The 230,686-nt window shown below is 72.3% G+C and carries 206 protein-coding genes and 3 tRNA genes (2 of these 209 running past the window's edge); 134 read left to right on the top strand and 75 right to left on the bottom strand.

From position 1 onward, the window contains the following. Positions 1-242, top strand: the 3' end of a protein-coding gene (locus C6W10_RS32150; protein ID WP_107262824.1) for a helix-turn-helix transcriptional regulator. Its footprint begins 535 nt before the window's first position; only the last 242 of its 777 coding nucleotides appear in the window; its start codon lies off the left edge, out of view; it ends in the stop codon at positions 240-242. Next, the gene (locus C6W10_RS32145) at positions 235-420 is read left to right on the top strand and encodes a DUF397 domain-containing protein (protein WP_107262823.1); all 186 of its coding nucleotides are present in this window, start codon (positions 235-237) and stop codon (positions 418-420) included. Before C6W10_RS32150 ends, C6W10_RS32145 begins: the two co-directional genes overlap by 8 nt. Before the next feature lie 58 nt (positions 421-478). Here C6W10_RS32145 and C6W10_RS32140 read toward each other — a convergent pair whose 3' ends face one another. Then, positions 479-1,816: a multidrug effflux MFS transporter gene (locus tag C6W10_RS32140; RefSeq protein WP_199853779.1), complete on the bottom strand. Its 1,338-nt coding sequence runs from the start codon at positions 1,814-1,816 to the stop codon at positions 479-481. Between the two features lie 82 nt (positions 1,817-1,898). Between C6W10_RS32140 and C6W10_RS32135 the strand changes: the two genes are divergently transcribed. From C6W10_RS32135 to C6W10_RS32125, 3 genes are all read left to right on the top strand, one after another. Further along, positions 1,899-2,396: a MarR family winged helix-turn-helix transcriptional regulator gene (locus tag C6W10_RS32135; protein WP_107262821.1), complete on the top strand. Its 498-nt coding sequence runs from the start codon at positions 1,899-1,901 to the stop codon at positions 2,394-2,396. Positions 2,397-2,493: 97 nt separating this feature from the next. Then, the gene (aroC, locus tag C6W10_RS32130) at positions 2,494-3,672 is read left to right on the top strand and encodes a chorismate synthase (RefSeq protein WP_107262820.1); all 1,179 of its coding nucleotides are present in this window, start codon (positions 2,494-2,496) and stop codon (positions 3,670-3,672) included. Continuing rightward, positions 3,672-4,184, top strand: coding sequence for a shikimate kinase (locus C6W10_RS32125; RefSeq protein WP_107262819.1), 513 nt, complete (start codon positions 3,672-3,674; stop codon positions 4,182-4,184). Before aroC ends, C6W10_RS32125 begins: the two co-directional genes overlap by 1 nt. A 622-nt stretch (positions 4,185-4,806) precedes the next feature. Here C6W10_RS32125 and C6W10_RS32115 read toward each other — a convergent pair. Continuing rightward, the gene (locus C6W10_RS32115; RefSeq protein ID WP_107262817.1) at positions 4,807-5,568 is read right to left on the bottom strand and encodes an alpha/beta fold hydrolase; all 762 of its coding nucleotides are present in this window, start codon (positions 5,566-5,568) and stop codon (positions 4,807-4,809) included. An 84-nt stretch (positions 5,569-5,652) separates the two neighbouring features. On the opposite strand from C6W10_RS32115, the gene C6W10_RS32110 reads away from it, so the two are divergent. From C6W10_RS32110 to nusB, 5 genes are all read left to right on the top strand, one after another. Next, positions 5,653-6,663: a YafY family protein gene (locus C6W10_RS32110; RefSeq protein WP_107262816.1), complete on the top strand. Its 1,011-nt coding sequence runs from the start codon at positions 5,653-5,655 to the stop codon at positions 6,661-6,663. Between the two features lie 11 nt (positions 6,664-6,674). Continuing rightward, positions 6,675-7,751: a 3-dehydroquinate synthase gene (gene aroB, locus C6W10_RS32105; protein ID WP_107262815.1), complete on the top strand. Its 1,077-nt coding sequence runs from the start codon at positions 6,675-6,677 to the stop codon at positions 7,749-7,751. Next, complete coding sequence (gene aroQ, locus C6W10_RS32100; protein WP_107262814.1) at positions 7,748-8,191, top strand: type II 3-dehydroquinate dehydratase; 444 nt, start codon at positions 7,748-7,750, stop codon at positions 8,189-8,191. Before aroB ends, aroQ begins: the two co-directional genes overlap by 4 nt. Positions 8,192-8,252: 61 nt before the next feature. Then, positions 8,253-8,810 carry an elongation factor P gene (efp, locus tag C6W10_RS32095; RefSeq protein ID WP_107262813.1) on the top strand — a complete coding sequence of 186 codons (558 nt, stop codon included), beginning with the start codon at positions 8,253-8,255 and terminating at the stop codon, positions 8,808-8,810. 23 nt (positions 8,811-8,833) lie between these two features. After that, the gene (nusB, locus tag C6W10_RS32090; protein WP_199854103.1) at positions 8,834-9,244 is read left to right on the top strand and encodes a transcription antitermination factor NusB; all 411 of its coding nucleotides are present in this window, start codon (positions 8,834-8,836) and stop codon (positions 9,242-9,244) included. 750 nt (positions 9,245-9,994) lie between these two features. Here nusB and C6W10_RS32085 read toward each other — a convergent pair. Beyond that, positions 9,995-10,483: a transcriptional regulator gene (locus C6W10_RS32085; RefSeq protein ID WP_101366736.1), complete on the bottom strand. Its 489-nt coding sequence runs from the start codon at positions 10,481-10,483 to the stop codon at positions 9,995-9,997. A 283-nt stretch (positions 10,484-10,766) separates the two neighbouring features. Here C6W10_RS32085 and pyrR point away from each other — a divergent pair, with 283 nt between their 5' ends. From pyrR to ribH, 25 genes are all read left to right on the top strand, one after another. After that, positions 10,767-11,348, top strand: a complete 582-nt coding sequence (gene pyrR, locus C6W10_RS32080; protein WP_107262811.1) for a bifunctional pyr operon transcriptional regulator/uracil phosphoribosyltransferase PyrR — start codon at positions 10,767-10,769, stop codon at positions 11,346-11,348. Beyond that, positions 11,348-12,271 carry an aspartate carbamoyltransferase catalytic subunit gene (locus C6W10_RS32075; protein ID WP_107262810.1) on the top strand — a complete coding sequence of 308 codons (924 nt, stop codon included), beginning with the start codon at positions 11,348-11,350 and terminating at the stop codon, positions 12,269-12,271. Before pyrR ends, C6W10_RS32075 begins: the two co-directional genes overlap by 1 nt. Next, positions 12,268-13,578: a dihydroorotase gene (locus C6W10_RS32070; protein WP_234361499.1), complete on the top strand. Its 1,311-nt coding sequence runs from the start codon at positions 12,268-12,270 to the stop codon at positions 13,576-13,578. Before C6W10_RS32075 ends, C6W10_RS32070 begins: the two co-directional genes overlap by 4 nt. Continuing rightward, positions 13,578-14,696 carry a glutamine-hydrolyzing carbamoyl-phosphate synthase small subunit gene (carA, locus tag C6W10_RS32065; protein ID WP_107262809.1) on the top strand — a complete coding sequence of 373 codons (1,119 nt, stop codon included), beginning with the start codon at positions 13,578-13,580 and terminating at the stop codon, positions 14,694-14,696. Before C6W10_RS32070 ends, carA begins: the two co-directional genes overlap by 1 nt. Beyond that, positions 14,696-18,019 (top strand): carbamoyl-phosphate synthase large subunit, encoded by a 3,324-nt coding sequence (carB, locus tag C6W10_RS32060; RefSeq protein WP_107262808.1) that lies wholly within the window; start codon positions 14,696-14,698, stop codon positions 18,017-18,019. The genes carA and carB overlap by 1 nt, the downstream gene beginning before the upstream one ends. Beyond that, entirely contained in the window at positions 18,016-19,077 is a 1,062-nt protein-coding gene (locus C6W10_RS32055) for a quinone-dependent dihydroorotate dehydrogenase (protein ID WP_107262807.1), read from the top strand. The genes carB and C6W10_RS32055 overlap by 4 nt, the downstream gene beginning before the upstream one ends. Positions 19,078-19,117: 40 nt before the next feature. Next, positions 19,118-20,392, top strand: a complete 1,275-nt coding sequence (locus C6W10_RS32050) for an adenosylmethionine--8-amino-7-oxononanoate transaminase (protein ID WP_107262806.1) — start codon at positions 19,118-19,120, stop codon at positions 20,390-20,392. 132 nt (positions 20,393-20,524) lie between these two features. After that, a complete protein-coding gene (pyrF, locus tag C6W10_RS32045) occupies positions 20,525-21,367 on the top strand; it encodes an orotidine-5'-phosphate decarboxylase (protein WP_107262805.1) in 843 nt (280 codons plus the stop codon). Between the two features lie 171 nt (positions 21,368-21,538). Continuing rightward, entirely contained in the window at positions 21,539-21,856 is a 318-nt protein-coding gene (gene mihF, locus C6W10_RS32040; RefSeq protein WP_101366727.1) for an integration host factor, actinobacterial type, read from the top strand. Between the two features lie 26 nt (positions 21,857-21,882). Next, positions 21,883-22,395 carry a guanylate kinase gene (locus tag C6W10_RS32035; protein WP_107262804.1) on the top strand — a complete coding sequence of 171 codons (513 nt, stop codon included), beginning with the start codon at positions 21,883-21,885 and terminating at the stop codon, positions 22,393-22,395. A gap of 135 nt (positions 22,396-22,530) precedes the next feature. Further along, positions 22,531-22,794, top strand: a complete 264-nt coding sequence (rpoZ, locus tag C6W10_RS32030) for a DNA-directed RNA polymerase subunit omega (protein WP_101366725.1) — start codon at positions 22,531-22,533, stop codon at positions 22,792-22,794. Between the two features lie 19 nt (positions 22,795-22,813). After that, complete coding sequence (gene coaBC / locus C6W10_RS32025) at positions 22,814-24,019, top strand: bifunctional phosphopantothenoylcysteine decarboxylase/phosphopantothenate--cysteine ligase CoaBC (protein ID WP_107262803.1); 1,206 nt, start codon at positions 22,814-22,816, stop codon at positions 24,017-24,019. A 91-nt stretch (positions 24,020-24,110) separates the two neighbouring features. Then, positions 24,111-25,304 carry a methionine adenosyltransferase gene (metK, locus tag C6W10_RS32020; protein WP_107262802.1) on the top strand — a complete coding sequence of 398 codons (1,194 nt, stop codon included), beginning with the start codon at positions 24,111-24,113 and terminating at the stop codon, positions 25,302-25,304. Positions 25,305-25,363: 59 nt separating this feature from the next. After that, complete coding sequence (locus tag C6W10_RS32015; RefSeq protein ID WP_107262801.1) at positions 25,364-27,493, top strand: primosomal protein N'; 2,130 nt, start codon at positions 25,364-25,366, stop codon at positions 27,491-27,493. Positions 27,494-27,727: 234 nt separating this feature from the next. Next, positions 27,728-28,711: an AAA family ATPase gene (locus C6W10_RS32010; protein ID WP_107262800.1), complete on the top strand. Its 984-nt coding sequence runs from the start codon at positions 27,728-27,730 to the stop codon at positions 28,709-28,711. A gap of 192 nt (positions 28,712-28,903) precedes the next feature. Then, the gene (gene def, locus C6W10_RS32005) at positions 28,904-29,524 is read left to right on the top strand and encodes a peptide deformylase (protein ID WP_107264447.1); all 621 of its coding nucleotides are present in this window, start codon (positions 28,904-28,906) and stop codon (positions 29,522-29,524) included. 8 nt (positions 29,525-29,532) lie between these two features. Then, positions 29,533-30,459 (top strand): methionyl-tRNA formyltransferase, encoded by a 927-nt coding sequence (gene fmt, locus C6W10_RS32000; RefSeq protein ID WP_107264446.1) that lies wholly within the window; start codon positions 29,533-29,535, stop codon positions 30,457-30,459. After that, a complete protein-coding gene (locus C6W10_RS31995; protein WP_234361498.1) occupies positions 30,456-32,045 on the top strand; it encodes an RsmB/NOP family class I SAM-dependent RNA methyltransferase in 1,590 nt (529 codons plus the stop codon). The genes fmt and C6W10_RS31995 overlap by 4 nt, the downstream gene beginning before the upstream one ends. A 91-nt stretch (positions 32,046-32,136) precedes the next feature. Beyond that, positions 32,137-34,260 carry a xanthine dehydrogenase family protein molybdopterin-binding subunit gene (locus C6W10_RS31990; RefSeq protein ID WP_199853778.1) on the top strand — a complete coding sequence of 708 codons (2,124 nt, stop codon included), beginning with the start codon at positions 32,137-32,139 and terminating at the stop codon, positions 34,258-34,260. Positions 34,261-34,298: 38 nt separating this feature from the next. After that, positions 34,299-34,979: a ribulose-phosphate 3-epimerase gene (gene rpe, locus C6W10_RS31985; protein WP_107262799.1), complete on the top strand. Its 681-nt coding sequence runs from the start codon at positions 34,299-34,301 to the stop codon at positions 34,977-34,979. Then, a complete protein-coding gene (locus C6W10_RS31980; protein ID WP_107262798.1) occupies positions 34,976-35,983 on the top strand; it encodes a response regulator in 1,008 nt (335 codons plus the stop codon). Before rpe ends, C6W10_RS31980 begins: the two co-directional genes overlap by 4 nt. 420 nt (positions 35,984-36,403) lie before the next feature. Next, positions 36,404-37,465 carry a bifunctional diaminohydroxyphosphoribosylaminopyrimidine deaminase/5-amino-6-(5-phosphoribosylamino)uracil reductase RibD gene (ribD, locus tag C6W10_RS31975; RefSeq protein ID WP_107262797.1) on the top strand — a complete coding sequence of 354 codons (1,062 nt, stop codon included), beginning with the start codon at positions 36,404-36,406 and terminating at the stop codon, positions 37,463-37,465. A 2-nt stretch (positions 37,466-37,467) separates the two neighbouring features. Beyond that, positions 37,468-38,097 (top strand): riboflavin synthase, encoded by a 630-nt coding sequence (locus C6W10_RS31970; RefSeq protein WP_107262796.1) that lies wholly within the window; start codon positions 37,468-37,470, stop codon positions 38,095-38,097. Continuing rightward, positions 38,094-39,446 carry a bifunctional 3,4-dihydroxy-2-butanone-4-phosphate synthase/GTP cyclohydrolase II gene (locus C6W10_RS31965; protein WP_107262795.1) on the top strand — a complete coding sequence of 451 codons (1,353 nt, stop codon included), beginning with the start codon at positions 38,094-38,096 and terminating at the stop codon, positions 39,444-39,446. The genes C6W10_RS31970 and C6W10_RS31965 overlap by 4 nt, the downstream gene beginning before the upstream one ends. Positions 39,447-39,448: 2 nt before the next feature. Further along, a complete protein-coding gene (ribH, locus tag C6W10_RS31960) occupies positions 39,449-39,928 on the top strand; it encodes a 6,7-dimethyl-8-ribityllumazine synthase (protein WP_107262794.1) in 480 nt (159 codons plus the stop codon). A gap of 460 nt (positions 39,929-40,388) precedes the next feature. Here the strand turns inward: ribH and C6W10_RS31955 are convergent, their stop codons facing one another. The 3 genes from C6W10_RS31955 to C6W10_RS31945 are packed head-to-tail and all read right to left on the bottom strand — an operon-like array spanning position 40,389 to position 42,843. Further along, positions 40,389-41,147: an amino acid ABC transporter ATP-binding protein gene (locus tag C6W10_RS31955; protein WP_107262793.1), complete on the bottom strand. Its 759-nt coding sequence runs from the start codon at positions 41,145-41,147 to the stop codon at positions 40,389-40,391. Beyond that, on the bottom strand, positions 41,144-41,983 hold the full coding sequence (locus C6W10_RS31950) for an amino acid ABC transporter permease (RefSeq protein ID WP_107264442.1): 840 nt from the start codon (positions 41,981-41,983) through the stop codon (positions 41,144-41,146). The genes C6W10_RS31955 and C6W10_RS31950 overlap by 4 nt, the downstream gene beginning before the upstream one ends. Positions 41,984-41,985: 2 nt before the next feature. Next, complete coding sequence (locus C6W10_RS31945; protein ID WP_107264443.1) at positions 41,986-42,843, bottom strand: ABC transporter substrate-binding protein; 858 nt, start codon at positions 42,841-42,843, stop codon at positions 41,986-41,988. Between the two features lie 187 nt (positions 42,844-43,030). Between C6W10_RS31945 and C6W10_RS31940 the strand changes: the two genes are divergently transcribed. The 4 genes from C6W10_RS31940 (at position 43,031) to hisG (ending at position 45,969) form a co-directional block, all read left to right on the top strand. Beyond that, the gene (locus C6W10_RS31940; protein WP_107264441.1) at positions 43,031-43,552 is read left to right on the top strand and encodes a SigE family RNA polymerase sigma factor; all 522 of its coding nucleotides are present in this window, start codon (positions 43,031-43,033) and stop codon (positions 43,550-43,552) included. Beyond that, positions 43,549-44,694: a GerMN domain-containing protein gene (locus C6W10_RS31935; RefSeq protein ID WP_107262792.1), complete on the top strand. Its 1,146-nt coding sequence runs from the start codon at positions 43,549-43,551 to the stop codon at positions 44,692-44,694. The genes C6W10_RS31940 and C6W10_RS31935 overlap by 4 nt, the downstream gene beginning before the upstream one ends. A 63-nt stretch (positions 44,695-44,757) precedes the next feature. Next, the gene (locus tag C6W10_RS31930; protein ID WP_234359648.1) at positions 44,758-45,039 is read left to right on the top strand and encodes a phosphoribosyl-ATP diphosphatase; all 282 of its coding nucleotides are present in this window, start codon (positions 44,758-44,760) and stop codon (positions 45,037-45,039) included. Between the two features lie 84 nt (positions 45,040-45,123). Further along, the gene (gene hisG / locus C6W10_RS31925) at positions 45,124-45,969 is read left to right on the top strand and encodes an ATP phosphoribosyltransferase (protein ID WP_107262791.1); all 846 of its coding nucleotides are present in this window, start codon (positions 45,124-45,126) and stop codon (positions 45,967-45,969) included. 311 nt (positions 45,970-46,280) lie between these two features. On the opposite strand, the gene C6W10_RS31915 is transcribed toward hisG, so the two are convergent. Further along, positions 46,281-48,011, bottom strand: coding sequence for a helix-turn-helix domain-containing protein (locus tag C6W10_RS31915; RefSeq protein ID WP_107262790.1), 1,731 nt, complete (start codon positions 48,009-48,011; stop codon positions 46,281-46,283). 292 nt (positions 48,012-48,303) lie between these two features. On the opposite strand from C6W10_RS31915, the gene C6W10_RS31910 reads away from it, so the two are divergent. From C6W10_RS31910 to C6W10_RS31900, 3 genes are all read left to right on the top strand, one after another. Continuing rightward, positions 48,304-49,104, top strand: coding sequence for a MerR family transcriptional regulator (locus C6W10_RS31910; protein ID WP_107262789.1), 801 nt, complete (start codon positions 48,304-48,306; stop codon positions 49,102-49,104). A gap of 10 nt (positions 49,105-49,114) precedes the next feature. Continuing rightward, positions 49,115-49,534 (top strand): VOC family protein, encoded by a 420-nt coding sequence (locus C6W10_RS31905; RefSeq protein WP_107262788.1) that lies wholly within the window; start codon positions 49,115-49,117, stop codon positions 49,532-49,534. A gap of 287 nt (positions 49,535-49,821) precedes the next feature. Beyond that, positions 49,822-50,556 carry a class I SAM-dependent methyltransferase gene (locus tag C6W10_RS31900; protein ID WP_107262787.1) on the top strand — a complete coding sequence of 245 codons (735 nt, stop codon included), beginning with the start codon at positions 49,822-49,824 and terminating at the stop codon, positions 50,554-50,556. Positions 50,557-51,072: 516 nt separating this feature from the next. On the opposite strand, the gene C6W10_RS37645 is transcribed toward C6W10_RS31900, so the two are convergent. Together C6W10_RS37645 and C6W10_RS31895 are read right to left on the bottom strand one after the other, a co-directional pair. Next, entirely contained in the window at positions 51,073-51,249 is a 177-nt protein-coding gene (locus tag C6W10_RS37645; RefSeq protein ID WP_159104847.1) for a hypothetical protein, read from the bottom strand. A 50-nt stretch (positions 51,250-51,299) separates the two neighbouring features. Further along, positions 51,300-52,538, bottom strand: coding sequence for a hypothetical protein (locus C6W10_RS31895; protein WP_159104846.1), 1,239 nt, complete (start codon positions 52,536-52,538; stop codon positions 51,300-51,302). A gap of 743 nt (positions 52,539-53,281) precedes the next feature. Between C6W10_RS31895 and C6W10_RS31890 the strand changes: the two genes are divergently transcribed. Continuing rightward, entirely contained in the window at positions 53,282-56,161 is a 2,880-nt protein-coding gene (locus C6W10_RS31890; RefSeq protein ID WP_107262785.1) for an AAA family ATPase, read from the top strand. A 145-nt stretch (positions 56,162-56,306) separates the two neighbouring features. On the opposite strand, the gene C6W10_RS31885 is transcribed toward C6W10_RS31890, so the two are convergent. The 4 genes from C6W10_RS31885 to C6W10_RS31870 all read right to left on the bottom strand — a co-directional run bounded on the left by C6W10_RS31885 (position 56,307) and on the right by C6W10_RS31870 (position 61,836). After that, positions 56,307-59,789 carry a phosphatidylinositol-specific phospholipase C domain-containing protein gene (locus C6W10_RS31885; RefSeq protein ID WP_107262784.1) on the bottom strand — a complete coding sequence of 1,161 codons (3,483 nt, stop codon included), beginning with the start codon at positions 59,787-59,789 and terminating at the stop codon, positions 56,307-56,309. A gap of 319 nt (positions 59,790-60,108) precedes the next feature. Then, positions 60,109-60,474 (bottom strand): GntR family transcriptional regulator, encoded by a 366-nt coding sequence (locus C6W10_RS31880; protein WP_107262783.1) that lies wholly within the window; start codon positions 60,472-60,474, stop codon positions 60,109-60,111. Then, positions 60,471-61,265, bottom strand: coding sequence for a hypothetical protein (locus tag C6W10_RS31875; RefSeq protein ID WP_107262782.1), 795 nt, complete (start codon positions 61,263-61,265; stop codon positions 60,471-60,473). The genes C6W10_RS31880 and C6W10_RS31875 overlap by 4 nt, the downstream gene beginning before the upstream one ends. Positions 61,266-61,518: 253 nt before the next feature. Continuing rightward, entirely contained in the window at positions 61,519-61,836 is a 318-nt protein-coding gene (locus tag C6W10_RS31870; RefSeq protein WP_107262781.1) for a hypothetical protein, read from the bottom strand. Between the two features lie 292 nt (positions 61,837-62,128). Between C6W10_RS31870 and C6W10_RS31865 the strand changes: the two genes are divergently transcribed. Beyond that, a complete protein-coding gene (locus C6W10_RS31865; RefSeq protein ID WP_107262780.1) occupies positions 62,129-66,586 on the top strand; it encodes an ATP-binding protein in 4,458 nt (1,485 codons plus the stop codon). Between the two features lie 536 nt (positions 66,587-67,122). Here the strand turns inward: C6W10_RS31865 and C6W10_RS31860 are convergent. Continuing rightward, positions 67,123-67,323, bottom strand: coding sequence for an AlpA family transcriptional regulator (locus tag C6W10_RS31860; RefSeq protein ID WP_234361497.1), 201 nt, complete (start codon positions 67,321-67,323; stop codon positions 67,123-67,125). A 546-nt stretch (positions 67,324-67,869) separates the two neighbouring features. On the opposite strand from C6W10_RS31860, the gene C6W10_RS31855 reads away from it, so the two are divergent. From C6W10_RS31855 to C6W10_RS31825, 7 genes are all read left to right on the top strand, one after another. Beyond that, positions 67,870-68,412 (top strand): hypothetical protein, encoded by a 543-nt coding sequence (locus tag C6W10_RS31855; protein WP_159104845.1) that lies wholly within the window; start codon positions 67,870-67,872, stop codon positions 68,410-68,412. Between the two features lie 186 nt (positions 68,413-68,598). Further along, positions 68,599-68,880, top strand: a complete 282-nt coding sequence (locus tag C6W10_RS31850; RefSeq protein ID WP_107262777.1) for a DivIVA domain-containing protein — start codon at positions 68,599-68,601, stop codon at positions 68,878-68,880. Between the two features lie 345 nt (positions 68,881-69,225). Further along, positions 69,226-69,381 (top strand): hypothetical protein, encoded by a 156-nt coding sequence (locus C6W10_RS37640; protein ID WP_159104844.1) that lies wholly within the window; start codon positions 69,226-69,228, stop codon positions 69,379-69,381. Beyond that, positions 69,378-70,466: a WXG100 family type VII secretion target gene (locus C6W10_RS31840; protein ID WP_107262775.1), complete on the top strand. Its 1,089-nt coding sequence runs from the start codon at positions 69,378-69,380 to the stop codon at positions 70,464-70,466. Before C6W10_RS37640 ends, C6W10_RS31840 begins: the two co-directional genes overlap by 4 nt. Positions 70,467-70,478: 12 nt before the next feature. Beyond that, a complete protein-coding gene (locus tag C6W10_RS31835) occupies positions 70,479-70,769 on the top strand; it encodes a hypothetical protein (protein WP_107262774.1) in 291 nt (96 codons plus the stop codon). 569 nt (positions 70,770-71,338) lie between these two features. After that, positions 71,339-73,039 (top strand): ATP-binding cassette domain-containing protein, encoded by a 1,701-nt coding sequence (locus C6W10_RS31830; RefSeq protein WP_234361496.1) that lies wholly within the window; start codon positions 71,339-71,341, stop codon positions 73,037-73,039. A 297-nt stretch (positions 73,040-73,336) separates the two neighbouring features. Beyond that, a complete protein-coding gene (locus tag C6W10_RS31825) occupies positions 73,337-74,536 on the top strand; it encodes a hypothetical protein (protein WP_159104843.1) in 1,200 nt (399 codons plus the stop codon). 178 nt (positions 74,537-74,714) lie between these two features. Here C6W10_RS31825 and C6W10_RS31820 read toward each other — a convergent pair whose 3' ends face one another. From C6W10_RS31820 to C6W10_RS31770, 11 genes are all read right to left on the bottom strand, one after another. After that, entirely contained in the window at positions 74,715-75,527 is an 813-nt protein-coding gene (locus C6W10_RS31820) for an SAM-dependent methyltransferase (protein ID WP_369937298.1), read from the bottom strand. 150 nt (positions 75,528-75,677) lie between these two features. Further along, positions 75,678-77,258, bottom strand: coding sequence for a PQQ-binding-like beta-propeller repeat protein (locus tag C6W10_RS31815; protein ID WP_107262771.1), 1,581 nt, complete (start codon positions 77,256-77,258; stop codon positions 75,678-75,680). Positions 77,259-77,318: 60 nt separating this feature from the next. Further along, on the bottom strand, positions 77,319-78,086 hold the full coding sequence (locus C6W10_RS31810) for a glyoxalase (RefSeq protein ID WP_107262770.1): 768 nt from the start codon (positions 78,084-78,086) through the stop codon (positions 77,319-77,321). Between the two features lie 63 nt (positions 78,087-78,149). Then, a complete protein-coding gene (locus C6W10_RS31805) occupies positions 78,150-79,019 on the bottom strand; it encodes an oxygenase MpaB family protein (protein ID WP_107262769.1) in 870 nt (289 codons plus the stop codon). A gap of 8 nt (positions 79,020-79,027) precedes the next feature. After that, complete coding sequence (locus tag C6W10_RS31800; protein ID WP_107262768.1) at positions 79,028-80,275, bottom strand: MAB_1171c family putative transporter; 1,248 nt, start codon at positions 80,273-80,275, stop codon at positions 79,028-79,030. A gap of 11 nt (positions 80,276-80,286) precedes the next feature. Beyond that, positions 80,287-80,790, bottom strand: a complete 504-nt coding sequence (locus C6W10_RS31795; RefSeq protein WP_159104842.1) for a hypothetical protein — start codon at positions 80,788-80,790, stop codon at positions 80,287-80,289. Between the two features lie 51 nt (positions 80,791-80,841). Further along, complete coding sequence (locus C6W10_RS31790; RefSeq protein WP_107262766.1) at positions 80,842-81,291, bottom strand: helix-turn-helix domain-containing protein; 450 nt, start codon at positions 81,289-81,291, stop codon at positions 80,842-80,844. A 372-nt stretch (positions 81,292-81,663) separates the two neighbouring features. After that, positions 81,664-82,740: a polysaccharide deacetylase family protein gene (locus tag C6W10_RS31785; RefSeq protein ID WP_107262765.1), complete on the bottom strand. Its 1,077-nt coding sequence runs from the start codon at positions 82,738-82,740 to the stop codon at positions 81,664-81,666. A gap of 169 nt (positions 82,741-82,909) precedes the next feature. Continuing rightward, a complete protein-coding gene (locus C6W10_RS31780) occupies positions 82,910-85,990 on the bottom strand; it encodes an EAL domain-containing protein (protein ID WP_159104841.1) in 3,081 nt (1,026 codons plus the stop codon). Between the two features lie 216 nt (positions 85,991-86,206). Next, positions 86,207-86,491 carry a hypothetical protein gene (locus C6W10_RS31775; RefSeq protein ID WP_159104840.1) on the bottom strand — a complete coding sequence of 95 codons (285 nt, stop codon included), beginning with the start codon at positions 86,489-86,491 and terminating at the stop codon, positions 86,207-86,209. A 165-nt stretch (positions 86,492-86,656) separates the two neighbouring features. Continuing rightward, entirely contained in the window at positions 86,657-87,748 is a 1,092-nt protein-coding gene (locus C6W10_RS31770) for a DUF4037 domain-containing protein (protein WP_107262762.1), read from the bottom strand. Between the two features lie 96 nt (positions 87,749-87,844). Between C6W10_RS31770 and C6W10_RS31765 the strand changes: the two genes are divergently transcribed. Together C6W10_RS31765 and C6W10_RS31760 are read left to right on the top strand one after the other, a co-directional pair. Continuing rightward, positions 87,845-88,216 (top strand): hypothetical protein, encoded by a 372-nt coding sequence (locus C6W10_RS31765; RefSeq protein WP_107262761.1) that lies wholly within the window; start codon positions 87,845-87,847, stop codon positions 88,214-88,216. Beyond that, positions 88,209-88,664, top strand: coding sequence for a MerR family transcriptional regulator (locus C6W10_RS31760; protein WP_107262760.1), 456 nt, complete (start codon positions 88,209-88,211; stop codon positions 88,662-88,664). The genes C6W10_RS31765 and C6W10_RS31760 overlap by 8 nt, the downstream gene beginning before the upstream one ends. A 30-nt stretch (positions 88,665-88,694) precedes the next feature. Here C6W10_RS31760 and C6W10_RS31755 read toward each other — a convergent pair whose 3' ends face one another. Next, positions 88,695-89,108: a YchJ family protein gene (locus C6W10_RS31755; RefSeq protein ID WP_107262759.1), complete on the bottom strand. Its 414-nt coding sequence runs from the start codon at positions 89,106-89,108 to the stop codon at positions 88,695-88,697. Between the two features lie 221 nt (positions 89,109-89,329). Here C6W10_RS31755 and C6W10_RS31750 point away from each other — a divergent pair, with 221 nt between their 5' ends. The 23 genes from C6W10_RS31750 to C6W10_RS31640 all read left to right on the top strand — a co-directional run bounded on the left by C6W10_RS31750 (position 89,330) and on the right by C6W10_RS31640 (position 113,877). Beyond that, positions 89,330-90,256 carry a DMT family transporter gene (locus C6W10_RS31750; RefSeq protein WP_107264439.1) on the top strand — a complete coding sequence of 309 codons (927 nt, stop codon included), beginning with the start codon at positions 89,330-89,332 and terminating at the stop codon, positions 90,254-90,256. Positions 90,257-90,342: 86 nt separating this feature from the next. Next, positions 90,343-90,891 carry a PH domain-containing protein gene (locus tag C6W10_RS31745; protein ID WP_234361981.1) on the top strand — a complete coding sequence of 183 codons (549 nt, stop codon included), beginning with the start codon at positions 90,343-90,345 and terminating at the stop codon, positions 90,889-90,891. A gap of 342 nt (positions 90,892-91,233) precedes the next feature. Beyond that, positions 91,234-91,866, top strand: a complete 633-nt coding sequence (gene infC / locus C6W10_RS31740; RefSeq protein WP_107262758.1) for a translation initiation factor IF-3 — start codon at positions 91,234-91,236, stop codon at positions 91,864-91,866. Between the two features lie 20 nt (positions 91,867-91,886). Continuing rightward, entirely contained in the window at positions 91,887-92,081 is a 195-nt protein-coding gene (rpmI, locus tag C6W10_RS31735) for a 50S ribosomal protein L35 (protein WP_101366674.1), read from the top strand. A 32-nt stretch (positions 92,082-92,113) separates the two neighbouring features. Beyond that, on the top strand, positions 92,114-92,506 hold the full coding sequence (gene rplT / locus C6W10_RS31730; RefSeq protein ID WP_107262757.1) for a 50S ribosomal protein L20: 393 nt from the start codon (positions 92,114-92,116) through the stop codon (positions 92,504-92,506). 32 nt (positions 92,507-92,538) lie between these two features. Continuing rightward, a complete protein-coding gene (locus tag C6W10_RS31725; RefSeq protein ID WP_107262756.1) occupies positions 92,539-93,423 on the top strand; it encodes an RNA methyltransferase in 885 nt (294 codons plus the stop codon). Between the two features lie 423 nt (positions 93,424-93,846). Next, on the top strand, positions 93,847-94,908 hold the full coding sequence (locus C6W10_RS31720; protein WP_107262755.1) for a phenylalanine--tRNA ligase subunit alpha: 1,062 nt from the start codon (positions 93,847-93,849) through the stop codon (positions 94,906-94,908). 59 nt (positions 94,909-94,967) lie between these two features. Then, complete coding sequence (gene pheT / locus C6W10_RS31715) at positions 94,968-97,544, top strand: phenylalanine--tRNA ligase subunit beta (protein WP_107262754.1); 2,577 nt, start codon at positions 94,968-94,970, stop codon at positions 97,542-97,544. A gap of 214 nt (positions 97,545-97,758) precedes the next feature. After that, a complete protein-coding gene (locus C6W10_RS31710; protein ID WP_159104839.1) occupies positions 97,759-98,841 on the top strand; it encodes an ABC transporter substrate-binding protein in 1,083 nt (360 codons plus the stop codon). Beyond that, positions 98,838-100,259: a hypothetical protein gene (locus C6W10_RS31705; protein ID WP_107262752.1), complete on the top strand. Its 1,422-nt coding sequence runs from the start codon at positions 98,838-98,840 to the stop codon at positions 100,257-100,259. The genes C6W10_RS31710 and C6W10_RS31705 overlap by 4 nt, the downstream gene beginning before the upstream one ends. A 100-nt stretch (positions 100,260-100,359) precedes the next feature. Continuing rightward, the gene (locus C6W10_RS31700; protein ID WP_107262751.1) at positions 100,360-101,571 is read left to right on the top strand and encodes an MFS transporter; all 1,212 of its coding nucleotides are present in this window, start codon (positions 100,360-100,362) and stop codon (positions 101,569-101,571) included. 69 nt (positions 101,572-101,640) lie between these two features. Next, the gene (locus C6W10_RS31695; RefSeq protein ID WP_159104838.1) at positions 101,641-102,021 is read left to right on the top strand and encodes a hypothetical protein; all 381 of its coding nucleotides are present in this window, start codon (positions 101,641-101,643) and stop codon (positions 102,019-102,021) included. Between the two features lie 187 nt (positions 102,022-102,208). Next, positions 102,209-103,216, top strand: coding sequence for an N-acetyl-gamma-glutamyl-phosphate reductase (gene argC, locus C6W10_RS31690; protein ID WP_107262749.1), 1,008 nt, complete (start codon positions 102,209-102,211; stop codon positions 103,214-103,216). A gap of 52 nt (positions 103,217-103,268) precedes the next feature. Continuing rightward, positions 103,269-104,459, top strand: coding sequence for a bifunctional glutamate N-acetyltransferase/amino-acid acetyltransferase ArgJ (gene argJ, locus C6W10_RS31685; protein ID WP_107262748.1), 1,191 nt, complete (start codon positions 103,269-103,271; stop codon positions 104,457-104,459). A 115-nt stretch (positions 104,460-104,574) separates the two neighbouring features. Continuing rightward, positions 104,575-105,480 carry an acetylglutamate kinase gene (argB, locus tag C6W10_RS31680; protein WP_107262747.1) on the top strand — a complete coding sequence of 302 codons (906 nt, stop codon included), beginning with the start codon at positions 104,575-104,577 and terminating at the stop codon, positions 105,478-105,480. Further along, complete coding sequence (locus C6W10_RS31675) at positions 105,477-106,703, top strand: acetylornithine transaminase (protein ID WP_107262746.1); 1,227 nt, start codon at positions 105,477-105,479, stop codon at positions 106,701-106,703. Before argB ends, C6W10_RS31675 begins: the two co-directional genes overlap by 4 nt. Continuing rightward, positions 106,703-107,722, top strand: coding sequence for an ornithine carbamoyltransferase (argF, locus tag C6W10_RS31670; RefSeq protein WP_107262745.1), 1,020 nt, complete (start codon positions 106,703-106,705; stop codon positions 107,720-107,722). Before C6W10_RS31675 ends, argF begins: the two co-directional genes overlap by 1 nt. Then, positions 107,719-108,234, top strand: coding sequence for an arginine repressor (locus C6W10_RS31665; protein WP_107262744.1), 516 nt, complete (start codon positions 107,719-107,721; stop codon positions 108,232-108,234). The genes argF and C6W10_RS31665 overlap by 4 nt, the downstream gene beginning before the upstream one ends. Further along, positions 108,231-109,442: an argininosuccinate synthase gene (locus C6W10_RS31660; RefSeq protein ID WP_107262743.1), complete on the top strand. Its 1,212-nt coding sequence runs from the start codon at positions 108,231-108,233 to the stop codon at positions 109,440-109,442. The genes C6W10_RS31665 and C6W10_RS31660 overlap by 4 nt, the downstream gene beginning before the upstream one ends. A 109-nt stretch (positions 109,443-109,551) precedes the next feature. Beyond that, positions 109,552-111,018, top strand: coding sequence for an argininosuccinate lyase (gene argH, locus C6W10_RS31655; protein ID WP_107264437.1), 1,467 nt, complete (start codon positions 109,552-109,554; stop codon positions 111,016-111,018). Between the two features lie 120 nt (positions 111,019-111,138). Continuing rightward, complete coding sequence (locus C6W10_RS31650) at positions 111,139-111,645, top strand: PH domain-containing protein (RefSeq protein WP_159104837.1); 507 nt, start codon at positions 111,139-111,141, stop codon at positions 111,643-111,645. 230 nt (positions 111,646-111,875) lie between these two features. Continuing rightward, on the top strand, positions 111,876-113,027 hold the full coding sequence (locus tag C6W10_RS31645) for an epoxide hydrolase family protein (RefSeq protein WP_234361495.1): 1,152 nt from the start codon (positions 111,876-111,878) through the stop codon (positions 113,025-113,027). Between the two features lie 112 nt (positions 113,028-113,139). Continuing rightward, the gene (locus tag C6W10_RS31640; protein WP_107262740.1) at positions 113,140-113,877 is read left to right on the top strand and encodes a hypothetical protein; all 738 of its coding nucleotides are present in this window, start codon (positions 113,140-113,142) and stop codon (positions 113,875-113,877) included. 170 nt (positions 113,878-114,047) lie between these two features. Here C6W10_RS31640 and C6W10_RS31635 read toward each other — a convergent pair whose 3' ends face one another. After that, positions 114,048-114,575 (bottom strand): hypothetical protein, encoded by a 528-nt coding sequence (locus tag C6W10_RS31635; RefSeq protein WP_159104836.1) that lies wholly within the window; start codon positions 114,573-114,575, stop codon positions 114,048-114,050. Positions 114,576-114,861: 286 nt separating this feature from the next. Here C6W10_RS31635 and C6W10_RS31630 point away from each other — a divergent pair, with 286 nt between their 5' ends. The 3 genes from C6W10_RS31630 to C6W10_RS31620 are packed head-to-tail and all read left to right on the top strand — an operon-like array spanning position 114,862 to position 116,738. Further along, positions 114,862-115,326, top strand: a complete 465-nt coding sequence (locus tag C6W10_RS31630) for a MarR family winged helix-turn-helix transcriptional regulator (protein WP_107262738.1) — start codon at positions 114,862-114,864, stop codon at positions 115,324-115,326. Further along, the gene (locus tag C6W10_RS31625) at positions 115,323-116,087 is read left to right on the top strand and encodes a hypothetical protein (RefSeq protein ID WP_107262737.1); all 765 of its coding nucleotides are present in this window, start codon (positions 115,323-115,325) and stop codon (positions 116,085-116,087) included. The genes C6W10_RS31630 and C6W10_RS31625 overlap by 4 nt, the downstream gene beginning before the upstream one ends. A 12-nt stretch (positions 116,088-116,099) precedes the next feature. Next, on the top strand, positions 116,100-116,738 hold the full coding sequence (locus tag C6W10_RS31620; protein ID WP_107262736.1) for a DNA-3-methyladenine glycosylase: 639 nt from the start codon (positions 116,100-116,102) through the stop codon (positions 116,736-116,738). A 129-nt stretch (positions 116,739-116,867) separates the two neighbouring features. On the opposite strand, the gene C6W10_RS31615 is transcribed toward C6W10_RS31620, so the two are convergent. Both C6W10_RS31615 and C6W10_RS31610 read right to left on the bottom strand, forming a co-directional pair. Further along, complete coding sequence (locus C6W10_RS31615) at positions 116,868-119,108, bottom strand: discoidin domain-containing protein (RefSeq protein WP_107262735.1); 2,241 nt, start codon at positions 119,106-119,108, stop codon at positions 116,868-116,870. A 352-nt stretch (positions 119,109-119,460) separates the two neighbouring features. After that, the gene (locus C6W10_RS31610) at positions 119,461-120,663 is read right to left on the bottom strand and encodes an ROK family transcriptional regulator (RefSeq protein ID WP_107262734.1); all 1,203 of its coding nucleotides are present in this window, start codon (positions 120,661-120,663) and stop codon (positions 119,461-119,463) included. A 248-nt stretch (positions 120,664-120,911) separates the two neighbouring features. Between C6W10_RS31610 and C6W10_RS31605 the strand changes: the two genes are divergently transcribed. From C6W10_RS31605 to C6W10_RS31585, 5 genes are all read left to right on the top strand, one after another. After that, entirely contained in the window at positions 120,912-122,213 is a 1,302-nt protein-coding gene (locus C6W10_RS31605) for an ABC transporter substrate-binding protein (RefSeq protein ID WP_199853776.1), read from the top strand. A gap of 70 nt (positions 122,214-122,283) precedes the next feature. After that, entirely contained in the window at positions 122,284-123,273 is a 990-nt protein-coding gene (locus C6W10_RS31600) for a carbohydrate ABC transporter permease (RefSeq protein ID WP_107262732.1), read from the top strand. Further along, entirely contained in the window at positions 123,266-124,105 is an 840-nt protein-coding gene (locus tag C6W10_RS31595) for a carbohydrate ABC transporter permease (RefSeq protein ID WP_107262731.1), read from the top strand. The genes C6W10_RS31600 and C6W10_RS31595 overlap by 8 nt, the downstream gene beginning before the upstream one ends. Positions 124,106-124,200: 95 nt before the next feature. Then, complete coding sequence (locus C6W10_RS31590) at positions 124,201-125,583, top strand: GH1 family beta-glucosidase (RefSeq protein ID WP_107262730.1); 1,383 nt, start codon at positions 124,201-124,203, stop codon at positions 125,581-125,583. Positions 125,584-125,817: 234 nt separating this feature from the next. Then, entirely contained in the window at positions 125,818-126,525 is a 708-nt protein-coding gene (locus C6W10_RS31585) for an FKBP-type peptidyl-prolyl cis-trans isomerase (RefSeq protein ID WP_107262729.1), read from the top strand. An 81-nt stretch (positions 126,526-126,606) separates the two neighbouring features. Here C6W10_RS31585 and C6W10_RS31580 read toward each other — a convergent pair whose 3' ends face one another. From C6W10_RS31580 to C6W10_RS31570, 3 genes are all read right to left on the bottom strand, one after another. Beyond that, positions 126,607-127,560: a sulfite exporter TauE/SafE family protein gene (locus C6W10_RS31580; RefSeq protein ID WP_107262728.1), complete on the bottom strand. Its 954-nt coding sequence runs from the start codon at positions 127,558-127,560 to the stop codon at positions 126,607-126,609. 305 nt (positions 127,561-127,865) lie between these two features. After that, positions 127,866-130,349, bottom strand: coding sequence for an ABC transporter permease (locus tag C6W10_RS31575; RefSeq protein WP_107262727.1), 2,484 nt, complete (start codon positions 130,347-130,349; stop codon positions 127,866-127,868). Next, positions 130,343-131,104, bottom strand: a complete 762-nt coding sequence (locus tag C6W10_RS31570) for an ABC transporter ATP-binding protein (protein WP_107264436.1) — start codon at positions 131,102-131,104, stop codon at positions 130,343-130,345. The genes C6W10_RS31575 and C6W10_RS31570 overlap by 7 nt, the downstream gene beginning before the upstream one ends. Before the next feature lie 167 nt (positions 131,105-131,271). On the opposite strand from C6W10_RS31570, the gene C6W10_RS31565 reads away from it, so the two are divergent. Further along, on the top strand, positions 131,272-132,564 hold the full coding sequence (locus C6W10_RS31565) for a sensor histidine kinase (protein WP_107262726.1): 1,293 nt from the start codon (positions 131,272-131,274) through the stop codon (positions 132,562-132,564). After that, positions 132,561-133,238, top strand: a complete 678-nt coding sequence (locus tag C6W10_RS31560) for a response regulator transcription factor (protein WP_107262725.1) — start codon at positions 132,561-132,563, stop codon at positions 133,236-133,238. Before C6W10_RS31565 ends, C6W10_RS31560 begins: the two co-directional genes overlap by 4 nt. A gap of 61 nt (positions 133,239-133,299) precedes the next feature. Here C6W10_RS31560 and C6W10_RS31555 read toward each other — a convergent pair whose 3' ends face one another. Next, the gene (locus tag C6W10_RS31555; protein ID WP_369937277.1) at positions 133,300-135,504 is read right to left on the bottom strand and encodes an alpha-galactosidase; all 2,205 of its coding nucleotides are present in this window, start codon (positions 135,502-135,504) and stop codon (positions 133,300-133,302) included. 163 nt (positions 135,505-135,667) lie between these two features. On the opposite strand from C6W10_RS31555, the gene tyrS reads away from it, so the two are divergent. After that, positions 135,668-136,969: a tyrosine--tRNA ligase gene (gene tyrS / locus C6W10_RS31550; RefSeq protein WP_107262724.1), complete on the top strand. Its 1,302-nt coding sequence runs from the start codon at positions 135,668-135,670 to the stop codon at positions 136,967-136,969. A gap of 734 nt (positions 136,970-137,703) precedes the next feature. On the opposite strand, the gene C6W10_RS31545 is transcribed toward tyrS, so the two are convergent. The 3 genes from C6W10_RS31545 to C6W10_RS31535 all read right to left on the bottom strand — a co-directional run bounded on the left by C6W10_RS31545 (position 137,704) and on the right by C6W10_RS31535 (position 140,514). Next, entirely contained in the window at positions 137,704-138,516 is an 813-nt protein-coding gene (locus tag C6W10_RS31545) for an alpha/beta fold hydrolase (RefSeq protein WP_107262723.1), read from the bottom strand. Positions 138,517-138,590: 74 nt separating this feature from the next. Then, positions 138,591-139,760, bottom strand: a complete 1,170-nt coding sequence (locus tag C6W10_RS31540; RefSeq protein WP_234361494.1) for a MalY/PatB family protein — start codon at positions 139,758-139,760, stop codon at positions 138,591-138,593. 85 nt (positions 139,761-139,845) lie between these two features. Beyond that, entirely contained in the window at positions 139,846-140,514 is a 669-nt protein-coding gene (locus C6W10_RS31535) for a helix-turn-helix domain-containing protein (RefSeq protein ID WP_107262721.1), read from the bottom strand. Positions 140,515-140,578: 64 nt separating this feature from the next. Here C6W10_RS31535 and C6W10_RS31530 point away from each other — a divergent pair, with 64 nt between their 5' ends. Further along, positions 140,579-141,307 carry a DUF899 family protein gene (locus tag C6W10_RS31530; protein WP_107262720.1) on the top strand — a complete coding sequence of 243 codons (729 nt, stop codon included), beginning with the start codon at positions 140,579-140,581 and terminating at the stop codon, positions 141,305-141,307. Between the two features lie 32 nt (positions 141,308-141,339). Here the strand turns inward: C6W10_RS31530 and C6W10_RS31525 are convergent, their stop codons facing one another. The 4 genes from C6W10_RS31525 to C6W10_RS31510 form a co-directional block, all read right to left on the bottom strand. Then, positions 141,340-141,867: a hypothetical protein gene (locus tag C6W10_RS31525; protein ID WP_107262719.1), complete on the bottom strand. Its 528-nt coding sequence runs from the start codon at positions 141,865-141,867 to the stop codon at positions 141,340-141,342. 61 nt (positions 141,868-141,928) lie between these two features. After that, positions 141,929-142,129: a DUF397 domain-containing protein gene (locus tag C6W10_RS31520; protein ID WP_107262718.1), complete on the bottom strand. Its 201-nt coding sequence runs from the start codon at positions 142,127-142,129 to the stop codon at positions 141,929-141,931. A gap of 77 nt (positions 142,130-142,206) precedes the next feature. Then, entirely contained in the window at positions 142,207-142,689 is a 483-nt protein-coding gene (locus C6W10_RS31515) for a hypothetical protein (RefSeq protein WP_107262717.1), read from the bottom strand. 96 nt (positions 142,690-142,785) lie between these two features. Next, the gene (locus C6W10_RS31510) at positions 142,786-144,687 is read right to left on the bottom strand and encodes an ABC transporter ATP-binding protein (RefSeq protein WP_107262716.1); all 1,902 of its coding nucleotides are present in this window, start codon (positions 144,685-144,687) and stop codon (positions 142,786-142,788) included. A gap of 203 nt (positions 144,688-144,890) precedes the next feature. Between C6W10_RS31510 and C6W10_RS31500 the strand changes: the two genes are divergently transcribed. After that, positions 144,891-146,411 (top strand): glycosyltransferase family 39 protein, encoded by a 1,521-nt coding sequence (locus C6W10_RS31500; RefSeq protein WP_107262714.1) that lies wholly within the window; start codon positions 144,891-144,893, stop codon positions 146,409-146,411. Between the two features lie 55 nt (positions 146,412-146,466). Further along, positions 146,467-147,309: an MOSC domain-containing protein gene (locus C6W10_RS31495; RefSeq protein ID WP_107262713.1), complete on the top strand. Its 843-nt coding sequence runs from the start codon at positions 146,467-146,469 to the stop codon at positions 147,307-147,309. Between the two features lie 84 nt (positions 147,310-147,393). Here the strand turns inward: C6W10_RS31495 and lon are convergent, their stop codons facing one another. The 11 genes from lon to C6W10_RS31435 all read right to left on the bottom strand — a co-directional run bounded on the left by lon (position 147,394) and on the right by C6W10_RS31435 (position 161,179). Beyond that, complete coding sequence (gene lon, locus C6W10_RS31490) at positions 147,394-149,736, bottom strand: endopeptidase La (protein WP_107262712.1); 2,343 nt, start codon at positions 149,734-149,736, stop codon at positions 147,394-147,396. Positions 149,737-149,912: 176 nt separating this feature from the next. Continuing rightward, the gene (locus C6W10_RS31485) at positions 149,913-150,953 is read right to left on the bottom strand and encodes a hypothetical protein (protein WP_159104835.1); all 1,041 of its coding nucleotides are present in this window, start codon (positions 150,951-150,953) and stop codon (positions 149,913-149,915) included. Between the two features lie 47 nt (positions 150,954-151,000). After that, on the bottom strand, positions 151,001-152,032 hold the full coding sequence (locus C6W10_RS31480) for a LuxR C-terminal-related transcriptional regulator (RefSeq protein ID WP_107262710.1): 1,032 nt from the start codon (positions 152,030-152,032) through the stop codon (positions 151,001-151,003). A 150-nt stretch (positions 152,033-152,182) separates the two neighbouring features. Continuing rightward, the gene (locus tag C6W10_RS31475) at positions 152,183-153,247 is read right to left on the bottom strand and encodes a hypothetical protein (RefSeq protein ID WP_107262709.1); all 1,065 of its coding nucleotides are present in this window, start codon (positions 153,245-153,247) and stop codon (positions 152,183-152,185) included. Continuing rightward, entirely contained in the window at positions 153,244-154,275 is a 1,032-nt protein-coding gene (locus tag C6W10_RS31470) for a LuxR C-terminal-related transcriptional regulator (RefSeq protein ID WP_107262708.1), read from the bottom strand. Before C6W10_RS31470 ends, C6W10_RS31475 begins: the two co-directional genes overlap by 4 nt. Before the next feature lie 348 nt (positions 154,276-154,623). Beyond that, positions 154,624-155,622 carry a fibronectin type III domain-containing protein gene (locus C6W10_RS31465; protein WP_159104834.1) on the bottom strand — a complete coding sequence of 333 codons (999 nt, stop codon included), beginning with the start codon at positions 155,620-155,622 and terminating at the stop codon, positions 154,624-154,626. Positions 155,623-155,806: 184 nt separating this feature from the next. After that, positions 155,807-157,099, bottom strand: coding sequence for a hypothetical protein (locus C6W10_RS31460; RefSeq protein WP_159104833.1), 1,293 nt, complete (start codon positions 157,097-157,099; stop codon positions 155,807-155,809). Positions 157,100-157,302: 203 nt separating this feature from the next. Beyond that, entirely contained in the window at positions 157,303-158,622 is a 1,320-nt protein-coding gene (locus C6W10_RS39555; protein ID WP_159104832.1) for a hypothetical protein, read from the bottom strand. Positions 158,623-159,327: 705 nt separating this feature from the next. After that, a complete protein-coding gene (locus C6W10_RS31445) occupies positions 159,328-159,930 on the bottom strand; it encodes a hypothetical protein (RefSeq protein ID WP_107262703.1) in 603 nt (200 codons plus the stop codon). After that, positions 159,930-160,805, bottom strand: a complete 876-nt coding sequence (locus C6W10_RS31440) for an ABC transporter ATP-binding protein (RefSeq protein WP_107264434.1) — start codon at positions 160,803-160,805, stop codon at positions 159,930-159,932. The genes C6W10_RS31445 and C6W10_RS31440 overlap by 1 nt, the downstream gene beginning before the upstream one ends. Before the next feature lie 71 nt (positions 160,806-160,876). Then, complete coding sequence (locus C6W10_RS31435; protein ID WP_107262702.1) at positions 160,877-161,179, bottom strand: hypothetical protein; 303 nt, start codon at positions 161,177-161,179, stop codon at positions 160,877-160,879. A 259-nt stretch (positions 161,180-161,438) separates the two neighbouring features. Between C6W10_RS31435 and C6W10_RS31430 the strand changes: the two genes are divergently transcribed. From C6W10_RS31430 to C6W10_RS31410, 5 genes are all read left to right on the top strand, one after another. Then, complete coding sequence (locus tag C6W10_RS31430; RefSeq protein WP_234361979.1) at positions 161,439-163,643, top strand: ATP-dependent RecD-like DNA helicase; 2,205 nt, start codon at positions 161,439-161,441, stop codon at positions 163,641-163,643. 113 nt (positions 163,644-163,756) lie between these two features. Next, positions 163,757-164,062, top strand: a complete 306-nt coding sequence (locus tag C6W10_RS31425; protein ID WP_107262700.1) for a CU044_2847 family protein — start codon at positions 163,757-163,759, stop codon at positions 164,060-164,062. 6 nt (positions 164,063-164,068) lie between these two features. Beyond that, entirely contained in the window at positions 164,069-164,923 is an 855-nt protein-coding gene (locus C6W10_RS31420; RefSeq protein ID WP_107262699.1) for a hypothetical protein, read from the top strand. Beyond that, on the top strand, positions 164,904-166,832 hold the full coding sequence (locus tag C6W10_RS31415; RefSeq protein ID WP_107262698.1) for a sigma-70 family RNA polymerase sigma factor: 1,929 nt from the start codon (positions 164,904-164,906) through the stop codon (positions 166,830-166,832). The genes C6W10_RS31420 and C6W10_RS31415 overlap by 20 nt, the downstream gene beginning before the upstream one ends. Next, the gene (locus tag C6W10_RS31410) at positions 166,816-167,388 is read left to right on the top strand and encodes a CGNR zinc finger domain-containing protein (protein WP_107262697.1); all 573 of its coding nucleotides are present in this window, start codon (positions 166,816-166,818) and stop codon (positions 167,386-167,388) included. The genes C6W10_RS31415 and C6W10_RS31410 overlap by 17 nt, the downstream gene beginning before the upstream one ends. 82 nt (positions 167,389-167,470) lie before the next feature. Here C6W10_RS31410 and C6W10_RS31405 read toward each other — a convergent pair whose 3' ends face one another. Both C6W10_RS31405 and C6W10_RS31400 read right to left on the bottom strand, forming a co-directional pair. Further along, a complete protein-coding gene (locus C6W10_RS31405; protein WP_107262696.1) occupies positions 167,471-168,676 on the bottom strand; it encodes an LPXTG cell wall anchor domain-containing protein in 1,206 nt (401 codons plus the stop codon). 525 nt (positions 168,677-169,201) lie between these two features. Beyond that, the gene (locus C6W10_RS31400; protein WP_107264433.1) at positions 169,202-169,978 is read right to left on the bottom strand and encodes an A24 family peptidase; all 777 of its coding nucleotides are present in this window, start codon (positions 169,976-169,978) and stop codon (positions 169,202-169,204) included. A gap of 647 nt (positions 169,979-170,625) precedes the next feature. Between C6W10_RS31400 and C6W10_RS31395 the strand changes: the two genes are divergently transcribed. From C6W10_RS31395 to C6W10_RS31350, 10 genes are all read left to right on the top strand, one after another. Then, the gene (locus tag C6W10_RS31395) at positions 170,626-171,186 is read left to right on the top strand and encodes a hypothetical protein (RefSeq protein ID WP_107262695.1); all 561 of its coding nucleotides are present in this window, start codon (positions 170,626-170,628) and stop codon (positions 171,184-171,186) included. Further along, positions 171,180-172,136 (top strand): hypothetical protein, encoded by a 957-nt coding sequence (locus C6W10_RS31390; RefSeq protein WP_107262694.1) that lies wholly within the window; start codon positions 171,180-171,182, stop codon positions 172,134-172,136. The genes C6W10_RS31395 and C6W10_RS31390 overlap by 7 nt, the downstream gene beginning before the upstream one ends. Next, positions 172,133-172,792, top strand: a complete 660-nt coding sequence (locus tag C6W10_RS31385) for an SAF domain-containing protein (RefSeq protein WP_107262693.1) — start codon at positions 172,133-172,135, stop codon at positions 172,790-172,792. The genes C6W10_RS31390 and C6W10_RS31385 overlap by 4 nt, the downstream gene beginning before the upstream one ends. 2 nt (positions 172,793-172,794) lie before the next feature. Then, positions 172,795-173,598 (top strand): hypothetical protein, encoded by an 804-nt coding sequence (locus C6W10_RS31380; RefSeq protein WP_107262692.1) that lies wholly within the window; start codon positions 172,795-172,797, stop codon positions 173,596-173,598. 97 nt (positions 173,599-173,695) lie between these two features. Further along, positions 173,696-175,156, top strand: coding sequence for a CpaF family protein (locus tag C6W10_RS31375; RefSeq protein WP_369931463.1), 1,461 nt, complete (start codon positions 173,696-173,698; stop codon positions 175,154-175,156). 55 nt (positions 175,157-175,211) lie between these two features. Then, positions 175,212-176,108 carry a type II secretion system F family protein gene (locus C6W10_RS31370; protein ID WP_107264432.1) on the top strand — a complete coding sequence of 299 codons (897 nt, stop codon included), beginning with the start codon at positions 175,212-175,214 and terminating at the stop codon, positions 176,106-176,108. Beyond that, the gene (locus C6W10_RS31365) at positions 176,108-176,977 is read left to right on the top strand and encodes a type II secretion system F family protein (protein ID WP_107264431.1); all 870 of its coding nucleotides are present in this window, start codon (positions 176,108-176,110) and stop codon (positions 176,975-176,977) included. The genes C6W10_RS31370 and C6W10_RS31365 overlap by 1 nt, the downstream gene beginning before the upstream one ends. A gap of 34 nt (positions 176,978-177,011) precedes the next feature. Beyond that, positions 177,012-177,254 carry a hypothetical protein gene (locus C6W10_RS31360; RefSeq protein ID WP_107262690.1) on the top strand — a complete coding sequence of 81 codons (243 nt, stop codon included), beginning with the start codon at positions 177,012-177,014 and terminating at the stop codon, positions 177,252-177,254. Positions 177,255-177,341: 87 nt separating this feature from the next. Further along, positions 177,342-177,779: a TadE/TadG family type IV pilus assembly protein gene (locus C6W10_RS31355; RefSeq protein WP_369938725.1), complete on the top strand. Its 438-nt coding sequence runs from the start codon at positions 177,342-177,344 to the stop codon at positions 177,777-177,779. Next, a complete protein-coding gene (locus C6W10_RS31350) occupies positions 177,776-178,333 on the top strand; it encodes a TadE/TadG family type IV pilus assembly protein (protein ID WP_234361492.1) in 558 nt (185 codons plus the stop codon). The genes C6W10_RS31355 and C6W10_RS31350 overlap by 4 nt, the downstream gene beginning before the upstream one ends. 76 nt (positions 178,334-178,409) lie before the next feature. Here C6W10_RS31350 and C6W10_RS31345 read toward each other — a convergent pair whose 3' ends face one another. Beyond that, complete coding sequence (locus C6W10_RS31345) at positions 178,410-179,210, bottom strand: hypothetical protein (RefSeq protein WP_159104830.1); 801 nt, start codon at positions 179,208-179,210, stop codon at positions 178,410-178,412. 327 nt (positions 179,211-179,537) lie between these two features. Here C6W10_RS31345 and C6W10_RS31340 point away from each other — a divergent pair, with 327 nt between their 5' ends. Continuing rightward, positions 179,538-179,990, top strand: coding sequence for a pilus assembly protein TadG-related protein (locus C6W10_RS31340; RefSeq protein WP_107262688.1), 453 nt, complete (start codon positions 179,538-179,540; stop codon positions 179,988-179,990). A gap of 15 nt (positions 179,991-180,005) precedes the next feature. Continuing rightward, positions 180,006-181,172, top strand: coding sequence for a LysM peptidoglycan-binding domain-containing protein (locus tag C6W10_RS31335; protein ID WP_107262687.1), 1,167 nt, complete (start codon positions 180,006-180,008; stop codon positions 181,170-181,172). Positions 181,173-181,206: 34 nt separating this feature from the next. Here the strand turns inward: C6W10_RS31335 and C6W10_RS31330 are convergent, their stop codons facing one another. The 3 genes from C6W10_RS31330 to C6W10_RS31320 form a co-directional block, all read right to left on the bottom strand. After that, complete coding sequence (locus C6W10_RS31330; protein WP_107262686.1) at positions 181,207-181,431, bottom strand: DUF397 domain-containing protein; 225 nt, start codon at positions 181,429-181,431, stop codon at positions 181,207-181,209. After that, complete coding sequence (locus C6W10_RS31325) at positions 181,422-182,261, bottom strand: helix-turn-helix transcriptional regulator (RefSeq protein WP_234361491.1); 840 nt, start codon at positions 182,259-182,261, stop codon at positions 181,422-181,424. The genes C6W10_RS31330 and C6W10_RS31325 overlap by 10 nt, the downstream gene beginning before the upstream one ends. 141 nt (positions 182,262-182,402) lie before the next feature. Continuing rightward, on the bottom strand, positions 182,403-183,251 hold the full coding sequence (locus C6W10_RS31320) for a Rieske 2Fe-2S domain-containing protein (protein WP_107262685.1): 849 nt from the start codon (positions 183,249-183,251) through the stop codon (positions 182,403-182,405). Positions 183,252-183,358: 107 nt separating this feature from the next. Here C6W10_RS31320 and C6W10_RS31315 point away from each other — a divergent pair, with 107 nt between their 5' ends. Together C6W10_RS31315 and C6W10_RS31310 are read left to right on the top strand one after the other, a co-directional pair. Beyond that, the gene (locus tag C6W10_RS31315; protein ID WP_107262684.1) at positions 183,359-184,402 is read left to right on the top strand and encodes an NAD-dependent epimerase/dehydratase family protein; all 1,044 of its coding nucleotides are present in this window, start codon (positions 183,359-183,361) and stop codon (positions 184,400-184,402) included. 31 nt (positions 184,403-184,433) lie between these two features. Further along, complete coding sequence (locus C6W10_RS31310) at positions 184,434-184,793, top strand: nuclear transport factor 2 family protein (protein WP_107264427.1); 360 nt, start codon at positions 184,434-184,436, stop codon at positions 184,791-184,793. A 45-nt stretch (positions 184,794-184,838) separates the two neighbouring features. Here the strand turns inward: C6W10_RS31310 and C6W10_RS31305 are convergent, their stop codons facing one another. Beyond that, positions 184,839-186,026 carry a serine hydrolase gene (locus C6W10_RS31305; protein ID WP_107262683.1) on the bottom strand — a complete coding sequence of 396 codons (1,188 nt, stop codon included), beginning with the start codon at positions 186,024-186,026 and terminating at the stop codon, positions 184,839-184,841. Positions 186,027-186,150: 124 nt separating this feature from the next. Here C6W10_RS31305 and C6W10_RS31300 point away from each other — a divergent pair, with 124 nt between their 5' ends. From C6W10_RS31300 to C6W10_RS31290, 3 genes are read left to right on the top strand one after another with little or no spacing between them, the layout of a single operon-like run. Beyond that, entirely contained in the window at positions 186,151-186,699 is a 549-nt protein-coding gene (locus C6W10_RS31300; protein ID WP_107262682.1) for a DUF402 domain-containing protein, read from the top strand. 42 nt (positions 186,700-186,741) lie between these two features. Further along, positions 186,742-187,722, top strand: coding sequence for a DMT family transporter (locus C6W10_RS31295; protein ID WP_107264426.1), 981 nt, complete (start codon positions 186,742-186,744; stop codon positions 187,720-187,722). 58 nt (positions 187,723-187,780) lie between these two features. Then, the gene (locus tag C6W10_RS31290; RefSeq protein WP_107262681.1) at positions 187,781-188,548 is read left to right on the top strand and encodes a crotonase/enoyl-CoA hydratase family protein; all 768 of its coding nucleotides are present in this window, start codon (positions 187,781-187,783) and stop codon (positions 188,546-188,548) included. Positions 188,549-188,590: 42 nt separating this feature from the next. Here the strand turns inward: C6W10_RS31290 and C6W10_RS31285 are convergent, their stop codons facing one another. The 4 genes from C6W10_RS31285 to C6W10_RS31270 all read right to left on the bottom strand — a co-directional run bounded on the left by C6W10_RS31285 (position 188,591) and on the right by C6W10_RS31270 (position 193,913). Then, positions 188,591-189,184 carry a pyridoxamine 5'-phosphate oxidase family protein gene (locus C6W10_RS31285; RefSeq protein ID WP_107262680.1) on the bottom strand — a complete coding sequence of 198 codons (594 nt, stop codon included), beginning with the start codon at positions 189,182-189,184 and terminating at the stop codon, positions 188,591-188,593. A gap of 239 nt (positions 189,185-189,423) precedes the next feature. Continuing rightward, a complete protein-coding gene (locus C6W10_RS31280; RefSeq protein WP_107264425.1) occupies positions 189,424-191,061 on the bottom strand; it encodes a glycoside hydrolase family 13 protein in 1,638 nt (545 codons plus the stop codon). A gap of 355 nt (positions 191,062-191,416) precedes the next feature. Further along, positions 191,417-192,418, bottom strand: a complete 1,002-nt coding sequence (locus tag C6W10_RS31275) for a LacI family DNA-binding transcriptional regulator (RefSeq protein ID WP_107262679.1) — start codon at positions 192,416-192,418, stop codon at positions 191,417-191,419. Between the two features lie 52 nt (positions 192,419-192,470). Continuing rightward, the gene (locus tag C6W10_RS31270; RefSeq protein WP_107262678.1) at positions 192,471-193,913 is read right to left on the bottom strand and encodes an NAD(P)/FAD-dependent oxidoreductase; all 1,443 of its coding nucleotides are present in this window, start codon (positions 193,911-193,913) and stop codon (positions 192,471-192,473) included. Between the two features lie 318 nt (positions 193,914-194,231). On the opposite strand from C6W10_RS31270, the gene C6W10_RS31265 reads away from it, so the two are divergent. The 3 genes from C6W10_RS31265 to C6W10_RS31255 all read left to right on the top strand — a co-directional run bounded on the left by C6W10_RS31265 (position 194,232) and on the right by C6W10_RS31255 (position 197,549). Continuing rightward, the gene (locus C6W10_RS31265) at positions 194,232-195,611 is read left to right on the top strand and encodes an ABC transporter substrate-binding protein (RefSeq protein WP_107262677.1); all 1,380 of its coding nucleotides are present in this window, start codon (positions 194,232-194,234) and stop codon (positions 195,609-195,611) included. Between the two features lie 81 nt (positions 195,612-195,692). Then, positions 195,693-196,649, top strand: coding sequence for a carbohydrate ABC transporter permease (locus tag C6W10_RS31260; RefSeq protein WP_107262676.1), 957 nt, complete (start codon positions 195,693-195,695; stop codon positions 196,647-196,649). Positions 196,650-196,661: 12 nt separating this feature from the next. Further along, positions 196,662-197,549: a carbohydrate ABC transporter permease gene (locus C6W10_RS31255; protein ID WP_107262675.1), complete on the top strand. Its 888-nt coding sequence runs from the start codon at positions 196,662-196,664 to the stop codon at positions 197,547-197,549. A 35-nt stretch (positions 197,550-197,584) separates the two neighbouring features. On the opposite strand, the gene C6W10_RS31250 is transcribed toward C6W10_RS31255, so the two are convergent. Further along, positions 197,585-198,532, bottom strand: coding sequence for a phytoene/squalene synthase family protein (locus C6W10_RS31250; RefSeq protein WP_107262674.1), 948 nt, complete (start codon positions 198,530-198,532; stop codon positions 197,585-197,587). A gap of 191 nt (positions 198,533-198,723) precedes the next feature. Between C6W10_RS31250 and crtI the strand changes: the two genes are divergently transcribed. The 8 genes from crtI to C6W10_RS31210 all read left to right on the top strand — a co-directional run bounded on the left by crtI (position 198,724) and on the right by C6W10_RS31210 (position 204,166). Next, on the top strand, positions 198,724-200,211 hold the full coding sequence (crtI, locus tag C6W10_RS31245; protein ID WP_107262673.1) for a phytoene desaturase family protein: 1,488 nt from the start codon (positions 198,724-198,726) through the stop codon (positions 200,209-200,211). Then, positions 200,208-200,939, top strand: a complete 732-nt coding sequence (idi, locus tag C6W10_RS31240) for an isopentenyl-diphosphate Delta-isomerase (RefSeq protein WP_107262672.1) — start codon at positions 200,208-200,210, stop codon at positions 200,937-200,939. The genes crtI and idi overlap by 4 nt, the downstream gene beginning before the upstream one ends. After that, complete coding sequence (locus tag C6W10_RS31235) at positions 200,929-201,855, top strand: MerR family transcriptional regulator (protein ID WP_107262671.1); 927 nt, start codon at positions 200,929-200,931, stop codon at positions 201,853-201,855. The genes idi and C6W10_RS31235 overlap by 11 nt, the downstream gene beginning before the upstream one ends. 90 nt (positions 201,856-201,945) lie before the next feature. Then, complete coding sequence (locus C6W10_RS31230; protein ID WP_107262670.1) at positions 201,946-202,737, top strand: polysaccharide deacetylase family protein; 792 nt, start codon at positions 201,946-201,948, stop codon at positions 202,735-202,737. 138 nt (positions 202,738-202,875) lie between these two features. Continuing rightward, positions 202,876-202,948 (top strand) — tRNA-Glu (locus C6W10_RS31225). Between the two features lie 37 nt (positions 202,949-202,985). After that, positions 202,986-203,062: transfer RNA gene (locus tag C6W10_RS31220), tRNA-Asp, on the top strand. Positions 203,063-203,165: 103 nt separating this feature from the next. Further along, positions 203,166-203,239, top strand: a tRNA-Phe gene (locus tag C6W10_RS31215). A 402-nt stretch (positions 203,240-203,641) separates the two neighbouring features. Then, positions 203,642-204,166 carry a GNAT family N-acetyltransferase gene (locus C6W10_RS31210; RefSeq protein WP_107262669.1) on the top strand — a complete coding sequence of 175 codons (525 nt, stop codon included), beginning with the start codon at positions 203,642-203,644 and terminating at the stop codon, positions 204,164-204,166. 102 nt (positions 204,167-204,268) lie between these two features. On the opposite strand, the gene C6W10_RS31205 is transcribed toward C6W10_RS31210, so the two are convergent. Then, on the bottom strand, positions 204,269-204,751 hold the full coding sequence (locus C6W10_RS31205; protein ID WP_107262668.1) for a hypothetical protein: 483 nt from the start codon (positions 204,749-204,751) through the stop codon (positions 204,269-204,271). 196 nt (positions 204,752-204,947) lie between these two features. On the opposite strand from C6W10_RS31205, the gene C6W10_RS31200 reads away from it, so the two are divergent. Further along, on the top strand, positions 204,948-205,469 hold the full coding sequence (locus tag C6W10_RS31200; protein WP_107262667.1) for an SRPBCC family protein: 522 nt from the start codon (positions 204,948-204,950) through the stop codon (positions 205,467-205,469). Between the two features lie 42 nt (positions 205,470-205,511). Here the strand turns inward: C6W10_RS31200 and C6W10_RS31195 are convergent, their stop codons facing one another. The 3 genes from C6W10_RS31195 to C6W10_RS31185 form a co-directional block, all read right to left on the bottom strand. After that, a complete protein-coding gene (locus tag C6W10_RS31195) occupies positions 205,512-207,716 on the bottom strand; it encodes an FUSC family protein (RefSeq protein WP_107262666.1) in 2,205 nt (734 codons plus the stop codon). 157 nt (positions 207,717-207,873) lie between these two features. Further along, positions 207,874-208,584, bottom strand: a complete 711-nt coding sequence (locus C6W10_RS31190; protein ID WP_107262665.1) for a DUF2786 domain-containing protein — start codon at positions 208,582-208,584, stop codon at positions 207,874-207,876. Between the two features lie 85 nt (positions 208,585-208,669). After that, positions 208,670-209,059 carry a hypothetical protein gene (locus tag C6W10_RS31185; RefSeq protein WP_101368637.1) on the bottom strand — a complete coding sequence of 130 codons (390 nt, stop codon included), beginning with the start codon at positions 209,057-209,059 and terminating at the stop codon, positions 208,670-208,672. Positions 209,060-209,229: 170 nt separating this feature from the next. On the opposite strand from C6W10_RS31185, the gene C6W10_RS31180 reads away from it, so the two are divergent. From C6W10_RS31180 to C6W10_RS31150, 7 genes are all read left to right on the top strand, one after another. Next, positions 209,230-210,600, top strand: a complete 1,371-nt coding sequence (locus C6W10_RS31180; RefSeq protein WP_107262664.1) for an ABC transporter substrate-binding protein — start codon at positions 209,230-209,232, stop codon at positions 210,598-210,600. Positions 210,601-210,749: 149 nt separating this feature from the next. Next, positions 210,750-211,412, top strand: coding sequence for a hypothetical protein (locus C6W10_RS31175; RefSeq protein WP_107262663.1), 663 nt, complete (start codon positions 210,750-210,752; stop codon positions 211,410-211,412). A 249-nt stretch (positions 211,413-211,661) separates the two neighbouring features. Beyond that, positions 211,662-211,910, top strand: coding sequence for a hypothetical protein (locus C6W10_RS31170; RefSeq protein WP_199853141.1), 249 nt, complete (start codon positions 211,662-211,664; stop codon positions 211,908-211,910). Between the two features lie 301 nt (positions 211,911-212,211). Beyond that, the gene (locus tag C6W10_RS31165; RefSeq protein WP_107262662.1) at positions 212,212-215,421 is read left to right on the top strand and encodes an ABC transporter permease; all 3,210 of its coding nucleotides are present in this window, start codon (positions 212,212-212,214) and stop codon (positions 215,419-215,421) included. After that, positions 215,418-218,219 carry a permease gene (locus tag C6W10_RS31160; RefSeq protein WP_107262661.1) on the top strand — a complete coding sequence of 934 codons (2,802 nt, stop codon included), beginning with the start codon at positions 215,418-215,420 and terminating at the stop codon, positions 218,217-218,219. The genes C6W10_RS31165 and C6W10_RS31160 overlap by 4 nt, the downstream gene beginning before the upstream one ends. Before the next feature lie 25 nt (positions 218,220-218,244). Beyond that, positions 218,245-219,231: an ATP-binding cassette domain-containing protein gene (locus tag C6W10_RS31155; protein WP_107262660.1), complete on the top strand. Its 987-nt coding sequence runs from the start codon at positions 218,245-218,247 to the stop codon at positions 219,229-219,231. A 53-nt stretch (positions 219,232-219,284) separates the two neighbouring features. After that, entirely contained in the window at positions 219,285-219,998 is a 714-nt protein-coding gene (locus C6W10_RS31150; RefSeq protein ID WP_107262659.1) for an ABC transporter ATP-binding protein, read from the top strand. Positions 219,999-220,076: 78 nt separating this feature from the next. Here the strand turns inward: C6W10_RS31150 and C6W10_RS31145 are convergent, their stop codons facing one another. Further along, entirely contained in the window at positions 220,077-220,286 is a 210-nt protein-coding gene (locus tag C6W10_RS31145) for a BldC family transcriptional regulator (RefSeq protein ID WP_007073996.1), read from the bottom strand. A 265-nt stretch (positions 220,287-220,551) separates the two neighbouring features. Then, entirely contained in the window at positions 220,552-221,391 is an 840-nt protein-coding gene (locus C6W10_RS31140; RefSeq protein ID WP_101368644.1) for a hypothetical protein, read from the bottom strand. 195 nt (positions 221,392-221,586) lie between these two features. On the opposite strand from C6W10_RS31140, the gene C6W10_RS31135 reads away from it, so the two are divergent. Both C6W10_RS31135 and C6W10_RS31130 read left to right on the top strand, forming a co-directional pair. Next, positions 221,587-222,669 carry a Glu/Leu/Phe/Val dehydrogenase gene (locus C6W10_RS31135; protein WP_107262658.1) on the top strand — a complete coding sequence of 361 codons (1,083 nt, stop codon included), beginning with the start codon at positions 221,587-221,589 and terminating at the stop codon, positions 222,667-222,669. Between the two features lie 343 nt (positions 222,670-223,012). Beyond that, a complete protein-coding gene (locus C6W10_RS31130) occupies positions 223,013-223,228 on the top strand; it encodes a DUF3073 domain-containing protein (RefSeq protein ID WP_107262657.1) in 216 nt (71 codons plus the stop codon). Between the two features lie 272 nt (positions 223,229-223,500). On the opposite strand, the gene amcA is transcribed toward C6W10_RS31130, so the two are convergent. The 5 genes from amcA to C6W10_RS31105 form a co-directional block, all read right to left on the bottom strand. Next, positions 223,501-223,740 (bottom strand): multiple cyclophane-containing RiPP AmcA, encoded by a 240-nt coding sequence (amcA, locus tag C6W10_RS31125; RefSeq protein ID WP_107262656.1) that lies wholly within the window; start codon positions 223,738-223,740, stop codon positions 223,501-223,503. Next, on the bottom strand, positions 223,709-224,812 hold the full coding sequence (gene amcB, locus C6W10_RS31120; RefSeq protein WP_304598423.1) for a cyclophane-forming radical SAM peptide maturase AmcB: 1,104 nt from the start codon (positions 224,810-224,812) through the stop codon (positions 223,709-223,711). Before amcB ends, amcA begins: the two co-directional genes overlap by 32 nt. 178 nt (positions 224,813-224,990) lie before the next feature. Next, positions 224,991-226,136: a phosphoribosylformylglycinamidine cyclo-ligase gene (purM, locus tag C6W10_RS31115; protein WP_107262654.1), complete on the bottom strand. Its 1,146-nt coding sequence runs from the start codon at positions 226,134-226,136 to the stop codon at positions 224,991-224,993. Between the two features lie 144 nt (positions 226,137-226,280). Further along, a complete protein-coding gene (gene purF, locus C6W10_RS31110) occupies positions 226,281-227,846 on the bottom strand; it encodes an amidophosphoribosyltransferase (protein WP_107262653.1) in 1,566 nt (521 codons plus the stop codon). Positions 227,847-227,998: 152 nt separating this feature from the next. Next, positions 227,999-228,352: a sterol carrier family protein gene (locus C6W10_RS31105; RefSeq protein ID WP_107262652.1), complete on the bottom strand. Its 354-nt coding sequence runs from the start codon at positions 228,350-228,352 to the stop codon at positions 227,999-228,001. A 263-nt stretch (positions 228,353-228,615) separates the two neighbouring features. Here C6W10_RS31105 and C6W10_RS39550 point away from each other — a divergent pair, with 263 nt between their 5' ends. Then, a complete protein-coding gene (locus C6W10_RS39550; RefSeq protein WP_159104829.1) occupies positions 228,616-230,466 on the top strand; it encodes a carboxypeptidase-like regulatory domain-containing protein in 1,851 nt (616 codons plus the stop codon). 119 nt (positions 230,467-230,585) lie between these two features. Here C6W10_RS39550 and C6W10_RS31095 read toward each other — a convergent pair whose 3' ends face one another. Continuing rightward, positions 230,586-230,686: the 3' end of a 2-phosphosulfolactate phosphatase gene (locus tag C6W10_RS31095; RefSeq protein WP_107264423.1), read on the bottom strand. It continues 676 nt past the right edge of the window; 101 of the gene's 777 nt are visible here — the last part of the coding sequence; its start codon lies beyond the right edge, outside the window; the stop codon is at positions 230,586-230,588.

The raw sequence follows: 230,686 nt of genomic DNA, 5'->3' as shown, positions 1-230,686 counted from the left end.
AGATCCTGATTGTGCCCCGGGCCGCTGGCCTGCATCCTGGCCTTCAGGGAGCGTTCGTGCTGGCGACCCTTCCGGCCCGAGGCCGGGCCGTCTATCTTGACGACCAGCTTCGAGGACGTTCGGTAACCGACGGGGCGGACGTCGACGAACTGGAGCGATTGTGGGAGATCGTCCGGGGTCTAGCTCTGCCTGTAAGCTTGTCGCAAGACCTGATCATGAAGGCGGTCAACAACAATGACTGAGCCGAACTGGCACAAGAGCAGCCGCAGCGGCACCAACCAGGGTAACTGTGTCGAGGTTGCCGACAACCTTCCCGACCGGGTACTGGTCCGGGACACCAAGGATCGGGATGGCGGCACCCTGACGTTCGGCCCGACCGCCTGGCGGGCGTTCGTCGGTGAGGTAGCCCGGCGGCCGTAGCCGGCAGAGACACGACCAGCGCCCCGCTGTCCGGACGACCCGGGCGGTGGGGCGTCGTTCATCTGCGTTCGGCCGGGGCGGGACCGGCGGACGTACGCGATCGCTCGGTTCTCGCAGGCTCACGCGCCCCGGTCGCTCCGCCGCCGGTTCGGCCGGTCCCCGTCCGCCCTTCCCGGGCAAGGGTGAGGACCACCAGTGCGGAGAGCGCGGCGCTGCCGAGCACCGACACGGCCATCGGCACCGCGCTGTCGTCCGGGCCGATCCCGGCCAGCGGCGCCACGGCGGCGGCGATGGTGAACTGGAGCGCACCGAGCAGCGCGGCGGCGCTGCCGGCGTGCCGGGGGTGCCGGTCCAGGGCCAGGGCCAGCCCGTTCGGCAGGACCATCCCGAGGCAGGAGACGAAGACGAAGAGCGCGACCAGTACGGTCGGGACGTTCGCGGTGGCCGCTCCGCCGAGTAGGGCGCCGGCGCCCAGCAGGCCGGCGACCAGGCCGCTGCCGAGCAGCCGGCGCGGGCTGTACCGGTCGAGCAGCCGGGCGTTGAGCTGTCCGGTCGCGGTCATCCCGACGGCGTTCACCGCGAAGACCAGGGTGAACCAGCCGGCGGAGAGCGCGAAGACGTCCTGGATCACGAACGAGGACCCGGAGATGTACGCGAAGAGCGCGGCGAAGGCCAGCCCCTGGGCGAGTACGTATCCGAGGTAGACCCGGTCGGTGAGCAGCCCCCACATCACCCGGGCGGTGGCGGCCGGCCCGCCGGTGTGCCGTTGCTGTGGCGGGAGCGTCTCCGGCAGCCGCCAGGCGACGGCGGCGAGGAGCAGCAGCCCGATCGCCGACAGCACGACGAAGACCGCCCGCCAGGAGCCGAACTGGAGTACCAGGTTGCCGAGGGCCGGCGCGGCGGCCGGGGCGACCCCGAAGATCAGGGTCAGCCGGGAGAAGTACTTCGCCGCCGCCACGCCGGAGTGCAGGTCCCGGACGATGGCTCGGGCGACGACGACGCCGGTACCGCTGGCCAGGCCCTGGAGCAGGCGGAGCGCGGCGAGCGCCTCGGCCGACGGGGCGAACGCGCAGAGCAGGCTGGTCACGGTGTACGCGACGACGCCGACAAGTACCGGCCGGCGCCGGCCCCACCGGTCGCTGAGCGGCCCGGTGACGAGCTGCCCGAGGGCGAGGCCGAACAGGAAGGTGGTGAGCGAGTACTGCACCTGCGCCGGGGTGGCGGAGAGGTCGTCGGTCATCTCGGGGAAGGCCGGCAGGTACATGTCGAGGGAGAGCGGGCCGACCGCGGTCAGGGTACTCAGCAGCAGGAGTTGTCCGACTGCTGCGGCTCGGCCCGGCGGTGCTGCGGAGCGCGCGCTCTTCACTGGTCCCCCTAATCTTGGAACAGCCGACACTTTAGCTCTGTATGCAGAGTTGTTGCGATGTGAAGTGGCCGACGCCGGGACGGTGCCGGGCGGGGAGACGACGGGGGCGAGGATGACCGACGAGGCGACGGTCAGCGCGGCGGAGACGCTCGGCGGCGCGGTGGCCGACCTGCACCGGGTACTGCGCCGGTCGACCAGCCGGCGTACCGGCCGGACACCGCTGCCGGACGCCCAGGTGGAGGTGCTCCGGCTGGTCGAACGCTGCCCCGGGGTCAGCGTGAAGGAGGCCGCCGAGCGGCTGCACACCGCCGCCAACACCGTCAGTACCCTGGTCGGCGAACTCGCCGGTGCCGGCCTGCTGGAGCGCACCCGGGACCCGCAGAACCGGCGGATCGTCCGGCTCCGGCTGACCCCAGCCGCGCACCTGCGGATCGGCGACTACGTCGCACACCGGCGGGACCTGCTGCTCGACGCGCTGCACCGGCTCGACGAGCCGGCCCGGCGGGACGTCGTGCGGGCCGCCGACCACCTGCGGCACCTCGCCGACCTGCTCGCCGACCAGGAACATGCCGCCCGGCCGCCCGGCCCGCCGGAGACCGCCAGTCCGTAGAACGGGACGGCGCGGGCGGTGCGCGGCGGTGCACCGGGGCCGTGCCAAACTTGACCGGCGGGCGGCCGGCCCGGTCGCGACGAGGAGAGGGTTGGTCGTGTTGCGCTGGTTGACGGCGGGAGAGTCCCATGGTCCCGCCCTGGTTGCGGTGCTGGAAGGGTTGCCGGCCGGGGTCGAGGTGACCAGCGAGGAGATCGTCCGCCAGTTGGGTCGCCGTCGGCTCGGCTACGGCCGGGGCGCCCGGATGGCCTTCGAGCGGGACGAGGTCGAGATCATCGGCGGTCTCCGGCACGGCCTGACCCTGGGCAGCCCGGTGGCTATCCGGGTCGGCAACTCCGAGTGGCCGAAGTGGCAGACGGTGATGGCGGCCGACCCGGTCGACCCGGAGCTGCTCGCCGGTCAGGCCCGCAACGCGCCGCTGACCCGCCCCCGACCCGGGCACGCCGACCTGGCCGGCATGCAGAAATACGGCCACACCGACGCCCGACCGATCCTGGAACGGGCCAGCGCCCGGGAGACCGCCGCCCGGGTCGCGGTCGGCACCGTCGCCCGGGCCCTGCTCCGGCAGGCGCTCGGCATCGAGATCGTCTCGCACGTCGTGGAACTCGGCTCGGTGGCCGCCAAACCCGGGCTACAGCCCCGCCCCGAGGACGCCGAGCGGATCGACGCCGACCCGCTGCGCTGCCTCGACCCGGAGGCCAGCGCCCGGATGGTCGCCGAGGTGGACGCCGCCAAGGCCGACGCCGACACCCTCGGCGGGATCGTCGAGGTGCTCGGCTACGGCGTACCGCCGGGGCTGGGCAGCCACGTGCAGTGGGACCGCAAGCTCGACGCCCGGCTCGCCGCCGCGCTGATGTCCATCCAGGCGATCAAGGGTGTGGAGATCGGTGACGCCTGGCAGCAGGCCCGGTCCCGGGGCTCGGTGGCGCACGACGAGATCGTCCCCACCGCGACCGGGGTACGCCGGGTCACCGACCGGGCCGGTGGCCTGGAGGGCGGGATCACCACCGGCGAGCCACTGCGGGTACGCGCCGCGATGAAGCCGATCTCCTCGCTCAACCGGGCACTCTCCACCGTGGACGTGGCGACCGGCGAGCCGGCGACCGCGATCAACCAGCGCTCCGACGTCTGCGCCGTGCCCGCCGCCGCGATCGTCGCCGAGACGATGGTCGCGCTGGTGCTGGCCGAGGCGGCACTGGAGAAGTTCGGCGGCGATTCGGTCGCCGAGATCCGCCGCAACCTCGCCGGCTACCTCGACAACCTGGTGATCCACTGATGGCGCCGGTCTGTGTTCTGGTCGGCGTGATGGGCGCCGGCAAGACCAGCACCGGGCTGCTGGTCGCCAAGGGTCTCGGGGTCGACTTCCGGGACACCGACGTTGACATCGAGGCGACGGCCGGCAAGCCGATCCCGGAGATCTTCGTCGACGACGGCGAGGAACATTTCCGTACCCTGGAACGGGCCGCCGTGGCGGACGCGCTGGCCTCCTTCGACGGGGTGCTGGCGCTCGGCGGCGGCGCGATCCTCGCCGAGGAGAACCGGGCCGTACTCGCCGGACACCGGGTCGTCTACCTCTCGGTGGAGTTGCCGGACGCGGTCAAGCGGGTCGGCCTGGGCGCCGGCCGGCCACTGCTGGCGATCAACCCCCGGGCCACCCTGAAGCATCTGCTCGACCAGCGGCGACCGCTCTACACCGAGGTCGCCACCTGGACGGTGGTCACCGACGGGCGGACCCCGGAGCAGGTCGCCGACGAGATTTTGGCGGGTCTCGCCAGCGAGTTGACCTAGGTGGTGGATGCCGCAGTCCACCGGCACCGATCCGGAGCGATCTGGTCCAGCGGCGTCGTTGTCGGGATGGGCGATGGCCCGACCGAGGCTGGATGCCGCGGACGGGCCAATCTGGATTACGCGCCCGGGCGCAGTTGGTAGGCAGCGGAGCAGTTGCCGACGCCGGTACGACAGATTCGGATTTGATTGCCCGAGGATGTCGCCGACACGTATTCCTCGCTGGAGCTACATGCCCGGTCGCCACTCCATTGCCACTGGCCGCCTGGGAGGCGTACCTGCCACTGGGCGCAGTGGCCGTCGGTCAACGGATCCTTGGCGTAGAGGCGGTGGATGTTGTCGCCGGCGTAGACAGCGCGACCGGCCGCCCCGGTTGTCGACAATGACACGGCGGCGTAGGAAGGGGTGCTTGCGATCGCCAGCATGGCAGCCGATGCCAGAGCGATGACGCCCCCGCGCCTTGCCCAACTCGATCCTCGGAGCTTGTTCATAGATTCCCCCGAACGTCGATAGATATGAATCTTCACCATACGGAGCGAAACGGCGACCTCGCTGACCGCAATACTGTGTAGTGGCTCACACTGTCGGCGCGTGTCGGTGACAGGTGGGGCTACGGGCCTCCATGTCAGAGTTCGGCCGACCGTGCCGGTGCGGAACGCTGACCGGGCCGGCCGATCCGGTCCAGCAGCTCAGTCAGGCGCTTCGGCTCGCTGAACATCGGCCAGTGCCCGGTCGGCAGGCCGTAGAGGTCGGCGCCGACCAGCCCGGCGAAGAACGGGTGCCCCTGCGCGACCATCTGCCGGACCGTCTCCACCGGGAACGTGCAGGCGATCAGCGCCGCCGGCACCGTGCCGCCGTGCGGCAACGTCACCGGGTCGGTGGCGGCGCGCAGCGGCTCGGCGGTGGCGCGGCGGCGGAGCAGGTCCAGGGCCGCGTCGTCCAGCCCGGCCAGGTTCGGGTCGGTGGCCGGGTCCCACTCCGGCGGCGGCAGCAGGTGTCCGTCGCCGATCAGCGCCCGGAGCCGCGCCTGCTCCTCCGGCGGGTTGGTGTCGAACTGCGCCGTACCCTCCGGCAGCGGTCCACTGTCGAGGTAGACCACCCGGGCGATCCGGTCGGGGAGCCGGTCCGCCGCCTGCTGGACCGGCATCCCGCCGCCGGAGTGCCCGACGAGTACGACGTCGTGCAGCTGCTCCGCCTCGACCAGCCCGACGATGTCGGCGGTGTGCGTTTCCAGACCCACGTCGGGGCCGGCCAGGTGGGCCCGGTCGGCCAACCCGGTCAGGGTCATCGGGTACGCCCGGTGCCCGGCCGCGCGCAGCCCCTCGGTCACCTCCCGCCAGGCCCAGGCGCCGAGCCAGAAACCGGGGACGAGGACGTACGTGGCCATCTGTCTGCTCCTTCTGTCGGACGATCCGGTGACGACGGTACGGTGGAATCCGGGCGACTTCCGCCCGGATTAGGAGGGTGACCCGTGCCACATCCCGCCGCCCGGGTGCTCGGGATGCTGGAGCTGTTGCAGGGTTCGCACCGGCTGACCGGTGCCGAGCTGGCCGCCCGGCTCGGCGTCGACGAGCGGACCGTCCGGCGCTACGCCGACACCCTGGTCGAACTCGGCATCCCGGTGACCGCCGCCCGGGGGAGATACGGCGGCTACCGGCTCCAGCCCGGCTACCGGCTGCCGCCGCTGATGCTCACCGACGACGAGGCGGTGGCCGTACTGCTCGGACTGGTCGCCGCCGAACAGCTCGGCCTCGGCACCGCCGCACCCGCCACCGGGCTAGCCGAGGCGAAGATCCGCCGGGTGCTGCCCGAACCGCTCGCCGACCGGCTCGACGGGCTGACCCGCAGCCTCGGGTTCAGCCTCCGACGGCCGGCCGCCTCGCCCCGCCCGGCCACCGCCACCCTGCTCGCGCTCGGCGCGGCGACCCGCTCCCGGCACCGGGTCACCATCGACTACCGCTCCTGGCGCGGCGAGGCGTCGGTACGCGACCTCGACCCGTACGGCCTGGTCTTCCACGCCGGTCGCTGGTACGTCACCGGCCACGACCACCGGCGCGACGAGATCCGCACCTTCCGGCTCGACCGGATCGCCTCGGTCGCCACCGCCACCGCCACCGCCACCGCCACCGGGACCGGGACATTCACGGTGCCGGAGGGCTTCGATCCGGTCGGGCACGTCACCCGGTCGCTGGCCGAGGTGCCGTACCGCTGGGAGGTCGAGGTGCTGCTGGAGACCGACCTGGAACAGGCCCGGCGACGGGTGCCGCCCAGCGCCGCCGAGCTGACCGCCACCGCCGACGGCATCCTGTTGCGGGCCCGGGCCGAGGACCTGACCGGGATGGCCCAGCTCCTCGCCGGGCTGGGCTGGCCGTTCACCGTGCTCCGCCCGGACGAGCTGCGTACCGCCGTCACCGGCTACGCCGGCACGCTCGCCGGGTACGCGGCTCGCCGGCCACCACTGGCGGCGGACCCGATCCTCTAGGCTCTAGCCCGATGGACGAGCTGACCCGAATCCCGGTCGGCGGCGAGCGGCCGTACGACGTACTCGTCGGCCGGGACCTGCTGGCCGCGCTGCCGCCCCTGCTGGACGGTGCCCAGCGCGTCGCCGTGCTGCACGCCCCGCCGCTGAAGGCGCAGGCCGACGAGCTGGCCGAGCGGCTCCGGGCCGCCGGGACCGACCCGCTGACCGTGCCGGTGCCGGACGCCGAGGCGGGCAAGGACATCGAGGTCGCCGCCGCCTGCTGGGCGCGGCTGGGCGCGGCGGGCTTCACGCGTACCGACGCGGTGGTCGGGGTCGGCGGCGGCGCCGTCACCGACCTGGCCGGCTTCGTCGCCGCCTGCTGGCTGCGCGGGGTGCGCTGGGTGCCGGTCTCGACCTCGCTGCTCGGTATGGTCGACGCGGCGGTGGGCGGCAAGACCGGCGTCAACACGGCCGCCGGCAAGAACCTGGTCGGTGCCTTCCACCCGCCGGTCGGGGTGCTCTGCGACCTCGCGATGCTGGACTCGCTGCCGGCGGTCGACCTGACGGCCGGGTTGGCCGAGGTGGTGAAGTGCGGCTTCATCGCCGACCCGGCCATCCTCGAACTGATCGAGTCCGACCCGACCGCCGCGACGGACCCGACCGGGCAGGTGGTCCGCGAGCTGGTCGAGCGGGCGGTCCGGGTCAAGGCGGAGGTGGTCTCCGGCGACCTGCGCGAGGCGGGCCGGCGGGAGATCCTCAACTACGGCCACACCCTCGGGCACGCGATCGAGAAGGTCGAGGGCTACCGCTGGCGGCACGGGCACGCGATCTCCGTCGGCCAGGTCTTCGCCGCCGGGCTGGCCTGGCGGGCCGGGCGGCTCGACGAGCCGACGGCGGCCCGGCACCGGACCGTACTGACCACGCTCGGGCTGCCGACGAGCTATCGGGCGGACGCCTGGCCGGAGCTGCTGGCCGCGATGCGGGTGGACAAGAAGGCCCGGGGCAACCGGTTGCGCTTCGTGGTGCTGGACGGGCTGGCCGAGCCCGGCATCCTGGACGGTCCGGACGACGAGCTGCTGCGCGACGCGTACGCCGAGGTGGCCGGATGAGGGTCTACGTGCTCAACGGGCCCAACCTGGGCCGGCTCGGCATCCGGCAGCCCGAGGTGTACGGCGCCACCAGCTACGCCGACCTGGTGGCGAGCTGCGAGGCGACCGGCCGGGAGCTGGGGCTGGAGGTGCGGGTCCGGCAGACCGACGCCGAGTCGGAGTTGCTCGGCTGGCTGCACCAGGCGGCCGACGAGGAGGCGGCGGTGGTGCTCAACCCGGCCGCCTGGTCGCACTACTCCTATGCGGTCCGGGACGCCTGCGCGATGCTGCGTGGCCCGCTGGTCGAGGTGCACATCTCCAACATCCACGCCCGGGAGGAGTTCCGGCACCACTCGGTGGTCTCGGCGGTGGCGACCGGGGTGATCTGCGGCCTCGGTGTCGACGGCTACCGGCTCGCCCTGCTGCACCTGGCCGCGCTGCGGGACCGCTCCAACGGCTGAACTGGACGCCCCTAGTAGACTTGCCGGGTCTGTCCGCTCGAATTAAAGATCAAGGCAGGAAATGGCCACCACCAACGACCTGAAGAATGGTCTGGTTCTCAACCTCGACGGCGAACTCTGGGCCGTCGTGGAGTTCCAGCACGTCAAGCCCGGCAAGGGTGGTGCCTTCGTGCGCACCACGCTGAAGAACGTGCTCTCCGGCAAGGTGGTCGACAAGACGTTCAACGCGGGTACCAAGGTCGACACGGCCACCGTCGACAAGCGCACCATGCAATACCTGTACGCCGACGGCGAGGACTACGTCTTCATGGATCTGGAGACGTACGACCAGATTCCGGTGCCCGGCGGGACGGTCGGCGAGGCGGCCAACTATCTGCTGCCCGAGGCGGAGGCGATCGTCGCCACCCACGAGGGTGTGCCGCTCTACGTCGAGCTGCCGACCAGCGTGGTGCTGGAGATCACCTACACCGAGCCCGGTCTACAGGGTGACCGGTCCACCGGTGGCAACAAGCCGGCGACGGTCGAGACCGGTGCCACCGTCCAGGTGCCGCTCTTCATCACCACCGGCGAGAAGATCAAGGTCGACACCCGCGACGGCCGCTATCTCGGCCGAGCCTGATGGCGGAGGGCCCCAAGCAGCAGATGCCCGCTCGCCGCAAGGCGCGCAAGCGGGCCCTTGACGTCCTCTACGAGGCGGACGTGCGGACCCAGCCCGTCGCCGAGGTGCTGGCCGGCTATCTCCAACGGCTGGAACAGCCGCGCCCGGAGCACCTGGACTACGCGATCGGCCTGATCGAGGGCGTGGCGGAGTACCAGGCCCGGATCGACGAGCTGATCGACAGCTACGCCGAGGGCTGGACGCTGGACCGGATGCCGGTCGTCGACCGCAACCTCGCCCGGATCGCCATCTACGAGCTGCTCTACGTCGACGAGATCGACGACGCGGTGGCGATCAGCGAGGCGGTCGAGCTGGCCCGGCAGATGTCGACCGACGACTCGCCCCGGTTCCTCAACGGTCTCCTGGGCCGGATCGCCGAGTACGCGACGCGCTGAGCGGCGATGCGCTGAGCGGCGACGCGCTGAGCGCAGCGCATCACCCGTACCTTCGCCTGGCGGCCGGCCCCGTCGCGGTGCCGGTTGCCGGCCTCCCGGGCATTGTCTGCGAGCGGGACTGTAGAGCTGCCCCGTTTGTGCGCCCACCGGAGCCGACGGTCGCCTCGGTGGGCGATCTCGTCCGGGAGAGTCGGGTCCGGGCGGGCGGCGGCGATGCGGATTGTGACCGGACCCGGGTGGCGGGGGTGCTGTCGGAAGCGGCTCCCGACCGCCGCTCGGTAGGTCTTCCTCCTCGGTAGGTCTTCCTCCTCGGGAGCGCAGGCGGGGCAGCTCGACAGTCTGGTTAACAGGTATGTCCTGGTCGGCCGCCGCGCCGCGACGATCGACCCGCCCGGTCCGCCGCGCTGCGGCGCCGCGTTGCGGCGATCGACCCGCCCGGTCCGCCGCGCTGCGGCGCCGCGTTGCGGCGATCGACCCGCCCGGTCCGCCGCGCTGCGGCGATCGACCCGCCCGGTCCGCCGCGCTGCGGCGATCGACCCGCCCGGTCCGCCGCGCTGCGGCGATCGACCCGCCCGGTCCGCCGCGCTGCGGCGATCGACCCGCCCGGTCCGCCGCCCCAGGTCGTCGGGACCGGCCGAGGAGCCGGCGTCCGGCGCCGTTACCGGGCGAAGACCGGAACCGGGAATCCGAGGGCAGAAACGGCTCGCGGGGCCCGCGCCCACTGGGCACGGACCCCGCGAGTCGGGGGGATCAGGACGCGAAGAGCGCCCGGGGGTCGGCGACGAGCACGCCGTGCTCGGTGAGCCGCTCGATCAGCCCGGAGGGGGACGAGTCGTAGACGATCGCGAGCGCCCGCAGGTCGTCCGCGCGAATCGACAGCACCCGTCCGTTGTAGTCACCGCGCTGCTGCTGGATGGCTCGGGCATAGCGGGCGACGTAGGCCAGGTCCTCGGAGGCCTCGTCGTACAGCCGCTCGAGGTCGAGCACGATCTTGTTCGTCGGCTCGTGACGGACGCCACTGCCGTCCGGCAGCAGCTCCGAGACGGGCACCCGGTAGAAGTCCGCGAGTTCGGCGAGACGGGAGACCGTCACCGCCCGGTCGCCCCGCTCGTACGAGCCGACCACGACGGCTTTCCACCGCCCGTTTGACTTCTCCTCCACCCCCTGCAGGGACAGTCCCTGCTGCTGACGGATAGAGCGCAGGCGCGCGCCCAACGACTTGGCGTATTCAGAGGGCATTCGGCACTCCCAGTGCTGGTCGGGGATCTCCCCAGCGATCGCTACGGAGCGTGACGGTACGGGGATTACGACACGTGGTCAAGTGCTAGTTACCTACCTATTACAAAGATCGTGTTCAGCCGGGCGGTTTCGACTCGCTGACCCGACGGTCAGCGGCCCGCCGGAGCCGGCCCTGTGGCCAGTGGTAACGTGGCTAGAGCCCCGGCTCGGGCCTGCTCAGGCAAGCGCCGGAATCCGACGTCCTTTAACGACCCGTCCCGTGAGGCGGGGAAGGGGGTCCGCCGTGGCGTACCCGCAGGCTGCTCAGCCGCAGCCGGTCCCACCACCGTCCGTGAAGGTCATCCTGACCAGTGCCGAACTGGCCCGGGTGGTGGACCGAATCGCACACCAGATCCTGGAGAAGACCCAGGGCGCGGCCGATACCGTACTGCTCGGTATCCCCACCCGGGGCGCTCCGCTGGCCCGCCGGCTGGCCGCCCGGATCAGCGCCTTCGAGGACATCGACGTACCGGTGGGTGTGCTGGATATCACTCTCTACCGTGACGATCTCCGTCGACACGCGGTACGCGCGATCGGGCCGACCCAGGTTCCCCCGGAGGGAATCGACGGCAAGCGGGTGATCCTGGTCGACGACGTCCTCTTCTCCGGCCGGACCGTCCGGGCCGCCCTGGACGCGCTCACCGAACTCGGCCGGCCGAGTTCGGTACAGCTCGCCGTGCTGGTCGACCGGGGCCACCGGGAGTTGCCGATCCGGGCCGACTACGTGGGGAAGAACATCCCGACGGCGCTCGCCGAGAGCGTCAAGGTGACACTCGCGGAGACCGACGGCGCCGACGAGGTCAAGCTGATCGGAGGGGCGGCATAGTGCTCAAACACCTACTTTCCGGTGCGGATCTCGACGCGGCGACCGCGACGTTGATCCTGGACACCGCCGCCGAGATGGCGACGGTGGCCGGCCGCGAGGTGAAGAAGCTGCCCGCGCTGCGCGGCCGTACCGTGGTCAACCTCTTCTACGAGGACTCCACCCGGACCCGGATCTCCTTCGAGGCGGCGGCGAAGCGGCTCTCCGCCGACGTGATCAACTTTTCCGCCAAGGGCTCCAGCGTCTCCAAGGGCGAGAGCCTGAAGGACACCGCGCTGACCCTCCAGGCGATGGGCGCCGACGCGGTGGTGATCCGGCACCCCGCCTCCGGTGCGCCGCACCGGCTCGCCAACTGGGTCGACGGCTCGGTACTCAACGCCGGGGACGGCACCCACGAGCACCCGACCCAGGCGCTGCTCGACGCGTACACGATGCGGTCCCGACTGGGGCGGATCGCCGGGCTCTCCGTCGCGGTCGTCGGGGACGTGCTGCACAGCCGGGTCGCCCGCTCCAACGTGCTGCTGCTGGCCACCCTCGGCGCCAAGGTGACCCTGGTCGGCCCGCCGACGCTGATCCCGGTCGACATCGGCACGGCGCTCGCGCCCGGCACCGAGGTGTCGTACGACCTCGACGCGGTGCTGCCCACCTCGGACGTGGTGATGATGCTGCGGGTGCAGCGGGAGCGGATGGCCGACTCCTTCTTCCCGTCCGCCCGGGAGTACGCCCGGCGGTACGGGCTCGACGGGCCCCGGATGGCCCGACTGCCGGACCACGCCATCGTGATGCACCCGGGTCCGATGAACCGCGGGATGGAGATCGCGCCCGAGGTGGCCGACTCGCCCCGCTCCACGATCGTCGAACAGGTCGCCAACGGCGTCTCCGTCCGGATGGCCGTCCTGTACCTGCTGCTGGGGGGAATGAAGTGAAGACCGAGTTGACGGCCGGAGGTGACCCGGGCGCCGCGTACCTGATCCGGGGAGTGCGGGTGGTCGGCGCCGAGCCGACCGATCTGCTGCTCACCGGCGGCGTGGTCGCGGAAGTGGGCCGGGGCCTGGCCGCCCGGGGGGCGCGGGTGGTCGACGGCGACGGGCTGGTCGCGCTGCCCGGCCTGGTCGACCTGCACACGCACCTGCGGGAACCGGGCCGGGAGGACGCCGAGACGGTCGAGTCCGGCTCGCGGGCGGCGGCGCTGGGGGGCTACACCGCCGTCTGCGCGATGGCGAACACCTCGCCGGTCGCCGACACCGCCGGGGTGGTCGAGCAGGTCTGGCGGCTCGGCCGCGAGGCCGGGCTGGTCGACGTGCAGCCGATCGGCGCCGTCACCGTCGGGCTGGCCGGCGAGCACCTGGCCGAGCTGGGCGCGATGGCCGAGTCCGCCGCCCGGGTGCGGATCTTCTCCGACGACGGGCACTGCGTCGCCGACCCCCGGCTGATGCGCCGGGCCCTGGAGTACGTCAAGGCGTTCGACGGGGTCATCGCGCAGCACGCCGAGGAGCCCCGGCTGACCGAGGGCGCCCAGATGCACGAGGGCGAGGTCTCGACCCGGCTCGGCCTGACCGGTTGGCCGGCCGTCGCCGAGGAGGCGATCATCGCCCGGGACGTGCTGCTGGCCGAGCACGTCGGCAGCCGGCTGCACGTCTGCCACCTCTCCACCGCCGGCAGCGTCGAGGTGCTCCGGCACGCCAAGAAGCGCGGGGTACGGGTCACCGCCGAGGTGACCCCGCACCATCTGCTGCTCACCGACGAACGGGCCACCAGCTACGACCCGGTGTTCAAGGTGAACCCGCCGCTGCGGACCGCCGCCGACGTCACCGCGCTGCGCGAGGCGCTGGTCGAGGGGATCGTCGACATCGTCGCCACCGACCACGCCCCGCACGCCCTAGAGGACAAGGAGTGCGAGTGGGCGTACGCCCGGCCGGGCATGCTCGGGCTGGAGACGGCGCTCTCGGTGCTGCTCGACGTACTCGGCGAACGGTGGGACCTGATCGCCGAGCGGATGTCCCGGACCCCGGCCCGGATCGCCGGGCTGGTCGAGCACGGCCGCGACCCGGCACCCGGGGTACCGGCCAACCTGACCCTGGTGGATCCGGCGGCCCGTCGCACCATCGACCCGGGCGAGCAGGCCAGCCGCAGCCGCAACACCCCGTACGCCGGGCTCACCCTGCCCGGCCGGATCGTCGCGACCTTCCTGCGCGGCGAGCCGACGGTGCTGGACGGAAAGGCGGTGCGGTGATGAGTCGGCGTCGACCGGCGATCCTGGTCCTGGAGGACGGCCGCTCCTTCCGGGGCGAGGCGTACGGCAGCGTGGGGGAGACCTTCGGCGAGGCGGTCTTCAACACCGGGATGACCGGCTACCAGGAGACCCTGACCGACCCGTCGTACCACCGCCAGGTGGTGGTGCAGACCGCGCCGCACATCGGCAACACCGGGGTGAACCCCGAGGACGACGAGTCGGGCCGGATCTGGGTGGCCGGGTACGTCGTCCGGGACCCGGCCCGGATCGGCTCGAACTGGCGGGCCACCGGCGCCCTGGAGGACCGGCTCGCCACCGAGGGCGTGGTCGGGATCGCCGGGGTGGACACCCGGGCGCTCACCCGGCACCTGCGGGAGCGCGGTGCGATGCGGGTCGGGGTGTCGAGCCTGACCGAGGACCCGAACGAGCTGCTGGCCCGGGTCCGCGAGGCACCCCGGATGGAGGGGGCCGACCTCTCCGCCGAGGTGACCACGCCCCGGCCGTACGTGGTGCAGGCCGAGGGGGAGCACCGGTTCACGGTGGCCGCGCTCGACCTGGGGATCAAGCGGAACGTGCCGCGCCGGCTCGCCGCGCGCGGGGTCACCACGCACGTCCTGCCAGCCTCGTCGAGCATCGACGACCTGCTGGCCACCGGCGCCGACGCGGTCTTCTTCTCGCCCGGCCCGGGCGACCCGGCCACCGCCGACCATCCGGCCGGGCTGGCCCGCGAGGTGATGCGCCGGCAGGTTCCGCTCTTCGGGATCTGCTTCGGCAGCCAGATCCTCGGCCGGGCGCTCGGCTTCGGCACCTACAAACTGGGGTACGGGCACCGGGGCATCAACCAGCCGGTGCTGGACCAGTCCACCGGCAAGGTGGAGGTGACCAGCCACAACCACGGGTTCGCGGTCGACGCGCCGCTGAACCAGGTGATCGACACCGACTTCGGCGGGGTCGAGGTGAGCCATGTCTGCCTGAACGACAACGTGGTCGAGGGGCTGCGGGCCAGGGACGTGCCCGCGTTCACCGTGCAGTACCACCCGGAGGCGGCGGCCGGCCCGCACGACGCGGACTACCTCTTCGACCGCTTCGCCGAGTTGATCGAGAAGAAGGGCTCCTGATGCCCAGGCGGACAGACCTCAAGCACGTACTGGTGATCGGCTCCGGGCCGATCGTGATCGGCCAGGCCTGCGAGTTCGACTACTCCGGTACCCAGGCCTGCCGGGTGCTGCGCGCCGAGGGGCTGCGGGTCAGCCTGGTCAACTCCAACCCGGCGACCATCATGACCGACCCGGAGTTCGCCGACGCCACCTACGTCGAGCCGATCACCCCGGAGTTCGTCGAGCTGGTGATCGCCAAGGAGCGCCCCGACGCGCTGCTGCCCACCCTGGGCGGCCAGACCGCGCTGAACACCGCGGTCGCGCTGCACGAGTCCGGGGTACTCGCCAAGTACGGTGTCGAGCTGATCGGCGCCGACATCGACGCGATCCGGCGCGGCGAGGACCGGCAGCTCTTCAAGGAGATCGTCGCCAAGGCCGGCGGCGAGACTCCGCGCAGCCGGGTCTGCCACTCCATGGACGAGGTCCGGGCCACCGTCGGCGACCTCGGCCTGCCGGTGGTGATCCGGCCGTCGTTCACGATGGGCGGGCTCGGCTCCGGGATGGCGCACACCGACGAGGACCTGGAGCGGATCGCCGGGGCGGGGCTCGCCGCCAGCCCGGTGCACGAGGTACTCATCGAGGAGAGCGTGCTCGGCTGGAAGGAGTACGAACTCGAACTGATGCGGGACCGGCACGACAACGTCGTGGTGGTCTGCTCGATCGAGAACGTCGACCCAATGGGGGTGCACACCGGGGACAGCGTCACCGTCGCACCGGCGATGACCCTGACCGACCGGGAGTACCAGCGGCTGCGTGACCTCGGCATCGCGGTGCTCCGCGAGGTCGGGGTGGACACCGGCGGCTGCAACATCCAGTTTGCGGTCAACCCGCGCGACGGCCGGCTGGTCGTGATCGAGATGAACCCCCGGGTCTCCCGCTCGTCGGCGCTCGCCTCCAAGGCGACCGGCTTCCCGATCGCCAAGATCGCCGCGAAGCTGGCCGTCGGCTACACCCTGGACGAGATCCCGAACGACATCACCCTGAAGACTCCCGCCGCCTTCGAGCCGACCCTCGACTACGTGGTGGTGAAGATCCCCCGGTTCGCCTTCGAGAAGTTCCCGGCCGCCGACAAGGAACTCACCACCACGATGAAGTCGGTCGGTGAGGCGATGAGCCTCGGCCGGAACTTCCCCGAGGCGCTGAACAAGGCGATGCGCTCGATGGAGACGAAGGAGGGCGGCTTCTGGACCGTGCCGGACCCGGCGGGCGCCACGTGCGAGAACACCCTCGCCGCGCTGGGCACCCCGCACGACGGGCGGCTCTACACCGTCGAGCGGGCGCTGCGGCTCGGCGCCTCGGTGGCGCAGGTGTCGGAGGCGTCCGGCGGAATGGACCCCTGGTTCCTGGACCAGATCGCCGGGCTGGTCGAGCTGCGCGCCGAGATCGTCGCCGCCGCCGTACTCGACGAGGAGCTGTTGCGCCGGGCCAAGCGGGCCGGCATCTCGGACCGGCAGCTCGCGGCGCTCCGCCCGGAGCTGGCCGCCGAGGACGGGGTACGCACGCTCCGGCACCGGCTCGGGGTACGCCCGGTCTACAAGACCGTGGACACCTGCGCCGCCGAGTTCGCCGCCGGTACTCCGTACCACTACAGCAGTTACGAGGAAGAGACCGAGGTGACCGCCTCGGACCGGCCGAAGGTGCTGATCCTCGGCTCCGGACCGAACCGGATCGGCCAGGGCATCGAGTTCGACTACTCCTGTGTGCACGCCGTGATGGCCCTGCGGACGGTCGGCTACGAGACCGTGATGGTCAACTGCAACCCGGAGACCGTCTCCACCGACTACGACACCGCCGACCGGCTCTACTTCGAGCCGCTGACCTTCGAGGACGTGCTGGAGGTCTGGCACTCCGAGGACAGCTCCGGCAAGGCGGCCGGCGGGCCGGGCGTGGTCGGCGTGGTCGTGCAGCTCGGCGGGCAGACCCCGCTGGGTCTGGCGCAGCGGCTCAAGGACGCCGGGGTGCCGATCGTCGGCACCAGCCCGGAGTCGATCCACCTGGCCGAGGAGCGGGGCGCGTTCGGTGCGCTGCTGGACCGGGCCGGGCTGCGCTCCCCGGCGCACGGCACCGCCACCTCGTTCTCCGAGGCGCAGGCGATCGCCGCCGAGATCGGCTATCCGGTGCTGGTCCGGCCGTCGTACGTGCTGGGCGGGCGCGGCATGGAGATCGTCTACGACGACGAGACGCTGCGCGGGTACATCACCCGGGCCACCGACATCTCGCCGGACCATCCGGTACTGGTGGACCGCTTCCTCGACGACGCGATCGAGATCGACGTGGACGCGCTCTGCGACGCCGACGGCGAGGTCTACGTCGGCGGGGTGATGGAGCACATCGAGGAGGCCGGGATCCACTCCGGCGACTCGTCCTGCGCCCTGCCGCCGATCACGCTGGCCAGCTCGCACCTGGCGGCGGTACGCCACTACACCGTGCAGATCGCCCGGGGCATCGGGGTGCGCGGCCTGCTCAACGTGCAGTACGCGCTGAAGGACGACACCCTCTACGTGCTGGAGGCGAACCCCCGGGCGTCCCGGACGGTGCCGTTCGTCTCCAAGGCGACGGCGGTGCCGCTGGCCAAGGCGGCGGCCCGGATCATGCTCGGTGCCACCATCGCCGAGCTGCGCGCCGAGCGGCTGCTCCCGCCGACCGGCGACGGCACCACCACCCCGGTCGACGCTCCGGTCGCGGTGAAGGAGGCGGTGCTGCCGTTCAAGCGGTTCCGGACCCCGACCGGCAAGGGCATCGATTCGCTGCTCGGCCCGGAGATGAAGTCCACCGGCGAGGTGATGGGCATCGACACCGCCTTCGGGCACGCCTTCGCCAAGTCGCAGGCGGCGGCGTACGGCTCGCTGCCGGTCCGGGGCAGGGTCTTCGTCTCGGTGGCCAACCGGGACAAGCGCGGCATGATCTTCCCGGTCAAGCGCCTCGCCGACCTCGGCTTCGAGATCGTCGCCACCACCGGCACCGGTGAGGTGCTGCGCCGGCACGGCATCTCCTGCACGCTGATCCGCAAGCACTACGAGGAGGGCGCCGACTCGCCGGACGCGGTCTCGCTGATCGCGGCCGGCGAGGTGGACCTGGTGATCAACACGCCGCAGGGTTCCGGGGCGAGCGCGCGCTCCGACGGGTACGAGATCCGCAGCGCGGCGGTCGGCGCGGACACCCCGTGCATCACCACCGTGCCCGGCGCGGCGGCGGCGGTGATGGGGATCGAGGCGCTGATCCGCGGCGACATGTCGGTGCGGCCGTTGCAGGAGCTGCACGCGGCGCTGCGGGCCGGCGAGTGAGCGCGACGACGACGGAACCGGGCCGGGGCACGGCGGGCGGGGGAGCGGTCTTCGGCCGGATCGTCCGGCCGGCGCTGTTCCGGCTCGGCGGCGGCGACGCCGAGACCGCGCACGAGTGGACCCTGCGCCGGCTGGCCGGACTCTCCCGCAGCCCGGCCGCGCTGGCCGCGCTGCGGGCCCGGTACGCCGTCTCCGCCCCGCGCACCGTCTTCGGGATCAGCTTCCCCAACCCGGTCGGGCTGGCCGCCGGGATGGACAAGGACGGCGCCGCGCTGCCGGCCTGGCCCGCGCTCGGCTTCGGCTTCGTCGAGGTGGGTACGGTCACCGCGCACCCGCAGCCGGGCAACCCTCGGCCGAGGCTGTTCCGGCTGCCGGAGAGCGCGGCCGTGATCAACCGGATGGGCTTCAACAACGCCGGTGCCGAGGCGCTGGCCGCCCGGCTGGCCGCGCTGCGCCGACCGCTGGGGGTGCCGCTCGGCATCTCGCTGGGCAAGTCCAAGGTCACCCCGCTGGACGACGCCGTCGCCGACTACCTCGCCTCGTACCGGGCGCTGGCGCCGTACGGCGACTACTTCGCGGTCAACGTCTCCTCGCCGAACACCCCGGGCCTGCGGGCGCTCCAGGACCGGGCGCACCTCGACGCGCTGCTGACCGCGCTGGTCGGGGAGAAGCCGGTCCTGGTCAAGATCGCCCCGGACCTGACCGAGCCGGCCATCGCCGAGCTGCTGGCGGTCTGCCTGGACCGGGGCGCCGCCGGGGTGATCGCCACCAACACCACGCTGGGCCGGGACGGGATCGCCGCCGCCGACGCGCACCGGGCCGGCGAGGCGGGCGGGCTCTCCGGGCGGCCGCTGACCGAGCGTACCCGCGAGGTGGTCTCCTTCGTGCACCGCGAGACCGGCGGGGCGCTGCCGGTGGTCGGGGTGGGCGGCATCCTCGACCCGGCGGACGGCACCGCGCTGCTGGACGCCGGGGCCAGCCTGGTGCAGCTCTACACCGGGTTCGTCTACGGCGGGCCGGGACTGGTCCGCGCGGTGGCCCGGGCGAGCCGGCGGTGAACCCCGGGGAGGCCGCCACAGCGGTACCGGGGGAGCGGCGGTGACCCCGGAGGAGATCGTCGCGGCCGACCGGGCCCACGTCTGGCACCCGTACGCCCCGATGCCGGCCAGCACCGACCCCTTCGTGGTCTCCAGCGCCGAGGGGGTCCGGCTGCGCCTGGCCGACGGCCGGGAACTCGTCGACGGCATGTCGTCGTGGTGGGCGGCGATCCACGGGTACCGGCATCCGGTGCTGGACGCCGCCGTCACCGACCAGCTCGGCCGGATGAGCCACGTGATGTTCGGCGGGCTGACCCACGAGCCCGCCGTCCGGCTGGCCGACACCCTGGTCGGGATCACCCCGCCCGGCCTGGAACACGTCTTCCTCTGCGACTCCGGCTCGGTCTCCGTCGAGGTGGCGGTCAAGATGGCGTTGCAGTACCAGCGCGGCCGGGGGCGGCCCCAGCGGCACCGGCTGGCCACCTGGCGGGGCGGCTACCACGGGGACACCTTCCATCCGATGAGCGTCTGCGACCCGGTCGGCGGGATGCACTCGCTCTGGACCGGCGTACTGCCCCGGCAGGTCTTCGCCGCCGAGCCGCCGCCCGGTTTCGCCGCCCCGGTCGACCCCGGGTACGCGACCGCGCTCGCCGACGCGCTGCACCGGCATGCCGGCGAACTCGCCGCGGTGATCGTCGAGCCGGTGGTGCAGGGGGCCGGCGGGATGCGCTTCCACAACCCGGAGTACCTGCGGCTGCTCCGCGAGGTCTGCACCGAGCACGACATCGTGCTGATCTTCGACGAGATCGCCACCGGCTTCGGCCGGACCGGCGCGCTCTTCGCGGCGGAGCACGCGGGGGTGACCCCGGACGTGATGTGTCTGGGCAAGGCGCTCACCGGCGGCTACCTGAGCCTGGCCGCCACGCTCTGCACCCCCGGGGTCGCCGAGGGCATCTCCGCGACCGGGGTACTCGCGCACGGCCCGACCTTCATGGGGAACCCGCTTTCCTGTGCGGTCGCAAACGCCTCTGTCGGGCTGCTGGAGGCCGGAAACTGGGCGGTGGACGTGTCGAGGATCTCCGCGGGGCTCTCGGCCGGCCTGGCGCCGTTACGGGGCGCCGCAGGGGTGGCCGACGTCCGGGTGCTGGGCGCGATCGGCGTGGTGCAACTCGACCACGACGTGAAGATGTCGGCGGCGACCGAGGCCGCGGCGGCGTACGGGGTCTGGCTGCGCCCGTTCCGGGACCTGATCTACACGATGCCGCCGTACGTCACCGGGGAGGACGACCTGGCCCTGATCTGCGCGGCGATCGGCGCCGCCGCCCAGGCCGGCTGAGGTGGACGCGCCGCTCCCCGGTGGATCCGTCGACGCGGTATGTCGGCGGGGCGGAGGCGGCCGGTCGAGGACATGACGGTTAGTCGCGGCGACCTGACGGATGGTCATGTCGTCGGCGGAGAGGAGAGGCGAATGGAGACCTTCGGCAGTCGGCTGCACCGGGCGATGGCGGAGCGCGGGCCGCTCTGCGTCGGCATCGATCCCCATCCCGCGCTGCTGAGCCGGTGGGGGCTGAGCGACGACGTCGACGGGCTGGCCCGGTTCGGCGAGACGGTGGTCGAGGCGCTCGGCGACCGGGTCGCGGTGGTCAAGCCGCAGTCGGCATTTTTCGAGCGGTTCGGGTCGCGCGGGGTCGGCGTACTTGAGTCAATTATCCGACAGTTGCGGGGCGCCGGAGCGCTCGTTCTGCTTGACGTCAAGCGCGGCGACATCGGCTCCACGGTCGCCGCGTACGCCGACGCGTACCTGGATCCATCCAGCCCGATGTATGTCGACGCGATCACCGCGAGCCCCTTCCTGGGGGTCGGCTCGCTCGCCCCGATGTTCGACACGGCGCGCAAGCACGGCGGCGGCGTCTTCGTGCTGGCGCTCACCTCCAACCCGGAGGGCGCCAGCGTCCAGCGCGCCGTCGGCGCGGACGGACGAACCGTCGCGCAAACGATCATTGAAGAGATTTCGCAGCTCAACGCGGGTGCGGAACCGCTGGGCAGCTTCGGGCTCGTCGTCGGCGCCACCATCGGCGAGACCGGACACGACCTCTCCGGAGTGGGCGGACCGCTGCTCGCCCCGGGCCTCGGCGCGCAGGGCGGACGCGCCGACGACCTGCGTACGGTCTTCGGCGGCGAGCTGTCGAAGGTGCTTCCGTCGTACTCCCGGGAGGTGCTCGGGGCGGGCCCCGAGCCGGCCGCGTTGCGGGCCGCCGCGGAGCGGGCGCTGGCCGATTGCCGGGCCGCGCTGACCGGCGGCGGTCAGTGATCTCACGGTTACGCTGACATGATCATGGCGTGCCCACGTTGCCGAAACCTCCGTTGGCCGCTAGTTTTCCCGGCGCTGGGAACCACATACCCCTTTGGTTGCCAGGCACACCACGTTTCACAGATGCGACGGCGCGTCCCGCCCGTCGCGATAGGGACCTGAGGAGAACTGGTGCCGCTCCCCCAACTGAGCCCCGAACAGCGCGCAGCCGCGCTGGAGAAGGCCGCGGAGATCCGCAAGGCCCGGGCGAAGCTCAAGGAAGAGCTCAAGCAGGGCAAGACCAACCTCGCCGCCGTCCTCGACCGTGCGGAGTCGGACGACGTCGTCGGCAAGCTGAAGGTATCGGCCGTACTTCAGGCCATGCCGGGAATCGGCAAGATCCGGGCCACCCAGATCATGGAGAAGCTCAAGATCGCCGACAGCCGTCGCCTCCGTGGCCTCGGTGAGCAGCAGCGCAAGGCACTGCTTGGAGAATTCTCGGCGAACTAGTTCCACCCGCCGTGTAGAAACAAGCAGTGGGTACGCATGACGATGTCCGCCCAGCGGCTCGTCTCACGGTCCTTGCCGGTCCCTCCGGGGCCGGCAAGGACAGCGTGACGGAACTTGTCCGGTCCCGGTCGCCCCGGTTGTGGCTCCCGGTCCCGGTGACCACCCGCCCCCGTCGGCGGTACGAGATCGACGGGGTGCACTACCGCTTCCTGGACCGGACCGAATTCGCCCGGCTGCTCGACGGCGGAGAGTTGCTGGAGTGGTCGGAAATCGGCCTCCACCGGTACGGCACGCCCCGCGAGCCGGTACGGGCCCGGCTGTCGGCCGGCCAACCGGTGCTGCTCCCGATCGACCTGCGCGGCGCGTACCAGGTGCGGGCGGCGATGCCGCAGGCCCGGCTGGTCTACCTGGCTCCGACCCGGTCGGACGCGCACGCCGCCGGTCGCGAATTCGACGCCACGGTCGTGAACGACGTGCTCGGGCGTGCTGCGGACGAACTGGTAAGCTTGCTCGGTTCGTCCTTTCTGACGCCGACCTGAGGCAACGCCGACCCGGGGAAACCGACCGGAGTGCTGCCGACGCGGTCGACGCGGATTCGAGGCGGGCAGCGACCTGAGCCAACTCCGACCTGACCGCCGCGCCCGGCGGTCGAGAAGACACCGAGGTTTATCCCCGTGGGATCCATCGCCAGTCCCGAAGGCATCACCAACCCGCCGATCGACGAGCTGCTTGAGAAGACCACCTCGAAGTACGCTCTGGTGATCTTCGCCGCCAAGCGCGCCCGCCAGGTGAACGCCTACTACAGCCAGCTCGGCGAGGGCCTGCTGGAGTACGTCGGCCCGCTGGTGGAGACCACTCCGCAGGAGAAGCCGCTCTCGATCGCGATGCGGGAGATCAACGCCGGTCTGCTCACCGCCGAGCCGACCGACCAGCCGTAGGGTCGTCCGGGCGTCGGCGATGACCGCTGTCGTTCTCGGGGTGGGCGGTGGCATCGCCGCCTACAAGGCCTGTGAGCTGCTCCGGCTCTTCACCGAGTCGGGGCACCGGGTCCGGGTCGTGCCCACCGCCTCCGCGCTGCGCTTCGTCGGCGCGCCGACCTGGGCGGCGCTGAGTGGCCAGCCGGTCGCCGACGACGTCTGGGCCGACGTGCACGAGGTGCCGCACGTCCGCCTCGGCCAGGCCGCCGACCTGGTGGTCGTCGCCCCGGCAACGGCCGACCTGCTGGCCAAGGCCGCGCACGGTCTCGCCGACGACCTGCTCACCAACACCCTGCTGACCGCCCGTTGCCCGGTGGTGCTCGCCCCGGCGATGCACACCGAGATGTGGGAGCATCCGGCCACCGTGCAGAACGTCGCGACGCTGCGTCAGCGGGGCGTCCTGGTGATCGAGCCGGCGAGCGGCCGGCTGACCGGCGTCGACACCGGCAAGGGCCGGCTGCCCGACCCGGCCGAGATCTTCGCGGTGTCCCGCCGGGTGCTCGCCCGCGGCGTCGCCGAGCCCCGGGACCTGGCCGGCCGCCGGGTGGTGGTGACCGCCGGTGGCACCCGCGAGCCGCTGGACCCGGTGCGGTTCCTCGGCAACCGGTCGTCGGGCAAGCAGGGCTACGCCTTCGCCCGCACGGCGGTGGCCCGGGGCGCCCAGGTGACGGTGGTCGCCGCGAACGTGGCGCTGCCGGACCCGGCCGGCGCGGACGTGGTCCGGGTCTCCACCACCGAGGAGCTGCGCAAGGCCACCCTGGAGGCGGCCGAGACGGCCGACGCCGTGGTGATGGCGGCGGCACCGGCGGACTTCCGGCCGGCGACGTACGCACCCAACAAGATCAAGAAGTCGGACCGGGGCGACAACCTCACCGTCGAACTGGTGGCCAACCCCGACATCGCCGCCGAGCTGGGCCAGCGCCGCCGGCCGGAGCAGGTGCTGGTCGCCTTCGCCGCCGAGACCAGCGACGCCGAGGCGAACGCCCGGGCCAAGCTGGTCCGCAAGCGCGCCGACCTGATCGTGGTGAACGAGGTCGGCCCGGACTTGGTCTTCGGTGCCGACCGCAACACCGCCGTCGTGCTCGGCGCTGACGGTTCGGCGACAGCGTTTCCCGAGCAATCCAAGGAAGATCTCGCCGACGGCGTCTGGGATCTGGTAGTAACGCGCTTAACCGGCCTGTCATGACCGGGTAGCACGCTTACCGGGCAAGGTCAGGGGACCAGGCGGCCGTGACTACACTGCCGCGTCAACTGAATTCGATATCTTTAGGAGCACCGTGGTACGTCGCTTGTTCACCTCGGAGTCGGTCACGGAAGGCCACCCCGACAAGATCGCTGACCAGATCAGCGACGGCATCCTCGACGCGCTGCTGGACCAGGATCCGCGTAGCCGGGTCGCGGTCGAAACTCTCATCACGACCGGCCAGGTGCACGTCGCGGGCGAGGTGACCACGAAGGCGTACGCCGACATTCCGGCAATCGTCCGCGAGACGATCCTCGGCATCGGCTACGACTCGTCGAAGAAGGGCTTCGACGGCGCCTCCTGCGGCGTCAGCGTGTCGATCGGATCGCAGTCGCCGGACATCGCCCAGGGTGTGGACAGCGCCATCGAGCTGCGCTCCGGCTCGTCGGAGAGCGCGCTGGACGCCCAGGGCGCCGGCGACCAGGGCATGATGTTCGGCTTCGCCTGCTCGGAGACGCCCGAGCTGATGCCGCTGCCGATCGCCCTGGCACACCGGCTGGCCCGGCGGCTCTCCGCCACCCGCAAGGACGGGACCATCCCGTACCTGCGGCCGGACGGCAAGACCCAGGTCACGATCGAATACGACGGGCTGCGCCCGGTCCGGCTCGACACGGTCGTCGTCTCCAGCCAGCACGCCGCCGACATCTCGCTGGAGTCGCTGCTCACCCCGGACATCCGCGAGCACGTCATCGCGCCGGAGCTGGAGGAGCTGGGCCTCGACATCGACGGGTACCGGCTGCTGGTCAACCCGACCGGCCGGTTCGAGATCGGCGGGCCGATGGGCGACGCCGGGCTGACCGGACGCAAGATCATCGTCGACACCTACGGCGGGTACGCCCGGCACGGCGGTGGGGCGTTCTCCGGCAAGGACCCGTCCAAGGTCGACCGCTCGGCCGCGTACGCGACCCGTTGGGTGGCGAAGAACGTGGTGGCCGCCGGGCTGGCCGAGCGCTGCGAGGTCCAGGTCGCGTACGCGATCGGCAAGGCGCACCCGGTGAGCCTCTTCATCGAGACCTTCGGCACCGAGAACGTACCGGTGGACCGGATCGAGCGGGCGGTCGGCGAGGTCTTCGACCTGCGTCCGGCGGCCATCATCCGGGACCTGCACCTGCTCCGCCCGATCTACCGGCAGACCGCCGCGTACGGCCACTTCGGCCGTGAGCTGCCCGACCTGACCTGGGAGAACACGGACCGCGCCGCCGACCTCAAGTCGGCCGCGGGAGCCTGACCACCAGCAAGCGCAGCGACCGGCAGCCCGCGCCTGGGCTGCCGGTCGCTCGCGTCTGCGTGGACGTGCCACTGGCGCACCTGGACCGGCCCTTCGACTATCTGGTCCCGGCCGACCTCGCCGACCAGGCCCGGCCGGGCACCCGGGTGCGGGTGCGGTTCGCCGGTCAGCTCGTCGACGGCTGGTTGCTGGACCGGGCCGAACTCTCCGCCCACGAGGGCCGGCTGAGCTACCTGGAGCGGGTCGTCTCGCCCGAGCCGGTGCTGACCCCGGAGATCGCCCGGCTGGCCCGGGCGGTCGCCGACCGGTACGCCGGCAACCTCGCCGACGTGCTGCGGCTGGCCGTCCCGCCCCGGCACGCCCGGGTCGAGCGCGAGACCGCCCCGCCCACCACGCCGCCCCCGCCGACCGGCACCCACCCGGCGGCGGAGCCGGTACCGGCGGCGGACGAGACCGGACCGGAACCCGCAGCGGCCGCGGCGACACCGACCGGACCCGTTCCGGACGGTCCCGAGGCGCTGGCCGGAGCGGTTTCGGAGGCTCCCGAGGGGCTGGCCGGAGCGGTTTCGGAGGCTCCCGAGGGGCTGGCCGGAGCGGTTTCGGAGGCTCCCGAGGGGCTGGTCGGTGCCGACGGACCTGTCGAGGCGGGCTGGCGGAGCTATCCGGCCGGACTCGGGTTCCTGCGGGCCCTGGCCGACGGCCGGGCACCCCGGGCGGTCTGGTCGGCGCTGCCCGGCGAGGACTGGGCGACCCGGTTCGCGGAGGCGGCGGCGGCGACCGTACGCGGCGGCCGGGGCGTGGTGGCGGTGGTGGCCGACGCCCGTGACCTCGAACGACTCGACGCCGCGCTGACCGGGCTGCTCGGCGCCGGGCGGCACGTGGCGCTCTCGGCGGCACTCGGGCCGGCACGGCGGTACCGGGCCTTCCTCGCCGCCTGCCGGGGCCGGGTACCGGTGGTGATCGGTACCCGGGCGGCGATGTTCGCCCCGGTCGCCGACCTCGGGCTGGTGGCGATCTGGGACGACGGCGACGACCTGCACGCCGAGCCCCGGGCGCCGTACCCGCACGCCCGGGAGGTACTGCTCACCCGGGCGCGGCTCGGTGACGCCGCGGTGCTGGTCGGCGGGTACGCCCGCACCGCCGAGTCGCGGCTGCTCGTCGAGACGGGGTGGGCGCGGGAGATCGTGGCCGACCGGGCGACGCTGCGGGCGCGTACCCCGAGGATCACCCCGACCGGCGACGACCCGCAGTTGGCCCGGGATCCCGCCGCGGCCTCGGCCCGGCTGCCGAGCCTGGCCTGGGACGCGGCCCGGGCGGCGTTGAAGGCCGACGCGCCGGTACTCGTCCAGGTGCCCCGGCGCGGCTATCTGCCGGCGGTGGCCTGCGCGCAGTGTCGGGCGCCGGCCCGGTGCCCGCACTGCTCCGGCCCGCTCGCCCTGCGCTCGGCCAGCGCGACTCCGGCCTGCCGGTGGTGCGCCCGGGTGACCGCCGGATACTCCTGCCCGCAGTGCGGCGGGCACCGGCTCCGGGCGGCGGTGGTGGGTGCCCGGCGTACCGCCGAGGAGCTGGGCCGGGCGTTTCCGGGCGTGCCGGTGCGGACCTCGGGGCGGGAGGAGGTGCTGCGTTCGGTACCCGGCGACGCGGGCCTGGTGATCGCGACGCCCGGCGCCGAGCCGGTGGCCGACGGCGGCTACGGCGCGGTGCTGCTGCTGGACTCCTGGGCGCTGCTGACCCGGGCGGACCTGCGGGCCGGGGAGGAGGCGCTGCGTCGCTGGCTGGCGGCGGCGGCGCTGGCCCGGCCCGGTGCGGCCGGCGGCCGGGTGGTGGTGGTCGCGGACGGGTCGCTGGCGCCGGTGCAGGCGCTGCTGCGCTGGGATCCCGGTTGGTTCGCCGGCCGGGAGCTGGCCGAGCGGCGGGAGCTGGGCTTTCCGCCGGCGGCCCGGATGGCCAGCCTGACCGGGGTGGCGACGGCGGTGGCCGAGCTGCTCGACGAGGCCCGGCTGCCGCCGGCCGCCGAGGTGCTCGGCCCGGTGCCGGCACCGGAGGGGCAGGAGCGGATGCTGATCCGGGTGCCCCGGTCCCAGGCCGCCGCGCTGGCCGCCGCCCTGCACGAGGCGGCGGCGCTCCGCACGGCCCGTAAGGCCGGCCAGCCGGTCCGGGTCCAGGTCGACCCGCAGGACATCTTCTGACGGGTACCGAGCTGACCGGGTACTGACCGAGAACCCGACACGGAGGGTTGTTTCGACTACCCTCCGCAGTGGGTATCGGGAGCGGACGCACTCAGAGTCCGACCTGTGATCGGAGATCCGGGTGATACCATCGCCCCTCATGCTCCACGCGAGAAGCGTGACGGAGAGTGACCGCGCCGGTTCGGCGTTCAAACTATTGATCTTGAGCAACCTGGGATCAGGGGTGGGTAGGTCGTGACCGGTCGGCAGTCGATCGTCCTGAACGGTGACCTTGGCAGCGGTAAGAGCACCGTCTCCATCGAGCTGGCCAAACGGCTCGGGCTGCGCCGGGTCAGCGTCGGCGACCTCTATCGGGAGATGGCCCAGCAGCGCAAGATGACCGCGCTCCAGCTCAACCTGCACGCCGAGCTGGACCAGGCGGTCGACGGCTACGTCGACCAGCTCCAGCAGGACATCGCCGACTCCGGCGAGCAGTTGATCGTCGACAGCCGGCTCGCCTGGCACTTCTTCAAGAACGCGCTCAAGATCCATATGATCACCGAGCCGACCGAGGCGGCACGCCGGGTGCTCGCCCGGCCCTCCGGGCCGGCGGAGAGCTACACCTCGATCGAGGAGGCCCGCGCCAAGCTGCACGAACGCAGCGAGAGCGAGCGGAACCGCTTCCTGGTCCGGTACGGCGTCGACAAGGCGAAGCTGCGCAACTACGACCTCATCTGCGACACCACCAAGGCGTCGGCGGTCGAGGTGGTCGAGCACGTCATCGCCGCCTACGAGGGCTCCTTCGGCCAGGAGATCCTTCGGGACTCCCCGCCGCTGCTGCTGCTCGACCCGGCCCGGATCTACCCCACCCAGGAGGTCCAGGGACTGCGCGGCCTCTGGGAGTCGGACTTCGTCGCCCAGGTCGGGCAGGCCGGCGAGGAGGCGCTGGAGCCGCTGCGGATCGGCTACACCGGCGAGAAGTTCTTCGTGGTCGACGGGCACCGCCGGCTCAGCGCGGCGCTGCGCAACGGCTTCAAGCTGGTGCCGGGGCAACTCGTCGCCGAGTGCGACGAGCAGGTGGTCGGTGGGCTCAGCGCGATCGAGTACTTCCGGGCCGAGGTCGGGCTGAGCGTGATCTACGACTGGGACGCCGCGCACGGCACGCAGCTCCCGCTCCCCGAGCACATCCTGGAGCGCACCGACGCCGTACTGGCCGGCGAGCCGGGCACCCAACCCTGACCCGTCGCCCGCCCCTCGGCACCGCCGCGTCCCACTCCGCGCTCCGCCCTCCCGCCGTGACCGGCGTCACGGCCGGCTCGCACCGCACCCGGCCCCTCGCACCCGCCGGTCCCGGCGCACCGGTCGTCCCCCTCGCCCGCCCGTAGACTGGGTACGGCACCACCGATCCCATCCGTGAAGGAGCCGTCCCGCGTGACCGTCCAGCCCATCCGTCTCTTCGGGGACCCGGTGCTGCGCACCCCGGCCGAACCGGTCGTCGACTTCGACGCCGAGCTGCGCAAACTGGTCGCCGACCTGACCGACACGATGCGGGAGCAGAACGGCGCCGGCCTCGCCGCGCCGCAGCTCGGCGTGGGCCTGCGGGTGTTCGCCTTCGACGTCGACGACGTGCTCGGACACCTGGTCAACCCGGTACTGGAGTTCCCCGACTCCGACGAGCAGGACGGCCCCGAGGGCTGCCTCTCCATTCCCGGGCTCTACTTCGACACCAAGCGCCGGCTCAACGTGATCGCCAAGGGCTTCAACGAGTACGGCGACCCGATGCAGATCGTCGGCACCGGCCTGATGGCCCGCTGCGTGCAGCACGAGACCGACCACCTCGACGGGGTGCTCTTCCTCGACCGCCTCGACGCCGAGGGGCGCAAGGAGGCGATGAAGGCGATCCGGCAGGCGGACTGGTACGACCAGGACGCCCCGCCGGTGATCAAGGTCAGCCCGCACGACCCGCCGGCCAACCGGCGCCAGGGCCTGGCCGCCAAGCTGGGTCTGGGCGGCTCGGACCGTCCCGCCAGCCCGTTCGGCCTGGGTCGGTGACCCGGCCGGTGCGCCTGATCTTCGCCGGTACGCCGGCCGTCGCCCTGCCCAGCCTGGACGCCATCGCCGCCTCCGGGCACGAACTGCTGGCCGTGGTGACCCGGCCGGACGCCCCGGCCGGTCGCGGCAGGGGACTTGCCCGGTCACCCGTGGGTGCCTGGGCCGACGAGCGTGGCATCGAGGTGCTGACCCCGGCCAGGCCCCGGGAGCCGGAGTTCCTCGACCGGCTGCGGCAACTCGCCCCCGACTGCGTACCGGTGGTCGCCTACGGCGCGCTGGTGCCACCGGAGGCGCTGGAGATCCCGGCGTACGGCTGGGTCAACCTGCACTTCTCGCTGCTGCCCGCCTGGCGCGGTGCCGCGCCGGTGCAACACGCGGTGCTGCACGGCGACCAGGTCACCGGCGCCAGCGTCTTCCAACTGGAGGCCGGGCTGGACACCGGGCCGGTCTTCGGCACCGTGACCGAGGAGATCCGGCCCTCCGACACCGCCGGTGACCTGCTGGAACGCCTCGCCGCCAGCGGCAGTGGCCTGCTGGTCGCCGTGCTGGACGCGATCGGGCAGGGGACCGCGCACGCGGTGCCGCAACCCGCCGACGGGGTCTCGCTGGCGCCGAAGCTGACCGTCGCCGACGGTGAGGTGCGCTGGTCGGAGCCGTCCTTCGCGGTGGACCGGCGGATCCGCGCCGCCACCCCGGCCCCCGGCGCCTGGACCCGGTTCCGGGGCGACCGGGTCAAGCTCGGCCCGGTGCGGCCGGTCGGCAACGCACCCGAGCTCAAGCCCGGCGAGTTGCTGGTCGAGCGCGGCCGGGTGCTGGCCGGCACCGCCAGCACGCCGGTGGAGTTGGGCGAGGTACGCGCGGCGGGCAAGCGCGCCATGCCGGCGCCGGACTGGGCCCGGGGCGTACGGGTCGCCGGTGGGGAGCACTTCGGGTGAGCGAAGGTACCGGACAGGTCGGCGGCACCGCACGGGCTGGAGCCGACCGGAGCCGCGACGACCGTGCACAGGGCGGCACCGACCGGCGGCGCGACGACCAGCGGCGCGACGACCCTCGGCGTGACGATCGGCGGCGGGACGCCCCACGGGGGCGTACCGGGCAGGGTGGCGCCGACCGGGGCAGCCGGGGAGCCGGCCAGCGGGACCGGGACGGGCGCCCGCCCCGGGCGGCGGTCGACCTGCCCCGGCAGGCGGCGTACGAGGCGATCGAGGCGGTGCACCGGGACGACGCGTACGCGAACCTTGTCCTGCCGGGGATCCTGCGCGACCGGCGGCTGCACGGCCGGGACGCGGCCTTCGCCACCGAGCTGACCTACGGCACGCTGCGGGTCCGGGGCACCCTGGACGCGATCCTCACCGCCGCCGCCGGCCGGGACGTCGCGCGGATCGACCCGCAACCCCGGGACGCGCTGCGGCTCGGCGCCTACCAGATCCTCTACACCCGGGTCCCGGCGCACGCCGCCGTCTCCTCCACGGTCGACCTGGTCCGTTCCGTCGCCCCGGGGGCGTCCGGGTTCGCCAACGCCGTGCTGCGGGAGATCGCCGGCAAGGACCTCGACACCTGGCTGGCCGAGCTCGCCCCGTCGGCCGAGAGCGACCCGATCGGGCACCTGGCCCTCACCTACAGCCATCCCGAGTGGATCGTGCGGGCCTTCTCCGAGGCGCTCGGCGGAGACCTGGGGGAGACCACCCGGCTGCTGATCGAGGACAACCAGCGGCCGCCGGTGCACCTCTGCGCCCGTCCGGGCCGGGCGGACGCGGTCGAGGTCGCCGACGAGGTGGGCGGCGCGCCGGGCGCCTTCTCGCCGTACGCCGTCTACCTGGCCGGGGGTGCCCCGGGCGAGCTGGCGGTGCTCGCCGACGGCCGGGCGCACGTCCAGGACGAGGGCTCCCAACTGGTCGCCGCCGCGCTCACCGCCGCCGAGGTCGAGGGCACCGACGAACGGTGGCTCGACCTCTGTGCCGGGCCGGGTGGCAAGTCCGGCCTGCTCGGCGCCATCGCCGCCCAGCGGGGCGCCTCGCTGACCGCCGTCGAGGTGGCCGAGCACCGGGCCCGGCTGGTCTCCCAGGCCGTACGCGGGCTGCCGGTGACCGTGCTCAACGTCGACGGGCGCACCGTCGGGCGGGACCCGGACCTGCCGGAGGACTCCTTCGACCGGGTACTCGTCGACGCGCCCTGCACCGGTCTCGGCTCGCTGCGGCGGCGTCCCGAGTCCCGCTGGCGCCGCCAGCCCTCCGACCTGCCGGCGCTGACCCGGTTGCAGCGGGAGCTACTCGGCGCCGCGCTCCGGGCGGTCCGGCCGGGCGGGGTGGTGGCGTACGTGACCTGCTCGCCGCACGTGGTGGAGACGCACGTCTCGGTCACCGAGGCGGCCCGGCGCTCCGGGGTACCGGTCGACTTCGTCGACGCCCGCCCGCTGCTGCCGGCCGGGATGCCCGGCCTCGGCGACGGCCCGACGGTGCAGCTCTGGCCGCACCGGCACGGCACCGACGCGATGTTCCTGGCGGTGCTGCGCCGGGGCTGAGCGGCACCGGCGCGGGTGGTGCCGGTCGGCATCCGGCCCGACTTCCACCGAAGCGGGTGGGTGGGGACACTTCCGCACATACATTGCAGGTGTGGACGGGAAGACACTGCCGGTCCGGGCCATCGGCACTCCGCTGGACAGGTTCGACGGGCCGGCGAAGGTCACCGGGACCGCCCGGTACGCCTTCGAGCACCCCGTCGACCGGCCGGCCTATCTGTTTCCGGTGCAGGCCACCGTCGCGGTCGGCCGGGTCGCCGCCGTGCAGACCGAGCCGGCGCTGGCCGAGCCGGGCGTGCTGGCCGTGCTGACGCACGAGAACGCGGCCCGGGTCGCCTCGTTCGACGACCCCGAGGTGCTGATCCTGCAAACGCCCGAGGTGGCGTACCGGGGGCAGTTCGTCGCCGGGGTGGTGGCGGAGACCTCCGAGGCCGCCCGCCGGGCCGCCGGCCTGGTCCGGGTGGACTACCAGGCCGGCCCGCACGACGTCGCGCTGCGGGGCGACCATCCGGACCGGTACGCCCCGGAGGTGCTCAACGGCGGGTTCGCCACCGACAGCGTGCTCGGCGACCCGGAAACGGCGCTGGCCGAGGCGGCGGTACGCCTGGACGCCACCTACACCACGGCCTGGTATCAGCACGCCCAGTTGGAGCCGCACTCCACCATCGCCCAGTGGGTCGACGACCGGCTCACCCTGCACGTCGGCAGCCAGGGGGTGCACGGGCTGCGCAAGTCGCTGGCGACGCTCTTCGGACTCGACCTGGAGCGGATCCGGGTGATCTCGCCACACGTCGGCGGCGCGTTCGGCGGCAAGCTGCACACCCATCCGGACGTGGTGCTCGCGGTGCTGGCCGCGTTCGCCGTACCCGGCCGTCCGGTGAAGCTCGCACTCACCCGGCAGCAGATGTTCTCCCAGGTCGGCTACCGCACCCCGTCGGTACAGCGGATCCGGCTCGGTGCCGGGCCGGACGGCCGGCTGGTCGCGATCGGCCACGAGGTGGTGCAGCAGACCGCGCGGCACAAGGAGTTCGCCGAGCAGACCGCCACACCGACCCGGGTGATGTACGCGGCGCCGCACCGCAGTACCACGCACCGGATGGTCCGGCTCGACGTGCCGGTACCGACGATCATGCGCGCCCCGGGCAAGACCCCCGGGATGTACGCGCTGGAGTCGGCGATGGACGAGATGGCGATCGCCTGCGGGCAGGATCCGGTCGAGTTCCGGATCGCCAACGAACCGCCGCGCGATCCCGAGCTGGACCGGCCGTTCTCCAGCCGCAACCTGGTGGCCTGCCTGCGCGAGGGCGCCCGCCGGTTCGGCTGGGCCGGCCGGGACCCGACTCCCGGGGTCCGGCGGGCCGCCGGTGGCTGGCTGGTCGGCACCGGGGTGGCCTCCTCGATGTACCCGGTCTACCAGCTCCCCGGCTCCTCGGCGACGATCCGGATGGAGCCGGACGGCCGGTACCTCGTCTCGATCGGCGCCGCCGACCTCGGCACCGGCACCTGGACCTCGCTGACCCAGATCGCGGCCGACGCGCTGGCCGTACCGGTCGACCGGGTCGTGCTGCGGATCGGCGACACGGACCTGCCGGCGGCGATGTCCGCCGGTGGCTCGTCCGGGATGACGTCGTGGGGCAGCACGGTGGTCGAGGCCGCCCGCCGGCTCCGGGCCCGGGTGGCGGCCGAGCACGCCGACCCACCGCCGCACGGCATCGAGGCCAGCGCCGACATGCCGGAGAACCCGGACCGGGAACGCTTCTCGATGTACGCCTTCGGCGCGCAGTTCGTCGAGGCCCGGGTGCACGAGGCGACCGGCGAGGTACGGGTGCCCCGGATGCTCGGCGTCTTCGCCGCCGGCCGGATCATCAACCCGAAGACGGGCCGCTCCCAACTGCTCGGCGGGATGACGATGGGACTGTCGATGGCGCTGCACGAGCAGTGCGTGGTCGATCCGCGCTTCGGTCACGTGGTCAACCACGACCTCGCCGAGTACCACATCGCGACCAACGCCGACGTCGGCTGCGTGGAGGTGCACACGCTGGTCGAGGAGGACCCGTACGTCAATCCGATGGGCTCGAAGGGCATCGGCGAGCTGGGCATCGTCGGTACCGCCGCGGCGATCGCCAACGCCGTGCACCACGCCACCGGGGTACGCGTACGCGACCTGCCGATCACCCCGGACCGGTTCTTCTCCGGTGCCGCCACGATCCGAGGGTGACGGGCGCGGGGTGTGCCCGGCATTCGTACACTGGCGCGGTGACCGTACCAGCGCCGATCGTCGCGCCCAGCATCCTCGCCGCAGACTTCGCCCGGCTCGCCGACGAGGTGCAGGCGGTGGAGTCCACGGCGGACTGGCTGCACGTCGATGTGATGGACAACCACTTCGTGCCGAACCTGACCATCGGGCTGCCGGTGGTGCAGAGCCTGCTGGCCGCGACCGCGCTGCCGTTCGACGTACACCTGATGATCGACGATCCGCGGCGCTGGGCGCCGAGCTACGCCGACGCCGGGGCGTACAACGTGACGTTCCACGCCGAGGCCTGTGACAACCCGGTCTCGCTGGCCAAGGACCTCCGCTCGGCGGGGGCGAAGGCCGGGCTGGCGATCGACCGGGACACTCCGATCGAACCGTACCTTGACCTGCTGCCCAGCTTCGATACATTGCTGATCATGACTATCAAGGCGGGTTTCGGGGGGCAGCGGTTCATCCCCGAACTGCTCGACAAGGTCCGGACCGCCCGCCGGCACGCCGACGCGGGCCACCTCGAACTGCGGATCGAGGTGGACGGCGGCATCGCGGCCGACACCATCGAGCAGGCGGCGGCGGCCGGCGCGGACGCCTTCGTCGCCGGCACCGCCGTCTACGGCGCGGCCGACCCGGCCGCGGCGGTGACCCAGCTACGGCGGCTCGCCGAGCGCGCCGTCGCCGCCCCGTGAGCGTCGACGGGGTCGCCGAGGAGCGGCCCGACCTGATCCTGGTGGTCGACGACGACGAGGACATCGTCCGGTTCGTCTCGTTCAACCTCAAGCTGCACGGCTTCGACGTGGTGCAGGCCGGCGACGGTCAGGAGGCGCTCGAGGTGATCGAGCGGCGCCGGCCCGACCTGGCCGTGGTCGACCTGCGGATGCCCCGGATCGACGGGCTGGAGCTGACCCGGCGGCTACGGGCCAACCCGATGACCTCGGCACTGCCGGTGATCATGCTCACCGCCAAGGGCCTGACCGTGGACAAGGTGCACGGGCTCACCGCCGGTGCCGACGACTACCTGGTCAAGCCCTTCGACACCGCCGAGTTGATCGCCCGGATCAGTTCCACGCTGCGCCGCAACAAGGAGTTCCGCGAGGTCTCCCCGCTGACCGGGCTGCCCGGCAACACCCGGGTCCGCCGGGAGATCGGCGACCGGGTACGCAGCGGCGTCGACTACGCGGTCGGCTACATCGACATCGACCGGTTCAAGAGCGTCAACGACCGGTACGGCTTCGTCCGCGGCGACGAGTTCATCAGCGCGCTGGCCCGCAGCCTGCACCGGGCGGTGGTCTCGGTCGGGCTGCCGCCGGCCTTCCTCGGGCACATCGGCGGCGACGACTTCGTGATCGTCTGCGCTCCCGAGCAGGTCCGGCCGCTGACCGAGCGGGCCGTGGTCGACTTCGAGAAGACCGCCGACGAGCTCTACGACCCGGAGGACGCCAAGCGCGGTTACGTCGAGCTGAAGGACCGGCGCGGCAACATCCAGCGGGCCCACCTGGTCACCCTCTCCATCGGGGTGTCGCTGTCGGTGCCGGAGCGCCGGTTCACCGACCCGCTGGAGGTGATCGCCGCCGCCTCCGAGATGAAGACGGTGGCCAAGAGCCAGCCCGGCTCGTACGTGGCGATGGACCGGCGGCGTACCCCGGGGGCACCGGCCGCCGACGCGGGGGAGCGGCGCCGCGGGGCGAAGTGACGGCGGTCACGTTGTTGTGAGGTGGGTCGCCTCACCGGTCCGACGGCCCCGGTTCCGTGTCACACTCGATCCGTACCCACCACGCGCTGGCGGGACTCGGTGTAATTCCGAACCGGCGGTGATCCGGGCGCAAGCCCGGTAAGCCCGCGACCCGGTCGGCCTCGGCCGCCCGGTGGACCTGGTGAGAACCCAGGGCCGACGGTTGGGGGCGGGCAGTTTCCGCGCCCAGACAGTCCGGATGGGAGACAGCGCGCGGGACGGATGGGTCCGCTGGCCGGTGCGTGTGCGCCGACCCGTGGTCCGCCGGGGTCGGCGCCTGCCGTCGCCCCCATGCTCCGCCGCCGCACGCCCGGCCACCGGCCGGTGCCCCTCCCGCTCCCGCCCGCGCGCTACGACGACGGGCGAGGGAGAGGGAACGGCATGGGGGGCGTCTCCGCCGACGAGGCGATGCGCCGGGCGATCGCGCTGGCGGCCCGCGGCCTTGGCACGACGAGTCCCAATCCCCTGGTCGGCTGCGTGCTGCTCGATCCGAACGGCGAGATCGTCGGCGAGGGCTTCCACGCGTACGCCGGTGGTCCGCACGCCGAGATCGTCGCGCTGGCCCAGGCCGGCGAGCGGGCCCGGGGCGGTACCGCCGTGGTGACCCTGGAACCCTGCGACCACACCGGGCGTACCGGGCCGTGCAGCGGGGCGCTGATCTCGGCCGGGGTCCGCCGGGTGGTGGTCGGGGTGCCCGATCCGAACCCGATCGCCACGGGCGGGATCGAGCGGCTGCGGGCGGCCGGGGTCGAGGTCGAGGTCGGGGTACGCGCCGCCGAGGCGGAGGCCGGCAACCTGGCCTGGCTGACCGCGGTACGCCGGAGGAGGCCGTACCTGATCTGGAAGTACGCGGCGACCCTGGACGGCCGGATCGCGGCGGCGGACGGCACCAGCATGTGGATCACGTCCGAGGCGGCCCGGATCGACGTGCACGCGCTGCGCGGCACCGTCGACGCAGTGATCGCCGGGGTCGGCACCGTGCTCGCCGACGACCCGAGACTGACCGCCCGGAACCTGCGCGACGGCACCCTCGCGATCCGGCAGCCGCTGCGGGTGGTGGTGGACAGCGCCGGTCGTACCCCGTCGGACGCCCGGGTCCGGGACGGCGCCGCACCGACCTGGGTGGCGACCGCCAAGGAGGTCGGCGCCGGGCCGGACGGCCACGTCGACCTGCCCCGGCTGCTCGCGGAGCTCTACCGGCGCGGCGTCCGGGCGGCGCTGCTGGAGGGCGGCCCGACCCTGGCCGGCGCGTTCCTCGCCGCCGGCCTGGTCGACAAGGTGGTCGGCTACCTGGCGCCGAAGCTGCTCGGCGCCGGCCCGGCCGCGCTCGGTGACGCGGGCGCGCGTTCCATCTCCGAGGTCATCGACCTGGAGTTCACCGATGTCACACCGGTCGGCCCCGATCTGCGGGTCACCGCGTTTCCCCGGAAGACGGAGGGCTGAGCATGTTCACCGGCATCGTGGAGGAGTTGGGCGAACTGGTCCGGCGGGACGACACCGGCGGCGACTCTGCGCTGGTCGCGATCCGCGGCCCGGTGGTCACCTCGGACGCCCGGCACGGCGACTCGATCTCCGTCAACGGGGTCTGTCTGACCGTGGTGACCCTCGACGGCGACACCTTCACCGCGGACGTGATGGGGGAGACGTTCCGGCGTACCGCGCTGGGGGCGCTGCGCCCGGGTGACCCGGTCAACCTGGAGCGGGCCGCCACCCTCGGCAGCCGGCTCGGCGGGCACCTGGTGCAGGGGCACGTCGACGGGGTCGCCGAGATCGTCGGGCGGGAGCCGGCCGAGCAGTGGGAGACGGTCACCTTCGCCCTCCCCGCCGACCTCGCCCGGTACGTGGTGGAGAAGGGCTCGATCACCGTCGACGGTGTCTCGCTGACCGTCGCCGCGCTGACCCCGCAGACCTTCTCGGTCGGGCTGATCCCGACCACACTGGCCGCCACCACGCTGGGCCGCAAGGGTGTCGGCGAGCCGGTCAACCTCGAGGTTGACGTCCTCGCCAAGTACGTCGAACGACTGCTGACGACCGGCGGGCGACTGCCGGTGGACGGACTGGAGGCCGTGGCATGAGCGAGCGTAGCGAGCGAATCAGCCAGTTCAGTGCGGATGAGCCCCATGACGGCCCGGAGCGCAGCGGAGAGGCCGGCACGAGCACCGAATTCGGCACCATCGAGGCGGCGCTGGCCCAGATCGCGGCCGGCCGGCCGGTCGTCGTGGTCGACGACGAGGACCGGGAGAACGAGGGCGATCTGATCTTCGCCGCCGACCGGGCCACCCCGGAACTGGTCGCGTTCATGGTCCGCTACACCTCCGGCTACATCTGCGCGCCGCTGACCGAGGAGGACTGCGACCGCCTCGAACTGCCGCCGATGTACCACACCAACCAGGACAAGCGAGGCACGGCGTACACGGTGACGGTCGACGCGCGGGAGGGGGTCAGCACCGGCATCTCCGCCGCCGACCGGGCGCACACCATCCGGCTGCTCGCCGACCCGTCCACCGACGCCACCGACCTGAGCCGGCCGGGGCACGTGGTGCCGCTACGGGCCAAGACCGGCGGGGTACTGCGCCGCCCCGGGCACACCGAGGCGGCCGTCGACCTCGCCCGGCTCGCCGGAGGACGCCCCGCCGGGGTGCTCTGCGAGCTGGTCAACGACGACGGCACCATGATGCGCCTGCCCGACCTGGAGAAGTTCGCCGCCGAGCACGGCCTCACGCTGATCACCATCGCGGACCTGATCGCCTACCGGCGGCGTACCGAGACGGACGTCGAGCAGGTGGTCGAGACCCGGCTCCCGTTGCCGTACGGGCCGTTCCGGGCGGTCGGCTACCGGGCCCGGCAGGACGGCGCGGAGCACATCGCACTGGTCTACGGCGACCTCGGCGACGGCCAGGACGTGCTGGTACGGGTGCACTCGGAGTGCCTCACCGGGGACGTCTTCGGCTCGCTGCGCTGCGACTGCGGCCCACAGCTCGACGCCGCACTGGCCCGGGTCGCCGCCGAGGGGCGGGGCGTCGTGCTCTACATGCGCGGCCACGAGGGGCGCGGGATCGGGCTGCTGCACAAGCTCCAGGCGTACCAGTTGCAGGACCTCGGCCGGGACACCGTCGACGCCAACCTGGACCTCGGACTGCCCGCCGACGCCCGGGACTACGGCACCGGCGCGCAGATCCTCTACGACCTCGGGGTCCGCTCGATGCGACTGCTGACGAACAACCCGGCCAAGCGGGCCGGACTGGAGGGGTACGGGCTGACCGTGGTGGGCCGGGAGGCGATGCCGGTCCGGGCCACCCCGGAGAACGTTCGCTACCTGCGTACCAAGCGGGACCGGATGGGGCACCTGCTGGACGAGTTGGAGGCTCCGGCCGACGCCGGGGAGCTGACGGAACTCGCGAAGATGACGGAAAGGTTGGCGTGACGATGGCGGGGTTCGGAGAGCCGGGACTGTCGACGGTGGAGGCGTCCGGGCTGACCGTTGGGGTGGTGGCCGCGCGTTGGCACGGTGAACTCACCGACCACATGGTCGACCGGGCGGTGACCGCGGCGAAGGCCTGCGGGGTGGACGACGTGGTCGTGGTCCGGGTGGCCGGTTCGGTCGAGCTGCCGGTGGTGGCCCAGGCGCTGGCCCGGCGCTACGACGCCGTGGTCGCGCTCGGCGTGGTGATCCGGGGCGCCACCGCGCACTTCGACTACGTCTGCCAGTCGGTGACCGAGGGGCTGACCCGGGTCGCGCTGGACAGCGGCAAGCCGGTGGCGCACGGCGTGCTGACGGTGAACGACCTGGAGCAGGCCCGGGACCGGGCCGGGCTGCCCGGCTCGGCCGAGGACAAGGGCTGGGCGGCCACCACGGCGGCGCTGGAGGCTGCTGTGGCGATCCGGGAGATCGCCGCCCGCCCGTAGCCCAACGCGCCCGCCCGTAGCCCAGCGCCCGCCCGCTGGCCGGGGCGGTGGCGCGGCGTGGCCCGCGTCGGACAGCGGCGTGCAAGCCAGGGGACAGTACCCCGATCACGAGACTGTCGAGCTGGGTGCACAGACGGGGCACCGCCGTCGGTCGCTTCTGGGTTATGGCGGCGGCGTGCTCCACCGGCGGCCTGTCCCAGCGGCGGCGGCCTGTCCCAGCGGCGGCGGCCTGCCGCGTGGGCGCGCAGACGGGGCAGCTCGACAGTCTGCTGATGGGGTGGTGCGGCGGTGGTTGTGGTGGGGCGGGTGGCCGAGTGGGGCAGCTCGACAGTCTGCTGGTGGGGTGGTGTGGCCGTGGTTGTGGTGGGGGCGGGTGCACAAGTGGGGCAGCTCGACAGCTCCCGGACCGAGGACCTCAGGCGTCGGCCGTCGACCGTGGTCTGTGGTCTGTGGTCTGTGGTCAGCCGACCTGGAGCCGGCCCGCCTCGATGATCCGGCGGAGGAACTGCCGGGTACGGGGCTGGGTCGGCTCGCCGAGCACCTGCTCCGGCGGCCCTTCCTCGATCACCCGTCCGCCGTCGAGGAAGCAGACCCGGTCGGCGACCTCGCGGGCGAAGCTCATCTCGTGGGTGGCCAGTACCATGGTCATGCCGTCCGCCTTCAGGTCCCGGATCATCGTGAGCACCTCGCCGACGAGTTCCGGGTCCAGCGCCGAGGTCACCTCGTCGAGCAGCAGGAGCCGGGGCGAGTTGACCAGCGCCCGGACGATCGCCACCCGCTGCTGCTGGCCGCCGGAGAGCCGGTCCGGATAGTCGGCCGCCTTTCCGGCCAGCCCGACCCGGGCGAGCAGCTCCCGGGCCTGCGCCTCGGCCTCGGCGCGGTTGCGCCGGTGCACCCGGACCGGCGCCAGCGTGATGTTGTCCAGCACCCGCAGGTGCGGGAAGAGGTTGTACGCCTGGAAGACGATTCCGATCCGTCGGCGTACCAGGTCGGGGTCGACGCGCGGGTCGGTGACGTGTTCGCCGTCCAGGTGGATCGTGCCGTCCTCGATCTCCTCCAGCAGGTTCACGCAGCGCAGCAGCGTCGACTTGCCGGAGCCGGAGGCGCCGATCAACGCCACCACCTCGTGCTCGGCCACCTCCAGGTCGAGGCCGTCGAGTACGACGTGTCCGCCGAAGACCTTGCGCAGCCCTCGGCAGCTCAACACGGGTGTGCTCATCGGGCGGCCTGCCGGCGGGCGGCGCGCAGGGTCACCCAGTCGGTGACCGCGATCAGTGGTACGGCGAGCAGCACGAAGAGCACCCCCGCGACAATGTACGGGGTGAAGTTGAAACTCTCGGCGGTGGCGATCTGTGCGGCCCGTACCGCGTCGATCGGGCCGGCCAGCGAGACCAGCCCGACGTCTTTCTGCAGCGCGACCACGTCGTTGAGCAGCGGCGGGGCGACCCGGCGGACCGCCTGCGGCAGCACCACGTGCCGCATCGTCTGCCGGTAGGTGAGCCCGAGCGACCGGGCGGCGGCGAGTTGGCTCGGATGGATCGACTCGATGCCGGCCCGGAACACCTCGGCGAGGTAGCCGCCGTAGGTCAGCACCAGGGCGATCCCGCCGAGCACCAGTACCGGCGGCATCCCCTGCAAGCGCAGCCCCGGAACGCCGAGGGTGAGCACGTAGATCACGATGATCAGCGGCAGCCCGCGGAACGTGTAGGTGTAGCCGGCGGCCAGCGCCCGGACCGGGAAGAAGACCGGCCCGCGCAGGGTACGCAGTACCGCGACCAGCAGGCCGAGGGCGAGCGCACCGAGCGCGCAGAAGAAGAGCAGCCGGACGTTGAGCCAGAGTCCGGTGAGGATCTCCGGCAGGGCGGCCCGGCCGATGCGTTGGTCGAGGAAGGACTCGCGTACCCGCTCCCAGCCGGGGGACCCGGTCACCGCGACGACCAGCAGGGTGCCGAGTACTCCGGTCGAGGCGGCGGCGACCAGCACCGAGCGGACCGTCTGCCGTTTCCGGTAGGCGGTCCGCTGGCGGGCGATCGGTGACGGGTGGTGGTCGGTCAGCGTCACGTGATGTCGGCTACGCCGGCCACCTCGGAGAGCCAGGTCCGCTCCAGGTTGCCGAGCGTGCCGTTGGCGCGCAGCGCGTCGACCGCGCCGCTCACGCAGCCGGTCAGCGGCGAGTCCTTGTCGAGCAGCAGGCCGAAGGCCTCCGGGAGCCCGACCTGCGGCAACTGCCCGACGATGGTGGCGTCCTTGACCTCGGCCGAGGTGATGTAGAAGGCGGTGGGCAGGTCCACCACGATGCCGTCGAGCTGGCCGTTCTGTAGCGCCTTCTTCGCGTCGTCGTTGGTGTTGTAGACCTGCGGCTTGACCGTCGGCTTGATCACGTCGGTGATCGCCTGGTAGCTGGTGCTGCCCACCTGCGCGCCGAGCTTGGCCCCCTGGAGGTCGGCCAGCCGGGTCTTCCCGGTGATCCTGGAGCCCTTCCCGGCGACGACCGCCTGCCGGACCAGGTAGTACGGCGAGGTGAAGTCGACCGCCTGCTTGCGCTCGTCGGTGATCGAGAACTGGTTGATGTCGAAGTCGAACTCCTTCGGCCCCGGCGCGATGGCGGTGTCGAACTTGACCCGTACCCACTGCACGTCGATCCGGGCGAAGCCGAGCTGCTTCGCGACCTCGTAGGCGACCGCCGACTCGAAGCCCTTGCCGTTTCCCGGCAGGTTGTCGGCGAACCAGGGCTCGTACGCCGGATCGTCGGTCGCGACGGTCAACTTGCCCGGGGTACGCGTCTTCAGCTCGGCCTTGGTGCAGGCGGCCTGCGCCGGATTGGGTGCGGGTTGGTTCTGGGGCGCGCAGCCGACGAGGGCCGCGAGAACAAGAGTGGCGGTCGTGAGCGCGACCGGCAGAGATCGGCGAGCCATGGCCGACAGCATAGGCACACGTCGACGAAGATCCATAGACAATCTCATCGATCAAGTGGGTATATCGGCCTGTCACCGGCCTGTCGAGTGGTGTCGGACCACCGCGACGGGTAAACCGGAACGGGGGGTCGCGCGTCATGCAGCCGTGACGACCCAACTGGTCTCCGACCCGCCCGGCGGGAGGACCATGACACGACCGGGACCACCACAGTGGTCGGCGGACGAGGCCATCAGCAGCCTCTTCGCCGCGCACTACCGTCCGCTGGTACGCCTCGCCACGCTGCTCCTGCACGACCAGGGTGCGGCCGAGGAGATCGTCCAGGACGGTTACGTCGCGCTGCACGGGCACTGGTCCCGGCTGCGCGACGCCGACCGCGCCCTCGGCTACCTGCGGACCAGCGTGCTGAACCGGTGCCGGTCGGCGCTGCGGCACCGCCGGGTGGTGACCGCCTACCTGGCCGGAGCCGGGCCGGTGGCCGACGCGCCGAGCGCGGAGAGCGGCGCCCTCGACCTGCTCCAGCACGACGCGGTGATGGCGGCGCTGCGTACCCTGCCGACGCGGCAGCGGGAGGCGCTGGTGCTGCGCTACTACCTCGACCTCTCCGAGGCCGAGACCGCCGACCTGATGGGGGTCAGCCGGGGTGCGGTGAAGAGCCACACCTTCCGGGGGCTGGCCGCGCTGAAGCAGAGGATGGGGGCGGAGCGGTGAACGAGGAGATGCTGCGCCGGGTACTCGCGGACGAGGCCGACCGGATCGAGCCGGGACCGGGCGCGTTGCCCGAGATCCAGCGGCGGACCGCGGCCGGCGACCGGGGCGGCGCGTGGCGCCGGTGGCGCCGGCCGGCATGGTCACCGCCCCGGTTCGCCGGGGGCCGCTGGGGCGGCTGGTCACCGCTGGCGGCCGGTGCCGTGACGGTCGCCACGCTGAGCGTGGCGGCGGTGGTGGTCGGGCTGGCGAGTACGGTCGTGCCGACCCCGTCCGACCGGGTCGAGCCGCCGCCCGGGGCGGTCGGCGCGCAGCGGTCGGCGAGTGCGACACCCGACGAGGTGCGGCCCGGGCCGACCCCGCCGGACGGCGCGGCCGCCCCGTCGGTCGGCACCGGACCGGGTACGCCGGCAGCCGGCCCCACCGCGACGACGGCCGGGCTGCCGGTCTACTACCTCGGCGGCGACCCGGGCCGACCCCGGCTCTACCGGGAGTTCCACCGGCTGTGGCTGCACGACGGCTCGGCAAGGGACCGGGTCACCGCCGCGCTGCGGAACCTGCTGGACGGGCCGGTCGGGATGGACCCGGACTACCGCAACCCGTGGCCGGTCGGGACCGACCTGCGGGAGGTGACCGTCGCCGACGGCGTCGCCACCGTCGACCTCGCCGGGGCGGCCGACAACGACGTCGACGAGGTGACCGCGCGGCTGGCCGTGCAGCAACTGGTCTGGACCGTCACCGCCGTACCCGGGATCTCCGGGCTGCGGCTGCGGCTGGACGGGGCACCGGTCGACCGGCTCTGGGGCCGGGTCGACACCTCCGGGGTGCTGCGCCGGGCCCCGGCGACGGAGGTGCTCGCCCCGGTCTGGTTGATCTCGCCGCAGCACGCCGACACGGTTAACCGGAGCTTCCAGGTGCACATCGCCGGGATCCTGCCCGAGGCGACCGCCCAGCTCCGGATCCAGCGCGGTACCCGTACCGTACGCGAGCAGTTCGTCACGCTCTCCATCGCCGGGCCGGCCCAGGGCGAGGCGAAGGTCGCCGTCACGCTGCCGCCGGGCCGGTACACGCTGACCGCGTACGCGATCTCGCTGGCGGACGGGACCGAGCAGTTCCTCGACGACCACACCGTGATGGTGCGCTGAACCGGCCGGCGGTCCACCTGGTGGGCCGCCGGCCGACCCGGCGGCCGGGCCGGTGCCGGTCGGCTGCGAGAATCGGATTCCGTGAAGACGTTCGAGGAGCTGTTCGCCGAGCTACAGGCCAAGGCCGCGGCCGGCACCCCCGGCTCGGCGACGGTGGCCGCGCTGGAACGCGGCGTGCACGCGATCGGCAAGAAGGTCGTCGAGGAGGCGGCCGAGGCGTGGATGGCCGCCGAGCACGAGGGCCCGGAACGGGCCGCCGAGGAGATCTCCCAGTTGCTCTACCAGGCGCAGGTGCTGATGCTCGCCACCGGTCTGGAACTCAAGGACGTCTACCGACATCTGTAGTGCCCCGCCGCGTCCCTTCCGGTCGACCGCACCGGACGCGTCCGTCAGCCCGATTCCGATCCCTGACCGCGAGGAGCACTACCGATGCTGCGCATAGCCATACCCAACAAAGGCACCCTTTCCGGACCGGCCGCCCAGATGCTGCGCGAGGCGGGCTACCGCCAGCGCGGTGACGACCGCGACCTGATCTGCCGGGACGATGCCAACGACGTCGAATTCTTCTACCTGCGCCCCAAGGACATCGCCACCTACGTCGGCTCCGGCGACCTCGACGTCGGCATCACCGGCCGGGACCTGCTGGTCGACTCGGCCAGCCCGGCCGAGGAGATCCTCGACCTGGACTTCGGCGGCTCGATCTTCCGGTTCGCCGCCCGGCCGGAAACCGTCTCGACCGTCGACGAGATCGCCGGCCGGCGCATCGCCACCGCCTATCCCGGGGTGGTCGAGGGATACCTGGCCGCGCACCAGCTCGACGCCACGGTGATCCGGCTCGACGGCGCGGTCGAGAACGCCGTACGCCTCGGCGTGGCCGACGTGGTCGCGGACGTCGTCTCCACCGGCGCGACGCTGCGCCAGGCCGGACTGGTGATCGTCGGTGAGCCGATCCTGCGCTCCTCGGCCGTACTGGTGCGCCGGACCGGTGCGCCGGCCAACGGGCAGGTGGACCAACTGTTCCGCCGCCTGCAGGGCGTACTGGTCGCCCGCCGGTACGTGATGCTCGCCTACGACGTCCGGGCCGACCTGCTGGAGAAGGCCAGCGCGCTCACCCCGGGGATCGAGTCCCCGACCATCTCGCCGCTGCACCGGGAGGGCTGGGTGGCGGTGCAGGCGATGGTGCTGCGCCAGGACGTACACCGGATCATGGACGAGCTGTACGAGGTCGGCGCCCGGGCGATCCTGGTCACCAACATCCACGCCTGCCGGCTGTAGTCGGCCGCTCGACCGCCGCCGTCGAGCCAAGGCCACCGTCCGGCTGCCCTTCGCCCTCGTGGCACAACCCGAAGGATCACCGGACGGTGGCCGTCCCCCACACCGGCCCCCCGACAGCGAGACCGTACGACGCCGAGCAGCCGGTAGCGAGGGAGCGATCCGCACAACGACCGCCGTGCCGGTGCCGCCGTGCACAGTGAGCCCGGTGCCGGTGCCGGTGCCGGTGCCTGTGTCGGCGCTGGTGCCTGGTGTCTGGTGCCCGGTGCCGGTGCCGGTGCTGGTGCTGCCGTGCCCGGGTCGGCGCGCGACGGTCAGCCCTCGGCCAGTTCGAGCGCGCGTACGGCGAGCCAGAGTTCGTGCCGGGCGTCCGGCGCGTGCAGCAGCGAACGCCCGAGCGCCTGCTCGGCGCGGGAGAGCCGCTTGCGGGTGGCCGAGACGGAGATGCCGAGCGCGGCCGAGGTGGCGGCGAGACTGGTGTCGGCGGCCAGCCAGGCCCGTACCGTCTCGAACCCGAGCGACCGGTCCGCCGGCCGCAGCGGCCCGAGCCGGGTCCGGGCCCACGCCGTAACGGCCGGGGCGGCGAGCAGGTGGTCGAGGGTGACCTCCCGGCCGCCCGGAACCCCTCCGGCCGACACCGTCCCGGGTTCCGGACTCTGCGGCCGGGACGTGCCGGGTTCCGGACTCTGCGGCCGGGACGTGCCGGGTTCCGGACTCTGCGGCCGGGACGTGCCGGGTTCCGGACTCTGCGACCGTGGGACGGCGGCTTCCGGGCTCTGCGGGCGTGGTGCGTCGCGCAGCCGCAGCGCCAGCCAGGCGGCGGAGCGGTCCCGGACCCGGAGGAGATCCAGTCCGAGCAGCGCGTTGAGCAGTCGCAGCCGGCCAGCCAGGGTGTTCCGGTGGATCTTGAGGTGTCGGCTGGCCGCACTGTCGAAGGCGAGCCACGAGTTGAGCGTGCCGAGCAACTCCGCCGCCCCCGGGTCGGCCCGCCGGGCCGGCGTGTGATCGAGGCAGGGTCGCAGCAGCCGCTCGGCCCAGGCGTACCCATCCGGGCCGGTGAGCGGCGCCAGCTCGTGCTGCCGGTCGAACCGGGCGTACCCGGTCGTGGCCCGGGCCACCGCCAGCGCGTGGAAGGCCTGCTCGTACCCGCTGGCGGTCTCCGGCAACCGAACCGGCTCGCTCATCCCGACCCGGCACTGCCGGGCCCGGGTGGTGATCAGCCGCCCGAGCCGGTCCGCCGGATCAACCCGTCCGGCACCCTGCTGGGCGGTCTCCCGGCTCGGTGCCGGGGCGTCGCCGCCGGACGGCTCGGCCGGGACGAGCGCGATGAGATGGTTCGAGCGGACCGGACAGGGCACGATCCAGGCCCGGCCGGCCAGCGACCGGTCGATCTCGGCGGCGACCTCGTACCGTTGCCGGCCGACACACTCGATCACACAGACCCGGAGTGCCTCGGGCAGCTGCGGCCGCAGCGCCGAGGCGATCCGCCGGGCGGGCGGCACGTCGCCGACCATCAACAGGTGCAGCACCGCCTCCCGGCCGTGCGCGTCGGCGGCGGCGATCCGCCGGCGGGCCCGGTCCGCCTCCTCGATCCGCCAACAGAGCGAGAGCGTCCGCGCGGCGTCGGCGAGGAGTTCGCCGAGCTGCCGCTCGGGGGCGGCGACCACCACGAGGTACCCGAGCTGTTCCTCGGCCCGGGCGACCAGTGCGGCGGCGGACCGGTCCGGGTCGCCGCCGGCCAGCCGCAGCAGGTGCACCCGGGCCGGTCCGGCGGTGTCGACCACGGCGGCGTTCGACCCGCGCCGGGACAGGTCCGCGACGGCGGCGCCGACGACCCGGGAGAGCGGGGTGCCGGGTCCGAGCCGGTCGGCCGCTCCGGCGAGTACCCTCCGATCGGCCCCGACCAGCAGGGCCGATCCACCGGTACGCCGCCCGAGCCAGTCCAGGATGGCCCGCACCGCGTCCCGCCCGACGGAGAGGCGGGCGAGGGTCAGCAGATCATCGGCACGGCTCGGCGCGGCCACGTCCCCTGGTTCGCGGCTCATCGGGTGCTGACTCCTCGGTACGTCCTTCCGGGGCGGCGGATCCGTACTCCCCCCGGGGCGGCGAAGTCCGGTGCCGCTCCGTCGCCCCGACCGCGACGCCCCGGCCGGTCGCCACCCGCGCCACGGCGCTGGCCGGAAGGCCGGTCGAGCCGGTGGGCGGAGCCAGCGTACCGGGACGTCGGCGGAGGCCGATCCGCTCTCCGGCCCGGCTGCGGCCCGGCTGCGGCCCGCTCCGGGACGGTGCTGTTTCGCGGTTGCACCTGACGTCGCGGGAGGTCGTAGCGTTCCGGACGTGACCGGGAGAGACGACGCCGGACGTCGGTGGAGCATCGGTGAGCTGGCCCGGGCCACCGGGACCACCGTCCGCACCCTGCACCACTACGACGAGATCGGCCTGTTGCGGGCCGCCGAGCGCACCAGTTCGGGGCACCGCCGGTATACCGAGGGTGACCTGCGCCGGCTCTACCGGGTACGCGCGCTGCGCGGGCTCGGGCTGTCCCTGGAGGAGGTCGCGGTCGCGCTGGCCGGGTCGGCGGACGACCTGGCCGGGATGCGCGAGCTGCTGGCCGCCCAACTGCGGGGACTGGCGGCACAGGCGGCCCGGCTCGGCCAGCTCACCGAGCGGCTACAGGGGCTGCTCGACCAGATCGACGCGGCGTCGATGCCCGGCCCGGACCAGTTCCTGACGACCCTGGAGATGATCTCTGTGTTCGAAACCTCGTTCAGCACCGAAGAGCGGGAGCAACTGGCGCGGCGGCGGGCGTCGATCGGCCCGGACGGAGTCGAGGCGGCCCGGACGGAATGGGCGGAACTCGTCACCGAACTGCTCCGGCACGTACGCGACGGCACCCCGACCGACGACCCGGCGGTACGGGCCCTGGTCGCCCGCTGGGACGCGCTGGCCGGCCGGTTCCACCCGCCCGGCGCCGACGGCGAGCGGACCCGGGCGGCGGCCCGGCGGATGTGGGACGAGCAGAGCGGGGTACTCGGCCGGAACCTCCCGTGGCCGGTCGATCAGATGCGCGCCCTGGTCGACTACCTCGACCGGGTACGCGCCGCAGGGCGGACCGGGCAGGCTCCGCAGCCCGGCTAGGCTCCGCCTGATGCGGATCGACCTGGTGACCATCGTGGTGGCGGAGTACGACCCGGCGATCGAGTTCTTCACCGGCGTGCTCGGCTTCGACCTGGTCGAGGACTCGCCGTCGCTGACCAACGACGGTCGCCCGAAACGGTGGGTCGTGGTCCGGCCACCGAGCGCCGAGACCGGCATCCTGCTCGCCCGCGCCGACGGCGAGCCGCAGACTGCCGTGGTCGGCGCTCAGGTGGCCGGCCGGGTCGGGTTCTTCCTCCGGGTCGACGACTTCGACGCCGCGTACGGCCGGATGACAGCGGCCGGCGTCGAGTTCGTACGCCCGCCGAGGGCCGAGCCGTACGGCCGGGTGGCGGTGTTCCGGGACATCGCCGGCAACCTGTGGGACCTGCTCGGCCCGGCCGCCGCCCCGCCCGGTCCGCCCGGACGTTAGCAGGCCGGGGCGGTAAATCGGTTGCCGGAGCGAGTCGGCCTCTGATGTCCTGACCGTTGCCGGCCAACCGGAAGCCGAGCCGGAGCCGAGCCGAAGCCAATCGAGAGGAGACGGCCATGCCACGAGCGCCGATGTCCCGTCAGCGAGCAGGTGTCGTCTACCCCCAGGATATGAGGCTTCATGAGTACGTCGGTCTTCACGACCAGCACAGCGGCGGGCGCCGGTAGGGCGCGCCCGACGGCAGTATCCCCGGCTTCTCGGCCGGCCCCGCACGAGGAGGGCGCGTGATGTCCCTTCTCGACGATCCCGGCCTCTTCGGCCGGCTCTGGGCCGCCGGCTACGACAAGGGCACCAACCCGGACCCGGGTCCGGCGGTGGACTTCCTCGAAGGTCTCGCCGATGGCGGCCCGGTGCTGGAACTCGCGATCGGCACCGGCCGGGTCGCCCTTCCGCTGGCCGCCCGCGGCCTCGCCGTCGAGGGCGTCGAGGCGTCCGAGGAGATGGTGGCACAGTTGCGTGCCAAGCCCGGTGGCGAGCGGCTTCCGGTCGTCATCGGTGACATGGCGGACGTACCGGTCGACGGGCCGTTCACCCTGGCCTATCTGGTCTACAACACGCTGTTCAACCTGGTCGACGCCGGGCGGCAGGAGGACTGCTTCCGCAACGTCGCGCGGGTGCTGGCCCCGGGCGGCGCGTTCGTGATCGAGACGTACGTCCCGGACCCGGCCGACATGGACCGGACCGAGCAGCAGGTCCAGGTGTGGGACGTGACGGAGGAGTCGGCGACGATCCGGTTGCACCGGTTCGACCGGGACGCGCAGACGTTCGTCCGGCAGACGATCAGGTTCGACGGTCAGGGTGTGCACCTCAAGCCGTTCGGCATGCGGTACGCCTGGCCCGAGCAGATCGACCAGATGGCGGAGCGGGCCGGTCTCCGGCTCGCCGAGCGGTACGCCGACTGGCACCGTCGGCCGTTCGGCGCGGAGAGCGGCAGCCACGTCTCCGTCTACCGCCGAGGCTAGGCCCAGCGTCGACCGGGGATCCGTCGTACCCGTCGCGGGCGGTGCTCACCGCACCGTGGCGGTGGCGGATCCCTGGTCGACGGCCTCGCATTGTCGACCTCGCGTCCGGCGGCGCCCGCTCGACCTGGGCGGTCGCCACCGACAACGCGCGCCGGGTGCGGGTGAGGCGGGATCGGTGGCTCCTCCCGCCTCAGGATGGATGAGCCACTAGACCAACCACCAGGCGGAACGGGAGCCTGCCGCCTTACGCGGGTCGGTCGAGGGGGTGCCGCTCCGCAAGGTTTCGAGGGCGCGGACGGTGAGCCAGAGGTCGTGCCGGGCGTCCGGCGCATGCGGCAGCGAATGCCCGAGCGCCTGCTCGGCCGGGTCAGCCGCTTGCGGGCGGCCGACCGGCCGGGGCGGCGAGCAGGCGGTCGAGTGCCAGCAGGGACGCGTATCCGCCACCCCTGCTGCGCACGGTGCGGCGCAGAACCGCGATCCGCCCGGGCACCGCATGCGGCGGTTGCCCGGGCGGCGTCAGGTGGGCCGGATCTCGACAGTGACCGGCTCGCCGTCGAGGTGAGCCCGGAACGCCTCCGCGATCTCGTCGGCCTGCTCGGCCGAGACGTCGGGCCTGAGCCGTACCACCACCCGGGGCGGCATGGAGAGGCCCTCGGCGACGCTGTCGACGTACGGTTCAGCGATCAGCCGCATCCATCTCCGGTCGCGCGGCTGATGTAGTACGACGACGAACGCCCTGGCGGTCACGGGCTGGTCATCACCGACACGCCGAGCGCGGCCTCGATCGCGGTCAGGTTGATGAAGTGGACGTTGTAGAAGCACTCACGCGCCGGTACGGAGTTGTTCCAAGGGTTGGAGGTGCCGCCGGGGCAGCTCGTGGCCCTGTCCGTCAGGTACGCCGAGCTGACGATGCCGAGCGCGGTGATGTTGCCGTTCGAGACCGCGACGGCGAACCCGGGACCTCCGCTGTCGCCCTGTCCCGCGAGCGGAACGCTCGACGACGAGGTACGCGCGAAGTAACCCGGCCCGGCACCGTTCGGGCCGATCACGTTGATCCGGTGCACCGTCGCGTTGCACACCTCGCCGGACATCCCACCACCGGCGCACACCTTCTGGTCGATCGACGGGCCCGAGCGACTCGTGACCTGCCGGCCGGTCCCGGACGACCAGTCGCCCCGGTACAGGAACGCGGAGTAGGTGCGGCCGGTGATGAGCATCGAGTCGGTGGTGGCGTGTCCGGCGTTGGAGCGTCCGACCGGCACCGAGGAGAGCCCGAGCACGGTGGGGGTCGTCCAGTCGCGGTTCGCGCCGCAGTGCTCGGCGGTCAGCATGCCGACCGTGCCGGAGGATGTGCGCGCGGCGAAGCCGGTGGAGCAGTGCGCGAAACTCCCGGAGACCGCCCCGGGACGCTCGATCACCGCCCCACCCCAGAACGGCGCACTGTCGGAATATCTCGCCAACGGCACCATCGCACCCGCTTCGGAGATCTCGGTGGCCCCGAGCCGGCGCAGTTCCGCGCGCTGTTCCGCGGTCGCCGACGGTTCCACGTCCGCGTGCAGGCCGCGCAGGTCCGAGGTGCTGGAGACCGCCCCGATCGGGATGCCCCGCAGCTTCGCCGCCTTGATCAGGGCTCGGGCGCGAGCGACGATTTCCTCCTGGTCGTAGGGGACGCTGATGACCGACAGCCTGACCCCGCTCCGGAGCCGCGACGCGAAGGATCGCAGCGCGGACGGTTGGTCGCCGGCCCAGTACAGCCGGACCGTCCGGCCGTCCGCGTCGAGTGCCGAGCCGGCGAACCCGCGCAGGCCCTTGCTGGCGGTCAGTTGGTGAAGCTGCGCCACCAGCTCCACCTGTGCGGACTGGTCCCCGGGGGCCGGTGCCGCCGCGACCGGGCCGGGAGCCGCGACGCCGCCGGTGGCGGCAAGCATGCCGAACGACACCGCGAGCGCCAGCCGCCTGAAGACGTGTTTTCTCGAACCCACTGGAGTCCTCCCCGTGATCACCCCGGGGCAGCGGACGCCCCCAGGGCGTGAACGCCGGCATCGACCGGATGGTCGACCAGAATGGACATCGACGCCCACTGGCTTCCGAATTGTCGATCATATTTACCACAATCAAAGCATGGGTGGCAATGATGCCTGCCGGCGGCGGTCGCCCGTGGCCGGGCCGGGCGGCACCCCCGGCCGACGACAGCGGTAGGCCCCTCGCCGAGCGCCCAGGTCGTGCGAGCACATCGCTTCTCCGGAACTTCCGGTCATGTTCCGGGAGTTTGCAACCTGTCATCAAGCAGGGCAGCCAGGTCTTGTGTCTCGCACGTTCGATGGGTATTAATAGTGGTACGGCATATCGACGGGGACAGATTACCGAGATTTTTCGGCAACTGTCTCGGTCGGCGGCCCGCGTCGATCCGACGACCACCCGGGAGCGGTTGGACCTCAGCCACCCGGCCGGCGCGTTGCCGGGCCGTCGAACCGGATCCGGTCTCCACGGCGCCGGATGTGGTTCCGGGAGAAATGCCATCCGCGCTGCCAGTCAACGGCGGCGGCCCACCGGCGCCGCCGGCTGACGCGGGCGGAACCCGGTGCGGAGGGAAGGACGCCCCCTCCGCACCGGGTCGGCGCACGACCGGCGCGACCTGGCTCGTCCGGCCGGACCTGCCCGACCCGACGGTTGCGTCCATCCGGGACCCTCGATAGGCGGACTTCACTGTAATATTCGAGGAGCCATGCCGCTTTCCGCCGATCCCGGAGCGCTCTGGGCCGGGCGTGTGGCCGAGACCGCGATGTTGCGCGAGGCCGTAGCGAGCCTGCACACCGGTACCGGTGGGGTGGTCTGGATCGAGGGCGAGCCCGGCATCGGCAAGTCGTCGCTGGTGGCGGTCGGCGCGGGGATCGCCACCGACCTGGGCTACCAGGTGTTGCGGGGCGTCGCCGACCAGTTGGTCCACCCGCCGCCACTCGGCGTGCTCTGCGACTGCCTCGAAATCGGGACGCGCTCGTCCGATCCCCGCCGCACCGAGATCGCGGCGTTCCTGAGCGCCAGGCGTCCCGCCCTCGACCTCGCCGACGCCACGTACGCGACAGCCGTCGAGATGGTCGTCGCCCTCGTCGACGAGCTGTGCAGCACCGGCCCGACGGTGCTGATCGTGGACGACGTCCAGTGGGCCGACGACGCCTCCCTCGACGCCTGCCGCAGGCTGGCCTCGGCGGCCGTCCATCTGCCGTTGCTGCTGGTTCTCTCCTATCGTCCCGGCTCCCACCGGCCGGCCGTGCAGCGGCTGCGACCCGTGGCCAGTGACCGGGACGCGCTCCGGATCTCGCTCGGTCCGCTGGACCAGGCTGCGGTGTTCGACCTGCTCACCGGCCTGCTGGGGGCGCCACCCGGGGCCGGGCTGGTCGGGCTGGCTGCTCAGGCGATGGGCAACCCGTTGTATCTGCGCGAGCTGGCCGAGTCGCTGGTCCGCGAGGAGATGGTTGACGTCGGCGTGCAGGCCGAGGTGCGCGACCCGGCCTTCGCCACCGTGCCGAGGTCGCTAGCCGCGGCGCTGGACAGCCGGCTGAGCTACGTCCCGGCCGAGACCGTCGACCTGCTGCGGGTGGCGACCCTGCTCGGTGGGGAGTTCGCGGTCACCGAACTCGCGGTACTGCTGGGTCGGCCGGCAATCGACTTCTCCGGCCACCTGAACGAGGCGGTGGCGGCCGGAATCCTGGTCGACGCCGGGCCGCGGATGCGTTTCCGGCACCCGCTGATCCGGCAGGCCCTGCACGACAGCATGCCGGCGGCGCTGCGCGCGGCAGTCCACCTCGACGCGGCCCGGGCGTTGGAGGCCGCCAGCGTCGAGCCGCAGCGGGTCGCCGCGCACCTGCTGGCCTCCGGTGTGGTCGGCGACCGGTGGGCGCGGCGCTGGCTGACCGAGGCAGGCCCGCTGCTGGCGGGCCGGACGCCGCAGCTCGCGGCCGAACTGCTGCGCCGGGAACTCGACCACGACCCGACCGACGACCGCGAGCGGGCGGTGCTGGGGATGACCCTGGCCCGGGTCCTGCTCGGCACGGGCCAGCACGAGGAGGCGACGGTACGCGCCCGACAGGCGCTGGCGGTCGTCGTGGAACCGGCCGACCGTGGCCACCTCTGCTGGGTGCTCGCCCGCGCGCTGTTCAGCGGTGGGCACAACGACGCGGCGGCCGCCGCCCTGCGCCGGGCCCTCAATGCCGTCGACCTGCCCGACGTCTGGCGTGCCCGGCTACTCGCCTCGCTGGCGATGTTCCAGCGAGCCGGCCGCGGAGACCTGGCCGCGGCGGACGTCACCGCCCGGAACGCGCTGGAGATCAGCGAGGCGGCGGGGGACGCGTTCGCGGCGGCGTACGCGCTGACCGACATGTGGACCAGCCACTCCGTACGGCGGCAGCACCGGCTCGCACTGGACTGCGTGGACCGGGCGATCGAAACCCTCGGCACCACCGCCGACCACGTGGACCTGCGCGCGTTCGCGCTGCACGGACGGATCTTCTCGCTACAGAACCTCAGCCGGTGGACCGACGCCGAGGGTGCGCTGCGGGAGGTGCGGGAGTTCCTGCACCGGGCGGGCCGGGCCGACGACACCACCTCCGGAGTCACCGCCGGCGTGCTGATGTACTGGCTGGGGCGCTGGGACGACGCGCTGGCGGAACTTCACGCGGTCGAGCAGAACGGCTCGGCGTCGACGTACCGGGGGCTGCGGGAGGGCGGGCCGGGGTGGCTGTGGCACGGCGTGGCCGCGGTCGTCGCCGCCCGCCGGGACGAGCGGGCCGAAGCCGCCGCGCACCTCCGGGCGGTGTCCGACCGCCCCGTCGTCACCGTCGCCGACCGGGAGAACACCGACTTCCTCCGGGTCGGGCGGTCGCTCGCCGCCGAACAGGACGGAGACCGGCCGCTGGCCCTGGCCCTGCTCGGCGACTTCCTCGAACGCCGGCCCGGCGAGATGACGCTGACCCACCAGTGGCTGCCCGGACTCGTCCGGCTCGCCCTGGCCGTGGACGACCGGTCGGCTGCGGAGACCGCCGTACGGGCCTGCCTGGCCGAGGCGGCGGCGGAGCAGGTGCCGGCCCGGGCCGCCGCGGCCGCCGACTGGTGCCGGGGGTTGCACGACGGCGATCCGGTACCGCTGCGCTCGGCGGTGGACCACTACCGGCGCGCCGGAGCGCCCGTGGACCTCGCCGGAGCGCTGGAGGATCTCGGCGTCGTCCTCGCGCGGTGCGGCGAGACGGCCGAGGCACGCGCCGTGCTGGACGAGGCGATCGAGCTGTACGGCGGCTTCGGTGCGGCCTGGGACATCCGCCGGGCCGGGGCGCGGCTGCGGGCGTACGGGGTCCGGCGCGGCGTACGGGGTGCCCGGGTCAAGCGTGCCGGGCACGGCTGGGAGGCGCTGACCCCGACCGAACGGAAGGTCGCGCTGCTGGTCGCGGCCGGCCGTTCGACGCCGGACATCGCGCAGAGCATGTTCCTGACCCGGCGGACGACCCAGACGCACATCTCGCGGATCCTGGCGAAGCTCGGCATGCGGAGTCGGGTGGAGATCGCCCGCGCCGCGTTCAGCGCGGAGCCGGACGGGGTCACCGCGGACCACTGACCCCGCCGGCGTGGCGGGGCGGAGCGCCCGCCCGGGTCGACCCCGGACGGACGCCCCCTCTCGTCCGGACGCCCCCTCTCGACCGGACGCCCCCTCTCGACCGGACGCCCCCTCCCGTCCGGACGCCCCTCTTGTCCGGTACGGGTCAGCTGGCCGGACCGACCAGCTTCCAGGGCTCGTGGTCCGGGCCGGCCCCGGTGCCGGGCGCGTTGCCCTGGGTCCACCACTTGGCCCGCCAGACGTTGCCGTTGTACTTCACGGTGACGTTCTCCACCGACTGCGTCGCCGGGTCGTACACCCTGGCCGCGTCCCAGGCCGGTGCCGAGCAGCCGCCGGCCGGCGGGTTCACCCTTCCGGCCCCCCGGTTGTGCTCGGTCACCGGGGCGTACGTCGCGGCACCGAGCTTGACCGTGGTGTTCACCGGTCCGGTGGCCGGGATGTAGTAGACGATCGGCACGTCCAGGCTCTTGCCGGCCGGGATGATCTGGCAGTAGTCCAGCGCCAGGCTCACCCGGTGGAAGTCACCGGCGAGTCCGGTCCGGGCGTTCGGGCCGGTGTGCCCGGCCTGGACCTTCCACCGGCCGCCCTGCTCGCCGGTCTGCCAGTCGCCGTCCTTGATCAGTCCGGACGTGGAGGTCGGCAGGTCGAAGGAGACGACGTTCTCCTTGCCACCACCGATCGTCACCCCGGTGTTGTTGGTGATCCGGACCGTCGGCGTCAACGGCCAGAGTTTCGCCGTCTCGGTCGGGTACTGCACGAGGTCGACGGTGACGTCGATCGCCGAGCCGGGTCGCTGCGCGGAGCTGCCGGCGCCGCGGCTGTTGTCGTACGCGTCGAAATCCTGCAGCCGTTCGTGCAGCCGGTTGGTCAGGGTGTAGCCCATCACGCACGGGTTCCTGGCGCTGGTGTCAGCCTCGTCCGGGCAGTCGTAGTCGCCGGAGAGTTCCCACATCATCACGCCGCCCGCGCCGCTGCGGTCGACGTAGTCGATGATCTGGTCGAGACCCTGCATGTCCTGGATGGACAGGAAGGTGCGCTTCTCCGAGTTCCACAGCCAGGCGGTGCGGGTCACCTCGTCCCAGTGCCGGTCGTAGGTGCCGGTACGCCGGTCGTCGGGGTCGGTCTCCGGGCTCAGACCGACCGCCCTGGTGTAGCGGGGCGTGACGTCGCGCTCCAGGTTCTTGGCGTGCCACATCGGGTTGACGCCCGCGCCGACCTCCTCGCCCTCGGCGGAGAGGTCGTGCCAGATGTTGTCGACCCCGACCGCGCCGTTGCCGCAGGGCCGGACCAGGCCGGTCCCGGGTTGGCAGTCCGCACCGACCGACTTCCCCCACATGCCGTTCTCGCCACCGGTGACGTCGCGCCAGCCCCGGGTGTAGTACGGAATCCCGATGTTGATCCGTCCGGCCTGCATCGCGCCGCGAAGGTAGTGGAACGCCCAGTCGGTGTTGAAATAGCCGATCTTCTGGTACTCCGGGGTGTTGTACAGCTCGGCCAGCTCCGGGTCCTTGCCGTCGTCGTAGAGCGCGGCGTTCGGGCCGACCACGTCGTTCCAGGAGCCGTGGTAGTCGTACGCCATCAGGTTGGTGTAGTCCTGGTAGCGCAGCGCCTTGTGGTTCTCCATGCCACGCACCAGGTAGCCGGAGGCCGACGAGGCGGAGGTCAGCAGGTAGTACTCGCCGTCCGCCGCCGCGGCCCGGTCCAGCCGCTCCCGCAGCGTCCTCATCAGCGCGGTGTACGCCGCCGGCAGTCCCTTCCGGCGCGGTTGGGCGACGGCCCAGTCGTTCGGGTTCCCGGTGTCGTCCAGCACGGTCGGATACTCGAAGTCGATGTCGACCCCGTCGAAGTCGTACCGGCGGAGGAAGTCGACCACCGAGTCCGCGAAGGTGTTGATCCCGGCCTGGTTGGTGGTGCCGTCGGCGTTGGTGGTCATCGGGTAGAAGCCGCGGCTCTCCGCCCAGCCACCCACCGAGATCAGCGTCTTCACCCGGGGATGCAGGTCCTTGTACGTGCTCAGCAGGTTGAAGTGGCCCCGGTACGGCAGGCTCTCGTCCATCTCCGTGCCGGGCCCGTCCCAGGTCATCCCGGTGGCCGGGTTGCCCGGACCGTCCGCACCGACCGAGATCCGGTTCCCCTCGATCCAGGCGAAGGCGTAGTTGACGTGGGTCAGCCTGGACCACGGGATGTTGTTGGCCAGATAGCGCGGTTTGCCGTCGGCACCGGTGCGGGTGCCGTTGAAGTAGCCGATCACCCGCCGTTCGCGGCCCTGGCCGAGCCACTCCCGGCCGTCACCCTGGTAGACGTCGCAGTACGGGGTGTTGGTGCCGGCGGTCGGGATCATCCCGTCCGGGCGGCACTGCGCGTGGTCGCCGGGCACCGCCGGCCGGCTGCCGCCGTCGTCCCCGCCGAGGTGCAGCTCCATCGGGGCGCCGGCACCGAGGTTGGGAAAGACCGACGAGCCGGTCGGATTCCTGCTGACGATCTCGTCGATCAGGCCACCGCCGGGGAAGTCCATCATCACGATGCCGAGCCGGTCCATCGTGGACCGCCCGCCGAAGTTGCCGGACCGGCCGGGATAGAACTCCGGGCAGCGGTCTTCGCTGCCGTGCAGGCACTGGAGCAGGAACTGGTTGACTCCGGTAGCGGTCGGGGTGCCACCGGCGATGGTGGTGGGATGGGCCGAGGTGTCACCGGTGCCGCTGGTGAAGTTCAGGTACAGCGAGCCGGGCTCGTGGTTGTGGCTGCTCTGCTCGCCCCGGTTGGCGTCCCACACTCCGTTGGTCTTCCGGAGATGAGCCCGGACGGTCTCCCACTTGTCGTTGATGTCGGTGATCGTGGGAACGTTGTACTGGTCCTGGACGTACCTGTTGTCGTCGAAGGAGCCGCCGGCCGGGTAGAGCTGGCCGATCCCGTAGCCGTCGTAGATGCCACCGTGCGGTCCGCGGATCCCGAGCAGGACGATCTTTCCGCGTACGTCGCCGAGGGTCGGCGTCGTCGCCTTCCGGCTTTCGTGGACCGAATCCGCCCAGAACAGGTCCCGCCAGGACTTGCCCTGACGCGTTTCCTCACCGTCGCCGGTGTAGTAGTGCCCGGTGAGATACGAGTCGAAGACGTTCCTCCGCCATAGGGTGCTGCCGTACCCGTCAGCGTCGGAGCACTGTGTCGTGCCCGAGCCCGTGCACTCCGCCTTCAGGTTCAGCAGGATCGTCTCGTCGGGGTTGGCCTCGAGGAAGGTCTCGATCTTCGTCAGTACGTCGGTGAAGTTGGCGTACTGGTAGTAGACGCCATGATGGACGGTGAACGTCAGGCCGGCGTCGCCCTTGTCCACCCGGACCCGGATGTCGATCGACCGGATCCCCGCCTCCAGTTGGACGGCCAGCGTTTCCGCGCTGTAGCCGAGGCGCTCCTGCGTCTGGGTGACGCTGGTGGAGATGAACTCGCAGTCGTCGCCGTTCCCGCTTGCCGAATGGCCGCAGAGCGCGAGGGTGTCGTGGGTGCCGGGGACCGACAGGTCGGCCAGGCTGGCGTCGTCCGGTACCCGGGACATCCAGTTCCGGTTGGCCTCCGACGCGGATTCGATGTCGTTGTAGTAGCCGTTGGCGTATGCCGGGGCGGTCGGTGTCAACACGACCGCTGCGGTCGCGACCAGGGTCAGGACCAGGAACGGGACAGACAGCCTCCGAGCCGATCTGCGCCTCCCCGAGGATATTGGTGGGCCGGTTCGAGGATGTGCCTGCAAGGTGCGCCTCCGTGCGTGAGCGTTCGCGCCCGGCGCGCTGCCGGGCGGTCGTGCTCGAAGTGTCGATGCACCGGAGGTGCCGAGACATCTGTCAGATGACGACGGTCTGCGGGCGCGTACGTCGACCCGCCCCCGGACCCGTCACCTCGACCGCTCGTGCCCGCCGTGGCACGTACGAGCGCTGCGGTCGCCGCTGGGCTCGACTGACTCAGGGGGTCGCTACCCGGCCGAGTGCCGCCTCGACGATCCGGACCGCCTCGGCCGGATCGATACCGATCCTGGTGATGACCGCCGCGTAGTCGTGGGCGGCGCGGCGGGCCTGTTCGAGGGTCTGCTCGCCGGCCGCCGAGACGAACGAACCGGCCCGGCCACGGGTTTCGATCAGCCCGGCCTCTTCCAACTCCCGGTAGGCCCGACCGACGGTGTTCACGGCGAGGCTGAGATCGGCCGCGAGCCGACGGATCGTCGGCAGTCTCGTACCGACGGCGAGCGTGCGATCCTGGATCTGCCTCGCGAGCTGGGCCCGGAGCTGTTCGTACGGCGGAGTCGGCGAGCCCGCGTCGATGACGATCATCCGGTGACCATGGCACGTCGGGCCGCCGTCCCGACACCCGTGCTCCGGAAGTGGATCAGGCAGTACGCGATGGCGCCCACCACCACGAGTCCGATCGAGGCGACGTTCCACCAGCCGAACGATTCTCCGTACAGGAAAATGGCCGGCAGCGTCCAGACCAGGCTGGGCGTGACGAGGGCGCGGGCGTCCTCGACCCGCATGATGACGTCGGCGGTGAGCGATGCCTCGTCGTCGGCCACGGCCGGGCTCGCCAGCACGTTGCGCAGTTGCAACACGATGCCGACGGCGGCGCCGGTGAGACCGATCAGGACGACGGTCGCCCCGCGCCGCAGGCCAGGATCGGGAACCGCCAGCACGCTCACCGCGAGCAGTAGGGCGGCGGAGAAGCTGGCGACCGTGAAGACGGCGTACGACCGACCCAGCACCGCCGACCAGCCGAGCTGGACCGGGTGGGCAACCCGCCGGGCCAGTCGCGCGCCGGCCCGCCGGTCGACGTGCCGCACCCACCAGCCGAGCAGCCACTGCGCCACCAGCAAGCCGACCACCAACGCCACCAGCACCAGCGTCGGCAGCCAGGAGGAGGTGACGTCGCTCGGCAGCGCCGACACGTGGGTGAGTGCCGCGCCGACGATGAACGCGGCCAGTAGCAGGCTGTCGGCGACCCTGACCCGCCGCCGCACCGCCAGCCGCGCCGCGAGCAGCGGGGTCGGCTCGACGTCGGCCAGGCCGTGCCGCTCCAACCACACCCCGGCCAGCCACCGCTGCGGATCCGTCTGATCTGGCGGTCGCATGCCCCACCTCCGTACGTCGCAAGCTTTGTCTCACCAGCTTGAGTCAAGGGATGCGACAATGTCAACCCCGGGACGGGCGCGACGCGTGCCTGCAATGCCGGCTCGGGGGACAGCGCAGCGGTGCCCTCGGCTGATCCAACTCGCGGCTCATCACGGCGAGATCCGCCTCAGCCTCGGATCGGGTCTCCGCATCTACGGCCTCGTGCGCTAGGAGCTTTCGGGTGGCCGCGATGAACGCCTCGGCATTCTCACGCTAGTTAATCTCGAAGTGCCCGGTCTGACTGGCGCCCGGGCTGCCCTGCTGAAGCTGCGAGCCGATCACCGAGCCATGGATGTTGGTGATGTTGACCAGCGGCACGAAGTGCTCCGTTCGCTCGGTCGGCTCGGCGAGCGCCTGCTCTATTCGCTCGGTCGGCTCGGCGAGCGCCTGCTCTATCTCCCGCCTGTCCGCGTGTATCAGCCGCGCAGAGGACGGCCCGTGCAGGTTACGGTGAGCTTTGATCAGACGCTCGCCCTCCAGGTAGTTGACCACGTCCGTGATGTCCGCCCCGGTCGGTGGCTCGTCCCCCATCCGTCCGGCACCTGAAACCTCGCGGGCGCCCAGGAGCCCATCTTTTTCATGAGCGCGGTCGGGGCGCCTTCGGGCCAAGTGAATTGGCCAAACGAGGACGGACAGCGACGGCCGCAGACTGCTGATCGACGATCCACAGCCGGGCTGCCCGTGTCGTCGTATAGACTGCCGCTCTCGCGGATCGGCAGCATTGACAGAACTTGGAACTCATTCAGAAGACGAGACAGATAGGAGATATTCTTACCCTTAGCGTGGTTGAGGGATGTACGCCCGAATTGCGAACCAGGGAGGAGTGCTCTTGAGTCCCCGATCCGGTGGCGAAGCCGACAAGTTCGGCAACCGATATGAGGGCGCGTGGACCGTCCGGCATCTTCTCTATGTGCTCGCGGGCAGGGCAAAGTCCGTAACCGTCGAGGACTTTGGCGACCTCGCCCTAGGCGTTGAATTCACTTACTGGCGCGGTGATGTCGTCCAGGTTCATCAATTGAAACGCCAGAACTACAACGCCAACAGTTGGACTGTGAAGTCTCTCCAAGACAAAGGAATATGGGCGAACGTCCGGCATCATGTCGATGGGGGCCGACAGTTTCATTTCATATCCATCGTGCCAGCCGTGGCACTCAAGAGTTTGGCGAATCGAGCGAGACGTGCCGAAAGCGCCGCCCAGTTTGTCGGCGATTGGCTCACCAACAAGGACCTGCGTGACGCGTTTGATGATCTCTGTTCGCCTGACATCTTCGGCGATACTGAGGTCGCTTGGCGCCTACTCCGAGGCTTCTGGATCGATTGGCCAAGCGAAGACGACATCATCGAAGTCAACGCAACGCTGGCCGAGCTGCAGCTAGACGGTGCAGTGGGAACACTCGCTGCAGTCGGTCTTGGTGATCTAGTTGTCAATAATCTCGGTGTTGGCCTGGATGCCGGCAAGATTGAGGCGGACCTGAGCCGGTACGGGCTACGGCGTTCTGACGTCCAACGCGGGAAGGCGATTGTCGAGCAGGCCGAGTCGCTGAATGCCGGATGGGTCGCCAGCATCGAGCGAGAACTCCTCCAGCCCACGATACCCCGTACGGAAGCCACCCAGCTCGTTGATTCGTTTAGCGGTACGGACCGATTGTTCCTGTTGACAGGTTCGGCGGGCGGCGGCAAGACCGCTGCGTTGCATCAAGTGTTCCAATCGTTGAACGAAGCCGGAACGCCCGTGCTCGGGTTCCGACTGGACCGACTTGACCCCTTCTCTACCACGACAGAGCTTGGGCGCAGAGTCGGCTTGGACGTCTCGCCAGTCACTGCACTTGCAGCAGCTGCAGGAGAGCGAGAGTGCGTACTGATCATTGACCAGTTGGACGCCGTTAGCCTTGTCTCCGGCCGGATGCCGACCAACTATGACGCCATCGCCAATCTAGTCCGTGAGGCGTATGCCTTCCCGGAAATGCGCGTCGTCCTCGCTTGCCGTAAGTTCGATGTCGATAATGACTACCGTATCCGGGAGTTGGTGAGCGAGAAACGCGCGGCTCGCATTCACGTCGGGGATCTGTCCGAGACGCAGGTTGCGGAGGCGGTCCAAGCAATGGGCCTCGACGCGTCGGCCCTCAATACTCAACAAAAGAAGCTCCTCACCTCACCGCTGAATCTGGTACTGCTCAGGCATATCGCGGATGAGGTGAACGCGCTCTCATTCCAGACGACCAATCATCTGCTTGACGCCTTCTGGCAGCGCAAGCTAATTCACTGCACTCAGAGGCGAGCCTCGGTCCGGTTCAATGACGTCGTGTCAACGCTCGCTGTGGCAATAAGCGCAAGGCAACGCCTTTCGGTTCCAATTACTGTCCTTGACGACAGCGACCTGTCCGTTGATGCGGGTGTCTTGGTTTCAGAGCATGTGCTGGTTCGTGATGGCCAGCAGATTGCCTTCTTTCATGAAGCATTTTTCGATTATGCCTTCGCCCGCGGGTGGACAGGGCGGAACCAGACCCTCGTTGAGTTCCTTGAGGGTGGCGAGCAAGAACTATTTCGGCGAGCACAGGTTCGGCAGATTGTGAACTACCTACGCGAGCTGGAGCCAGACCGTTTCGTCGCAGAGGTCGAGGCGCTAATTACGAGTCCTGTCGTTCGCTACCATATAAAAGACGTGGCGCTCACAATCATTGGCGCGCTCGATAACCCGACGGCGGACGAATGGGCAATGGTGTCCAATGTCATGGAGACACACCCACCCTTTGAAAATCGGTTATGGCGTTCGCTCGGTCAGGTCGGATGGTTTGAACGCCTTGACGCCGAAGGGATGATCGAGGAGTGGCTCGGCTCGGCGGATCAGGCGGATCAGGCGCACGCCTTGGACGTTATGGCGGCGGCAGCCAAGCGTTACCCGGATCGGCTGGCGCAGATCCTACGGCCCCACGTGACGAAGGCTGAATATCCGAGTTGGCTTCAATGGGTCATACGCTTCGCTGACCTTCACGAAAGTCGGGCCATCTTCGACCTTGTCAAAGAGGCCGTGCGTGACGGCAAGCTCGACGGAGCAGAGCGCGAAGTGTGGCTCGCAGCCGACGATCTCGGCGGACATCAACCAGCGTGGGCTGTGGAATTGCTCGCCGCGTATCTAGTTGATCGGCCTGGCGCCATGGCCCTGAACAATGAGTGCAAGGTGGTTGCGCTCCTCGACAGGGACCACAGCGCAGTCAAGCTAGTGACGCTGGCCGCCACTGGTGCCCCGCAGCTTTTCTGTGAACTCATCGTTCCCTACATACTGCGTGTGACGGCCCTGACGGCGTACGAGGACCAAGAAAAGCTTCCCCTACGGGACAGGCACTTCAGCTTTCGGTTTCCGGATAACGACCCGCATGATTTGGAGGAGGCGGTCCTTGCCGGGGCTACCACTGCCATCCGCCTGCAGGTGGAGCGTGATCCTGTCGCGGCGCGGCCGACTCTGGAACTACTAGCCGCTGATCCTCATGAGACTGCACAATGGCTGCTATATGGAGGCCTCAAAACGGCGGGGGAGCCGTTCGCGCAATGGGCAGTGGAGCTGCTACTTCAAGGCAGTCACCGTTTCCTAAGTGGCTACACCTCGAACGGCGTTTGGTCCGCACGACAGGTCATCCAAGCTACGAATTCGTTCGTTGCCGAGGAGTTCTTCCGGCATCTCGAAAATGCCATCCTGTCTCTCCGCTTCCCTTGGGAAACGGGTAGTCCAGGCTGGTATATGTTTAACCTGCTGTCGGCGATGGACGAGGCGCGTCTCTCAGAAGTAGGCCGACGCCGCCTCGGCGAGCTCCGGAGGAGAATGAATGCCGATCAGCCGCCTGAGCCCGAAGGCGTTACGGGTGGTTCGGTAGGCCCGCCTATCCCTCGTGACGCTGCCGAGAAGATGAATGACGAACAATGGTTGCGCGCGATGGCTAAGCACAACACTGAGAAGACCGATTGGCAGACCTTTACAGGCGGTGTTCAGGAACAAGCAGGTGTGCTCCAAGAGCAGACGGCGGCCGACCCAGAGAGGTTTGCCCGCCTGGCACTTCGGTTCACGCCCGAAACTCCCCCGGCCTACGGCAGCGCCGTCCTTCTAGGCTTGGCACAGGCTGAGGCACTGTCAGATCCTGCCCCAGCCTTCGAGGCGGTCCGTCACATCGCCTCGCTCGGCCAGCCAGTCAACGACCGCTGGGTGGGGTGGGCGCTTCGAAAGTATCTCAAGCTGGCACCGCAGGATCTCGTAGAGATTGTGCTCCACCGGGCGGTCAACGCCAGTGATCCAACCGATGGCCGCCTGAAGGTATGGCAGACCAATCGTGAGCACACTGGCGGTCAAGACCTTTACAGCTCGGGGACCAACTCCGCACGCGGCAGCAACGCCGAGGTTCTGGGCGACCTTCTTGTCCACGATGCTGATGGCTCCCGGACGGCACTCGTCCTGCCCGTGCTCGATCGCTTGGCGTCTGACCAGGCGATCACCGTCCGCTCCTGCGTCGCACATCTCATCCACGCCAGCATGCGTCACGCACGGCCGGAGGCGCTGCATGCCTTCGCTCTCCTGCTCGATGCGGATGACATGCTTTTGGCCACCGACAACGTCGGACGGTTGATCACGTACCTCGGTTACGAGAATCCTGAGGTCGCGATACCAGTGATTGAGCGGATGGTTGGATCGCCGATCTACGAGACCCGACAGGTAGGCGGCCAGCTTGCCGCCTTGGCGGCCATGCAGTGGCAAGTATCGGGCCTGCTTGACCAGGTGGTGGCCACGGATGACGTTCCCCTCCGTGCTGGCGCAGCTGCTACCTGCGCCCTGAGCCTTCCGAATACTGGCAACGTTGAGGTGACGAGGCGGGCTCTGGAGCAGTTCATGGAGGATTCGCAGGAGGAGGTCCGTAAGGCGGTCGCCAAGGTCGCCGGCGCGTTGCGGGCACAAAGACTCCGCTCCTTCAAGGGAATCCTCACGAGCCTTATCGCATCTGCGGCGTTCGCTGACGCTCTGCCGCAACTGCTGATCACACTAGAGCGGGCACCGGATCGGGTCGATGACTTGGTCCTGAAGTGCTGCAACCGGTTCGTCGAGGTCCTCGGTACAGACGCCGGAGATATCCGGACTGGCGCCGCAGGTGATGCGCGGCGCGTAGGCAAGCTGCTGGTGCGGGCGTACACACAGGCGCCATCGAAGGAGGGGCGTTCGCGGGCGCTCGACCTGCTGGATCGGCTGCTCGCTATCGGCGCATACGGCGTCGCCGACGTCATCAGGGAATCGGAGAGGTAGCGGTTGCCGCGCTGGTGGGGCTGCCGGGTCCTGTCGTTGGTCCTCACTAGGGTTGACGCGTGCCGCTCAAGAGGTGACGAACGACTTTGCCGAGGCGGAGGGCCACCGCTAGGTAAGTAGGGGCGAGGGTGATCAACGCGCCGGCCAGGATCGAGGGTCCGTGTGCGATGTCGTCGTCTGCTTTTCGTCGTCCCGTGGCTCGCAGCGTTGTGTCGGCCAGTGTGGCCCGACTTGCCACGGCGCCTGCCTTTTCCCTATGTAACGCGAGGCGATGCCCGCCACGGCTGCAGCCACGCCAGAGGAGCCGAGTGCCTTTGACGACTCTCGCCGACCAGTACCAGACATTGGGCGTGAAGGTTCGAAGGGTGATCGGAGTTCTAATCGAGGTGGGCGTCCTGGAGAGCCGACGGGGTGGCGTCTTCGGCACCGGTCGCCCCAACCGGTCGGCGTGTGCAGCACGCCGAGCCTGACCGGGGGCGCTCTTGACCGATGGCGTGCTGATGTCACCCGCCGGCGTCGTAGTGCTCTCCTGAGCGCTACTCCTCCGAGTCCTGAATATCAGGGCGGTGTTCCCTGATCCAGCGCTCGACGTCCTCGGCACGCCAGATGCGTCCGACGGACAGTACGGCCACCGGGTCCGGGAAGGACTTCGAGTTGGTGATCTGGTAGGCGCGGGTACGGGACACGCGGAGCATGTCCTGCACCTCCTGGCTCGCCACCAGCCGAAGCTCTCCCACGCGCTCACGGTAAGAGCAGGCGAACTGAACACACGTTCCCTGTGCAGATGCTCTCTTCAAGCGCCTCCTAATCGTGTACGCTGTGCATCTGTTCACCACTGATGAGCTGGGTGGGAGGGACATGGCTGGGTGGTGGAGGTGGTTCCTGCGGCGGAGGTCGGGTGCGGTTGACCCACTTCGACCGGCAAGACTCGACGACGTACCCGGTCAGCGGCAGTCGGCGAGGGCGGACGACATACCCGAGATTGTTGAGACCTCGCGGTGCGACCGGGCGTTCGTCTACGTGCGGCCGGGGGAGCTGCGGGCGGCGCTCGCCGCCAACCAGCGGACGGACCACTACCCCGTCACCCCACCGAACACGACGGCGCCCAGGCTCCACGGCTTTCGAACGACGACCGCCTGCAAGCGGCGGCGCCTCGGCTCCCGGGATGTACGGCCCGGGAGGTGTCGGGCGGCCGGTGGCCGTCGCGCGGTGCCCCGAACCCGCGTCGGCGGCACCGGCCGTCCTGGCGCCACCAGCGGACCCAGCTACGGAAGGAGACCGAGGTGACAGTGCCGGATGCGGAGACGGCAGAGATACCGGCGGGTGCGGAAGGTGCGGCGTGGACTGCGGAACTGGTCTGCGGCGAGTTGCGCGAGGCGTACTTGATAGTCGCGGCGGCGGCCGTGCTGCTCGACCGGGCCGGCGACGGCTCGGTGCATCCGGAGCTGCGCCGAGCGCGTCGCTGCGGCGAGGAGGCACTCAGTCTGGCTGGCCACGTCGAGCGGCTGCTCGGCAGCGGGTTGACGCAGCTCCGAGGCCAGATCGGCGACGGTGACGTAGCGAGCATCGGCCGGGTCGTCGGCTCGCTGAACGTGTCGCGTACCCGGTTCGCCGAGGCCGCCGAACGTCTCGCCGGCCTCCCTGGGCGGCTCCATGATGCCGAACGGCAGCTCCGGGAGACCGCCGACCCGCGATTGTGCATCGCTGACGTGACCCGGGACTGGTCCCGGGCGGCCGAACACCTCGGCCTGCTCACCGGGAGCCTGACCGAGGCGGTCGGCGCGCTGGCGTCGTACGCCGATCAGGTCACCGGCGCGAGCGCCTGACCAGACTCTCCCGGCCGCCATCCCCCGGTGGCCGGGAGCCGAGCTGGCCCGGGGCGGGTGCCGGGCTCCGGCCGTCGGCCACCCGGGCGGTCGACGGACGACCCCGCCCGCCTCGGTGCCGCTATCTGCGAAGGGACCCGAGATGGCAGCAGCAACCAGCGCACCGGCACCGACCGGACGTGCCGAGTGATCTATCGAAGCGGGCGACGGATGCTCCGCCCGGACAAGGTCCGCGTCAAACGGTTCGGCTCGCGGTGGCGCGGCCTCGACCCCGCCGAGGTGTACGCCTACCTGCGCGCCCTCGCCGACGAACTGGACCGGGCGTGCCAGGCGGAGTCGGTGGCCCGGCTTGAGGCGGAACGGCTCCGCCATGCGCTGGGGGAGTGGCGCTCCCGGCACGCCCGCTGCTGGTTCGTTGACCCGCAACGGCGAACCCCGCCCGGCACGCCCAATCGGGGCCCGTGGTGAGATCGTCTCCGCTCTCCCGGCGGAGCGCGGCCACGCCCCCGATGCGCGAAGGAGGCGGCGGTGCGTGTCCCGGTGACGATCCCCGACCGACTGGGACTGCCGGTAATGCCGGGCGCTGCTACCGTGCCTGCCATGAGCTCAGGGCGACCGCAGCGTAACGTATGGCGACGAGCATCCAGGTCAGGACAGGACCCGCGCGAGAGGTATCAGCAGGAGGTCGCGGCACTGCGGGAGAGTTCCTTCCGGCTGTTCCGCAACGCCCTCGCGAACGTAGCGATCTTCTTCGCCGTTGTCTCCGGGTTCTTGATCTTTTCGGGTGACGTCACGCCCACGACGCTGGTCCCGATGGCGTTGAGTGTCGTCGGTGGCGCCTTCGGCGTCTCCACCTACCTGGTTGGTGACCAACCGGTGCTCGCCCGTCGGCTGCTCGTCGCCGCGCTCGTCTTCGCCGCGCTCGGGCTGGTCGGCATGATCCTGGTGAGAGTGGTGATCGAAGCATGACCCTCGCCGTCGAGGCCGAAGGGCTGAACAGGTATGCCCGGCAGATCCTGCGGGCTCGGGACGATGTCACGGCGATCCGTGAGTACCTCGGCCGGTATGCCGACGCCGGCACCGGTGGCGAGCTGCACAATCTCGCCAAGGATGGGCACGAAAATGCGGTACGCGTCGTCGACGGCACCCTGAACCGGCTCATGTGCCTGCTGGACGTCTCGGCGCCCGAACTGGACCGGGCTGCCGCCTACTACCGTCGCACCGACCTCGACTCTGCGGCACGGGTCGACCGGACTCTGCCCGACACCGCGTCCCGGGCACCGACCCCGCTGGAGGCGGAACTGGCGGCCTACGACTGCCCGCCCCCGCCCTTCTCCGATGCACGCCAGGTGTCGATGAGCCTGGTCGAGCCGGGAGACGTCGACAAGCCACCCAACGCGCTCGGCTGGATGGACTACATCAGCCCGTCGTCCTGGGCCAACGCCGCGTTCGACGCGGTGTTCGGCTTCGACCCGTTGGGCTGGGTGCAGGAGCGGGTCTTCGGTGACTGGGAGGCGCTGGCACGGATGGAGCCGGTAGTCACCAACGTCGGCGGGGCACTGCACGCCGTCGCGCAGAACGTGCAGACTGGCGCAACAGCCCTGACGACGATCTGGCAGGGCGACGCCGGAAACGCCGCCTACAGATACTTCACCGACCTTGCGAACGCCGCCTCCGCGCTTCGGGGACCGCTCGACAAGATCGGAGACGCCTACCGGGGCGTCGCCGACGCGGTCTGGGCGATCGGTGAGGCGCTGACCGGCGTGATCAAGGCTCTGCTCGACGCCGCCATCATCGCCGGCATCGCGATCGCGGCAGGCACCGCTACCTCGTGGACCGGCGTCGGGGCCGTCGCCGGTTACGGCGTCGCGGCAGCCGAGATCGCCTACATGCTGCGCCTCTGGGGGCAGGCGACCGCGCTGTACCAGAACCTGTCGGCGGCGGTGAACAGCTTCCGAGCCCTGCTCGGGACGCATCTCAGCGGTCTCGAGTCCGTGACGCTGCCCGCGTTGCCCGGAGGCGGGGGCTACGACCACCCGCTCGTCCAACGATAGAGGTCGAAGACTGTGACGGATGAGTTTCTGGACCTCACCGGTGGCGACGTCGGCCGGAGCAAGGCATTGCAGGAGAACCTGTCCCGTCTCGCCAAGGAGTCGGACGGACTGCTGCGGGAGATGGCAAAAGCGGTACTGGCGGGAGAGCTGACCCTGCGCGACGCGGCCAGCAACGACGTGTACGGCGCAGAGCTGATCGATCGCTCTCGGGACTTCTGGACGACGTATAAGGAGATGAGTCCCGAGGAGCAGGCAGATCTCGCCGCCCGCGGTCAACAGCATCTCGATGAGCTGGCCGACTAGGCATGAGGGCGGCGGTTACCGAATCCGGTTACTCCGCACCCTCGCCGACGAGTAAGACCCTCTTCCGCCTCAACCGACTGCCACACCTCCAGCATTCGCCGTGCCTCCTGTTCTGCTGTCGACCAGCGGCATCTGTCAACAGCGGAATCACCGTCTACAGCGTGGCCGCTCCGATCGCCACAGAGGCCATCGGCTACGGTGCCGGAAGAGGGACCCCGAGATCCTGCTGTTCGGCGAGCACGTCGGCTCGACCCTGTCGATCTGCTACGAGCGGAGGCCCGGCTGACCACTACCTGCGTACTCCCGATTGCCGCCGCCGGAAGGGAGCTATACCACCGCGACCAGCCCGCACTCCGTTCCGAGGTCAGCGGCCGTGGTTGGGCGCGACCGGCCTGGTTCGCTATGGTTGACGGCATGCATTCCAGCATCGCCGCGATGAGGCCCTGGTCCCGCCGCTGACGGCGGCAGGGTTGACGCGACTGTGAGCTAGCTCTGTTCCGCCGTCCTGGCGTTCCTGCCGGGCGGCGTCTTCGTGCTGCCCGGCTCCACGACGAGCCGAAGAGCAGACAGTGAACAATCTTGACCTGCACTCATCACCAGACTCGACCATCCCGTCCGATTTCGCGTGGGGTGGCCGGCTGCCGGCCGGTGACCGGGCGCACATCCGCGCCGACGGCGTACGGGTCGTACTCGGCGGACGGGTCGTACTCTCCGACGTGAGCGTGACCGTCTCCGCCCGCTCCCGCCTCGCCATCGTCGGCGAGAACGGGCGGGGCAAGACGACGTTGCTACACGTGCTGACCGGAATGCTTCCGCCCGACCAGGGCACGGTGGAGCGGATCGGCACGATCGGTGTCGCCCGGCAGTCGCTGGAGGCGCGCGACGGGGAGACGGTCGGCACCCTCGTGCTCGGCGCCATGCGGGAGTCCCATCGCGCCCTGCGGGCCCTCGACGACGCGGCGACGGCGCTGGCCGAGGGGAGGGAGGGCGCCGACTCGGCGTACGCCGCCGCACTCGACGCGGCCACCCGGCTGGATGCCTGGGACGCGGAGCGCCGCGTCGACGTGGCGTTGGCCGGGCTCGACGCCTGCACCGACCGGGACCGCCCGCTGTCGACGCTCTCGGTCGGGCAGCGCTACCGGGTACGCCTGGCCTGCCTGCTGGGGGCGCGGTACGACCTGCTGATGCTGGACGAGCCGACCAACCATCTCGACGCCGAGAGTCTGGCGTTTCTCACCGTACGGCTGCGCCAGCATCCGGGCGGGGTGGTGGTGGTCACGCACGACCGTGCCCTGCTCGACGACGTGGCCGTGGAGTTCCTGGACCTCGACCCGAGCGACGACGGCCGACCGAGGCTCTTCGCCGGCGGCTACCCGGGTTGGCAGGAGGGGCGTCGGCGCGAGCGCGAGCGCTGGGAGCGGGACTACGAGGCTCAACGGGCCGAACACCAGCGACTGGCCGACGCGGTGAGCGAGGCGCGGCAGCGCCTCAGTACCGGCTGGCGTCCGGAGAAGGGGCACGGCAAGCACCAGCGCCAGTCTCGGGCCCCGGGAGTCGTCCAGGCGCTCCGGCGCCGGCAGGAGGACCTGGACGCCCACCAGCTCACCGTGCCCGAGCCGCCGCTGCGCCTGCGTTGGCCGGACCTTTCCACCCGCCCCGGGACGCCGCTGCTGCGCTGTCACGACGTCACCGTGGCCGGGCGGCTGCGCCAGGGTGTCACGCTCACCCTGGACGGCGGGGACCGGCTGCTGGTGACCGGGCCGAACGGGGCGGGCAAGTCGACACTGCTCGCGGTACTGGCCAAGGCTCTCGAACCGTCGTCCGGCGAGGTCCGCCACCTCGCGCGGGCCCGGGTGGCGTACCTCGGGCAGGAGGTGCCGGCCTGGCCGCCGAACGCGCTCGCCCACGAGCTGTACGACCAGCACGTCGGCCAACTCCGGTCCCGGGGACAACTGCCCGACCGGGATCACCTGGCGCTGACCGCGACCAACCTGCTCGACCGGGCGGCCCTGCGTACCCCGGTCGGCCGGATGTCCCAGGGCCAGCAACGCCGGTTGAACCTCGCGCTGCGGCTCGCCGGGCGACCCGATCTGCTGATCCTCGACGAACCCACCAACCACCTGTCGGCGCCCCTGGTCGACGAGCTGACCGCCGCCCTGCTGGAGACCCCGGCCGCCGTCGTCGTCGCCACCCACGACCGTCGGATGCTGCACGACCTCGCGGCCTGGCCGACGCTGCCACTCGGCACCAACACCAGCGAACCGTCGTGACCCGCCCCGACCCGACCCGCCCCGGCCGGGACGCCCCGGCCGGGACGCCCGCGCCCCGACCCCGATCGCTGACCGGCACGTTCAATCGACCTCCAGTTGCCCTCCAGTCCGGACTGTGAGCCTGGCCCGCACACGTACCTCGGACACGGAGGAAGCATGAAGCGGATTGGCAGGGTACGGAGAACGTCGTCGGCAACGGGAGCGGTGGCGGCCGCCCCGACGCGGACGGGTCGGGCGTTCGAGGGGGACGCCCGGGTCAACGCGGCCGGCACGAGCCACCGGGCCGGACCGGAACCGGTGAGGTCACGCCGAGGTTGGCGAAGGAGCGGGGCGCCGGCCCTGGCTCTGGCCCTGGCTCTGGCGCTGGCCGGGGCGCTCGGGTACGCCGGGCCGGCGTACGCCGGTGTCTCCGGAGACGACGCCGCACCGGGTTTGCCGGCCCGGTCGGCGGTGGTCGCGCCCGGCGTCTCCGGGGTGGCACCGACCGCCGCCATCCGGCCCGCTGGCCGGCGTTCCACGGCCTCCGCGGCGAGCGGCACCGGCAGCGGGATCACCCTCGGAAAGCCGAAGGCCGGCCCTGCCCCGCGCATGGTCGCCGACGCCCAGGACGATCCTCCGACCTGCGTGCCGTACATCAGCCGGCAGGTGACCCTGAACGGCACCGCCCTGGCCCGGGTCGACTACCTGGCGGAGATCGTCTGCAATTTCTACCTCGCGGGTGCGGGCCAGGCGTACCTGATCGAGCGGACCAGCGGTGCCAGGTACAACGGCTCGGTCGTCGCCGCCGCCGCGCCCTTCGCCTTCTCCTCGTCCTACTACGGCTACAGCCTCGGGGCGGTACTGATCGACGGTCGCATCTACGACGGCGGTCGCCAGTTGGAGATCGGCTTCGACCTGGCGCTCCAGACGTTGAACGGGACGCCGTGGGGCGGGTGCTTCGCGTTGCCGGCCGGGCAGCGTTACCTGTCTCCGTGCTACGGCCTGGGTACCCCCACCCTGTCGGTCTCGCTGGGGTCGGGAGTGTTCAGTACGGGTCTGCCGGCGTACAACCCGGCGGCGGCGATCCGGGACATCCCGGCGATCGACCTGCTCACCTTCCACGTGGGCGGGCAGTCCGATCCGGCATCGACGGCGCGGCAGAACATCGTGGACACCGCGGCCGGGTTGCCGGCCAGTACCAGCGACTTCAGCCATGTCGGCCGGACCAGTGTGAACCTCGACCTCGACATGCTGCGGGGGATACTCAGCCTGCATCTGTCGAACGGTTTCAACTTCCGGGTGACCGCGATCGCGGGTAGCCGGCACGGCGCGAACTCCCGGCACTACGCCGGCAAGGCGTTCGACGTCGACACGATCAACGGCACCCGGGTCACCAGCACCAACCCGTTCAACCAGGCGTTCAAGGACGCGTGCCGCGCCTATGGCGCCACCGAGGTGCTGGGGCCGGGGGACGACGCGGACCACGCCACGCACATCCACTGCGCCTGGCCCCGCTGACGGCTACGCCAGGGCAGGACACCCGCCATCGGGCGGACCGGTGCGGAGGACCCTCGTGGTCCTCCGCACCACCGGGTGGACGGCTCCCCGCCGGCCGCCGGGCTGCCGACGTCGGCCTGTCGACCCGCCGCCCTGGCGCCTCGTCGACCCGTCGCCGCGGTCCTGCCCGGCGATCGCGCTACGGCTTGCGTCCGACGGCGCAGTACTGGTCGATGATGTGGGTCGGGGTGTCGGGATCCTGCCTCCACTCGTTCACCGACACCACGCCGGGCTCGACCAGTTCGAGGCCCTCGAAGAGGCGGGCGATCCGTTCGGGGCTCCGCAGGTGGTATCTCGGGTTCGCCGAGATGTTCCAGATCCGTACGGCCTCGGTGTTCGCCTCGCTGGTGTCGCTGCCGTCGTACATCGCGAGGTAGCTGCCGGAGGGCAGCGCAGCCATGATGCCGTCGATTATCGACTTCGCTTCGTCGTCGCTCTCGACGTGCCCGAGGATCCCCATCAGGAACAGCGCCACCGGCTTGGTCAGGTCGAGGGTCCTGGCCGCCTCGCGCAGAATCGTCCCGGTGTCCCGCAGGTCGGCGTCGACGTAGTCGGTGGCGCCCTCCGGGCTGCTGGCGAGCAGGGCCCGGGCGTGCACGAGTACGAGGGCGTCGTTGTCGACGTAGACGATCCGGGCGTCCGGCGCGATCGACTGGGCGACCTGGTGGGTGTTGTCGGCGGTGGGCAGCCCGGTCCCGATGTCGAGGAACTGGCGCACGCCGGCCTCGGCGACGAGGTACCGCACCGCGCGGACCAGGTACGCCCGGGACAGCCGTGCGCTCTCGGCGAGTTGCGGAAGGGCCTGGATGATCTCGTCACCGACCGCGCGGTCGGCGGCGAAGTTGTCCTTGCCGCCCAACAGATAGTTCCAGATCCGGGCTGTCTGCGGGACGGTGGTGTCCATCTTGGAGATTGCCTGCTGCTCGCCGGTCGTGGCCGAAGTCTCTGTCACATCCGCAACTTTCGGGTGAGGGACGACGCTGTCGGATCGGCACCAGGATAGCCGGGGAGATCGACGGAGCAGAGACGGCCGGACCCGCCCCGTGCGGCATCTCCTGCCGCACGGGGCGGATCCTGGCTCCGGATCAGCGGTCGGTACCGGTCACGAACCCGTACCGGTGGTGGTGCTTGGCAGCCGGAAGGAGTAGAAGGTGGTGCTGGCGGCGCCGAGCCGCTGGTACCCGTTGCCCCAGTAGAGCCTGCCGTCGACGATGGCCGGGCCGGCGTTCGACGCCCCCGCGCCCTGGTACTCCCAGAGCACCTCGCCGTCGTCGGCGTCGAGGGCGTACATGTAGCCGTTCAGCGAGCCGTAGTAGACGACGCCGTTCGCCGTCGTCGCCGGGCCGACCGCCAGGCCGCCGTGTGGTTCCGGTACCTGCCAGAGGATCTCCCCGGTCGCCACGTCCAGCGCGCCGAACGAGCTGTAGTCGATGGTCTGCCCGTCGGGCAGCTGGTACGGCTCCCGGTCGTAGTTGGTCTCCGCGAAGAAGATCCGCTTGCCGTCGTTGGCGGTGCCCCACTCGATGCCGCCGAGCACCGAACCCGGGCCGACCGAGGCGCTCCAGATGATCTCCCCGGTCAGCGCGTCGAGCATCCAGAACTCGCCGCTCTTCTGGCCGGCCCCCACCGCCTTGCGGGGTCGCCCGTTCGGGCCGGGGATGGTGAAGAGGTGGGTGCCGTCGCTGGTGTCGTGGTCCGGGCCCGGGTTGGGGCAGTTGTTCGGTGGGAACCCGGGTATGCAGGCGAGATTCCATTCGTCGAACCGGGGTGGCCCGGTCGACCACTTGATCTTCCCCGTCGTCATGTCCATCGCGACGATCGAGTCCTTGGCGTTCCAGGCCGGCAGGCACTCCTGCGGCGTGCCGCCGGCTTCCTGGCACTCCCGGGCCGAGGCCGGGATCGAGTAGTTCTGCCCGGTGCCGACGTAGACGGTGCGGCTCCTCGGGTCGATGGTCGGGGTGCTGCCCCAGACCGACGCGCCGCTGAAGACGTCGCCACCCGCGCCCTGGTCCGGCAGGGTGTGGCTCTTCCACCGGATCTTTCCGGTGGCCGCGTTGACCGCCACCAGGCTGCCCCGGAAGGTGCAGCAGTCGTAGGCCGGGTCACCGGCGTTGAGGAACTCCAGCGAGGAGACGCCCTGGTAGAGCACGCCTCGGTGGATGGCCGGCGACGAGGTGAGAATCGCGTCCGGGTGGGTGTCCATCGCGGTGTTCCAGCGCAGTTCGCCGGTCTCGGTGTCGATCGCGAGCAGTCGGGCGCCGGCCTGGGTGCCGAGGTAGACCGTGTCGCCGGCCACCACCGGGGCGGTCCGGGAGAAGGTGCCGGCGACCCCGGCGAGTTCGGCCACCGAACGGGACCAGATCACCTCGCCGGTCGCCGCGTCGACCTTCCAGAAGGTGCCGCCCCAGTCCGGGAAGTAGACGGCGCCGTCGACCACGGCGGGGGTGGCCGAGACATCGCCGCTGGTGGTGACGCTCCAGGCGACCTCCAGGCCGCCGACCGTCGCGGGGGACAGTAGGCGCTCGTCCGGGTTCGACCGGGTGTTGCGGATGTCGTGGCCACCCATGGACCACTCTGCGCCGCCCCGGGCGCTCGCCGGTGGTGCGTGGATGACGGGTACGAGTGCCACCACGCACGCCACGGCCAGCGCGGACGCGGTGGTGATCCGCCGAACATCGCTCATCGTAGACCCCCTTACGACTGAGACATATCCATAAAGACATATCTCAATCGCGCGACCGGCTCAAGTCCGTCCGTGCGGCAAGGTGTCGTCGGGCAGCCATCCGGCGAGTACCGCCGGGTCGGCGACCGCGCGTTGCACCTGCTCCCGTTCCGGCCCGGTCAACCGGATCTCCCGCAGCCGGGCACCCCAGCCGGGTACCCGGTCGGGCTCCTCCAGCGCGATTGAGAGTTCGATCAGCGCGGCCAGCGCCAGGGCCCGGTCGAGATCGGAGGCCGTCTCGCCGTGCCGGCGCAGCCCGGAGTTGAGGGCCCGGAACGCCGCCCGGTCGTCGGTCTTGAACTCGCGCAGGATCTGCGCGTTGTCGATGACCTTCGCCAGCCCGGTCAGCCGCTTCGAGCCGCCGTACTCCAGTTCCTCCGGCTCGTCGCGCCGGATGAAGACGATCGAGTTGCCGGACGGGTCCACGATGCTGAACCGGGACGCGCCGGGGCGGTAGCGGGTGATCCTCGGCAGCCCCTTGCCGAGCACCTTCCCGTACGTCTTCCGCATCGCCGCCACGAACGCCGCGTGGTAGGGCGCGACCGCCCCGACCTGCACCAGACATCCGCCGGTGTTCTCCAGCGTCGGGTCGAGCCCGGCCGACGCGGCACCGTAGTGCAGCTCGAACCCGCTCCAGCGAAACGCCAGATACAGGTACGGCTTGCGCTGGTTCCAGGTCACCTCGAAGCCGAGAGCCTGCCAGAACGCGAGCGTCTCGTCCACGGAGACACACGGCAGCAGCGGCACCGTCGTCTCGTCCGGCACTATCCGCTCGTCACCAGTCGTCATCGATCTCTCGCCCCGTCCCGGCCGTAGGTCGGGCCATTGTGCCAGCGGGCCGGCACGATCCGCCTATGCCCGAGCGGAGGGGTGTTCCGCCGGGCCGACCGTGGCGATGTCGTAACCGTCCGGGTACGTCTTCGCCCGCAGCCCGCCGTCGAGGTACCGCCGCCGGCGCGGTGCCGCCCCGTACCGCAGGTAAGCGGCGCGTCCGGCGAGTCCCCCGGTGAGTGCCGCCCGGGCCCACCACGGCGGCGGGGCGACCGAGAGGGCCGCCCGCAGCGGCGGGTCGAGCAGCGCGTCGGCGACCCGGCTGCCGACCGACACCAGCGGCTTCGGCAGGTCGGCAAGCAGCCCCTTGGTGGCGGTGATGAGCTGCCGGGCGGCCGGGGTGGGTGCGAACCGCTCGGCCTCGAACGCGTCGTACCAGCGCGCGTAGCTCTCCAGGTCCGGCGGGATGGCGGTGATCCGCATCCGCCGGCCCAGTTCGGCGTAGAAGTGGTAGATCGCGGCGCGCTCGTGGCAGCAGAGTGGACGCCAGCCGTACCGGTCGATCCACCGGGTGCCGACGAAGACGAAGGTGCCGAGCACGTACAGGTAGTCGTCGTTGTCGATGGCGTACCGGCGGTGCAGCTGGTTGAGCCGTCGGGTGGCCGCCCGACCCAGCGGATGGTCGAGGCCGTGCTCGATCAGGGTGTACATCAGGATGCCGGTGTCGTCGGCGCGGCGCTCGGTCCGGGTCGTGGTCTCACCGGTCGCGGCCAGCAGTTCGGCGATCGACGGCACGGCGAAGGTACGCCAGAAGGCCAGCAGCAGCCCCATCCGGACGTCGAACGGAAACTCCCACAGCGCGGTGGTCCGATAGATCTGGTGGCAGTCCCGCGCCGGGTCGAGTGCGCGGATCTGGCGTAGCCGGTCGAACCGGCCGGGCCGGTGCAGCATCGGTGCCGTCAGCTCCTCACCGGCGTACCGGGGGCGGCGGGCGCGGCGGTGACCGGCGGCAGCCGGCGCAGGGCCGACGAGACGTGGCCGAGGAACTCCAGGTCACCGGCGAGGTCGTCGTCGTCCGGCTGTCCCGCCGGCCCGGGCCGGGTTCCCCGCCCCGCCGCGGCGGCCGGCTGCGCCGCCTGCTGTTCCAGGGTGGCCGTGCGCAGCCGGGCCAGCGCGTCCCGGATCCGGATCGCCTCCCGGTTCGCGGCGGCCGTCCTGCCACCGCGACCCTCCGGGGGAGTCCCGTCGGTCGGTGCCAGGTACGGCGCGAGCGCGAGCCGGCCGTCGCGGATCTCGATGACCCGCCGGTAGAGCGCGAAGTCGAGGTCACGCAGCATCCGCAGGTCGGCCCGGCGGGACGTGGGCGGGTCGAGGGCGATCTCCGGCATCGCCTGGTACATGGCGTGCCAGAGCGGGTAGAGCCGCAGATAGGTGCGGGCCCGGCCCAGTCTCTGCACGGCGGCGGAGAGGTTCGGTCCCCAGGACGGGATCGTGAAGCCGACCGTGATCACCAGCGCTCCGAGGCAGGCGCAGAGGGTACCGAGGTCGCTCAGGGTCGGCAGCGTCGTGCCGAGCCAGGCGGCGACGACGTACCCGCCCTTGCCCAGGCAGTAGCCGAGCGCGACGATCGATCCGGCCGCGACCAGCCGCAGGCCCCGGCGCAGCCACGGGCGGCCGTCGGTCCGGGCGACCCGGTTGGCGAACTGGAGGCTGCGCCAGGCGGCGACGCCGAGGCCGACGGCGAAGGCGGAGACGTAGACCAGCAGGAACGTGCCGCCGACCGGGCGGGGGCCGTAGACGTCGTCGAAGTCGCTCGGCGCCTCGACGGTGGCGCCGCTGTTGGCGAAGAGCACCGCCATCGCGACCAGCACCAGGCCGTAGAAGACGGCGAGCATCCTGGCCCGGGGCAGCGCCTCGGCCGGCGGCATGTGCCAGAGCATCAGCATGACCAGCGCGGTGACGCTGTATCCGACGATGCAGGAGTAGACCAGCAGCGAGGCGAGATTCGGTACCCCGAAGAAGCGGTTCACCGCCGTGTAGACGGCCGGCACGGCCATGGTGAAGCCGGCCGCCGGCAGTGCGATGCAGAGAGTGAGCACCCAGAGGTTCAGGTTGCGGGGGTTGCGGACGAGTGCCGCCACCTTGTAGCCCACCGCGATCCACGCCACCGCCGCGCAGAACAGGAAAACGCCGCTCTTACCGTCCATCCGGCAACACCCTAGTGTTCCAGTGACTGGCCGAGCCGTTCGACCACCGGGTCGCTCGGGGTACGCGGTGCCGGCGGGCGCCACAGCCCGGCCCGCTGGCCGAGCAGCGAGGCGAGGGTCTCGGCCTCCTGCTCCTCCTGGCTGCTGTAGTTGGTCCTGGCGAACATCGCCCGGACCACCCCCGGGTCGAGGTGCCGGAAGAGTTGCCGACTGCCCTGTACGTCGTCGAGCAGGTGCAGCCGGTGCTCCAGCAGCAGGTGGGCCAGCTCGTGCAGGGCGATGTGCACCCGCTGCACCCCGGTCGCGGCGGAGGTCACCACCAGGTAGTCGGCGGCGTCGGTCGAGACGCAGAGCCCGCACGGCGCCCCGGGCGGCAGGTCGAACGCGATCAGGTGGACCGGACGTCCCCGGTCGGCACCGAAGTCGCCGATGAACGTGTCGAGGTCGAAGGGGTCCGGTACCCGGATGCCGCGTGCCAGTTGCTCACAGCGCCGGCGTACCTGCCGTAGCGTCATGGGCCCACCGTTCCTCCGCGCGGCGTGCTGTCGCCAGATCGCGACCCGCATTCACGCGCCATCATCCGCGTCCGGCCTGCCCTGTTCAAGGACGCGGATCACCCCGAGCAACTCGGTCAGGGCATCGATGGCGGACTGTGCCTCCGGGATGACGGAGTTGCGCAGCGCGACGGTGCGGGCGCGTACCTGCTGCAATGCGGCGGCGAGGTCGAGTTCCTTGTCGACGTCGGCCGCCAGTCGGTCGCTGGTGAAGTATTCCACCGGTACGCCGAAGAACTTGGCCAGCGCCCGCAGATGGCTGAGGTTCGGGTCGCGCTTCTTCCCGGTACGCAGCTGTCCGATGTAGGTGTGCGAGATGGACTCGCCCTGTGCGGTGATCGCGTCCGCCACCTCGCGCAGGCTGTACGCACTGCCGTCGGGCTTGCGGATGCGGTCGAAGAGCCGGTCCAGCCGGTCGGCCAGCGGCCCCGGGCTGCGGAACTCTCCCGCCTCCTCAACCATCTGGCCTCCTCCGCAGCTGGGTCCAGTGGTTTACAGCATGCCATAGAGGTGTGCACGCATGTTGACGGGATCACGTGCCGTGTGCATATCATCGCTGCGGACGCGTGGTGGGCATTCCGAGCGGATGTGCTGGGACGCGCGTGCACGGGGAGGTGTCGTCGTTCAACGGGGGAGACGGGATCCGGTGCGCTGCCATGCCGGAGCCCGTCGTATGGACGGCATCCGCGGACCACTCGCCGGGGGCGGCGGGTCCGTGAGCCCGACGGTCGACGTCGGGCGCCCGGCCGGGGCAGGGGTTCGGCCGGGCGCCTGACGTCAGATCCACGGTGCTGCCCTGCGGATCCACATCGGACGGATCCGCTGAATCGGAAGTCAGCTCGCGGTGCAGGTCGGTGACATCCCGGTCCCGCTGCCGGTGCCCTGGAAGCCGAACTCGGTCGACTGTCCGGGGGAGATCCGGCCGTTGAAGCTCACGTTGGTGAAGGTGACCGCGCCGCTGCTGCCGCTGCGCTGGCTGTTCCACGAGTTCGTGACCGTGGCGCCGGACGGCAGGCTCACCCCTACCGACCAGCCGTTGGTGCCGGACGAGCCGGCGGTGACCCGTACGGTGGCCACGAAGCCGCCGTTCCAGGAGTTCAGCGAGGCGGTCGCGGTGCAGCCGCCCGGTCCCTGCGTCGGCGGGTTCGTCGGGGGGTTCGTGGGCGGGTTGGTCGGTGGGTTCGTCGGCGGGTTGGTGGGCAGGTTGGTGCCGTCGGGTGCGACGGCCCGACCGGTGGTCGGCGAGATCATCCCGGGGCAGAGGTTGCGGTTGGCCAGGTTGGCCACGATCTGCGGGACGGCGTTGATGGTGGTCTGGTAGCCGTCGTGCATCAGGATGACGCCGCCGTCGGTGAGGTTGCCGGCGGCCTGGACGATCTGCGCCGTGCTGGCGCCGTTCCAGTCCTGGGAGTCCACGCTCCAGAGCACCTCGGTCAGGCCGAACTGGGCCTGCACCGAGCGCAGCGTGGCGTTGGTCTCGCCGTACGGCGGCCGGAAGAGCCTCGGCGCGGTCCCGGTGGCCTGCTGGATGGCCTGCTGGGTCTGGCTGATCTCCGAGGTCATCTGCGCGGTGCTGAGCTGGGTCATGTGCGGGTGCGTCCAGCTGTGGTTGCCGATCCACATCCCGGCCTGCTGCTGGGCGCGTACCAACGCGGGGTTCTGCTGGGCCCGCTGGCCGACGTTGAAGAAGGTGGCCCGGGCGCCGGCCGAGCGCAACGCGTTGAGCAGCGCGGCGGTGGTGCCGGTGTTGGGGCCGTCGTCGTAGGTCAGTGCCACGTAGCCGTTGCAGGCTGCGGCGGCGACCGGCGGCGCGGCGACGGTGACGGCGGCGGCGCCGGCCGTGACGGCCAGGGCGGTGGCGGCGAGCGCGGCGTAGAGGCGGCCGCGCGGCCGGGAACGCGGACGGGGCATGGGGGCTCCTCGGTGGGTGGCGGGGCGGTCTGCCGATGGTGGTGGACGTTGAAACATTTCGCAGTTTCGATCGAAATATATTCAACGGCGGCAGTCGATGTCTAGCCGCATCGGGACACGAGCAGCCGGGCGCCGGGCGGAGCCGACGAAGAGTGCAGAGGGGACGGCGCTAGCGGACGGCCCGGGCCGCCAGCCGGGGGAGGCCGACCGGGCTGCCGTCACGGAGGATCGCCTCCGCCTCCGCCCCGCTGACCGGGCCGGCGAAGAGGTAGCCCTGACCGTGGTGGCAGCCGTAGCGGCGCAACTGGTCCCGCTGTGCGGCGGTCTCGATCCCCTCGGCCACCAGCTCCAGCCCCAGGTTGAGCCCCATCGACACGATCGAGCGGACCAGCTCCCGACTCTTGCCGTCGGTGGCCAGCGGCGCCACGAAGGACCGATCGATCTTGAAGGCGTCGATCGTCAGGTGGTGCAGCGCCTGCAACGAGGAGTAGCCGGTGCCGAAGTCGTCGATGTGCAGCTGTACGCCGAGTTCGTGCAGTGCGGCCAGCTTCGTCCGGGCCGCCGGGACGTCGTGCACGATGACGCCCTCGGTGATCTCGATGATCAGGGCCGCCGGGTCCAGCCCCGCCGCCCGCAGGCTCTCCTCGATGTCCTCCAGCAGCCGGGTGTGCCAGAACTGCCGGTTGGAGACGTTGACGCTCATCCGCAGCCCCTCCGGGGCGGACCCGCCCGCCCGCCAGGCGGCGAGCTGCTGGCACGCCTCGGCCAGCGCCCAGCGGCCGATCGGCGGCATCAGCCCGCTCTCCTCGGCGATCGGCAGGAAGTCGGCCGGTGCCACCAGTCCGCGTACGGGATGCCGCCAGCGCATCAGCGCCTCGAACGCGTGGGTACGGCCGTCGCCCAGCCGTACGATCGGCTGGTAGCGCAGTTCGAAGCCACCGGTCTCCAGTGCCCGGCGCAGCTCCGCCTCGGTACGCAGCCGCCCGACGACCCGCTCGTGCATGGCGACGTCGAAGACCGCGTGCGAGCCCTTGCGCTGCCACTTCGCCGAGTACATCGCGGTGTCGGCGTCCCGGATGACGTCCTCGGCGTGCTGGTAGCCGGTGCTGCTGCGGGAGATGCCGATGCTGGCCGAGACGACGAACTCCTCCTCGCCGAGCCGGAACGGCACGTCCAGCGCGCCCCGGATCCGCTCCGCCACCGCGGCCGGATCCTCGCCGTCACACCGGTGCCGCAGCAGTACGGCGAACTCGTCCCCGCCGAACCGGGCGGCGACCTCCGCCTCCCGGGCACTGGCCCGGATCCGCTCGGCGACCTGGACCAGCAGCCGGTCGCCGGCCAGGTGTCCCAGGCTGTCGTTGACCAGCTTGAACCCGTCGAGGTCGAGCAGCAGCACCGAGTAGTGCCGTTCCGGGTGCCGGGCCTGGGCGGCGACGGCCGCCTGGAGCCGGTCCAGGAAGAGGGACCGGTTGGCCAGCCCGGTCAGCGGATCGTAGAGGGCCGCGTGCCGGAGCAGGTCCTCCTGCTCACGCAGGGACTTCAGCACCGCGTCGTGGTCGAGGGCGATGGTCAGCAGGGCCGCCCACTGGTTCATCATCTCCCGGCCGCTGGCCACCTCCGCCTCGATCGGACCGACGACGGCGAGCATTCCCCAGTCGCTGGCGCCGATCTGCAACGGCGCCACGTAGACCATCTGGTCGGCGTCCAGGTCCGCGAGGTCGACCAGTTCGGCCGGCGGGAACGACCGGGGCGGCACCGGCCCGACCGGCATCGGCACCGGCCCACGGTCCCGTTCGAACATGGTGACCAGGTCCAGGGTCCGTTCGGTGCCGTCGGCCCCGCCCGGGGTGGCCGACCAGAGGCCGAGGCAGCCGCCCCGGGCGTTGGTGTCCTGGATCCAGGCCAGCGCGCGGGGATCCTTCTCGTGACTGCGCAGCAGGTTCTTGCTCACCGTGTAGAGCGTCTTGAGGGTCGTCTGGAACTCGTTCTCCTCGATCCGGTGTGTCCGGGACCGGCTCTGCGCCAGCGCGACCACGATCTCCTCGGTACCGGCCCGGACCCGTTCGGCGCCGGCCGGGTCGTGCGGACCGATCCGGCCGGCCAGGCCCAGCCCGTACCGCCGGATGGAGTCCATCATCCGGACCACGCCCTCCGGATGCCGCTGGCTCAGCGTCTGTAGGCCGACCAGGGCCTGACGCAGGTCGGGCAGGTCCGGCCCCGGTGCGTCGTCGGCGGCCGCGGCGAGAGCGTCGGCGACCAGCGTGCCGGCCCGGGCGATGGTGGCCCGGCGGGGCGGGTCGACCTGGTCCGGCAGCGCCGCGACCAGTCGGGCGACCAGGTGTTCGGCGGTCGACGGTTCGGCGTCCGGCTCCGCCGCCAGGATCCCGGGCGCCAGCGGGTCGGCGCAGCCGCACGACTCGCGTGCCTGGAACGACGTGGGTACGGAATAGGTCCGGGCCTCGATCTCCTCCCCGTGCGCGGCCCGCAGGGCGAGTTCGGCGGCGATCCGACCCAGGGCCTCGAAGCTCTGCCGCACCGTGGAGAGGCTCGGGGTGAAGTAGACGACCCCCTCCATGTCGTCGAAACCGACCACCGCCTGCTGGCGCGGCACCTCCACACCGGCGGCCAGGAAGGTGCGGAGCAGGCCGATCGCGTTCAGGTCGTTTCCGGCGACCACCGCCGTCGACGGCAGGCCGGCGGCGAGCATCGCCCGGCCGGCGCGTTCGCCGCCGCTCTCCCGGTTGTCCCCGGTGTCGAAATGCAGATCGGTACGGGGGGTTATTCCGCACTCCAGCAGGGCGTCGCGATATGCCTCGTAGCGCTCGCGCAGATCTCGCAGTTCGAGATATCCGGCGAAAGCGATCTCCCGGTGGCCGTGTTCGACCAGGTGCAGGACCGCCTCGCGTACCCCGCGACGGTTGTCCGGGAGCACGACCGGACAGGAGACGCCGGGCATCGAGTCACTGATCATGATGACCGGTTTGCCGGCGCGTTGGATCGAGGTCAGGTATCCCGGCGACGCCGAGTTCAGGATCACCACGAACGCGGAGACGTGGTCCCAGGCCACCAGGTGCGGAAAGTCCGGAGGTTCGGGCGGGTCGAAGTCGAATGTGCCGGCGCCGAGGGTCTGAATGGCGATCATCCGGCCACCCGCCAGGGCGGTCGTCCGCGCGATTCCGCCGAGAATGCTGCCGAAATAGTCGCAACCGACAGACATGGTGAGTACGCCGATGGTGGGGCCATCGACCACGGCCATCACCTCCTGCACCAGTCGCCGCCGCAGGTGGGGCGGGGACCGGGCCGAGTCCGGTGGAAAGGTGGCTTTCCGGCAGTTTTTCCGATCAACTTCCGGAAAATTTCAGATAACCGTCGAGGAGCCTACCGGATCATGTTCGGAGCCGTCGATACGCGCGAATTTATCGTCCCGAGGTCACGAACCGACCCGCCCGGCCGGCCGGCCCGACAATCAGGAGCCGAGGCAGCCCGGCAACCGGGGAATGACGTCGGCCGGGACCAGGTCGGTGCAGATCGCGTCGGTACCGGCGACGAGCGCCCGCCACGTCGCACTGTCGCGGTCGTACCGGAAGAGGACGAAGGCCGGGTCGACCCGCTCCGGCGGCACGATAGTCGTCCCGGTCGCGTACCCCCGCAGGCAGGCCAGCCCGACGAGGCAGGCGAGCCCGAGACCTCGACGAGCGACGACGGTACGGCCGGAAGCGTCGCGCGGTGGGCGGATCACCACGGTGGTCATGCCGAGGCAGGCTACCCAACCTCTGCCGCCCGTGGGGTGCACCGCCGGCCCCGTCGGGACGCACCGCCGGTCCCGGTCCCCGTCCCGGTGCCGGTCGAGCCGGGTCACCGCGTCGGCGCTCCCGACACCGTCGCTCCCGACACCGGTGCTACCGACACCGTCGCGTCATCGGTCCCGCTGCCAGGCGGCGGCGGTCAGCGCCCTGGTCAGCTTCGGCTGGCACAGCACGGGAGTGTTGTCCACGAACTGGTCGATGCCGCCGAGCGGAGGCAGCCCGGCGACCTCGGGGTCGGTGATCCCGGCCAGCAGGGCGGCCGCGAACCGGTTGGCGCCGATGACCGGGTACGGCCGGTCGTGGAAGAGCAGCCGGGTCGCCTCCACCGGTTCGGCCAGGCCGAGCCGGTTCTGCCACGCCCCGGCCGCCTCGTAGGCGGTGTAGAGCGCCGCCTGCCGGGCCACGGCGTCCCCGGTCAGCGCCCCGTCCAGCGCGGTGGCGACCGCCGACGCCTCGGGCAGGGCGGCGAAGGCGCTGCCCAGCCACTTGCCGTACGGCGGATACCGCCGGCCGAGCAGCAGGCAGAGCCGCATCACGTCCCGGACCAGCCGGGCCGCCAGCACCCGGCTGCCCGCCTCTGAGCCGGCCTCGGCGGCCCGCCCGACGAACGGCTCCTCCTGGTCGATCCGGGCCCACTGGCAGGCCAGCAGGTAGCGCCAGACGTCGTCCGGATACCAGCGCAGGCGCTCCCGCAGCGCGGTCAGCTCGCCGGGGCCGTCGAAGAAGACGGCCCCGCCGGTCACCTCGGCCAGCAGTTGCGTCGGGGTGGCCAGCCAGTCGAAGGTCCGCACCCCCTGCCGGGGATCGAAGCCCAGTTGCCCGTCACACCAGACGCCCAGCTCGGTGACCTGCACCAGGTGCGCCACCGGCCCGTCGGTCTCGGCCGGCACCCGGGACTGGCCGGCGACCGGGACGAAATGTGTCGGCCAGCCGCCGACCCGCTTCGGCAGCCGCTCGGCCAGCAACGAGGTGATCCGCCCGCCGTACCGGTCGAGGTCGTCGGGGGCGAGGAAGAGGGTGAGCCGGGAACCCCAGTCGTGGTCGACCGAGCGCTCGGTGTCGAAGCCGAGCACCTCCGACCCCTGGCCGAGCCGGGCCGCCGCGTAGCGCAGCTCCGGGTACGCCTCGGCGAGCAGTGGACGTACCGCCTCGGTGTAGAGGAGCCGGCACAGTCGCAGTCCCGGCGTGAAGGGTCCCCACATCCGGTCGACCGTACGGCCGGCGGTTCCGGACCGGCGAGCGAATTTCCGGCGCCCACGCTTGCATCCGGTACCGGGGTACCGGCTTACCGTCGAGGTATGGCAGACGTACGAGGTGTCGCGGACGTACCCGCTGTCCCGCCCGGCTGGGTGCCGGCGGCCTGCACCCTGCCGACGGCGGAGCAGCCGGCCCGACTCGCCGAGTTCGACCGGGTACTCGGCACGGCCGTCCGCTCGGTGCGCCGGGTCGAACCCAACCGGCTCCGGCTGGAGTTGACCCCGACCCCGCAGGTGGCGTCCCGGGTGGCCGACCTGATGATGCGGGAGTCCGGCTGCTGTTCCTTCTTCACGTTCCGGCTCGACGTGGCCGGCGGCCGGCTGTGCTGGGACGTCGGGGTGCCGGCCGGGCAGGTGGCGGTGCTCGACGCACTGGCCGCCCGGGTGGGGCCGGACGGCGGGCACCGTGCCTGAGGGGCTGCGACCCGGTCAGCTCGCCGCGGCGGCCGGGGTCAACCAGCAGACCCTGCGGTACTACGAGCGGCGCGGGCTGCTCGCCGAACCCGCGCGTACCCTCGGCGGGCACCGCAGCTATCCGGCGGAGACGGTGACCCTGCTCCGGGCGATCAAGACGGCCCAGCGGCTCGGGTTCAGCCTCGCCGAGGTGGCCGAGCTGCTCGACGTCCGCGCTCCGGGGGTGCGCGGTGGGGCGGATCGGGTGCTTGCGGACCGCGCCCGGGTGAAGCTCACCGAGGTGGAGCGGCGGATCGCCGAGCTGACCGCCGTCGCGGCGACCCTGCGCGAGGCGCTGGCGGCCGGCTGCGCCGACCTGGTCGAGTGCGCCGAGACTCCGGAGTGTCCACTGCCCTCCTCCGGGCGGGCCGGCGCGGGCGGTTCCTGGCGGGGGCAGCCGGGCACATGATCGCCGAGCTCCGGTGAGTGCGCCGGTCCGCTACTCGGCGTCGAGATAGCGCCACTGGCCGTCCGCACGACCGAAGCGGCTGCGCTCGTGCAGCTCACCGGGGCGGCCCGATTGCCGGTAGTGCGCCCGGAACTCGACGATGCCGGCGCTGTCGAGCAGGCCGCCCCGGTCGGTGTTGAGGATGTCGAGCCGGGTCCAGCGAAGCGCCGGGTCCAGCGTCAGCCGGGCCGGTCGGGTCCGCGGGTGCCAGGTCCGGAGCAGGTAGCCGGCGTCGCCGACCGCGTACGCGCTGAACCGCGACCGCATCAGCGCCTCGGCGGTCGCCGCGACCGTGGTCCCCTCGTGCAGGGCGCCGCAGCACTGCTCGTACGTCGCCGGAGAGCCACACGGGCACGGCCGAGCGGACCGCGTACCGTCGGCCCGGCGGGCCTTGCGTTTCGCCATCGGATGATTGTCGCCGCCCGGCCGCGGGTCCGGCCGGCGACCGCGCTGCCGCCGAGGTCACGCCGGACGAGCGATCCGGATCACAGACACCGGCGGTCCTCCGCTGTGAGGCTTGGCCGCGACCCTGTGGGCCGGCCGTTCCGTGCCGCCCGACCGGTCGACGGTCGTCCGGCCGTCGACGGTAGCGCCGGGCGGGGTCGGGTGGACGGGGTGTGTCGCTGGTGAAGGTACTGCCGGGCTGGGCCGCGATCGGGCTGACCGTGCTCGCCGGGGTGGGGTCGGCCGCACAGAGCCTGGCCAACGCCGAGATGGGTGAGCGGACCGGTCATCCGATCATCGGTGCGCTGGTCAACAACACCGGGGGAGTGGCGCTGGTCCTGCTCGGCCTGCTCGTACTGCCGTCGATGCGGTCCGGCCTCGCGGTGCTGCGCCGGACCCGGCTGCCCTGGTGGACGTACCTGGGTGGGCTGTGCGGGGCGTTCTTCATCGTCGCGGCGACGTACATCGTGCCGGTGCTCGGGGTGGCGGTCTACACCATCGCCCAGGTGGCCGGGAACAGCGGCGGCGGGCTCGCCGTCGACCGGACCCGGCTGGCCCCGGCGGGCCGGCTGGGGCTGACCCGGTCCCGGGTGGCGGGTGCGCTGCTCGGGATCGCGGCGGTGGCGCTGGCCCAGTTCGGCCGGCCGGTCGGCGATCTGGCGGTCGGGCTGGTGCTGCTCGGCGTCGTCTGCGGGGTGCTGGTCGCCGTCCAGGGTGCGCTGAACGGCCGGATCTCCATGGTCGCCAACCCGGCCGCCGCCACGGCGGTCAACTTCGCGGTGAGCAGCGCGGCGATGCTGCCGGTGGCGGCGTTGACCGGCGCGCTGGCCCAGCTCGGCGCCACCGGCTGGCCCGACGAGTGGTACCTGTACGTCGGCGGGCCGCTCGGGGTCACCATCACCATCGCGCTGCTGGTCGGGATCCGGTCGATGGGACTGCTCCGTACCGGGCTGGCCCTGGTCGCCGGGCAGCTGGGCGGGGCGCTCCTGCTCGACCTGCGGCCGGGTGGACCCGGTGCCAGCCTGGCGGTGCTGGTCGGGGCGGTACTGACCCTGCTCGCGGTGCTCGTCTCCGGCCGGGCGGCCCGGGGTGCCCCGGCGGCCACCTGACGCCGGCCACGGCCCGGCCCGGCTCCGTCGGATCGTCCGGGCTGGCGGTGGCCGCTCGGACGCCGGGTGGCAGACTGGACGGCGTGATCGAGCCCGCCGTCGCCCGTGATCCCGACACCGTCTCCGTGCGTCCGCGACGCATCCGGGTGGTCTGCTGGGTCCTCGCTCCCGCGCTGGTGGTGATGTTCGCCCTGCTCAGCATCGGCCTGCACGGCCCGACCGGGTCCGGGGCGGCCACCTTCCAGCGGGGTGATCAGCTCGCCATGACCGGGCTGGGCGTACTCGGCGCTTTCGTGGTGCTGCTCTTCACCCGGCCGCGGGTGGAGGCGGACGCCCGGGGGGTCCGGGTGCGCAACGTCTTCGGCGGCTACGACCTGCCCTGGGCCGTGGTCCGGGCGGTGCGCTTCGACCGGGGCTCGGCCTGGGCCAGCCTGGAGCTGCACGACGACGAGCTGATGCCGGTGCTGGCCCTACAGGCGGTGGACCGGGAGCTGGCGGTCGACGGGGTACGCGCGCTGCGCGCCCTGCACGCCGCGCACCAGCAGCCAGGGCCGGACGCCGCGCACCAGCAGCCACGCCCGGGGCAGCCGGAGCCGGAATCCGAGGTCGTCCAGGGGCAGCGGGCGGCGGACTGATCTTCCGTCGCGCACCCGCCGTCCCCGGCGTGCCCGTTTTGGCGTCCTCCGGGCTGACCTGCTAGTCTTTACGAGTCGACCACTGTCTGGGTTCATCCACAGACAGTCGAGAAGCGGAGCGCCTGCTCCCACCCGAGTCACCATCATCCGGTGGCCGGGTCCGGTCACCGGTTCGGCTTTGCCGATCCGGGTGCGCGATCGTCGATCGCCACAGGCCGGTCGAGCAGGCCCTGGCATGTGCCGGGGCCTTTCTGCTTCTGGTCGAAGACGTTAGGCCGGCCACCGCTGACGCGCGGCCGGTGAGGATCACCACGAGGAGGCCCCATCAGCGTCGAGCCACGCGTGAACGAGCAGATCCGGGCACGTGAGGTCCGACTGGTCGGCCCTGAGGGCGAGCAGGTGGGCATTGTCCCACTGGAGCGCGCCCTCCAGCTGGCCGCGGACGTCGACCTGGACCTGGTCGAGGTTGCGCCCATGGCGCGCCCGCCGGTGTGCAAGCTCATGGACTTCGGCAAATACAAGTACGAGTCCGCACTCAAGGCGCGCGAAGCCAGGCGTAACCAGCAACAGACCGTCATCAAGGAGATGAAGCTCCGTCCGAAGATCGATCCGCACGACTACGAGACCAAGAAGGGTCACGTGGTGCGGTTCCTCAAGGCGGGCGACAAGGTCAAGGTGACGATCATGTTCCGCGGTCGCGAGCAGAGCCGACCGGAGCTGGGTTACCGGCTCCTGCGCCGACTCGAGTCCGAGATCTCGGAACTCGGATACGTCGAGGCCGCTCCGAAGCAGGACGGCCGTAACATGATCATGGTCCTGGCTCCGCACCGGGCCGTCAAGGCGTCCGCCACGGCCGCCACGGCGGCCAGGACGGGCTCCGCGCGCGAGCGGGAGGCAGCCAGTGCCGTCGAGGCACCGCCGGCCGCCGGGGCATCGCCCGCCGAGGCCGAACCCGCCGGGACGACCGGCGAGTAACAGGGGAGAGACGCACCAAGATGCCGAAGATGAAGAGCCACACCGGGATGGGCAAGCGGGTCAAGGTGACCGGCAAGGGCAAGATCGTTGCCCAGCAGGCCGGCCTCCGCCACAACCTGGAGAAGAAGTCCTCCACCCGGACCCGCCGGCTCACCGGCACCGTCGAGGTGGCCAAGGCCGATTTCAAGCGAATCAAGAAGTTGCTGGCCCGCTGACGCGCGCCTCTTGACCTGAAGGAGTAGTTGAGATGGCACGCGTCAAGCGGTCAGTGAACGCCCAGAAGAAGCGCCGTACGCTGCTGGAGACCGCCAGCGGCTACCGTGGCCAGCGGTCCCGGCTCTACCGCAAGGCCAAGGAGCAGGTGCTGCACTCGATGCAGTACGCCTACCGGGACCGGCGTGACCGCAAGGGCGACTTCCGGCAGCTCTGGATCACCCGGATCAACGCGGCGGCCCGCGCCAACGGGATGACCTACAACCGGCTCATCCAGGGGCTGAAGCTGTCCGGCGTCGAGGTGGACCGCAAGATCCTGGCCGACCTCGCCGTCAACGACCCGACGGCCTTCGCGGCCATCGTCGAGGTCGCCCGCGCCGCCGTGGCGGCCGAGGGCACCGGTGGCGCGTCGGCCCAGGCCGCCTGACCACCCCGCGACACCCGATCGAGGCGTCCCGCATGTCGGTAAACCCGCAGGTGGGACGCCTCGACCATGTCCGGGCACCGGAGCAGCCGCTCTTCACCCCGCGTACCCCGAGGATCGTCGCGGCCCGGCGGCTGCACCGGCGCCGGGAGCGGGACACCACCGGCCGGTTCCTGGCCGAGGGCCCGCAGGCGGTCCGGGAGGCGCTGGCCGCGCCGGGCGTACTGGTCGAACTCTTCGGTACCCCGGCCGGGCTCGACCGGTACGCCGACCTCGCCGGTAGCGCTGCCCGGGCCGGAGTACCCGTCTCCGGGGTGACCGACGAGGCGCTCGCCGCGCTGACCGAGACGGTCGCCCCGCAGGGGATCGTGGCGGTCTGCGCCCGGCTCGACGTGTCGATCGGCACCGCCCTTGCCCGACGTCCCCGGCTGGTGGCCGCGCTGGCCGAGATCCGTGACCCGGGCAACGCCGGCACGGTGCTGCGCACCGCCGACGCCGCCGGGGCGGGTGCGGTGGTCTTCGCCGGTGACGCGGTCGACCCGTACAACGGCAAGTGCGTGCGGTCGTCGGCCGGCAGCCTCTTCCACCTCGACGTCGTCCGGGCTCCCGACCCCGCCGACGTGGTCGCCGCGTTGCGGGCGGCCGGGCTGACCGTGCTGGCCGCCTCCGGCTACGGCGAGACCGACCTGGACGATCTCGCCGACTCCGGTGGGCTGGCCCGGCCGACCGCCTGGCTCTTCGGCTCCGAGGCGCACGGCCTGCCGGCGGAGCTGGCCGCCGCCGCCGACGCCCGGGTACGCGTACCGCTGCACGGCCGGGCCGAGAGCCTTAACCTGGCTGCCGCCGCCGCGGTCTGCCTGTACGCTTCGGCCAGAGCCCTGCGGCCCGGGGGCCCGCACGCCGCTCCGGAGAGCGCATAATGGACCCCGGGGCAGCAGAACCGACCAGGGAGTTGTCGACCTGATGACCGAGTCCGCGCAGTGCTGCGTCCGCGACGCGCGACGCCACTCGTTTAGCCAGCCCGCCGGTGCCGGCGGGCGGCAGGGCTGACCTCTTCTCCTCCCTGCGTACCCTCCCACCGGCGGGCTGCGGCCCAGCCGCCCGTCCGTAGACTCTGTGGGCCGCCCGCAAGGGCCGCCCACCGAACCTTCCGACCTGTTCGGCACGGCGCCGGCGCCCCGAGCCGCACCTCGGGCCACGACGGACCGCACGGGGAGGTCGACCGAGGTTCACCGAGCTGTCCACGGCGTCGCCGGTGCGCGGGCATTCCGCGACGCGACGGGACATTCGACGTGGAGGCAGCGGGACCACCGCCCGCGACGCAGAGGGAGTAGCCGCACGCCATGACGTATCGCAACGACCCGTACGACCCGAAGCAGGTCGCCCTGCTCGACCCGGAGGCGCTGGCGGCGGCGGTGGCCGACGCGACGGCCGCGTTCGACGCCGCCACCGAGCCGGACGCCCTGGCCGAGCTGCGCCGGGCGCACCTCGGTGACCGGGCGCCGGTCTCGCTGGCCCGCCGGGAGATCGGCGCACTGCCGCCGGCCGCCAAGTCCGACGCCGGCAAGCGGGTCAACGAGGCCCGCCGTTCTATCGAGTCCGCCTACGCGCAGCGGCTGGCGGTCGTCCAGGCGGCCCAGGCCGAGCGGATCCTCGCCGAGGAGCGGGTGGACGTCACCCTCCCCTACGACCGGCGGCCGCGCGGCGCCCGGCACCCGATCAGCACGCTCTCGGAGCGGATCGGCGACCTCTTCGTCGGAATGGGCTACGAGATCGCCGAGGGGCCCGAGATCGAGTTGGAGTGGACCAACTTCGACGCCTTGAACATCCCGCCGGACCACCCGGCCCGGGGCACCATGGACACCTTCTACCTGGACGCGCCGGGGATGGTGCTGCGCACGCACACCTCGCCGGTGCAGGCCCGGACCATGCTGGCCCGCAAGCCCCCGATCTACGTCGTCTGCCCCGGCCGGGTCTACCGGACCGACGAGCTGGACGCCACGCACAGCCCGGTCTTCCACCAGGTCGAGGGGCTGGTGGTGGACGAGGGAATCACCATGGCGCACCTGCGCGGCACCCTGGACCACCTGGCCAAGGCGATGTTCGGCGCCGAGGCGCGGACCCGGTGGCGCCCGCACTACTTCCCGTTCACCGAACCGAGCGGCGAGTTCGACGTCTGGTTCGCCCAGCACCGGGACGGCCCGCGCTGGGTCGAGTGGGGCGGCTGCGGCATGGTCAACCCCCGGGTACTGCGGGCCTGCGGCATCGACCCGGACGTCTACTCCGGGTTCGCCTTCGGGATGGGCATCGAGCGGACGCTGATGTTCCGGCACGGCATCGGCGACATGCGGGACATGGCCGAGGGCGACGTGCGGTTCACCCGCGCGTTCGGGGTGGAGGTGTGATCGGGATGACGAACGACGTGGTCCTGCCCGACGACGTGACGGATGCGGTGGTCTGAGTCATGCGAATTCCTGTTTCCTGGCTGCGCGAGCATGTCGACCTGCCCGCCGAGCTGAGTCCCGAGGAACTGGACCAGGCGCTGGTCAACCTCGGCATCGAGGTCGAGTCCATCGTGGACCTGCGGAGCACCGTCACCGGCTCGCTGGTGGTCGGCGAGGTGCTGGAGATCGAGGAGCTGACCGGGTTCAAGAAGCCGATCCGGTTCTGCCGGGTCGACGTCGGCGCCGCGAACGGCACCGGCGAGCCGCAGGAGATCGTCTGCGGGGCGACCAACTTCGCCGTCGGCGACCGGGTGGTGGTGATCCTGCCCGGCGGGGTACTCCCCGGCGGGTTCGCGATCGGGGCCCGGAAGACGTACGGGCGCAACTCCAACGGGATGATCTGCTCGGTGCGGGAGCTGGGCATCGGCGACGACCACGCGGGCATCCTGGTGCTGCCCGAGGACGTGCCGGCCAAGCCCGGTGACGACGCGCGGCCGGTGGTCGGGCTCGACGACGTGGTCGTCGAGGTCGAGATCACCCCGGACCGGGGGTACGCGATGTCCGTACGCGGCCTGGCCCGGGAACTGTCGCACGCCTTCGACGTACCGTTCCGGGACCCGGGGCTAGCCCCTGCGACGGGGGCGACGGCGGAGCCGGCGTACCCGGTCCGGGTGGTCGACACCGTCGGCTGCGACCGGTTCGCCGCCCGGGTGGTCCGGGGGATCGACCCGGCCGCCGAGTCACCGAAGTGGATGCGGCAGCGGCTGACCCACGCCGGCATCCGGACCATCTCGCTGCCGGTGGACATCACCAACTATCTGATGCTGGAGCTGGGCCAGCCGATGCACGCCTTCGACCTGGGCGCGCTCCGGGGCGAGCTGGTGGTCCGCCGGGCGGTGCCGGGGGAGCGGCTGACCACGCTGGACGGGGTCGACCGGGCGCTCGACCCGGAGGACCTGGTGATCTGCGACGCCGGCCTGCCCGGGTCGGTGGCCGGCGACGGCGGGGTGCCCATCTCGCTCGCCGCGGTGATGGGCGGTGAGACCAGCGAGGTCGCCGACAGCACCGTCGACGTGCTCTTCGAGGCGGCGCACTGGGACCCGGTGGTGGTCGGCCGGACGGCCCGCCGGCACCGGTTGTTCAGCGAGGCCGCCAAGCGCTGGGAGCGGGGCGTCGACCCGGCGCTGCCGCTGGTCGCCCTGGAGCGGGCGGTCGAGCTGCTCACCAGGTACGGGGGCGGCACCGCCGGTGCCGAGGTGCTCGACGTCGACCATGTCCGGGCGCCGAACCGGATCGTGATCGACGTGGACCTGCCGGCCCGGCGCGCCGGGGTGCCGTACGAGCCGGCCCGCACGGTGGCGCTGCTGGAGCGGGTCGGCTGCGCGGTGACGGTCGGTGACGGGCGGGCCGGCGCCGGCAACGGCCACGGTGGGCGGCACGCCAGCGGGCCGGAGACCCTGGTGGTGACCCCGCCGAGCTGGCGGCCGGACCTCACCGACCCGGCGGACCTGGTCGAGGAGGTGATCCGGCTGGACGGCTACGAGCACGTACCGTCGGTGCTGCCGGTCGCCCCGCCCGGCCGGGGACTGACCCCGGAGCAGCGGCGGCGCCGCTCGGTGAGCCGTACCCTCGCCGAGAGCGGCTTCGTCGAGGTGCTCTCCCCGCCGTTCGTCTCCGTCGAGCTGGCCGACCGGCTCGGCCTGCCCGCCGACGACCCGCGTCGCGCGGCGGTGCGGCTGGCCAACCCGCTGGCCGACACCGAGCCGCTGATGCGGACCATGCTGCTCGGCACCCTGCTCGGCGCCCTGCGGCGCAACCTCGGCCGGGGTCACCGCGACGTGGCGCTCTACGAGATCGGGATGGTCTTCCTGCCCCGGCCCCGGACCGGTCCGCCGCCCGCGATGGGGGTGGAGCACCGGCCGAGCGACGAGGAGTTCCGGGCCGCCGACGCGGTGCTGCCGGACCAGCCGTGGCGGGTCGCCGCGGTGCTGGCCGGCGAGGTCGAGCCGGCCGGCTGGTGGGGCGCCGGACGCCCGGCCGGCTGGGCGGACGCCGTGCAGGCGGGCCGGAGCGTGCTGGCCGCCGCCGGGATCGCCGGCGACCGGGTGGTGGTCCGGCAGGCCGGGTACGCGCCCTGGCACCCCGGCCGGTGCGCCGAGTTCCGGGTCGACGACGTGCTCGTCGGGCACGCCGGGGAACTGCATCCGGCGGTACTGGCCGAGCTGGACCTGCCGCCCCGGACCAGCGCCCTCGAACTCGACCTGGACGCGCTGCCGCCCGCCCCGGTGGTACCGGCGCCGCGGATCTCCGGCTATCCGCCCGCGCTGATCGACGTGGCGCTGGTGCTCGACGCCGAGGTGCCGGCCGACGAGGTGGGCCGGGCGCTGGCCGAGGGCGCCGGGGAGCTGCTGGAGTCGGTCCGGCTCTTCGACGTCTACTCCTCGGAGCAGTTGGGTCAGGGGCGGCGGTCGCTGGCGTACAAGCTGGTGTTCCGGGCGCCGGACCGGACGCTGACCGGCGAGGAGGCGGTGGCCGCTCGGGACGCGGCGGTGGCCGAGGCGGCCCGCCGGTTCGGGGCGGTGCTCCGGGGCGCCTGACCCCGGCCCGTCCACAGGGGATGGTCGATCGTGGCCGTCGCGCTCCGGCGCGGCGGCCACACCCGTTCGCGGCGGCGTCGGGGGGGCCGGGCGTGCTGCGGTGACCCCGTCCGGTTTCGCGGATCTTGTACCCTACGGTCCTGCGGATGACGTCTCGGGGGTACGCCGTGCCGTGCCCGTACCGGGCGTCACTGTCCGGATAGGAAGATCGCTCGTGACGCCGAACCCGACCAGGTGGTCCGTCCTGCTCAAGCCGCTCCGGATCTGGGGACCGGTGCTCGCCCTGCTGCTGGTGGTGGCCGGAGCCGGGGCGTACGTGGTGGCCGGGCTCCGCCCGTCGCCGACCTCGCCGGCCCGGCCGGTCCTCGTCTCCAGCGGCGCCTGGGCCCCGTTCGTCGGCCCGGAGCTGCCCGAGGGTGGCCCGGTCGCCGAGCTGGTGGTGGAGGTGCTGAACCGCTCCGGCTACCGTCCCGAGATCAGGTACACCTCCTGGTCGCTGGCCGAGGAGCAGGTCCGCTCCGGTGCCACCGTCGGGATGTTTCCGCTGGTGGGCAGCGCGTCCCGGCGGGCCGACCTGCTGCTGTCGGACCCGCTCGTCGACTTCGAGTACGTGCTCTTCTACAACCGCCGGGCCGGTCAGCCGAAGGTCTCGTCCGCCGCCGAGCTGGGCGCGCTGCGGGTCGGCGGCATCACCGGGTACGACTACTGGGACGAGCTGGAGTCCGCGGTCGGTGACTTCGTGGAGTTCCCGTCCACACTGGAGGGCTTCCGGGCGCTGGACGCCGGCCGCATCGACCTGCTCGCCGAGGGGCTGCTGCCCGGGCGGGCGGCGCTGACCGACCCCGCGTTCGCCGGTGACGTCGGCGACTTCGGCCACCTCCAGGGCGACGACCCGCTGGTGCACTCCGTCGAGGGGCTCTATTTCATGATGGTCGACAGCGCCGAGGCGGCCACCGTGATGCGGGAGTTCAACCGGGTGCTCGCGGAGCTGCGCGGCAGCGAGGAGTACGCAGAGATCGTCGCCGACCTCAACCCGTCCGCGCAACGGGAGGTCACCCTCGACCCGGTCGGCGGCACCGGACTCGTGGAGCTGCTCGACGAGCGCGGCAACCTGGTGCTGCTCGCCCCGCAGGGGACCCGGGCCCGGGTGCTCGACTGGCCGGCGGAGTTCGTCGCCCGGGCCGGCCCGAGCCCCGGGCCGATCCTGGTCGAGGTGAAACTGACCAACGGCCCGGCGCAGGGGCGGGTACTGCACGTCGACGCCCGGGCACTGCGGCTGGGAACGGTGGGCCGGTGACCCAGCTGCGGATCCTCGCCCCGGTGGTCGTCGACTTCTACGCCGTACCCGGAGCGGCGCTGCGGGATCCGGCGGCGCACGCGCGGTTCTGGGCCGAGCGGCAGCCGGCCCTCGACGCCCTGCTGCCCCGGCTGGCGGCGCGGGTCCGGGCGGATGTCGCCGAATCGCCGCCGGTGGTGGCGCTCAAGCACACCCGGCCGCGCAGTTCGCTCAACCTCTATCGCAGCATCAGCGAACACGCGGCGGAGCGGACCCTGCACGTGCTGACCGGCCGGCTCCGCCCCGAGCACCTGACCGAGCGGCCCGGTGACCCGCTCTGGGCGGGAACGGTGGAGATCAGCTTCCGGCTCTACGACCACGGGCTGATGCTGCTGGAGATGCTGGCCGAGGTGGACCCGTGGCTGGCCGGGCAGACCGGCCCGCTGCCGGCCCGGCTCGACGGGTTGCAGGCCCGGGCGGTGGAGTTGGGCGAGCAGACCGCCCGGGAGATCGTCCGGCGGTACCTCGACCCGGTACTCGCGCTGCTGCGCGAGGCGGACCGGGACGAGGAGGTACTGCGTTCGGCGACCCCGGCCGACGACCCGGTGACGGCGGAGTTCGGCGAGACGCTCTGGGTGACCCGGAGTCTGGTGGTCGACCCGTCCGCGCCGGGGGCCGAGGAGATGACCCGGCACTGGGTCAAGGACGTCGTCATCGCCGACGACCAGCGACCCCCGGCGGACCGGCTCCTCGACGGCGACCTCGACCATCTGGTCCGTTGGCTGAACTACCTCTTCCTGGACCGGACCGGTGCGGGTGCCCGGATGCTCCCCGGTGACCCGTTCCGGGACCAGTGGGAGGCGCTGCGCTACGCCCAGGTCTTCTACGGGGTGCTGGAGCGGATCGACGCCCGGCTGTCGAAGATCCTCGCCGACTCGGCCGCCGCCGGCTCCCGCTGGGAGTTGGAGCAGCTCAAGGGGGAACTGACCGGGCTCAGTCAGCGGGCCGAGCTGATCATCATGGAGCGGCAGGACCTGTCGAAATACCTCAAGCGGGCGGTACGGGTCGAGATGGACGCGATCCTCGACTTCTGGGACTACGAGAAACTGCTGGAGCAGCCCGTACTCTTCAAGATCGATCTTTGTGGCCGGCGGCTGGCCGAACTCGCCGCCCGGCGTACGGCCCGGTCCGCGATGTTCACCGACCTGATCCTGCTCGGTATCGCGATGACCTCGATCCTCGGCACGGCGCTCGCGGTGACCGAGTTCGGCCGGTCGATCGCCAGCGACCCGGAAATGGCCGTCTACGACCTCGGCCGCTCCTCCCTGGTCGCCTGGGTCGCCTCGCAACCGGCGGACGCGATCCTGGTCACCTCGGGGGTGGTCTCCGCGCTGCTGGTGATCGTGTACCTCTTCTTCCGGCGGGACCGCGGCGCATGAGTTCCACCCGAGCACCCGCCGCCGGGGCACTCGCCGCCGGGGCGTTCGTCGCCGGAGCACTCGCCGCCGGGGCGTTCGCCGGGGAAGGCGCACCGGTCGGATGAGGCAGGCGCTGCGCAGCCGGGCGATCCGGACCTTCGCGGTCACCCACTTCCTGCTGGAGGTCCAGTTCTGGTTCCCGATCTGGCTGATCTACCTGCTCGACCTCGGCTTCCCGCTGGCCACCGCGGTACTGGCCGACGGGGTGTTCCGGATCGTCTCGGTCGCCTGCGAGTTCCCGGTGGGTGTGCTCGCGGACCGGATCGGGCGCCGCCGGGCGTACCTGACCCTGGCCGGGGGCGCGGTGCTGACGTTCGCGGCGATCTCGCAGGTCCGTACCGTGCAGATGCTCTTCGCCGCCTGGGTGCTCTGGGCCGTACTCTGGGCGCTCACCTCCGGGGCAGCAAGCGCCTACCTCTACGAACTCTGCCTCCAGGACGAGCTGGAGATCAGCCCGACCCGGGCCTTCGGGTTGATCCGGGCGGTCGGCAGCGGCTCGGTACTCCTCTCGCTGCTCGCCGCCGGCTACCTCTACCAGACGGAGCCGACGCTGCCGTTCACCGTCACCGCCGGCTTGGCCGCGCTGGCGTTCCTGCTCGCACTGACCCTGCCGGAGATCTCCGGATCCCGGGTCGCCAGCTCGCTGTCCGGGGTCTTCGCCGACATCCGGGCCGCGGCGGCCGACGCCCGGCTGCGCCGGGCCGTCTGGCTGGGGGTGCTGCTGTTGCTCTTCGGCTGGAGCGCCCGGATCCTGTTCCAGCCGCTGGCCCTGGAACTGGGGCTCTCCGCCCAGGTCACCGGCTGGATGTACGCGGCCTTCGCCGCCGCCTCGGTGCTCGGCGGCCTGCTGGCCGGATACGTCTCGGTGTCCCGTCGCCGGCTCGCGCTGACCGTGTCGTTCCTGCTCGTCCTCGCCACCCTGGTCGCGGTCAGCCAGGCGGAGTGGCTCGGCCCGTTCCTGTTCCTGCCGGTGATGGGCTTCGGCTACGCGCTCGGCATGACCGTGCTGGAGGTACTCACCAACGAGGTCACCTCGCGCCGGGTCCGCGCCCTGGTCTTCGGGGTGGTGGCCAGCCTGGCCGGGATCGGCATCGCGGTCGCCCGCCCCGCCCTCGGGATCCTGACCGAGTGGCGCTCCACGCCCTTCGCGGCGGGGGTGTGGGCCGGGGTCGGCGTCGGGCTGGTGCTGCTGGCGATCTGGCAACTCCGAGGGCTGCGGCCGGAGCCGACGGACCGGATGGGCGTGCTGCGTTCCGCCGACCACCGCCCGTGACATCGACGAATGGACATTGCACGAAGGATGCTGAAGGATCTGCCTCGCACACGACTTCGGAGGTACGGGGTGGAGAGTCGTCGACGGCGCGCGCTCGGGTACGGCGTGCTGCTGGTTCTGTTGCTTGCCGGTGGCTGTCGCGGGGCGGGGGTGAACACCTCGCCGCAGGCCTGTGACGACGCCCGGGGCGTGCTCGGTCAGTTCCACGGCCTGCGCGGTTCGGCGGCGGAGGTCCGGGCCGCCCAGATCGAAGCCATGCGGCCCGAGTTGGCGAAGGTGGCGGAGTCGGCGGACGGTGACGTCCGAGGCGCGATCCAGCGCCTGGCCGACACCATCGAGGCCGCCAAGATCGACTCCAGGGAGCCGGCCGCCACGCTCGGGCCGAAGCTCGCCGAGTTCGACACCGCGTTCGAGGAGGTCCGGCAGGAGTTCGACGAGGTCTGCGACTGAGGCCCGGCCCGGCCCGGCCGGCGCCGAGGGTGGCGGGCGGCTGTGCTGACGCTCGTCGATGAGGGTGCGGTCGGGCCGTCGCCGAGCCTTGCCCCAACGCTCGAAAGATCATTCAGTCCTTCGCATAGACTTGCAGTCTGGCGGGGAGGCTGTTAGCGTACTTCTGCATAGAAATGCGGAGGTGGGCATGGGAATTCGAGTCGCGGTCGCCGGTGCGAGTGGCTACGCGGGCGGCGAACTGCTCCGGCTGATCGCCGGGCACCCCGAACTCGACCTCGTCGCCGCCACCGCGCACAGCCAGGCCGGCCAGCCGGTCGCCGCCGTACACCCGCAACTCACCGGCCTCGACCTGGTGTTCGGCCGGACCGAGCCGGCGGTGCTCGCCGACGCGGACCTGGTCTTCCTGGCCCTGCCGCACGGCGAGTCGGCGGCGCTGGCTGCGGCCCTGCCCGACGAGGTCCGCCTGGTCGACCTCGGCGCCGACCACCGGCTCACCGACGCCGCCGCCTGGACCCGCTACTACGGCGGCGCCCACGCCGGTGCCTGGACCTACGGCCTGCCGGAGCTGCCCGGCCAGCGGGCGGCGATCGCCGCCGCCACCCGGGTCGCCGCCACCGGCTGCTACGCGGTGGCCACCATCCTCGCCCTCGCTCCGCTGCTCGCCGCCGGGGTGGCCGCCCCGCACGACGTGGTGGTGGTCGCCGCCTCCGGCACCTCCGGAGCCGGCCGGTCCGCCAAAGCGCACCTGCTCGGCAGCGAGGTGATGGGCGACCTCTCGCCCTACAAGGTCGGCGCGCACCAGCACGTACCGGAGATCAAGCAGGCCAGCGGGGCGACCGGACTCTCCTTCACCCCGGTACTGGCCCCGATGCCGCGCGGCATCCTGGCCACCGTCACCGCGCTGCCCGTCGGCGACACCCCGGCCGACCCCCGCGCGGTGCTGGCGCAGGCGTACGCGGACGCGCCGTTCGTGCACGTCCTGCCCGAGGGGCAGTGGCCGCACACCGCCGCCACGCTGGGCGGCAACTCCTGCCACCTCCAGGCGACCGTCGACGTCGACTCGGGTCGGCTGATCGTGGTCAGCGCCATCGACAACCTCGGCAAGGGCGCCGCCGGCCAGGCGGTGCAGTGCGCCAACCTGATGCTCGGGTTGCCGGAGACCACCGGCCTCTCCACGCACGGGGTCGCGCCGTGAGACACCGGAGATCAGAGGTCTGGGAAGCACGCGACAACGAGGGAGGGTTGGCATGAGCGTCACCGCGCCCCGGGGATTCCGGGCGGCCGGCGTGGCGGCCGGACTCAAGTCCACCGACGCCCGGGACGTCGCGCTGGTGGTCAACGACGGGCCGGACGCGGCGGCGGCCGGGGTCTTCACCGCCAACCGGATCAAGGCGGCACCGGTGCTCTGGAGCCAGCAGGTCCTCACGACCGGACTGCTCCGGGCCGTGGTGCTCAACTCCGGCGGCGCCAACGCCTGCACCGGGGCACCCGGCTTCCAGGACACCCACGCCACCGCCGAACACGCCGCTGCCGCGCTCTCCGCCGCCGCGCTCTCCGGAGCCACCGACGGCGCAACGGCGGTCGGCACCGGCGAGATCGCGGTCTGCTCGACCGGGCTGATCGGCGAGCGGCTGCCGATGCAGCGCCTGCTGCCCGGCGTGGACGCGGCGGTGGCCGGGCTGGCCGCCGACGGCGGGGCGGCGGCGGCCGAGGCGATCATGACCACCGACACCCGGCCGAAGACGACCGTGGTCGCCGGTGCCGGCTGGACGGTCGGCGGGATGGCCAAGGGCGCCGGCATGCTCGCGCCCGCCATGGCCACCATGCTCTGCGTGGTCACCACCGACGCCATCGCCGGGCCTGCCGTGCTCGACGAGGCGCTCCGGGAAGCCTGCCGGGTCAGCTTCGAGCGGGTCGACTCGGACGGCTGCCTCTCCACCAACGACACGGTGCTGCTGCTGGCCAGCGGCGCCTCCGGGATCGCGCCGAGCCAGGCCGAGCTGACCGCCGCGGTCACCGCGGCCTGCCACGACCTGGCCCGGCAACTGGTGGCCGACGCCGAGGGGGCCAGCAAGGAGGTCGCGATCGAGGTGGTCGGAGCGGCCAGCGAGGACGACGCGGTCGAGGTCGGCCGCGCGGTCGCCCGGAACAACCTGGTCAAGACCGCGCTCTTCGGCAACGACCCGAACTGGGGCCGGATCCTCGCCGCCGTCGGCACCACGGCCGCCGCCTTCGAACCGGACGGTATCGACGTGGCGGTCAACGGCATCTGGGTCTGCCGGTCCGGCGCCGCCGCCGAGGACCGGAGCAAGGTCGACCTCTCCGGCCGGCAGGTGACCATCCGGATCGACCTGCACGCCGGCCCGGCCGAGGCGACCGTCTGGACCAACGACCTGTCGCACGCGTACGTGCACGAGAACTCGGCGTACTCGACGTGAGCGCGAGGAACGCAGCGGAGCGGAGTCCCGCAGTCGCGAACAGAAGCAGGCTCGTGAGCGCGAGGAACGCAGCGGAGCGGAGTCCCGCAGCCCCGAACGGAACGCGGGTGCGGCCATGATGCTGACCCGCGACCTGACCGAGGCGCAGCGGAAGGCCGCCACCCTCATCGAGGCGCTGCCCTGGCTGGCCCGCTTCTCCGGCTCGACCGTGGTGGTCAAGTACGGCGGCAACGCCATGATCGAGCCGGAGTTGCAGCGGGCGTTCGCCGCCGACATGGTCTTCCTGCGCTACGCCGGGCTGAAGCCGGTGGTGGTGCACGGCGGTGGGCCGCAGATCTCCGCCATGCTGCGCCGGCTCGGCATCACCAGCGAGTTCAAGGGCGGGCTGCGGGTGACCACGCCCGAGGCGATGGACGTGGTCCGGATGGTGCTGGTCGGCCAGGTCGGCCGGGAACTGGTCGGGCTGATCAACGAGTACGGGCCGTACGCGGTCGGCCTCTCCGGCGAGGACGCCCAGCTCTTCACCGCGGTACGCCGACCGGCGTACGTGGACGGCGAACCGGTCGACATCGGCCAGGTCGGTGACGTGGACGAGGTGAACGCCTCGGCGGTCGCCGACCTGATCTCGGCCGGCCGGATCCCGGTGATCTCCACCGTCGCGCCGGACGCCGACGGCGTGCTGCACAACCTCAACGCCGACACCGCCGCCGCCGCGCTGGCCGTCGCGCTGAAGGCCCGCAAGCTGGTGGTGCTCACCGACGTACCCGGGCTCTACGCCGACTGGCCGGACACCGACAGCCTGGTCTCGGAGATCACCACCGGTCAGCTCGCCGAGCTGCTGCCGAAGCTGGAGTCGGGGATGGTGCCGAAGATGGAGGCCTGCCTGCGGGCGGTCAGCGGCGGGGTGCCGGCGGCGCACGTGGTGGACGGGCGGGTGGCGCACTCGACCCTGCTGGAAGTTTTCACGTCGGAAGGATTCGGCACGATGGTGGTTCCCGAGCCCGGGGCGGTCACGCCATGACGACGACGCTGGTCGACCGCTGGACGCAGTCCATGATGGACAACTACGGCACCCCGCAGCTCGCGCTGGTCCGCGGCAGCGGCGCGGTCGTGGTCGACGAGGCCGGCCGGGAGTACGTCGACCTGGTCGGCGGCATCGCGGTGAACGCGCTCGGGCACGCCCACCCGGCGGTGGTCGAGGCGGTCTCCCGGCAGGTCGCCACCCTCGGGCACGTCTCCAACCTCTTCGTCGCCGAGCCGCCGGTGGCGCTCGCCGAACTGCTGCTGGCGCTCGCCGGCCGGGCCGGTCGGGTCTTCTTCGCCAACTCCGGCGCGGAGGCGAACGAGGCCGCGTTCAAGCTGTCCCGGCTCACCGGGCGGACCCACGTGGTCGCCACCGAGGGCGGCTTCCACGGCCGCACCATGGGTGCGCTGGCGCTCACCGGTCAGCCGGCCAAGGCCGACCCGTTCCGCCCGCTGCCCGGCGAGGTGACCCACGTCCCGTACGGCGACGTCGAGGCGCTGGCAGCGGCGGTCAGCGACGAGACCGCGATGGTGATCCTGGAACCGATCCAGGGCGAGAACGGCGTCGTCGTGCCGCCGCCCGGCTACATCGCCGAGGCTCGGCGGATCACCGCCGAGCACGGTACGTTGCTGGCGCTGGACGAGGTGCAGACCGGCATCGGGCGTACCGGGCACTGGTTCGCGCACCAGGCCGACGGCATCGAGCCGGACCTGGTGACCCTGGCCAAGGGACTCGGCGGCGGGCTGCCGATCGGCGCCTGCCTGGCCTTCGGCAGGGCCGCCGAGCTGCTCCGGCCGGGCCTGCACGGCACCACCTTCGGCGGCAACCCGGTGAGCTGCGCCGCCGCGCTCGCCGTCATCTCCACCATCGCCAACGAGGGGCTGCTCGACCACGTGAAGCGGGTCGGCGAGCGGCTCCGGCGCGGGGTGGAGGCGCTGAACCATCCACTGGTGGCGCAGGTGCGCGGCGCCGGGCTGCTGCTCGGGATCGTGCTGCGGGCGCCGGCCGCCGCCGCGACCGCCGGGGTGCTGCGGGACGCCGGCTTCCTCACCAATCCGGTGCAGCCGGCGACGATCCGGCTGGCCCCGCCGCTGATCCTCGGCCTGGACCAGGCCGACGCCTTCCTGGCCGCCCTGCCGGCGGCCCTGGACGCGGCGACCCCGGCGCCGCAGGAGACGGCGGTCCCGACCGCCGCCGACGGGACCGGGGGTGGACACTGATGCCCCGGCACTTCCTGCGCGACGACGACCTCTCCCCGGCCGAGCAGTCGGCGGTGCTGGACCTCGCCGCCCGGATGAAGGCGGATCGCTACGGCGTGCGCCCGCTCGCCGGCCCCCGGGCGGTGGCGGTGCTCTTCGACAAGCCCAGCCTGCGTACCCGGCTCTCCTTCGACGTCGGCATCGCCGAGCTGGGCGGCCACCCGATCGTGGTGGACACCCAGGTCACGCACTTCGGCCGGGGCGAGTCGGTGGCCGACGCGGCCCGGGTGCTGTCCCGGTACGTCGCCGCCATCGTGCTGCGTACCTTCGGTGACGACCGGATCGCCCAGCTCGCCGAGGGCGCGACGGTGCCGGTGGTGAACGGGCTGACCGACGGCTTCCACCCCTGCCAGCTCCTGGCCGACCTGCTCACCGTCCGGGAGCACTGTGGCGGCACCGCCGGCCGGACCCTGGCGTACCTCGGGGACGCGGCGAACAACATGGCGCACTCGTACCTGCTCGGCGGTGCGACCGCCGGGATGCACGTCCGGGTCGCCGGCCCGGCCGGCCACGAACCCGACCCGGCCGTGCTGGAGCGGGCCGCCGAGATCGCCGCCGGCACCGGCGGTTCGGTACTCGTGCTGCGCGACCCGGTCGAGGCGGTGGCCGGAGCCGACGTGGTCGCCACCGACACCTGGACCTCGATGGGGCAGGAGGACGACGGCCGGGACCGGTTCACCGCCTTCCAGCCGTACCAGGTCGACCAGGCCCTGCTGGCCGGCGCCGCGCCGGAGGCCGTGGTGCTGCACTGCCTGCCGGCGCACCGGGGCGAGGAGATCACCGACGAGGTGCTCGACGGGCCCCGCAGCGCGGTCTTCGACCAGGCGGAGAACCGGCTGCACGCGCAGAAGGCGCTGCTCGCCTGGCTGCTGGACCGGCACGCCGAGGAGCGGGCCGCCGCCGACGCGGCGGCGGCCCAGCCGGAGGGTGAACCGTCTCCGGCCTCGATCATCGCGTCCGTGGTCGGCGAGTCGGCATGACCGGACCGCTGACCCGGGCCGCCCGGCACGCCCGGATCGTCGACCTGATCCGAGAGCGGGAGATCCGCTCGCAGACCGAGCTGGCCGACCTGCTCGCCGCGGGCGGGGTACAGGTCACCCAGGCCACCCTCTCCCGCGACCTGGACGAGCTGGGCGCGGTCAAGGTGCGCGGTGGCGACGGACCGGCCGTCTACCTCATCCCGGAGGACGGCAAGCGGCCGCTGCGGGACGCCGAACAGGCGCCGGCCCGGCTGGTCCGGCTGCTCCGCGAACTGCTCAACGGGGTCGACTCGAGCGGCAACATCGCCGTGCTGCGCACCCCACCCGGTGCCGCCCAGTACCTGGCCAGCGCGCTGGACCGGGCGGGGCTGCCGGAGGTCGTCGGCACCATCGCCGGCGACGACACCATTCTCGTCGTGGCCCGGGAGGCCACCGGTGGCGCGGCACTGGGGGAGAAGCTCTCCGCCTGGGCGGCCCGGGAAGAACATGCTGAAGGGAGCACCACACCATGAGCGAGCGCGTCGTACTGGCGTACTCCGGGGGCCTGGACACCTCGGTCGCCATCCCGTATCTGGCCGAGCAGACCGGCGCCGAGGTGATCGCGGTGGCGATCGACGTCGGGCAGGGCGGCGAGGACATGGCGGCGATCCGCCAGCGGGCCCTGGACTGCGGCGCCGCCGAGTCGGTGGTGGTCGACGCCCGCGAGGAGTTCGCGGCCGACTACTGCATCCCGGCGATGCGGGCCAACGCGCTCTACATGGACCGCTATCCGCTGGTCTCCGCGCTCTCCCGGCCGCTGATCGTCAAGCACCTGGTCGAGGCGGCGAAGCACTACGGCGGCACGATCGTGTCGCACGGCTGCACCGGCAAGGGCAACGACCAGGTCCGCTTCGAGGCCGGCCTCGGCGCCCTCGCCCCCGACCTCAAGGTGATCGCGCCGGCCCGGGACTACGCCTGGACCCGGGACAAGGCGATCGCGTACGCCGAGGAGAAGGGGCTGCCGATCGACGTGACCCGCAAGTCGCCGTACTCGATCGACCAGAACCTGTGGGGCCGGGCGGTGGAGACCGGGTTCCTGGAGGACATCTGGAACGCCCCGATCGAGGACGTCTATTCCTACACCGCCAACCCGGCGGAGCCGCGCGACCCCGACCACGTCGTGATCACCTTCGACGCCGGGGTACCGGTGGCGATCGACGGCGAGACGGTCACCCCGTACCAGGCGATCCTGGAGCTGAACCGGCGGGCCGGCGCCCAGGGCGTGGGCCGGCTCGACATGGTCGAGGACCGGCTGGTCGGCATCAAGAGCCGCGAGGTGTACGAGGCGCCGGGCGCGATCGCGCTGATCACCGCCCACCAGGAGCTGGAGAACGTCACCGTGGAGCGGGACGTGGCCCGGTTCAAGAAGGGCGTGGACCAGCGCTGGGGCGAGCTGGTCTACGACGGTCTCTGGTTCTCGCCGCTGAAGAACGCGCTGGACGCCTTCATCGACGACACCCAGGCGCACGTCTCCGGCGAGGTCCGGTTGGCCCTGCACGGCGGGCGGGCCGTGGTGACCGGCCGGCGCTCCGAGGCGAGCCTCTACGACTTCGGCCTGGCCACCTACGACACCGGCGACACCTTCGACCAGTCCCTGGCCAAGGGCTTCGTGCAGCTGTGGGGCCTGCCGAGCAAGATGGCGGCGGCCCGGGACGCCCGGCTGGGCGGCTCCGGGAAGTGACGGCTGCGAGCCCCGCAGTCGCGAGCGAAAGGCAGGCTGCGAGTGCGAGGAGTGAGGGAGCGAAGCGAGTGAGCCCCGCAGTCGCGAGCGAAAGGCAGGCTCAGCAATGATGGTCGGCGTGGACGACAAGAGCCTGACTGAGAACAGCGCCGGAACCAACCGTACGAGCCTCTGGGGTGGCCGGTTCGCCGGTGGCCCGGCCGAGGCGTTGGCCCGGCTCTCGGTCAGCGTCCAGTTCGACTGGCGGCTCGCCCCGTACGACCTGGCCGGCTCCCGGGCGCACGCCCGGGTGCTGGCCGCCGCCGGCCTGCTCGACCCGGACGAGCTGGGCCGGATGCTGGCCGCGCTGGACGACCTGGAGGCGGCGGTGCGCACCGGCACCTTCCGGCCCACCGTCGAGGACGAGGACGTGCACACCGCGCTCGAACGCGGCCTGCTGGAACGCCTCGGCACGCTCGGCGGCAAGCTCCGGGCCGGCCGGTCCCGCAACGACCAGGTCGCCACCGACCTGCGGCTCTATCTGCGCGATCACGCCCGGGGGCTGGCCGCCCGGATCGTCGGGCTGGCCGACGCGCTGGTGGAGCAGGCGGCCCGCAACCTGGAGACCCCGGCGCCGGGGATGACCCACGTGCAGCACGCCCAGCCGGTCACCTTCGGGCACTGGCTGCTCGCGCACGTCCAGCCGCTGCTGCGCGACCTGGCGCGGCTGCGTGACTGGGACCACCGGGCGGCGGTCAGTCCGCTCGGCGCGGGCGCGCTGGCCGGCTCCGGGCTGCCGCTCGACCCGGTGGCGGTCTCGAAGGAGTTGGGCTTCCGGACCTCGTTCGCCAACTCGATGGACGCGGTCGCCGACCGGGACTTCGTGGCCGAGTTCCTCTTCGTCACCGCGCTGCTCGGGGTGCACCTGTCCCGGCTCGGCGAGGAGGTGGTGATGTGGACCTCGCAGGAGTTCGGCTGGGTGGAGCTGGACGACTCCTTCGCCACCGGTTCGTCGATCATGCCGCAGAAGAAGAACGCCGACGTCGCCGAGCTGGCCCGGGGCAAGTCCGGCCGGCTGATCGGCGGGCTGGTCACCGTGCTGACCATGCTCAAGGGGCTGCCGATGGCGTACGACCGGGACATGCAGGAGGACAAGGAGCCGGCGTTCGACGCGATCGACACCCTCGACCTGGTGCTGCCGGCGCTGGCCGGGATGGTCTCCACGATGACCGTCCGGGTGGACCGGCTCGCCGCCGCCGCCCCGGTCGGCTTCTCGCTGGCCACCGAGGTCGCCGACTGGCTGGTCCGCAAGGGCGTACCGTTCCGGGAGGCGCACGAGGTGACCGGCCGGCTGGTGGCGCTCTGCGTGGCCCGCGACTGTGAGCTGGACGAGGTCTCCGACGACGACCTGCGGCTGGTCAGCGAGCATCTCGACCCCGGGGTCCGGGACGTGCTCTCGGTCCGGTCCGCGCTGGCCGCCCGGACCACGCCCGGTTCGACCGGTCCGGGACCGGTCTCCGACCAGCTCGTCGCCGCCTCCGACCAGCTCGACGGCTGGCGGCAGTGGTCGACGGAGCAGGTCATCCCGAACAGCTGACCGAGATCGCCCGCCGCTCCGCCCGGCGGGCGATTATCTCCGTCCGGCGCATGGCGCGGCACCTCGAACGTCGATAACCTTCGTTCCGGACAGCTCGTCGGGACTACGGACGATGTATGGGTGGTGAGTGGCTTGAGGCCGCTGCCGGCGACCTACGGCATGCCGAGAGCCATGGTCGGCTACTTCGTCGTCCTGACCGTCGCCGTCATGCTGCCGGTCGGGTACGCCGCGCTCTTCACCGGCCTGCCCGGCTGGCTGTCGGCGGTGATCCTGCTCGGGACCCTGGGCCTGTTGCTCGGGGTGAGCCTGCGGGTGTCCCGGATGGGGACGGTGGTCGACCGGGACGGGATACTCCGGCGGGGATTCCTCGGCGACCGGCGGTACGGCTGGTCCGACATCCGCGACTTCCACCTGCACGACAACCGGGGAGTGACCCGGGTCGGCCCGTTCGACGTCACCTCCCGCTACGTGGTGGCGGTCTACGACCACCAGCACCAGCGGCGGCGCTGGACGCTCTTCTTCCTCGACGAGCGGGCCTTCTCCGGACCGGGCAGGTTCTTCGAGGAGTTCGAGGAGATCGTCCAGCTCTGGCAGCAGCGTCGCGGGCGGACCCGGTCCAGCGCCTGAGCGCGCGGGCGCGGGACGGCGGCGCGGCAATCGGTTGGGCGCGGCAATCGGGTTGCGAGCCCGCCGGGTGGCTGGAATGATCTCCCGGTCAGCGCCGAGAGGAGGTGGGCCCGATGCAGTGCGACCGTTCCGTTCGGGCGTCCTCTCCGGCCATCCGTCTCCGCTGACCTCGGCGCGTTCCGCGCCACACCGGTCCGGGAGCCGACGCCCTCCGTCCCGGAGGACTTCTGATGATCTCCCCTTTCCGGATCGAGATTCCCGATCCGGTCCTCGACGACCTGCGCACCCGGCTGCGCCGTACCCGGTTCACCGGGCGCAGCGGCGAGCGGCCCTGGCAGGCCGGCACCGATCCCGACTACCTGCGTGACCTGGTCGGCCACTGGGCCGACGGGTACGACTGGCGGGCCCGGGAGGCCGCGCTGAACGCGTACCCGCAGTTTCTGACCGAGATCGACGGTCGGCGGCTGCACTTCCTGCGGATCCCCGGTCGCCGCCCGTCCGGTGCCCCGGTGCCGCCGCCGCTGCTGCTGAACCACGGCTGGCCGAGCAGCTTCGTGGAGCTGCTGCCACTGGCGGACCGGCTGACCGACCCCGGCCGGTACGGCGGTGATCCGGCCACCGCGTTCGACGTGGTGGTGCCGTCGATGCCCGGGTTCCTCTACTCCGAGCTGCCGGCGGAGCCGCTCACCCGGTCGGCGATGGCCGGGATCCTGCACCGGCTGATGACCGAGGTGCTCGGCCACCACCGGTACGGCGTCTTCGGCGGTGACATCGGCGGGGCGGTGGCCGGCTGGCTCGGCGCGACGTACCCCGACCAGGTCGTCGGGGTACACCTGATCCATCCACCCTTTCCGGCCAGTTTCGACGCCCGACCCCCCGATCCCGCCGAGCGGGCCTTCATCGAGGCAGAGGAGCGCTACGACGAGACCGACGGCGGCTACAGCGCGATCATGGCCACCCGGCCGGACACCGTCGCGGCGGCGCTGGTCGATTCGCCGGCCGGTCTGGCGGCCTGGCTGGTCGACAAGTACCGGGACTGGAGCGACTGCCACGGCGACCTGGCCAGCCGGTTCGACCGGGACACCCTGCTCACGGTGATCACGTTGTACTGGGTGACCGAGGCGATCGGTTCGTCGTTCCGGCAGTACCTCGACTATCCGCGCAACCCGCCCCGGCCGGACATCACGGTGCCGGTCGCGGTCACCCTGAGCGCGGAACCGGCGCTGGCCGGGTTTCCCCGCCAACTCGCCGAGCGGGCCTGCCCGGATCTGCGGCGGTGGACCGAGCCGGGTGTCGGGGGCCATTTCATGCCGCACGAGGAGCCGGACCTGCTCGCCGACGAGTTGCGCCGGTTCTTCCTGGGGGCGCTGGACGAGCGCTGACAACCACCGCCGGTCGGGCGGCACCGGAGGCGAGGCAGGTCTGACGTTGTGAACCTGAGGTTTACAGTGGTACCGTCACCGCTGTAAACCTCAGGTTGTCAGGAGTGGTGCGATGTACCGGGTACGCCGGCCGGCAGGGCGGTTCGACCAGCTCTCCGAGGGGGAGTACGACCAGTTCGTCGGCCTTGTCGAGGAGTTCAGCCGCCGACTCACCGGGCTGCTGGCCGAACATCCGTCGTTCGCCGCCGTCGAGGCGGGGCCGAAGCCGGGTGACGTCGACGACGAGCGGATCCGCCGGGCGGCGTACCTGCGCCGGGTCCGGGCCGGACAGGCCGCGCAGGCGCTGCTCGCCGAGGTGGCCGCCGACTGTGCCGCCGAGGACGCCTCGGACGCGGTCTGGCTCGGCGCCAGCCTCGCCGACCTGGGCGAGGCGACCGGCAGCAGTCGGCAGGCGGCCCGGAAGCGCTGGCCCGAGCTGGGCCGGATCCATCGGGTCCGGCGCTGGGTGTCGGGGCACGCCGACGACCTGGTGACGGTGCTCCGGATGGTCCTCGACCAGGCGCCCCGGTACACCGCCCCGGAGGGTGCCGTCGAGACCCTCGACCGGGCGGTACGCGCGCTGCACGCCGCGCTCGACGAGACACTGCGCTCTCGTGACTCGGGCTCGGTGCTGGACCCCGGTACCGGCCGTCCGGTCCGGTGGCGCCGGCTCGCCGACGCGGTCGACCAGCACCTTCGTACCCTGGTCGAGCTGGCCGGTGCGACGACGCCGGAGGCGGAGACGGCGCTCGCCGCCGCCCGGGGCGTCCTGGCGCACCACGACTCGGTGGTGCTCGCCGCAGAGGGTTGAACCGGTCCGGGAGTCGGCGCCGGCCCGTGCACGACGGCGCAGCATGGCCGGACCTCCCGAATCACCCTGGGTCCGTCGTCGATCACTCGGGGTCGGTCGTCGATCACACGGGTTCATCGTTGATCACACCGGATCCATCGTTGCTCGTTCCGCGCGTCGTCCCGGTGCGGCTAGGGACCGCCGGGGCTGTCGCGGGGCCCGCCCTCGGTCTGATCCCAGCGCGACTCGCCCCGCTGTGCCGAGGGGCGGCCGGCGCGGCTCGATCGCCGGTCGCGCTCCGCTCCGGTCCGTTGCCGGGGTGCGGTCCGGCCCGTCGAGCCGTTCCGGGCGGCGGTACGGCCGTCGGCGCCGCCGGGGAGGTCCGAGCCACCGTGACCGTTGTCTGGGCAGGGCAGCGCCGAGACCCTGACCAGGGCGTCCAGGTGACCGAGCGGAGTGCCGTCGCTGGCCAGCCGCTGGCCGCTGATCCAGACCCACTGGTTGTCGTAGTACGTCGACAGGTCGAGGCGGACGAACTCGACCATGAGGCGGAGCGGGTGACTGCCGTACCGCCAGTCCTCCGTGGCGATGTCGAGCACGGTGCCCGGAGGCACGTTCGGTGACGCGGACGGGATGGCGTTCACCGGAACCGCCGGGCGGGGGTGTTGCGGCGTACGCCGGCACTGGCACAGGCCGGGCAGCTCAGGCTCCCGCCGCACCCCGCGCACCAGCGGCGGGAGGTTCGGTAGGTACACAGGCCGGCGATGAAACCCAACGCCATCCCGGCGAGCCCTGCCGCGGTGACATACATGATGGGTCCTCCAATTCGGCGACTGAAAGTTACCTTTGCGTCGCCTTTCGCAACCTGCAAGGCCGTGCGTCGAGATCCCGAGCGAGTGAGCAATTGAGCGTCATGAATCATCAGCCGGCCGGCCCGGACCGGGGGTGACGCTCGTACCGGCGCTGTGGCAAACTAGTGAGCATGACTCACGGTGTGGCAGACACATGATTGGCGACAAACATATTGCGGCGCTGGACCAGGTACTCGAACTGGTTGTGTTGATCAACGACGACATGACCCGGAGCCTGGCCCGGGAGGGGCTGACCGTCTCGCGTACGCACCTGCTCTGGGAGCTGCGCCGGCACGGCCCGATGACCCAGCGCGACCTTGCCGCCGCGCTCAGGGTGAGCGCCCGCACCGTCACCGGCCTGGTCGACGGCCTGGAGGCGACCGGGTTCGTCAGCCGGCAGCCGCACCCGACCGACCGGCGGGCCACCCTGGTCACCTTCACCGAGCGGGGTCGGCAGACGGTCGAGGCGATGGAGCACGGCCAGCAGGAGTTCGCCCACCTGCTGTTCGGGGAGATGCCGGCGGAGCGGTTCGACTGCTTCACCGCCGGGCTGGGCGAGATCCTCACCCGGCTGCGCGGGATCGGCCTGGCGCAGCAATCCCCAGGAGGCGACGGATGACCCAGCGACGCACGACCCGGAGGGAGTTCCCGAAGGCACTGACGACGGTCTGGTCGCTGCTGCGCCGGGCCACCGTCTACGAGCTGGGCATGTGGCGCAGCCTGTTCCGCTGGATCCTGCGCCGGCCGACCGGCCCGGCGGGCACGGTCTCCTTCGGGTACGCCGGCGTCGTCACACCACTGCTGATCGTCTTCATCGCGGTCTCCGCGATCGAGATCCCCGTGCTCGACCTGATCCTGCCCTGGAAGATCGCCCGGATCATCGCCGCCACCCTCGGCGTCTACGGGGTGTTCTGGATGATCGGGCTGCTGGCCAGCCTGCGGGTCCACCCGCACCTGGTGGCTGCGGAGGGGATCCGGCTCCGCAACGGCATCTCGATCGACCTCGCGCTGCCCTGGACGGCGATCGAGACGGTACGCAAGCGGCACCGCTCGCTGTCATCCGGCCGCACCGTGCAGGTGGAGCGGACCGACACCCGGGCCGTGCTCAACATCGGCGTCTCCAGCCAGACCACCGTCGACATCCTGCTGCGCAAGCCGACCGTGCTCCCGGTGCCGAAGGGCACCGGTGAACCCGTACACGAGCTGCGGGTCTACGTCGACGACGCCGACGGCTTCGTCACGCTGGCCCGCCGACACCTCAGCGCCGAGCCGCCCGGCGATGCCGGCGCACCGACTTCGGAGAGCCGTTCCGGGGTGGTACGCCCGGGGAGCCGCGCAGGAGCCGGGGACCCCGCCCGGAGCGCGACCGGCCGCCCGTGATGTCCTTGCCGGATGACGTCGGTCGACGACTTCGCCGCACTGCTGGCCGGACCGGTGGTGCCGGCGGCGCGCGGGCTGCTCGGTGCCACCCTCTCGGCGGGCGGCGTCACCGTCCGGCTCACCGAGGTGGAGGCGTACGCCGGCAGCGGCGGGGACCCGGCGTCGCACGCGCACCGTGGGCGTACCCCGCGTAACGCGGTGATGTTCGGCCCGGCCGGGCACGCCTACGCGTACTTCACCTACGGGATGCACTGGTGCGTGAACGTGGTGACCGGGCCGGACGGAGAGGCGTCGGCGGTACTGCTCCGGGCCGGCGAGGTGGTCGACGGGCTGGAGATCGCCCGGAGCCGGCGCACCGCCGTACGCCGGGACGTGGACCTGGCCCGCGGACCCGCCCGGCTCTGCGCGGCGCTCGGCCTGGACCGGGCCGTCTACGGCCGCTACCTGCTCGGCGACGGTCCGGTACGCCTCCGCCCGCCGGCCGCGCCGCTGCCGCCGGAGGCGATCGCCGCCGGTCCCCGGGTCGGCGTCACCGGGGCGCACGACGTCCCGTGGCGGTTCTGGATCGACGGCGACCCGACGGTCAGCGACTACCGCCGGCACGTGCCACGCCGGCGTAGCCCCGACCGACCGGCCGGCCGTCGACCGTAGCCGTCCCCCGCAAGCCCGGAGCTGCGGCGGGTACCGGCCGACGGCTGGCCCCGCCGGACGCGTCCGCCGGAGCCAGCCGCCGTGGTGCCAGGTGCCGTGGTGCCGGGTGCCGTTGTGCCGGGTGCCGGCCTACGGGAAGTTGTTCAGGTACTGCACCTGGTTGGCGGTGTTGGCGGTGCCGCCGGAGTTGTTGATGATCCGGTTGATCGTGCCGACCCCGCCGAGCGAGACCGTCACCATGTTGTGGAACCGGACCCCCGAGGTGACCGGCACCTCGAAGGAGCGCTCGTTGACCACCGCCGGGTTCACGTTGAAGTAGCAGTAGCTGCCCAGGCCCCATGCCTCGTGACTGGTCACCGAGTCGGCCACCTTGTACGCCGGATAGCCCCGGGTGGACCCGTTCATGAACGCCGCCTGGTTCGGCGGGTCGTACGGCTTCTCGTTCTGGAAGAAGTACGTCCGGCCGCCGTTGCCGTTCCAGATCACCTCGGTCTTCTGGTAGTGCTCGACGAAGAGGCCGTACATGGTGACGTTGTTGCCGTTCACCACCAGCCCGGTGTCGGCGGTGTTGATGTTCCAGCCGTACGTGCCGGGGTCACCGTGGTCGGCCCGCCACAGCCACATGTGGTCGCCGATCACGTTGTGGCTGTTGATCCGCAGGCTGGTGGTGGCCTTGCCGGGTACCGCGCCGCCGATCCGGAAGAAGACGTCGTGCAGCGAGGTCGGGTTGCCGGCGTGGCTGGCCGAGGAGCCGGCCGGGCCGACCTCCATCAGCACCGACGAGTTCGTCGCGCCAGCCTCGAACATGATGCCGGCGACCTTGACGCCGTCCACGTCGGCCACGGTCATCGCGGTGACGCCGTTCTGCGGCTCGATGGTGGCCAGGCCGAGCCCGAGCACCACGGTGTCCGGCCGGGTCACCCGGATCGTCTCGGTGGTCCGGTAGAGGCCCGGGGTGAAGAGCAGGTTCTTGCCCTGGGCGAGTGCGGCGTTGATGGTCGCCGCGCTGGTGCCGGGCCGGACGACGAAGAACTGGCTCAGCGAGATCGACGAGCCGGCCGGGGTCTTGTTGTACCAGCTGGTGCCCTGGCTGTTGCTGCGCAGCGCCGGCACGAAGACCCGGTACTCGCCGGTGCCGTCGACGTAGAGGAACGGCTTCTCCCGGACCACCGGGGTCTGCGCGACCACCGTGTGCGACGGGTTCGGGAAGTGCGGTGCCGGCGCACCGGCGACCCCGGTGAAGACCATGTTCCAGACCGAGCCGTTCCAGCTGCCGAACTCGCTGTTGCGGGAGTACCACTGCTGCTGCGAGCCGGAGACGACCGTACCGTCGATTTTGGTGTCGGCCATCAGCCCGCCGCTGGACCAGCCGTCGCCGCCGTTCCACAACTGGATCTGGTTGCCGGCGCCGCGCAGGTGCATCCGCCGGTACGGCGCCGCCTGGGAGACCGCCCAGCGTTCGACGATGGTGCCGGCGGGCAGGGTGACCGAGAGGTTCTCGGCCGACCGCCAGAAGTTCTGGGTGGCGTTGCCGCCCATCCAGAACGCCTCGACCCGGACGTGCCCGTTCAGGTTGACGTCGTCCGGTGACATGCCGAGCCCGGCGACCTGGGTGAAGAAGCCGAGGTTGACGTCGGCGGTGTAGGTGCCGGGCTTGAACAGCACCGCGTACCGCCGGGGGGCGAACTGCGCCGTCTCCTGCTCGGTGAAGAGCGAGTTCAGCCGGCCCTGGATGGTGGAGGTCGGCGTCGACGGGTCGAAGACGAAGGTGTTCGGCCCGAGGTTCGGGTTGCGCGGGTCGGTCGGTTCGACCGGGGGATCGCCGGGGCCGGGGCCACCGCCGCCGAACTCGCCGATGACCTGGAACTCCCAGAGCGAGTACCCGTATCCGGTGGCCCGGGCGGTGCCGTACATCCGGACGTACCGGCCGGTGCCGGTGACGTTCAGCGTCTGGGTGCCGCCGGTGCCGGTGCTGGTCGTGTAGACGGTGTTCCAGCTACTGGCGTTCTCGGAGACCTGGATCTGGAACGCCCGGCCGTAGGCCGCCTCCCAGCGCAGCACGACCTGGCTGATCGTGGCGCTCGCGCCGAGGTCGACCTGGATCCACTGTGGATCGCTGAACGCGCTGGACCAGCGGGTGCCGGTGTTCCCGTCCACGGCGGCCGACGCGGTGAAGGCGCCGCCCTCGCTGGACGAGGCCGTCGCCGGCCTGCCCTGCGAGATCAGCGCCGGTGCGGCGCTCGCCGCCGGGGCGGGGCCGGCGAACGGGGTCAGGGCGAGCAGCAGCGTGGCCGCGAGTACGCCGGCCAGCCGGCGCGGTCGGCGGCGGCCGCCGGGATGCCCTCGGGGAGGAAAACGATGAAAAATCATGACCCTGCCTGTCCGTGCGGAGGTGTCTGGCGCCGGCCGCTCCTCGGGGTCCGGAGCGGCGGGCCAGTGGCGGTGTGTGGTGCCGACCGCGGGTGTGCTGCGGTCGGCCTGCTGCGCGGGGGTGCGGTGGGGTAGCCCGAGAGGTCGGTGCCGACCTGCGGAAACGACCGACGGCGGGCGGCGTCGACCGGTCGGGTGTGGACGGTAGAGAGCGCTCTCGCAGGATCACGAGTGTTGCGCCCGGGTTCCGCCGCCGTCAAGACATCAATTTATTACAACGTAATTTATCCCGAATGCCGGAACACGCATCAAGGGTTGATCGATGGAGCGGAGGCGGTGCCGAACGCGCCGGTCAGTTGCGGAGCCCACCTGCGGCGAGCAGCCGGGCGACCGGCAGGGTGGCGGCACCGAGCGCCACCGCGTCGATCCCGAGCTGACCCAGCTCGATGGTGGCCTGCTCGTACGGCTGGTGCAGCGCCTGACCCGCCGCCGCCTCGCGGATTGCCGGCAGCAGGTGGGCGCCGAGCGCCACCCCGGCCCAGCCGCCCAGCACCACCCGTTCCGGGTTGAACAGGTTGATCAGGTTCGCCACCCCGGCGCCGAGGTAACCGGCCGTCTCGGTCAGCACCCGGCGGGCGGTCGCGGAGCGGTCCGCCGCCTCGATCAGGGCGCCCAACTGGGACTCCTCGTCGGCACCGGGTACGGCGTGGCCGCGCCGGGCCTCCCGGTAACGGTCGATGATCCCCTCCGCCCCGACGTACGCCTCCAGGCAGCCCCGGGCGCCGCACCGGCAGGCGCGGCCGTCGTAGACCAGGGTGGTGTGCCCCCACTCGCCGGCGCTGCTGGAGACGCCCCGGTACATCACCCCGTTGGTCACCACCGCCGCGCCGACCCCGGAGCCGACCAGCGCGAAGACGGCGTGCCGGCTGCCCCGGCCGGCCCCGAACCACATCTCGGCCTGGCCCAGCGTCTTCGCGCCGTTGTCGACGTGCACCGGCAGGTCGACCTCGGCGCGGATCAGCCGCTCCAGCGGTACGCCGTGCCAGCCGAGGGTCTGGGCGTGCACGATCGCCTCGCCGCCCTGCACCACCACGCCGGAGACGCCGATGCCGACGCCGAGGATCTCCGAGCGGGTCGCCCCGGCCTGCGTGGTGACGGCGTCCAGCCCGGCCAGGATGTGCCGGACCACGGCGGCCGGTTCGGGCCCGGCCGCGTCGAGCGGGTAGTCGGCGCTGGCCAGCATCGTCATCGCCAGGTCGAAGAGTTCGACCCGGATCCGGGTCTCGCCGACGTCGACCCCGGCGACCAGGGCGTACCGGGGGGCGACCCGGAGCATCATGCTGGGGCGGCCGCCGTCGGACTCCACGGCGCCGGCCTCGACCACCAAACCGGCCCCGATGAGGTCGCCGACCACGTTGCTGACGGCGGGCTGGCTCAACCCGGTGGAGCGGGCGAGATCCTGCCGGGTCAGCGGACCCTCGAGGAACAACTTCGACAGCAGGGCGGACCGGTTGCGCTGTCGCACGATCCGGTTCGTCGTCCGTTCCAGGTCCACCCACCACCTCGATAAACCCGGGTCACCGGGAGTCACTGTACGGCTCGTCCTTGACGGGCGAGCCACCAGACACTTTAATAACCGCGTAAATTAAGCCTTGATGGAACCCCCTTCGGTGGCTCGCTCCATCCCCCGCCGACGGTGATCGTGCCCGTACCGCCCCACCACCCCGGCCGCCCACGGCCCCCGCTCCGGCGCCACCCGCCGACGGGCCGACGAGGCCGCCGGCCGACGCAGAAGGGCAAGTCGTGTCCAGACGACACCTCGCTATGGCTGTCGCGGCGCTGCTGACGACCGCCTCCCTCGCCGCCTGCGGCGACTCCGGCGGCTCGTCCGAGGGCGCCGCGAAGACGCTCACCTACTGGGCCAGCAACCAGGGCGCCAGCATCGAGTTCGACAAGCAGACCCTCCAGCCGGAGCTGGACAAGTTCGAGCAGCAGACCGGCATCAAGGTCAACCTCGAGGTCGTGCCCTGGTCGGATCTGCTCAACCGACTGCTCGCCGCCGCCACCTCGGGCAAGGGCCCGGACGTGGTGAACATCGGCAACACCTGGTCGGCCTCGTTGCAGGCCACCAACGCGCTGATCCCGTTCGACGACGCGACCCTGGGCGAGGTGGGCGGCAAGGACCGCTTCGTGCCGGCCGCGCTGGCCGCCGCCGGCGCCCCCGGCAAGCCGCCGGCCGCCGTGCCGCTCTACAGCCTGGCGTACGCGCTCTACTACAACAAGAAGATGTTCACCGACGCCGGCGTCACCACCCCGCCCGCCACCTGGGAGGAGCTGGTCGAGACCGGCAAGAAGCTGACCAGGTCCGGCCAGTGGGGCCTGGCCGTGGAGGGCGCCAACCCGTCGGAGAACTCCCACCACGCCTTCACCTTCGGCCAGCAGTGGGGCGGCGAGTGGTTCGACTCCGCCGGCAAGCCGACCTTCGACACCCCGCAGAACGTCGCGGCGGTCAAGCGGTACATCGACCTGATGGCGGTTGACAAGATCGTCAACCCGAGCAACGCCGAGTACGCCCAGAACCAGTCCGTCGCCGACTTCGCCAACCGCAAGGCGGCGATGCTGCTCTGGCAGGCCGCGGGGTCGAACCTCAAGGCACAGGGGATGAGCCCGGACGAGTGGGGGATCGCCCCGGTGCCGTTCCCGGCCACCCCGCCGCCCGGCGGCAAGAAGGTCAACAGCATGGTGGCCGGCATCAACATCGCGGTCTTCAAGCACACCGAGAACCGCGAGGGTGCGCTCCAGTTCGTCAAGTTCATGACCAGCGACGCGGAGCAGGTGATCCTCAACAAGACCTACGGCTCGCTGCCGTCGGTCAAGCCGGCCAGCGCCGACCCGGCGTTCCAGGCGCCGGAGCAGAAGGTGCTGGGCGAGGTGCTCGGCTCCACCGCCGCACCGCTGCCGCAGGTGCCGGAGGAGAGCCAGTTCGAGACCCTGGTCGGTACCGCCATGAAGGAACTCTTCGCCGACGCGGCGGGCGGCAAGGCCGTCACCGAGGCGCAGGTGAAGGAGAAGCTCGGCGTAGCGCAACAGAAGATGGGCAGCTGAGCCGCGACGCCGACGGTTGACCGTGGAGGGGGACCGCCGCCCCCTCCACGGTCCACCCTGAGAGGATCCGATGGCCACCACCACCGCGCCCGGCCCCGTACGGCCCGCCGGGCGACCAGCGCAGGACGGCCCGCCGCGTCCGCGCGGGCGCCGCACCGTACGGCGGACGTACCTGCCGTACCTGCTGCTCGTCCCGGCCGCCCTGCTCGAACTCGGCATCCACGTGGTCCCGATGCTCGTCGGGGTCTGGATGAGCCTGCTCGAACTGACCCAGTTCCACATCCGGGACTGGTCCACCGCACCCTTCACCGGCTTCGAGAACTACCGGGTCACCTTCGACTTCGGCTCCGCGACCGGTAAGGACCTGCTGCACTCGTTCTGGGTCACCGCGCTCTACACCACGCTCTCGGTGGGCTTCTCCTGGATGCTCGGGCTGGCCGCCGCGGTCTTCCTGCAACGGCCGTTCCGGGGCCGGGCGCTGCTGCGTACCCTCTTCCTCACCCCGTACGCGCTGCCGGTCTACACCGCCGTGATCACCTGGACCTTCATGTTCCAGCGGGACACCGGCCTGGTGAACCACGCCCTCGACCAGCTCGGCCTGATCGACGGGGCGAACCCGCCGTTCTGGCTGATCGGGGAGAACAGCTTCGTCGCCCTGCTGATCGTCTCGGTCTGGAAGTCCTGGCCGTTCGCCTTCCTCTGCCTGATGGCCGGGTTGCAGAACGTGCCGCCGGAACTCTACGAGGCGTCCGCGATCGACGGCGCGAACTTCTGGCGGCGGCTGCGCGACGTCACCCTGCCGATGCTCCGGCCGGTCAACCAGGTGCTGCTGCTGGTCCTCTTCCTCTGGACCTTCAACGACTTCAACACCCCGTACGTGCTCTTCGGCGGCTCCGCGCCGAGGCAGGCGGACCTGATCTCGATCCACATCTACCAGAGTTCCTTCGTCACCTGGAACTTCGGGCTCGGGTCGGCGATGTCGGTGGCGCTGCTGCTCTTCCTGCTGGTCGTCACCGCCGTCTACCTGCTCGTCACCAACCGCAGGAGAGAGCATGCGTGAGTCAACCGGCGAACGCTGGGCCCGCCGCATCGTGCTCAGCCTGCTGACCCTCTTCGTCCTCGCCCCGCTGTACGTGATGGTCAGCTCCGGGCTCAAGCCGCTGCGCGACGTGCAGGGCGCCTTCACCTGGCTGCCCAGCCGGGTCACCTTCCAGCCCTTCGTGGACATGTGGCAGACGGTGCCGCTCGGCCGCTATCTGGTGAACAGCCTGCTGGTGGCCAGCTCCGCCGCGGTGATCTCGGTGGCGATCGCCATCTTCGCCGCCTTCGCGATCAGCCGCTACCGGTTCCGCGGCCGGCAGCTCTTCTCGGTCACGGTCCTCTCGACGCAGATGTTCCCCGGCATCCTCTTCCTGCTGCCGCTCTTCCTCATCTACGTCAACCTGGGCAACGTCACCGGGATCGAGCTGTACGCCAGCCGGCTCGGGCTGACCATCACCTACCTCACGTTCTCGCTGCCGTTCTCCATCTGGATGCTGGTCGGCTACTTCGACTCGATCCCGCGCGGGCTCGACGAGGCGGCCCAGGTCGACGGGGCCGGACCGCTGCGCACGCTCTTCCAGGTGATCCTCCCGACGGCGGTGCCCGGGATCGTCGCGGTCACCGTCTACGCCTTCATGACCGCCTGGGGGGAGGTGCTCTTCGCCTCGGTGATGACCGACGAGAACAGTCGTACCCTCGCCGTCGGGCTCCAGGGCTACGCCACCCAGTACAACGTCTACTGGAACCAGGCGATGGCCGCCTCGGTGGTGGTGAGCATCCCGGTGGTGATCGGCTTCCTCGCCCTGCAACGCTACTTCGTCGCCGGGCTGACCGCCGGAGCGGTCAAGTAGCCCGCCTGTCCGTCCTGCCCGTCGAGCCACCGTCCGACCCGGACCGAGACCCGCGCGGTCAGCAGGCTCTGAACCATCCAAAGGAGAGTCGACCGATGCCGGATCTGTCCAAGCTGCCACCGAACTTCACCTGGGGCGTCGCCACCGCGGCGTACCAGATCGAGGGGGCTGTCGGTGTGGACGGCCGCAGCCCGTCCATCTGGGACACCTGGAGCCGGGTGCCCGGCAACGTCGACAACGGCGACACCGGCGACGAGGCGTGCGACCACTACCACCGCTGGCCGGAGGACGTGGCCCTGATGCGCCGGCTCGGCGTCGACGCGTACCGCTTCTCGGTGGCCTGGCCCCGGGTGATGCCGGACGGCACCGGCCGGGTCAACCCGGCCGGGCTGGCCTTCTACGACCGGCTGGTCGACGCGCTGCTGGCGGCCGAGATCCGGCCGCTGGTCACGCTCTACCACTGGGACCTGCCGCAGGCGCTCCAGGACCGGGGTGGCTGGCCGGCGCGGGCCACCGCCGAGGCGTTCGCCGACTACGCCTCGGTGGTGGCCGGCGCGCTCGGCGACCGGGTCACCGACTGGGTGACGGTGAACGAGCCGCTCTGCGTCTCCTGGATCGGGCACCTGGAGGGCCGGATGGCCCCCGGCGAGCAGGACCTCACCCGGGCGGTCGCCGCCTCGCACCACACGCTGCTCGGGCACGGCCTCGCCACGGCGGCGGTGCGGGCGGCGGCGAGCCGGCCGGCCTCGGTCGGCATCGTGCTCAACCCGAGTCCGTGCGAGCCGGGCAGCGACCGGCCGGAGGACGTGGCGGCGGCGGTCCGGGCCGACGGGCACGTCAACCGGTGGTGGCTGGACCCGCTCTACGGGCGGGGCTACCCGACCGACATGCTGGAGGTCTACGGCGTCGAGCCGCCGGTCCGCCCCGGTGACCTGGAGTGCATCGCCACCCCGACCGAGTTCCTCGGGTTGAACTACTACTTCCGGCAGGTCATCGTCGACGACCCGGACGGCCCGGTGCCGCACGCCCGGCAGATCCCGGTGCCCGGCTCGACGCAGACCGCGATGGGCTGGGAGGCGTACCCGACCGGGCTGGAGGAGCTGCTGGTCTCGGTGACCGAGCGGTACGCCCCGGCCCGGATCCTGGTCACCGAGAGCGGTTCGGCCTGGCCGGACAGCGTCACCGCCGAGGGTGGGATCGAGGACAAGGAGCGGACGGCGTACCTGGAGGAGCACGTCCAGGCCGTCGCGGCGGCGGCCGCCCGGGGGGTACCGGTGGAGGGCTACTTCTACTGGTCGCTGCTGGACAACTTCGAGTGGGCGTACGGCTACGACAAGCGGTTCGGCCTGGTGCACGTCGACTACGCCACCCAGCGCCGGACGATGAAGGCGAGCGGGCTGCGCTACGCCGACATCATCCGGGACCACCAGCGGCTGGACGGGCGCGCGCAGCCGGAGAACCCCTCCCCGGTGGGCTGACCTTGGCCGACGCCGAACGGCGGTGACGGAACGGCCAGCTCCGGCACCGCCACTGCCAGAACGGACATCCGAGACATCTGACCCGACGTGGTCGGCTATCTCCGTGGGTACCGGCCGGTCCCGCCGGACCGAGCCGACGTCGGCAGCATCGACGCGGGTACGGTGTGCGGAGCCGTTCGACGGGCCGACGGCGTCCCGCCCTGCTCCATTTCCCCCCGAGGAGTGCAAGATCAGATGAGCGATCCGGTCCAGACCCCCGAGCAGCCGGGGCCGACGAGCCAGCGGCGTCCGACCAAGCAGGAGCGCCGGGCCGCCGCGGAGGCGGCCGCGGCCCAGGCCGCCGCGAACCGGGCCCGTGTGCAGCGGGTGGCCGGCGGGACCGTCGGAATCCTCCTGGCCGGGCTGGGCGTCGCCGCCGTCGTCGTGCTGCCGCAGGTGATGGAGGACGCGCCCCGCTCGTCGGCCGCGCCGGTGGCGAGTGCGACCACCCCGCCGGCCGCCGAGCCGACCGCCCCGCCGGAGCCGACCGCCCCGCCGGAGAGCCCCGGGGCGCCGTCCCGGCCGCCGGCCGACCTGGATCCCCGGCTGGCGGAACGACCCACCGTCGAGGCCGGCAAGGGCGAGTTGACCAAGCTCACCGTCACTCCGCTGATCGAGGGCACCGGCCCTGCGGTGCAGAACGGGCAGACGATCACGGCCAACTACGTCGGTGTCTACTACGCCACGGGTCAGGAGTTCGACTCCTCGTGGAGGCAGGGCCAGCCGGTCCCGCTCCAGGTCGGCGGCATGATTCCCGGCATGGACCAGGGGCTGGTGGGGGTCAAGGTCGGCAGCCGGGTGCAGATCGACATTCCGACGGACCTCGCCTACGGCGACAACCCGACCGGCGGTGCCCCGGCCGGCCCGCTCCGGTTCGTGGTGGACGTCCTGGCGGCGCAGTAGCCCGTCCGGGCAGCAGACCTACGACGGCGGCCGTGACCAGGAAGGTCACGGCCGCCGTGCACGTCGGGTGCGCCTCGCGGCTCAGGCCGGAGTGGGCGTGGAACTCTTCTCGCTGGGCTCGGCCTCGGCGGCCGGCGCGATGGTGTCGATCGCCTCGACGGTCTCCTCGTCCCGGTGCGCCCGGTACTGCCGGATCGAGTACGCCAGCGCGAGCGCCCAGATCAGGTAGATCGCCGCGTAGACGGAGTACCGTACGCCGTCCGGCGCGTCGATCCAGTCGCTGCGCAGCAGGGTACGGGCATTGGTCACGATGATCACGCCACCCACCGCCGAGCCGAGGATCCGGGGCGGGATGTGCCGGACCAGCCAGGCGGCGATCGGCGCGGCGACCACGCCGCCGAGCAGCAGCGCGAGAACCCAGGCGAAGTTGACGTTCTCGCTGCCCAGGCCGACCAGGAAACCGAGGCTCGCGGCGACCGCGACCAGGAACTCGCTGGTGTCGATCGAGCCGATCACCTTGCGGGGCGCCATCCGGCCGCTGGCCAGGATCGCCGGGGTGCCGACCGGTCCCCATCCGCCGCCACCGGTCGAGTCGACGAAGCCGGCGAGCAGGCCGAGCGGGGCGAGGAACCGCTTGCGCAGCGGCTGGCCGAGGCGGTCCCGGGGGATGCCGGCCGCGGTGAACCGGACCAGGATGTAGATCCCGAGGGTGAGCAGCAGCAGCGCCATGATCGGCGCGGCGACCTCGGTGGAGAGGCTGGACAGGAAGGTGGCGCCGGCGAAGGCGCCGACCGCACCCGGTATGCCGATCTTGGCGACCACCTTCCAGTCGACGTTGCCGAACCGCCAGTGCGCGGCGCCGGAGGCGAGGGTGGTGCCGATCTCGGCCAGGTGCACGGTGGCGGACGCGGCCGCCGGGTTGGTGCCGATCGCCAGCAGCAGGGTGGTGGAGGTGACGCCGTACGCCATGCCGAGACTGCCGTCGACGAGCTGCGCACCGAGCCCTACCAGGGCGAGGAGCAGAAGTTTTCGCACGGGCGTTCCTTCCCGGAAAGGTGGTCGAGGGGAGGCCTGACCGAGCTGACGGCCGGGGCGTTCCGGCCGGAGCCAGCGCCGACAGTTCGGACGACGGGTCCGTACCAGGAGCGGGTACGGGCTGGGGCGGACCACGCAGCGTTGCGCTTATTCCCCATCTAACCCATAGGGATTGTTGACCCGGTGGTCCGGCTAGTCAACCCCGATACCCGGTCCGGCTCGCACTCCAGCCCGACCTTCGCCGTGCCGGACGACCGTGGCGGCACCGAGCGGCGCAGCCACGGTCGTCCGACCGGTTCCCCCAGTCACTCCACCCGGGGCCCGGCGCCGCCCGGACCGGCCCGCAGGATCAGCCGGGCCGGCAGCACGCTGGCGGCCAGCGCCAGCACCACACACCCGGCCACCACCGACCCGATCGTCCACCCGGGCACGACCAGTCCGACCGGTACCCCGAGCTGCTCGCTCAGCGCCGAGCGGATCGCCAGCAACGCGACCGCCGGCACCAGCAGGCCGAGCGCGGTGCCGATCGCCAGCACCAACCCCGACTCGGCGGCCACCGTGCCGAGCACCTGCCGGACGGTGGCACCGGCCCGGAGCAACAGCAGCAGCTCCCGGGCCCGGTGCGCGGTCGCCATCAGCAGCGTGTTCGCCAGCGCGATCGCGGTGTAGCCGGCCGAGACCCCGATCAGGATCAGCGTGGCCAGCCAGACCAGCCGATCCTCGGCCGCATCCCGCTCCGCCGCGTACTCCGCGACACCGACCAGCCGGGCCCCGAGTACGGCCCGACGGTCCGCTCCGCCGTCGTCGGGGCCGGTCGCCGCCGTGGTGAAGACCGCCTCGGTGAGCGCCGACGGATCGTGCGCCCGGACCACCTCCCGGGCCAGCAGCAACTGCGCCGGAATGGAGCCGTCGGCGACCACCGCCGCCACCCGGACCGGCCCGCTGCTGCCGTCCGGATAGCCGAGCGTCGCGCCGCCCCCCGCCGACCAGCCGAACCGCTCGGCGAGCCCGGCGGTCACCACCGCGGTCTCCGGCCCCCGGAAGGCCGCGAAGTCCCCGGAGACGACGCTCAGCCGCCCGTTCACCCGGGCGAACCCGACCGGGTCCACGCCGGCGGCGGCCAACGGCTCACCGGCACCGGTCGCCGTACCGCCGGGCGGGTCGGCGTAGACGGTGCTGGGCAGCAGCGCCGTGCCTCCGACGGTGGCCACCGCCGCGTCCGACAGTCCGGGCGTGCCGTCCGGGACGAGCACCGAACCGGCCCGGATCGCCCCCGCGTCCCGGCTGGCGTACGCGCCGGTCGACGTCGCCACCGAACCGGCGATCAGCACCGTGAACCCGACCGTGAGCAGCATCGGCGCCGACGTCGACGCGGTACGCCGCACCGCCGTCAGCGCGTTGCGCCGCACCAGCATCCCGGTCGCACCCCGCAGCCGTCCCAGCGGCCAGGTGAGCGCGTACGTCAGCGGCGGCACCAGTACCGGGGCGAGCAGGGTCAGCCCACCGGTCAGCGCCATCGAGGCGTACAGGGCGTAGTTCACGATCTCGTCCGGGCCCGCCCCGGCCAGCAGTACGGTCAGCAGCAGCCCCAGCGCGGTGACGACGATCCCGCCGATCCACCGGGACCGGGACATCGGCCGCCGGTCCACCACCGCCTCCCGCAGCGCCTCCAGCGGCCGTACCCGACCGGCCCGGCGGGACGCCGACCAGACTCCGAGCAGGGCGACGACCAGCCCCACCAGGTAGGCCGCGGCCGGCGGCCAGGGCTCGATCCGCACCCGGAACCCGGCGGGCTGGAAACCGGCGTCGACCAGCAGGGCGCCGAAGGCCGGCGCGCAGGCGGTACCGAGCACCGCCCCCACGGCCGCCCCGACGGCACCGACCACCAGCGCCTCGGCGTACATCAGCCGGCGGAGCTGCCCCGGGGTGGCGCCGACGGTACGCAGCAGCCCGAACTCCCGACGCCGCTGGGCGACCCCGAACGCGAAGGTGGAGGCGACGACGAAGATCGAGACGAATCCGGCCAGCGCCGTCATCGCGGTCAGCACCTGCATGCCGATCCAGCGGGTACGTGCGTCCCGGGGCGGTTCGACCTGCGCCCGGTCGGCGCCGGTCAGCACGGTGCCGTCCCGGCCGACGACCGCCTCGGCCGCCGCCCGTACCGCCGCCGGGTCGGCGTCGTCCGCGAGTACCAGGCCGATCAGCCGGACGCCCCGGGACAGCGGCGCGGCGACCGGGTCGGCGAGGTAGAAGCCGGGCCCGTCCACGGTGCCGGCGACGGTGTACCCGGCCGGCCCGCTCGCGGTCAGCAGGGTGACCGGGCTGCCCGGGGCGAGCCCGAGCGCGCGGTCCAGCACCACCTCGTCCGGCCGGCCGGGCGGGCTCCCCGCCACCAGCCGGTACGGCGCCAGCGCGGCACTCGACCAGCCGTGCCCCTGCGGGTCGCCGGGCGCGGGCTCGCCGACCGGCCGGCCGTCGAGCACCGCCTGGGCGTAGAACGACCGGTCCGGTACCGCCGCCGTGACCCCGTGCAGCGCGGCGAGCCGCCCGGTCAGTTCGGCGGTCCGCTCCGGCGACCACGGGCGGCGCTCCGGAAAGGTGCCCGACACCGCCTCGACGGGAGGCGCCGCGACCAGCACCTCCGCCCCGGCGTACCGGTCCGGCACCCGGGGTTGCGCGGAGACCAGGATCAGCGCGGTCGCCGACATCAGCGCCACGCCGAGGCAGAGCGCGACGAACGGGCCGAGCAGCCCCGTCCACCGGGCGCGCAGCGCGGCGAAGCTCAGCATGCCGGCTCCAACCTGGTCATCCGGGCCGCGATGGTCTCCGCCGCCAGGTCGCCGCCGAGCTCGTCCACCACCCGGCCGTCGGCGAGCAGCACGACCCGGTCGGCGTAGGCGGCGGCCACCGGGTCGTGCGTCACCATCACCACCGTCTGCCGGTGCTGGTCGACGAGGCCGCGCAGCAGCCGCAGGATGTCCCGGGAGGTCCGGGTGTCCAGCGCCCCGGTCGGCTCGTCGGCGAAGAGCACCGCCGGCCGGCTGATCAGGGCCCGGGCGATCGCCACCCGCTGCTGCTCGCCGCCGGAGAGTTCGTCCGGGGTGTGCCGGCCCCGTCCGGCCAGGCCGACCTCGGCCAGCGTCGCGTCCAGTTCGGCCGGGTCGGGCCGGCGGCCGGCCAGCCGCAGCGGCAGCGCCACGTTCTGCGCCGCGGTCAGCGCCGGCACCAGGTTGTACGACTGGAAGACGAACCCGACCCGGGCCCGGCGCAGCAGGGTCAGCGCGGTCTCGCCGAGGGTGCCGAGGTCGGTGCCGTCGATGGTGACCGTGCCGCCGGTCGGCCGGTCGAGCCCGGCGGCGCAGTGCAGCAGGGTCGACTTGCCGGAGCCGGACGGACCCATCACGGCGGTGAAGGTGCCCCGGTCGAAGTTGACCGTCACCCCGTCCAGCGCGGCCACCCGCCGGACTCCGCTGCCGTACGCCCGGACGACCTCCCGCAGCCGTACGGCGGCGGTCAGCTCCGGTGTTTCCTCTCGTCGCGTCATGCCCTCGAAGATCGGCCATCGGCGGCCCCGGCACATCGGAGCGGAGCCGTCACTTCCGGCCCGGCCCTGCGGGCTATCCCGGCCGGGGCGACGCCGGTCGGGTCAGCCCGGAGGATGACCCGCTCCGGGTGGACGCGGCCGGGTGGCCGGGCCGCTACCGTCGACGGATGAGTGCCGTCCAGCCGCGTCCGCTGCTGACCCGCCGGTTGCGCCGGGTCGACCTGATCGCCCTGGACGTGCTGGCGGCGCTCGGCCTGGCGGTGATCTGCGGGTACGCCGCCGCCGACCCGCCCGCGGCGACCGGGTACCCCGATCCGCTGGTCCGGGAGCCGGTCTGGCTCTCCCTGCTCTTCATGGTCGTCATCACGGCGCCGATCGCGGTACGCCGCCGCTGGCCCGTACCGGTGCTGGCGGTGGTGACGATCAGCGCGTTCAGCGCGGTACTGGTCGAGGTGGTGCCGATCTACGCCTCGATCTCCGTCGTCATCGCGGTCGCCTTCGCGCTCTACCAGGTGGCGCTGGTCACCGAGCTGCGCCGCTCGGTGCCGGCCCTGCTGCTGGTGCTGGCCGGTGCCGTGGTCGCGGTCCTGCCGAAGACCTCGGACTGGGACGAGGCGATCACGGGGCTCGGCTTCATGGCGCTGCTCCTGATCGCGACCTGGATCCTCGGCCGGGCGGTACGCGAGCGGCGCGCGTACACCTCCCGGTCGGCGGCGGAGCTGGCCCGGCAGGCGACGGTCGACGAGCGGCTGCGGATCAGCCGCGAGCTGCACGACATCGTGGCGCACAGCATGAGCGTGATCACGGTGAAGGCGGCGATCGCCAACCATGTGGCGGAGTCCCGGCCGCAGGAGGTTCGGGACGCGCTGCGGGACATCGAGGCGACCAGCCGCAGTGCGCTGGCGGAGCTGCGCCGTACCCTCGGCGTGCTGCGCAGCGGCGCACCGGGTGCCCCGGTCGAGTTCGCTCCCGCGCCGGGCCTGGCCGACCTGCCGGGCCTGCTGGACCGGGCGACGGCGGCCGGGATCGTCGCGGAGCTGGTGCTGGAGCTGCCCGCCGGGGCGGAGCCGCCGGAGGACGTCGGCCGCTCGGGATACCGGATCGTGCAGGAGGCGCTGACCAACGTGGTCAAGCACGCGGGGCCGGTACGGTGCCGGATCGAGGTGACCGGTGCCGACGGCGAGTTGCGGGTCGAGGTGACCAACGAGCCGGGTCGACCGGTCCGGGCGGCGGATCCGAAGGGGCAGGGTCTGATCGGCATGCGTGAGCGGGTCCACCTCTACGTCGGTACCTTCGAGGCCGGGCCGACCGCCGAGGGCGGTTTCCGGGTTTCGGCGCGGCTGCCGTACCGACCCGCCGAGCGCCCGACCCCGCCGGCCGACGCGCCGCCGCTGGCCGACGCGCCGCCCTTGGCGGTCGAGGCGGGTCCGGCGGGCGGGTCGGCCGGAGGGGAGCGGTGACCGGCGAGCCGATCCGGGTGCTGATCGCCGACGACCAGGCGCTGCTCCGGGGCAGCTTCCGGGTGCTGATCGAGACGACGCCGGGGCTGACCGTGGTCGGCGAGGCCGGCACCGGCGCCGCGGCGGTCGAGCTGGCCGAGCGGGAACGCCCGGACGTGGTGCTGATGGACGTCCGGATGCCGGAGCTGGACGGCATCGAGGCGACCCGGCGGATCAGCGCCTCACCCGCCGCCGGTCAGGTCCGGGTGCTGATCCTCACCACCTTCGACCTCGACGAGTACGTCTACGCGGCGATCCGGGCCGGCGCGAGCGGCTTCCTGCTCAAGGACGCCCCGCCGGAGGACCTGCTGACGGCGATCCGGGTGGTCGCCGCCGGTGAGGGGCTGCTCGCCCCGAGCGTGACCCGTCGACTGATCGCCGAGTTCGCCCGGTTGCCCGAACCGGACCGGCCGGTGGCCCGGGAGCTGACCGGGGTGACCGACCGGGAGCGGGAGGTGTTGACCCTGATCGGACGCGGCCTGTCCAATCCGGAGATCGCGGGTCATCTGCGGCTCAGTCCGGCCACGGTGAAGACGCACGTCGGCCGGCTGCTCGGCAAGCTGCACGCCCGGGACCGCGCCCAACTCGTCATCGTCGCCTACCAGACGGGCCTGGTCACGGTCCCCGATCGCTGACCGCCCCGGATCGCCCCCGGGCCGCCCCTGCAAACCGCGGCCGGCCGTCGGGCGAGGCGGGTCACCGGCCGTCCAGGTGCAGCAGCAGGAGCTGCTCCGGGTGCAGCGGCGGAGCCTGTAGGCCGGCGTTGCCGAGGCTGCGCCCGGTCAGCCGTACCCCGTCGGTGGTCCAGGCCGGCGGCGCCGGCAGGCTCCGCGCGGCGTCGGGCGGCGCGACGGCCCGGACCAGGTAGCGGCGGTCCGGATCGAGGCCGGGCAGGCGTACCGGTCCGGGGTTCACCGTGGTCCCGGTCGCCACGGCGACGATCGCCATGATCGCCTCGGACCGGTCCGGTGCCACCACCCCGTGCACCCAGAGCGCCGGGTCCGGATGGTCGACCCGGACCACCGTCCCGCCGTGCACCAGCGCCCGGTGCCGCTTGTAGAGCGCCACCCACCAGGCCAGTTCCTGCCGCTGCTCGCCGGTGGCGGCGGTCAGGTCCCACTCGATGCCGAAGCTGCCGAAGAAGGCGGTACCGGCCCGGAAGCCGAGATCGTGGGTACGCCCGGTGGTGTGCGCCCGGCCGGAGCCGACGTGCGAGCCGATCAGTTCCGGCGGCAGCAGGAGCTGGGTCCAGCGCTGGATCGACTGCCGTTCCAGGGCGTCGATGCAGTCGCTGCCCCAGATCCGGTCGGTCCGTTCCAGGATGCCCAGGTCGACCCGGCCGCCGCCGGAGGAACACGACTCGATCTCCAGCCGGGGATGCCGTTCCCGCAGCGTGTCGAGGAGCCGGTAGGTCGCCAGGGTCTGCCCGTGCACCCCGGGCCGCCCCGACGGCTGGTGCCCGGCGTCGAGCAGGTCCCGGTTGTGGTCCCACTTCAGGTAGTCGATGTCGTACTCCCGGACCAGCGCGTCGAGCCGCCCGAGCAGGTACTCGTACGCCTCCGGGTGGGTCAGGTCGAGCACCTGCTGCCAGCGGGCCGACCGGGGCAGCCGCCCGCCGGTGCCGAGGATCCACTCGGGATGGGCCCGGGCCAGTTCCGAGTCGGGGTTGACCATCTCCGGCTCGACCCAGAGCCCGAACTCCAGCCCCAGCCCGCGTACGTGTGCGACCAGCGGATGCAGGCCGTCGGGCCAGACGGCCGGGTCGACGTACCAGTCGCCGAGCCCGGTCCGGTCGTCGCGCCGGCCCAGGAACCAGCCGTCGTCCAGGACGAATCGCTCCGCGCCGACCTCGGCGGCGGCGTCGGCCAGCGCGGTGAGCCGGTCGAGGTCGTGGTCGAAGTAGACCGCCTCCCAGGTGTTCACCACCACCGGCCGCGGTCGATGCCCCACCCGGCCCGTTCGGCGCAGGTGTGCGTGGTACCGGGCGGACATCTCGTCCAGCCCCCGGCCGTACGACGCGTAGAGCCAGGGCGTCCGGTAGCGCTCGCCCGGCGCCAGCGCGATCTCGCCGGGCAGCAGCAGCTCACCGGCGGCGAGCAGCGCCTCGCCGTCCGGGGTCCGTTCGGCGTGCAGCCGGTGGTTGCCGCTCCAGCCGAGGTGTACCCCCCAGACCTCGCCGGTCCGGAAGCCGAAGCCGGCCGTACCGGCCACCATCAGCAGCGAGGCGTCCAGGCCCGGCTTGCCCCGGCGGCTCTCCCGGGACCGGGTGCCGACGGTGAACGGGCTCCGCTGCGGGCTGCGTTCCCGGCACCACCGCCCGGTCAGGTCGAGCAGCTCGTCCGCCTGCGGCGGCACCGGCAGTCCGAGCAGCAGCCCGGCCAGCTGGTAGGTGTCGGCGTCGGCCGGGTTCGTCAGCTCGGCGCGGAGCCGGAGCAGCCCGGCCGGGTCGAGTTCGACCTCGATGACCAGGTCGAGGCGGGCGGCGTCGTCGGTGGCGCTCACCACGATCGTCGCGGTCGTCCCGGCCGGCTCTCCGCCGGTTCCGCCCGGCTCGTCGCGCACCCGCAGGTCGGTGCGGCGGAACCGTGGCGACCAGTCGCGACCGGCGCGGTGCCCGGAGAGCCCGGGTAGGCCGAACCAGGCGTACGTGTGCTCGGGCAGGATGCCCACCGGCCGGCCCTCCGGGGTCCCGGGCCGGGCCGGCCGGCGGAGCGCGGTGCCGAGGCCGGCGAGTTCCGGCTCGGTGAGCGGCCCGAGGTCGGCGCCCCAGTGCAGCACCGCCGGCACCCCCGGGTCGGTGGCGTCCAGCAGCAGGCTGACTCCGGCCCGGCGCAGGTGCACCAGGCGGCCGTCGGTGGCGGGGCTCGGCGCCGGCTGGCGGGTCTGACTCGGCACGGTCACGGGGGTACGCCTCCGCGGGATCGAAGGATTTGTCACGCCCTGGCCCGGGTAGCGTCCCTTCGGCCGTCCCGTCCCGTCAACGGCCTCCCGTCCCGCCCGGGCGCCGCCGCCGGACCGCAAACCGGGTACGGGCCGGCGGCCGGCATGGTGGACAATCTGCACCGTGACCGATAGCAGCCTTCCCCCCGCCGCGCCTGCCGGCTGGGAGTCTCCGCTCGACGACCTGCGGTGGCGGGGACTCCTCTTCGACTCGACCGATCCCGCCGAGCTGGCGGAGCACTTCGGCTCCGCTCCGGTGACGTTCTATGTCGGGTTCGACCCCACGGCGCCGAGCCTGCACATCGGCAACCTGTTGCAGGTGCTGACGGCCCGCCGGCTGCAACTCGCCGGGCACCGCCCGCTGCTGCTGGTCGGCGGGGCGACCGGCCTGATCGGCGACCCCAACGAGCGGGGCGAGCGGACGCTGAACAGCCCGGAGGTGGTGGCGAGCTGGGTGGAGCGGATCCGCAGGCAGCTCGCGCCCTTCATGTCGTACGAGGGCGACAACGCCGCCCGTCCGGTCAACAACCTGGACTGGACCGGGGAGATGTCGGTGGCGGAGTTCCTCCGCGACGTCGGCAAGCACTTCCCGATCAACCGGATGCTGGCCCGCGAGGTGGTCAAGGCCCGGCTGGAGAGCGGGATCAGCTACACCGAGTTCAGCTACCAGCTCCTCCAGGCGAACGACTTCTTCGAGCTGCACCGGCGGTACGGCTGCACGTTGCAGTTCGGCGGTTCCGACCAGTGGGGCAACATCACTGCGGGCGTCGACTACGTGCGGCGCCGTGGTGCGGGGCCGGTGCACGCCTTCGTCACCCCGCTGGTCACCAAGGCCGACGGTACGAAGTTCGGCAAGACCGAGGGCGGGGCGATCTGGCTCGACCCGACGATGACCAGCCCGTACGCCTTCTACCAGTTCTGGGTCAACACCGACGACCGGGACGTGGCGCAGTACCTCCGGTACTTCAGCTTCCGCTCGCATTCCGAGATCGAGGAGTTGGAGAAGGCGACGGCGGAGCGGCCGGCGGCCCGGGTCGCCCAGCGGGCGCTCGCCGAGGAGCTGACCGCACTGGTGCACGGGGCCGAGGAGGCCCGGCAGGCGGTCGCGGCCAGCCAGGCGCTCTTCGGCCGGGGTACCCTTGACGAGCTTTCCGCCGAGACCCTCCGGGCGGCGCTGGCCGAGACCGGCCTGGTAGCGGTGCAGAGCCTGCCGTCGGTGGCGGTGCTGCTCCGCGAGACGGGACTGGTGAGCAGCCTCAACGAGGCCCGGCGGGCGATCACCGAGGGCGGCGCCTACGTCAACAACGAGCGGGTGACCGACGTCGAGGCCACGGTGCCGACGGAGGCGCTGCTGCACGGCCGCTTCCTGGTGCTGCGCCGGGGCAAGCGGACCTTCGCCGGGGTGGAGTTGGTGTCCGGTCGATGATGTGACCGGGAATGCCCTCCGCGGATTTGACGTTGCACCCTCCAGACGCGTAATTTTCTCTCTGCCCACCGGGGGAACGGACGAACGGCGCGAAACGCGCAGCAGGCCGGACCCGGGGGTGTGAGACCAGGTCAGCGGGTGGTTCACCACCCCGACGACCTGGCGGGCGGGGCGACACCGATGTGCCGGAACGGGCGATTTGGAGTTGCGGACCTGACCGGGTAGAGTGAACGATCGGGCAGTGAGCCGGGCGAGCGTGTGGGTGACTCCGCGAGCGGCCGGACTGCCGGACTCCTCGACCAGCACAGCCGAGAGGTTCGTGCCCTGATCGAGGGACAGCTAGATCGACATGAAGCGGATGTCGAACCGAATTCATTCGGTTTGACGGTGCGAAAGCGGTCAGCTAACGTATTACGAGTGCCTGGCGGAAACGGCGGGTGCGGATAGCCCCGGGTGGCTGGTCTTTGTGGCTGGTTGTCTGGTGTGTGGTTGTTCTTTGAGAACTCAACAGGGTGCTTGATAAGCCAGTGCCAAATTGTTTGTTTGTTTGGCAGCAAGTGTTTTTATTGTTGCCGGGTTGCAAATTTTTCGATGGTTTTTGTTGGAGTACCGACCCGGCAGGCCGGGGACTGCTGCTGCGGACGTACGCCGGGTATAACCACCGCCACCGGCCCGGTGTTCCGCGATCCGCCCCCACCCACCACCCGATCATGACCAAAAACCGGACACCCGGGTCACGACCGGACGGCGGTCAACCCGTCGAGCAGCGCCAGCACCCGGGCCGGGTCCTCGACGTGGGCGTTGTGCCCCAGACCGGACAACGTGCGGGTCGGCACACCGAACCGGGCCAACTCGTCGTCACCGACCATCGGGTCGTGCTCGCCCCGGGCCAGCAGCACCGGGGCGGAGACCGCCGCCAGCAGCCCGGCCATCGCCGGAGCCCCGACGCCGAACGCGCGCGGATCCATCGCCAGCCGCCAGCGGCCGTCCCCGGCCGGGACGATTCCGCCGTCGACGACCGGATCGTCCGGTTCGACGAGCCCGACCAGGCCGGAGACCCGCAGATGGCGCCGCGCCGCCTCGGCCCGGGAGTCGTACCAGGCGACCGGGCGGTCGGCGAGCGCGGCGGCCCTGCCCAGCTCGTCGGCGGTCCAGCCGACCTTCACACCCAGCCCGAGAACCGCCTCGACCGCCCAGCCGGACCCGCTACCGGCCGGACCGTCCGATCCGCGCCCCGCCAGGGCCAGCCCGACCGCACCGCCCAGCGAGTGCCCGAGCACCACCACCCGGTCACCGGGCGAGAGCAGTCCGGCCAGGCCGGCCGCCAGCGAGTCGAAGGAGTACCGGTCGAGTGGCGCGGAGCCGCCGTGTCCGGGCAGGTCCGGTGCCAGCCAGCGTCCCGGCCAGCGGTCGGCGAGCAGCCCCGCCCAGCCCCGCCACACGTCACCGGTGACGCCCATCCCGTGCAGCAACAGAAGCAGCGGCTGGCCGCTGCCGCCGCCGAGCGCCACCCGCAGGTCCCCGGCCGCCGGATCCGCACCCGTCATGCCGAGCAGTCTGCCACCGGGAACCGTCCTGCCGAGCCCCGCACCGACGGCGATTCTGCACCGCCGCCAGCAGGTCAGCGCAGCGCGGCGGCCATCCGGCGGACCGCCTCGGTGACCACCTCCGGCGAGGTCGCCAGGTTGAACCGGGCGTGTCCGGCACCGCCGGTCCCGAAGAGCGGCCCGGAGACCAGCGCGACCCGGCCGCGCTCCAGGAACACCTCGGCCGGGTCGGCGGGCGCGCCGGAGCCGTCGACCGGCAGCGGCAGGTCCCGGCAGTCCAGCCAGGTCAGATAGGTGCCCTCCGGAGGCCGGTACCGCACCTGCGGCAGGTGCTCGGCGAGCAGGTCACCGAGGAGTCGACGGTTCTGGTCGAGCCCGGCCAGCAGTTCGTCGAGCCATCCGCCGCCGTAGCGGAACGCGGCGGTGTGCGCGAGGGCGCCCAGATGACTGGCGCCGTCGCCGGCCACCTTCGGCAGCCGGGCCAGGTCGTCGGCGGCCGCCGGTCCGGCGACCGCCAGCGCCGCCTTCACCCCGGCCAGGTTCCACGCCTTCGAGGCGGAGTGCAGCGCGAGGCCGCGTTCACCGCCGGGCATCGAGAGGTACGGCCGGAACGTCACGCCCGGATAGATCAGCGGCGCGTGGATCTCGTCCACGACGACGCGTACGCCGTACCGGTCGGAGAGTTCGATCACCATCGTGAGTTCGTCGGCGGTGTGCACGGTCCCGGTCGGGTTGTGCGGGCTGCACAGCAGGTAGGCGGCCGACCGGCCCCCGTCGACGGCCTCGGCGAAGGCACGCTCCAGGGCGTCCGGGTCGAGCCGGTACTCCGCGTTCAGCGGCGCCTCGACGACCCGCCGCTCGTTGCTGCGGAGGAAGTCGTAGAACGGCGGATAGACCGGCGGATTGATCACCACCGCGTCGCCGTATCCGGTGACCAGCTTGACCATCTCGACGACGCCGAGCATCACGTCGGGGACCAGCCGGGTCTGCTCGACCTTCGGGGCCCAGCCCCAGCGTTCCCGGGCGAATCCGGCGAGCGCCGAGGCGTAGTCCGTACCGTCCGGCGGGTAGCCGGTGTCACCGAGCGCGACGGCGTCGGTCAGCGCCCGCGCGACCGGCTCGGCGAGCGGTACGTCCATCTCGGCGACCCAGAGCGGGAGTACGTCCGGCGGATAGCGCCGCCACTTCTCGCTGGTACGGCGTCGCAGGTCGGCCAGGGAGAGGGTCTGCAAGGGGTTGCCCACCACGCCACGGTACTTCGCCGCCGGGCCGGCGTGGCTGGTACTCCGGCCGGAACTCTTCCCGGCGTCGCCGCCCGGCGGCGAGTGCTCAGGAGTAGAGGCGCAGGATCCGTACGACGGCCGCCCGGTCGCCTTCGACGCGCACGGTCCCGTCGCGCTCGGCCTGCCCGAGTGGCACATCGGCGAAGAGGAGGCGACTCCAGACCGTCGACTCTGCGGTCACCGTCGCCGCTGGCTCGGTGGCCACACCCGCCCGGACGTCGATGCGCCCGTCGACCGGGGCCACCCGGTAGTCGCAGATCGGCGGGTCGGGGCGCCGGCCGTCGTACAGGCGGAGGGCCAGGACCGGCGCCTCACCCGGCACCTCCGGTGCCATCGTCCGCATGGCGAGGACCGTCCCGTCCGGAGTCATGCCGCCATCGGTGCTCGGGTCGGGGCCGGCGGAGTACCAACGCCCCAGCGATCCCAGGACGGACTCCAGTTCGCGTCCCCACTCCGTCGCGACGTACGCGCGGGTGCGGGCCAGGTCCGAGAGGACGACCTGCTCGACGATCCCGGTCTCCTGTAGCGACCGCAGCCGGTCGGCGAGAACGGCCGGGGTGATGCCACGGACGGACTCTTGCAGGTCGGTGAAGCGCTTGGGTCCGAGAATCACCTCACGCACCACGATCAGCGTCCATCGATCGCCCACCAGGTCGAGAGCGTTCGCGGCACGGCAGGCGTCGCCGAGTTCCCGAAAGGTCCGCTTGGTCGGCACGCCGTCTCACCGCCTTCCCTCTAGCTATGGTCAAGCAAGTACTCGCTATGTTTAAGCTATCAGCATGACAACCGTCCACACCACGACCCCCGCCCCTCCGGTCGTCGACCGCGAGACCTGGCTCGCCGAGCGCGAGGCGTTGCTCGTCCGCGAGAAGGCGCACACCCGCGAGGGCGACGCGATAGCCGCCGCCCGGCGCCGCCTGCCGATGACCGAGGTGACACCGATCTCGCTCATCGGAGCGCACGGCCCGACGCCCCTGTCGGACATCTTCGCCGGCCGCGACCAGCTCGTCGTCTACCGGCACATGTGGCACCTCGGAAAGCCCTTCGAGGACCAGTGCGAAGGCTGTACGGCCAGCATCTGGGACTTCCAGAACGCGGCATACCTTGAGGAGCGGGGCATCTCCTTCGCGGTCTTCTGCGAGGGGCCGTACGAGGAGATCGCTCCCTTCCGGGACTTCATGGGCTACACGCACCCGTGGTATTCCACGCACGGCATCGACGACCCCGCCTATGCCGGCGGCGGCGAGATCGCCTGCTTCCTGAAGCGAGACGATCGGTTCTTCCTGACGTACGAGACGACCGGCCGGGGGGTCGAAGCGATCATGTCGTCGCACAGGCTGCTCGACATGACCGTCTACGGCAGACAGGAGGTCTGGGAGGACTCACCGGAGGGCTGGCCGCAGGAACCGACCTACACGAGGTGGCGCAGGGACGGCCGACCCGTGCCGCAATGGACCAGGCCCGGAGTCGGGCCGGTCGGCGCAGCACACCAACAGCACTGCCACTGACGGTCGGCGGGTGGCGGGCCCCGGTGGGACGGTCAGTTGCGCACGGGTGGCCCGAACACCCGCTCGCGGTCGAACGGGCAACTGGAGACCTCGTCGCCGAACAGCTCGGCGACCAGGTCGCGGGCGCTCGGCAGTACCGGGTGCGGCCCCCGCCGCCCGTCCCGCCACTCGGCGTCCCAACCGCCGTCGCTGTGGATCGCGAACCCGTCCGGCAGCAACCGGTGGCAGCGGAGCAGGATGGCGCTGACGGCGAGGTCGTAGGGGTGGCGGCCGGTCTTGCAGAACCCGGTCACCCGGCCATCGGCGCGCTCCTGGCGGTAGCCGGGCCAGCGGGGCGCCAGCACCAGCGGTTCGCAGCTCTCTTCGCGCTCCCGGTCACCGTTGACGGCGATGACCTCGTACTCCGGTGGCAGCGTCCCCTCGAACGGATCCCGGCAGAGCCGTACGCCGGCCGTCGCCACCCGGTCGAGGATGCGCTCGGCGTCGGCCCGCATCCGGGGCCACGCCGCCAGGAACGACGGGCTCCGCGGACGGTACGAGAAGTAGTGGGTGTAACCCATGCGAGGAATTGTCGCGGGACGAGGGACATTCTGGCGGTCCCGGTCGAGCGGTCCGCCGCCGTCAGCCAGCCGTGTCGCAGGGGATCTCCTGGCTGACGAACGCCCGCCACGCGTCGGCGGCGAAGACGAGCACCGGCCCGGACAGGTCCTTGCTGTCCCGGACCCCGACCGCCCCCGGCAGGCCGACCGCAACCTCGACACACGCCGCCTGGTTCGAACCGCTGCGAACGCTCTTGCGCCAGTGGGCTCCGGTCAGATCCATGTCTTGGCCACCTTCGCTATCAACTCGGTCGACTGCGGCTGGTCCGGCCGCGCCTGCTGATCACCCGCGCCCGGCGGTTACGGCATCTGTATGGGATATGACCCCGGCCCGTACGGCATCGAACTCGGCTGCACCGGATGGGTCTCCCGGCGCTCGGCCTGGGCGAACCCGGCGGACCGGCTGTTCACCTGCGGCCAGCCACCGGCCTCGTGGAACAGTCGTAGCGCGGTCGCCACCACCTCGGCCAGCGACTCGTTCGCCTCGATCTCGATGGTGGCGCCCGGGGTGTCGATCCGGACCTTGGTCGGACTGGCCGAGCCGTCGCCCGACGACCTCGACGCCGCCTCGTCGGCCGGGGCCGACGCCGACTCGGGCGCCAGAGGTGCCGGCATCGCGGGGTGCGGCGTCGGCGCCTCGGCGCCGGTCGGACCGTCCGGTGCCGCGGGGACGGCCGGCGGCGGGGTGGTCTCGGGTATCGGCGTGGTCTCGGGTACCGGCGAAGTCTCCGGGGCGATCTCCGGCGGCGCCGGCTGGGCGGGGACCGATCCGGCAGACGACACGACTCGGGATGGTTCAAATGTCACCCCGTCATTGTCGGGTCGAGCCGCACCGGTCCGCCACGCCGTCCCGGGGCGCCGGACGCGAGGTCGGGCCGGTCAGCCGGCGACCAACTCCGCCTCCTCGGCCCGGGGCCGCTCCTCCTGCGCGAACTGGGTCCGGTACAGCTCCTCGTAGCGGCCACCGGCGGCGAGCAGTTCGTCGTGGGTGCCGCGCTCCACGATCCGGCCCTCCTCGACCACCAGGATCTGGTCGGCGGCCCGTACGGTGGAGAGCCGGTGCGCGATCACCAACGCCGTACGGTCGGCCAGCGCCTCGCCGAGCGCCGCCTGCACCGCCGCCTCGGAGGTGGAGTCGAGGTGCGCGGTCGCCTCGTCCAGGATCACCACCCGGGGTCGGGCCAGCAGCAGCCGGGCGATGGTCAGCCGCTGCCGCTCACCACCGGAGAGCCGGTAGCCGCGCTCGCCGACCACGGTGTCGAGCCCGTCGGGCAGTCCCTCGATCAGGTCGGCGAGCCGGGCCCGGCGCAACGCGTCCCACAGCTCCTGCTCGGTCGCATCGGGCCGGGCCAGCAGCAGGTTGCTCCGGATGGTGTCGTGGAACAGGTGCCCGTCCTGGGTGACCAGGCCGAGCGTCTCCCGGAGCGAGTCGGCCGACAGGTCCCGCACGTCCTGCCCGGCCAGGCGTACGGCGCCGGAGTCGGTGTCGTAGAGCCGGGGTACGAGCTGGGCGATGGTGGACTTGCCGGCCCCCGAGGAGCCGACCAGGGCGACCAGTTGGCCCGGCTCGACCCGGAACGAGACGTCGTGCAGCACGTCGACCCCGCCCCGGGTGTCCAGGGTCGCCACCTCTTCGAGGGAGGCGAGCGAGACCTTCTCCGCCGACGGGTAGCCGAAGGTCACCCCGTCCAGCTCGACCGAGACCGGCCCGTCCGGCACGTGGCGCGCGTCGGGCTTCTCGGTGATCAGCGGCTTGAGGTCGAGGATCTCGAAGACCCGCTCGAAGCTGACCAGCGCGCTCATCACCTCGACCCGGGCGCTGGCCAGGGCGGTCAGCGGGGCGTAGAGCCGGGTCAGCAGCAGGGCGAGCGCGACCACGGCACCGGGCTCCAGTTGGCCGCGCAGCGCGTAGAGGCCGCCGAGGCCGTACACCAGGGCGAGAGCCAGCGCCGAGACCAGGGTGAGCGCGGTGATGAAGACCGACTGGACCATGGCGGTGCGTACCCCGATGTCGCGAACCCGGCGGGCCCGGAGCGCGAACTCGGCGGACTCCTCCGCCGGCCGGCCGAAGAGCTTGACCAGGGTCGCGCCGGGCGCGGAGAACCGCTCGGTCATCTGGGTACTCATCGTCGCGTTGTGGTTGGCGGCCTCGCGCTCCAGCCGGGCCAGCCGGCTGCCCATCCGGCGGGCCGGCAGCACGAAGACCGGCAGCAGCACGAGCGCGAGCAGGGTGATCCGCCAGGAGATCCCGATCATCACCACCAGGGTGAGCAGCAGGGTGACGAGATTGCCGACCACCCCGGAGAGGGTGTCGGAGAACGCCCGCTGCGCGCCGATCACGTCGTTGTTGAGCCGGCTGACCAGCGCACCGGTCCGGGTTCGGGTGAAGAAGGCGACCGGCATCTTCTGCACGTGGTCGAAGACGGCGGTACGCAGGTCGAGGATGAGCCCCTCGCCGATGCTCGCCGAGAAATAGCGGGTGAGCAGCGCGAGGCCGGCCTCGGCCAGCGCGACGACGCCGATCAGCACGGCGAGCCCGACGACCAGGTCGGTGCTCCCGCCGCCGACGATGCCGTCGACCACCCGACCGGCCAGCACCGGCGTGGCCACCGCGAGCACCGCCAGCACCACGCTGAGCAGGAGGTAGTAGGTCAGCCGGCGGCGGTGCGGCCGGGCGAAGCCGGCGATGCGCCGGAGCGTGGCCATCGAGAACGGCCGTCTGTCCTGCTGGGCGTGCATCGCGTGGTAGAGCGAGTTCCACGCCGTGACTTCCATACTCATCGCTGGCACCCTCCGTGAACACCGAGTCGCCCGGACCTTATCGGCGCCCACCGACAGTACGACCTCAAGCAATGTCGAGGTCAACCGTCGCGGTCCGCCCGGAGTGGCGGTCGGGGCGGCGGTCGGGGCGGCGGTCGGGGCGGCGGTCGGGGCGGCGGTCGGGGCGGAACGAAACGACTGAAGATGTGACAGACTCGCGACTCGTGCCGCTCCGCCTCCCCCGCCCCGGCCGCTACGGCCTGCTCGCCGCCGCGCTGGGCGCGCTCGGTGTGCTCTGGCGGATCTGGCTGACCGTGGTCGGCACCCCGCCCACCAACAGCGACGAGGCCACGATGGGGCTCGCCGCGCTGCACATCGCGCAGGGGCGGGACCTGCCGGTCTTCTTCTACGGACAGCACTACATGGGCACCGTCGAGGCGTACCTGGCGGCGCCGCTGGTCGCGCTGGCCGGGCCGTCGGTGACCGCGCTGCGGATCCCGACGCTTCTGCTCTACGCGCTCTTCCTGCTGCTGATGTACCTGCTGGTCCGCCGCGTCTTCACCGCCGGCCTGGCGGTGCTGACCGTCGGGCTGCTGGCGCTGGGCTCCGACCGGATAGTGAAGAACCAGTTGATCGCCGGTGGGGGCTATCCGGAGACCGCCCCGATGGTCGCCGGGCTGCTGCTGCTCGGCTACCTGCTGGCCACCCGCGCCACGACCCGCTGGTACGCCTTCGCCGGCTGGGGCGCCCTGTTCGGGCTGGTCGCCTGGAACCACTGGCTGCCGGCGCCGTACCTGCTCGGCGCCCTGGTGGTGCTCGGCACCGCCCGGGTGCTGACCCGGCGCACCGCCGGACTGGTCGGGGCCGGGCTGCTGGTCGGGGTGGTGCCGTTGATCGTCGGAAACGTGCAGGCCGGCTGGGCGGAGAACTCGATCGCGGTCTTCCTCCGGCTGAACGGGGCCGGCACCGACGCCGGGCTCTGGGAGCGGATCGTCGGCGGCGCCTGGCTGGGCCTGCCGCTGGGCACGGGCCTCTGCGAGCCGGGTTACTGCGCCGGCTGGTCGCTCTGGTGGGGACCCGTCGTGCTGGTACTGCTCACCGCGGCCCTGCTGCTCGCGGTACGCCGGCTGCGTACCCCGGCACCGCTGGACCCCGTCGACCGCACCCGGGCGGTGACGCGGCTGGTGATGGCCGCCGCCGGGCTGCTCAGCGTGCTCAGCTACGTACGCAGCCCGGCCGCCGCCGACTCACCTGTGGAGAGCGCCCGCTACCTGTCGGTGCTGCTGGTCTCGCTGCCGGTGGCGCTCTGGCCGCTCTACCGGCTGGCCCGGGCCGGCGGCCGTACGGCGATACCGGCGGCGCTGCCGATCGCCGCGCTCGCGGTCACCATGCTGGCCGCCACGGTGAGCCTGGTCGGCACCGTCGACGAATACCGGGCGGAGCGTGCGGAGCGGTCGGAGGTGCTGGCGGCGCTGCGCGAGCGGGGGCTGAGCCACGTGCACGGCGGGTACTGGACCTGCAACTGGATCACATACCTCAGCGCGGAGCGGACCACCTGCGGCGTCGTCGACGACCGGCTCGACCGGGGACTCAACCGGTACCCGGGCTACTGGCACCCGCAGCCGCAGGCCGTACTGGCGCCGATCGGCTCACCGCTGGACGCCGAACTGGCCCGGCGGATGCCCGACAGCACCCCGGAAACCGTTGCCGGCTACCACCTCTACCCGCCACCGCCGGCAGCCTGAGAATCCGCCGCAGCGAGGTTACCCCCGTCACACCACGTCGTGTCATCCTGACCGAATGCGAGTCACCTCGATGTACACGTACCCGGTGAAGGGGTGCCGTCGGATGGACCGCGACACGGCCCGGGTCGAACCGTGGGGCCTGGACGGCGACCGGCGCTGGTTGATCGTGGACGAGAACGGGCTCGGCCTGAGCCAGCGCCAGCACCGGGAACTGGTGACGATGCGGGCGATCTCCCGGCCGGGCGGGCTGACCCTGGAGGCGCCGGGGCTGACCCCGCTCGACCTGGCCGAACCGACCGACGGCGAGCCGCTCCAGGTCCGGGTGTACCGGGCGCGGCCGCCCGCACCGGTCCGCGCCGCCGGCCCGGAGGCGGACGAGTGGCTCCACCGGCTGTTGGGACGTACCGTCCGGCTGGTCTGGCTCGGCGACCCCACCGGCAACCTCGTACCCTGGCCGGTGCCGGCCGAGGTCGGCGCCGAACTGAGCTTCGCCGACGGCACCCCGCTGCTGCTGGCCAACACCGCGTCGCTGGACGCGTTCAACGGCTGGCTGCGGGAGTCGGGCAGCGCCGAGGGGCCACTGCCGATGATCCAGTTCCGCCCCAACGTGGTGGTCGACGGTGCCGCGCCGTGGGCCGAGGGCGAGTGGGTCGGCCGGCGGATCAGGATCGGCGGGGCGGTGTTCCAGGGCGCCGCCGAGTGTGGCCGGTGTCTGATCTCGACGATCGACCAGGAGACCGGGGAGCGGGGGCGGGAGCCGCTGCGGATGCTCGCCGCCCGCCGGAACATCGGCCGGAAGCTCCTCTTCGGTCTTCAGCTGACGGTGTGGGCCGAGTCGGGCGGGGCGGCCGAGGGTCGTACGGTCAGCGTCGGTGACGCCGTGGAGGTGCTGGACTGACCCGGAACGTACCTCAGCCCGGGAGCGACGGCGACGGGCCGCCCGCGCATCGCGGACGGCCCGTCGATTGGTTGTCGGGTCAGGTCAGGCGGCGGCCAGCGCCGGGCCGTCGGCCGTGTCGAGCAGCCCCGGGTCGTCGGCCGGCCGCAGGGCCAGCGCCAGTACGTCCGCCACGTCGGCCAGGGTGTGCACGGTCAGTGCCTCCCGCACCTCGGTGGGCAGGTCGTCCAGGTCCGGTTCGTTCCGGGCCGGGATGATCACCTCGGTCAGCCCCGCCCGGTGCGCGGCGAGCAGCTTCTGCTTCACCCCGCCGATCGGCAACACCCGGCCGGAGAGGGTGACCTCGCCGGTCATGCCGAACTCCGGGCGTACCGGTCGGCCGCTGGCCAGCGAGGCCAGCGCGGTGACCATGGTGATGCCGGCGCTCGGGCCGTCCTTCGGCACCGCACCCGCCGGGACGTGCAGGTGGATCCGCCGTCCGGCCAGCGCGTTCGGGTCCAGCCCCAGCGCCCGGCCGTTCGACCGGAGGTAGGAGAGGGCGATGTGCGCCGACTCCTTCATCACGTCGCCGAGTTGCCCGGTCAGGGTCAGCCCCGGCTCGCCCTCCATGCTGGTCGCCTCGATGAAGAGCACGTCACCGCCGGCACCGGTCACCGCCAGCCCGGTCGCCACCCCGGGCACCGCCGTCCGCTCCGCCGACTCCGGCGTGAACTTCGGCCGGCCCAGGTAACTGGTCAGGTTGTCGGTGTCGACGCGTACCGGACCCTCGGTCGAGGCCAGCGCGACCGCGACCTTGCGGAGGATCTTCGCCAGCGCGCGTTCGAGCTGGCGTACCCCCGCCTCGCGGGTGTGCTCGGCGGCGATCCGGCCCAGCGCCTCGTCGGAGACGCTCACCTCCTCGGCGGTCAGTCCGGCCCGCTCGATCTGCCGGGGCAGCAGGTGGTCCCGGGCGATCGCGACCTTCTCCTCCTCGGTGTAGCCGTCCAGCGTCACCAGCTCCATCCGGTCCAGCAGCGGGCCGGGGATCGCCTCCACCACGTTGGCGGTGGCCAGGAAGAGTACGTCGGACAGGTCGAGGTCGACCTCCAGGTAGTGGTCCCGGAACGTGTGGTTCTGTGCCGGGTCCAGCACCTCCAGCAGGGCGGCGGCCGGGTCACCGGCGTACCCCGCCGAGATCTTGTCGACCTCGTCGAGCAGCACGACCGGGTTCATCGAGCCGGCCTCGCGCAGCGCCCGGACGATCCGGCCGGGCAGCGCGCCGACGTACGTCCGGCGGTGGCCACGGATCTCGGCCTCGTCCCGGATGCCGCCGAGGGAGACCCGGACGAACTTCCGGCCCAGCGCCCGGGCGACCGACTCGCCGAGGCTGGTCTTGCCGACTCCGGGCGGGCCGCCGAGGGCGAGCACCGCGCCCGAGCCACGGCCGCCGACGACCTGGAGGTTGCGGGCCGCGCGCCGGTTGCGCACCGCCAGGTACTCCAGGATGCGGTCCTTCACGTCGGCCAGGCCGGCGTGGTCGGCGTCGAGCACCTGCCGGGCCTGCACCAGGTCGGTGTTGTCCTCGGTACGCGTGGACCACGGCATCTCCAGCACCGTGTCCAGCCAGGTACGGATCCACCCCGCCTCCGGGGAGGCGTCACTGGCCCGCTCCAGCTTGCCGACCTCGCGCAGTGCCGCCTCGCGTACCTTGTCGGGCAGTTCGGCGGACTCGACCCGGGAGCGGTAGTCGGCCGAGCCGTCCGGCTCGTCCTCGCCCAGCTCCTTGCGGATCGCGGCGAGCTGCTGGCGGAGCAGGAACTCGCGCTGGGACTTCTCCAGTCCCTCCCGCACGTCGGAGTTGATCTGCTCGGTGACCTCCTGCTCGGCCAGGTACGCCTTCACCCAGCCGACCAGCAGGTCGAGCCGGGCGGTCACGTCCGGTGCGGCCAGCAGTTCGATCTTCTGTTCCAGGGTGAGCCACGGCGCGTAGCCGGCCGAGTCGGCCAACTCGGCCAGGTCGGTCATCCGCTCGACCGCGTCGATGACCTGCCAGGCGCCGCGCTGTTGCAGCAGTGACGTCACCAGTGCCCGGTACTCCCGGGCGAGTTCCTTGGCCCGGCCGGCCGGTGCCGGCTCGGTGATCTGGACGGTCTCGACCCAGAGGGCCGCACCGGGACCGGGCACGCCAGAGCCGATCCGGGCCCGGGCCTCGCCGCGCACCACGGCGGCGGGTTCGCCGCTGGGCAGCCGGCCGACCTTCTCGATCGTGGCGATGACGCCGATGGAGCCGTACTCCCCGTCGACCCGGGGCACGGCCAGAAGCTTCTTGTCGCCCGTGGCCCGGGCGGCGTCCACCGCTGCCTGGGTGGTCGCGTCCAGGGTCACCGGGATGACCATGCCGGGCAGCAGGACAGCGTCGGTCAGAGCAAGAACCGGAAGAGTTGCCATCACACACCTGCCATCGTTAGTTGAGCTTGTACGACTCAAGTAACAAACGGTGCTCCATGTTCCGGCTTGTGATCCAGAGCACTGCGGCTGTCCGGAGTTCCGGGGAAAGGTCCGGAGTTCCGAGGAAACGTCCGGAGTTCCGGGGAAACGTCCGGGATGCCGAGGGAACCGGACAGTCAGTCCGGGCGGGGACGGCCGGGGCAGGGCGGGATGAACCAGCCGCGTCGGGCCGTCCGGAGCAGCGCCGCGTGCCGGTCCGGGGCGTCCAGCTTGGCCACGATCCGCGCGACGGTCTCGGCGACGGTGCCGACCGGCAGGCCCAGGCCGACCGCGATGCGCCGGTCCGACCAGCCCTCCAGCAGCAGGCCGACCACCACCAACTCGCGGCGGGTCAGCACCGACCGGCCGCCGGGCAGCGCAGAGAGCACCAGCACCCCGACCACGGACGGCGGTGCGGTGGCACAGCCCAGCACGGCGACCTGGAGCAACCCCGACCGGTCGTCGGGCTCCTGCCCGACACAGGCCGGCCAGAGGAACGAGGCGGAGCCGCCGCAGTTGACCGCCTGGTGCAGGGCCACGCCGGGCAGCGCCGAATCCGGGGCCAGCAGCGGATGCCCGGGCAGGCCGGGCAGCGGATGCGCATCGCCGCCGCGGGTCAGCACCGCACCCGCCCGGGCGTTCCGGACGACCTGGGCCAGCACCGCCAGCGACCGGACCTGGTCGACGGCGGCGGCGACCTGCGGAGCCAGCGCCGCGACCAGATCCCGTTCGGCGTCGGTCGGCCGATCGGGGTCGTCGGTGCACATGACCAGTACCCCGACGTGCCGGCGGTCCGGGGTGAACAGGCCGACCGCGATCCCCTCCCGGAAGCCGGCCGGAAAGTAGTAGTCCCCCCAGACCGGCAGCTCGGCCAGCGGCACCGGCGAGTCACGGGCCCGCTGCGGCACGGGTGAACTGGTCAGCCCGACCAGTTCGACCTGCTCCAGCAGCGCCGCCGTGCCGAAGTAGTTCCTGATCCGGGTGTCGTAACCGAAGCTGGCGACCTCGGCGTACCGGCGCTGCCGGTCGTCGAGCAGGGCGAGCCAGGCGGCCTGGACCGGCACCACCGCGCCGATCCCGGCCAGCAACTCGTCCGGCTGACCGGCGCGGGCCACCGCCGAGGCGATCTCGGCCAGGCCACGGATCGCCTTCGACGATGATGGTGGAGGAGCGGTCATCACAGAACCTTCGTCCGCGGACAGGCCGGTACGACGACGCGGAACGGTCAGCGTCGGATCCGGGCAAGGGGCTGGGGGACGTAGAGGCCCAGCCGCAGTGCACGGACGGCGGCCAGGGTACGGGTCGGGGCATCCATCTTGTCCAGGATGTGTTCGATGTGCGCGGCAACCGTGCGTTGGGTGATCACCAACTGGCTCGCCATCCGCTGGTTGGACCAGCCGTCGACGAGCAGTCCGAGGATCTCCAACTCCCGCCTGGTCAGGCCGCGCAGGTCCCTCGTGGGGGAGATCAGCAGCACCGCGAGCAGGTGTGGCGGCGCCGAGGCCGGACAGGCCAGTACGGTCACCTGGAGGTGCCGGCCCGGATCGTCCGACGACGGGTACGGGCAGAGGAACGAGTTGTGCACGTGCCCCTCGCGCAGCCCGGCCGCCGCCACCTCCAACACCGGCGCCCCGACCTCCAGCAGCGGATGGCTCGGCAGCCCGGGTAGCGGCAGCACGTTGCCGGCCCGGGTCAGCACCACACCCCACTGCGCGTCGGCGACGATCCTCGACAGCGTGACGATCGACCGCATCGGGTCGACGGCGTCGGCCAACGTCGGCGTGAGCAGCCCGAGGAAGTCCCGGATCGCATCGCTCGGCTGCGCCGGGTCGTCGGTGTGCAGGGTGATCAGCCCGAGGTGCCGTCCGTCCCGGCTGAACAGGGTGAGGCCGATCCCCTCCCGGAAACCCGCCGGCTCCAGGTGCTCCGCCCAGGACTGCAACTCACCGGGCGGTACCGGCGCGTCGCGTACGCACATCGGCGGCCGGTCCCGGTCCATGCCGAGCAACTCCATCTCCCGGTAATGCTCCGAGCTGCGCATGTAGGCGAGAGTCGCCTCCGTGTAACCGGACTCCCCCATCGCCTCGAACTCCCGACGCTCCGGGTCGAGCACGTGCATCATCGAGCCGCCGGTCGGCATCAGCCGGTGCAGTACCTTCAGCAGTTCCGGCACCCGGTCCCGCACATCTCCCGGCAGCGCCGCGATCCGCTCAATGTCAGCCACGATCTCGGCGGCACCGGGTGGCAGCTCAACCATCCCCCGTACCGGTACACCGAGCCGTCGCCCGCATGATGATCCACTCCTCGCCGTGTCCGCAGCGCCGCCACCACACTGCCCGCACTGATGCGGTTACCTATGAGAACGGCGGGGACCGCCGCCGGAAACGGCGGCGGACCCGAACGGCGCTCAGTTCGGTGGCGCCGCCCCGGGCAGGTGCGGGATGAACCAGCCCCGCCGGGCCGCCCGCAGCAGGGCGACGTGCCGGTCCGGGGCCTCCAGGCCGGCGACGCACCGCTGCACCGACTCGGCGACCGCCGCACCCGGCAGGTCGAGCCCGACCGCGGCCCGCTCCTCCGTCCAGCCCGCCAGGAGCAGACCCAGCACCACCAGTTCGCGCCGGTCCAACGGGCAGCCGCCGGCCGGCACCGGCGCGAGCATCGCCACCCCGACCAGCGGCGACAGGGCGGCGGCGCAACCCAGCACCACGACCCGGAGCAGATCGTCCCGCACCTCCCACCCGCCACCCGCCGGGCGGTACGACGGCTGCCGCCGGTGCCGGGCCGGCCAGAGGAACGAGACGGCGCCCTCGCCCCGGGGCGCGTACTCGTCGATCACGGTGAGCAGCGTCGAACCCGCCGCCAGCAGCGGATGGTCGGGCAGTCCGCAGAGGGGCAGCGGCTCGCCCACCCGGGTCAGCACCACCCCGGCGACGGCGTCGTGCACCACCCTGGCCAGCGTCGCCAGCGACCGCAGCGGGTCCAGGGTGGCGGCGATCCGGGGCGTCAGCAGGCCGATCACGTCCCGCTCCGCGTCGGTGGGATGGTCCGGGTCCTCGGTGCTCAGCACGAGCATGCCGACGTGCCGCCGGTCCCGGCTGAAGAGCCCGGCCGCCAAGCCCTCCCGGTAGCCGGCCGGCAGGTAGTAGTCACTCCAGACCGGGTACTCGACGGCCGGAACCGGCAGGTCCCGACCGCGACACGGCAGCGGCGACTCGGTCAGCCCCGCCTGCTCGGCCTGCCGCGTCGTCTCCCCGGTGCGGAAGTAGTTGCGGATCCGGTCGTCGTATCCGGCGCCGGCCACCTCGGCGAACCGGTGGGACCGGTCGTCGAAGAGGGACAGCCAGATCGCGTCGTACGGGACCACCCGGCGCAGCAGCGACAACCACTGTGCCGGGCGGTCGGTGCCGGGCGGGCTGGCGAGGATCGACGCCGCCTCGTGGAACAGTTCGGGGAGGGCGGGGGTACGGGTCATCTTCCGCTCCGAGTCAACGATCGCGGCACGTAGAGGCCCAGCCGCAGCGCGCGTACGGCGGCCAGGGTCCGGGACGGGGCCGCCAGTTTGGCGAGGATGTGTTCGACGTGCGCGGCGACGGTACGCGGGGCGACCACCAGGGCCTTCGCGATCCGCTGGTTGGGCCAGCCGTCGACGAGCAGCCCGAGGATCTCCAGTTCCCGAGGGGTCAAGCCGTGCAGGTCACCGGGGGGCGAGAGCAGCACCACGGCGTGCAGGTACGCCGGTGCGTGTCCCGAGCAGGACAGCACGGTGACCCGGGCATAGCCGCGGTCGGCCGGGTCCGGCCCGCCGGGGCAGAGGAACGCGGCGTGCCGCTCCCCCTCGGCCAGGCTCTCCGCCGCCGCGACGAGTACCGCCGAGCCGGGCCGCAGCCGGGGGTGCTCCGGCAGTCCGGGCAGCGCGAGCACCTCACCGGCACGGGTGAGGACCACCCCGGCGACCGCCGAGGTGACGACCGTGGACAGTGTGGCGATCGAACGCATCGGATCCACCGCGTCGGCGATCACCGGGGCGAGCAGGCCGAGAAAGTCCCGAGCCTCGTCGGTCGGGTGCTCGGCGGTCTCGGTGTGCAGGGCCAGCACACCTATCTGCCGGCCGTCCGGACTGAACAGCGGGACCCCGACGCCCTCCCGGAAGCCGGCCGGGGCGAAGTGCTCGACCCAGGAACAGATCTCGGCCAACGGTATCGGGGCGTCCCGGACCCGGACCGGGGCCCGGTCCCGGTGCAGCCCGAGCAGCTCGACCTCCTGGTAGTGCGCGGCTCCGAGCAGATGCGTCATGATCGACTCGCGGTAGCCGACGGCGCCGAGCGTCTCGAACCGGCGCCGCTCCGGATTCAGCACCTGGAGCACACCCGCCTCGTACGGGACCAGCCGGCGCAGCACCACGAAGAGTTCGGCCACCCGTTCCTCGGTACCGGCCGACGAGGACGCCACCCGCTCGACCTCGGCGGCGATCTCCGCGGCGTACGGCGGAAGTTCGCCCACCGGTCAGTGTCCGGACCGTCGGCGCATCGGATCGACGACTCCCTCTCATATCGGCAGTCCTGTCAATCGACAGCACGGGCACAGGTGCGATTACCTAGGTAAACGCCGGTCTGCACCGCAGGACACGCGGCCGCCGGCCCGGGGGATGAACCGGTCCGACGACGGACGGGAGCCAGCCGGCGTGATGGTCGTGGAGGGCGCGCACGCTCCGGCGCGCCCTCCACCCGCACCGGGCCGGCGCCCGGTCGGCCGGGGCTCTCGGGCCGGTCAGCCGGCCGACGTCCGATCGGCCGGGGTCTTCGGGCCGGTCAGCCGGCCGACGTCCATTCGGCCAGGGCTCTCGGGCGGTCAGCCGGCCTGGCAGAGTTGGCCGTTGAGGGTGATCCGGTCCGGCTGGAAGGTCCCGGCGGCGAGATATCCGATGGTCACCGTCGCACCCGGGGCGATCACCGGGTTCCAGCCGAGGTTCCGGGTGGTGACGACCCCGCCGACGTGGCTGACCAGCGCCGCGTTCCAGATGGCGGTGATCCGCTGCGAGTCCGGCAGCGCCCAGGTCAGTGTCCACCCGTCGACCGGGGTGGCGGCGACGTTCCGGACCGAGATCCAGACATCCGCGCCGCCGCGCTGGGCCCGGGCCGTGCAGGTCGGCGCCGGCCCGGTGGTCACGGCGACCTGGTTGGAGAGCGCCGATTGGTTGCCGGCCTCGTCCACCGCGCGCACCGCGAACCGGTACGCCGTGCGCGGCGCCAGCCCGGAGACCGTCAGCGCGGTAGTGGGATAGGCGGGCGGCAGCATGGGGACCCGTCCCACCACGCTGGTCTCCCCGGTCGGCCCGATCGACAGCACCTCGTACCTGGCCAGCAGCACGTTGTCGGTGGAGGGGTTCCAACGCAGGCCGACGCTGCTCTCCCCGACCTCCGCCACGGTGAGCGACCCGGGTGGGGTCGGCGGCTGGCTGTCGCCCGGCGGCAGGGTGAAGCGCAGCGACGGCGGCGCCGTCGACCGGTTGCCGGCCGCGTCGACCGCCCAGACCCCGAAGGTGTACGTCCGGGACGGCTGCATGCGGGTGAGCACGATGCTGTTGGTGGGGGTCCGGTGCAGCATCGCGATGTCGGTGAAGATCTGCGAGACGTGGTATTCCACCACCCCCACGTTGTCGCTCGACGGTGCCCAGGTGAGTTCGACGGAGTTGGTGGTGGCGGCGACGACCGTGATCGGGCCGGGCGTGCTGGGCGGTTCGGTGTCCTCGGCCGCCGCGTGCGCGGCGGGCCCGCCGGTGACGGTCAGGGCGGCGACGAGGACGGCCAGGATCAGGGTACGGGCCGGGCGGGACGGACGACTGCGCACGGAATCCTCGCTCTCGGTCACCAACGCCGGTACCGGCGCCGGATATTCATCTTGAGCGATGGATTTCGGCCCCGGATCCCCCGGCCGGGCAGTACTTCACCGGCGGCGGGTGACCGGAGCCCCCGCCGGCCCCGGTCACCCGGACGTCGTTCCCCGCCCCCGTCGCGGGGTACGACGTCAGAACTCAGCCGACGGCGCGGCGCAGGTGGGAGACGCAGGCCCGGTCCAGCGCCGCGAAGCTCTCGCCGAGAGACTCCCGGGTCGCCGGCTCGTAGTTGGCCGAGCCCTCGCTCACCATCGCGTACCACCACCTGAAGAGCTTGGCCTCGCCGTGCCGGTCGGCCACGCAGGTCATCGTCAGGTGGTTCATCAGGTAGAAGACCCGCGCCTCGGCGTCGGAGGAGGTGCTGGCGAGCCGGGGAAGCTGGATGCTGCCCCGCCACTGGCCGCCGCGCAGGTGGGCACGCACCTCGGTGAGCTGGGCCCGAGCCGGCGGCCTGCCGCCCCACTGGATGTACTCGGCGATCCCCTCGACCAGCCACTGGTGGATGCTGCCGAGGATGTCGTCGGTCCCGGGCACGGTGATCACGTGCCCGAACTCGTGGCGCAGCGTACTGAGCAGCCCGGCACGGTCGCGCATCTCGGCCATCTGCACCACCACGTTGCTGGGCGTCTTGCCCGCGCCGTACGCGTAGGCCGCCGCCCACTCCGGAGCCGTCCCGCCCCGCCAGGTGCGCCACTCCCCCGCACCGGCCAGGAAGACGATGTAGCGCTCGGGCACCTCCCGTCCGGCGAGCCGGCCGTACCGGTCGACGACCGACGCGGCCTGGTCACCCGCCGACACCGCCTCGGCGAGCCGCTCGGTCTCGCCCGGCGCGGCGGCCACGATCACCCGCCGCCCCTCCCGGACGGTCAACCCGCCGTCCTCCCACGGCAGTGGACGGGAACCGTAGCGATCGCGTTCGGCGGCCCGGGATCCGGTGATGGTGACGGTCTGCTCGTCCGGCCCCCACCGCACGGTCAACTCCTGGGTCAACTGCGGAGCCTCGGGACCGACGAACCTGGCCGGCGGGCACTTCGGTACGGCGAGACAGTAGGCGACGGTGACGTCGGTGCTGGTCTCCTCGCCCCGCTTCAGCAGGGGCCGGACCACCGGCCTCGCCTGCCACGAGGAGACCCGCAGCGCGCGAAGTGTCCTGAACTGGCTGCGGTACGCCTCCCGCAGCTGCGCGTCGTCCGGGTCGAGCGGCGCCAGCCAGCCCTGCTCGTCGCCCCGGAGCAGCGCCTCGCCCTGCGCGCTGAGCAGCTGCTCCAGTCTCTCGCCCGGCTGCACGTAGCCGCTCTGCCCCGACGTCGGTGGCAGTACGACGTCGGGGCCCGAGTGGACCGCCTGGCTGGCCACCAACCGCACCAGCGAGACCACCCCGACCAGCAGCAGCACGCCCGCTGCCGCGCCCACCGCCAGCCAGCGCCCCACCGACCAGCCGGTCGGGCCGGCGGACCGGGGCGCGGGCGGCCGGCCCGGGTATCCCGGCCAGGGCGCCGCCGGATGACCGGGATGCGGAGCCGGCGGCGGGTACCGCGGTGCCGCCGGGTACCGGGCTGGTGGCGGCGGGTACTGCGGTGTCGGGTGACCCGGTGCGGATGGTCGGTCCTGGTCGGGCACGGTCTCCCCGTTCCTCAGACGGTGCGGCGGATGTAGGAGAGGCAGGCGCGTTCCATCGCCGCCCAGCTCTCGCCGAAGTGCTTGCGGGTCGCCTGGTCGTCGTCGACCTCGCCGTGGACCACGTCGATCCACCAGCGGAACAGCTTCGGCTCACCGTGCCGCTTGGCCAGGCAGCTCATGGTCAGATAGTTCAGGCCGTAGAAGGCGTCCACCTCCACGTCCTCCGCCTCCACGTCCAGCGACGGCAACTTGATCGTCCGCGGCCAGCCCTTCTGACGCACGTACTGTCGGATGGCGCCCATCCGTGGCGTACGGGACGCCGGCTCGCCCGACCGACCGATGTACTCCGCGATCCCCTCCACCAGCCACTTGTCGAACACCGACGTGCCGTAGGGGTCGGAGCCGGTCGCCGTGACCACGTGCCCGAACTCGTGTCGCAGGATCGTCTCCATGTAGTCCCGGTCGACCCGACTCATCCGCATCACCACGTTGCTGGTCATCAGGCCCACCCGATAGGCGTATCCGCTGACCCACTTGCCCTTCTTGCCACCCCGCCAGGCGTTCCACTCCGTCTCGCCGGCCAGGAAGACGATGTAGTGGGTGGGCGGCTCACGCCCGGCGAGCCTGGCGTAGCGGTCGACGATCGGGGCGGCCCGGTCGGCGGCGGCGACCACCTCACCGAGCCGGCTCAGTTGGCCGGCGGGGGCGGCCACGATCACCCGCCGCCCCTCCCGTACGGTCAGCCGCTCGCTCTCCCAGGGCAGCGGGCGCGCCTCGAACCGGTCCCGCTCGGCCGCCTTCGACCCGGTGACCAGAATCGTGCCGTCCTCGCCCCACCGGACCCTCAGGTCCTGGGTGAACTGCGCAGCCTCGCCGTACAACTGCTTGAACTCCGGGCACCTGGGGGTGCCGAAACAGTAGGCGACCATCATCCGCGCCTCGGTCTCTCTGCCGAGCACCACTATCGGCGGGATGCCCATCCTGACCTGCCAGGCCGAGACCTTCAGCGCCCGCAGCACCGTGAACTGGCTGCGATAGTGCTCGTAGAGCTTCCGGTTGCCCGGGTCGATCGGGGCCAGCCAGCCCTGCTCGTCACCACGGAGCAGCGCCTCCCCCTGCGCCTTGAGCATCTCCTCCAACCGGTCCGCCGGATGCACCGAGCCCTCCGGTGACGCCGAAGCGGACGGCTGGTCCGCGACCACCGGGGCGTCGCCACCCCTGCCGACGACCACCGTCACCGCACCCACCAGCAGTACGACCAGGACAGCGGCACCCACCGCCAGCCAGAGCTTGTACGACCGCCGCCCGCCACCCTGCGGCGGCACTCCGCTCACCGGTCCCGCCCCCGGCGGCGCCATCCGCCCGGGCGTCATCTGCCCGGGCGGTACCTGCCCAGGCGGCGCTTGATATGCCGGCGGCAGCCCCGGATAGCCCACCGCCGGTGGCGGGTTGCCCGGTGCCGACGGAGGACTCGGATAACCCGCTGCCGGTGGCGGGTAGCCCGGTGCTGGTGGCGGATAGCCGGCGGCGGGCGGCCGATGCCCCGGCGGCGCTCCGTCCGGCTTGGAGTGTCCCTCGCCAGGCACCGGCCAGTGGTCGTTCATTGCTTCCCCCCGGATCCTGCCCGGCACGGAAGTCGCCGAGACAATCCCTGATCCTGGAGTTGCACTCGATAGATCGGCGATACGCCGCGTATCGATCCGCCGCAGCCTCCGGCCAGCCCGGTCGGTGCCGTGCCGCCCCAACGGCTTCCGCCGGATGTGCCGTGGTCGGCTACTCGCTGATCAGGTCGAGGCAGCGGCGGCGCGGAGAGCCGGCCGAGAGGTCGAACGCACCCGTCCGGGCCAGCCGATCATCGGGTCGCAGCGGTCCCGTCAGCTCCCGGGGTTGAAGAGACCGCTCCGGACCCCGTCGAGAAAGGCCGTCCAGCCGGCGCCCCGGTAAACGAGTACCGGCCCGCTCCGTTCTTGCTGCCGCCGGACCACGATGACGACGACCAGGACGTCGTTGACGAGAACACCTGACGACGGCCGAGGTGGTCAGTCGCCGGTCAGGTCACGGCGGACGGCGACCACCGCGCCGAGCAGGGCCAGCACCGTCCAGCCGACGGCGATCAGCAGGCTGGTCCGGTCACCACCGCCGGCACCCAGGAAGGCCGAGAACGGCAGCGGCGCGGAGAGCCGGCCGAGCAGGCCCTCGACGAAGACGAACCAGCCGGCGTACCCGAGGAACAGCCAGGTGGGTCGGCGTACCACCGCCGCGTTGGCGGCGCCGAAGACCGCCATCACCGGCGCCAGGACCAGGGTGTTCCGGTACTGCGTCAGGTCGCCCTTGGCCAGCACGGTCACCCCGCTGACGGCGGCGAACCCGACCGCCACGACCACGCCCGCCACGATCTGCCCCAGCAGGGTCGGCAGCCGACCCGGTCGGGCCAGATGGAGCAGCACGGCCGTACGGTGTTGGTAGTGCTGGGTCACGCCCAGTACGGCGAGGCCGAACGCGCCCATCCCGGCCAGCAGCGCCCAGGCGTCGACGTTCACCGCGCCGAAGAGCGCACCCAGCACGCTGAACACGGCGATCGAGATCCAGCTCGACCGGATCGTCGCCACCCGGTACAGCTCGCTGCGGACCAGTGCGATCATCAGGCCGCCGCCAGGTTGAGGAAGATCTGTTCGAGGTTCGGGGCGTCGCTGGTCAGCTCGTAGATCGGTACCCGCGCCTGGAAGGCGATCTCGCCCGCCTCCTCCGGCGAGAGGCCCAGCACCTCCAGCACGTACCCGTCCGAGCTGACCCGGCCGCCGGCCCGCTCGAACGCCTGCCAGAGCCGACGCGGGTCACGGCCCCGGATCCGCAGCCGGCGGGTGGTGCCGCCGTACAGCTCGGCGAGCGGGGCCGCCCGCCTGACCCGGCCCTTGGCGATGATCACCACGTCGTCGATGAGCTGGGCCAGCTCGGCCAGCAGGTGGCTGGAGATCAGGACGGTGCCGCCCGCCCGGGCACGCTCGCGCAGCAGCTCCCGCAGCCAGGCGATCCCCTCCGGGTCGAGACCGTTCGCCGGCTCGTCCAGGATCAGCACCGGCGGGTCGCCGAGCAGCGCGGTCGCCACCGCGAGCCGCTGCCGCATGCCGAGCGAGTAGTCGCCGGTGCGCTGGTCGGCGGCGTGCGCGAGGCCGACGTACTCGACCAGGTGGTCGACCCGGGACCGGCCGGCGCCGGCCAGGATCGCCTGGGCCACCAGGTGCGCCCGGCCGGTCTGGCCGGGGTGGCTGATGCCCTGTTCGAGGACGGCACCGACCTGCCGCAGCGGCTGCGCCAGATCCCGGAACCGCCGCTTGTTGATCAGCGCCCGGCCGGAGGTCGGCCGGCTCAGCCCGAGCAGCATCCGCAGCGTCGTGGTCTTGCCCGAGCCGTTCAGCCCGAGGAATCCGGTCACCCGGCCCGGCACGGCGGTGAACGTCACCCCGTCCACGGCCCGGACCCGCCGGTACTGCTTCGTCAGTTCGATGGCCTCGATCATCGCGGCCATTCTTACCCGACCGGGCGGCGCAGCGGGGGCGGCCCGCGTCCGCTTCCCGACCCGGCGGGCCGCTACATGCGCTGGAGTTCGCCGGTGTCGTCGAGTTCGCGCACCCCGGCGGCACCGCCGAACTCGCGCTCGACCATCTGCTGGAAGGCCGGCGGAACCGGCCGACCGGTCGCCGCGTAGAGGCGCTTGATCGCCGCACCGGGACGGCGGATGTCGTCCAGCATTCCCGGGTTGATCCGGTCGAACTCCGCCTCGATCAGCCGGGTGGCCGTTTCGCCGACCGTCTCGTTGCGGCTGTTGGCGAGCATGACCAGCAGGTCGTGCAGTTCGCCGTCGATCACCAGCGCCCGCTCCCCGTCGTCCATGGCCTCACGCTAAGCCCGCTCACCCCGGCCGGGACCCCGATCGACCGGAGTGGCGACCGGCGGGGCCAGCGAGCCGAACGGGGTCCCACGGGCCGAACGGGCCTAGCGCGCCCAGCGGGTTTAGCGGGCTCAGGGTGACTGTCGGGCACGGGGTGACGGGGGTGTGCGCCATGATGCTCCGGTGACCGGACAGCAGGCACCGACCGCCGTACGGCCGGCGTCGACCGCCGGGGGCGGCCCCACCGAGCGGCCGGCCGGGGTGGTGCTGGAGGCGGTACTGGAGCGGATCACCTACGCCAACGAGGAGACCGGCTACACCATCGCCCGGTTCGCCACCGAACGCAGCGGCCCCGACCTGCTGACCGTGGTCGGCTCGCTGCTCGGGGTGCAGCCCGGCGAGAGCGTACGGCTGGTCGGGCGCTGGGGCACACACCCGAAGTACGGGCGGCAGTTCGAGGTGCAGTCGTACACGACGGTGCTGCCAGCGACGGTCCAGGGCATCGAGCGGTACCTCGGCTCGGGGCTGATCAAGGGGATCGGCCCGAAGATGGCCGAACGGATCGTCGGGCACTTCGGCGTCGACACCCTGCGGGTGATCGAGGAGGAGGTCGGGCGGCTGGTCGAGGTCCCCGGGCTCGGGCCGAAGCGGACGAAACTCATCGCCGCCGCCTGGGTCGAGCAACAGTCCATCAAGGAGGTGATGGTCTTCCTCCAGGGCGTCGGCGTCTCCACCTCGCTGGCCGTACGCATCTACAAGAAGTACGGCGACGGCTCCATCTCGGTCGTCCGCAACGAGCCGTACCGGTTGGCCGCCGACGTCTGGGGGATCGGCTTCAAGACCGCCGACACCATCGCCCAAGCGGTCGGCATCCCGCACGACAGCCCGCAGCGGGTCCGGGCCGGCATTCAGTACACCCTCTCCGAGGCCGCCGACGCCGGGCACTGCTACCTGCCCGAGCCGAACCTGGTCGCGGACGCCGCCGAGATCCTCGGGGTCCCCGTCGAACTGGTCCGAGACTGTCTGGCCGACCTCGCCGCCGACGAGGGTGTGGTCCGGGAGGCGGTGCCGAACCCGAGCGCCGAGGGCGGCACCATTCCGGCGGTCTACCTGGTGCCGTTCCACCGGGCCGAGTCGGCGCTCGCGGCGAGCCTGCTCCGGCTGCTGCACCACCGTGACGACCGGATGCCGGCCTTCGCGACCGTGGACTGGGCGAAGGCGCTGGCCTGGCTGCGTACCCGGACGGGTGCCGAACTGGCCCCCGAGCAGGAGGCCGCGGTCCGGCTCGCCCTGACCTCGAAGGTCGCGGTGCTGACCGGCGGACCCGGCTGCGGCAAGTCGTTCACCGTCTCCTCGGTGATCACACTCGCCGCCGCCAAGGGGGCGAAGATCGTGCTGGCCGCGCCGACCGGCCGGGCCGCGAAGCGGATGACCGAACTGACCGGGCATCCGGCCGCGACCGTGCACCGGCTGCTGCAACTGCGCCCCGGCGGCGACCCGACGCACGACCGGGACAACCCGATCGACGCCGACCTGGTGGTGGTGGACGAGGCGTCGATGCTCGACCTGATCCTGGCGAACAAGCTGGTCAGGGCGGTCGCACCCGGCGCGCACCTGCTGCTGGTCGGCGACGTCGACCAACTTCCCTCGGTCGGGGCCGGCGAGGTGCTCCGGGACGTGCTCGGCGCCGGGTCGATCCCCCGGGTCCGGCTGACGAAGATCTTCCGGCAGGCGCAGCAGTCCGGGGTGGTGGTGAACGCGCACCGGATCAACGCCGGTCAGTCCCCGCTGCTCGGCGAATATCCCGACTTCTTCCTCTTCCCGGTGGACGAGCCGGAGGCCACCGCCGACCTGGTGGTGGACATCGTCGCCCGCCGGGTGCCGCGCAAGTTCGGCCTGAAGCCCCGGGACATCCAGGTGCTCACCCCGATGCACCGGGGCCCGGCCGGCGCCGGCAGCCTGAACACCGCGCTGCAACAGGCGATCTCGCCCTATCGGGAGGGGCAGCCGGAGCGCCGGCACGGCGCCCGGGTCTTCCGGGTCGGCGACAAGGTCATCCAGATCAGGAACAACTACGACAAGGGCGCCGCCGGGGTCTTCAACGGCACCGTCGGGGTGGTCACCGAACTGTCGGTCGAGGACCGGAAACTCACCGTCCGCACCGACGAGGCCGAGGAGATCGGGTACGACTTCGACGAACTCGACGAGCTGCAACACGCGTACGCCATCACGGTGCACCGGTCCCAGGGCAGCGAGTACCCGGCGGTAGTCATCCCGGTGACGATGAGTTCCTACACGTTGTTGCAGCGCAACCTGCTCTACACGGCGGTGACCCGGGCCCGGAAGCTGGTGGTACTGGCCGGCTCGCGCAAGGCGCTGGCGATCGCGGTCCGTACCGCCGGCACCGGCCGCCGGCACACCGCACTCACCCACCGGCTCGGCGGGCTCGACCTTGCTGTGACGTGAATCACGGGTCCGTTCTCGACCGATAACGCGGCGATGTCTCGTTAGGACTCTTGCCGTCCGGCGTACGCCCGCCGCGCCGGCCCGAGTGTCCCCCTGTCACCGGACGGAACAACATGTCGCACACACCGGTCAGAGTCGAGATCTTCCCGACCGACGGCACCGATCCCCGCCAGATCGGCCCGAGTCGGCGGCTCACCACCCTGCTACAGGAACGCGCCGACGACATCGGCACCGCCGTCCGGGACATCTCCCGGATGCTGCGCGAGTCGGTGCAGACCGAACCCGACGACACCGGATTCCGGGTCTCGACCGTGACCTCGACCTTCGGGCTGAGCCTCGCCACCAGCGGCGGCGTCGTCGTCACCCGGGCGTCGGCCGAGGTCTCGTTCGAGGTCACCCTCACCATCGAACGTGCCTGAGCCGTCGTGCCGTCCCGGAACTCCTACCTGGTCAGGATCCGTCCGCGCGACAAGCCCGACGCGACACCCGGGTACACCGTCGGGTTCCTGGTCAGCAGCCACTGGGTGATCACCGCAGGGCACTGCCTCGCCCGGCTCGCCCAGGACGAACCGGTGACGATGACCGTGGCCGGCAGCGGAACGGTGGACGGGCGGGTGGTGCGGATCGCCCAACGCGACGACCTCGGCCTGATCTGCGTCACCGGCACGCTGCCCCGGGCCGTCGTCCGGCCGGTGCTGGCCAGGGCGGCCGACAACGACGGCTGGGTGGCACCGGCCCGGCCGGAGGCCAGCCCGCACCGGTTGACGGGATCGGTGCTCAACGCCGACCTGCGACACCGCTGCACCGGCGGCGGCGAGATCGCGGCGCTCGAACTCAAGGTCGAGCAGGAACTCGGCGACTACCGGGGCTACAGCGGCGGTCCGGTCGAGCGGGTACGACGCCCCTCCGACGAGCCCGGCCCGCCGGCCGTACTCGGCATGCTCGTCGAGCAGGCACCGAAGTGGAACCACTCCGGCGACGCCACCAACGTACTGATCGCGGTGCAGGCCGAGTACGCCCTCGCCGAACTCGACGTCCTCGCCGACGCCCGCCGGATCGCCCAGGAGAACACCCGGGCACTGCAACGGGCGTACGACGCCGAACCGGTCGGGCTGACCGAGGAACTCCGGGAACTCAACGTGATGGGTGACCAGCTCGACCGCATGATCAGTCGGGGCCTGCTGGGGCGCCGCAAGGCCCGCCGTTTTCTGCACAAGGTGCTGGACCGGACCCTCCGGTACTGGATCGCCAGGAGCAGCCGTGACCAGATCCGCACCTGACGACCTCGTACTCGACGAGCTGCTGCCCCGGGCCATCGCGGAGGCCGAGGCGGCGTTGCGGCGGCCGGGCCGGGGCCGGGCCGGGTTCGACCCGCTGCGGCCGGCGCTGAGTTCGCTGGCCGCCTTCGACACGAAGCGGAACCCCGGCGCCGTGCACCGGCTCGCGATGCTGCTCACCCGGCTCGGCCTGCACGCCGAGGCCGGACGGCTGCTCGACTGGGCGGCCTGGCGGACCACCCGGGGCAGCGACGCCTGGCTGGCCACCGAGAACGTCCGGGCGATCCTCGCCGCGGCCCGGGGCGACCGGGACCGGGCGGCGATCCTGCTCGACCTGGCCCTGCGGACCACCGACCGGCTCTCGGTGACCAGCGCGAAACTCCACGCCAACCTCGCCGTCCTCTGCCTGGAGACCGGCGAGTCCGGCCGGGCCGCCCGGCACGCGACCGCCGCGCTGACCGCCGCGATCGCCACCGACCGCCCGGCGGAGTGGCCGGCCGACCTGCTGGCCAGCGCGGAAACCAGCGCCATGCAGGCGATCGAACGGTCCGCCACCGATCCGCCGGGTACCGCGCAGGAGTTGCGGGACCTCGCCGAGACCCAGTTCGCGCTGGCGATGCGGCGCCGACGGCTCGACCTCGTGGAGTCGGCGATCGAGGTGATGGAGCTGGCCGGTCAGCACCTGACCGCCCGACTGCCGGCCGGCCATCCGGAGGCGGTACGGCTGGGCGAGGAACTCGCCACCGCCGAGCAGCGGTACGCCGACCTGCGCGCGGCGAACCCCGCCACCCCGGCCGACGCGACCGCACCGACCGCCGCCGCCGGCCACCCGACCGCCGCCGGCCCGCCGGACGCGGTCGCCCCGGACGCGCCACCCGGCACCCCGCCGGATCGGGGCAGGCTCGGCGTGCCGGAGGCGTACCACTGGGTGGTGGAGCGCTATCTGGACAGCGTCTTCCGGTTCGTCTACTACCGGGTCGGTGACCGGCGGCTCGCCGCCGAACTGACCTCGACCGCCGTACGCCGCGTGCTGCACCGGATCGACACGTTCGCTGGCCCCGACCGTGAGCTGGGCGCCTGGCTGATCGGCACCGCCCGGGAGGTACTGGCCGATCACCGTCCGGGCGACCGGCCACCGGTCGACGACCCGGACCACCCGGCCCGGGACGGCGCCGCCGAGCTGGTGAACGGCCCGCTGCTGGCCGCACTCCGGCACCTCGACCCGGAACAGCGGGACTGCCTCGTCCTCCGCTTCCTCCAGGCATTCTCGCTGGCGGAGACCGCCCGGGCGATGGGGCAGGCCGAGAGCCGGATCCGGGCGGTACAGCACCGGGGGGTCCGGGCACTGACCCGGCTGCTGCCGCCCGGGCCGCCGCCGCCCTGGTCGGACCTGACGCGGCGCCGGGTGCACCAGGGCCGGTACCTGCTGCGCAGGCTGCTCCGCCCCAGCCCGCCCGACCTGTTCCGGGGCGACGGCGAGGACAGCGCGCCCGCCGCCGGCCCGGGCGTCGTGCACGGTGCCGACCGGCTGATCGTGCTCGGGCTCCAGCTCCGGGCCATCCCGACCTCGCCCGCCAGCTGCCCTGCCCCCACGAGCCCCTGCCGGCAGCACCCGACCGGCTGTCCGCCGGCACTCCTGCCGCCGGACGCCGACGCCCGGCTCCGGAGCATGCTGCTGGCGATCGTCGGTGGAGCGGCCGTCACGATGGCCGGTGCCGACGACAGCGGCGCCGCACCGGGTACGCCCGGCGGTGCCGCCCGGAGCGGATCCCGGATCGTCGTGCCGGGGCGGGCCGGGTCCGGGCGGGGCGCTGAGGAGGGCGGACTCCGCCCGAGGCGGAGAAAGACATCGACAGACGTTTCCGTATCTGGCGCCGGGTGCGTACGGTGGCGCCATGAGGCAGCCCGGTGACCGTGCCCCCGCACCCGGACCGCTAGCGCTGGTGCAGGACCTGTTGAACACCGTCGACATCGAGGCGGGCCGGGACCGGCTGCGCACGATCGCCGAACTCACCGCCTTCGCCGCCGCGCACGGCGCGACCGGACTCAGCTTCACCGACTCCGACGTGACGGAGACCCGTCGGTTCCGGGAGGCGTTACGGGACGCCTGCCGGGGGCACACCGGCAACGAGGTGCCGAGCGCCTCCGCCGCCGCGCTGCGGTACACCCTCGCCACGTCCCCGCTGCTGCTCACCATCGACGCCACCGGGGCGGCCCGGGCGGTGCCGGCGACCGGGCTCGGCGGGTCGGCGGCGTTGATCGCCGAGGTGGCGGCGGCGATCCTGAACGCCGCCACCGCCGGCACCTGGCCCCGGTTGAAGGCCTGTGCGGCACACCGGTGCCAGTGGGTCTACTACGACCACAGCCCGGCCGGGCGCGGTCGGTGGTGCACGATGAGCGTCTGCGGCAGCCGGGCGAAGATGCGCGTCTACCGGGCCGGCCGTTCGGTGGGCCCGTCTGCCGGCTGACCTCGCCGGCCCGGCCCGCCGCACCCGATCGGCGTTTCCGGACGGGACGGCCGCGCCGCCCCGTCCGGAGATCCGCGACCGGTCAGGCGGCCGGCTTCTCGTCGCCCGGAGTCACCAGTACGACCCGGCGGCGCCGGGCGAGCAGGAACAGCGCCCCGCCGAGCAGTACGACGCCGGCTCCGACGCCGCCGACCAGGCCGGCCTGGACACCGGTCACCGGAAGGCCGCCACCGCCACCGCCGGTACCGTCACCCGAGGGCGCCCCGATGTGCGCCCGGAAGGTGTCGGTGTTGTCGGCCGGGTCGGCGTCGTCGACCTGCTTCGCCGACATCCCCTTGGCGCCCTCCGGCAGTCCGGTGCTCCGGCTCCGGGCCACCGAGGCCGGATCGACCCCGTCCTCGACGGCGAGGGCGCTGCTGAACATCTCGCCGCCCCGGGCGACGACCGGGCCGGGAGCGTCCTCGGCGACCTTCACCGGGAAGACGATTCCGACGGCGGAGATGACGTCGTCGGAGTCGTCGGTGTCCCGGTCGGCGGGGACCAGGGTGATCTGGTCGTAGTCGCAGGTGACCGTCCGGTTGCCGGCCGAGTACTCGCAGCCCGGCTCGACCTCGTCGAAGGTCAGGTACTGCGGCAGGGTGACCCGCACCCTGACGCCCTTGGCGATGGTGTCACCGAAGTTGGCGACCACCCCGAAGGTCAGGGTACGGCCACCCGGCGGCACGGGCCGGTCGGTGAACTCGCCCTCCTCGGTGACCTGGTGGACGTCGTCGGCGTAGACCGCCAGGTCCACCCCGATCGCCGGCACCTCGACCTCGACCTTCGCCGAGTTGTTCGTCTGGTCCGGGTCGGTCTCCGAAACCGCGGTGACCGTGTAGGAGCCCGCCTTGCCGTGCTTGCCGGGCACCTTCGTCAGGGTGAACGGGGTGGGCTGGGCGAGGCTGTGCCCCGGGGCGAGGCCCATGGTGGAGCAGCGGATCTTCTCGCCGGTCAGCTCGCAGCCGAGGTGCAGGTGGTCGCCGAGCGTCACCACGCTGTCGTCGAGGCCGCTGAGGTCGTACTCGAACTGCCAGCCCGCGGCGTCGCCCGGGCCCTTGTTCAACGCCACCGCCCGGTGCGCGGCCAGCGGTTCGCCGACCGCGACGGAGTCGGACGAGACGGTCAGCTCCAGGTCGGCACCGACGTCCGCGTGGGCGGCGCCGCCGATGGCGATCATCGCGCCGCTGGTGAACAACGCCAGGCCGCCCGCGCCGGCCCGGGCCAGCAGGCGCCGGGTACGCAGCTTCATGGTTCCCCCGAATTGCAGAGTCGATCGGATGACCGACGTACGGTACCGGTCACCAGGGGGAACGGGCCGTCCCGGTGATCCTCTGCCCAGCGGGGGCACCCGGAGCGGCGCCGGATTGCGGCGCATTTGCGGCGGCGTGCCGGGCGGCCCGTCGAGTGATCGGCCAGAAACCTCGACCGGCCAGCCGGCCGACCGCTCCACCGTCCGGAGGAGACGCTCCGGACGGCGGCGGCCCTCGTCGGTCGGAGCCCGGCCCGCGCCGTCCGGCCGCACGGCTCGGCGTCGCCGCTGTCCAGGCGCACGGGTTGGCGTCGCCGTCGTCCAGGCGCACGGATCGGCGTCGCCGCTGTCCAGGCGCACGGATCGGCGTCATCGCCGTCCAGCCGCACGCCTCGGCGTCATCGCCGTCCAGCGCACGGCTCGGCGTCGCCGCTGTCCAGGCGCACGGATCGGCGTCGCTGCCGTCCCGCCGCACGGGTCGGCGGCGGTGCCGGGTGGCCGGGTGGGTCGGCGGGGTCGCGCGGGTCAGCTCAGTGCCAGGGTGCCCAGCGTGCCGAGGACGAGGAACGGGCCGAACGGCAGGTGGCCGCCCCAGCCGATCCGGCGGGTGGCCAGCAGGGCCAGCCCGCACAGTGCCGAGGAGCCGAAGGTCAGCAGCGTGCCGAGCAGCACCGCCGGCCAGCCGAGCCAGCCGAGTACGGCGACCGCGCTCAGCGCCAGCTTGGCGTCGCCGAGCCCGAAGCCCCGGCGGCCGAGCAGCAGGGTGGTGCCGGCGAGGAAGAGGGCCGCGCCGAGCCCGGCCAGTACGGCCCGGCACCAGGCCGTGGGGTCGCCGGCCAGCAGGGCGGCCAGGCCGAGCAGGGCGAGGGTGCCGACGGCGGCGGCATAGCTGAGCCGGTCCGGCAGCCGGTGTACGGCCAGGTCGACGAAGAGCAGCGGCACGGCACACGCGGCCCACCAGCCGAACGCGATCGACTCGATCGGCGATCGTCCGGCCACGACCACCGCCGCCACGGCGAGGAGCAGGGCGAACTCGACGGCCAGCGGCGGGGCGCCGATCCGGCCGCCGCAGCCGGGGCAGCGGGGCGACGGGGCGAGCGCGCGCAGTGACCCGGCGGGGCCGATCGGGACGCCACAGTGGTCACAGCCTGAGCGGCGCGGGTGGCCGTACGGGACCGACTCGGCGGCGACGAGCCAGCGCAGTACCGGGGCGACGGTGAGCAGCGCGAGCCACCGGACCGGCCGGCGTGCCGCCGCTCCGGCCGGCTGCACCGGGGTACGCGGTGTCGCGGTGTTCCGCATCTCGACCTCCCGTTCGGCGGCGGCCCGGTACGCCCGGATCCGGGGCAACCCAGAACACGCAGAGTAACTTCATGATCGCTGTTTCCGGATCTCCGCTGGCCCGGCGAGCCGACGCCCACCGACCGGACGGCGACGGGGCGGCGCCGCGACGAGAACCACCGAACCCCGGCCGACTGTGCGGCAAGCACCGGTACGGAAGCTGTCAGATCATCGTCATCCATGGCATTTCGCTCCCCGGAGCCGGCACAATCGGAGCGGAAGGGGCGGCGGTTCTGCACCGTCCACCAGCTATTGATCAAATAAGCGCCATCGATCGACATCATATGATTGCGATGTCGATCGACAACAGAGATCGTAACCGTACGTATTCTCTCAAATAGCCCCTGTTGTATCGTCGGCGGTCAGCCTATGCTCGCCCTCTGGACGGCGCACAACCGTCGACCGACAGGCGACAAAAAGATCGACTGGCAATACCACACCGAGAATCTAGATCGACTCACCCGAATGTGGATGCAGCGGCGCCGGGCCCGGTCCAGGGCCTCCGGGGCGGAGCGGCCGTGCCCACGTCCCGACCGACGCCACCGGCGGGAGCGACCGGTCAACCCTGCTCAGGTGGGCGGTCAGCGGCGCAGCAGGAGGAGGCACCGTTGCGAACCCGGCAACCGGCGTACCTCTGGAGCACCCTGCTCACGGTGGCGCTGCTCGTCGGCGGCACCGGCTGCGGCAACCGGCCGGGCGGCGCGGCCCCACCCGGCGGCGACGCCGAGCCGGCCGCCAGCGCCGACGCCCGGGCCGCCGAGGCGGAGAAATCCGCCCTGGCCGCCTATGCGGGTTATCTGGCCGCCGTGCGGAAAGCGGAACAGTCCGGCGATCCACTTGATCCGCAACTGCGGAAATATCTCGCCGATCCACTACTGACCCGGGTCAGGCTCACCATTCGCGACGCGAAGGAGCACGGCGCGATGCGTACCGGAAAGCTCGTCTCCAATCCGTCGGTCACCGCGGTCGACCTCGACTCCGACCCGGCCACCGTCTCGATCCAGGACTGCATCGACGCCACCGGCTACCGCCTGGTCTACAAGAAGGACCGGAAGGTGGTACCCGGTTCGGCCAGCGGCCGACATCTCGCCACCGCGACCGCGACCCGCTATCCCGACGGCCGCTGGCTGATCAACGTCGGCGCGGCGCACCAGGACCAGCCGTGCTGACCCGGCGCGGGCCGGCGAGGGGCCTCTTCGGCGTGCCGGCCCGGCGGTCGCTGGCGACCGGTGCCGTGGCCCTGCTCGCCCTGGCCGCCGCGCTGGCGGTGCCCGCCGGTCCGGCCGGGGCCGACCCGGTCGCGGAGTGCCCGCCCGGGCAGGACAACTGCGACGTCTGGGAGCAACTGCCCGGCGAGCCGGGCGACGACGGCGGCGACGGTTCGGGCTCCGGTGACGGCGGCGGCTCCGGCGGCGGCGACCGGGTCTGCGAGAAGGACGACGGCACCGAGGTGCCCTGCTACGACGACGTGCTCGGCTGGTTCAACAGCGTCGACGACTGCTACTACAAGCGGGCCGAGCCGCAGCCGCCGAACGTCGAAGCAGGAAAGACCGCCTACCTGAGGACGTGCAGCGCGGCGGGCAGTTCCCAGGTGGTGGAACTGACCGACCCGCCGACCGGGTTCGCGCCGCCGGACCCCGAGCAGATGGCGCTGAACCTCTTCGCCAGCCTGACCCTGGAGCCGCCGGAGATCCGTACCGCGCCGAGCGACGCGCCCGGCCTGGTCGGCGTGCCGGTCTGGCTGCACGACGCGTCGAGCTGGGAGGACGAGCGGCAGACCGCGACCGAGGGCGGCGTGACGGTCTGGATCGAGGCGATCCCGACGAAGATCGTCTGGCGGATGGGCAACGGCGAGACGGTGGAGTGCGGCTCGGCCGGCATCCCGTTCGAGGCCGGCACCCACGACCCGCGCCAGCCACCCCCGGCGGCCTGCGCGTACCCCGGCTATCCGCGATCGAGCGGCACCGAGCCGGGCGGGCGGTACGAGATCACCGCCGTCAAGCACTGGCGAGTGCCGTGGGGCAGCAGCACCGGTGAGGGTGACGAGGACGCGCTCACTGCCGAACGCTCCGACACGACCTCGATCCGGATCGACGAACTCCAGGTGGTGACGAGGTGACCGTGGCGACCAGTCCGACCACAGGGGCCCCGATCGACGCGCCGATCACCCCGCCCCGGATCGTCCGGCAGCGCCGGATGCGACCCGGGCTGCTCGGCCTCGCCGTACTGCTGATCGCGCTCGGCGGGCTCGGCTCCGCGTTCGCGATCACCTCCGTACGGGCCACCGGCAGCTATCTCGCGGTCGCCCGGGCCGTACCGGTCGGCACGGCGCTCAGCGCCGACGACCTGGTGACGGTGCAGGTGGCCGGCGGTCAGGGCCTCGAACCGGTGGCCGCCGACCGGATCGCCGAGGTGGTCGGCAAGCGGGCCACCGTGACGCTGACCCCGGGCACCCTGCTGACGATGGCGCAGCTCACCGACAAGCCGCTGCTCGGCCCCGGCCAGCAGCAGGTCTCGGTCGGGCTGCGCCCCAGCGAGGTACCGGCGAAGCGGCTCCGCCCCGGCGACAAGGTGCTGCTGTTCAGTACCGCCGGTGACGACGCGCGGGCCGCCGCCGCACCGGCGACCCGGTTCCAGGCCACCGTCATCGACATGGCGACCCCGGCCAGCAACTCGGTGGTCCTCTATCTCGCGCTCGCGGCCAAGGACGTACCGGCGGTGGTGGCACTGGCCACCAGCGACCGGATCGCCGTCGTGCTGAACGCGGCAGCCTGACCGTGGCCATCGTCGCCCTCGTCTCGGCAAAGGGATCGCCCGGGGTCACCACGACCGCCCTCGCCTGCACGCTCACCTGGCACCACCGGGTGGTGCTGGCCGAGTGCGACCCGTCCGGCGGATCGGTGCTGGCCGGCTATCTCGGCGGGGCGCTGCCCGGCCCCCGGGGCATCGGCGAGCTGGCCGTCGGCGAGTTGCGGGACGGCAACCTCGAAGAGGCGTTCTGGTCGCAGCTCGTCGACCTCGACGCGCCCCGACGGGAACGGCTGCTGCTGCCCGGGGTGGTCGACCCGGCACAGGCCGGCAGCGTCGTACCGCTCTGGCAGCGGTTCGCCGACTTCTTCACCGGGCTGGCCCAGGGCCGCCCGGCGTACGACGTGCTGGTCGACTGTGGACGGCTCCAGGTTGTCGGGCCACCGTGGCCGCTGCTCCGGGCCGCCGACCTCGTACTGGTCGTCACCGCCGCCCGGCTGCCGCACCTGTCCAGCACCCAGGCGACGATCCGGGCCATCGAGCGGGACTTCGCCGAACACCGGGTACCGGCCGACACGCTGCGACTGCTGCTGATCGGTGGCGAGCACGGCCGCAGCGAGGTGGGCAAGGCGCTCCGGATCCCGGTCATCGCGCAGTTGCCGGACGACCCGCGTACCGCCGAGGTGCTCAGCCACGGCGGGACGGTACGCGCCAACCGGCCGCTGATGCGCGCGGCCAGCGCCCTGGAGGTGCCGGTCCGGGCGGTGCTCGACCGGCGCCGGGCCCGGCTCGGCTGGCCGGCCGCGATCGAGGGGGTGCCCGGTGCGCTTTGAGCCGGTCTACTCCGATCCGCGTCCCCGCGACCCGGACGCCGCGGCGACCGCCCCGATCTGGCAGGTCGTGCCGCACAACGGGCACCGGCCCGTACCGCTGCCGAGCGGCGGCGGCCCGACGCCGCCGTACGCGGCGGTGCCGCAGCCGGTGACACCACCCACCCCGCCCAAGCCCCGGGTCGACTTCGCGGTGGTCCGGGAACTCCGGCGCGAGTTGAGCGAGCGGTTGACCCTGTGGCAGCGCGGCCGGGAGTTCAGCACCGCCGAGGAGGACGTCGAACGGGCCCGGCTCGCCGTGGCGGTGGTCGCCGAGTACGCCGACTCCACCCGCCGGGCCGGTACCCCGATGTCGGCGGCCGAGGAGCGGATGCTGCTCGACCAGGTCAACGCGGAACTCGTCGGGCTGGGCCGGTTGCAGACCCTGCTGGTCGACAACTCGATCGAGGAGGTGCACATCCTCGGCTGCGACTCGGTGCGGATCACCCGGCGCGGCGGTGGCGTCGACTGGGCCGAGCCGATCGCCGACAGCGACGAGGAGATGGTGGAGATCCTCCAGGCGGCGGCACGCCGGGCCGGGGCCACCGAGCGGTCCCTCTCCACCTCGAAGCCGACCCTGGACCTGCAACTGCCGGACGGCAGCCGGCTGGCGGCGGTCTTCCTGGTCAGCCACCGCCCGTACGCGGTGATCCGCAAGCACAACACCATCGAGGTGACCCTCGACGACATCTCCGGCGGCCGGGCCGACCTGGACGAGATGCTCGACGTGCTGGTCCGGGACTTCCTCCGGGCGGCGATGCGGGCCGGGCTGAACATCATGGTCGCCGGGCTGGCCGGGGCGGGCAAGACCACGGTGATCCGGGCCATGATGGACGAGATCCCGGCCGACGAGCCGTACGTGCTGCTGGAGGAGAGCCGCGAGCTGCTGCCCGCCCGGCGGGGCCGCAAGCACCGGGCGGTGATGAGCTTCGAGTCCCGGGAGGGGCACGGCGACCGGGGGCCGGACGGGCGGCCGGCGGGTGAGGTGACCATCGCCGACCTGATCCCGGTGGCGCTGCGGATGGGCGTACTCCGGATCATCGTCGGCGAGGTCCGGTCCCGGGAGATCGTGCCGATGCTCCAGGCGATGACCACCAGCCGGGGTTCGATGTGCACCATCCACGCCCGTACCCCGGCCGGGGTCAGCGAGCGGATCATCGAGCTGGCGCTGTCGCACGGCCGGGAGATGACCGTCGAGCAGGCCCGGCGGATGGCCGGCAACGCGCTCGACCTGATCGTCTACGTGACCATCGAGGACGAGACCGCGATCGGCGGTCGCAAGCACCGCTTCGTCTCGCACGTCGAGGAGGTGGTCGGGGTCGGCGAGGGCAACCGGATCACCACGACCACCGTCTTCGGGCCGGGGCCGGACGGCCGGGCGGTCCCCCGGCACCTGCCGGAACGGGTCCGCGACCAGTTGCTCCGGGTCGGGTACGACGCGCGGCTGCTGACCCGCTACATCGAGGCGGGTACCGGCGCGTGGCGGCGGCCCCGGCACAGTCGACTCGGGCGGCCGGCATGAGGCGTCGGGTCCGCCCCGGCGAAGGTGCTCGGGGCGCGGGGGTGGCATCGTGACGCTGCCGTCGCAGATCGAGCTGATCGCCGTACTCTCCGGAATCGCCTGCGCGACCGGGCTGGTGCTGGTGGTGGCCGCGCTGGTCGGGACGAAACGGCCGGCGGCGCCGCGCCGCGACTCGGTGCTGCGCCGGCTCTGGCTCGGCCCGGGGACGAGCGCCCGGGAGCGGCGGGCGCACCAGACGCTACTGGTCGGGGCGGTCGTGGCCGGGGCGGTGGCGTTCCTGCTCACCGGGCTGCCGGTGGTCGGGCTGCTGGTCGCCGTCGCGGTGCCGGGCGTGCCGTGGCTGCTCGGCACCGGCCGGGCCGAACGGCGGGCGATCAACCGGATCGAGGCGATCGGCGAGTGGACCCGCCGGCTGAAGGACGTCTCCGGCACCGGCCAGGGCCTCCAGCAGGCGATCATCGGTACGGTCGCGACCGCACCGGACCAGGTCGACGAGGAGGTACGCCTGCTCGCCGCCAGGCTGGCGGCCGGCTGGCAGGGGCGGGCCGCACTGCTGGCCTTCGCCGAGGAGATCGGTGACCCGGTCTGCGACCAGGTGGTCGCCGCGCTGATCCTGCACCTGACCGACCGGGGTGAGCGGTTGGGTGACGTGCTCGGGGCGATCGCCTCGGCGGCGGCGGCCGAGGTGGTGACCCGGCGTGAGGTGGAGGCGAAGCGGGCGCAGCCCCGGTTCGCGGTGCGCTTCCTGACCGGGATGACCCTGCTGGTCCTGGCGTACGGGCTGCTGAACCCGGACTACATGGAGCCGTACGGCACCCCGGACGGGCAGTTGGTGATGGTACTGCTCGGTGCCGCCTTCGTCGCCCTGCTGGCCTGGGTACGGGCGATGAGCCTGCCGCCCCGGCCGGCCCGGTTCCTCGCCCCGCCGGACCGCGAGGCGGCGCTGAAATGATTTTGAACTGGCATCTGACGTTCGGGGTACTCGGCGGCGCCGCCGTCGGGCTGGGCCTGTTCCTGCTGGTCCGGGAGGCGTTGCCGGCGACTCCGGCGCTCGGTCCGGCGCTGCGCCGGCTGCACCAGCCGGCCGGGTTGAGTCGTCCGGCCCGGGCGTCCCGCCGCGATCTCGACTGGCTCGCCGGTACGGCCCGCTGGCTGCGTCCGCCGCACCGGCAGCTCGCGCTGATCGGGCAGTCGCCTGAGCAGTACACGCTGTCGTTGCTGCTCTCCGGGCTGATCGGGCTGGCCACTCCGGCGGTGTCGACCGCGATCCTCTTCCTGGCCGGGATCCGGCTGCCGTTCGTGGTGCCGACCGTCGGCGCGCTCGGCTTCGCGCTGCTCTGCGTGCTGATGGCGCACCGGAGCGTACTGGTCAAGGCGGAGCGGGCCCGGCGCGAGTTCCGGCAGGCCGTCTGCGCCTATCTGGACCTGGTCGCCCTGCAACTGTCGGCCGCGCACGGTCCGGTGCAGGCGCTGGAGCGGGCGGCCGAGGTCTGCGACGGCTGGGTCTTCGAGCGGATCCGGGAGGCGCTGCGGCTGGCCCAGTTGCAGATGCACTCGCCCTGGGACGAGCTGCGCGACCTGGCCGAGAAGATCGGCATCCCGGAACTCGGCGACGTGGGGGCGATCATGCAGTCCTCCGGCACCGAGGGCGCACAGGTGCACGACTCGCTGCGGGGCCGGGCCGACTCGCTGCGCGACCAGATCCGGACCGACAACCTGGCCCGGGCCGAGGCGGTGACCAGCCGGCTGGACGTGCCGGGCGCGCTGCTGGTCTTCGTACTCGTCGGCTTCGTGCTCTATCCGTTCGTGGCCCGGATCTGACCCCGACCCACCGTTGCCCTGAAGGGAGACCGCAATGTCGATCATCAACTACCTGCACATTGCGTTCGTCGTGCGGATCGCCGAGCTGCGCCGTACCGGTGAGGGGGATCGGGGTGACAGCCCGGTCCCGACCGCAGTGATCATCTTTGGTCTGGTGGCCGCCGCCCTGGCGGTCACCGTCGCCGTGTCCCGCAGCGTCACCGACTGGATGGACGCCATTCCAGAGCCGGGCGGCGGCGCCGACACCGGTGGCGACCCCGGACTGCCGCAGGACTGATCCGTGCCAGGACCGCGCGACCGCATCCGGCACCGGCCTCCGGCGACGACCGCCGGGCGCCGGTGGCGCCGGCGCGGTGATGGGCGGCTGGTCCGTGTGCGGCGGGACCGGATCCTCGGCGGGCGGCTGGCCGGGGTGGAACGGGACCGGGGCGCCAACCCCGTCGAGTTGGCCGTGCTGATGCCGGCCATCCTGATCCTGCTGCTCGCCTCGATCCAGGCCGCCGCCTGGTTCATCGCCCGGGCCACCGCGCTGAACGCCGCCCAGTCGGCGGTCGGCGCGCAACGCGCCTACCAGGCCGAGCCGGGGGTGGGGCAGCAGCGCGCCGAGGACTTCCTGGAGCGGGCCGGCGACTGGCTGGTCGGCTGGGAGGTGACGGTCACCGCCGTGGAGCCGGACGACACCCAGGTGAGCGCCACCGTCACCGGCGAGCCGCTCCGGGTCGTGCCGCTGATCTCGCTGCCGCCGATCAGCGAGACGGCCTTCGGCACCGTGGAACGGTTCACCGACGAGGAGACGCCGTGACGACCGTGCGGGACGGCGCGCGGCGGCTGCGGGGGCGCGGCCGGGACCGGGGTTCGGTGTCGGTGGAGACCGCGATCCTCACCCCGGCCTTCCTCGCCCTGGTCGCGCTGGCCGGGGTCGCCGGCCGGACCGCCGTCGCGCACGAGGCGATCGAGGCCGCCGCGCACGACGCCGCCCGGGCCGCCTCGATCTCGCGTACGGCGGGCGACGGGCGGGACGCGGCACGGGCGGCGGTGCGGAGCCGGCTCGACGCGGAGGGGCTCTCCTGCTCGGACGAGCCGGAGTTGGACTTCGCCGGTACGGTCGACGGCCAGCGCACCGGCTTCGACGAGGCGTACGTGACCGGCCTCGGCACCGACGCCTCGGTCGTCGTCACGGTCACCTGTGACGTCTCGGTACGGGACCTGCGGATGCCGCTGCTGCCGGGCGTACGGAGGTACAGCACCGTCGAGGCGACGTTCGCGTCCCCACTGGACCGGTACCGTGGCAGAACTCTCGGGTTCGGGATTACTGAAGCTCCTTTCGTGGCGAACCCGAGTACGGGTGGTGCCTAGTGAGCGCAGTGCCAGGCTTGGGTTCGAGGTTTGGAGTAGTGGTCTGGCGCCTCAGGCAGTGCGGTGCCGGTGATGATCAGTGTCCGCCTCTGGCCATCTTCAACAGCGTCATTGCGGTGAAGACGGCCCCCACTGGGTCGGTCGGCGGGATGATGACGTGGGCACGAGGGAAGAGAAATTCGATCACCATCTCTTCCCCGATTTTCGCCAGTACCTCTGATGGCAGATCGCTGATCTTGGTCAACTGCTTCAGGGTCTGGGTGATGTCGCGGTGCCACTCGTCCATATCTTCCGGGCTGGGCGCGGTGCGGTTGAGGTCAAGGTTCGAGTTGGCCAGAGCGTTCAGTAGCTCGGTTTGGTGGCTTTGTTCGGTGATCGCGCGGCCGACGATGTTGGCAGCGACCGTGAAGATCTCCTGGCTTGCTTCCCTCCTTGCCTGCTCGTCCTTGAGGTCACCGAAGGCTTCGAGTCGATCCGTGAGAAGCTGGCGCTCCTGGGGCTTCTGCTCCGAAATTCTTCGAGCAACTTCGAGCAGCGACGATGTCCGGGTCCTGTCGTGGTCTGGTGGCGTTGGTGACTCGCCTGCTGCCGGGACCTGCTGGCCCTCGGTGAGGTTGGTGTTGTCCTCCGGGTCAGATTCCTGCTCGGGATTGCCGTGGTCGGGGGTGACCTCGGTGGGCGCTTCCACCGGTCGCCTCTCCGGCGGTGCGGTGATATCGAGCGGTGTCGCGGCTTCGGGTAAATCGCCCTGCGGCAGCGGCTCAGCCGCGCGAGTGATGATCGGCGTCGCGGCTTGGGGTAGATCGCCCTGCGGCGACCTGTTCCCGATCTCCGTTAGGAGGTTCGGGATCGCATCTGGTTGTTTGGGGAGGTCCATAGCGGCCTGCTCCGTCCGGTGGTGGTGCCATCAACGGTATCGAGCGGTGTCACGCGGCGAGATCTCAACGACTTGGTGGCGCTTCAGCGGCGATACGTCACCGTGGTGTACGCCCACAACCAGTCGGGAGCCGACCAGCATTGGGATGGCCGGCGCTGGTTCAGGGCAGCGAGCTGATGTCTTTCGTCACGGTGTCGTGCCGAACGAGATCGGGGTGGTCGACGGTCTTGGTGTAGTGGGTGCAGGCCGGGACCGAAAGACCCTTTCGGCAGCTCAAGACAACTTGGCCAGGAAGAAACTCGTGACACTCCTGACACGGAGCGCCCAGTGAACGCCCGCGTCGGGTCGGGGCGGCCGGTCGGGCCGGACGCCGGACGGGTCAGCCTCTTCCTCGCGGTGGCGCTGATCGGCGTACTCGCGATCATCGGGCTGGCGTACGACGGCGCCGGCCAGCTCCGCACGATGCAGCGCGCCGACAATCTGGCGGCCGAGGCGGCCCGGGCCGGCGGCCAGGCGATCGACCTCGGGCAGTTGCTCCTCGACGGCACCACCCTGTTGGACCAGCCGGCCGCCCGGACGGCGGTCGGCAACTACCTGGCGAGCGTGGACGGCGTCGAGCGCTGGGAGGTCGACTTCGCGGTCGCCGGGGACAACTCCACGCTGACGGTCAACCTCGAACTCGACTACGACACGGTCTTCCTCGACCTGTTCGGTTTCGCCGACAACATCACGGTGCCCGGTACGGCCACCGCGACACTCCTCACCACGACGAACCGCTGAATAGGGGGCATAGCCATGCCTGCATCCCGGGCGGCCCGCCGGGCCGGCCAGTTCTGCACCGGGCTCGGAGCGTTGATCGTCCTGATCGGACTGCTGGTCGGCGCGCCCCTCGCGCTGCTCGCCCTGGCCGGCAATCCGCTGCCGGACCACGTGCCGGGGCTCGACGAGATCGGCACCGCGCTGACCAGCCGGGACGACGGGCAGCTCTTCCTCCGGGCACTGGCGGTCGTCGGCTGGGCCGGCTGGGCCACCTTCGCCCTCTCGGTACTCGTCGAGATCCCGGCCCGGATCCTGCGCCGGCCGGCGATCCGGCTGCCCGGACTCGGCCGTCAGCAACGCTGGGCCGCGACCCTGGTCGGCTCGGTGGCACTGGTCCTGGCGGTCAGCCCGGCCGCCACCGCCGCCAGCACCGTCCTCGGGCCGACGGCGGCGGCAGCAGCCGCCCAACCGGGCCTGGTGGGGCCACCGGAGACGGCCGGGCAGCCGGTCGGCGTCGGGCAGGCGGCGCCCGGGGTGCAGCCGGTCAGCGGGGACGGGCCGGCGTCGGGGCCGGCGCCGCACTGGCTGGCGGCGGAACCGGCCTCCGGGCCCGCGCCGCAGTGGCTGGCCGGGAAGCCGGAGGAGCAGCCGGAGCCGGTCTACCGGGTGGAGAAGGGTGACTACCTGGGCCACATCGCCGGCCGCTACCTCGGCGACTTCGACCGTTATCCGGAACTGGCCCGGCTCAACGAGATCCGCGACCCGGACCGGATCCGGCCGGGCCAGCTACTGAACCTGCCGCCGGCCGCCGAGGACCGGGGTGCCCGCCAGCACGCCACCGGGCTGGTCGCGACCCCGCCGCCGCCCGGTGGCTGGCCGCAGACCGTACCCGCCGACCCGGCGCCGAAGACCGGGCAACCGGAGGCTGGACAGCCGGAAACTCCGCAACCGCCGCCCGGTACCCGGCCTCCGGCCGAGCCGCCGCCCGCGCAGCCCTCCGGTGGTGACGACGACGGCACCACGTACCGGGTCACCGCCTCCCGGGCCGGTGCGGCGGAGGAACTGAACCGGCCACTCGCGGTCTCCGCGGTGATCGCCGTGGCCAGCATCGTCGGCGCGCAGGTCGGTGCGGTCTTCGGGCTGCGCAACCGCTCGGGCCGCCGGCCTTCCTTCGGCAACGGTCGACATCGGCAACACGACTGAACGGCAGGGACGGCCGGCCGGCCCGGGACAGCCGTCAGGCGACGGACAGGCCCTGTGCGGGTGTCCGGTCGGTCAGGACGCCGACGTGGGCGACAAAGGCTCGCCACGGTTCAGGGCCGACGGTCAGCGCCGGCCCGGCCGGATCCTTGCTGTCCCTGACCGCGACGACGCCGGGCAGGTTGGCCGCGACCTCTACGCAGGCACCACCGCTGCTGTTGCTCCGGCTGCTCTTCCGCCACTCCGCGTTGGTCAGGTCCACGTCTCCGCCACCTCCGCTATCAACTCGATCGACTGCTGGTGAGGGAGCGCCTCGCCCCGGATCGAGTCCCAGACATCGAGCATATGGTTCACGTAATCCGCACGGTCGACCATCTGCCCGTGGAAGTGGCCTTCGAAGTACGCGACCGGCTCACCGACCGGCGGGGTGGCGATGATGAACGGCCCGTCGAGCCCGGCGTACGCGCCGACTCTGGACGGTACGACGTGGATCCGCACCTGAGGCAGGCTGGTACCGACCTTGACCAGGTGCAGGAGCTGTTCACGCATCACCGCAGGGCCGCCGATCGGTCGGCGCAGCGCGGACTCGTCAAGAACGACCGTGAACAGCGGCGGCTTGTCCCGAGTCAGGATCTCCTGTCGGTCCAGCCGGGCGGTCACCTGCTGCTCGACCTCCTCGGTGGTGAGCAGGCCGGTGCTGGACAGCACTGTCCGGGCGTACGCCTCGGTCTGGAGAAGGCCCGGCACGTACGCCGGTTCGAACCAGCGCAGCGCTTTGGCCTCCTGCTCGACGCCGGCCCACTCACGGAAGTACTGAACGATGATCTCTCGGCTGATCCGCTTCTGGATCCGTTCGAACCGCCCGTCGGTGTCGAACAGCCTGTCGCAACGACGGGCGAAGTCCAGGCTCGGACGCCGCCCGCAGTTCTCCACCTTGGCCACCATCGCCTGGGAATAGTTGATCGCCTCGGCGAGCGCTTCCTGCGACATACCTGCCGCCGACCTGGCGAGCCGCAGTTCCTCGGCGAAGTGTTCGAGCATGGGCGAGCGCTCCATGGAGTCCTCCGGGCGATACGGGTGAATGCGGCCCACGCCGATGCAGAACGCCGTACCGGGAGTGCAGCGCGCATATCCGCTGATGCAGACGGATGTAAACCCTGCACAGGCTAGCGCCACGAACTCCGGAAAGAAACGTCTCGATTGCGGAACGTAAGGATCAAGTATGGACTGTCCTCAGGGCAGGCGGGTCTGTAGGACGCCGCCGACCACCCGGGTGGGCAGGACCTGCTGGTCGGTGCTGGCCGGGCCGTGCACCACCTCGCCGCCGTCCAGCTCGAACATGCTGCCGTGCCAGGGGCACTTCACGCAGGTCCGCCCGTTCTCCTGGACGACCTCGCCGGCACCGAGCGGGCCGCTCTGGTGGGCGCAGCGTTCCAGCATCACCGTGACGTCGTCGCCCTGCCGGTAGACGATGACCGCGATGTCGTCGATCCGGCGGGTCAGCAGTTCCTTCTCCGGCAGCGCGGACATGTCCGCCAGCGCGTGCCAGCCGTCCTCGATCCGGCGCAGGTCCGGCACGCCCTGGTTGACGTTGGCCGCCTGCTTGTAGGCGAGGTGCCCGCCGATGAACCCGCCGCTGCCGGCGGCGGCCAGGCCCAGGTAGCCGAGGGTACGGCCGAGGCCGGGCCGGCCGGAGAGTCGGGCGGCCAGCGAGCCCGCGTACATCGCGATGGCGACGCCGTTGGCGAGCGCGTGCACCAGGCCCACCCGCTGCTGCTCCCGGGAGAGTGCCCCCCAGTCGTTCCAGCCGGAGATCGCGGTCGGCACCGCGACGGCCGTGCCGACCGCCACCAGGGTGGTGGCGGCGCGCCGCTGGTTCGGCATCAGGTCCAGCACCGCGGTACTCATCCAGGCGCCGATCGGCACCTGCACCAGCGCCGGATGCAGCGGATGCCCGATCGGCACCCCGTGCAGGAGGTCGCGCAGCCACTGCGGCCGGATCGCCGCGGCGACGACCCGCTGCATGCGTTCCGCCGTCCGGTCCAGGCCGGTCGCCTGCTCAAGTTTCAGGATCGCTCGCACCGACCCGGACTACCCGGCGCCTGGCCGGACAAACCTCGCGGCTCGACAGAGCCGTCCGATATCACCCGGCCGGGTTACCCGGGCGTCCTCCGGGTAGACCGGCCGACATGCGGATCGCGATCACCGGAGCCACCGGCAACGTCGGTACGGCGTTGCTGCGTCGGCTGGCCCGCGAGTCGGACATCGAGGTGATCGGCATCGCCCGGCGCTGCCCGCCGCCGGACGCCGGGCCGCCGTACGACCGGGTGCGGTGGCACGCCGCCGATCTCGGGGACCCCGCCTGCCTGCACTCGCTCGCCGAGCGGCTCGCCGGGGTGGACGCGGTGGTGCACCTGGCCTGGCAGATCCAGCCCGGTCACCACCGGGCGCGGCTGCGCCAGACCAACATCAACGGCAGCCGGCACGTCCTCAACGCGATGCTGGCGGCCGGGGTACCGAAGCTGGTGTACGCGTCGTCGGTCGGGACGTACGCCCCCGGGCCGAAGGATCGGCGGGTCGACGAGAACTGGCCGGTCACCGGCGTCGGCCGCTCCGGTTACAGCGTCGACAAGGCGGCCGTGGAGGCGATGCTCGCCGACGCCGAGCGGGACTATCCGGTACTCCGGGTCACCCGGCTGCGCACCGCGCTGGTGCTCCAGCACGACGCCGGTGCCGAGGTCACCCGCTACTTCCTGGGCCGGTTCGCCCCGGTCTCGCTGCTCCGCTCGGGGCGGCTGCCGGTGGTACCGAGGCACCGGCGGCTTCGGGTCCAGGTGGTGCACGCGGACGACGCCGCGGAGGCGTACCTGCGGGCGTTGCGCAGCGACCGGACCGGCGCCTTCAACATCGCCGCCGAGCCGGTGGTGGACGGGCCGCTGGTCGCGGCGGAGCTGGGCGGTTGGGCGGCGCCGCTGCCGTTGACGCTGCTCCGGCTGCTGGCCCGGGCCGCCTGGTGGACCCGGCTGGTGCCGATGGACGAGGGTTGGCTGGAAATGGGTGCGGCGGTACCGCTGCTGGACTGCTCGCGGGCCGAGCGGGAGTTGGGCTGGCGACCCCGGCGGGACGCCCGGGACGCGCTGCGGGACCTGCTCGCCGGGATCGCCGCCGGCTCGGGGACGACCAGCCCGCCGTTGCGGCCGACGGAACGGTTCGCCGACCGTCAGGCGGCCTGACGTGGCACAGTCGAGCCTCATGGAGGGCGTCATGGACCGGACCCGGGTGCAGGACTGGATCGTCGGATACGAGCGGGCCTGGCGTGCGCCGGGCACCGAACCGCTTGCCGCGCTCTTCACCCCGGACGCGAGCTACCTGCCGGGGCCGTACCAGCGGCCGGTGGTCGGCCTGCACGACATCGGCGAGATGTGGGAGGCCGAGCGGGAGGGGCCGGACGAGGAGTTCGAGATGACCAGCCAGATCGTTGCGGTGGACGGCGACGTCGGGGTGGCCCGGATCGAGGTCCGGTACGGCAACGGCGAGGAGTTCCGGGATCTCTGGATCATGACTTTCGCCGGGGACGGCCGGTGCGCGGCGTTCGAGGAGTGGCCCTTCTCGCCGCCCTCCTGACCAGCCGGCACCGGCCGCCCCGACACGTCCCCGGGAACGTCTCCGTCAGCGCATGCCCAGCACCGCCTGGACGATGGCCCCGGTGACCTGGTTCTGGCCGTCGCCCTTGGCGTCGGTCGAGGTCACCGAGTAGGCGACCCGGAACGAGCCGTCCCGGGTGCCGGCGAGCGCGGCGGAGTAGCCGTACCGGGAGCCGGACTTGACCCAGAGGGTTTCCCCGGTCGGCAGCCGGAAGGCGGTCAGCCCGACGCTGTAGAGCGCGGGTCCGCCGTCGACGTCGTCGACCGCCGGCAGGGTGAACATCTCGGCGAGCTGGGCGGCCGGGAGCAGCCGGCCGCCGAACAGCGCTTCGGCGAAGGTGTCCAGGTCGGCCAGGGTCGAGATCAGGTCACCGGCGGCCGGGGTGATGCTCTGGTTCCAGTTCGTCACGTCGACCAGCGTGCTGGTCCCGTTCCGGGTCACGCTCTGGTAGCCGTGTGCGTGCGGGCCGCGGATCGTCGGGTCGTCGCCGGGGACGTACGTGTCGTGCAGGCCGAGCGGCTGGAAGATCTGCCTGCGCATCTCCCGGGCGTACGAGTGGCCGGTCACCTTCTCGATCAGCATCCCGGCGACGATGTAACCCATGTTGGTGTACTGCTGCTTCTTCCCGGGGTCGAACGCGCGCTCGTTGCGCAGTCCGAGCCGGACGAGCTGCTCGGGCGTCCACCGGTCGTAGCGGTGCGCGAGCGCCCACTCGATGTCGTCCGGGAGGGTCGGGCTGGGCAGTCCGCTGGTGTGGTCGAGCAGTTGCCGTACGGTCACCGTCGGATAGTCGGCGGGCAGCAGGCCCGGCAGGTACCGCTGGACCGGGGCGCCCAGGTCGATCCGGCCCTCGGCGGCGAGCTTGAGCACCACCGTGGCGGTGAACACCTTGGTCACGCTGCCGATCCGGAACCGGGCGTTGCGCGGCACCGGCGCCTCGGTGCGCAGCTTCGCCACACCGGTGGCGCCGGTCCAGCAGCCGTCGGGGGTGGTCACCCGGACCTGCGCGCTGGTCGCCACCGCCTCGTCGGGAAGGCCGGCCATCGCCTGTTCCAGGGCGGCCGTCTCCAGGTGGCCGGCCGGGCAGGCCGCGGGTCTGTGCCGGGCGGCGGTCGGGCCGGCGGCGCTCGCGGGCGAGGCGAGCGGGGCGGCGCCGAGTGCGGCGGCGGCCACCAGGGCGACGGCGCGGGTACGACCCTTGCTGATCTTCATCGTCCGAGTCTGTTGCCGTACCGCACCTCCGGGCATCCGGTCGCTGCCCTGGCCTGACCCCGAAGCCACCACCTAGGGGTCCGGTACCGTCGGCCGCGACGACACGGCACGCGGGGGGAACGGCATGACGGTCCGGGACGACGGCAACGGTGGCGGCAACGGTGGCGGCGACGGCGGTGCCGAGGTTCTCGCGGTCGGCCAGCCGGTGACCGTCCGCCTGGTCAAGGCTCCCCGGCCGGACCTGAGCTATCCCGCGTCGGTGCTCTCCGACGACGGCACCCACCTGGTGGTCCGGGCTCCCTGGGGCAAGGACGTCGTCCGGGACATGGGCTTCGTCCGGTTCGTGCCGGGCGACGTCTGGACCGAGCACTACTGGCGGGACCGGTGGTACTCGGTCAAGGAGGTGTACGACGCCGCCGGCACCCTCAAGGGCTGGTACTGCGACGTGTCCCGGCCGGCGACCGTCCGGGACGGCGTGGTCGTGGTGCCGGACCTGGACCTCGACCTGTGGGTCTCCGCCGACCTGAGCCAGGTGCTCCGGCTCGACGAGGACGAGTTCGTCGCCAGCGGCCTGCCCGAGCGGGAGCCGCAGACGGCCGCCCGGGCCCGGCAGGCCCTCGACGAGCTGGCCGAACTGGCCGTCAGCGGCTTCGACACGATCACCGGCCGGTAACCCGCTCGCCTTCGGGGCGGCCCGGGCCGGAGGATGATCGGCATGTCCGGGACGTACACCTGCACCGTGGGCCCGTCGGGGGCGGAGCCGGCGCGGGCCGGCGTGGGCCGGCTCGCCGCCCTGGCCGGGCCGGACGCGGTGCCGCCGCCGCTGCTGATGCTGCTCGGCATGGTCTCCACGCAGGTCGGCGCGGCGATCGCCACCCAGCTGTTCCGGACCACCAGCCCCGGCGGTACGACCGCACTGCGGCTCGGCTTCGGCGCCCTGGTGCTGCTCGCGGTGGCCCGGCCGGCACTGCGGCTCGGCTGGCGCACCGCCGGGCTGGTCGCGGCGTTCGGGGTGGCGATGGCCGGGATGAACCTCGCCTTCTACACCGCCCTGCAACGGGTGCCGCTCGGCATCGCGGTCACCATCGCGTTCACCGGCCCGCTGCTGGTCTCGGTCGCGACCAGTCGTCGGGCCCGGGACCTCGGCTGGGTCGTGCTGGCCGGGCTGGGGGTGGCGCTGCTCGCCGGCCTGCTCGACCTCGGCACCCTGACCGGCTCCGGCTCCGGTGGCGGTGGCGGCCCGGACGGGACGGGCCGGCTCGACGGTACGGCGCTGCTCTGCTGCGGGCTCATCGCGCTGGGCTGGGCCGGTTACGTCGTGCTCGGCAAGGCGGTCAGCACCCGGCTGGGCGGCAGTCGGGGCCTCGCCCTCGGCATGGCGGTCGGAGCGGTCTGCGTACTGCCGTTCGGGATCGCCGGCAGCGGAACGGCGCTGTTCGACCCGTGGACCATGACGCTGGGGCTCGGCGTCGCGCTGCTTTCCTCGGTGCTGCCGTACTCGGCCGAGATGGCGGCACTGCGCCGGATGCCGGCCCGGGTCTTCGCGGTACTGCTCAGCCTGGAACCGGCGATCGCGGCGCTGGTCGGCCTCGCCCTGCTGCACGAGACGCTGGGCTGGCCGCAGCTGCTCGGCATCGGCTGTGTCGTCGCCGCCTCGCTGGGCGCCCTCACCGGCCGGTCGGGGCGGACCGGCTGAGACCGACCGGCGATATTGGGGGGTGCGGAGCCGGGGAGTGGGACGGCATCCTTGTTCGGTGGGCGTACGAGTTGAGCAGAACGGTCCGGTGCGGACGGTCGTACTGTCCCGGCCGGAGACCAGGAACGCGGTGGACGGCCCGACCGCGCGGGAGCTGGCCGCCGCGTTCCGGAGCTTCGACGTCGACCGGGAAGCCTCGGTCGGGGTGCTCTGGGGCGAGGGCGGCACGTTCTGTTCCGGCGCCGACCTGAAGGCGATCACCACACCCAGCGGCAACCGGGTCGAGCCGGAGGGGGACGGCCCGATGGGCCCGACCCGGATGCGGCTCGGCAAGCCGGTGATCGCCGCCGTCTCCGGGTACGCCGTCGCGGGCGGGTTGGAGTTGGCGCTCTGGTGCGACCTGCGGGTCGCCGAGTCCGACGCGGTGTTCGGGGTGTTCAGCCGACGGTGGGGCGTACCGCTGATCGACGGCGGGACGGTGCGGCTGGCCCGGCTGATCGGGCAGAGCCGGGCGATGGACCTGATCCTGACCGGTCGACCCGTCCCGGCTCCGGAGGCGTACGAGATGGGGCTGGTCAACCGGCTCGTCGAGCCGGGCGAGGCACGGGCCGCCGCCGAGGCGCTGGCCGCCGAGATCGCCGGCTTCCCGCAGACCTGCCTGCGCAACGACCGGCTCTCCGTGCTGGCCGCTGCCGGTCGGCCGGAGGAGGAGGCCATGCGCACCGAGTTGGCGTACGGGATGAACTCGCTCGCCACCGACGCCACCGAGGGGGTGGCCCGGTTCACCTCCGGCGAGGGCCGGCACGGGTCGTACACCCCGGCGTGACGCCCGGCCGGCGGGCGGCTCGGAGCGGCGGGCGGCTCGGGGTCAGGCCGGCAGCGCCGGCAGCGGCGGGAGTGGGAGGGGCAGCGCGGGCAGGTCGTCGATGCTGCTGCCGACGTGGTCCTTGCGCTCGCAGTACGCGGCGAACTCCTCGTCGGTCTTCCGGCCGAAGTAGTCGGCGTGCAGCGTCCGCTCCTCCCGGTAGTCCATGAACGGGACGGAGTAGCCGCAACTGTCGCTGATCCGCCCTGCGGTGACCAGCACGATCGCCCGCAGTCCCGGCGAGCCGGACTGCTCCGGGAAGTGCCGGATCAGCTCCGCCCACCGGGGGTCGTCCCGGAACACCGCCTCGCCCCGGCCGTGCACCCGGACGATGTTCGGCGGGCCCTCGAAGGCGCACCACATCAGCGTGATCCGGCCGTTCTCCCGCAGGTGCGCGACGGTCTCCGCCCCGCTGCCACCGAAGTCGAGATATGCCACGGTCCGCTCGTCGAGCACCGCGAGCGACCCGGCGAGCCCCTTCGGCGAGAGGTTGACGTGCCCGTCGGCGGCGAGCGGCGCGGTCGCCACGAAGAAGACCTTCTGCTGCTCGATGAAGGTGCGTAACCTGCCGTCGATCCGGTCGTACGTCTTTCCCATCTGGCCATCCTCCCTGCTGAGCCCCGGCCCACCGTAGTCGCGCCGGGCAACTCCGCCCGGTCGGGAGAGGGCGGTGCGCCACCTCGGGCGGGCGGGTCAGCCGGGCGGTGAGCCCGCCGGCGGCGGGGTCGGCGTCCCCACCGCCGGCGTGCACCACCGCGACACCGGTGAGGTCGGCGTACCCACCGGAGCCGGCACCGCCACGGGGGCGGTGGCCGCCACGCCCGGCCCGCGTACCGTCAACTCGCGTCGGCGGTACGCAGCCAGACGGCGGTGTCGGACGGCAACAGGTCACCATCCACCGGCCGGCTGGCCAGCAGGCGGCCCTGATGCGACGGAAGCTCCACGGGAGCCTCGGAGAGGTTCACCACGCAGGCGAACCCGGGATCGCGGGCGAAGGCGAGTACCCCGTCCGGCGCCGGCAGCCAGCGCAGCGTGCCGTCGCCGAGCGCGGGCAGGCTCCGCCGGATCCGGATCGCCTCGCGGTACAGCTCCAGCATCGAGTGCGGGTCGTCGGTCTGCGCCTGCACGGTCTGGTCCTTCCAGGCGGCCGGCTGCGGCAGCCAGGGCGGGGTGGAGGCGTCCTCCGGGCTGAACCCGAACGGCGCGGCGTCCCCCGCCCACGGCAGCGGCACCCGGCAGCCGTCCCGGCCGGGGTCGACGAATCCGGAGCGCGGATACATCGGGTCCTGTCGCAGCGCCGGTGGGATGTCCTCGACCTCCCAGAGCCCCAGCTCCTCGCCCTGGTAGACGTAGGCGGCGCCGGGCAGGGAGAGCGAGAGCAGCGCGGCGGCGCGGGCCCGCACCGTGCCCAGTTCCAGGTCGGTGTACGTCCCCTCGCGCTTGCTGGCGAAGCTGAACGTGGTGTCGGCCCGACCGTAGCGGGTGACCACCCGCGTCACGTCGTGGTTGGAGAGCACCCAGGTGGCCGGGGCGCCGATCGGGGCGTGTTCGGCGAGCGTGCCGTCGATGCTCTCCCGCAGCTTCGCCGCGTCCCAGGCGCAGCTGAGGAAGTCGAAGTTGAAGGCGGTGTGCAGCTCGTCCGGGCGCAGGTAGTTGGTGAACCGCTGCCGGTCCGGCAGCCACACCTCGCCGATCAGCGCACGCGGCTCGGGATAGCTGTCGGCGATCCGCCGCCAGCTCCGGTAGATGTCGTGCACCCCGTCCAGGTCGTGGAAGGGATGCGGCGCGCCGTCGACCACCTCGGGCAGGGTGGCGTCCTTGAGCAGCAGCGCCGCCGAGTCGATCCGGATGCCGTCCACGCCCCGGTCGAACCAGAACCGGAGGATCTCCTCGAACTCGGCGCGTACCCGGGGGTGGTCCCAGTTGAAGTCGGGCTGTTCGGCGGCGAAGAGGTGCAGGTACCAGTCGCCGGGGGTGCCGTCCGGGTTGGTGGTCCGGGTCCAGGTCTGGCCGCCGAACTCGCCGATCCAGTCGGTCGGCGGCTGGTCGCCGTCCGGGCCGCGTCCGGGACGAAACCAGAACAGTTCCCGCTCCGGCGCGCCCGGACCGCCGGCCAGCGCGGCCTGGAACCACGGATGCCGGTCCGAGCAGTGGTTCGGCACCAGGTCGGCGATGATCCGCAGGCCCTGCCCGTGCGCCTCGGCGATCAGCTCCTCGACCTCGGCGAGGGTGCCGAAGACCGGCTCGATGGCCCGGAAGTCGGAGACGTCGTAGCCGGCGTCGGCCATCGGCGACGGATACCACGGACCGAACCAGATGGCGTCGACGCCCAGCCCGGACAGGTAGCCCAGCCGCTTCCGGATGCCGGCGATGTCGCCGATGCCGTCACCGTTGTCGTCGGCGAAGCTGCGCGGGTAGACCTGGTAGATCACCGCGTCTCGCCACCACCGGCGGTCGCGCTCTGATGTGGACACGAGTACCTGCTCTCTGGATCGGTCCGGCGAGCGTTCCACCGGCACCTGCACGCGGGGCCCGGGGTCGGAGTGATGCTGGGACCTCTGATGTGCCTCGTTTCGTGCCGATGACGATACAAACTCGATTGCGGCACCGCAATAATCCGACAGAACTCTGAAAGATGACGACGGGAGTTCCTTGGCGCCGGGCGGGTGGCAGACGGGTGGCAGAGCTGCGCAGAGCAGGGACGCCGGTCGCCACGCCGCCGCTGGGCAGGCACCGGACGTGCCCGGTCAGCCCGGGCGGGTCGGCCGGGGCGGGCCGACCGAGGCGCGGTACGGCCCGGCGGAGGTGGGGTGGAGATCCCGGTGGCGGTCAGTGCCCGGGTGCCGGGGCGGTCGAGCCGCGTACCACCAGCTCGGGCTCGAAGAGCAGCTCGTCGGTGAGCACCCCGACCCCCTCGATCTGGTTCACCAGCAGGTCCACCGCGGCCTGGCCCATCATCTCGATCGGCTGCCGCACGGTGGTCAGCGGCGGGTCGGTGCAGGTCATCAGCGCCGAGTCGTCGAAGCCGACCACCGAGATGTCGGCCGGCACCGACCGCCCCAGCCGACGGGCCGCCCGGATGGTGCCGAGCGCCATCACGTCGCTGGCGCAGATGATCCCGGTGACGCCGCGCTCGATCAGCTTGCTCGCCGCGACCCGGGCACCCTCCATGGAGAAGCTGGACCGCTCGACACACTCCTCGTCGTCGGCCCAACCGGCGACGTTCGCCATCGCGGCCAGCTTCCGGCGGGACGGTACGTGGTCGGCCGGGCCCAGCACCAGACCGATCCGCTCGTGGCCGAGCGACCGCAGGTGCCCGTACGCCTGCTCGACCGCCACCGCGTCGTCGGTCGACACGCACGGGAAGCCCAGCTCGTCGACACCGGCGTTGACGAGTACCACCGGCAGGCCCCGGTCGGTGAGCCGCCGGTAGTGGTCGTGCGGCGCGTCGGCCAGCGCGTACGAGCCACCGGCGAAGATGACTCCGGAGACCTGGTGGTCCAGCAGCATCTCCACGTAGTCCATTTCGGAGATTCCGCCGATGGTCCGGGCGCAGAGCGCCGGGGTGAGCCCGCGCTGGGCGAGCGACCCGGTGACCACCTCGGCCAGGGCCGGGAAGATCGGGTTCTGCAACTCCGGCAGGACGAGCCCGACCAGCCGGGCCCGTTCGCCGCGCAGCTTGCTGGGGCGCTCGTAGCCGAGCACGTCCAGGGCGGTGAGCACGGCGACCCGGGTGCTCTCGGAGACGCCGCCCCGGCCGTTGAGCACCCGGCTCACCGTGGCCTCGCTGACCCCGGCCTTCCGGGCCACCTCGGTGAGTCTTCTGGTCACGGCCGCGATAGTACGACAGGTACTTGCAAAAACCGAACCAAAGTTCGCCGGCCTACTGCAACAGTTCGCGTACCGCCGTCTCGATCGCGCGGTGGAAGGTCGGATAGGCGTAGATCATCCGGGCCAGCGTCGTCACCGGAACCTCGGCGTGTACCGCCACCGCGAGCGCGCTGAGCACCTCGCCACCGACCGGCCCGGCCGAGGTCGCGCCGACCAGTACGCCCCGGTCGGCGTCGGCGACCAGCTTGATGAAGCCCTCGTCGCCGACCTGGTGGATCCAGCCCCGGCTGGACTCGGAGAGCGGGGTGAAGGCGGTCCGGACGTTCAGTCCCCGGTCCCGCGCCTGCCGCTCGGTCAGCCCGACCGCGCCCACCTCGGGATCGGTGAAGGTGACCCGGGGCAGCGCCCGGTAGTCCGCCCGGGGCCCCTCCCCGGCCGTGTCGCCGAGCACGCCGGCCCGGCGCAGGATGTCGTCGATCGCGATCCCGGCCTGGTACATCGCCACGTGGGTGAAGGCGCCGTGCCCGGTCAGGTCGCCGACCGCCCAGATCCCGTCGCCGGCCCGCATCCGGTCGTCCGTGGCCACGAACCGTGCCGTCGGGTCCAGGCCGACCGTCTCCAGGCCGAGCGTGTCGAGTACGGCCCGGCGGCCGGTGGCCACCAGCAGCCGTTCGCCCCGGAGCTGGTCACCGTCGGTCAGGTGCACGGTGAAGCCGCTCCCGTCGTGCTCCACCCGTTCGGCCCGGGCGCCGGTGTGCACCGTCACCCCGTCCGCGCGCAGCGCCGCGGCGACCCGTTCCGACGACTCCGGCTCCTCCTGGGCGAGGATCCGCTCGCCCGCCTCCACCATGCCGATCCGGACACCGAACCGGGCCAGCACCTGGGCGACCTCCGCGCCGATCGCCCCGCCGCCGAGGATCACCACCGACCCGGGCAGTTCGGATAGCTCCATCGCCTCCCGGTTGGTCCAGTACGGGGTGCCGGCCAGCCCGGGCACCGGCGGGATCACCGGGGTGGTGCCGGTACCCAGCACGACGCCGACCCGGGCCCGGAACGTCTCGTCGCCGACCCGGACCAGGCCGGGGCCGACCAGCCGGCCGGAGCCCCGGACGAACCGGCCGCCCCTGGAGGTGAACCGCTCCACCCCGGCGTCGTCGGTCCAGCCGGCGGTGGCCTCCTCGCGGATCCGCTTGGCCACGATGCTGAAGTCCGGCTCGACCCGGGCCTGCCCGGCCAGCTGGTCGACCCGGCGCGCCTCGGCCAGCGCGTTCGCGGCCCGGATCATGATCTTGCTCGGCACGCACCCCCAGAACGGACACTCGCCGCCGACGAGGTCGCGCTCGATGCCGACGACCGAGAGGCCGGCGGCGGCGAGCCGGTTCGCCGTCTCCTCACCACCGACGCCCAACCCGACCACCACCACGTCGACCTCCGCCGTCACCTCCGTGGTCGCGGTCTCGTCGGTCTGCACGTGCGTCCGCTCCTGTTCAGCCATACCGCCAGCTTTCCCGATCCGTCCCCGGCCGACCAGGTGGATCGGTCGGTCAGCTCGGTCGCGTCTGTCCTGATTTCGGCTCCGTCGGCAATCCCTTGTCATCATCTGCCGTAATCAAGTCGTGTCTTTGCAGCAGACGATCGACATCTTGCTGGAATGAGTTCGTCTCGCTACAGTGACCGCACTCACACACGACGCCACCCAGCTCCAGGGCCCGGTCACACGGCGGGTCCGGACCAGCCGCAGGACACCGCCACGGTGACGATCCCGCGGACCCGCACAGGTCATGGAGACTCCCGTTCCCGAAGGGATGGACAGATGTCCGTACCGCAGTACCGGAAGGCCGCGGCGCTGGCGCTCGTGGCCGGCCTGGGACTCAGCCTCACGGCATGCTCCACGAAGAGCGACGACGGCGACTCGAACGCCGGCGGCAAGGTCACCATCACGGTCGACTGCCAGCCGGTCGGCTCCCAGAAGGAGCTGTTGCAGAACTGGAACGCCGACGTCGCCGAGTTCCAGCGGCAGAACCCCGACATCGTCGTCAAGAGCGTCAGCGTCGGCGAGCAGTGCAACAACCCGCCGGACTTCACCGCCCGGCTCGCCGGCGGCACCGTGACCGACGTCTTCTACGGGTACATGACCGACCTGCAACAGGTGCTGGACTCCGGTCAGGCGATGGACATCACCGAGTACGCCAACAAGGAGAACGTACCGACCTGGGACAGCGTCGACCCGGCGCTCAAGGAGGTCTTCACCGACGGCGGCAAGCTCTACGCCGTACCGGTGAAGAACTACTCGATGGGGCTGGTCTACAACAAGGTCCTCTTCCAGCAGGCCGGACTGGACGTGAACAACCCGCCCAAGACCTGGGCCGACGTCCGGGCCGCCGCCAAGAAGATCTCCGCGCTCGGCAACGGCGTCGCCGGGTACTCGGAATACAGCGCCGGCAACACCGGCGGCTGGCACTTCACCGCCCTGCTCTACTCCCAGGGCGGCCAGGTCCTGACCCCGGACGGCAAGAAGGCCGACTTCAACAACCCGATGGGCCGGCAGGTCCTACAGAACCTCAAGGACATGCGGTACGGCGACAACAGCATGGGCGCCCGGCAACTGCTCCAGTGGGGTGACCTGCTGACCAACGCCGCCGCCGGCAAGGTCGGCATGTTCATCGGCGCACCGGACGCCACCCAGGCGATCGTCAGCCAGTTCCAGGGCAAGTTCCAGGACTGGGCGATGGCCCCGATGCCCGGCCAGGACGGCCCGGCCAAGGGGACGCTCGGCGGCGGCGAGGGTTACTTCTTCAAGAAGGGCCTCACCCCGGAGCAGGTTAAGGCCGGTCTGAAGTGGATCGCGTACCAGAAGCTGACCCCGGGCAAGGGCCAGTTCGACTACGTACGCGCCAAGCCGCAGAACTACCCGGTCGGGCTGCCGCAGCCGCTGCTCTTCGCCAACGGCAGCGAGGCGCAGAAGCAGGAACTCGAACTGCGCAAGGCGAACGCCAACCTCGACACCGCGAACTTCGCGCTCTTCGAGGCGACCCCGGTCCCGATCAAGGGTGAGCCGCGCAACGCGCAGGCGATCTACGCGGTGCTCGACGCGGCGATGTCCGGGGTGCTGACCAACCCGAACGCGAACGTCGACGCGCTGCTCAAGACGGCGGAGGACAAGGTCAACCAGCTCCTGGCCGCCGAGAGCTGATCCCGGCGGGGTGGGGGCCGACGGCACCGGTCCCCACCCCGCCGCCGCACCAGTACGGTCACCGACTTCCCAGGAGTTGCCTTGGCGATCACCACCGCCCCGGGTACCACCAGACCGGGTCGCCCCGCCCGGCCGTACCCGGCACCGCCACGGCCCAGCAGCGGTTTCGGCCGGAAGGTCCGGGACAACCTGACCGGGCACGCGTTCCTGATCGGCGCGGTGGTCTGCTTCGCCGTCTTCTCCTGGTACCCGATGGTCCGCGGCGTCGTGATGAGCTTCCAGCGCACCCGGCGCGGCGAGACCACCTGGGTGGGCTGGGACAACTACCTGCGGATCCTCGACGACCCGAGCTTCTGGCCGGCCTGGAAGAACACCATCTACTTCACGGTACTGGCGCTCGTCCTCGGCTACGCGGTGCCGTTCTTCGTGGCGATCCTGCTCAACGAGTTCCGGCACGCCAAGGGGTACCTGCGGATCCTGGTCTACCTGCCGGTGATGCTCCCGCCCGCCTCGGCGCTCTTCCTCTTCAAGTACTACGCCTACGACCCCAGCGAGGCCGGACTCTTCAACGCGGTACTCAAGGCGCTGCACCTGCCGACCTCGGAGTGGATGCAGTCGCCGGAGATGACGATGCCGGCGATGGTGATCGCCTCGACCTGGATGAACATGGGCAGCGCGGTGCTGATCTATCTGGCGGCGTTGCAGAACATCCCCGGCGAACTCTACGAGGCGGCCGAGCTGGACGGCGCCGGGATCTGGCGGCGGATCGTCAACGTCACCGTCCCGCAGACCCGGCTGATCCTGCTGCTGCTGGCGATGCTCCAGATCGTCGCCACCATGCAGCTCTTCATCGAGCCGCTGATCCTCGCCAACGGGGCCGGCGCGGAGGACTCGGCGACCTCGGTGGCGTACCTCATCTACCAGCACGGGTTCTTCCAGAACGACCTCAACGGCGCGGCGGCGCTCGGCGTGATCATGCTCGTGGTACTGGCCGGCTTCTCCGCCGTCTACGCCCGACTGACCGCGAAACAGGACTAGGACAGGCGAGACATGGCACAGGACTCCGGCACCCGGACCCTCATCTCCCCCGCCCAGCTCCGCCGGGGACGCGGCAGGGTCGTCTACTGGACGCTGCTCACCGTCGTCGTGGTGGTGTTCACGCTGGTTTTCCTCGGCCCGCTCTACTGGATGGTCACCGGCGCGCTCAAGTCCGGCCAGGAGATCGCGCAGACCCCGCCGACCCTCTTCCCGCGCGATCCGCAGCCGCAGAACTACGTCGATGCGTGGAACAACCTGGACCTGGCGAAACTGCTCTTCAACACGTTCTACTACGCGGCCGGGGCGCTGCTGTTCCAGCTCGTCCTGGACACCGCGGCGGCGTACTCGCTGTCGAAGCTGCGGCCGGTCTTCGGCAACGCGATCCTCGGGCTGATGCTGGCGACGCTGATGATCCCGGCGATGGTGCTGATCGTCCCGCAGTACGTGACCGTGATCGACCTGCCGATCCTGCACATCAACCTGCTCGACTCGCCGTTCGCGATCTGGCTGCCCCTGGTCGCGAACGCCTTCAACATCTTCCTGCTGAAGCGCTTCTTCGACTCGATCCCCGAGGACCTGATGGCGGCGGCCCTGATGGACGGCGCGACGCCGCTGCGCACGCTCTGGTCGATCATCCTGCCGATGTCCCGGCCCATCCTCGGGGTGGTCTCCATCTTCGCCGTGACGGCGGTCTGGAAGGACTTCCTCTGGCCGAAGCTGGTGATGCCGTCGCCGGAGACCCGTACGGTCAGCGTCGGCATCTACGCCTTCGCCGGCGGTACCCCGATGAACGTCGTGATCGCCGCCTCGGTGATCGCGGCGATCCCGACCGTGGTGATCTTCCTGATCTTCCAACGGAACATCATGTCCGGGCTGACCACCGGCAGCATCAAGGGCTGACCGCCGGGAGCATCACGGGCTGACCGCAGAAAGCATCAGGGGATGGCCAGCCGCTCCGGCGCCCCGCGACCCGTCCGGGGCGGCGCCCCCGGTGCCACCACCGGAGTGCCGGTCGGGGTCACCAGGGCCCGCGCGGCGACCGCCGCCCGGCGTCGGCGCGGCACCACGGCCCGGCCGGCGAAGACGTCGTACCCGGCGGCGACCACCTCGTCGAGGATTCCGCCGTAGAGCAGGTAGGCGGTGCGGATGCAGGACTGCGAGGCCGGGGCGAGCAGGGTCACCCCGGGCGCCGCGGCGAGGTAGTGCTCCCGGGCGCGGCTCACCTCGTACTCGATCAGTTGCCGGATCCGCGGCGTGGCCCGCCCCCGCCGCGCCGCGTCGACCAGGTCGGCCGGGGCGACCCCGAACCTGGCCAGGTCCTCCGCCGGCAGGTAGACCCGGCCCCGGCCGAGATCCTCGGCGACGTCCCGGATGAAGTTGGTGAGCTGGAAGGCGAAGCCGAGCTGCCGGGCCGGCTCCCGGGCGGCGGCCGGGTCGGCGCTGCCCAGGATCGGCAGCATCATCGTGCCGATCGCCGCCGCCGAGCCTTCCATGTAGTCGAGCAGGTCGGCGTAGCGGGGATAGCTGGTCACGGTCAGGTCCATCGCCATGCTGCGCAGGAACGCCGCGAAGTCCGCCCGGTCGAGGTCGAAGACCGCGATGGTGTGCAGCACGGCCGGCAGCAGCGGATCGGCCACCGGCTCGCCGCGCAGCCCGGCGAGGAACCGCTCCGACCAGTCGGCGAGCCGGGCCGTCCGGACCGGGGTCGGCAGTTCCTCGGTCCGGTCCACGATCTCGTCGGCGTACCGGGTGAAGCCGTAGAGCGCGTGCACGTGACGCCGTTTCCAGGCGGGCAGCAGCCTGGTCGCGAGATAGTAGGTCCGGCCGTGCCGTTTGTGCAGCTCACGGCAGCGCTCATAGGACCCGCCGAGACTGGTGTCCACCGACCCTCCAGGAGTATCGACGCATCAATCGACGCAACTCGTAGGCTTCAGGGTACGCTCGACCGGCTCTCGGGTGGGCGGTTCACGGCCCGGCCAGGTGTCAACAAGGGATCTTTCAGCTACAAAAACGGAAGAAGGATGCCTTCGGCGACCTGGGGCGCAGGATGATGGTCGATCCAGGAGGTGATCGGGTGCGAACCGTGGGTGGACGGACCGACCGGGTGGTGGTGGTCGGCGCCGGGCTCGGCGGCCTCGCCTGCGCCCTGCACCTGGCCGGCGCCGGCCGCCAGGTCACCGTGCTGGAGCGCGAGGCCGTACCAGGCGGACGGGCCGGCCGGCTCAGCGTCGACGGCTACGAGTTCGACACCGGACCGACCGTACTGACCATGCCCGACCTGATCGCGGAGGCGCTCGGCGCGGTCGGCGAGGAGCTGGACGACTGGCTCGACCTCGTCCCGCTCGACCCGGCGTACCGGGCGCACTATCCGGACGGGTCCACCCTGGACGTCGTCACCGACACCGCGCGGATGGCCGGGGAAATCGCCCGGGTCTGCGGCCCCCGGGAGGCCGACGGCTACCTGCGGTTCGTCGACTACGCCCGCCGGCTCTGGCAGCTCGAACGCGCCGACTTCATCGACCGCAACCTGGACCGCCCGACCGACCTGCTCACCGCCAACCTGGTCCGGCTGGTGGCCGCCGGTGCGTTCCGGCGGTTGCAGACCAAGATCGACCAGTTCTTCGCCGACCCGCGTACCCGACGGATCTTCTCCTTCCAGGCCATGTACGCCGGCCTCGCCCCGCACGATGCGCTCGCCATCTACACCGTGATCTCCTACCTCGACTCGGTCGCCGGGGTCTACTTCCCGCGCGGCGGCATCCACGCCGTCTCCCGGGCCCTGGCCGGCGCCGCCGAGAAGCACGGCGTGCAGATCCGGTACGACTGCACCGTCGACCGGGTGGAGACCTCGGCCGGCCGGGCCACCGGGGTACGCACCACCGACGGCTCGGTCGTCCCCGCCGACGTGGTGGTACTCAACCCGGACCTGCCGGTGGCATACCGTGACCTGCTGCCCGACGGCGCCCCGCCGCGCCGGCTGCGCTACTCGCCGTCCTGTGTCGTGCTGCACGTCGGCGCCCGGCAGGGCTACCGGGGCATCGCCCACCACAACATTCACTTCGGGCGGGCCTGGCGGCGCACCTTCGACGAGGTGATCCGGCGCGGCGAACTGATGTCGGACCCGTCGCTGCTGGTCACCAACCCGAGCCGGACCGACCCGTCGACGGCACCCGCCGACCGGCACGGCTACTACGTGCTCGCCCCGGTGCCGAACCTCGACCGGGGCGCCGGACTCGACTGGCGCGGCGACCTGCCCCGGCGGTACGCGGACGAACTGCTGGCCACCCTGGAACGCCGGGGCTACGTCGGGCTGGCCGACAGCGTCGAGGTACTCCGGGTCGTCACCCCGGCCGACTGGGCCGACGCGGGGATGGCCGCCGGTACCCCGTTCGCGGCCGCGCACAGCCTCTGGCAGACCGGCCCGTTCCGCCCCGGCAACCTGCACCGCGACCTGCCCAACGTGGTGTTCGTGGGTTCCGGCACGCAGCCCGGGGTGGGCGTGCCTATGGTGATGATCTCCGGGAAGCTCGCCGCCGCCCGGGTGACTGGAGGTGGCCGATGACAGCCGACCGCGACACGGGCCGGGACGACGGGGCGGGCCGGCCGGAACACGGCGCGGAGCGGGGCCGCCCCACCGACCGGGAACGGCACCTGGTGGAGCTGGTCGACGAGGCCGGCGCCCCGGTCGGTGCCCGTACGGTCGACGAGGCGCACCGGTCGCCGGGCCAGCTCCACCGGGCCTTCTCCGTACTGCTGGTCGACGCGGCCGGGCGGATCCTGCTCCAGCAGCGGGCCGCCGCCAAGACCCGGTTCCCGCTGCGCTGGGCCAACACCTGCTGCGGGCATCCGGAACCCGGGCAGGCGCTCGACACCGCCGCCGGCCGGCGACTGCGCGAGGAACTCGGCATCGAGGCGGTACCGCTGACCGAGATCGGGGTCTATCTCTACCGGGCCGAGGACCCCGGCACCGGCCGGGTGGAATACGAGTACGACCACGTGTTGCGCGGCGACTTCGACGCCGGCCGGGCGGTGCTGCCCGACCCGGACGAGGTGGCCGACCTGCGCTGGGTACACCCCGACGAGCTGCGGGCCGGGCTGGACGCCGACCCGGAGGCGTACGCGCCGTGGCTGCGTGGGGTGCTCAGCCGGCTGACCGGCCCGGCACAGTCGTCGCCGGCCGGTGCACCGTCCGGGCCACCGCGCCGGTCGGGCAACCGTGGCCGGTGGGAGCAGGTCCCGGCCCCCACGGGTCAGGAGGAGAACCCGGCGGAGCGGTCGGGTGGCCGATGACGCGCTGAGCGCCGGTGCTGTCGCGCGGCGGCTCGGCATCGCCGTCACCACCCTGCGGAGCTGGCACCGGCGGTACGGGCTGGGCCCGAGCCGGCACGTCCCGGGTCAGCACCGGCGGTACAGCGTCGAGGACCTCGACCGGCTGGACGTGATGCGCCGGCTGACCGCCGAGGGGGTCGCCCCGGCCGAGGCGGCGCACTGGGCGCGCCGGGGCACCGTACCCGGGAAGGAGCCGGACCGGGACGGGCCGCTGCCGGCGCGGGCCGGTGGTGGCACGGCGATCGCGGTGGGCCGGGCCGGGCCGGCGGCCCGGGGCCTGGCGCGGGCCGCGATGCGGCTCGACCCGCTGGCGATGCGCGCCGGCATCAGCGCGGCGATCGAGGCCGACGGCGTCGTCGCCGCCTGGGAGCGGGTGCTCCGGCCGGTGCTGGCCGGCATCGGTGACCGGCACGCCGCCAGCGCGGCGTTCGTCGAGGTGGAGCACCTGCTGTCCCGGTGCGTGTCGGAGGCGCTGGCGGCGGTGCCCCGACCGCCGGCCGGCGCGGCGCCACCCCGGATCCTGCTCTCCTGCGCCGACGAGGAGCAGCACAGCCTGCCGCTGGAGGCGCTCGCCGCCGCGCTCGCCGAGGCCGGCGTGCACTGCCGGCTGCTCGGCGCGCGGGTGCCGGTGCCGGCCCTGGTCGAGGCCGTGGCGCGGACCGCCCCGCAGGCCGTGCTGGTCTGGTCGCAGCTACCGGCGACCGGCGACCCGGCCCAGCTCGACGCGGTGCGGGCCGGCGCCTGGCCGCCGCCGCTGCTGGCCGCCGCCGGCCCCGGCTGGCCGTCCGAGCTGCTGCCCTCCGGGGTACGCAGGCCGGCGACGTTGGCCGAGGCGGTGGCGATGCTGCGGGACGTACCCGGATCTTCGGGGCGCTGACTCGGCTACCGAGCATTCGGGACATCGCCACCGTACGCACTCCGCTAACGTGGGTCAGCCGTAACCCGAAATCCCCTCGGGAGCCGCCCGATGACCCGACGTACGGCGCTCGCCGCCGGCCTCGTCCTGCTGGTGCTGCTGTCCACCGGATGCGCGAACCAGCAGCCGGCGCCGGCCAGGTCACCGCTGCCCTACCCGCCGATTCCGCAGGTGACGGCGACGGCGACCCCCGCACCGACCCAGCCGCCGGCCAAACCGAGCCGGAAGAAGCCGGCCCCCCGGGGCACCGTCGGCCCGCTGAACACCCAACGGCTGACCGGGGTACGCGGGGTCGCGCTGACCTTCGACGACGGCCCGCATCCACAGTGGACGCCGAAGGTGCTCGACCAGCTCCGCAGGGCCGGGGTGCGGGCCACCTTCTGCGTGGTGGGGGTGAAGGTCCGCAAATATCCGGCGCTGGTACGGCGGATCGTCCGCGAGGGCCACACGCTCTGCAACCACAGTTGGCAGCACGATCTGAAGCTGGGCACCCGGAGCGCGGCGCAGATCCGGGCCGACCTGCGCCGGACCAACCAGGAGATCCAGCGGGCGGTACCCGGGGTCAAGGTGCGGCACTACCGGCAACCGGGCGGCAAGTGGACCCCGGCCGTGGTCGGAGTGTCCCGGGCACTCGGCATGAAGCCGCTGCACTGGGACGTCGACCCGGTGGACTGGGACGACACCAGCACCGTGGAGATCAGCCGGCGGGTGGCCGAGCAGGCCCGGCCCGGCTCGATCGTGCTGCTGCACGACGGCGGCGGTGATCGAAGTCGCACCCTCGGCGCCTGCCCCCAGGTGATCAACTCCCTGAAGCGGAAGTACGGGATAACCCGGCTGAGGTGAGGCGATTTAGGGGGGTTTGTCCGATGGGCAATACCGGTTTGGTCGGGCGGCTGGCCATCACGTATGCTTTCGGAGCCTCCGGCGGGGCCGGATGGGAGCACAGCCGCTGAAGTTGTCATGTGCAATGATGGCGGGGCCGCCCTCATCGTCTAGCGGCCCAGGACGCCGCCCTTTCAAGGCGGTAGCACGGGTTCGAATCCCGTTGGGGGCACGACCCCGGTCTCGACCGGGGACAGCAGTAAGAGCAAGGTCCTGTGGAGCAGTTGGAGTGCTCGCCGCCCTGTCAAGGCGGAGGTCGCGGGTTCAAGTCCCGTCAGGACCGCCAGCGCCGCTCGCCGCGCGTGCAAACGCGCGGCGGTCTGCGTTTCGGCCCGGATGATCGGGACGGCAGCGGGTAGGCCGGACCGGTAACATGTGCCGAGTAACCCGGCCAGGTAGCTCAGTTGGTACGAGCGTCCGACTGAAAATCGGAAGGTCGGCGGTTCGACCCCGCCCCTGGCCACATAGCCTTTCGCCGGGCTATCAGAGCGGCCCCCAACCAGCGGAAACGCCGGACGGGGGCCGCTCTATTTTCGCACCCGGTGAAGGCGTGCCCGGTGAAGGCTGGTGGATCATCTGTCGGCCGGTTTGGTCGCACCAGCTCTTGCAGTAGCGATGCGAGTTGGCGGTACCTCATCGTGGCGATCACTGATCATCCGACGTGCTGCAGAGCGGCTTGGCGGACAGTGCGTGCGGTGGCGTACTGCGAGGCGCGGCTCCAGTCTCCGGCGATGCCACCGGTCATCGACCCGCCCACCGGGCGCCAGCGGCCGTCCTCACGCCGGTGGTCGCCGTCGGTACTCCTCGATCAAGTGTCGCCGAACTGGAGGCCCGCATCCCGGCCGTTCGGGCGTAGCCTTCGACGGTGGTCGCCTACCGCCGGCTCGACGGCCCGTCCGCCACGCCGTTGTTCCCGTCGCTCGTCGAACTGTACAGCGCCGTGTATGCGGAGCCACCGTACGAGGAGGGCCCGGACGAGGTTGCCGGTTTCGCGGCGAGGCTTCCTGAGGAGTCCTCGCGGCCCGGCTTCACCCTGGTTGCCGCCGAGGATGGCCCGGACCTGATTGGCGCCGCCTATGGCTGGACGATGTCGCCGGGAGTGTGGTGGTCACGTGCCGACACCGCTCCGGCTCCCGAGATCCTGTCGGCGGCCAAGCTCGCGGTGATGGAATGGATCGTCCACCCCGACCACCGCCGGCGGGGCATCGGCGCCGAGCTGATGCGTCGACTCCTTGTCGGCCGTCCGGAGGCGTGGGCAACCCTCGCATCCGACCCGCGATCTCTTGCCCGACGCCTGTACGAGCAGGCCGGCTGGCGGAAGGTCGGCACCTCGCATCTGCCGTGGGGGCCCGCTATGGATCTGCTCGTACTGCCCCTGCCAGTCCACTGATCGGGTCGGCGCCCCCAGCTACGGCTGCCCCACGACGGGGTGCTCCTAGATCGCCTAGCGTTTGGCCGGCCTGAGCAGGCCGGACGCTACCTGCAACGCGGGTCAGTCGCGGGGGGTGGTGCGGTGGTGGAGGCGGCTGAGGTCGTTGGCGAGGAGGGCGAAGAGCGCGAGCAGGGCGGCGAGGCCGGTACTCACCAGGATGGCGAAGCCGCGCTCGGCGCCGTCCGGCGCCAGCACGATTCCGAGTACCGCCGCGACGGCCGCGACCAGCACCATCCCGATCCGGCCGACCCGGGCCAGCAGTACCGCTCGGGTCAGCCGGGCCGGATCTGGGGAGCCGGTGCCGAGGCCACGGCGGGCGTACCAGGCGGCGGTGGCGAGGGTGCCGGCACCGAGCATGCCGGCCAGCCCGACGAGCGCCCAGGGCAGCCCGATCCGGTCGACGCCGGAGCGGCCCGCCGCCAGGCCCGCGCGGGCGACCAGGGCCGACACCAGCACCGCCAACAGGTACGACAACGCGATCCCGAGCAGTCGACGGCGTGCTCCACGCCCGTCGGTGCGGACCACGGTGGGATCGTCGGGCACCTGGAACTCCTTCCCGCACCGCCGTCGCCCGACGCGGGCCGGGTCGGCCAGCGCGAACAGCGTTCCGGGTCGATGCTAGTGCCGGGAGTCGGCACCGGCCTCGACAGCCATTGATGATCTACCGCTCGGCGCAGGGATCGACCGCCCGCCGATGCAAAGCTGCACAGCTCAGCAGCAGCCGGTATGGTCCCGGCGTATGGGACAGGAGACTACGAACGCCTCCGACATCCAGCAGGACACAGGCACCTACTCCGTGCGCAGCAGCCTCCGTGTCCCGGGCCCGGCAGACCGGGCCTTCGCTGCCTTCACCGAGGGTCTCGCCGACTGGTGGGTCAAGGAATACACCTGGTCCGGCCCGCAGAAACTGGCCAAGCTCGGCATCGAGCCCGGTAGCGGCGGGATGCTGTACGAGATCGGTCCGCACGGGTTCCGCTCCGACTGGGGCCGGGTGCTGGACTGGCAGCCGCCCCGCCGCCTGGTCTTCAACTGGCAGATCGGCCCGGACCGGGCTCCGGTGCCGGACCCGGACCAGGCCAGTGTGGTGGAGGTGCGGTTCGCGCCGCAGGCCGACGGGAGCACCCTGGTCGAGGTGGAACACCGGGACTTCGACCGGCACGGCGAGGCCGCCGAGGGCTACCGCGAGGCGCTCACCGCCGGCTGGCACGAACTCCTCTCCCGGTACGCGAACGCGGTCGAGAACTCCGCCAACCAGGATTGACGACCTCGCAGCCCGACGACCTCGCAGCCCGACGGCTGTCGGTCACCCGGATCGCGGCGGGGTCGGATTCGACGTCATGCCGGCCGACTGGATCCGCTCCAGATCGGCCCCGGCGCCGGTCAGCCAGGTCTCCACGTCCACCAGGTTGAGCGCGGCGGCCCGGGACTCGCCCGTCGCCAGCACACTCCGTACCCGGGCGTCGAAGTCCTCCGGCGGCGGCGGTGCACAGACCCGGCGACTGAGCCGGCCCGCGGCCAACTGCTCGGCCAGGTCGGCGTAGCCGCGCCGGAGCCGCCCGGCGAGTTCGTCGAGCGGCCCGGCCGCGTCCTCCACCCGGGTCAGCCGGGCGTGCGCGCCACGGCGCAGCCGGTACACCGCGCCGAGGTGCAGATGCTGGCCGGCGGCGAGCGCGGCCTGCCAGTTGACCGACGGCAGCCGGGGGTCGTCCCGCTCCAACTGATATTGCAGGAACGACGCCTCGGCGAGGATCCACGCCTGTCGGGCCGCACCTACCGCGTCCTGGCGGGACGGCCGGCCGGCCAGGGTGCGGGTGACCTCCTCGGCCGCGGCGGCGCTGACCGCCAGATACCGGGCGATGGAGCGGCGCAGTTCCCCGCTGCCGCCCTTCGGCCAGAGCAGCAGGCCGGCCAGTACCCCGACCACCGAGCCGATCACGACGTCCAGCAGCCGTGCCCCGGCGATCTGTAGGTTCGCCGGGCCGGCCTGGGCGAAGACCATCACGAACAGCACGGTGAAGAGTGCCTGCCCCCAGAGCTGCGGCAGCAGCGGCCCGATCGTGAAGGTCAGCACCATGCTCAGCGGCAGGGCCGCCAGCAGCAGCTCCGGGACCTCGCCCGCGCCGTACAGCAGCAGGCTGCCGACGGCGGCGCCGAGCAGGGTACCCAGCAGCACCGGACGCAGCGCACTGCGGGTGTCGACGGCCGAGGTCCGCATCAGGGTGAGGATCGCCAGCAGTACCCAGAACCCGTGGTTGAGGTGCAGGAAGCCGGCGACCACCCGGGCGGTGGCCAGGGCGAGGGAGACCCGTACCGCCCCTTGCAGATAGACCGAACGGGTCGTCAGGTGGAAGCGGAACTGCTGCCAGTAGAGCGCGAACGGCGAACGGTGGGCGTACCAGAAGTCGTCCAGGCCCGGGCCGCCGGGTGACCGGGCCGGCGGGCGCAATCCGACGGCGACCCGGGCCGCGACGCCGAACGCGTGGACCTCGTCGGCGACCCGCAGGCTGACCGCCTCCCTGCGCAGTTGTGCCGGGCCGGAGGCGTCGGTCGGCGGCGCGGGTACGGTCGGCGGCCGGTCGTAGAGGTCCTTGATCCGGGCCTCCAGTTCGGTCAACCGGGTCATCTCGACCGCCCCTGCCCCGTCGCACAGCGTCCGGGCGGCGGCGTCCAGCACCTCCGCCGACTGCCGCAGCAGCCCGGCCAGCTCGTCGTCGCGGAGGTCGCCGAGTTCGTCGGCGATCCGGTCCACGTGGTGCAGGAGTTGGCGCAGCAGCCGGTCGCCGTGCCGCAGCGCCCGGTCGCGCGGCCCGGCCGAGGCCGGCCGCTGCGTCGGCGGGATCCGGGCCAGCCACACCCCGTCCATCGCCCGCTCGGACGCCTCCTGCCGCCGGGATATCTCGGCCCGGTCGGCCGGCACCCCGGCGGGGAGCCCGGCCAGCAGGTCGAGGCAGCGGTACACCGAGTGGGCCGCCTCGCCGAGGCGCTGCCGGTAGCCGGGCGGTGTCGGATCGGGCCAGAGCACCAGCTCGGCGGTGATCAGCAGGGCCACCCCGAGCGTCACCCCGGCGAGCCGGGACGGCAGGGTGTCCGGTTGGTACGGCGGGAACGACGCCGCGATGTAGAAGAGTTGCAGCCCGGTGGCGAGGCCGAGGATCCGTGGCCCGCCCACGCCGGCGAACGGGATGACGAAGCCCACCACCAGCATGCCGGCCGCCGCGATCCAGGTGTTGACGGCGAGGAACGTCCCGACGGTGACCAGGAGCCAGGCGACCGGCAGCGCGGCGATCAGGGTACGGGCCCGCTGGGTGGGGCCGCCGGGCACCTGTGAGATGAAGCCGGTCGCGATCGCCCCGAAGAGGGTGTAGAGCCCGAGCAGCGGGTTGCCGAGGCCGTACGTGCCGCCGAAGAGTCCGGCGGCGGCGACCAGTGCGAGCCGGGCGCCCCGGCGGAGTACCCGGTAGTCCGGGTCCCGCCGACGCAGCCACTGCGCGACGCCGATCCTGGTCATGGGTGCCCTCTGCCGTCGCGCCCGGACCGGGCCGCCGAGCGGGACGTGGCGGAGATCAGGGCAGCGGCGTTTCGCGGCCCCCGTGGCCGCCCGACCTCACCCTCTCACCTCCGTCGGCGCCCCGCCGACGCTTTCCGGCGTCCGACGGTCGGGACGGTCAGGCGGGCGAGAGCGGGGTGGACCGGCCGGGGTTGAGTCCGGTGCCGCCGAGGTCGGCCCGCCGGCCCGCCGCCGCGCCCTGCTCCAGGCCGCCGCCGAGCAGCCGGCGGGGTGCGGCGGTACGCAGTCGCGGGTAGGTCTCGGCGAGGCGCCGGTCGACCCGGTTCGACCGGTCGGCGAGGACCAGGGCCATCGAGGGGGCGCCGGACGGGGCTGCCGAGGCGGCGGCCGCCTCCGCCCGGCGCAACCGGCCGGCGACCGCCGCGGCGAAGCCGGCCAGCCAGGACCGGCGGAACGCGGCCGGATGGTCGCCCGGGGGTACCGGTGCGACCGAGATGCCGTGCGCGGCCTGCACCAGCAGCGAGGTGAAGAGCACCTCCACCCGTTCCAGGTCGCTGGCGAAGCCGAAGAGGTGCATGACGAATCCGCTGTCGCCGCGTCGGCGTACCGACCGGCACCGCAGCGCGTCGGCGACCCCGGCCAGCAGACCCACCTTGTCCAGGGCGTACGGGGCGGGGATGTCGACGATCCGGTCGCCGACCGGATCGGTGCCCGGGTCGCGGGCGGCGAGCAACGCCCGGTCGACCCCGTACCGCGCGATGAGTTCGGTCGCCTTGGCGGTGAACGCCTCGGCCTCGGCCGGCGTGCAGGCCGGGTCCTCCGCCTTGGCCAGCAACTTGCGGACCTTGCTGAGCATCGCGTCGGACATGCACCAGAGCTATCACACCGGCCGGTCGGGTGCCCCCTGGACAAACCGGCCGAGGAGCATGCAAAGATGGACGTCGATGAAGGCTCTATCCGGCACGGTGCCGCAGCGTCGCGACGGCCGACCCGGCGAGGGTGAGCAGGCATTCCGGCAGCTGCCCGTCGGCGAGTGCGGCACCGAAGAGTGCGGCTCCCGTGTCGCCGTCGGCGTTGGCGTACGCGCTGACGAACCGGGCCACCCAGCGCGCGTCGTAACCCGCCTCGTCGATGCCGGGGAAGTCGAGGGTCCACGCGCCCCGGGGCACACCGTCGCCGACCATGGTGGCGGCGAGGCACCAGGCCACCTCGTAGGCACCCGCGACACCGGACCGGTCGACCACCGCGTCGAACGTGCCGACCACGCCGTCGCTGTCACCGGCCAGCGCGGAGGTGAGCACCGCGGTGGCGTCATCCAGCGTCTCCTGCGGAACGTCCGTCACGTGCGGAAGGGTATGCCGCCAGGTCAAGCAGCGTCCGACAAACGGCATGAACGCTGCCTAACCAGGATGATAGTGCCCCTCGATCGGCAATTGACGGTCGACCGCGGGCGCGCGCCGGAACCAGGCGCGCTAATCTGCGCAACGGATCTCCGGGGAGGAAGGACACCCCCATGCTCGAATTCCGCGGCACCCGCCGCGCCGCCCTGTCCGCCGCGGCCTGTGCGGCACTGCTGCTTGCCGGCTGCGGTTCGGACGGCGACGGCGAGGCCGGGCAGGCCGAGCAGACCCGGCCGACCCAGGTCCGGCTGTACGGCACGGACGGCAACATGCAGAACTCCTTCAAGGCGGAGTTCGACCAGCAGACCGGCCTGCTCAAGGGCATGAAGGGAACCACGCCACTCACCCCGCTCTCCGAGGACTTCAAGAACCGGCTGTTGCGGAAGGACCCCAAGCTCTCCGACTTCCTCTACGCCGCCGAGTCGTACGACGCCGTCGCGATCAGCGCGATCGCGGCGCAGCTCGCCGGCTCCACCGACCCGGCCGAGATCGCCAAGCAGATCGTCGGGGTCACCACCGGCGGCGAGCACTGCGACTCGATCGCGGCCTGCCTGCAACTCGCCCGGAACGGCACCGACGTCGCCTACCGGGGCGTCTCGCTGAAACGGGGTGGCTTCACCGACGTCGGCGAGCCCTCCACGGCGAGCTACGCGACCCTGCACTTCGGCAGCGACGAGCAGCTCGACAACGGCAAGACCGAGTTCCTCGGCGCCGGTGACGAGTCCACCGCCAGCGTCAAGAAGCCGCCGGCCGGCAAGAAGCAGACGAGGGCGGTCGAGGAGCGCAGCGGCGCGCCGTTGAAGCTCGGTGGACTGCTGCCGCGCACCGGCGACCTGGCGCTGGCCTACCCGCCCATGGTGGCGGCCGCGACGCTGGCGATCGAGGAGGTCAACGCCGCTGACGGCGTACTCGGCGAGCCGGTGGTCTGGGTCGACGGCGACGACGGCACCAACCCGAACACCGCGAAGGCGACGGTGGCGCAGCACGTACGCGCCGGGGTGCACGTGATCATCGGGGCCGGTGGCTCCGGCATCTCCCGGGCGGTACTCCCGGACGTGATGGCCGCCGGGCTGGTGCTCTTCTCGCCGAGCAACACCGACGCCGGGCTCAGCACGGTGGAGGACAAGGGGCTCTACTTCCGGACCGCCCCGTCGGACATCCTCCAGGGGCGGGCGCTCGCCGACATGATCCTGCGGGACGGGCCGAACCGGATCGCGCTGGTCGCCCGGCAGGACTCGTACGGCGAGGGCCTCCAGGGCAACGTCCGGGCCGAACTGGAGCGGGCCGGGCACGGCTCGGACCAGGTACGGCTCTTCAACTACGAGGTGAAGGACGGGCCGGACGCGCCGCCGGTGGACTTCACCAAGGGCGCCCAGGAGATCAAGGAGTTCGGCGCCGACGCGATCCTGGTGATCGGGTACGGCGAGTCGGCGAGGGTCATCGAGGCGCTCGCCGCCGCCGGGGTGAGCATCCAACAGCAGTAGTCCCGCCCCGGGCCGCGCCGCCCGGGGCTTCCGCCCGGTACGCCGTCGGAGTGGCACACTTCCGGGAGTCGCCGGGCGGGCTCGTCGCCCTAGCGTTACCCCTGTGCCCGGCGGTCCCGTCGGGCACAGGGAAACCGGGGAGGTACGAGATGAGCTACGACGGCGACCCCAGCGCGCTGGGTGAGGCCCTTCCGGAGCAGGAGCTGCCCGGCGTCGACGACCAGCAGGGTTTCGGCCCGGCGGTGGAGCTCACCCCGGACCCGCTCACCCCGGACCCGCTCTCCTCGGACCCGCTGGCGGCCGACGGGCTGGAGGCGGGCGACGAGCCCGCGCCGGTCACCTCCGTCGTCACGCACTACGCGGACGGCATCACCGAGGTCGCCACCGACCTCGACGGCGACGGCTACGCCGAGCTGCTCGAGTTCGACGTCAACGGCGACCGGGTGGCCGACGTGCGCTACCAGGACACCGACTGGGACGGCCGGCTGGACAGCGTCGAGCGGGACTCCAACCTGGACGGTCGGGTCGACCAGGTGCTGGAGGACAACGACGGGGACGGCAGGGTCGACTCGGTGGTCACCGACGCGAACCGGGACGGCGTGGTGGACCGGGTGGTCGCGGACGCCGACTTCGACGGGCGGCCGGACACCTGGATGACCGACAGCGACTTCGACGGGCGGCCGGACGAGATCCGGGTGGATCCCGACGAGGACGGTCGGGCCGACCGGCTGATGCTGGACACCGACCACGACGGCACCGTCGACCAGGTCAACTACCAGGACCGGCAGACCAACCCGTACGTCACGAACTGATCGCGGCGGACCGGCCCGGCGGGCGGGTACCCCGCTCGGTGCCGCGCCGGATCCGTCCGGCTTGGCTGCCTCTGCCCCGGTCGACCCGGGTGGCACCGCACCCCGGTCGGCATGCTCGGGGGCCCACGGGGGTAGTGCGAGGTGGCACAGTGCGGTAGTCGTGTCGGGGAGGTTCTCGTGGGTGTCCGGGCGGCACGCGAACCGAGGGTTCCGGCGTGGCCAGACTTCAAGCTGACGGAAGGGCAACAGATGAGCGAGTCGCAGGAGACCGTCGACACCCGCGGTGACGAACGGATCGAACTGCTCCGGGCGGACGCCAACCAGGACGGCAAGACCGACGTCTGGGTGGTCGACACCGACGGCGACGGCAAGCCGGACCTCTTCCAGTTCGACACCGACGGCGACGGCAAGGTCGACATCACGATGGTCGACGCCGACGAGGACGGCAAGCCGGACGAGGTGGTGGACGGGGACGGCGGGCACCCGCCGACCGCCTGACCGGCGGCAGACCGACAGACATCGGCCGTGGCGGCGGCTCCTGCGGGTACGACGACCCGGGGAGCCGCCGCCACCGTCTTCGGGTACCTCGCCCCGGCCGACGGATGCGGCCCTGCCCAGCCGGGCCGGTAGCGGCGCACAACGAGTCGATCTCAGTTCAGTCATGATCAGGTCACGAAGTCGCCCCTGGTGACAAATCACTGCCCGGCACGCCAACCTTTCGCTCGCCCTCGCGCGCTTCGCAGCCAGGAGGGGCGGCGACCCACGCCGCCCTCCTCGCCCATGGGGGAGAAGCAGAACGATGAGGCTGGTGTTTCGGCGTGCCCGGGGAGCGAAGAGTCTGCTCCTGGCGGCCACCGGGGCGACCCTGATCGCCACCGCCCTGCTCACCGGGCTCGCCGGCTACAGCCAGGAGGTGGTCGACTCCGGCACCGAGCGCGCCGTCGCGTCCGCCTCCCAGGAGGAGCGGTCGATCCTGGTACGCGGCACCGCCGGCAGCACGCCGGAGAGTCTCGCCGAGCGGGACGCGGCGGTACGGTCCCGGTTCGTCGACGGCTTCGGCGGAGTACCGGCCGGCGTCTCCGGTGCGGGGTACGCGGCCGGGCGGCAGTTCGCCGGCCGCACCGGCAACGCCGTACCCGACGCCCAGGGCCTGGTCTTCGCCCGGGTGGTGTTCCTCGACGACCTTCCCGGGCACGCCCTGCTGACCGACGGCGCCTGGCCGAGCCCGGGCCGGCGGCCGGTGCAGACCGCGCTCGCCGAGCCGGTAGCGAAGATCCTCGGAGCCGGGGTCGGCGACCGGATCCCGATCACCGACCGGGTCACCGACCGGGTGACCGAGGTGACCGTCACCGGCGTCTGGCGACCGCGCGACGTCCGGGACCCGTACTGGCGGCTCGTGCCTGAGGTCACCGACGGGGTCGCCACCGGATCCGCCACGTACGGGCCGCTGGTCGTCGACCGGGCCGACTTCCTCGACCACTTCATCGCGAACGCCTCCGCCGGCTGGCTGGTCGAACCCGACCTGTCCGGCGCGACGGTGAACTCGCTGGGCCGGCTGGGCGAGGCCGCCGACCGGACCAGGGCCAGCCTGCCCACCGAGACCGGGCTCGGCAGTTCCGGACTGGTCACCACACAGCTCGGCGAACTCGTGCAGCGGCTGGAGCGGGCCGGGCTGGTCGGCCGGTCGGCGCTGGTCACCCCGATGCTGCTGGTGGTGGTCCTCGGCGGGTACGCGCTGCTGCTGGTCGCGCTCCTGCTCACCGAGCAGCGCCGGGGCGAGGCGGCGCTGCTCCGGGCCCGGGGCGCCGGCCGGGGACAGTTGGCCGGACTGGCCGCCCGGGAGGCGTTGCTGGTCGTCCTGCCGGCCGCCGTGATCTCACCCGTACTCGCCACCGAGCTGGTCCGGCTGGCCGACCGTACCCCGATGCTGGCCGCCGCCGCGCTGCACCTGAGCCCCCGGCTCGACGCCCGGACCTGGCTGATCGCCGGGCTGGCCGCGCTCGGCTGCGCGCTGGCGATGCTCGGCCCGGCACTGCGTCGCGCCGGCAGCTACGTCGGCGAGCTGGCCAGCCGGTCCCGGCCGAGCCGGCGGACGATCGCCCAGCGGGCCGGGCTGGACGTCGCTCTGGTCGCGCTGGCAGTGCTCGGCTGGCTGCAACTGCGGCAGTACTCCTCCCCGCTCGCCGGTGCCCGCCCGGACGGCACCCTCGGGATCGACCCGCTGCTCGCCGCCACCCCGACGGTGGGGGTGTTGGCCGGCGCGGTACTCGCGCTGCGCGGCCTGCCCCCGATGGCCCGGCTCGCCGAGCGGTGGGTCGACCGCCGGTCCTGGACCGGCACGATGCTCGGGATGTGGCAGGCCGGTCGCCGGCCGCACGCCGGCCCGGTGCTGCTGCTCGCGCTGGCGGTGGCGGTCGGCACCCTCGCCTGGTGCCTGGCCGCCACCTCGGAGCGGTCCCTGACCGACCAGGCCGACCACCAGGTCGGCGCCGACCTTCGGCTGGTCGAGGCGAGCGGGGTCGCGCCGCCGGCCCGGGCCGGCCAGCTCGCCGCACTGCCCGGCACCGAACTGGCCCTGCCGGCCTGGCGGGACACTCCCCGGCTCGGCACCGACGCCCTGCCGGCCGGAATGGTCGCGCTGGACGTCGCCGAGGCCGAACGGGTCGTCCGGCTCCGGAGCGACCTCGTCGACGGCGGCGCCGCCGGACTCTTCGCCGGGATGACCGACGCCCGGCTGACCGCCCCGGTCGTGACGCTTCCGCCGCAGACCCGCCGGCTGACCGGTCAGATCACCACCACCGGCACCGGCGGCTCCGCCCGCGTCCCGGTCCGGACCGCGGCGGTGCTCACCGAGCCGCACGGCGGGCACCTGCGGATCCCGCTCGGCGCGAGCTACGACGACACGCCGCTGCGGTTCGACGTGGAGCTGCCGGCGGGCGACGACGGGCCGCCGACACTGGCCGGCTTCGCGGTGGACACCCTCGGACCTCCCGGGTACGTCGTCGACTGGCAGCTCACCGACCTGCGCGCCGTCCCGGCCGGCGGCGCCGGGACCGCCGTACCGCTCGCCGACGGGCGGGACTGGCAGGCGGTGCAGCGCTCCGGCAAGACCGAACCCGCGACGGCGGGACCACGCGGGCTGACCGCGCAGCACCAGTCGTCCCCGTCGGGGGGCTGGGCGGGCGTCAGCTCGTCCGTCTCGTTCGCCGTGACCGTCGCACCCGAGCAGGGACAGGTGCCGGTGGTGGCCACCCCGGAGGCGCTGGCGGCGCTGCGGCTGGGCGTCGGCGAGCAGACCGTACTCGTGCTGGCCGGCGGAGCCGTCGACGTACGGGTCACCGGTACGGTCGCCGCGCTGCCCGGCGTACCGGAGTCGGCCGCGCTCCTGGTCGACCTGCCGTCGCTGGCTACGGCGCTCTTCCACCAGCGCGGTGTCACCTCCGCGCCCGAGGAGTGGTGGCTGACCACCCGCCCCGACCAGCACGCCGAGGCGGCCCGGGCGGCGGCCGGACTCGGCGGGCTCCAGGTCGCCGACCGGGTGGAGGTGGCCAGCCGCTCGGGTGAGGACCCGTACGGCGTCGGCGCCCGCGCCGCCCTCTTCGCCGCCGCGCTCGGCGCCATCCTGCTCGCGGCGGTCGGCATCACCGTGGACGTCCGGGCCACCGCCCGACGCCGGGTCACCGAGCTGGCCGTGCTGCACACCCTGGGCGCCGGCCCCCGGCTGCTGGCCCGGTCGCTCCTGGTGGAGCAGGCGTTCCTCGCCGGCATCGGCGTGCTGGTCGGGTTGGCGGTCGGCATCGGCGTGGCCGCCACGATGGCCCCGCTGGTCATCCTCACCCCGTCGGCACAGCGGCCGGTACCGCTGCCGCTGCTCGACGTCGCCTGGCTGCCGGCCGCCGGGACCGCCGCCGTGCTGCTGCTGCTCGCGCTGGCGTTGAGCGGGTTGACCGCCGCCACCATGCGGCAGCGGCTGGCCGCGGCCCAGCTCCGGATCGGGGAGGACCGGTGAACGCGGAACCGGTGGAGAGCAACTCGGGACCGGTGGAGGGACGGGACGCTGTGCGGGAAGCACCGGTGACGAAGCGGGCCGGAGGTCGACTGCCGGGGCCGCTGCGCCGGGCCCGGGTCTTCGCCGGCTATCTGGGGCTGCTCGGCGTACTCGGGCTGGTGGCGGCGCTGCTGGTGACCGGGGCGCCCCGGCTGGCGAACGAGTTCGCCGACGACGGGATGCGACACGACGTACGCGAGCTGCCGTACCAGGTCCGGGACCTGACCTTCAGCGCGTCGTTCAACCCCGCCGAGGGCCCGCCCGCCGGGGTGGCGGCGGGCTGGCTCGACCGGTTCCGGACGCGGTTGTCCGGACCGCTGCCCACGCTGGTCGGTCAGCAGTGGTTCGCCGGCCGGATCGGCCCGAAGGACCTGAGCGTGGCCGGCGACGCGCCGTCGCTGCGCGGGACCTGCCGGCCGGAGCTGCAACTGCGTGGCCAGGCCGACGTCGAACGGGAGCTGCGGGTCGTCGAGGGACGCTGGCCGGCCTCCCGGAGCGGGGTCGAGGCGGCGCTGTCCCGGGAGGCCGCCGACCTCCTCGGGCTGCGGGTCGGCACCCGCGTCGTGCTGGGCGGCGGGGGCACGGCGCGGGGCTCCGTCCCGATCCGGATCGTCGGGGTGTACGACCCGATCGACCCGGCCGCGCCGGCCTGGGACGCGATGCGGATCGCCGAGGTGCCCTGCCCGGACCCGACCGCCGGCACCACGCACCGGGTGACGCTGCTGACCGACCTGGACGGGATCACCGCCGCCGGCCAGGTGCTCGGGATCGGCTACGAGTGGCGTTACCGGGTCGACGAGGAGCGGATGACCACCGCCGACATCCCGGAGGTGTTGACCGCGGTCGCGGCGAGCCGGCGTACGCCGCCGGACCGTGGGCTGGTGCTGGCGACCGGCCTGGACAGCGGCCTGAGCAGGTACGACGATCAGCTTCGCGCGGTGCGGGCGCTGCTCGCCGTGGTGCAGGCCGGCATCCTGGCCACCCTGCTCGGGCTGGTCGCCCTGGCCGCGGGGCTGGCGGTGCAGCGCCGCCGGGAGGAGTTCACCCTGCTCCGGGCCCGTGGCGCCACCGCCGTGGAGATCGGTGCCCGTACCCTGCGGGAGACCGTCGCCGTGCTGCCGCTCGCGGTACTCGCCGGCTGGCTGCTCGGCCGGTTGGCGCCGGGCCGCCCCGCCGGAGCCGAACCGCTCGGGGTCGCGCTGGTGGTCGTCGGCACCACCCTGGCCATCCCGCTGCTGGCGATGCTCGGCCAGCGCCGGGCGAGCTTCGTGGGCCGGCGACGGGACCTGGTGCGGCACCGCCCGTCGGCACGCCGGCTGACCGCCGAACTCTTCGTGCTGCTGCTCGCGGTGCTCGGCGTGGTACTGCTGCGACGACGCGGGCTGAGCCAGGACAGCGGGATCGACCCGTACCTGGTGTCGGTGCCGGTGCTGCTGGCCGTGGCCGCCGCCCTGGTGGCGCTGCGGCTGGTGCCGTGGCCGCTGCGTCAGGTGGGTCGGATCGCCGCCCGGGCCCGTACGGTCGTGCCGTTCGTCGGCCTGGCCCGGGCCGGCCGGGGCGCGCCGGTGACCGTCGGGCCGCTCGCCGTGCTCGTCGTCGCGATCGCCACCGGCGTCTTCACCAGCGTGGTGACCAGCACCGTCGGCGAGGCCCGGGACCGGGTCACCGACCAGGAGGTCGGTGCCGACGCCCGGGTCGTCGGCTCCTACTCCGACCGGGCCACCGCCGACCGGCTCGGCGCGTTGCCGGGGGTGGCCGAGGTCAGCCCGCTGGCGGTCGAGGTGGGCCAGCCGCTGCGTTCGCCGACTCCGAACATGCTGGGCGGGCGTGACCTCGGCCAGACCCAGGTGTTGGTGGTGGACGGGCCGTCGCTGGCCCGGGTGTTGGCGGCGAGCGGCGTCGACGTGAGCGTGCCGGCCGGGCTGACCGCGCCGGGGCGGATCGACGGGCCGGTGCCGGCGCTGGTCTCGCCGGAGGTGGCCGAGGCGGTCGGTGCCGGTGCGGTCACCGAGGTGCAGGGCCGCCGGTACGAGTTCCGGGTCGACGGGGTGGCGTCCGGCTTCCCGGGTCTGGCGGCCGACGTACGCCGGTTCGTGGTGCTGCCCTGGCAGGCGCTGCCGGTGCCGGAGTTCCAGCCGATCCGGTCGAACCAGTTCATGGTGGCCGGGGAGGGTTTCTCGGTCGCCGAGCTGACCGCGACGGTCGACACCGCCCAGCGGGAGTACCTGGCGAAGGTGCTGGCGCAGCCGGTCGAGCGGGTACGCCCGCAGACGTCGGTCACCGTCACCACCTGGGCGGAGCACCGGCAGGCGCTGGAGCGCAGCGGCGTCAACCGGCTGCTCAGCTTCGCCTTCGGCACCGGGGTGGCCGGGGCGACCGCGTTGGCGCTGCTGGCGGTCGGTTTCGCCGTACTCGCCGAGGCGCCGGGCCGGGGCCGGATGCTGTCCCGGCTGCGCACGATGGGGCTCTCCGGGCGGCAGGGCCGGGGGCTGCTCGTCTACGAGCTGGTGCCGTTGATCGGTGTCGCGGTGCTGACCGGTGGAGTGGTCGGGGTGGCGTTGCCCCGGCTGCTCGGGCCGGCGTTGGGGCTCGCCGGGTTCACCGGCGGCCTGCCGGCCCGGATCCACCTGGATCCGCTGCTGGTGGTCGGCGTACTGCTGCTGGTCGTGGTGGCGCTGGTCGCCGCCCTCGGTGTCGAGAATCTGGTCAACCGGCGGATGCGCCTCGGCGAGGTGCTCCGTCTCGGAGAGGAGAACTGATGGCCCGGAGAGGGGACGAGAACTGATGGCGAGTCCGACGACTGTCACGGCGGCGCCCGATCTCGCCGTACTCCAGCGCAGGGCCGCCGAGCGGGCGGCGGCGCGGGCCGGCGGCGAGGACCGGCTGCGCGGACACATCGTCTGCGACGGGCTGGTCCGGATCTTCAAGACCGAGGGCGTCGAGGTGGTGGCGCTACAGGGGCTGGACCTGGTGGTCGACCGGGGCGAGCTGCTCGCCATCGTCGGCGCCTCCGGCTCGGGCAAGTCGACGGTGCTGAACATTCTCTCCGGGCTGGACGTGCCGACCGCCGGGATCGCCCGGGTGGCCGACTTCGACCTGTTGACGATGTCGCCGAAGCGGCGGCTGCGGTACCGCCGGCACACCGTCGGCTTCGTCTGGCAGCAGACCGCCCGCAACCTGCTGCCCTATCTGACCGCCCGGGAGAACGTGGAGCTGCCGATGCGGCTGGCCCGGGGGCTGCGCGGCCGGGCGGCCCGCAACCGGGCGACGGAGCTGCTGGAGATGGTCGGCGTCGGCTACTGCGCGGACCGCCGGCCGGACCAGATGAGCGGCGGCGAGCAGCAGCGCTGTGCGGTGGCGGTCGCGGTGGCGAACGACCCGGAGGTGCTCTTCGCCGACGAGCCGACCGGCGAGCTGGACGAGGCGACCGCGGCCGAGGTCTTCGGCGCGCTGCGCACCATCAACGCCGAGCTGGGCGTCACCATCGTGGTGGTCACGCACGACCACGCCGTCTCGTCCCAGGTCCGCCGGACGGTCGCGATCCGCGACGGGCGGACCGCCTCCGAGGTACGCCGCTCCACCCGGCTCGGCGCGGACGGCGTCGAGGAGTTGGTCACCGAGGAGTACGCGCTGCTGGACCGGTCGGGTCGGATGCAGTTGCCGGCCGCCTTCGTCGACGCGCTGAGCCTGCGCGACCGGGTACGGCTGAACCTGGAGCCGGACCACGTGCAGGTCCGGCCGGGCGGCACCGGGGACGGGGAGCGGCCGTGACCGGCGGGGCGGGGCGACAGGGCAGTGGCGGGGACGGCGCGGGAGGGCGGCTGATGGGCGAGGAACTGGTCCGGGTCGAGGGGGTCGGGCGGGACTTTCCGGCCGGCGACCGGGTGGTGCACGCGGTCCGGGAGGTCTCGTTCACCGCCGCCCGGGGCGAGCTGGTGGCGATCCGGGGCCGCTCCGGCGCGGGCAAGACCACCCTGTTGAACCTGATCGGGGGTCTGGACCGGCCGAGCCACGGGCGGATCCACGTCGCCGGGCACGAGATCACCGCTGCCGGGAGCGGCGAGCTGCTGGAGCTGCGCCGCTCCACCATCGGTTTCGTCTTCCAGTCCTTCGGGCTGATCCCGATCCTGTCGGCGGCGGAGAACGTCGGTGTGCCGCTGCGGCTGGCGAAGCGGCGTCGGGCCGAACGGGAGGAGCGGGTGACGATGCTGCTCGAACTGGTCGGGCTGGGCGGTCAGGCGGCGCAGCGGCCGTACGAACTCTCCGGCGGCCAGCAGCAGCGGGTGGCGGTGGCCCGGGCCCTGGCGAACGATCCGGCGCTGCTGATCGCGGACGAGCCGACCGGTCAGCTCGACTCGGAGACCGGTCGTTCGATCATGGATCTGCTCCGCGCGCTGGTGCACGCCCGAGGGATGACCGCGCTGGTGGCGACGCACGATCCGACCCTGATCGACCTGGCGGACCGGGTCCTGACGCTGCGCGACGGCCGGCTGGTGGACGGGGCGGGTCTGGAAGAGGCGACGCTGGCCGGGAGCTGACGGCCCCCGGACACGATTCAGGGGTGGGATTCGTACGCTCGTACGAGCCCCACCCCTGAGCCGACGTTCGTTCGAGTCTCAGTCGCCCTGCCGCTGCTGGGGGATCTGGCCCTGCAGCAGGGCACGAACCTCCGACTCGCGGTAACGGCGGTGCCCGCCCAGCGTTCTGATCGCGCTGAGCTTCCCCGCCTTAGCCCACCGGGTCACGGTCTTCGGGTCGACACGGAACATCGACGCGACCTCTGCCGGCGTGAGTAGCGGCTCAGGTTCATGCGTACGCGATGCCATCGGTCACTCCTCCACAGGTGCCTATAGACATCGGCCGGGGTCCCGCCGGCCGACGCGTCTCCCATGGTCCGGCTAGTCCCCGATGTCCGACATGGGCCGAACGGCCGAAGGTCCCTGGATGGACGGATGAACAATGACCGATATATGGCCCTTTTTTATGCCAGAAAAAGACTTAACCGGACGGCCGATTGCCCCTCGTAACGCCGATATTACGAGCGGCATTCACCTGTGTGCGCTCCCAATGGGCCCTGAGCCGCATTGTTCGCTAATTGCAACGCTCCAGTAACTGCACCGCCCGCCACCGCGCCACGAGCTTCTCGTACGCCTCGGTGGCCGCCTCCGCGTCACCCCTGGAGAGCCCGGCCAGCCCGGCCGCGACCAGCTCCGGAGAGTCGTCCGCGGCCAGCGCCTCGTCCGGGAGCAGGTCGACCAGGCCGCCGTAGTCCAGCTCCACCACCGACCGGGGATGGAACTCCTCCAGCCAGCGGGCCCCCTCCTCGACGGCCTCGGTGATCGGCGCGTCCCCGACCGACTTGCGCAGCACCGACAGGCCCCGGGAGGCCCGACGGCGGGCCTTGGAGATCTCGGTGCGGTACCGCAGCACCCGCCGGTCCGGCCGGGTGGTCAGCTCCCGCTCCTCCGGGTCGACGAAGACGAACCAGCGCAGCGGCACCCCCCAGGTGGCGATCTGCTCGTGCAGCCTCGGCACCCCGTGCTCCAGCACCCGCGCCCCGCTGCGCCAGTCCTCCACCACGGCCTTCGCCTGGCCGGCCAGCACCGGCGGGACGAACGCGTCGGCCAGCACCGGAGGCACCCCGTCCCGGGCGCTCAGCGCCGCCTCGGCGACCCGTACCCGCAGGTTCCAGGGGCAGACCAGCAACGTGTCGTCCGCCTCCAGGACGTACGCCTCCTCGGGCAGGTCGGGCAGCCGGGTCCAGCCGGCACCGAGCGCCTCGATCACCGCCGTCCGCTGCCGTACCGGCCCCTCCAGCGGGGCCACCGCCCGGCCCTCCTTGACGTAGCGACGCCAGAAAAGCTGCCGATCCCGGTCGAAGGCGGTCAACGGCTCGTACACCCGCAGGTAGGAAGCGAAGAGCGACGGCACGGCGCGATCCTCCCACGAAACGAGAGCCGAGGAGTCTCCAGCATCTCCAATCAGTCTCGGGCGCGTTGGCCGCGACCACGCCCGGGTCGATCGCGATTAGGCTCGGAGCAGGCCGGCAACATCCCCCGCCGGCACCGGGAGCCCCCCTCCCGCCGCATCCCACAAGGGTGCCCACCTCCAGATCAGGAGCGAGACATGGACGTATTCGCCAGTACCGACGGTCCGGAATCCGACGGCCACGAGCAGGTCGTGTTCTGTCAGGACAAGCAGACCGGGCTCAAGGCGATCATCGCCATCTACTCGACCGCCCTCGGCCCCGCGCTCGGCGGCACCCGGTTCTACCCGTACGACACCGAGGCCGAGGCGCTGCACGACGTGCTCGACCTGTCCCGTGGCATGGCGTACAAGAACGCGCTCGCCGGGCTGGACCTCGGCGGCGGCAAGGCGGTCATCTGGGGCGACCCGGAGCGGATCAAAACCGAGCCGCTGCTGCGGGCGTACGGCCGCTTCGTCGAGTCGCTGGGCGGCCGCTACTACACGGCCTGCGACGTCGGCACCTACGTCGCCGACATGGACCTGATCGCCCGGGAGACCCGCTACGTGACCGGCCGCAGCGTCGAGCACGGCGGCGCCGGTGACTCCTCGGTGCTGACCGCCTGGGGTGTCTTCCAGGGGATGCGCGCCGCCGCCGAGCACGCCTGGGGCTCGCCGACGCTGGCCGGACGCCGGGTCGGCGTCGCCGGGCTCGGCAAGGTCGGCAAGCACCTGACCGGCCACCTGATCGACGACGGCGCCTCGGTGGTGGCGACCGACGTGAACCCCCGGGCGCTGGACTGGGTCCGGCAGGCGTACCCGCAGGTCGACGTGGTCGCCGACAACCAGGCCCTGATCACCTCCGACATCGACGTGTACGCACCCTGCGCCCTCGGCGGCGCCCTGGACGACGACACCGTGCCGGCGCTGCGCGCCTCGGTGGTGGTCGGCGCGGCCAACAACCAGCTCGCGCACCCGGGCATCGAGAAGCTGCTCGCCGACCGGGGCGTGCTGTACGCCCCCGACTACGTGGTGAACGCCGGCGGGGTGATCCAGGTCGCCGACGAGATCGAGGGCTTCAACTTCGAGCGGGCCAAGCTGCGGGCCACCCGGATCTACGACACCACCCGGGAGATCCTGCGGCTGGCCGACGCCGAGGGGGTGCCGCCGGCGGTCGCCGCCGACCGGCTCGCCGAGCGCCGGATGGCCGAGGTCGGCCGGCTGCGCACCATCCACCTGCGCTGACCGTCGCGGTCTGCCCAAGGGGCGGAGCCGAGCGGGTACCCCGGCTCCGCGCCCCGGCGGGACGGACCTCCGCCGGATTGCCGGCCAATCAGGCGGAAAGTACGCTGTACTGGACCGATGGGTCCGGAGGCCTCAAACACGTCACGGACAGGGCGGGCGGGCGCTCCTTACTGAGTAGGATGGGACCGCCCGTCGATGTCCCCGCGACGCGCGGGTACGGGCGGTGGTAACCCGAGGTGCCGAACCGGGGCATCCCCATGTACCGTAAGAGCCACGAGAGATGCCTGACGTCATCGGGGCCCGCCTTCGGGCTGCCCCGAATTCTGTGCGAGGGGGTCGAGCCATGGGGCGCGGCCGTGCTAAGGCCAAGCAGACTAAGGTCGCCCGGGAGTTGAAGTACCACTCCCCGAACACCGACCTCGCCGCCTTGCAGCGAGAACTCGGCGGCAGCCGCAAGTCGGACCACGACTTCGACGACGACTACAAAGAGTATGTCGACGACGATGACGAGGATCATGACGCGGGCGACGACCCGGGTAACTGGGTCTCGGCCCGCTGACCTCTGGTCACATCTGAGCACGCGGTAACACCGCGTGCTCACGCGTGTCCGAGTGCCTGCGGGCCGTATCGCCGATCGGGACGCCAAACGGTAAGGACCTGCCGGGGTCGGAGCATGTCTCCGGCCCGCCGGCAGGTCCTTCCGTTGGTCGTGACCGTCCACCACCGGTAAGGCGCGGCGGAGCCGCCGCTGCCCGGTCACCACCGGAGCACGGACGCCCGCCCGTCGAACAGGCGGAACGGGACGCCCGGCGCACCGGGTGCGTACCCGGTTCAGCGAGGGCGGTTGTTCCAGTTGTAGAACGTCGGGATGTTCTCGAAGTGGTTCCAGGCGCAGACCGCGCTCGCGCCGTCCCCGCCGGTCGCCACCTCGTCCCGGAGCCGGCGCGCCTCCGCCGCCTCCCGCAGCAGGCTGGTGAGGCCGGCCCGAGCATCGAGCACCCGGGCGGCCACCCGATCGTGCGGTACGGCCTCGACGGGCTCAGGCGGCCGTGGGCTCGTGATCTCGGGCATGGTCCAACACTCCCTCTAGTAGACGGATCTTGCTGTTGCGGCAGTGGTCGGTCTCCGTACCGTCGAAACGCCCGTGCTCGAAGTAGCGGTTGGCGGCATGTCCACCCCCGCAGAACCCGAAGTACGGGCACCGGGCGCGGCAGTTCTCCACGCCGGTGAGGAACTCCGCCACCCACGGCGTACGCCCGGCCGTGGCGAGGATGTCCCGCAGCGGGGTTTCCAGGACGTTTCCGCTGGTGAAGTCGGCGTAGTCCGGGTCGGTGAAGCCGGCGAGTTCGGGGGAGAGCAGCACCACCGAGCCGTCGTACCCGATGGTCGGGATGGGATCGAGCTGGCGGGGCAGCACGTCGTCCTCGGTCCCGTCGAGGACCGCCGCCGCGTACCGCAGCGACCACTCGACCTCCCGGAGGTGGATCCGGGGGTTCCGGCGCCAGGCGGTGACGAGTTCGGCCCAGAAGCCGCTGACCAGCTCGGCCGGGTGGGCGTTGCGCCGGGTGTTGACCCCCTCCGTCTCCTCGATGTTGATCCCCAGCACGTCGCAGCCGAGGTCGAGGAAGTAGTCGTACAGCTCGGTGGCGAGCCCCGGCTCCGGCCGGCCCACCACGCAGAGCGCCGAGTAGGAGATCCCGTGCCGGCGCAGCGCTTCGACGCCGGCCATGATCCGGTCGTACGACGGCTGGCCGCCCCGGCCGACCCGTTCCCGGTTGCGGTCCCGGGGCCCGTCGACGCTGACGCTGACCCGGATCCGGTGCGCGGCGAAGAACTCGCACCAGGCGTCGTCGATCAACGTCGCGTTGGTCTGCACGTGGTGCTCGACGGCGGAGTCGAAGGGCGCCAGCAGGGCCGCCAGGTGCTCCCGGCCGGCGGCGAGCGGCTCGCCCCCGTGCCAGACCACCGAGAACCGCCCCTGCCCGGCCCAGCCGTTGACCGGGCCGGCCACCGCCGCCGCCACCGGTACCGTCATCCGGCGGTCCGCCGCCCGGAAGGGGAGGTAGCAGTAGGCGCAGTCGAGGTTGCAGAGCGTGGTCGGCTGCATCACCACGTAGCTGGGGACCGCGGCGATCCCCCGCATGCCGGAAAACTCCTGTCCACGGACAGCCATGGCCCTCCTCCCCCGCCTCTGAGGTGCCCCTCAGGCTAGGTGGCGGTAGCCACCCCGGTGAAGCTGACCAGGTATGCCGAGAATCACGGGCAATATCGCGGATGCGGGTTTTGGCGTTTTTGTTGTGCTGGACCCGGTCTGGCTCGGGTCAGCCTCGGGTGTGCTGGCCGATCATGTGCACCTCGCCGGTGCCCTCGATGATCTCGCCGGCCTGCCACGCCTCGACACCGCGGCCGGTCAGGCAGGCCAGCGCCCGGTCGGCGTCCTCGGCCGAGACGATCGCGAACATGCCCACGCCCATGTTGAAGGTGGACTCCATGTCCTGGTCCTCGATCCGGCCCTTGGCCTGCACCAGGTCGAAGATCGGCTGCGGCCGCCAGGTGGCCCGGTTGACCACCGCGTCGACGTTGTCGGGAAGCACTCGGACCAGGTTGCCCGGGATGCCGCCGCCGGTGACGTGCGCCAGGGCCCGCACCTCGGCCTCGGCGATCAGCTTCAGGCAGTCCTGGGCGTAGATCTTGGTCGGGGTGAGCAGCTCCTCGCCCAGGGTGCGCTGCTTGCCGAAGTCCTCGATCACGCTGTCCAGCCGCATCCGACCGGCGCCGAGCAGCACGTGCCGGACCAGGGAGTAGCCGTTGGAGTGCAGGCCCGAGGAGCCCATCGCGATCACGACGTCGCCGACCTCGACCCGCTCCGGGCGGAGGATCTCGCTCTCCTCCACCACGCCCACGCCGGTGGCCGAGACGTCGTACTCGTCGGGGCGGAGCACCCCGGGGTGCTCGGCGGTCTCGCCACCGAGCAGCGCGCAACCGGCGTACCGGCAGCCGTCGGCGATGCCGGCGCCGATCTCGGCGACCTTGTCCGGTACGACCTCGCCGCAGGCGATGTAGTCGAGCAGGAAGAGCGGCTCGGCGCCGCAGGCGACCAGATCGTCCACCACCATCGCCACCAGGTCGATCCCGACGGTGTCGTGGATGTCCATCTGCTGCGCGATGACCAGCTTGGTGCCGACCCCGTCGGTGGAGGAGGCGAGGATCGGGTTGCGGTACTTCTGGGTGTCCAGCCGGAAGAGGCCGGCGAAGCCGCCGATGTCGCCCATCACCTCGGGACGCCGGGTGCCCTGCACCTTGGGGCGGAGCAGTTCGACCGCGCGCTCACCGGCGTGGATCGAGACGCCGGCGTCCGCGTACGACACGGTGCGCTTGCGTCCGGACCGGCCCATCCCCGCCGTCCAGGGCTGATGGGTGCCGCCCGGGCCGTTTCCTGCACCACTGCGCTCGGTCACGTGCGTCACGGTTCTCCCCTTTGTGGTTCTCGCGGCTGGCCGCGTCGGTAGCGGTCGAGGATCGCTCGACTTCGTGCTGCCCGGCCGGATGTGTCCGGTTGGGCCGGTCCTGGCGCCGGGCGTCGTGCCCATCAGCGGTGCCCGGCGTGGTGCCTACGCGTGCGACGACACCTCGCCGCCACTGGGACTGCTCACGAACGGCTGACCGCCCGGACCGCGGGTGGCCCCGGTCGAGGCCACCTCCTCCGCCCCGGCGCCGGCGACCCGGCGGTCAACTCCTTCGAGTACGTGCTTGCCGATCAGGTTCCCCGCCGGCAGCTCGATCGGATATTCCCCGTCGAAGCAGGCCCGGCAGAGCCGGGTCTTCGGCTGTTCGGTGGCCGCGATGAGACCCGCCAGCGAGACGTACCCGAGGCTGTCGGCCCCGATGGACCGCCGGATGCCCTCGTTGTCCAGCCCGTTGGCGAGCAGCTCCGCCCGGGTGGCGAAGTCGATGCCGTAGAAGCAGGGCCAGTTGACCGGCGGCGAGGAGATCCTGACGTGCACCTCCAGGGCACCGGCCTCGCGCAGCATCCGGACGATCGCCCGCTGGGTGTTGCCGCGCACGATCGAGTCGTCCACCACGACCACCCGCTTGCCGCGGACGTTCTCCCGGAGCGGGTTGAGCTTGAGCCGGATGCCGAGCTGGCGGAGCGTCTGCGACGGCTGGATGAAGGTGCGCCCGACGTACGGGTTCTTCATCAGGCCGGCGCCGTAGGTGATGCCGGACTCCTCGGCGTAGCCGATCGCCGCCGGGGTGCCGGACTCCGGAACCGGGATCACCAGGTCGGCCTCGACGGGGTGCTCCCGGGCGAGCCGCCGGCCGATGCCGACCCGGGCGGCGTGGATGTTGCGCCCGGCGATCGTGGTGTCCGGGCGGGCGATGTAGACGTACTCGAAGAGGCAGCCCTTCGGCTCCGGCGCGGCGAACCGGGCCGACCGCAGGCCGTGCTCGTCGATGGCGATCAGCTCGCCGGGCTCGATCTCGCGGACCAGGCTCGCCCCGACGATGTCCAGCGCGGCGGTCTCGCTCGCCACCACCCAGCCGCGCTCCAGCCGGCCGAGCACCAGCGGACGGACCCCGTACGCGTCACGGGCGGCGTAGAGGGTGGTCTCGTCCATGAAGACGAAGCTGAACGCGCCGCGCAGCGTCGGCAGCACCTCCAGCGCGGCGGCCTCGACCGAGAGGTCGGGGCGGCTGGCCAGCAGCGTGGTCACCAGGGCGGTGTCGGAGGTCGAACCGTCCGAGTCCATGCCGCGCTCGATCGCGTCCCGGGCGAGTTCGGCCGTGTTGACCAGGTTGCCGTTGTGGGCCAGCGCGATCGTGGTGCCCGCCGTGTTGGCCCGGATGGTCGGTTGGGCGTTTTCCCAGGTCGATCCACCGGTGGTGGAGTATCGGGTGTGCCCGATCGCCAGGTGGCCGCGCAGGCTCGCCAGCGTCGGCTCGTCGAAGACCTGGGCGACCAGGCCGAGATCCTTGTAGACCACCACGCCCGACCCGTCGCTGACGGCGATGCCGGCAGCCTCCTGACCGCGGTGCTGGAGCGCGTAGAGACCGAAGTAGGTGAGCTTCGCCACCTCTTCGCCCGGAGCCCAGACTCCGAAAACACCGCACGCGTCCTGTGGTCCGGGTCGTTGGGGGTCGAGGTCATGGCTCAACCGGCCGTCGCCTCGGGGCACCTGCCGCTCCCTTTTGCTGATCTGCTCGGGACTCGCCTGTCACCCGGCTGATTTCGGGTTCTGTCGACTCAGACAGTGTACGCGAACCGCAGCCGATACAGAGAGCCACGTTATGACCCCCGTAAGTGACAGATGGTGATGGAAGAGTGCGGCTAAACCGGAAGAAATGGGGAGATATCCGAACGATTGCCGCTGGTCTGCACCAGTCCTTCGGCGACCGCCGTCAACCACGACAACCGCCCGGTCGCCAGCCGGATCCAGGTCTCCGGTGCCATCTCGACCACATTCGGCGGGGTACCACGGGTGTGTCGCGGTCCGGGACAACACTGGATCGCCCCATAGGGTGGCACCCGGACCTCCACCGCCCGGCCGGGAGCGGCCCGCGCCAACTCGCTCAGCAGGGCACGAACGGCGTCCCGCGACGTCGTCCGGTCCGGCGTACGGCCGGCGTCGAGGTCCGCCAGCGCGGCCGTGACCGCTGCGGACTTATTGTGCGGAGAGGACACGTCGGGACGATACGACCCGGCTTCGTGGCATTTTTCGCCGCCCCTGGGTCGCGCTCATCCGGTCGGACAAGGCATAGTTGCCGACGGTGTAGTCGTATGGGTAGATCCCCGCCGACGACGGGTCGGCGGCGGAGCCCCGGAAGGCGGTGGACGTGACAGCACACCGACGAGCCTGGATCTCCCGGGCCGGTGTGGTCGTGGCGCTGGCAGCCAGCGCTGTATTCGCTCTCCCCACCACACCAGCCTTGGCTGACGATCCGGACGTGACGATCACGGGCGTCAACGCCAACCTCAACGCGGGGCAGACCACCACGCTCAGCTTCAGCGTCAAGAACAACAACGGCGGCGTACTGGGCGGGGACACCTCGTTCAACATCAACGTCCGGGGCTTCAACGAGTTGCAGTGCCAGGGCGAGCGGTGCGACTTCACCGACACCATCGACCTCGGCGCGACCAAGTCCTACAGCGTCACGCTCCGGGCTGGAAACGTCCCGGCCGGACAGACCCGGTCCGGCAGCGTCCAGATCAACGCCCAGGTCGGTGACGACAGCGACTCGGCCGCACGGAACATCACCGTGCGCGGGCCGGAGGCACCGCCGGAGGTGCAGACGGTCGCCGAGGTCTCCGGACGGGTCACCAACGAGGCCACCGGCGAAGGGGTTCCCGGCGCCAGCATGCGGCTGACCGACGGGCAGGGCCGGACCCACAGCGCCACCACGAGCAGCAACGGCAACTACCAGTTCAGGGGCTCCCAGGACCGGCCGATCGCGCCGGGGCGGCTCCAGATCCGGGCCACCAAGGACGGCATCAGCGACACCAAGGAGGTGAACGGGGCCGCCGGTGCCCGGGTCAACGGGCAGGGCATCCAGCTCGCCCTGGCCGGCGCGCCGACCGCGACCCCGGAGGCAACGGTCGAGCCGACCGAGGACGCCGCCGAGGAGGAGCCGACCGAGGAGGCCGGTGCCGAGGAGAGCCAGGAGGCGGGTGCGCCGGACCAGGCCGCCAACGAGGAATCCGGCGGCGGGCTCGGCTCCTGGGTGCTGATCCTGGCCGGCGGCCTGCTGGTCGCCCTCGGCGTCGGCGCGATCGTGCTGCTGCTGATGCGCCGCAAGGAAGACGGCGGGGATGACGACGTGGACGGCCCGGGTGGGCCGGGACCGCGCGGCGGCGCGGCGGCCGGCCGGGGTGGCTACCGGGGCGACGACGACGCCACCCGGGTCACCAACCGGGCCGGTGCCGACCCGACGATGGTCAACCGGGGTGGCAACCTCGCCGACGCGCCCACCATGATGCACAGTGCTCCGCTGGTCGACGACGAGTTCCCGGACCCGTACGGTGCACCGCTGCCCGGGCCGCAGACGCCGGGTTACGGCGCCGGAGAGCCGGGCTGGGGCGGCAACGCCAACGGCTACGGTGACCGGCCCGGGTCCGGTGCCGGCGCGTACGGCAACGCACCCGGCTCAGGTGCCGGCTACGGCGCCCCCGCCTCCGGGGCCGGCTACGGCAACGCACCCGGCTCGGGTGCCGGCTACGGTGCCCCCGTCTCCGGCGGTGGATACGCCGCCAACGGTGCCGGTGGCTACGACGACGGGTACGACGAGCCGACCGGGCGCTACACCGGCGCCCGGGGCGGTGCCGACGAGTACGGCCCGGCGGCCGACCCGTACGACACGAACGCCTACCGGCCGTCCTCGGGTGCCGGCCACGGCGGCTACGAGCCGACCCAGCAGTACGGCCGGGACGACGACGGGTACGACGCCGCAGGCTACGGCGCGGCGGGCCAGGCCGGCTACGGTGACGAGCCGCGTACGGGTGCCGGATACGAACGCGCCGACGACGGCTACGACCAGCAGGGCTACGACAACCGGGCCGGCTACGAGCAGGGTTACGGCGCCGACCGGGCCGGCTACGACCAGCCGACCACCGGTGCCGGCTACGACCAGCCGCGTGGTGGTTACGACGACCAGAACGGTTACGACGACCGTGCTGGCTACGACCAGCAGCAGGGCGGCGGCTACTACGACGACGCACCGCGGGCCGGGCACAGCCGGACCGGTGCGCCGCAGCAGTCGAGCCGTTCGGAGCGCCGGTCGCTCGACTGGCTGGACGACTGAGCCGACCCGCACGACACAACCCGGAGGGCCCGGTTCGCGACGGCGAGCCGGGCCCTCCGGGTTTCGCGGTACCGCTGTGCCGACCGATCCGGCGGTGACGAAAGGCGGGACGGTCCCGGTCAGGCCGGCGAGTAGACGCCGTTGCGGAGTACCGGCACCACGTCGGAGACACCGATCTGGACAGCGATCTCGACGTCCTGACCGAATCCCCGGCTGACGA

Origin of the sequence: Plantactinospora sp. BB1 (assembly GCF_003030385.1) — a bacterium.
In the GTDB taxonomy this organism is placed as follows: domain Bacteria; phylum Actinomycetota; class Actinomycetes; order Mycobacteriales; family Micromonosporaceae; genus Plantactinospora.
This window is presented reverse-complemented; position numbering and strand designations above follow the sequence as displayed.

What these genes read in the sequence shown, in the direction of transcription:
- C6W10_RS32145 (WP_107262823.1), top strand. Translation starts at nt 235, where the DNA reads ATGACTGAGCCGAACTGGCACAAGAGCAGCCGCAGCGGCACCAACCAG.
- C6W10_RS32135 (WP_107262821.1), top strand. Translation starts at nt 1,899, where the DNA reads ATGACCGACGAGGCGACGGTCAGCGCGGCGGAGACGCTCGGCGGCGCG.
- C6W10_RS32125 (WP_107262819.1), top strand. Translation starts at nt 3,672, where the DNA reads ATGGCGCCGGTCTGTGTTCTGGTCGGCGTGATGGGCGCCGGCAAGACC.
- C6W10_RS32115 (WP_107262817.1), bottom strand. Translation starts at nt 5,568, where the DNA reads ATGGCCACGTACGTCCTCGTCCCCGGTTTCTGGCTCGGCGCCTGGGCC.
- aroB (WP_107262815.1), top strand. Translation starts at nt 6,675, where the DNA reads ATGGACGAGCTGACCCGAATCCCGGTCGGCGGCGAGCGGCCGTACGAC.
- aroQ (WP_107262814.1), top strand. Translation starts at nt 7,748, where the DNA reads ATGAGGGTCTACGTGCTCAACGGGCCCAACCTGGGCCGGCTCGGCATC.
- efp (WP_107262813.1), top strand. Translation starts at nt 8,253, where the DNA reads ATGGCCACCACCAACGACCTGAAGAATGGTCTGGTTCTCAACCTCGAC.
- nusB (WP_199854103.1), top strand. Translation starts at nt 8,834, where the DNA reads ATGCCCGCTCGCCGCAAGGCGCGCAAGCGGGCCCTTGACGTCCTCTAC.
- C6W10_RS32085 (WP_101366736.1), bottom strand. Translation starts at nt 10,483, where the DNA reads ATGCCCTCTGAATACGCCAAGTCGTTGGGCGCGCGCCTGCGCTCTATC.
- carA (WP_107262809.1), top strand. Translation starts at nt 13,578, where the DNA reads ATGAGTCGGCGTCGACCGGCGATCCTGGTCCTGGAGGACGGCCGCTCC.
- carB (WP_107262808.1), top strand. Translation starts at nt 14,696, where the DNA reads ATGCCCAGGCGGACAGACCTCAAGCACGTACTGGTGATCGGCTCCGGG.
- pyrF (WP_107262805.1), top strand. Translation starts at nt 20,525, where the DNA reads ATGGAGACCTTCGGCAGTCGGCTGCACCGGGCGATGGCGGAGCGCGGG.
- coaBC (WP_107262803.1), top strand. Translation starts at nt 22,814, where the DNA reads ATGACCGCTGTCGTTCTCGGGGTGGGCGGTGGCATCGCCGCCTACAAG.
- ribD (WP_107262797.1), top strand. Translation starts at nt 36,404, where the DNA reads ATGGGGGGCGTCTCCGCCGACGAGGCGATGCGCCGGGCGATCGCGCTG.
- C6W10_RS31970 (WP_107262796.1), top strand. Translation starts at nt 37,468, where the DNA reads ATGTTCACCGGCATCGTGGAGGAGTTGGGCGAACTGGTCCGGCGGGAC.
- C6W10_RS31965 (WP_107262795.1), top strand. Translation starts at nt 38,094, where the DNA reads ATGAGCGAGCGTAGCGAGCGAATCAGCCAGTTCAGTGCGGATGAGCCC.
- ribH (WP_107262794.1), top strand. Translation starts at nt 39,449, where the DNA reads ATGGCGGGGTTCGGAGAGCCGGGACTGTCGACGGTGGAGGCGTCCGGG.
- C6W10_RS31955 (WP_107262793.1), bottom strand. Translation starts at nt 41,147, where the DNA reads ATGAGCACACCCGTGTTGAGCTGCCGAGGGCTGCGCAAGGTCTTCGGC.
- C6W10_RS31945 (WP_107264443.1), bottom strand. Translation starts at nt 42,843, where the DNA reads ATGGCTCGCCGATCTCTGCCGGTCGCGCTCACGACCGCCACTCTTGTT.
- C6W10_RS31940 (WP_107264441.1), top strand. Translation starts at nt 43,031, where the DNA reads ATGACACGACCGGGACCACCACAGTGGTCGGCGGACGAGGCCATCAGC.
- hisG (WP_107262791.1), top strand. Translation starts at nt 45,124, where the DNA reads ATGCTGCGCATAGCCATACCCAACAAAGGCACCCTTTCCGGACCGGCC.
- C6W10_RS31915 (WP_107262790.1), bottom strand. Translation starts at nt 48,011, where the DNA reads ATGAGCCGCGAACCAGGGGACGTGGCCGCGCCGAGCCGTGCCGATGAT.
- C6W10_RS31905 (WP_107262788.1), top strand. Translation starts at nt 49,115, where the DNA reads ATGCGGATCGACCTGGTGACCATCGTGGTGGCGGAGTACGACCCGGCG.
- C6W10_RS31900 (WP_107262787.1), top strand. Translation starts at nt 49,822, where the DNA reads ATGTCCCTTCTCGACGATCCCGGCCTCTTCGGCCGGCTCTGGGCCGCC.
- C6W10_RS37645 (WP_159104847.1), bottom strand. Translation starts at nt 51,249, where the DNA reads ATGCGGCTGATCGCTGAACCGTACGTCGACAGCGTCGCCGAGGGCCTC.
- C6W10_RS31890 (WP_107262785.1), top strand. Translation starts at nt 53,282, where the DNA reads ATGCCGCTTTCCGCCGATCCCGGAGCGCTCTGGGCCGGGCGTGTGGCC.
- C6W10_RS31880 (WP_107262783.1), bottom strand. Translation starts at nt 60,474, where the DNA reads ATGATCGTCATCGACGCGGGCTCGCCGACTCCGCCGTACGAACAGCTC.
- C6W10_RS31875 (WP_107262782.1), bottom strand. Translation starts at nt 61,265, where the DNA reads ATGCGACCGCCAGATCAGACGGATCCGCAGCGGTGGCTGGCCGGGGTG.
- C6W10_RS31870 (WP_107262781.1), bottom strand. Translation starts at nt 61,836, where the DNA reads ATGGGGGACGAGCCACCGACCGGGGCGGACATCACGGACGTGGTCAAC.
- C6W10_RS37640 (WP_159104844.1), top strand. Translation starts at nt 69,226, where the DNA reads ATGGCGTTGAGTGTCGTCGGTGGCGCCTTCGGCGTCTCCACCTACCTG.
- C6W10_RS31840 (WP_107262775.1), top strand. Translation starts at nt 69,378, where the DNA reads ATGACCCTCGCCGTCGAGGCCGAAGGGCTGAACAGGTATGCCCGGCAG.
- C6W10_RS31815 (WP_107262771.1), bottom strand. Translation starts at nt 77,258, where the DNA reads ATGAGCGATGTTCGGCGGATCACCACCGCGTCCGCGCTGGCCGTGGCG.
- C6W10_RS31810 (WP_107262770.1), bottom strand. Translation starts at nt 78,086, where the DNA reads ATGACGACTGGTGACGAGCGGATAGTGCCGGACGAGACGACGGTGCCG.
- C6W10_RS31805 (WP_107262769.1), bottom strand. Translation starts at nt 79,019, where the DNA reads ATGCTGCACCGGCCCGGCCGGTTCGACCGGCTACGCCAGATCCGCGCA.
- C6W10_RS31800 (WP_107262768.1), bottom strand. Translation starts at nt 80,275, where the DNA reads ATGGACGGTAAGAGCGGCGTTTTCCTGTTCTGCGCGGCGGTGGCGTGG.
- C6W10_RS31795 (WP_159104842.1), bottom strand. Translation starts at nt 80,790, where the DNA reads ATGACGCTACGGCAGGTACGCCGGCGCTGTGAGCAACTGGCACGCGGC.
- C6W10_RS31790 (WP_107262766.1), bottom strand. Translation starts at nt 81,291, where the DNA reads ATGGTTGAGGAGGCGGGAGAGTTCCGCAGCCCGGGGCCGCTGGCCGAC.
- C6W10_RS31785 (WP_107262765.1), bottom strand. Translation starts at nt 82,740, where the DNA reads ATGCCCCGTCCGCGTTCCCGGCCGCGCGGCCGCCTCTACGCCGCGCTC.
- C6W10_RS31775 (WP_159104840.1), bottom strand. Translation starts at nt 86,491, where the DNA reads ATGACCACCGTGGTGATCCGCCCACCGCGCGACGCTTCCGGCCGTACC.
- C6W10_RS31770 (WP_107262762.1), bottom strand. Translation starts at nt 87,748, where the DNA reads ATGTGGGGACCCTTCACGCCGGGACTGCGACTGTGCCGGCTCCTCTAC.
- C6W10_RS31765 (WP_107262761.1), top strand. Translation starts at nt 87,845, where the DNA reads ATGGCAGACGTACGAGGTGTCGCGGACGTACCCGCTGTCCCGCCCGGC.
- C6W10_RS31755 (WP_107262759.1), bottom strand. Translation starts at nt 89,108, where the DNA reads ATGGCGAAACGCAAGGCCCGCCGGGCCGACGGTACGCGGTCCGCTCGG.
- rpmI (WP_101366674.1), top strand. Translation starts at nt 91,887, where the DNA reads ATGCCGAAGATGAAGAGCCACACCGGGATGGGCAAGCGGGTCAAGGTG.
- rplT (WP_107262757.1), top strand. Translation starts at nt 92,114, where the DNA reads ATGGCACGCGTCAAGCGGTCAGTGAACGCCCAGAAGAAGCGCCGTACG.
- C6W10_RS31725 (WP_107262756.1), top strand. Translation starts at nt 92,539, where the DNA reads ATGTCGGTAAACCCGCAGGTGGGACGCCTCGACCATGTCCGGGCACCG.
- C6W10_RS31720 (WP_107262755.1), top strand. Translation starts at nt 93,847, where the DNA reads ATGACGTATCGCAACGACCCGTACGACCCGAAGCAGGTCGCCCTGCTC.
- pheT (WP_107262754.1), top strand. Translation starts at nt 94,968, where the DNA reads ATGCGAATTCCTGTTTCCTGGCTGCGCGAGCATGTCGACCTGCCCGCC.
- C6W10_RS31700 (WP_107262751.1), top strand. Translation starts at nt 100,360, where the DNA reads ATGAGGCAGGCGCTGCGCAGCCGGGCGATCCGGACCTTCGCGGTCACC.
- argC (WP_107262749.1), top strand. Translation starts at nt 102,209, where the DNA reads ATGGGAATTCGAGTCGCGGTCGCCGGTGCGAGTGGCTACGCGGGCGGC.
- argJ (WP_107262748.1), top strand. Translation starts at nt 103,269, where the DNA reads ATGAGCGTCACCGCGCCCCGGGGATTCCGGGCGGCCGGCGTGGCGGCC.
- argB (WP_107262747.1), top strand. Translation starts at nt 104,575, where the DNA reads ATGATGCTGACCCGCGACCTGACCGAGGCGCAGCGGAAGGCCGCCACC.
- C6W10_RS31675 (WP_107262746.1), top strand. Translation starts at nt 105,477, where the DNA reads ATGACGACGACGCTGGTCGACCGCTGGACGCAGTCCATGATGGACAAC.
- argF (WP_107262745.1), top strand. Translation starts at nt 106,703, where the DNA reads ATGCCCCGGCACTTCCTGCGCGACGACGACCTCTCCCCGGCCGAGCAG.
- C6W10_RS31665 (WP_107262744.1), top strand. Translation starts at nt 107,719, where the DNA reads ATGACCGGACCGCTGACCCGGGCCGCCCGGCACGCCCGGATCGTCGAC.
- C6W10_RS31660 (WP_107262743.1), top strand. Translation starts at nt 108,231, where the DNA reads ATGAGCGAGCGCGTCGTACTGGCGTACTCCGGGGGCCTGGACACCTCG.
- argH (WP_107264437.1), top strand. Translation starts at nt 109,552, where the DNA reads ATGGTCGGCGTGGACGACAAGAGCCTGACTGAGAACAGCGCCGGAACC.
- C6W10_RS31645 (WP_234361495.1), top strand. Translation starts at nt 111,876, where the DNA reads ATGATCTCCCCTTTCCGGATCGAGATTCCCGATCCGGTCCTCGACGAC.
- C6W10_RS31640 (WP_107262740.1), top strand. Translation starts at nt 113,140, where the DNA reads ATGTACCGGGTACGCCGGCCGGCAGGGCGGTTCGACCAGCTCTCCGAG.
- C6W10_RS31630 (WP_107262738.1), top strand. Translation starts at nt 114,862, where the DNA reads ATGATTGGCGACAAACATATTGCGGCGCTGGACCAGGTACTCGAACTG.
- C6W10_RS31625 (WP_107262737.1), top strand. Translation starts at nt 115,323, where the DNA reads ATGACCCAGCGACGCACGACCCGGAGGGAGTTCCCGAAGGCACTGACG.
- C6W10_RS31620 (WP_107262736.1), top strand. Translation starts at nt 116,100, where the DNA reads ATGACGTCGGTCGACGACTTCGCCGCACTGCTGGCCGGACCGGTGGTG.
- C6W10_RS31615 (WP_107262735.1), bottom strand. Translation starts at nt 119,108, where the DNA reads ATGATTTTTCATCGTTTTCCTCCCCGAGGGCATCCCGGCGGCCGCCGC.
- C6W10_RS31600 (WP_107262732.1), top strand. Translation starts at nt 122,284, where the DNA reads ATGGCCACCACCACCGCGCCCGGCCCCGTACGGCCCGCCGGGCGACCA.
- C6W10_RS31595 (WP_107262731.1), top strand. Translation starts at nt 123,266, where the DNA reads ATGCGTGAGTCAACCGGCGAACGCTGGGCCCGCCGCATCGTGCTCAGC.
- C6W10_RS31590 (WP_107262730.1), top strand. Translation starts at nt 124,201, where the DNA reads ATGCCGGATCTGTCCAAGCTGCCACCGAACTTCACCTGGGGCGTCGCC.
- C6W10_RS31585 (WP_107262729.1), top strand. Translation starts at nt 125,818, where the DNA reads ATGAGCGATCCGGTCCAGACCCCCGAGCAGCCGGGGCCGACGAGCCAG.
- C6W10_RS31575 (WP_107262727.1), bottom strand. Translation starts at nt 130,349, where the DNA reads ATGCTGAGCTTCGCCGCGCTGCGCGCCCGGTGGACGGGGCTGCTCGGC.
- C6W10_RS31570 (WP_107264436.1), bottom strand. Translation starts at nt 131,104, where the DNA reads ATGACGCGACGAGAGGAAACACCGGAGCTGACCGCCGCCGTACGGCTG.
- C6W10_RS31565 (WP_107262726.1), top strand. Translation starts at nt 131,272, where the DNA reads ATGAGTGCCGTCCAGCCGCGTCCGCTGCTGACCCGCCGGTTGCGCCGG.
- C6W10_RS31545 (WP_107262723.1), bottom strand. Translation starts at nt 138,516, where the DNA reads ATGACGGGTGCGGATCCGGCGGCCGGGGACCTGCGGGTGGCGCTCGGC.
- C6W10_RS31530 (WP_107262720.1), top strand. Translation starts at nt 140,579, where the DNA reads ATGACAACCGTCCACACCACGACCCCCGCCCCTCCGGTCGTCGACCGC.
- C6W10_RS31525 (WP_107262719.1), bottom strand. Translation starts at nt 141,867, where the DNA reads ATGGGTTACACCCACTACTTCTCGTACCGTCCGCGGAGCCCGTCGTTC.
- C6W10_RS31520 (WP_107262718.1), bottom strand. Translation starts at nt 142,129, where the DNA reads ATGGATCTGACCGGAGCCCACTGGCGCAAGAGCGTTCGCAGCGGTTCG.
- C6W10_RS31510 (WP_107262716.1), bottom strand. Translation starts at nt 144,687, where the DNA reads ATGAGTATGGAAGTCACGGCGTGGAACTCGCTCTACCACGCGATGCAC.
- C6W10_RS31495 (WP_107262713.1), top strand. Translation starts at nt 146,467, where the DNA reads ATGCGAGTCACCTCGATGTACACGTACCCGGTGAAGGGGTGCCGTCGG.
- lon (WP_107262712.1), bottom strand. Translation starts at nt 149,736, where the DNA reads ATGGCAACTCTTCCGGTTCTTGCTCTGACCGACGCTGTCCTGCTGCCC.
- C6W10_RS31485 (WP_159104835.1), bottom strand. Translation starts at nt 150,953, where the DNA reads ATGACCGCTCCTCCACCATCATCGTCGAAGGCGATCCGTGGCCTGGCC.
- C6W10_RS31480 (WP_107262710.1), bottom strand. Translation starts at nt 152,032, where the DNA reads ATGGTTGAGCTGCCACCCGGTGCCGCCGAGATCGTGGCTGACATTGAG.
- C6W10_RS31475 (WP_107262709.1), bottom strand. Translation starts at nt 153,247, where the DNA reads ATGACCCGTACCCCCGCCCTCCCCGAACTGTTCCACGAGGCGGCGTCG.
- C6W10_RS31445 (WP_107262703.1), bottom strand. Translation starts at nt 159,930, where the DNA reads ATGATCGCACTGGTCCGCAGCGAGCTGTACCGGGTGGCGACGATCCGG.
- C6W10_RS31440 (WP_107264434.1), bottom strand. Translation starts at nt 160,805, where the DNA reads ATGATCGAGGCCATCGAACTGACGAAGCAGTACCGGCGGGTCCGGGCC.
- C6W10_RS31435 (WP_107262702.1), bottom strand. Translation starts at nt 161,179, where the DNA reads ATGGACGACGGGGAGCGGGCGCTGGTGATCGACGGCGAACTGCACGAC.
- C6W10_RS31425 (WP_107262700.1), top strand. Translation starts at nt 163,757, where the DNA reads ATGTCGCACACACCGGTCAGAGTCGAGATCTTCCCGACCGACGGCACC.
- C6W10_RS31410 (WP_107262697.1), top strand. Translation starts at nt 166,816, where the DNA reads ATGAGGCAGCCCGGTGACCGTGCCCCCGCACCCGGACCGCTAGCGCTG.
- C6W10_RS31405 (WP_107262696.1), bottom strand. Translation starts at nt 168,676, where the DNA reads ATGAAGCTGCGTACCCGGCGCCTGCTGGCCCGGGCCGGCGCGGGCGGC.
- C6W10_RS31400 (WP_107264433.1), bottom strand. Translation starts at nt 169,978, where the DNA reads ATGCGGAACACCGCGACACCGCGTACCCCGGTGCAGCCGGCCGGAGCG.
- C6W10_RS31360 (WP_107262690.1), top strand. Translation starts at nt 177,012, where the DNA reads ATGTCGATCATCAACTACCTGCACATTGCGTTCGTCGTGCGGATCGCC.
- C6W10_RS31345 (WP_159104830.1), bottom strand. Translation starts at nt 179,210, where the DNA reads ATGGACCTCCCCAAACAACCAGATGCGATCCCGAACCTCCTAACGGAG.
- C6W10_RS31335 (WP_107262687.1), top strand. Translation starts at nt 180,006, where the DNA reads ATGCCTGCATCCCGGGCGGCCCGCCGGGCCGGCCAGTTCTGCACCGGG.
- C6W10_RS31315 (WP_107262684.1), top strand. Translation starts at nt 183,359, where the DNA reads ATGCGGATCGCGATCACCGGAGCCACCGGCAACGTCGGTACGGCGTTG.
- C6W10_RS31310 (WP_107264427.1), top strand. Translation starts at nt 184,434, where the DNA reads ATGGACCGGACCCGGGTGCAGGACTGGATCGTCGGATACGAGCGGGCC.
- C6W10_RS31305 (WP_107262683.1), bottom strand. Translation starts at nt 186,026, where the DNA reads ATGAAGATCAGCAAGGGTCGTACCCGCGCCGTCGCCCTGGTGGCCGCC.
- C6W10_RS31300 (WP_107262682.1), top strand. Translation starts at nt 186,151, where the DNA reads ATGACGGTCCGGGACGACGGCAACGGTGGCGGCAACGGTGGCGGCGAC.
- C6W10_RS31295 (WP_107264426.1), top strand. Translation starts at nt 186,742, where the DNA reads ATGTCCGGGACGTACACCTGCACCGTGGGCCCGTCGGGGGCGGAGCCG.
- C6W10_RS31285 (WP_107262680.1), bottom strand. Translation starts at nt 189,184, where the DNA reads ATGGGAAAGACGTACGACCGGATCGACGGCAGGTTACGCACCTTCATC.
- C6W10_RS31270 (WP_107262678.1), bottom strand. Translation starts at nt 193,913, where the DNA reads ATGGCTGAACAGGAGCGGACGCACGTGCAGACCGACGAGACCGCGACC.
- C6W10_RS31265 (WP_107262677.1), top strand. Translation starts at nt 194,232, where the DNA reads ATGTCCGTACCGCAGTACCGGAAGGCCGCGGCGCTGGCGCTCGTGGCC.
- C6W10_RS31255 (WP_107262675.1), top strand. Translation starts at nt 196,662, where the DNA reads ATGGCACAGGACTCCGGCACCCGGACCCTCATCTCCCCCGCCCAGCTC.
- idi (WP_107262672.1), top strand. Translation starts at nt 200,208, where the DNA reads ATGACAGCCGACCGCGACACGGGCCGGGACGACGGGGCGGGCCGGCCG.
- C6W10_RS31230 (WP_107262670.1), top strand. Translation starts at nt 201,946, where the DNA reads ATGACCCGACGTACGGCGCTCGCCGCCGGCCTCGTCCTGCTGGTGCTG.
- C6W10_RS31200 (WP_107262667.1), top strand. Translation starts at nt 204,948, where the DNA reads ATGGGACAGGAGACTACGAACGCCTCCGACATCCAGCAGGACACAGGC.
- C6W10_RS31195 (WP_107262666.1), bottom strand. Translation starts at nt 207,716, where the DNA reads ATGACCAGGATCGGCGTCGCGCAGTGGCTGCGTCGGCGGGACCCGGAC.
- C6W10_RS31190 (WP_107262665.1), bottom strand. Translation starts at nt 208,584, where the DNA reads ATGTCCGACGCGATGCTCAGCAAGGTCCGCAAGTTGCTGGCCAAGGCG.
- C6W10_RS31180 (WP_107262664.1), top strand. Translation starts at nt 209,230, where the DNA reads ATGCTCGAATTCCGCGGCACCCGCCGCGCCGCCCTGTCCGCCGCGGCC.
- C6W10_RS31175 (WP_107262663.1), top strand. Translation starts at nt 210,750, where the DNA reads ATGAGCTACGACGGCGACCCCAGCGCGCTGGGTGAGGCCCTTCCGGAG.
- C6W10_RS31170 (WP_199853141.1), top strand. Translation starts at nt 211,662, where the DNA reads ATGAGCGAGTCGCAGGAGACCGTCGACACCCGCGGTGACGAACGGATC.
- C6W10_RS31165 (WP_107262662.1), top strand. Translation starts at nt 212,212, where the DNA reads ATGAGGCTGGTGTTTCGGCGTGCCCGGGGAGCGAAGAGTCTGCTCCTG.
- C6W10_RS31155 (WP_107262660.1), top strand. Translation starts at nt 218,245, where the DNA reads ATGGCGAGTCCGACGACTGTCACGGCGGCGCCCGATCTCGCCGTACTC.
- C6W10_RS31150 (WP_107262659.1), top strand. Translation starts at nt 219,285, where the DNA reads ATGGGCGAGGAACTGGTCCGGGTCGAGGGGGTCGGGCGGGACTTTCCG.
- C6W10_RS31145 (WP_007073996.1), bottom strand. Translation starts at nt 220,286, where the DNA reads ATGGCATCGCGTACGCATGAACCTGAGCCGCTACTCACGCCGGCAGAG.
- C6W10_RS31135 (WP_107262658.1), top strand. Translation starts at nt 221,587, where the DNA reads ATGGACGTATTCGCCAGTACCGACGGTCCGGAATCCGACGGCCACGAG.
- C6W10_RS31130 (WP_107262657.1), top strand. Translation starts at nt 223,013, where the DNA reads ATGGGGCGCGGCCGTGCTAAGGCCAAGCAGACTAAGGTCGCCCGGGAG.
- amcA (WP_107262656.1), bottom strand. Translation starts at nt 223,740, where the DNA reads ATGCCCGAGATCACGAGCCCACGGCCGCCTGAGCCCGTCGAGGCCGTA.
- amcB (WP_304598423.1), bottom strand. Translation starts at nt 224,812, where the DNA reads ATGCGGGGGATCGCCGCGGTCCCCAGCTACGTGGTGATGCAGCCGACC.